The 226,567-nt window shown below is 62.6% G+C and carries 210 protein-coding genes, 2 tRNA genes and 4 pseudogenes (2 of these 216 running past the window's edge); 102 read left to right on the top strand and 114 right to left on the bottom strand.

Annotated features, from left to right (window positions below; genetic code table 11):
* Positions 1-638: the 5' portion of a thioredoxin gene (gene trxA / locus NKH49_RS10900; RefSeq protein ID WP_352458335.1), read on the bottom strand. Its footprint begins 355 nt before the window's first position; 638 of the gene's 993 nt are visible here — the first part of the coding sequence; it begins with the start codon at positions 636-638; the stop codon falls past the left edge of the window.
* 85 nt (positions 639-723) lie between these two features.
* A complete protein-coding gene (locus NKH49_RS10895; protein WP_352458336.1) occupies positions 724-1,221 on the bottom strand; it encodes a prolyl-tRNA synthetase associated domain-containing protein in 498 nt (165 codons plus the stop codon).
* A gap of 230 nt (positions 1,222-1,451) precedes the next feature.
* Here NKH49_RS10895 and NKH49_RS10890 point away from each other — a divergent pair.
* Positions 1,452-1,526: transfer RNA gene (locus NKH49_RS10890), tRNA-Gly, on the top strand.
* Positions 1,527-1,657: 131 nt separating this feature from the next.
* On the opposite strand, the gene NKH49_RS10885 is transcribed toward NKH49_RS10890, so the two are convergent.
* From NKH49_RS10885 to NKH49_RS10860, 6 genes are all read right to left on the bottom strand, one after another.
* Complete coding sequence (locus tag NKH49_RS10885) at positions 1,658-3,883, bottom strand: mechanosensitive ion channel family protein (RefSeq protein WP_352458337.1); 2,226 nt, start codon at positions 3,881-3,883, stop codon at positions 1,658-1,660.
* Between the two features lie 439 nt (positions 3,884-4,322).
* Positions 4,323-5,393: an adenylate/guanylate cyclase domain-containing protein gene (locus tag NKH49_RS10880; protein ID WP_352614629.1), complete on the bottom strand. Its 1,071-nt coding sequence runs from the start codon at positions 5,391-5,393 to the stop codon at positions 4,323-4,325.
* Positions 5,394-5,396: 3 nt separating this feature from the next.
* On the bottom strand, positions 5,397-5,888 hold the full coding sequence (locus tag NKH49_RS10875; protein ID WP_254818889.1) for a Rab family GTPase: 492 nt from the start codon (positions 5,886-5,888) through the stop codon (positions 5,397-5,399).
* A 15-nt stretch (positions 5,889-5,903) separates the two neighbouring features.
* Entirely contained in the window at positions 5,904-8,561 is a 2,658-nt protein-coding gene (locus tag NKH49_RS10870) for an OmpA family protein (RefSeq protein ID WP_352926032.1), read from the bottom strand.
* 7 nt (positions 8,562-8,568) lie between these two features.
* On the bottom strand, positions 8,569-9,234 hold the full coding sequence (locus NKH49_RS10865; RefSeq protein ID WP_352470876.1) for a DUF3450 domain-containing protein: 666 nt from the start codon (positions 9,232-9,234) through the stop codon (positions 8,569-8,571).
* Between the two features lie 38 nt (positions 9,235-9,272).
* Positions 9,273-9,491 (bottom strand): hypothetical protein, encoded by a 219-nt coding sequence (locus NKH49_RS10860; protein WP_352500816.1) that lies wholly within the window; start codon positions 9,489-9,491, stop codon positions 9,273-9,275.
* Between the two features lie 362 nt (positions 9,492-9,853).
* Here NKH49_RS10860 and NKH49_RS10855 point away from each other — a divergent pair, with 362 nt between their 5' ends.
* Positions 9,854-12,826, top strand: a complete 2,973-nt coding sequence (locus tag NKH49_RS10855) for a trifunctional glycosyltransferase/class I SAM-dependent methyltransferase/polysaccharide deacetylase (protein WP_352614632.1) — start codon at positions 9,854-9,856, stop codon at positions 12,824-12,826.
* A gap of 85 nt (positions 12,827-12,911) precedes the next feature.
* On the opposite strand, the gene NKH49_RS10850 is transcribed toward NKH49_RS10855, so the two are convergent.
* Both NKH49_RS10850 and NKH49_RS10845 read right to left on the bottom strand, forming a co-directional pair.
* On the bottom strand, positions 12,912-13,592 hold the full coding sequence (locus tag NKH49_RS10850; RefSeq protein ID WP_352470916.1) for a peroxiredoxin-like family protein: 681 nt from the start codon (positions 13,590-13,592) through the stop codon (positions 12,912-12,914).
* An 18-nt stretch (positions 13,593-13,610) separates the two neighbouring features.
* Complete coding sequence (locus NKH49_RS10845) at positions 13,611-16,910, bottom strand: adenylate/guanylate cyclase domain-containing protein (RefSeq protein WP_352614634.1); 3,300 nt, start codon at positions 16,908-16,910, stop codon at positions 13,611-13,613.
* Between the two features lie 177 nt (positions 16,911-17,087).
* Here NKH49_RS10845 and NKH49_RS10840 point away from each other — a divergent pair.
* Positions 17,088-17,292: pseudogene (locus NKH49_RS10840) on the top strand (adenylate/guanylate cyclase domain-containing protein); the annotation flags it as partial.
* 78 nt (positions 17,293-17,370) lie between these two features.
* Here NKH49_RS10840 and NKH49_RS10835 read toward each other — a convergent pair.
* The 3 genes from NKH49_RS10835 to NKH49_RS10825 form a co-directional block, all read right to left on the bottom strand.
* Positions 17,371-18,756 carry a hypothetical protein gene (locus NKH49_RS10835; RefSeq protein WP_352500817.1) on the bottom strand — a complete coding sequence of 462 codons (1,386 nt, stop codon included), beginning with the start codon at positions 18,754-18,756 and terminating at the stop codon, positions 17,371-17,373.
* Positions 18,757-18,960: 204 nt separating this feature from the next.
* Positions 18,961-19,485, bottom strand: coding sequence for a GNAT family N-acetyltransferase (locus NKH49_RS10830; protein ID WP_352470882.1), 525 nt, complete (start codon positions 19,483-19,485; stop codon positions 18,961-18,963).
* A 91-nt stretch (positions 19,486-19,576) separates the two neighbouring features.
* Positions 19,577-20,383: a hypothetical protein gene (locus NKH49_RS10825; protein WP_352614637.1), complete on the bottom strand. Its 807-nt coding sequence runs from the start codon at positions 20,381-20,383 to the stop codon at positions 19,577-19,579.
* A gap of 204 nt (positions 20,384-20,587) precedes the next feature.
* Between NKH49_RS10825 and NKH49_RS10820 the strand changes: the two genes are divergently transcribed.
* Positions 20,588-22,003, top strand: coding sequence for an adenylate/guanylate cyclase domain-containing protein (locus tag NKH49_RS10820; protein ID WP_352614639.1), 1,416 nt, complete (start codon positions 20,588-20,590; stop codon positions 22,001-22,003).
* Positions 22,004-22,040: 37 nt separating this feature from the next.
* Here NKH49_RS10820 and NKH49_RS10815 read toward each other — a convergent pair whose 3' ends face one another.
* The 8 genes from NKH49_RS10815 to NKH49_RS10780 form a co-directional block, all read right to left on the bottom strand.
* The gene (locus NKH49_RS10815; protein ID WP_352541938.1) at positions 22,041-22,520 is read right to left on the bottom strand and encodes a class I SAM-dependent methyltransferase; all 480 of its coding nucleotides are present in this window, start codon (positions 22,518-22,520) and stop codon (positions 22,041-22,043) included.
* A gap of 208 nt (positions 22,521-22,728) precedes the next feature.
* Positions 22,729-23,910, bottom strand: a complete 1,182-nt coding sequence (locus tag NKH49_RS10810) for an ABC transporter permease (RefSeq protein WP_352614641.1) — start codon at positions 23,908-23,910, stop codon at positions 22,729-22,731.
* The gene (locus NKH49_RS10805; protein WP_023675966.1) at positions 23,907-24,905 is read right to left on the bottom strand and encodes an ABC transporter permease; all 999 of its coding nucleotides are present in this window, start codon (positions 24,903-24,905) and stop codon (positions 23,907-23,909) included. The genes NKH49_RS10810 and NKH49_RS10805 overlap by 4 nt, the downstream gene beginning before the upstream one ends.
* A 2-nt stretch (positions 24,906-24,907) precedes the next feature.
* Positions 24,908-26,806: an ABC transporter substrate-binding protein gene (locus tag NKH49_RS10800; RefSeq protein WP_023675965.1), complete on the bottom strand. Its 1,899-nt coding sequence runs from the start codon at positions 26,804-26,806 to the stop codon at positions 24,908-24,910.
* On the bottom strand, positions 26,803-28,698 hold the full coding sequence (locus NKH49_RS10795; RefSeq protein ID WP_352614644.1) for an ABC transporter ATP-binding protein: 1,896 nt from the start codon (positions 28,696-28,698) through the stop codon (positions 26,803-26,805). The genes NKH49_RS10800 and NKH49_RS10795 overlap by 4 nt, the downstream gene beginning before the upstream one ends.
* A 149-nt stretch (positions 28,699-28,847) precedes the next feature.
* A complete protein-coding gene (locus tag NKH49_RS10790; protein WP_352470889.1) occupies positions 28,848-30,188 on the bottom strand; it encodes an adenylate/guanylate cyclase domain-containing protein in 1,341 nt (446 codons plus the stop codon).
* 51 nt (positions 30,189-30,239) lie between these two features.
* A complete protein-coding gene (locus NKH49_RS10785; protein WP_352614646.1) occupies positions 30,240-31,583 on the bottom strand; it encodes a nucleotide sugar dehydrogenase in 1,344 nt (447 codons plus the stop codon).
* Positions 31,584-31,687: 104 nt separating this feature from the next.
* Complete coding sequence (locus NKH49_RS10780; protein ID WP_352614647.1) at positions 31,688-32,866, bottom strand: DUF3095 domain-containing protein; 1,179 nt, start codon at positions 32,864-32,866, stop codon at positions 31,688-31,690.
* A 74-nt stretch (positions 32,867-32,940) separates the two neighbouring features.
* Here NKH49_RS10780 and NKH49_RS10775 point away from each other — a divergent pair, with 74 nt between their 5' ends.
* Together NKH49_RS10775 and NKH49_RS10770 are read left to right on the top strand one after the other, a co-directional pair.
* Entirely contained in the window at positions 32,941-34,029 is a 1,089-nt protein-coding gene (locus NKH49_RS10775; RefSeq protein ID WP_352614649.1) for a glycosyltransferase family 4 protein, read from the top strand.
* Complete coding sequence (locus NKH49_RS10770; protein WP_352614651.1) at positions 34,026-34,850, top strand: polysaccharide deacetylase family protein; 825 nt, start codon at positions 34,026-34,028, stop codon at positions 34,848-34,850. Before NKH49_RS10775 ends, NKH49_RS10770 begins: the two co-directional genes overlap by 4 nt.
* A gap of 1 nt (position 34,851) precedes the next feature.
* Here the strand turns inward: NKH49_RS10770 and NKH49_RS10765 are convergent, their stop codons facing one another.
* The 4 genes from NKH49_RS10765 to NKH49_RS10750 form a co-directional block, all read right to left on the bottom strand.
* A complete protein-coding gene (locus NKH49_RS10765) occupies positions 34,852-35,706 on the bottom strand; it encodes an MBL fold metallo-hydrolase (RefSeq protein WP_352470894.1) in 855 nt (284 codons plus the stop codon).
* A gap of 126 nt (positions 35,707-35,832) precedes the next feature.
* Complete coding sequence (locus NKH49_RS10760) at positions 35,833-36,282, bottom strand: cyclic nucleotide-binding domain-containing protein (RefSeq protein WP_023675957.1); 450 nt, start codon at positions 36,280-36,282, stop codon at positions 35,833-35,835.
* Positions 36,283-36,439: 157 nt separating this feature from the next.
* Entirely contained in the window at positions 36,440-39,154 is a 2,715-nt protein-coding gene (locus tag NKH49_RS10755; protein ID WP_352500819.1) for an ABC transporter transmembrane domain-containing protein, read from the bottom strand.
* Positions 39,155-39,171: 17 nt separating this feature from the next.
* Positions 39,172-39,492 carry a hypothetical protein gene (locus NKH49_RS10750; protein WP_352491729.1) on the bottom strand — a complete coding sequence of 107 codons (321 nt, stop codon included), beginning with the start codon at positions 39,490-39,492 and terminating at the stop codon, positions 39,172-39,174.
* A 130-nt stretch (positions 39,493-39,622) separates the two neighbouring features.
* On the opposite strand from NKH49_RS10750, the gene NKH49_RS10745 reads away from it, so the two are divergent.
* Entirely contained in the window at positions 39,623-40,291 is a 669-nt protein-coding gene (locus NKH49_RS10745) for a class I SAM-dependent methyltransferase (RefSeq protein WP_352470917.1), read from the top strand.
* Between the two features lie 158 nt (positions 40,292-40,449).
* Here the strand turns inward: NKH49_RS10745 and NKH49_RS10740 are convergent, their stop codons facing one another.
* The 4 genes and pseudogenes from NKH49_RS10740 to NKH49_RS10725 all read right to left on the bottom strand — a co-directional run.
* Complete coding sequence (locus NKH49_RS10740) at positions 40,450-41,628, bottom strand: glycosyltransferase family protein (RefSeq protein WP_352614654.1); 1,179 nt, start codon at positions 41,626-41,628, stop codon at positions 40,450-40,452.
* Positions 41,625-42,869, bottom strand: a complete 1,245-nt coding sequence (locus NKH49_RS10735) for a glycosyltransferase (protein ID WP_352470897.1) — start codon at positions 42,867-42,869, stop codon at positions 41,625-41,627. The genes NKH49_RS10740 and NKH49_RS10735 overlap by 4 nt, the downstream gene beginning before the upstream one ends.
* A 1-nt stretch (position 42,870) precedes the next feature.
* On the bottom strand, positions 42,871-44,085 hold the full coding sequence (locus NKH49_RS10730; protein WP_352450264.1) for a glycosyltransferase family protein: 1,215 nt from the start codon (positions 44,083-44,085) through the stop codon (positions 42,871-42,873).
* Between the two features lie 493 nt (positions 44,086-44,578).
* Positions 44,579-44,883, bottom strand: a pseudogene (locus tag NKH49_RS10725) (ferritin-like domain-containing protein); the annotation flags it as partial.
* Between the two features lie 401 nt (positions 44,884-45,284).
* On the opposite strand from NKH49_RS10725, the gene NKH49_RS10720 reads away from it, so the two are divergent.
* Positions 45,285-45,623, top strand: a complete 339-nt coding sequence (locus NKH49_RS10720; protein WP_023675950.1) for a hypothetical protein — start codon at positions 45,285-45,287, stop codon at positions 45,621-45,623.
* A 187-nt stretch (positions 45,624-45,810) separates the two neighbouring features.
* Entirely contained in the window at positions 45,811-47,049 is a 1,239-nt protein-coding gene (locus NKH49_RS10715; RefSeq protein WP_352614656.1) for a M24 family metallopeptidase, read from the top strand.
* Between the two features lie 9 nt (positions 47,050-47,058).
* Here the strand turns inward: NKH49_RS10715 and NKH49_RS10710 are convergent, their stop codons facing one another.
* Positions 47,059-47,931 carry a helix-turn-helix domain-containing protein gene (locus tag NKH49_RS10710; RefSeq protein ID WP_352541929.1) on the bottom strand — a complete coding sequence of 291 codons (873 nt, stop codon included), beginning with the start codon at positions 47,929-47,931 and terminating at the stop codon, positions 47,059-47,061.
* 106 nt (positions 47,932-48,037) lie between these two features.
* Between NKH49_RS10710 and NKH49_RS10705 the strand changes: the two genes are divergently transcribed.
* From NKH49_RS10705 to NKH49_RS10680, 6 genes are all read left to right on the top strand, one after another.
* A complete protein-coding gene (locus NKH49_RS10705) occupies positions 48,038-49,309 on the top strand; it encodes an extracellular solute-binding protein (RefSeq protein WP_023675947.1) in 1,272 nt (423 codons plus the stop codon).
* Positions 49,310-49,514: 205 nt separating this feature from the next.
* The gene (locus NKH49_RS10700; RefSeq protein WP_254817930.1) at positions 49,515-50,375 is read left to right on the top strand and encodes a carbohydrate ABC transporter permease; all 861 of its coding nucleotides are present in this window, start codon (positions 49,515-49,517) and stop codon (positions 50,373-50,375) included.
* On the top strand, positions 50,372-51,223 hold the full coding sequence (locus NKH49_RS10695) for a carbohydrate ABC transporter permease (protein ID WP_023675945.1): 852 nt from the start codon (positions 50,372-50,374) through the stop codon (positions 51,221-51,223). Before NKH49_RS10700 ends, NKH49_RS10695 begins: the two co-directional genes overlap by 4 nt.
* A gap of 8 nt (positions 51,224-51,231) precedes the next feature.
* Positions 51,232-52,329: an ABC transporter ATP-binding protein gene (locus NKH49_RS10690; protein WP_023675944.1), complete on the top strand. Its 1,098-nt coding sequence runs from the start codon at positions 51,232-51,234 to the stop codon at positions 52,327-52,329.
* A gap of 56 nt (positions 52,330-52,385) precedes the next feature.
* The gene (locus NKH49_RS10685) at positions 52,386-54,419 is read left to right on the top strand and encodes an aldo/keto reductase (RefSeq protein WP_352614659.1); all 2,034 of its coding nucleotides are present in this window, start codon (positions 52,386-52,388) and stop codon (positions 54,417-54,419) included.
* Between the two features lie 139 nt (positions 54,420-54,558).
* The gene (locus NKH49_RS10680) at positions 54,559-56,340 is read left to right on the top strand and encodes an NAD(P)-binding domain-containing protein (RefSeq protein ID WP_352926026.1); all 1,782 of its coding nucleotides are present in this window, start codon (positions 54,559-54,561) and stop codon (positions 56,338-56,340) included.
* Between the two features lie 155 nt (positions 56,341-56,495).
* On the opposite strand, the gene NKH49_RS10675 is transcribed toward NKH49_RS10680, so the two are convergent.
* The 3 genes from NKH49_RS10675 to NKH49_RS10665 all read right to left on the bottom strand — a co-directional run bounded on the left by NKH49_RS10675 (position 56,496) and on the right by NKH49_RS10665 (position 58,885).
* Positions 56,496-57,725 carry an amidohydrolase/deacetylase family metallohydrolase gene (locus NKH49_RS10675; RefSeq protein ID WP_352614663.1) on the bottom strand — a complete coding sequence of 410 codons (1,230 nt, stop codon included), beginning with the start codon at positions 57,723-57,725 and terminating at the stop codon, positions 56,496-56,498.
* 22 nt (positions 57,726-57,747) lie between these two features.
* Complete coding sequence (locus tag NKH49_RS10670; RefSeq protein ID WP_023675940.1) at positions 57,748-58,113, bottom strand: RidA family protein; 366 nt, start codon at positions 58,111-58,113, stop codon at positions 57,748-57,750.
* A 343-nt stretch (positions 58,114-58,456) separates the two neighbouring features.
* Positions 58,457-58,885, bottom strand: a complete 429-nt coding sequence (locus tag NKH49_RS10665; RefSeq protein WP_352474012.1) for an Lrp/AsnC family transcriptional regulator — start codon at positions 58,883-58,885, stop codon at positions 58,457-58,459.
* A 123-nt stretch (positions 58,886-59,008) separates the two neighbouring features.
* Here NKH49_RS10665 and NKH49_RS10660 point away from each other — a divergent pair, with 123 nt between their 5' ends.
* Positions 59,009-60,112, top strand: coding sequence for a saccharopine dehydrogenase family protein (locus NKH49_RS10660; RefSeq protein ID WP_352614666.1), 1,104 nt, complete (start codon positions 59,009-59,011; stop codon positions 60,110-60,112).
* Between the two features lie 162 nt (positions 60,113-60,274).
* Here NKH49_RS10660 and lpdA read toward each other — a convergent pair whose 3' ends face one another.
* The 4 genes from lpdA to NKH49_RS10640 form a co-directional block, all read right to left on the bottom strand.
* A complete protein-coding gene (gene lpdA / locus NKH49_RS10655) occupies positions 60,275-61,669 on the bottom strand; it encodes a dihydrolipoyl dehydrogenase (RefSeq protein WP_352614784.1) in 1,395 nt (464 codons plus the stop codon).
* 246 nt (positions 61,670-61,915) lie between these two features.
* Positions 61,916-63,307 (bottom strand): dihydrolipoamide acetyltransferase family protein, encoded by a 1,392-nt coding sequence (locus NKH49_RS10650; RefSeq protein WP_352614668.1) that lies wholly within the window; start codon positions 63,305-63,307, stop codon positions 61,916-61,918.
* Positions 63,308-63,317: 10 nt separating this feature from the next.
* Positions 63,318-64,331 carry an alpha-ketoacid dehydrogenase subunit beta gene (locus NKH49_RS10645; RefSeq protein ID WP_352614670.1) on the bottom strand — a complete coding sequence of 338 codons (1,014 nt, stop codon included), beginning with the start codon at positions 64,329-64,331 and terminating at the stop codon, positions 63,318-63,320.
* A gap of 2 nt (positions 64,332-64,333) precedes the next feature.
* On the bottom strand, positions 64,334-65,566 hold the full coding sequence (locus tag NKH49_RS10640) for a 3-methyl-2-oxobutanoate dehydrogenase (2-methylpropanoyl-transferring) subunit alpha (protein WP_254817940.1): 1,233 nt from the start codon (positions 65,564-65,566) through the stop codon (positions 64,334-64,336).
* A 429-nt stretch (positions 65,567-65,995) separates the two neighbouring features.
* On the opposite strand from NKH49_RS10640, the gene holA reads away from it, so the two are divergent.
* Positions 65,996-67,042, top strand: a complete 1,047-nt coding sequence (holA, locus tag NKH49_RS10635) for a DNA polymerase III subunit delta (RefSeq protein ID WP_352614672.1) — start codon at positions 65,996-65,998, stop codon at positions 67,040-67,042.
* Between the two features lie 224 nt (positions 67,043-67,266).
* On the opposite strand, the gene NKH49_RS10630 is transcribed toward holA, so the two are convergent.
* From NKH49_RS10630 to mnmE, 5 genes are all read right to left on the bottom strand, one after another.
* Complete coding sequence (locus tag NKH49_RS10630) at positions 67,267-68,148, bottom strand: ParB/RepB/Spo0J family partition protein (protein ID WP_352614674.1); 882 nt, start codon at positions 68,146-68,148, stop codon at positions 67,267-67,269.
* 40 nt (positions 68,149-68,188) lie between these two features.
* Positions 68,189-68,989 (bottom strand): ParA family protein, encoded by an 801-nt coding sequence (locus NKH49_RS10625; protein WP_084642633.1) that lies wholly within the window; start codon positions 68,987-68,989, stop codon positions 68,189-68,191.
* Between the two features lie 33 nt (positions 68,990-69,022).
* On the bottom strand, positions 69,023-69,664 hold the full coding sequence (gene rsmG, locus NKH49_RS10620; RefSeq protein ID WP_352614676.1) for a 16S rRNA (guanine(527)-N(7))-methyltransferase RsmG: 642 nt from the start codon (positions 69,662-69,664) through the stop codon (positions 69,023-69,025).
* Positions 69,661-71,550 carry a tRNA uridine-5-carboxymethylaminomethyl(34) synthesis enzyme MnmG gene (gene mnmG / locus NKH49_RS10615; RefSeq protein WP_352614677.1) on the bottom strand — a complete coding sequence of 630 codons (1,890 nt, stop codon included), beginning with the start codon at positions 71,548-71,550 and terminating at the stop codon, positions 69,661-69,663. Before mnmG ends, rsmG begins: the two co-directional genes overlap by 4 nt.
* Before the next feature lie 202 nt (positions 71,551-71,752).
* The gene (gene mnmE, locus NKH49_RS10610; RefSeq protein WP_352614679.1) at positions 71,753-73,081 is read right to left on the bottom strand and encodes a tRNA uridine-5-carboxymethylaminomethyl(34) synthesis GTPase MnmE; all 1,329 of its coding nucleotides are present in this window, start codon (positions 73,079-73,081) and stop codon (positions 71,753-71,755) included.
* Between the two features lie 58 nt (positions 73,082-73,139).
* On the opposite strand from mnmE, the gene NKH49_RS10605 reads away from it, so the two are divergent.
* On the top strand, positions 73,140-75,158 hold the full coding sequence (locus tag NKH49_RS10605) for a thioredoxin domain-containing protein (RefSeq protein ID WP_352614681.1): 2,019 nt from the start codon (positions 73,140-73,142) through the stop codon (positions 75,156-75,158).
* A 49-nt stretch (positions 75,159-75,207) separates the two neighbouring features.
* On the opposite strand, the gene rho is transcribed toward NKH49_RS10605, so the two are convergent.
* From rho to hemE, 3 genes are all read right to left on the bottom strand, one after another.
* A complete protein-coding gene (gene rho / locus NKH49_RS10600; protein WP_023675925.1) occupies positions 75,208-76,473 on the bottom strand; it encodes a transcription termination factor Rho in 1,266 nt (421 codons plus the stop codon).
* A 166-nt stretch (positions 76,474-76,639) separates the two neighbouring features.
* Entirely contained in the window at positions 76,640-77,182 is a 543-nt protein-coding gene (gene hemJ / locus NKH49_RS10595) for a protoporphyrinogen oxidase HemJ (RefSeq protein WP_352614786.1), read from the bottom strand.
* Positions 77,183-77,187: 5 nt separating this feature from the next.
* Positions 77,188-78,216, bottom strand: a complete 1,029-nt coding sequence (gene hemE, locus NKH49_RS10590) for a uroporphyrinogen decarboxylase (RefSeq protein ID WP_352614683.1) — start codon at positions 78,214-78,216, stop codon at positions 77,188-77,190.
* A 401-nt stretch (positions 78,217-78,617) separates the two neighbouring features.
* On the opposite strand from hemE, the gene NKH49_RS10585 reads away from it, so the two are divergent.
* The 5 genes from NKH49_RS10585 to dnaQ all read left to right on the top strand — a co-directional run bounded on the left by NKH49_RS10585 (position 78,618) and on the right by dnaQ (position 82,497).
* The gene (locus tag NKH49_RS10585; RefSeq protein ID WP_254817949.1) at positions 78,618-79,436 is read left to right on the top strand and encodes a pyruvate, water dikinase regulatory protein; all 819 of its coding nucleotides are present in this window, start codon (positions 78,618-78,620) and stop codon (positions 79,434-79,436) included.
* Between the two features lie 218 nt (positions 79,437-79,654).
* On the top strand, positions 79,655-80,254 hold the full coding sequence (locus NKH49_RS10580) for a Maf-like protein (protein ID WP_352473997.1): 600 nt from the start codon (positions 79,655-79,657) through the stop codon (positions 80,252-80,254).
* Complete coding sequence (locus tag NKH49_RS10575; protein ID WP_352614686.1) at positions 80,247-81,089, top strand: shikimate dehydrogenase; 843 nt, start codon at positions 80,247-80,249, stop codon at positions 81,087-81,089. The genes NKH49_RS10580 and NKH49_RS10575 overlap by 8 nt, the downstream gene beginning before the upstream one ends.
* The gene (gene coaE / locus NKH49_RS10570; protein WP_352473995.1) at positions 81,086-81,688 is read left to right on the top strand and encodes a dephospho-CoA kinase; all 603 of its coding nucleotides are present in this window, start codon (positions 81,086-81,088) and stop codon (positions 81,686-81,688) included. Before NKH49_RS10575 ends, coaE begins: the two co-directional genes overlap by 4 nt.
* Before the next feature lie 86 nt (positions 81,689-81,774).
* On the top strand, positions 81,775-82,497 hold the full coding sequence (gene dnaQ, locus NKH49_RS10565; RefSeq protein ID WP_352473994.1) for a DNA polymerase III subunit epsilon: 723 nt from the start codon (positions 81,775-81,777) through the stop codon (positions 82,495-82,497).
* 254 nt (positions 82,498-82,751) lie between these two features.
* On the opposite strand, the gene secB is transcribed toward dnaQ, so the two are convergent.
* Both secB and NKH49_RS10555 read right to left on the bottom strand, forming a co-directional pair.
* Positions 82,752-83,255, bottom strand: a complete 504-nt coding sequence (gene secB / locus NKH49_RS10560; protein ID WP_352453643.1) for a protein-export chaperone SecB — start codon at positions 83,253-83,255, stop codon at positions 82,752-82,754.
* A 113-nt stretch (positions 83,256-83,368) separates the two neighbouring features.
* The gene (locus tag NKH49_RS10555; RefSeq protein ID WP_352491248.1) at positions 83,369-83,860 is read right to left on the bottom strand and encodes an FxsA family protein; all 492 of its coding nucleotides are present in this window, start codon (positions 83,858-83,860) and stop codon (positions 83,369-83,371) included.
* Between the two features lie 199 nt (positions 83,861-84,059).
* On the opposite strand from NKH49_RS10555, the gene NKH49_RS10550 reads away from it, so the two are divergent.
* Genes NKH49_RS10550 through NKH49_RS10535 form a run of 4 tightly spaced genes read left to right on the top strand, consistent with a single transcriptional unit; the run spans position 84,060 to position 86,852 of the window.
* Positions 84,060-84,767, top strand: coding sequence for a Tim44/TimA family putative adaptor protein (locus NKH49_RS10550; protein WP_352926021.1), 708 nt, complete (start codon positions 84,060-84,062; stop codon positions 84,765-84,767).
* Positions 84,768-84,790: 23 nt separating this feature from the next.
* Positions 84,791-85,897, top strand: coding sequence for a murein transglycosylase A (gene mltA, locus NKH49_RS10545; RefSeq protein WP_352926019.1), 1,107 nt, complete (start codon positions 84,791-84,793; stop codon positions 85,895-85,897).
* The gene (locus tag NKH49_RS10540) at positions 85,894-86,430 is read left to right on the top strand and encodes a Smr/MutS family protein (protein WP_352473990.1); all 537 of its coding nucleotides are present in this window, start codon (positions 85,894-85,896) and stop codon (positions 86,428-86,430) included. The genes mltA and NKH49_RS10540 overlap by 4 nt, the downstream gene beginning before the upstream one ends.
* 53 nt (positions 86,431-86,483) lie before the next feature.
* The gene (locus tag NKH49_RS10535; RefSeq protein ID WP_352473989.1) at positions 86,484-86,852 is read left to right on the top strand and encodes a helix-turn-helix domain-containing protein; all 369 of its coding nucleotides are present in this window, start codon (positions 86,484-86,486) and stop codon (positions 86,850-86,852) included.
* Between the two features lie 9 nt (positions 86,853-86,861).
* Here NKH49_RS10535 and NKH49_RS10530 read toward each other — a convergent pair whose 3' ends face one another.
* The 3 genes from NKH49_RS10530 to NKH49_RS10520 all read right to left on the bottom strand — a co-directional run bounded on the left by NKH49_RS10530 (position 86,862) and on the right by NKH49_RS10520 (position 89,584).
* Positions 86,862-87,479, bottom strand: a complete 618-nt coding sequence (locus NKH49_RS10530) for a transglutaminase-like cysteine peptidase (RefSeq protein WP_352614692.1) — start codon at positions 87,477-87,479, stop codon at positions 86,862-86,864.
* A gap of 212 nt (positions 87,480-87,691) precedes the next feature.
* Complete coding sequence (locus tag NKH49_RS10525) at positions 87,692-88,969, bottom strand: polyhydroxyalkanoate depolymerase (RefSeq protein ID WP_352473986.1); 1,278 nt, start codon at positions 88,967-88,969, stop codon at positions 87,692-87,694.
* A gap of 255 nt (positions 88,970-89,224) precedes the next feature.
* Positions 89,225-89,584, bottom strand: a complete 360-nt coding sequence (locus NKH49_RS10520) for a septal ring lytic transglycosylase RlpA family protein (protein ID WP_352473985.1) — start codon at positions 89,582-89,584, stop codon at positions 89,225-89,227.
* A 305-nt stretch (positions 89,585-89,889) separates the two neighbouring features.
* On the opposite strand from NKH49_RS10520, the gene NKH49_RS10515 reads away from it, so the two are divergent.
* Positions 89,890-90,075, top strand: a complete 186-nt coding sequence (locus NKH49_RS10515) for a hypothetical protein (protein WP_352473983.1) — start codon at positions 89,890-89,892, stop codon at positions 90,073-90,075.
* A gap of 59 nt (positions 90,076-90,134) precedes the next feature.
* On the opposite strand, the gene NKH49_RS10510 is transcribed toward NKH49_RS10515, so the two are convergent.
* From NKH49_RS10510 to tauA, 4 genes are all read right to left on the bottom strand, one after another.
* A complete protein-coding gene (locus NKH49_RS10510) occupies positions 90,135-90,323 on the bottom strand; it encodes a hypothetical protein (RefSeq protein ID WP_352473982.1) in 189 nt (62 codons plus the stop codon).
* 19 nt (positions 90,324-90,342) lie between these two features.
* Positions 90,343-91,206 (bottom strand): ABC transporter permease subunit, encoded by an 864-nt coding sequence (locus NKH49_RS10505; protein ID WP_352614695.1) that lies wholly within the window; start codon positions 91,204-91,206, stop codon positions 90,343-90,345.
* The gene (locus tag NKH49_RS10500) at positions 91,203-91,976 is read right to left on the bottom strand and encodes a taurine ABC transporter ATP-binding protein (RefSeq protein WP_352542817.1); all 774 of its coding nucleotides are present in this window, start codon (positions 91,974-91,976) and stop codon (positions 91,203-91,205) included. Before NKH49_RS10500 ends, NKH49_RS10505 begins: the two co-directional genes overlap by 4 nt.
* A 108-nt stretch (positions 91,977-92,084) precedes the next feature.
* Positions 92,085-93,098 (bottom strand): taurine ABC transporter substrate-binding protein, encoded by a 1,014-nt coding sequence (gene tauA / locus NKH49_RS10495; RefSeq protein WP_352614697.1) that lies wholly within the window; start codon positions 93,096-93,098, stop codon positions 92,085-92,087.
* Between the two features lie 339 nt (positions 93,099-93,437).
* On the opposite strand from tauA, the gene NKH49_RS10490 reads away from it, so the two are divergent.
* The 4 genes from NKH49_RS10490 (at position 93,438) to NKH49_RS10475 (ending at position 96,307) form a co-directional block, all read left to right on the top strand.
* Positions 93,438-93,629 carry a hypothetical protein gene (locus NKH49_RS10490; protein WP_352458582.1) on the top strand — a complete coding sequence of 64 codons (192 nt, stop codon included), beginning with the start codon at positions 93,438-93,440 and terminating at the stop codon, positions 93,627-93,629.
* Between the two features lie 147 nt (positions 93,630-93,776).
* Entirely contained in the window at positions 93,777-94,229 is a 453-nt protein-coding gene (locus NKH49_RS10485) for an RrF2 family transcriptional regulator (RefSeq protein ID WP_023675902.1), read from the top strand.
* Between the two features lie 49 nt (positions 94,230-94,278).
* Complete coding sequence (locus NKH49_RS10480) at positions 94,279-95,625, top strand: FAD/NAD(P)-binding protein (RefSeq protein ID WP_352473976.1); 1,347 nt, start codon at positions 94,279-94,281, stop codon at positions 95,623-95,625.
* Between the two features lie 328 nt (positions 95,626-95,953).
* Positions 95,954-96,307: a winged helix-turn-helix transcriptional regulator gene (locus NKH49_RS10475; protein ID WP_352614700.1), complete on the top strand. Its 354-nt coding sequence runs from the start codon at positions 95,954-95,956 to the stop codon at positions 96,305-96,307.
* A gap of 80 nt (positions 96,308-96,387) precedes the next feature.
* Here NKH49_RS10475 and NKH49_RS10470 read toward each other — a convergent pair whose 3' ends face one another.
* On the bottom strand, positions 96,388-97,035 hold the full coding sequence (locus NKH49_RS10470) for a cysteine hydrolase family protein (RefSeq protein ID WP_352614702.1): 648 nt from the start codon (positions 97,033-97,035) through the stop codon (positions 96,388-96,390).
* The gene (locus NKH49_RS10465) at positions 97,032-97,361 is read right to left on the bottom strand and encodes a hypothetical protein (RefSeq protein WP_352458586.1); all 330 of its coding nucleotides are present in this window, start codon (positions 97,359-97,361) and stop codon (positions 97,032-97,034) included. Before NKH49_RS10465 ends, NKH49_RS10470 begins: the two co-directional genes overlap by 4 nt.
* Positions 97,362-97,518: 157 nt before the next feature.
* Here NKH49_RS10465 and NKH49_RS10460 point away from each other — a divergent pair, with 157 nt between their 5' ends.
* The 8 genes from NKH49_RS10460 to NKH49_RS10425 all read left to right on the top strand — a co-directional run bounded on the left by NKH49_RS10460 (position 97,519) and on the right by NKH49_RS10425 (position 107,516).
* Positions 97,519-97,917: a RidA family protein gene (locus NKH49_RS10460; protein ID WP_352614704.1), complete on the top strand. Its 399-nt coding sequence runs from the start codon at positions 97,519-97,521 to the stop codon at positions 97,915-97,917.
* 187 nt (positions 97,918-98,104) lie between these two features.
* Positions 98,105-99,529 carry a pyridoxal-phosphate dependent enzyme gene (locus tag NKH49_RS10455; RefSeq protein WP_352614706.1) on the top strand — a complete coding sequence of 475 codons (1,425 nt, stop codon included), beginning with the start codon at positions 98,105-98,107 and terminating at the stop codon, positions 99,527-99,529.
* Positions 99,526-100,707 carry a cystathionine gamma-synthase gene (locus NKH49_RS10450; RefSeq protein WP_352458589.1) on the top strand — a complete coding sequence of 394 codons (1,182 nt, stop codon included), beginning with the start codon at positions 99,526-99,528 and terminating at the stop codon, positions 100,705-100,707. Before NKH49_RS10455 ends, NKH49_RS10450 begins: the two co-directional genes overlap by 4 nt.
* 327 nt (positions 100,708-101,034) lie before the next feature.
* The gene (locus NKH49_RS10445; protein WP_352458590.1) at positions 101,035-102,012 is read left to right on the top strand and encodes a GlxA family transcriptional regulator; all 978 of its coding nucleotides are present in this window, start codon (positions 101,035-101,037) and stop codon (positions 102,010-102,012) included.
* Positions 102,013-102,542: 530 nt separating this feature from the next.
* Positions 102,543-103,847, top strand: coding sequence for a M24 family metallopeptidase (locus NKH49_RS10440; protein ID WP_352458178.1), 1,305 nt, complete (start codon positions 102,543-102,545; stop codon positions 103,845-103,847).
* A 20-nt stretch (positions 103,848-103,867) separates the two neighbouring features.
* Positions 103,868-104,545, top strand: coding sequence for an isochorismatase family protein (locus tag NKH49_RS10435; protein WP_352926015.1), 678 nt, complete (start codon positions 103,868-103,870; stop codon positions 104,543-104,545).
* A 16-nt stretch (positions 104,546-104,561) separates the two neighbouring features.
* Positions 104,562-105,554, top strand: coding sequence for an alpha/beta hydrolase (locus NKH49_RS10430; protein ID WP_352614709.1), 993 nt, complete (start codon positions 104,562-104,564; stop codon positions 105,552-105,554).
* 321 nt (positions 105,555-105,875) lie between these two features.
* Entirely contained in the window at positions 105,876-107,516 is a 1,641-nt protein-coding gene (locus tag NKH49_RS10425) for an ABC transporter substrate-binding protein (RefSeq protein ID WP_352614711.1), read from the top strand.
* A gap of 139 nt (positions 107,517-107,655) precedes the next feature.
* Here the strand turns inward: NKH49_RS10425 and NKH49_RS10420 are convergent, their stop codons facing one another.
* Positions 107,656-108,057 (bottom strand): hypothetical protein, encoded by a 402-nt coding sequence (locus tag NKH49_RS10420; RefSeq protein ID WP_352614713.1) that lies wholly within the window; start codon positions 108,055-108,057, stop codon positions 107,656-107,658.
* A gap of 761 nt (positions 108,058-108,818) precedes the next feature.
* On the opposite strand from NKH49_RS10420, the gene NKH49_RS10415 reads away from it, so the two are divergent.
* From NKH49_RS10415 to NKH49_RS10385, 7 genes are all read left to right on the top strand, one after another.
* Positions 108,819-109,208 carry a hypothetical protein gene (locus NKH49_RS10415; RefSeq protein WP_352614715.1) on the top strand — a complete coding sequence of 130 codons (390 nt, stop codon included), beginning with the start codon at positions 108,819-108,821 and terminating at the stop codon, positions 109,206-109,208.
* A 33-nt stretch (positions 109,209-109,241) separates the two neighbouring features.
* The gene (locus NKH49_RS10410) at positions 109,242-109,682 is read left to right on the top strand and encodes a hypothetical protein (RefSeq protein WP_352473549.1); all 441 of its coding nucleotides are present in this window, start codon (positions 109,242-109,244) and stop codon (positions 109,680-109,682) included.
* Between the two features lie 113 nt (positions 109,683-109,795).
* Complete coding sequence (locus tag NKH49_RS10405; RefSeq protein WP_352614719.1) at positions 109,796-110,695, top strand: Do family serine endopeptidase; 900 nt, start codon at positions 109,796-109,798, stop codon at positions 110,693-110,695.
* 39 nt (positions 110,696-110,734) lie between these two features.
* Entirely contained in the window at positions 110,735-113,029 is a 2,295-nt protein-coding gene (locus NKH49_RS10400; protein ID WP_352614721.1) for a lysozyme inhibitor LprI family protein, read from the top strand.
* A gap of 100 nt (positions 113,030-113,129) precedes the next feature.
* The gene (locus NKH49_RS10395) at positions 113,130-113,537 is read left to right on the top strand and encodes a lysozyme inhibitor LprI family protein (RefSeq protein WP_352614723.1); all 408 of its coding nucleotides are present in this window, start codon (positions 113,130-113,132) and stop codon (positions 113,535-113,537) included.
* Between the two features lie 115 nt (positions 113,538-113,652).
* Entirely contained in the window at positions 113,653-114,153 is a 501-nt protein-coding gene (locus NKH49_RS10390) for a hypothetical protein (protein ID WP_352614725.1), read from the top strand.
* Between the two features lie 78 nt (positions 114,154-114,231).
* A complete protein-coding gene (locus NKH49_RS10385; protein WP_352473554.1) occupies positions 114,232-114,603 on the top strand; it encodes a DUF4087 domain-containing protein in 372 nt (123 codons plus the stop codon).
* A 130-nt stretch (positions 114,604-114,733) separates the two neighbouring features.
* Here the strand turns inward: NKH49_RS10385 and NKH49_RS10380 are convergent.
* The 9 genes from NKH49_RS10380 to NKH49_RS10340 all read right to left on the bottom strand — a co-directional run bounded on the left by NKH49_RS10380 (position 114,734) and on the right by NKH49_RS10340 (position 123,403).
* Positions 114,734-114,818 (bottom strand) — tRNA-Leu (locus NKH49_RS10380).
* Between the two features lie 73 nt (positions 114,819-114,891).
* Positions 114,892-115,512 carry a 2,3-bisphosphoglycerate-dependent phosphoglycerate mutase gene (locus NKH49_RS10375; RefSeq protein WP_352473555.1) on the bottom strand — a complete coding sequence of 207 codons (621 nt, stop codon included), beginning with the start codon at positions 115,510-115,512 and terminating at the stop codon, positions 114,892-114,894.
* Positions 115,513-115,554: 42 nt separating this feature from the next.
* A complete protein-coding gene (gene dapB, locus NKH49_RS10370) occupies positions 115,555-116,388 on the bottom strand; it encodes a 4-hydroxy-tetrahydrodipicolinate reductase (protein WP_352473556.1) in 834 nt (277 codons plus the stop codon).
* A complete protein-coding gene (locus NKH49_RS10365; RefSeq protein WP_352473557.1) occupies positions 116,385-118,244 on the bottom strand; it encodes an ABC transporter ATP-binding protein in 1,860 nt (619 codons plus the stop codon). Before NKH49_RS10365 ends, dapB begins: the two co-directional genes overlap by 4 nt.
* Before the next feature lie 119 nt (positions 118,245-118,363).
* On the bottom strand, positions 118,364-119,389 hold the full coding sequence (locus NKH49_RS10360) for a glucokinase (RefSeq protein WP_352614728.1): 1,026 nt from the start codon (positions 119,387-119,389) through the stop codon (positions 118,364-118,366).
* Between the two features lie 121 nt (positions 119,390-119,510).
* Positions 119,511-120,608, bottom strand: coding sequence for a penicillin-insensitive murein endopeptidase (mepA, locus tag NKH49_RS10355; RefSeq protein ID WP_502893800.1), 1,098 nt, complete (start codon positions 120,606-120,608; stop codon positions 119,511-119,513).
* 56 nt (positions 120,609-120,664) lie between these two features.
* The gene (locus tag NKH49_RS10350) at positions 120,665-121,573 is read right to left on the bottom strand and encodes an SDR family oxidoreductase (protein ID WP_352614731.1); all 909 of its coding nucleotides are present in this window, start codon (positions 121,571-121,573) and stop codon (positions 120,665-120,667) included.
* Positions 121,570-122,730, bottom strand: coding sequence for a tRNA epoxyqueuosine(34) reductase QueG (gene queG, locus NKH49_RS10345; protein WP_352473562.1), 1,161 nt, complete (start codon positions 122,728-122,730; stop codon positions 121,570-121,572). The genes NKH49_RS10350 and queG overlap by 4 nt, the downstream gene beginning before the upstream one ends.
* Positions 122,711-123,403: a glutathione S-transferase family protein gene (locus tag NKH49_RS10340; protein ID WP_352476844.1), complete on the bottom strand. Its 693-nt coding sequence runs from the start codon at positions 123,401-123,403 to the stop codon at positions 122,711-122,713. Before NKH49_RS10340 ends, queG begins: the two co-directional genes overlap by 20 nt.
* A 162-nt stretch (positions 123,404-123,565) precedes the next feature.
* Between NKH49_RS10340 and NKH49_RS10335 the strand changes: the two genes are divergently transcribed.
* Positions 123,566-124,372, top strand: a complete 807-nt coding sequence (locus NKH49_RS10335) for an undecaprenyl-diphosphate phosphatase (RefSeq protein ID WP_352473563.1) — start codon at positions 123,566-123,568, stop codon at positions 124,370-124,372.
* A 96-nt stretch (positions 124,373-124,468) separates the two neighbouring features.
* On the opposite strand, the gene NKH49_RS10330 is transcribed toward NKH49_RS10335, so the two are convergent.
* Positions 124,469-125,182: a DNA helicase gene (locus tag NKH49_RS10330; RefSeq protein ID WP_352539782.1), complete on the bottom strand. Its 714-nt coding sequence runs from the start codon at positions 125,180-125,182 to the stop codon at positions 124,469-124,471.
* A gap of 225 nt (positions 125,183-125,407) precedes the next feature.
* On the opposite strand from NKH49_RS10330, the gene NKH49_RS10325 reads away from it, so the two are divergent.
* Positions 125,408-126,658 (top strand): flavin-containing monooxygenase, encoded by a 1,251-nt coding sequence (locus NKH49_RS10325; protein ID WP_352614788.1) that lies wholly within the window; start codon positions 125,408-125,410, stop codon positions 126,656-126,658.
* A 322-nt stretch (positions 126,659-126,980) separates the two neighbouring features.
* Here NKH49_RS10325 and NKH49_RS10320 read toward each other — a convergent pair whose 3' ends face one another.
* From NKH49_RS10320 to rsmI, 4 genes are all read right to left on the bottom strand, one after another.
* Positions 126,981-127,217, bottom strand: a complete 237-nt coding sequence (locus tag NKH49_RS10320; RefSeq protein WP_352926009.1) for a metallothionein — start codon at positions 127,215-127,217, stop codon at positions 126,981-126,983.
* A gap of 81 nt (positions 127,218-127,298) precedes the next feature.
* The gene (locus NKH49_RS10315) at positions 127,299-128,270 is read right to left on the bottom strand and encodes a complex I NDUFA9 subunit family protein (protein ID WP_352614734.1); all 972 of its coding nucleotides are present in this window, start codon (positions 128,268-128,270) and stop codon (positions 127,299-127,301) included.
* Positions 128,271-128,462: 192 nt separating this feature from the next.
* Positions 128,463-128,840 carry a YraN family protein gene (locus tag NKH49_RS10310; protein ID WP_352614736.1) on the bottom strand — a complete coding sequence of 126 codons (378 nt, stop codon included), beginning with the start codon at positions 128,838-128,840 and terminating at the stop codon, positions 128,463-128,465.
* The gene (gene rsmI / locus NKH49_RS10305; protein ID WP_352926007.1) at positions 128,833-129,759 is read right to left on the bottom strand and encodes a 16S rRNA (cytidine(1402)-2'-O)-methyltransferase; all 927 of its coding nucleotides are present in this window, start codon (positions 129,757-129,759) and stop codon (positions 128,833-128,835) included. Before rsmI ends, NKH49_RS10310 begins: the two co-directional genes overlap by 8 nt.
* Before the next feature lie 176 nt (positions 129,760-129,935).
* Here rsmI and NKH49_RS10300 point away from each other — a divergent pair, with 176 nt between their 5' ends.
* Positions 129,936-130,121, top strand: a complete 186-nt coding sequence (locus NKH49_RS10300) for a hypothetical protein (RefSeq protein WP_352614740.1) — start codon at positions 129,936-129,938, stop codon at positions 130,119-130,121.
* Between the two features lie 263 nt (positions 130,122-130,384).
* Here NKH49_RS10300 and NKH49_RS10295 read toward each other — a convergent pair.
* The 5 genes and pseudogenes from NKH49_RS10295 to rph form a co-directional block, all read right to left on the bottom strand.
* Positions 130,385-130,707 (bottom strand): annotated as a pseudogene (locus NKH49_RS10295) (low molecular weight protein tyrosine phosphatase family protein).
* A gap of 4 nt (positions 130,708-130,711) precedes the next feature.
* Positions 130,712-131,875, bottom strand: coding sequence for a radical SAM family heme chaperone HemW (gene hemW, locus NKH49_RS10290; RefSeq protein WP_352614742.1), 1,164 nt, complete (start codon positions 131,873-131,875; stop codon positions 130,712-130,714).
* The gene (gene rdgB, locus NKH49_RS10285) at positions 131,872-132,519 is read right to left on the bottom strand and encodes an RdgB/HAM1 family non-canonical purine NTP pyrophosphatase (RefSeq protein WP_352614790.1); all 648 of its coding nucleotides are present in this window, start codon (positions 132,517-132,519) and stop codon (positions 131,872-131,874) included. Before rdgB ends, hemW begins: the two co-directional genes overlap by 4 nt.
* A 14-nt stretch (positions 132,520-132,533) precedes the next feature.
* Complete coding sequence (locus tag NKH49_RS10280) at positions 132,534-132,944, bottom strand: VOC family protein (RefSeq protein WP_352473571.1); 411 nt, start codon at positions 132,942-132,944, stop codon at positions 132,534-132,536.
* A gap of 33 nt (positions 132,945-132,977) precedes the next feature.
* Positions 132,978-133,694 (bottom strand): ribonuclease PH, encoded by a 717-nt coding sequence (rph, locus tag NKH49_RS10275; RefSeq protein ID WP_352473573.1) that lies wholly within the window; start codon positions 133,692-133,694, stop codon positions 132,978-132,980.
* Positions 133,695-133,839: 145 nt separating this feature from the next.
* Between rph and hrcA the strand changes: the two genes are divergently transcribed.
* From hrcA to NKH49_RS10245, 6 genes are all read left to right on the top strand, one after another.
* Positions 133,840-134,952 (top strand): heat-inducible transcriptional repressor HrcA, encoded by a 1,113-nt coding sequence (hrcA, locus tag NKH49_RS10270; RefSeq protein ID WP_502893799.1) that lies wholly within the window; start codon positions 133,840-133,842, stop codon positions 134,950-134,952.
* Positions 134,953-134,988: 36 nt separating this feature from the next.
* A complete protein-coding gene (locus NKH49_RS10265; protein ID WP_023678983.1) occupies positions 134,989-135,186 on the top strand; it encodes a hypothetical protein in 198 nt (65 codons plus the stop codon).
* 100 nt (positions 135,187-135,286) lie between these two features.
* Entirely contained in the window at positions 135,287-136,642 is a 1,356-nt protein-coding gene (locus NKH49_RS10260; protein WP_352614744.1) for a PQQ-dependent sugar dehydrogenase, read from the top strand.
* Positions 136,643-136,729: 87 nt separating this feature from the next.
* A complete protein-coding gene (locus NKH49_RS10255) occupies positions 136,730-137,347 on the top strand; it encodes a LysE family translocator (RefSeq protein WP_352614746.1) in 618 nt (205 codons plus the stop codon).
* 165 nt (positions 137,348-137,512) lie between these two features.
* A complete protein-coding gene (gene cysK / locus NKH49_RS10250; protein ID WP_023718844.1) occupies positions 137,513-138,493 on the top strand; it encodes a cysteine synthase A in 981 nt (326 codons plus the stop codon).
* Positions 138,494-138,667: 174 nt separating this feature from the next.
* Positions 138,668-139,291 carry a glutathione S-transferase family protein gene (locus tag NKH49_RS10245; RefSeq protein ID WP_352614748.1) on the top strand — a complete coding sequence of 208 codons (624 nt, stop codon included), beginning with the start codon at positions 138,668-138,670 and terminating at the stop codon, positions 139,289-139,291.
* Positions 139,292-139,306: 15 nt separating this feature from the next.
* Here the strand turns inward: NKH49_RS10245 and NKH49_RS10240 are convergent, their stop codons facing one another.
* Positions 139,307-140,563: an RNA polymerase sigma factor gene (locus NKH49_RS10240; protein WP_352614792.1), complete on the bottom strand. Its 1,257-nt coding sequence runs from the start codon at positions 140,561-140,563 to the stop codon at positions 139,307-139,309.
* Entirely contained in the window at positions 140,563-140,916 is a 354-nt protein-coding gene (locus NKH49_RS10235; protein ID WP_352614750.1) for a YciI family protein, read from the bottom strand. Before NKH49_RS10235 ends, NKH49_RS10240 begins: the two co-directional genes overlap by 1 nt.
* Before the next feature lie 253 nt (positions 140,917-141,169).
* Here NKH49_RS10235 and NKH49_RS10230 point away from each other — a divergent pair, with 253 nt between their 5' ends.
* From NKH49_RS10230 to NKH49_RS10220, 3 genes are all read left to right on the top strand, one after another.
* Positions 141,170-142,129: a TAXI family TRAP transporter solute-binding subunit gene (locus NKH49_RS10230; protein WP_352539793.1), complete on the top strand. Its 960-nt coding sequence runs from the start codon at positions 141,170-141,172 to the stop codon at positions 142,127-142,129.
* Between the two features lie 158 nt (positions 142,130-142,287).
* A complete protein-coding gene (locus NKH49_RS10225) occupies positions 142,288-144,384 on the top strand; it encodes a TRAP transporter permease (protein ID WP_352926003.1) in 2,097 nt (698 codons plus the stop codon).
* On the top strand, positions 144,381-144,764 hold the full coding sequence (locus NKH49_RS10220; protein WP_352451865.1) for a DUF1850 domain-containing protein: 384 nt from the start codon (positions 144,381-144,383) through the stop codon (positions 144,762-144,764). The genes NKH49_RS10225 and NKH49_RS10220 overlap by 4 nt, the downstream gene beginning before the upstream one ends.
* On the opposite strand, the gene NKH49_RS10215 is transcribed toward NKH49_RS10220, so the two are convergent.
* From NKH49_RS10215 to NKH49_RS10205, 3 genes are all read right to left on the bottom strand, one after another.
* Complete coding sequence (locus NKH49_RS10215; RefSeq protein WP_352614752.1) at positions 144,653-146,404, bottom strand: saccharopine dehydrogenase family protein; 1,752 nt, start codon at positions 146,402-146,404, stop codon at positions 144,653-144,655. The two genes, NKH49_RS10220 and NKH49_RS10215, sit on opposite strands and share 112 nt — an antisense overlap.
* A gap of 61 nt (positions 146,405-146,465) precedes the next feature.
* Positions 146,466-146,909 (bottom strand): thiol-disulfide oxidoreductase DCC family protein, encoded by a 444-nt coding sequence (locus NKH49_RS10210; RefSeq protein WP_352473583.1) that lies wholly within the window; start codon positions 146,907-146,909, stop codon positions 146,466-146,468.
* Between the two features lie 194 nt (positions 146,910-147,103).
* On the bottom strand, positions 147,104-147,250 hold the full coding sequence (locus tag NKH49_RS10205) for a hypothetical protein (protein ID WP_023718851.1): 147 nt from the start codon (positions 147,248-147,250) through the stop codon (positions 147,104-147,106).
* Between the two features lie 407 nt (positions 147,251-147,657).
* Between NKH49_RS10205 and NKH49_RS10200 the strand changes: the two genes are divergently transcribed.
* From NKH49_RS10200 to ligD, 3 genes are all read left to right on the top strand, one after another.
* The gene (locus NKH49_RS10200) at positions 147,658-148,164 is read left to right on the top strand and encodes a YciE/YciF ferroxidase family protein (protein WP_352473615.1); all 507 of its coding nucleotides are present in this window, start codon (positions 147,658-147,660) and stop codon (positions 148,162-148,164) included.
* 118 nt (positions 148,165-148,282) lie between these two features.
* Positions 148,283-149,134, top strand: coding sequence for a non-homologous end joining protein Ku (gene ku / locus NKH49_RS10195; RefSeq protein WP_352539795.1), 852 nt, complete (start codon positions 148,283-148,285; stop codon positions 149,132-149,134).
* Positions 149,135-149,143: 9 nt separating this feature from the next.
* A complete protein-coding gene (ligD, locus tag NKH49_RS10190) occupies positions 149,144-151,645 on the top strand; it encodes a DNA ligase D (protein WP_352614755.1) in 2,502 nt (833 codons plus the stop codon).
* Between the two features lie 120 nt (positions 151,646-151,765).
* Here ligD and NKH49_RS10185 read toward each other — a convergent pair whose 3' ends face one another.
* Complete coding sequence (locus tag NKH49_RS10185) at positions 151,766-152,440, bottom strand: ArsR/SmtB family transcription factor (RefSeq protein ID WP_352539797.1); 675 nt, start codon at positions 152,438-152,440, stop codon at positions 151,766-151,768.
* Between the two features lie 68 nt (positions 152,441-152,508).
* On the opposite strand from NKH49_RS10185, the gene NKH49_RS10180 reads away from it, so the two are divergent.
* The 3 genes from NKH49_RS10180 (at position 152,509) to NKH49_RS10170 (ending at position 153,494) form a co-directional block, all read left to right on the top strand.
* Positions 152,509-152,724: a DUF1127 domain-containing protein gene (locus NKH49_RS10180; RefSeq protein WP_352614757.1), complete on the top strand. Its 216-nt coding sequence runs from the start codon at positions 152,509-152,511 to the stop codon at positions 152,722-152,724.
* 96 nt (positions 152,725-152,820) lie between these two features.
* A complete protein-coding gene (locus NKH49_RS10175) occupies positions 152,821-153,153 on the top strand; it encodes an NIPSNAP family protein (protein WP_352614759.1) in 333 nt (110 codons plus the stop codon).
* Positions 153,150-153,494 carry an antibiotic biosynthesis monooxygenase family protein gene (locus NKH49_RS10170; RefSeq protein ID WP_352473592.1) on the top strand — a complete coding sequence of 115 codons (345 nt, stop codon included), beginning with the start codon at positions 153,150-153,152 and terminating at the stop codon, positions 153,492-153,494. Before NKH49_RS10175 ends, NKH49_RS10170 begins: the two co-directional genes overlap by 4 nt.
* Here NKH49_RS10170 and mbfA read toward each other — a convergent pair.
* The gene (gene mbfA / locus NKH49_RS10165) at positions 153,491-154,474 is read right to left on the bottom strand and encodes an iron exporter MbfA (protein ID WP_352473594.1); all 984 of its coding nucleotides are present in this window, start codon (positions 154,472-154,474) and stop codon (positions 153,491-153,493) included. The two genes, NKH49_RS10170 and mbfA, sit on opposite strands and share 4 nt — an antisense overlap.
* A gap of 179 nt (positions 154,475-154,653) precedes the next feature.
* On the opposite strand from mbfA, the gene NKH49_RS10160 reads away from it, so the two are divergent.
* The 3 genes from NKH49_RS10160 to NKH49_RS10150 all read left to right on the top strand — a co-directional run bounded on the left by NKH49_RS10160 (position 154,654) and on the right by NKH49_RS10150 (position 156,878).
* Entirely contained in the window at positions 154,654-154,971 is a 318-nt protein-coding gene (locus NKH49_RS10160) for a hypothetical protein (protein WP_352451855.1), read from the top strand.
* A 198-nt stretch (positions 154,972-155,169) separates the two neighbouring features.
* Positions 155,170-156,147: a threonine/serine dehydratase family protein gene (locus NKH49_RS10155; RefSeq protein WP_352614761.1), complete on the top strand. Its 978-nt coding sequence runs from the start codon at positions 155,170-155,172 to the stop codon at positions 156,145-156,147.
* 92 nt (positions 156,148-156,239) lie between these two features.
* Entirely contained in the window at positions 156,240-156,878 is a 639-nt protein-coding gene (locus NKH49_RS10150) for a glutathione S-transferase family protein (protein WP_352614763.1), read from the top strand.
* Positions 156,879-156,929: 51 nt separating this feature from the next.
* Here NKH49_RS10150 and NKH49_RS10145 read toward each other — a convergent pair whose 3' ends face one another.
* From NKH49_RS10145 to NKH49_RS10130, 4 genes are read right to left on the bottom strand one after another with little or no spacing between them, the layout of a single operon-like run.
* Positions 156,930-158,066, bottom strand: a complete 1,137-nt coding sequence (locus NKH49_RS10145) for an ABC transporter permease (protein ID WP_352473617.1) — start codon at positions 158,064-158,066, stop codon at positions 156,930-156,932.
* Positions 158,067-158,074: 8 nt separating this feature from the next.
* On the bottom strand, positions 158,075-158,995 hold the full coding sequence (locus tag NKH49_RS10140) for an ABC transporter ATP-binding protein (RefSeq protein WP_352614765.1): 921 nt from the start codon (positions 158,993-158,995) through the stop codon (positions 158,075-158,077).
* Complete coding sequence (locus NKH49_RS10135) at positions 158,992-159,945, bottom strand: HlyD family secretion protein (protein WP_352473602.1); 954 nt, start codon at positions 159,943-159,945, stop codon at positions 158,992-158,994. Before NKH49_RS10135 ends, NKH49_RS10140 begins: the two co-directional genes overlap by 4 nt.
* A complete protein-coding gene (locus NKH49_RS10130; protein WP_352473604.1) occupies positions 159,942-160,658 on the bottom strand; it encodes a CerR family C-terminal domain-containing protein in 717 nt (238 codons plus the stop codon). Before NKH49_RS10130 ends, NKH49_RS10135 begins: the two co-directional genes overlap by 4 nt.
* Positions 160,659-160,747: 89 nt before the next feature.
* On the opposite strand from NKH49_RS10130, the gene NKH49_RS10125 reads away from it, so the two are divergent.
* From NKH49_RS10125 to NKH49_RS10115, 3 genes are read left to right on the top strand one after another with little or no spacing between them, the layout of a single operon-like run.
* Positions 160,748-161,221 (top strand): CYTH domain-containing protein, encoded by a 474-nt coding sequence (locus NKH49_RS10125; RefSeq protein ID WP_352614767.1) that lies wholly within the window; start codon positions 160,748-160,750, stop codon positions 161,219-161,221.
* Positions 161,218-162,159: a CHAD domain-containing protein gene (locus NKH49_RS10120; RefSeq protein ID WP_352614769.1), complete on the top strand. Its 942-nt coding sequence runs from the start codon at positions 161,218-161,220 to the stop codon at positions 162,157-162,159. Before NKH49_RS10125 ends, NKH49_RS10120 begins: the two co-directional genes overlap by 4 nt.
* Before the next feature lie 41 nt (positions 162,160-162,200).
* A complete protein-coding gene (locus NKH49_RS10115) occupies positions 162,201-162,998 on the top strand; it encodes a C40 family peptidase (protein WP_352539806.1) in 798 nt (265 codons plus the stop codon).
* A gap of 127 nt (positions 162,999-163,125) precedes the next feature.
* Here the strand turns inward: NKH49_RS10115 and NKH49_RS10110 are convergent, their stop codons facing one another.
* On the bottom strand, positions 163,126-163,929 hold the full coding sequence (locus tag NKH49_RS10110) for a helix-turn-helix domain-containing protein (RefSeq protein WP_352451850.1): 804 nt from the start codon (positions 163,927-163,929) through the stop codon (positions 163,126-163,128).
* A gap of 115 nt (positions 163,930-164,044) precedes the next feature.
* On the opposite strand from NKH49_RS10110, the gene NKH49_RS10105 reads away from it, so the two are divergent.
* Positions 164,045-164,905 carry an SMP-30/gluconolactonase/LRE family protein gene (locus tag NKH49_RS10105; RefSeq protein WP_352614771.1) on the top strand — a complete coding sequence of 287 codons (861 nt, stop codon included), beginning with the start codon at positions 164,045-164,047 and terminating at the stop codon, positions 164,903-164,905.
* 15 nt (positions 164,906-164,920) lie between these two features.
* Here the strand turns inward: NKH49_RS10105 and NKH49_RS10100 are convergent.
* The 3 genes and pseudogenes from NKH49_RS10100 to NKH49_RS10090 all read right to left on the bottom strand — a co-directional run.
* Positions 164,921-165,170: pseudogene (locus tag NKH49_RS10100) on the bottom strand (sodium-independent anion transporter); the annotation flags it as partial.
* Between the two features lie 259 nt (positions 165,171-165,429).
* On the bottom strand, positions 165,430-166,131 hold the full coding sequence (locus NKH49_RS10095) for a phosphatase PAP2 family protein (protein WP_352925997.1): 702 nt from the start codon (positions 166,129-166,131) through the stop codon (positions 165,430-165,432).
* 14 nt (positions 166,132-166,145) lie between these two features.
* On the bottom strand, positions 166,146-166,484 hold the full coding sequence (locus NKH49_RS10090) for a hypothetical protein (RefSeq protein ID WP_023679017.1): 339 nt from the start codon (positions 166,482-166,484) through the stop codon (positions 166,146-166,148).
* Between the two features lie 201 nt (positions 166,485-166,685).
* Here NKH49_RS10090 and NKH49_RS10085 point away from each other — a divergent pair, with 201 nt between their 5' ends.
* The gene (locus NKH49_RS10085; protein ID WP_352925995.1) at positions 166,686-168,677 is read left to right on the top strand and encodes a PhoX family protein; all 1,992 of its coding nucleotides are present in this window, start codon (positions 166,686-166,688) and stop codon (positions 168,675-168,677) included.
* 101 nt (positions 168,678-168,778) lie between these two features.
* Here the strand turns inward: NKH49_RS10085 and NKH49_RS10080 are convergent, their stop codons facing one another.
* The 4 genes from NKH49_RS10080 to NKH49_RS10065 form a co-directional block, all read right to left on the bottom strand.
* On the bottom strand, positions 168,779-169,459 hold the full coding sequence (locus NKH49_RS10080; RefSeq protein ID WP_352614776.1) for a GNAT family N-acetyltransferase: 681 nt from the start codon (positions 169,457-169,459) through the stop codon (positions 168,779-168,781).
* Positions 169,456-169,947 carry a MarR family winged helix-turn-helix transcriptional regulator gene (locus tag NKH49_RS10075; RefSeq protein WP_352925993.1) on the bottom strand — a complete coding sequence of 164 codons (492 nt, stop codon included), beginning with the start codon at positions 169,945-169,947 and terminating at the stop codon, positions 169,456-169,458. Before NKH49_RS10075 ends, NKH49_RS10080 begins: the two co-directional genes overlap by 4 nt.
* A 166-nt stretch (positions 169,948-170,113) precedes the next feature.
* Positions 170,114-170,875: an ABC transporter permease gene (locus NKH49_RS10070; protein WP_352614795.1), complete on the bottom strand. Its 762-nt coding sequence runs from the start codon at positions 170,873-170,875 to the stop codon at positions 170,114-170,116.
* 14 nt (positions 170,876-170,889) lie between these two features.
* Positions 170,890-171,816 carry an ABC transporter ATP-binding protein gene (locus NKH49_RS10065; RefSeq protein WP_352472842.1) on the bottom strand — a complete coding sequence of 309 codons (927 nt, stop codon included), beginning with the start codon at positions 171,814-171,816 and terminating at the stop codon, positions 170,890-170,892.
* Between the two features lie 262 nt (positions 171,817-172,078).
* On the opposite strand from NKH49_RS10065, the gene NKH49_RS10060 reads away from it, so the two are divergent.
* The 4 genes from NKH49_RS10060 (at position 172,079) to NKH49_RS10045 (ending at position 175,315) form a co-directional block, all read left to right on the top strand.
* Positions 172,079-173,452 carry a cytochrome ubiquinol oxidase subunit I gene (locus tag NKH49_RS10060; protein ID WP_352614778.1) on the top strand — a complete coding sequence of 458 codons (1,374 nt, stop codon included), beginning with the start codon at positions 172,079-172,081 and terminating at the stop codon, positions 173,450-173,452.
* Entirely contained in the window at positions 173,449-174,453 is a 1,005-nt protein-coding gene (locus NKH49_RS10055) for a cytochrome d ubiquinol oxidase subunit II (RefSeq protein ID WP_352457875.1), read from the top strand. Before NKH49_RS10060 ends, NKH49_RS10055 begins: the two co-directional genes overlap by 4 nt.
* A gap of 102 nt (positions 174,454-174,555) precedes the next feature.
* Entirely contained in the window at positions 174,556-174,879 is a 324-nt protein-coding gene (locus tag NKH49_RS10050; RefSeq protein WP_352614782.1) for a hypothetical protein, read from the top strand.
* The gene (locus NKH49_RS10045; protein ID WP_352926037.1) at positions 174,785-175,315 is read left to right on the top strand and encodes a hypothetical protein; all 531 of its coding nucleotides are present in this window, start codon (positions 174,785-174,787) and stop codon (positions 175,313-175,315) included. The genes NKH49_RS10050 and NKH49_RS10045 overlap by 95 nt, the downstream gene beginning before the upstream one ends.
* 439 nt (positions 175,316-175,754) lie before the next feature.
* Here the strand turns inward: NKH49_RS10045 and msrA are convergent, their stop codons facing one another.
* From msrA to NKH49_RS10025, 4 genes are all read right to left on the bottom strand, one after another.
* Positions 175,755-176,483: a peptide-methionine (S)-S-oxide reductase MsrA gene (gene msrA / locus NKH49_RS10040; protein ID WP_352614215.1), complete on the bottom strand. Its 729-nt coding sequence runs from the start codon at positions 176,481-176,483 to the stop codon at positions 175,755-175,757.
* Between the two features lie 77 nt (positions 176,484-176,560).
* Complete coding sequence (locus NKH49_RS10035) at positions 176,561-176,875, bottom strand: hypothetical protein (RefSeq protein ID WP_352614216.1); 315 nt, start codon at positions 176,873-176,875, stop codon at positions 176,561-176,563.
* Positions 176,876-176,955: 80 nt separating this feature from the next.
* Positions 176,956-177,666, bottom strand: a complete 711-nt coding sequence (locus NKH49_RS10030) for a DUF1223 domain-containing protein (RefSeq protein WP_352614217.1) — start codon at positions 177,664-177,666, stop codon at positions 176,956-176,958.
* Between the two features lie 222 nt (positions 177,667-177,888).
* Positions 177,889-178,953: a TadE/TadG family type IV pilus assembly protein gene (locus tag NKH49_RS10025; protein WP_352922292.1), complete on the bottom strand. Its 1,065-nt coding sequence runs from the start codon at positions 178,951-178,953 to the stop codon at positions 177,889-177,891.
* A 157-nt stretch (positions 178,954-179,110) separates the two neighbouring features.
* Here NKH49_RS10025 and lepA point away from each other — a divergent pair, with 157 nt between their 5' ends.
* The 7 genes from lepA to NKH49_RS09990 all read left to right on the top strand — a co-directional run bounded on the left by lepA (position 179,111) and on the right by NKH49_RS09990 (position 189,335).
* Positions 179,111-180,916, top strand: coding sequence for a translation elongation factor 4 (gene lepA / locus NKH49_RS10020; protein ID WP_352614219.1), 1,806 nt, complete (start codon positions 179,111-179,113; stop codon positions 180,914-180,916).
* A 258-nt stretch (positions 180,917-181,174) separates the two neighbouring features.
* Positions 181,175-181,687, top strand: coding sequence for a hypothetical protein (locus NKH49_RS10015; RefSeq protein ID WP_352614220.1), 513 nt, complete (start codon positions 181,175-181,177; stop codon positions 181,685-181,687).
* 273 nt (positions 181,688-181,960) lie between these two features.
* Positions 181,961-182,335 (top strand): hypothetical protein, encoded by a 375-nt coding sequence (locus NKH49_RS10010; protein WP_352614221.1) that lies wholly within the window; start codon positions 181,961-181,963, stop codon positions 182,333-182,335.
* 426 nt (positions 182,336-182,761) lie between these two features.
* Complete coding sequence (locus NKH49_RS10005) at positions 182,762-183,385, top strand: CDGSH iron-sulfur domain-containing protein (RefSeq protein WP_352614222.1); 624 nt, start codon at positions 182,762-182,764, stop codon at positions 183,383-183,385.
* A gap of 246 nt (positions 183,386-183,631) precedes the next feature.
* Positions 183,632-185,659 carry a hydantoinase/oxoprolinase N-terminal domain-containing protein gene (locus tag NKH49_RS10000; protein WP_352614223.1) on the top strand — a complete coding sequence of 676 codons (2,028 nt, stop codon included), beginning with the start codon at positions 183,632-183,634 and terminating at the stop codon, positions 185,657-185,659.
* A 268-nt stretch (positions 185,660-185,927) separates the two neighbouring features.
* Positions 185,928-188,102: a malate synthase G gene (locus NKH49_RS09995; protein WP_352614224.1), complete on the top strand. Its 2,175-nt coding sequence runs from the start codon at positions 185,928-185,930 to the stop codon at positions 188,100-188,102.
* A gap of 138 nt (positions 188,103-188,240) precedes the next feature.
* Positions 188,241-189,335 (top strand): hypothetical protein, encoded by a 1,095-nt coding sequence (locus tag NKH49_RS09990; RefSeq protein ID WP_352925990.1) that lies wholly within the window; start codon positions 188,241-188,243, stop codon positions 189,333-189,335.
* Positions 189,336-189,375: 40 nt separating this feature from the next.
* Here NKH49_RS09990 and NKH49_RS09985 read toward each other — a convergent pair whose 3' ends face one another.
* Positions 189,376-190,905 carry a YifB family Mg chelatase-like AAA ATPase gene (locus tag NKH49_RS09985; RefSeq protein ID WP_352925988.1) on the bottom strand — a complete coding sequence of 510 codons (1,530 nt, stop codon included), beginning with the start codon at positions 190,903-190,905 and terminating at the stop codon, positions 189,376-189,378.
* A gap of 153 nt (positions 190,906-191,058) precedes the next feature.
* Here NKH49_RS09985 and NKH49_RS09980 point away from each other — a divergent pair, with 153 nt between their 5' ends.
* Both NKH49_RS09980 and NKH49_RS09975 read left to right on the top strand, forming a co-directional pair.
* Positions 191,059-192,000, top strand: coding sequence for an IS1595 family transposase (locus NKH49_RS09980; protein WP_352925986.1), 942 nt, complete (start codon positions 191,059-191,061; stop codon positions 191,998-192,000).
* A gap of 730 nt (positions 192,001-192,730) precedes the next feature.
* Positions 192,731-192,901 (top strand): hypothetical protein, encoded by a 171-nt coding sequence (locus NKH49_RS09975; protein ID WP_352925984.1) that lies wholly within the window; start codon positions 192,731-192,733, stop codon positions 192,899-192,901.
* 29 nt (positions 192,902-192,930) lie between these two features.
* Here NKH49_RS09975 and NKH49_RS09970 read toward each other — a convergent pair whose 3' ends face one another.
* The 4 genes from NKH49_RS09970 to NKH49_RS09955 form a co-directional block, all read right to left on the bottom strand.
* The gene (locus NKH49_RS09970; protein WP_352925982.1) at positions 192,931-193,473 is read right to left on the bottom strand and encodes a hypothetical protein; all 543 of its coding nucleotides are present in this window, start codon (positions 193,471-193,473) and stop codon (positions 192,931-192,933) included.
* Positions 193,474-193,800: 327 nt separating this feature from the next.
* Positions 193,801-194,742, bottom strand: a complete 942-nt coding sequence (gshB, locus tag NKH49_RS09965) for a glutathione synthase (protein ID WP_352614227.1) — start codon at positions 194,740-194,742, stop codon at positions 193,801-193,803.
* A gap of 217 nt (positions 194,743-194,959) precedes the next feature.
* Positions 194,960-195,334 (bottom strand): GtrA family protein, encoded by a 375-nt coding sequence (locus NKH49_RS09960; protein ID WP_352472815.1) that lies wholly within the window; start codon positions 195,332-195,334, stop codon positions 194,960-194,962.
* 8 nt (positions 195,335-195,342) lie between these two features.
* Entirely contained in the window at positions 195,343-196,350 is a 1,008-nt protein-coding gene (locus tag NKH49_RS09955) for a glycosyltransferase (RefSeq protein WP_352472814.1), read from the bottom strand.
* A 129-nt stretch (positions 196,351-196,479) separates the two neighbouring features.
* Between NKH49_RS09955 and NKH49_RS09950 the strand changes: the two genes are divergently transcribed.
* The 6 genes from NKH49_RS09950 to NKH49_RS09925 all read left to right on the top strand — a co-directional run bounded on the left by NKH49_RS09950 (position 196,480) and on the right by NKH49_RS09925 (position 202,924).
* A complete protein-coding gene (locus NKH49_RS09950; protein WP_352614228.1) occupies positions 196,480-198,282 on the top strand; it encodes a GtrA family protein in 1,803 nt (600 codons plus the stop codon).
* Between the two features lie 132 nt (positions 198,283-198,414).
* Complete coding sequence (locus NKH49_RS09945; protein ID WP_352614229.1) at positions 198,415-199,182, top strand: SDR family NAD(P)-dependent oxidoreductase; 768 nt, start codon at positions 198,415-198,417, stop codon at positions 199,180-199,182.
* Entirely contained in the window at positions 199,182-200,135 is a 954-nt protein-coding gene (locus NKH49_RS09940; protein WP_502907866.1) for a 2-dehydro-3-deoxygalactonokinase, read from the top strand. The genes NKH49_RS09945 and NKH49_RS09940 overlap by 1 nt, the downstream gene beginning before the upstream one ends.
* Positions 200,132-200,770 carry a 2-dehydro-3-deoxy-6-phosphogalactonate aldolase gene (locus tag NKH49_RS09935; protein ID WP_352614230.1) on the top strand — a complete coding sequence of 213 codons (639 nt, stop codon included), beginning with the start codon at positions 200,132-200,134 and terminating at the stop codon, positions 200,768-200,770. The genes NKH49_RS09940 and NKH49_RS09935 overlap by 4 nt, the downstream gene beginning before the upstream one ends.
* Positions 200,770-201,651: an SMP-30/gluconolactonase/LRE family protein gene (locus tag NKH49_RS09930; RefSeq protein ID WP_352614231.1), complete on the top strand. Its 882-nt coding sequence runs from the start codon at positions 200,770-200,772 to the stop codon at positions 201,649-201,651. Before NKH49_RS09935 ends, NKH49_RS09930 begins: the two co-directional genes overlap by 1 nt.
* A gap of 214 nt (positions 201,652-201,865) precedes the next feature.
* Positions 201,866-202,924, top strand: coding sequence for a D-alanine--D-alanine ligase family protein (locus NKH49_RS09925; protein ID WP_352614232.1), 1,059 nt, complete (start codon positions 201,866-201,868; stop codon positions 202,922-202,924).
* On the opposite strand, the gene NKH49_RS09920 is transcribed toward NKH49_RS09925, so the two are convergent.
* From NKH49_RS09920 to dnaK, 6 genes are all read right to left on the bottom strand, one after another.
* Positions 202,921-203,208 (bottom strand): DUF1330 domain-containing protein, encoded by a 288-nt coding sequence (locus NKH49_RS09920; RefSeq protein ID WP_352614233.1) that lies wholly within the window; start codon positions 203,206-203,208, stop codon positions 202,921-202,923. The genes NKH49_RS09925 and NKH49_RS09920 overlap by 4 nt on opposite strands.
* Positions 203,209-203,378: 170 nt before the next feature.
* Positions 203,379-204,092: an orotidine-5'-phosphate decarboxylase gene (pyrF, locus tag NKH49_RS09915; RefSeq protein WP_352472808.1), complete on the bottom strand. Its 714-nt coding sequence runs from the start codon at positions 204,090-204,092 to the stop codon at positions 203,379-203,381.
* Entirely contained in the window at positions 204,089-204,685 is a 597-nt protein-coding gene (locus tag NKH49_RS09910) for an NADPH-dependent FMN reductase (protein ID WP_352449616.1), read from the bottom strand. Before NKH49_RS09910 ends, pyrF begins: the two co-directional genes overlap by 4 nt.
* Positions 204,686-204,745: 60 nt before the next feature.
* On the bottom strand, positions 204,746-205,351 hold the full coding sequence (gene pmtA / locus NKH49_RS09905) for a phospholipid N-methyltransferase PmtA (protein WP_023679853.1): 606 nt from the start codon (positions 205,349-205,351) through the stop codon (positions 204,746-204,748).
* Between the two features lie 116 nt (positions 205,352-205,467).
* Positions 205,468-206,598: a molecular chaperone DnaJ gene (gene dnaJ, locus NKH49_RS09900; protein ID WP_023679852.1), complete on the bottom strand. Its 1,131-nt coding sequence runs from the start codon at positions 206,596-206,598 to the stop codon at positions 205,468-205,470.
* A 213-nt stretch (positions 206,599-206,811) separates the two neighbouring features.
* The gene (dnaK, locus tag NKH49_RS09895) at positions 206,812-208,728 is read right to left on the bottom strand and encodes a molecular chaperone DnaK (RefSeq protein ID WP_023679851.1); all 1,917 of its coding nucleotides are present in this window, start codon (positions 208,726-208,728) and stop codon (positions 206,812-206,814) included.
* Positions 208,729-209,298: 570 nt separating this feature from the next.
* Here dnaK and NKH49_RS09890 point away from each other — a divergent pair.
* The 4 genes from NKH49_RS09890 (at position 209,299) to NKH49_RS09875 (ending at position 217,519) form a co-directional block, all read left to right on the top strand.
* The gene (locus tag NKH49_RS09890; RefSeq protein WP_352925978.1) at positions 209,299-211,263 is read left to right on the top strand and encodes a hypothetical protein; all 1,965 of its coding nucleotides are present in this window, start codon (positions 209,299-209,301) and stop codon (positions 211,261-211,263) included.
* 10 nt (positions 211,264-211,273) lie between these two features.
* On the top strand, positions 211,274-215,053 hold the full coding sequence (locus NKH49_RS09885) for a DUF7929 domain-containing protein (protein WP_352925976.1): 3,780 nt from the start codon (positions 211,274-211,276) through the stop codon (positions 215,051-215,053).
* A 218-nt stretch (positions 215,054-215,271) separates the two neighbouring features.
* Entirely contained in the window at positions 215,272-215,949 is a 678-nt protein-coding gene (gene rpe, locus NKH49_RS09880) for a ribulose-phosphate 3-epimerase (RefSeq protein WP_352472804.1), read from the top strand.
* Between the two features lie 40 nt (positions 215,950-215,989).
* Positions 215,990-217,519, top strand: coding sequence for a malonate--CoA ligase (locus tag NKH49_RS09875; protein WP_352614237.1), 1,530 nt, complete (start codon positions 215,990-215,992; stop codon positions 217,517-217,519).
* On the opposite strand, the gene nagA is transcribed toward NKH49_RS09875, so the two are convergent.
* Genes nagA through NKH49_RS09855 form a run of 4 tightly spaced genes read right to left on the bottom strand, consistent with a single transcriptional unit; the run spans position 217,492 to position 221,373 of the window.
* Positions 217,492-218,688, bottom strand: a complete 1,197-nt coding sequence (gene nagA / locus NKH49_RS09870) for an N-acetylglucosamine-6-phosphate deacetylase (RefSeq protein ID WP_352614238.1) — start codon at positions 218,686-218,688, stop codon at positions 217,492-217,494. The genes NKH49_RS09875 and nagA overlap by 28 nt on opposite strands.
* Entirely contained in the window at positions 218,685-219,716 is a 1,032-nt protein-coding gene (locus NKH49_RS09865; protein ID WP_352614239.1) for an SIS domain-containing protein, read from the bottom strand. Before NKH49_RS09865 ends, nagA begins: the two co-directional genes overlap by 4 nt.
* Positions 219,713-220,495, bottom strand: a complete 783-nt coding sequence (locus tag NKH49_RS09860) for a GntR family transcriptional regulator (RefSeq protein WP_352472800.1) — start codon at positions 220,493-220,495, stop codon at positions 219,713-219,715. The genes NKH49_RS09865 and NKH49_RS09860 overlap by 4 nt, the downstream gene beginning before the upstream one ends.
* Entirely contained in the window at positions 220,492-221,373 is an 882-nt protein-coding gene (locus NKH49_RS09855) for a glucosamine kinase nucleotide-binding domain-containing protein (protein ID WP_352614240.1), read from the bottom strand. Before NKH49_RS09855 ends, NKH49_RS09860 begins: the two co-directional genes overlap by 4 nt.
* Positions 221,374-221,572: 199 nt before the next feature.
* On the opposite strand from NKH49_RS09855, the gene NKH49_RS09850 reads away from it, so the two are divergent.
* From NKH49_RS09850 to NKH49_RS09825, 6 genes are all read left to right on the top strand, one after another.
* Positions 221,573-222,532: an N-acetylmuramic acid 6-phosphate etherase gene (locus NKH49_RS09850; RefSeq protein WP_031212743.1), complete on the top strand. Its 960-nt coding sequence runs from the start codon at positions 221,573-221,575 to the stop codon at positions 222,530-222,532.
* Positions 222,533-222,534: 2 nt separating this feature from the next.
* Positions 222,535-223,794, top strand: a complete 1,260-nt coding sequence (locus NKH49_RS09845; protein WP_352449606.1) for an ABC transporter substrate-binding protein — start codon at positions 222,535-222,537, stop codon at positions 223,792-223,794.
* A 238-nt stretch (positions 223,795-224,032) separates the two neighbouring features.
* Positions 224,033-224,956, top strand: coding sequence for a carbohydrate ABC transporter permease (locus NKH49_RS09840; protein WP_023718922.1), 924 nt, complete (start codon positions 224,033-224,035; stop codon positions 224,954-224,956).
* A gap of 12 nt (positions 224,957-224,968) precedes the next feature.
* Positions 224,969-225,808, top strand: coding sequence for a carbohydrate ABC transporter permease (locus NKH49_RS09835; RefSeq protein ID WP_023718923.1), 840 nt, complete (start codon positions 224,969-224,971; stop codon positions 225,806-225,808).
* Positions 225,805-226,272 carry a DUF4304 domain-containing protein gene (locus NKH49_RS09830; RefSeq protein ID WP_352614241.1) on the top strand — a complete coding sequence of 156 codons (468 nt, stop codon included), beginning with the start codon at positions 225,805-225,807 and terminating at the stop codon, positions 226,270-226,272. The genes NKH49_RS09835 and NKH49_RS09830 overlap by 4 nt, the downstream gene beginning before the upstream one ends.
* Position 226,273: 1 nt before the next feature.
* Positions 226,274-226,567, top strand: the 5' portion of a protein-coding gene (locus NKH49_RS09825) for a Gfo/Idh/MocA family protein (protein ID WP_352614242.1). The gene runs 765 nt beyond the window's last position; the window shows 294 of its 1,059 coding nt (coding positions 1-294); the start codon lies at positions 226,274-226,276; its stop codon lies beyond the right edge, outside the window.

Below are 226,567 nucleotides of genomic sequence, written 5' to 3'. Positions count from 1 at the left end.
GCCTCGGCACCTTCGGCATCGCCGGCCTCGAACAGCAGATCGCCCAAGCCAGCGATCGCCTCGATTGTCTCCGGCGCCTGTTCCAGGATGGCATCGTAAATGTCGGCCGCCGTCTGCACGTCCCCGGCGTCGCGCGCTTCGGCGGCCGCGGCCAGCGCCTCGGCAACTTGCGGCGCACCGCCGTTCTTGCCGCCGACCTTTTGGATGAATTGCGTGATCTGACTCTCGGGAATGGCGCCCATGAAGCCGTCGACCGGCTGGCCGTCCTTGAAGGCAATGACCGCCGGTATCGACTGGATGCCAAGCTGGCCGGCGATCGATGGATGGTCGTCGATATTCATCTTGACCAGCTTGACCTTGCCACCGGCGGCTTTCACCGCCTTCTCCAGCAGCGGCGTCAATTGCTTGCAAGGGCCGCACCACGGCGCCCAGAAATCGACCAGCACCGGCTGGTGACGCGATTCCTGGATCACGTCAGCGGCAAATCCAGCGGTCGTTGTGTCCTTGATGACGTCGGCCGGCGCCTCCGCAAGCGCGACCTTCTCACGCGCGGCATCGGTGCCGCCATATTGCACGGTGGTGGCATACCGGCCGCCATTGCTGCCAAATGGGCCGCCAAAGGGGTTGCTATCACTCATCTCGTCGCCTTTCGGTCGCGCCGCCGGCCAAGGGACGGGCGCAACATCCTTCTTTAGAACCCGGTTTCAGTCACCCATGTGGCGATCATGCCGAGACTTTCAAGATAACAGCATCATGTCCGGTTGCCTCGACGAATTTGACCAGGTCCGCGGCAGCGATGGAAGTCGTCGCTTCGTTGGTCAGCGGGTGGGCATTGACCACCGCATGGCTCATCAGCTCCTCGTCCAACACGACCTTGACCCTTCGCTCGGTGTCGTTGATCAGCCCGAACACCGTGACCGCGCCCGGGACGACGCCGAGAAGCTCCATCAGCATCTCCGGCCGGCCGAAAGACACGCGCCCCGCAGCGCCGATCAGATGGTGGATCTGCTTGAGATCGACCACCGCCTCCTCGTCGACGCTGACCAGGAAGAAATTGTCCTTCTTGTCCTTGAGGAACAGGTTCTTGGTGTGGCCGCCGGCAATCTCGCCGCGCAGCGCCTGCGAATCGGCGACCGTGAACAGCGGCGGATGCCGCCGCGTCGATACCTCGATCCCGAGTCCGGCAAGAAAGGCGAAAAGTTCGGCTTCGGTCTTCGGCATCGGTCTTTCTTCTGATGGCCCGCTTTCAACGGCTTGTTCGGCTAACGCCGTTTACGGCCAATGATGCGGCCAAGACAAGCCCGTCGCGCAACGCGGGGGTGATTGCCTTGCGACGTCCCGAGGAGCGCTTCTCCGCATTGCCGGCGAAGCAAAAAGCCTGCGAATTCCCTGTTGCAATCGCCGCGCTCTTCAGCCATATAGGCGCGGCTTGCGGCCCAAAAGCCGCGCGAGCGGGTGTAGCTCAGGGGTAGAGCACAACCTTGCCAAGGTTGGGGTCGAGCGTTCGAATCGCTTCACCCGCTCCAGTTTCCTTGAGGGGAATCAAGCGATTAAGAGGCGCCTTTCGGGGCGCCTTTTGCTTACGTGGCGAAAAGAGTGTCCCTGCCATGGCGATGCGCGGAAAGCCGCGCTGTGACCAGCAGGTGTCGCAGCTTTTCTATTCCGTTGTGCTAGCTTTTTTTCTGCGCCGAATAGTGTGCGACTGCGCGACGGCCATTTTCAACTCGGGCGTGATCTCCAACGGTGCATTCTCTGCCCCATGTTGGTTCTGTAGCCCCTGGACCTGGACGGTCGGAAATGGGAGTTCGATGCCCTGCTCCTTGAAGACCTGGCGGAGGCGTACATAGAATTTGCGTTTCATACCGAAGGCGCCTCCCGGCTTGGTTGTGGCCTTGACCCTCAATACGATGCCGTATTCGCCGAACTCCTGTACGCCCTGCATCTTGATCGGGTCGAGCACCCAGTGTTTGAACTCGGGATCTTCCGCCAGTTCGAGGCCGATCCGCTTGATCAGCTTGCGAGCGAAGTCGATATCGGTGTCATAACCAACGGTGATGTTGAATTTGTCGATAACCCAGTCACGGCTCTGGTTCTGGACTGCCCCGAGTTCACCGAAAGGTATCGTGAACAGCGGACCACGATGGTGGCGCAGCTTCACCGAGCGCAGCGAAAAGCTTTCCACAGTACCCTTGTAATTGCCCGATGAAATGTATTCGCCAACACGGAACGCATCATCGAGCAGAAAAAACACGCCTGAAATGACGTCCTTGACAATGGTTTGTGCCCCAAAGCCCACGGCGACGCCGACGACGCCAGCGCCGGCGATCAATGGGCCGATCTGGATACCCAGCGAGGCGAGCATCATAAGCACCGCCATCACGATGATCGATGCGAGCAGAATATTCTGGAGGATCGGCAAGAGCGTGTGCAGCCGTGCCTGCTGCGGATCGAGGATCGGGACGTCCTCGTCGCTGATCACAGGGTGCGGTGTTTCTATGCCCAGCTTTCGTTCGATCAAAGCTTTGATGATCGACCAGCCGAAGTCGGCGGCGAGGGCAATGACCACGACATTGATCAAGCCGCGCAATATGAACGTCGTCGTCGTATCGCTGTCCCGCATGGATTGCATGTCCAGACCCCAGACACGTGCGAGAAGGTAAGCCGCCGCCAGGATGAAAATCATTCGGATTCCGCGATCGATGACAGCGATCGTCACCGCCGGGATCGTGGGCCGGCCGACATCTTCCGAACCTGGCCGCAGAACGAAATTAACCCCGCGCTGCGTCACCACGATTGCCAAAGGCAGGAAGAATGCGGCGAAGGTGAACCAGAAGTATGTATAAAGGCCAGCGATACGCTGCAGGAACAGGACGACGAAATAAGCAGTCAATAGCCATGTCGCTTCCGTGTGACCGATGTGGCGCGCACCGTCTCGCTGCGTTCTTGGCCGACGCCAAATGGCGAGCAGCAGGAGCAACAGCAGCACGAAATCGGCGCCCAGTGACAGGACCATCATTCCGTCCTGATCGATGCCGAGACCTGGCAAGAGGATAAACGCGGCGCCGAAGAAGGCGAAGACGCCGACGATCCGGGGTAGCCAATAGGACCAATGGTCAGCCGCTTCGTTGGTGATCGGCAAAGCACGAACCTCGACGGCGTTCTCGACGTTCATGAAGGAAGGGACGAGCATGGCCATGACGTACATGCGCACACCCCATGTAACGACTGCCGCCATCAGAAATGTCAGTACAATCTCGCGGATAAGCATCGGCCAGTCGAACAACATGAACGCGCCGGCGCTGCCCAGTGCGAAAGAGACTATCAGCATGCTGGAATAAAGCAGGCGGCCACCAATCTTCTTGGCTCGCCCAACAGGCGTATCCTTCAGTTGCGCGATAATCCAAAGACGAAATGGACGGGTGAGCTTGAATGTTGCCCAAGTGAGTGCCAGGCCGGCAGCGATGAACATTGCAATCAGCACAAATACGCCGGCAGGCCCCTTGCTGGACATATCCTCCATCGTCTCTGCCCGAACGCGCGCGAACTGGCCTGGCAGCAAGGGCAAAGTTCGCACGATTCTTTCGATATGATGCCTGATCCCATCGAGCGTCGAGGATGCCATCGTATTCATCTGGCCTGGTGCGGCCACAGCGCCGGACGATGCGTCGGTCGGCGAAGCCCCTCTCTCGGCGGGCGCTCCCGTTGATCCGGCGTCCTGATTTCGCTGTTCGGCCACCCAGGCCTTCACTGACGGATCGTCGAGAAGCTCGAGCAGCTGTTTGACCCTTTCAGGCGGGACGGTCGCCGGCGCCTGCGCCTGCGCCTGACCAGCCAACAAAAGGGCGATCCCAAAGACGAGCGGCCTGGCAATCAGGGCAAACATCGCAGTCAGGTCTCCGAGACGCCGTGCCGGGCGCGCCAGGTTCCTGGCGCCCAATCGTCGAGTCATGAGTGGCATCGTGCTGTTAACCTTCCGGTCAGATCGGCGAGCAACGACATCTATGTCCGTTGTTGCCCTACCTTGAAGAAACCGATGTTGCGGTGCAAGACGTCATCGTTCCGAGCCAGACCGTTGCGCCGGGTACTTGGCGGTGTTTATTTAGCCGCGGGGGCAGGACATTCCGACCTCGTCCCAGGCCTCCGGCCGTTCTATGGACTGGGCATCGACGTTAAATCTCAGGAACTGATTTCCTGAGTTGACCAGGACAGACCTTTGGCGGTCGCTCGGTGGTCAACTGCTTCGCGCACCGCTGCGGACATTCGAAACCATGATGTTGCTTGAGATGAAATGCGCTTCCGGGTCGGCACTGCCATGCGGCAAATCAGGCCGGGAGCCGCCACATTCGCACACGACCTGTACCACGCAATTCCGTTTCCTGGAGTGGGTCGCAAGCAAAATTTGGTCCAAGCAGTTGATGAGTTGCATCCGAAATACGGATTTCATCGGGCTCCGCGGACGTTTGGATACGTGCGGCGAGATTAACGGTGTCGCCCCATAGGTCATAGGCAAACCGCCTTTTGCCTATGACGCCCGCCACGATTGGTCCTGAGTGAATTCCAATTCTGAGTCTTATCGGTTCTCCTGCGAAGCGTTCGCGCTTAACCGCCTTCCGCAGTTCAAGTGCATAGTGCGCAAGGGCTTCCGCATGATCGGATCGCGCGGTGGGCAGGCCAGCGACCACCATCACACAATCGCCGATTGTCTTGATCTTTTCGCAGCCGTATCGCTCCGAGAGCAGATCCGCCGCCTTGAAGAAGTAATTTAAAATAGCGAGCGTCGTCACGGCTCCGACGCTCCGCGCTCTTTCCGTAAAGCCGACGATGTCGGCAAAAAGCACACTCACCTCCGCATGGTTGTCTGCAATTTGTTCGTGCGCTTTTAGCCGCTCCGCGATCGACGCCGGAAGAATGTTGAGGAGTAGGGCTTCGGCGCGCTGGTATTCACGCGACAATCCCTCTTGGCTCGCCCTCAACGCCTCGTTTGTCGATTGTAATTTCTCGTTGAGTTGACGCTCCCTCTCTTGCAGAAGCGTCATTTCATAAGCCTTCTGTTGAAGCCGCTGCCTATTGTCGCGTTCGGCAGTGGCGTCAAGAAAGAGCAGCCACACGCAGGCATTGTCAGCAAAAAGATGGAGGTCCGCGACACGCCCGCTGGGCAGTTCGACCATGGCCATATCATATGGAAGCTCCGGGCAGGGCAACAAACCTTCCATGAATTCAAGCTGCTCGGCAACAGGCTTACCTATGCGAACTGACGAGAGTCCGTAATGGTTAACGTTACCGCCCTTCGCAGCTATGCAAAGCTGGGCGTCGATTTTCAGATATGCGACCGAGCGCTCGTTGTAGAAGAAATCGTAAATCCAGCTTTTAACTTCTCTTGGCAAGACATTCATGGTTTATTTGCTAACCATCGAAGCAAGTTGACGAAACGCATCATCAACATGTTCGCCCGAAAGCGCACTTGTTAGATAGATTTGCCATCCAAGTTGCCTCAGTTCGTCAATTTCACTATCCGATATTGCCCACCGATCGGCCAGATCGGATTTGTTGAACAGCAATACAAACGGCATAGCGCCGAATTCAGCCTCGGCCCGCTCGCGCAACGTGAGCGCAACGGCAAGAGTAGCAGCGCGTGTTCCATCGACGACAAGCACGAGCCCACTCGCACCTCGCACATAGCTGACGCGGAATGAGCCGATATCGTCTTCGCCGGCCAAATCCCACAAAATCAGATCCACGGTTTTGTCCGGGAATGCGACACTCTTCTTGTCGATTTTCACTCCCACCGTGGTCAAGTAGGTTTCTGAAAAGATGCTTTGCACAAACCTGCGAACCAGACTCGTCTTTCCGACAGCGAACCCGCCCAACATGCAGATCTTCTTTTGCAATATCCTGGGCTCCGCCTAGTGGAAGTTTACCGTAACCGAAACTCTGCGGTTGGCGGAGTTCCCGGTTCGGCTATTTTCAATCTCCGCTGGCTCAAAGGTGCCCGCGCCGCGAACCAAGAGCAACTCCGGATCGACGCCGCGCTTCTTGAGAAGCGCACGAACTGTCTCCGCGCGCGCGGCGCTGATCGACAACTTGGCCGTTTCACGGCCCGTCTCGTCCGAATGGCCGGTCAACATGAACTGTGCTGTTACGCCTGCCTTGCGGGCGTCCTCGGCCAATTCCTTCAACTGATTCGCCAATTTGTCGAGAACCGGCAGTTGCTCTGGTCCCGGTACAGCCTTGCCAGAATCGAAGAAAATGTTGACCGCTTGAATAGCCTCCCTCAAATGAGTGAGTTGCGGAGGGGTCAACTCACGCAGCTCGGAGAGTTCTAGAGAGAGTCCGTCCGCGGACAGCTGTTGGGCGGCGACCCGCGCCCGATCTATCCAGGCGGCAGGAGCTTCACCCTGGGCAACGATGCGATCCTTGATGATCGAAAGCCGTACTGAATCCGGCGGAGTCAGCGACGCCATCAGCCGCTTCACCACGAACTTCGGATCAAGGCTTTGATAGAATTGCCACTGTGAATGAACGCGAGCAGGATCGACCCCTGTTCCGGACAGCAGAGCCTTCGGGTCGGCGGCCTGCGGGTCTCTCAGGCCGGAAATATAGAAATGTCCCCCCCTCGCCGTTTGTTGGGCGACGATGATTCCCGCTTGGGCCTCCAGTCGCGACACATAAGTCTGCCAGTGCTCCGCCGCGCGAGCCTCGGGGCTCACATCACGAACCTTGGAGATGTCGAATTCCGGTCCGCCTGCCGAGAGCTGTCGGGCCGCTGCGCGTGCGCGGTCTATCCAGATGTCGGGAGCCTCACCCTCGGCAACGATGCGATCCTTGACGATCGAAAGCCGTACTGAATCCGGCGGGGTCAGCGATACCATCAGCCGCTTCAGGACGAACTTCGGATCAAGGCTCTGATAGAATTGCCACTGCGAATGAACGCGGGCGGGATCTACCTCCGTTCCGGACAGCAGAGCCTGCGGGTCGGCGGCAAGCGGGTCTCTCAGGCCGGCAATATAGAATTGGCCATCACGCACCTTTTGTTGGGCGACGATGATTCCCGCTTGGGCCTCCAGTCGCGACACATAAGTCTGCCAGTGCTCCGCCGCGCGTGCTTCGGGGCTCACATCACGAACCCTGGAGATGTCGAATTCCGGTCCGCCTGCCGAAAGTTGTTGGGCCGCTGCGCGCGCCCGATCTATCCAGGTGTTGGGAGCCTCACCCTCGGCAACGATGCGACCATTGACGATCGAAAGTCGTACTGAATCCGGCGGAACCAGCGACGCCGTTAGCCGCTTCAATACGAACTCCGGATCAAGACTCTGATAGAATTGCCACTGTGAATGAACGCGGGCGGGATCGACCTGCGTTCCGGCCAACAGCGACTGCGGGTCGGCGGCAAGCGGGTCTCTCAGACCGGCAATATAGAATTGGCCATCACGCACCTTTTGTTCGGCAACGATGATGCCCGGCTGGGTCCCCAGTCGCGACACATAGGTCTGCCAGCGCTGCACGGATTGCCAGGAAAGAAAGAACCAACCGCCTGCCGGAATCAAAACCAGCAGGACTGCAGCCACGACCAGCCACGGAAATCCCTGGTTTGATTCCTCCTGCTTCAGTTCAACGCAGGTCTGCAACTGCGTCTCTACGCCGGCCAACTGCGAACTGTCGCCGTCAAACTGCTCTAGAGCCTGTGAGCATTCATCATGGATGCGAAGCAATACATCGCGAATTATTTCATGTAATTCCTCCGGCGGATTTCCCCGGATCACCGCAACCAAGGTCGCAAACGGTCCAACTTCCGACCAGAGACGAAGCTCTCCGAAACGAATGGTATCCAGGCCGCTCTGTTCTTTCTCGTTAAATGAGTCTTTTACAAAATCTTGAATTGCACTAAGCATAGAAGAAATGAGTTGAGGATCTTCGCTAGTTGCATTATCGGCAGCTACATGCGCTATCAAAAGCCCGGAATTGCGATTGATTAGAAAGACGTGTTCTACACGATAAACAAGAGAATGCTTAAGAACAACTTCTGAGAAGCTTGCTCCTGTTCTCCACGCTTCAAGTCTCCACTTGAGCCCGTGCCAGGTAAATATATGTCTTAAAGTTTCATTCAACGATTGAAAGGTCTGGTCGATCTTTTCGCCGATCGACTTGCGAATAGCCGGCAGAAACACCGGGTACAATATATCCGTCAGCGTACGCGGGCTCTTCTGGATGGACCGTTGCACGGCCCTCTCGACAGCTGGCGCAAGGGCCTCTCCGAGTTGCGCATGAGGCGCACGTGCGGCTGCACTGGGGAGAACGCTCCCCACTGCAGCCGCAAGCTGCTCGGGTTCGTCGAGCAGGTGCGTAACTCGTGAAAGCTCCGAAATTTCGCGGCCGACCAGCAACTGGCGCAGCGTTTCCATGCGAGGGTCGGCGGTTGGGATTCCGTCGAGACGCGCACGATAGTCCGGATCAACGTTCCGGGCAATTTCGATCAAAAGGCGAGCCAGCGCCTCGCGATCAATCTCTGTATCGTTCGAAGCTGCTCTTTGAGGGAGGCTGATTGGGTCGACAGTCGACGTCAAGTTCCGATCAACTCACTTTCCAGGTACGCTCCGAGTTGTTCTTGCTGCCGACGGGATCCTGATTTAGACATTTTGCAACCTCAACAAACAGGCCAGCCAAAAGATTTCGGTCGGTCTTGACATTGCCAAGATCGGAAAACATTTTTTCCATCAGCATCTGAATGCTTTCATTCTTTTGCTTGATTTCCTCACGCAGCAAATGATCGTTTCGATTTATCCGGTCCGCAACTTCCCGCTCAAGCTCGCTCAACTGATCCGACAACGCGCGCACCTGCTTTTCGAGCGCCTGATTTTGCTCGCGAAGATTCCGATCAATCTCCTTATCGGCGTCGGCTCGCGCGTCTTTTTCGTTCCGCAATTGCGCCGCAAGCGAGTCAACCTGCTTCTTTGCATTTGACTCGTACATTTCAAGATTGCGCTTGGCCTCGGATTCGACATCCTTGAAGCGCTGCAAGACCCGTTCTTCAAGCTTGGAAAAGCGGCGGTCATAGTCCTGCATCTGGTTGCCGAACAGCAGATCACGTATCTTGTCGACACCTACAGCGTCGCCGGGGGCTCCGCTCTCGCGAGCCTGGCCCGCCATGAAGGTCAGCCCGCTTCCGTCTGCATTACTTATCAGATTTGCGTCCGCTTTATTTGCCGAAGAAGCGGTACTCGAAGATTCCTTGGCCATCCCATGCCCCTTCTTTTGAACATTGCCACAGCACTAATTTAGCAACTGGTAAACTTGCCAGTAAAATTGTCGACCCGCAAGCCGGAATCTTCGCGGCTTAAGTCGGTTCGAACGTCCCCATTCGGGTAGATTTCGACATGCGGCTCGATCCGGATCAGCTCGCGCTCGCGTCTTCGCCCGCGATCATCTTTATGCAGATGAAATGCGAGAGCGGAGATGCCCTGGCGCATCGACCCCAGCTCCAAGCCGTCGGGCATGCGCGCTGCCATTCAGCCTGTGTTCAAGTCTTTTTTGCCCGCCTCCAATTCGCCCTTATCTTGACAGGGCAGTGCTGCCAGCCGATGCCGTCATCCGGTTTTGACATTTGCCAACTCTTGCCGAAGAAAACGAAAGCTCGATGATCCAGGATGCTACCGCAGGGCGGTGTGGTACCGATGCTCAATGCCGAGCAAACCGTCGGCACAATGCGTGCCGGCATCCGCCGGCAGACCTGCCAGATACTGGATATAGTGGTGATGGACGATGGGTCGACGGACTGATCGGCGTCGATTGTGACGGCCTACGCCGAGAAAGATCAACACATCTTGTTCTACCTCGAACCAGGCGCGGGTAAGACGGCGTGGCGCATGATCCCTTGGTTTCAATCGTGGTTCCTGCGCACAACGCGGAGGTAACGCTGGCGCGCTCACTCGATTGCCTTCTTGATCAGGAAATAATGGATTGGGAGGCGATCATCGTCGACGACGCCTCCACGGACCGCACCCCTGCGATCATCGCCGGTTATGTAGAGCACGATGCCCGATTTCGGATGTTGAGCTCTTGCGCGCATAGCCCCGCCGGCGCGCGCAATAGCGGGATTTCGAAGGCGCGCGGCCACTGGCTCATGTTTCTGGATGCGGACGATTGGGTGGATGCCAGCTTCCTTGCCAAAATGCTGGCCGCACTGAAATCCGCTCCCGATGCAGTGGCTGCCTATTGCGGTTCCCGACGCGTGATGCCCGATGGCGAACTCACGGCGTCGAGCATCGCAACGGAGGTTGCGATTCAACCCTTCGAAACGTTCGCCCGCCGGTGTGCCGTCCGCACTCACGCGCTGCTGGTCGATCGGGAGATAATTGTCGAGTTGGGCGGTTTCGACGTGTCGCTGCGCACCTGCGAGGACTGGGATCTGTGGCAGCGCCTCGCACGTCTAGGCAAAAATTGGGTGATGGTCGACGAGCCGCTCGCTTTCTATCGGGCCAGCCCCAACGCGCTCAGCCGCAATTCGGCGCAGATGCTGGCAGATGGCGAAGTCGTGATCGCTCGCGGCTTTTCCGCCGATCCCAGGGTCAAACACCCGGCATCGGCTCACGCCAATGGAGCGACCGACGCGAACGGCCACACCGCTTCAGAAGCACTCGCGTGGTTCGCGTTGTGGAACGCCGCATCGGATTGCGGCTGCGGCTCGCGCTCGATCAACCCGCAGTCCCTGCGCGCGCTCCCAGCAGGACGTAAGTGGGCGCGTGAGATCGCCAAGGTGGCCGTCGATGGCCTTATGGTAGGAAGCCTGTCGGTGCCAGCGCAATTGGCTGCCAGGTGGGACAGGTTCGGCGCTTCCCTCACCGAGTTGATCCTCGAACTCGGCAAGGTCTGGAATAATCCGGACGCGGCTCGCCGCGTGCAGTATCACTTTGAGCAAATGCTGCTCGATGTCGACGATCTTGCCGCGCCGCGCAGGCTGGCGCGGACACTTGGAATTCGTGTCGACGTGCGAAATCCGGCCTCGATCGAAGTACCGAAAGGAATCGATCAAATCTATGCCCATCTGATGATGGATGGCCAGATCGAGGCTCTCGTGCAGTTCGGCGTACTCGGGAGAGTGACGAGGCGTCATTGGATTGAATTGATCCTGAATTTCCTGCCCTCTGAGCGGCCTATGCACAGTGCCGCGCGACTTGCGAGGCGATCGCCTGTAGATGCACCGCAAAAGGGCGCCGGTGCCGACAAGTCAAACATGTCTGCAGCCGAGGCATTGTTGTCCATGGCGGGACGCCGGTCTGATCAGGACAGCCATTTCGGCAAACTTGCGGGATTGGCCGCGGAAGCGCAGGCGCTGGTTCGGTCGAGCGCCGAAACTAAAGAGCCTTTTGCAGCGCCGCGCCGTGCACGGGCCGCGGATGGGCGCGACAATGACCGCACATCTTTCTGGAATCGCCATTTTGCGATCGAGGATCCCTGGAACTACGGTTCGCCCTATGAGCAGGAAAAATATGAGCGGCAGCTCGAAATTCTGCCTGCCGGTCCCATCGGACGGGCGCTTGAGCTGGCCTGCGCGGAGGGCCACTTCACGCGGCAGCTGGCGCCGCGCGTGGGCCATTTGACCGCAACTGACATCTCCGCCGTAGCCGTCGGGCGGGCGGGCGCGCGATGCAGTGATCAGCCGAACGTTGAGTTCGGCGTACTGGATTTTTCTGCGGACACGCTGCCGGGCGAGATGGATCTGATCGTCTGTTCGGAAGTGCTCTACTACCTGGACGATCTCACCGAGTTGCGGCGCATCGCCAAAAAACTTGTTGAGGCGTTGGCGCCTGGTGGCAGTTTCATCAGCGCACACGCATTCGTGCTACGAGACAATGTTGAAAGGACGGGCTTCGACTGGAACACATTCGGTGCACAAGCGATCTCAGAGACGCTGGCAGCGACCCACGGCCTCGTTCTCGAGCAATCGATCCAGACCGAGCTCTACCGCATAGACCGCTTCCGCCGCCTGTCACCAGGCGACGTGGCGACGGAACCGACGATAGATCATGTGCCAATCCGCGCCCCCATCGAAATCGGAGTCGCGCGAAATATCGTCTGGGGCGGGGCGCGGGCCTTGCGCCGCGACGTCGCACATAGCGAGCGGCGGCAGCGTATCCCTGTCCTCATGTATCACAGTGTCTCCGATGAAGGTCCGGCCGCGCTCGCCCGTTTTCGGCTCGCGCCCGCCGCATTCGCCAGCCAAATGACATGGCTGCGCACCAATGGCTTTCACGCGATTAGCTCCGAGCAGCTGGAATGGTTCATCGCCAACCGTCAGCCTTTCGTTGGCCGCCCAGTGCTCATCACCTTCGATGACGGCTTCCAGAACTTTGCCGACCATGCCTGGCCGGCCTTGCGCGCGAACGACCTGACCGCGGAAGTGTTCCTGGTGACGGACTTGGTGGGTGAAAGTGCACAGTGGGACGCCTACAGCGGCCCGCCGACGCAGCTTATGGACGCCGGGACGGTGCGACGCCTCGCCGGCGAAGGTGCGTTCTTCGGAAGCCATCTGGCGACGCATCGCGCGATCGATGGTCTGTCGAGCTCTGACTTGGCCGCCGAGCTCCTGCGCTCTCGTATGTTCATCGAACGGTGGACCGGTCGGCCAACCGCGGCGTTCGCGGCACCCTTCTCTGTCACCGACCGACGGCTTGGCAGGCTGGCCAAGGAGTGCGGCTATCGAATCGGCTTCGGCGGCAGACACGGACCGGCGGACCTCGATTGCGATCCCATCGACCTTCCGCGCATCGAGATTCGTGGGGATCGTTCGCTCGATGACTTTGTTGCCGTTGTCGAGGCCGTGCTCGCATGAACCGTGAACTTGTCAGTGTCTAGATTCGTAACAAATTGGTTCCGCTTTTTATTCCGTGTCCCGCCCGCTTACCTCGTTCGCAAGTCTATTGGGCGACTTGCGATACGGCTGACATCAGCTCCTGCGGGCTTGGCGCCCCAAACATGTATCGCCCACCCTCTGGAACCTCCGTGAAGCTCCAGCGGACGATCCCCTGCCGGTCCAGCAGGAACTGACCGACCAATTGTCCGTGTCCCGTTGCTAGCATCTGCTCGTCGGCTTCGGTCAGCTCGTAATGGTCCCTCTTGTTGAGCATTTCACTGGCCGCAAGAGGATCCATAGGACCGGGCAACTCGCCTGGTATGTCGACCCGCATATCCTTTGCCGCTGCCATCGAGACCTTGTACGGCCAGTTCGTCTCGTTTTGGGTGAATTCGAGATTGGGCAGTCCAAAAGCACGATGTGAAGCGCGTTCAGGATCGGAGGCCGCAAGCAGATTCGGCATCGGATGGTAGCGGAAATAGAGACGCGCCCGTTCGATCGGCGTGTTGACCACCGTCAGGCTCTCCACGCCCCTTTCGCGCAGCTCCGGATCAAGCCGCGCCTGGGCGGCGATATGGCGCCGGCAAAACGCGCAATGCAGACCTCGAAACAGGCCGACCAGCACCGGTTTTTGGCCGCGAAAATCGTCAAGCGCGATCTTGCCTTCCTGGGTAATGGCGTCGAGTACCACGTTTGGCGCACGGTCGCCCGGTTGAAGCGGCACCAAGTCACTACGCGCGGACATTTCCAACCTCCACCCCGGCTAGTCGAGAAAAGGCAGCACCACAAGCGCTTCCGGGTCGAGCCCGTGCTGGGCGCATATACCCTGCGCCAGGGAAAAGTAGCGTTCGGCCTCGGCCAGATTGTCGAGATCGAGATTAAGCGTTGCGAGACCATCATAACACGGAAACAGCAGTTGGGGTTCGCCCGTTTCGCGAGCTACGTCCAGTGCTTCGTGGAACAACCCAACCGCCAGGTCCGGGCGGCCGTTGCACTGGTGGATTTGCCCAAGCACGATCAAAGGCACCGGCAGGTGCTCGCGCTGGTCGAGCGCACGGTCGATCTCAATGGCCTTCTCGGCAGCGGGTACGCCCTCCGTTGGACAGCGATCCGTGAAAGTACAACAAGCGACCGCCAGATTGGCGAGGAGGCGCGCCTGGAAACCCAAATCACCAATACGGCGCGCCACTTCAAGACCGCGCCGACAGACCTCCATTGCCTTTGCGGGATCGATGGTCGTGTAAAGCACGCCGAGATTGGTGTAGCCGCGGCAGGCCGCGCCCAGCAGACCGGCGGCTTCGGCCAATTCAATGCTACGCTCAACCTGACGCACGGCCTCACGGTTTCGCCCAAGGCGAGCCAGCGCGACAGCCTTGGTATTGAGTGCCTCGGCGGTCACAAGAGTGGCATCACACCTTACCTCGGAGACATGCTCCGTTGTCAGTGTGCCTACGCAATCCAGCGCCGCGTCTGCCCATTTTGCCGCGAGAGCGTGATCTCCGCTACGGAACGCCTGTCGGCCACGTTCTTGCCACAGATGCGCCTGCTCGATCGGGGCATCCGCTCCATCGAGGAGCGCTGCCGCCTCGGCATAGCGGGGTTCTGCCTTGTCCCGCTTGCCGACATCCCAGAGTAGCCGACCGATCTTACGCAAAACTCGCGCCGAGGCGACGCGATTGGCTGACTCGCGGTATGCCTGCAACACCGTCTCGTAGTGGTGGTGCGCGATCTCACGGCGGCCTGCCGGGCCGCTCAAATCGGCAATGCGCTCTGCAATTGCCAGTTTGAGTGGTGTTTGCCCGATCGCGCCCAACGCAGTCAGTGCTCGCTCGTAGAAACGAAGGGCGTCGTCGTTGGCATATATCATGCGAGCGCGATCGCCTGCCGCCTGCAGGTAATGCGCGCCCTTCTCCCGCTCGGCGCTCTGTGCAAAATGATGACCCAGCACGGTCAAATCCTCGAGCCGTTCCGGCTCGTCGCCGCACAGTTGCTCCAAGGCAGCACCGATCCGCCCGTGGATTTCGGTCCGGCGTTGCAGGAGCAGATTCTGGTAGATCACGTCCTGCAGCAATGTTTGCGTAAAGCGGTAGCTTTGAGACGAGACCGAGCCTGATCCGGCAACTTCCTCGATGATTTCCGCATCGCAAAGCAGTTCGCAGCCGGCTTCGAGCCGGCCGGGGTCGGCTGTCACGGTTTTCAGAAGTGTGGCATCGAAGCGCGGGCCGATTACCGCGGCCTCCTGGGCCAACCGGCGCACCTCTTGGGGCAGCCGGTCGACGCGGGCAAGCAACATTGCCTGGATAGTGGCGGGGATGCCGGTTGCGACTTCGCCTGCCACAGTCCGCCATCGCTGGCCCTCTCGCACCAGTACACCGCGATCGATAAGGCCGCGAACGATTTCCTCTACAAAAAGGGGGTTGCCGCCCGCGCGCTCGAGGATCTGGTCGAGAAGCCCTCCCGCGGAGCTTACCCAGCTCTCGCCGAAAAGCGCTGCCAGCAGGCTGCGTCCGTCATCATTGTTGAGTGGCGGAAGCCTGAGCGCTGTGTGACTGACCCGACTTGAGTCGAGCTGGTCGTTGTCCGGCGCCGGACGATGCGTGACCAGCAACATCAACCGCGTGCGTTCCAACCTGTCCATCACGAAACGTAGTGCCTCGAGCGACACGGCGTCGGCCCAGTGCAGGTCTTCGACGACAATCAATAGCGGCGACAACGCAAGCCGCCGTTCGATGATTGTGCGGACTGCGTAGAGAATTTGCCGCCGCAGCTGCTCGGGCTCGACATGCTGCAAGGTGGCATCGGGGTCGCCAAGGCCAAGCACATGGTAGAGCAAAGGCATCAGCCGCTTCGCCTCCTCGCCCTGCAGGCCGAGATCGGCAAGCAAGCCTGCGAGCTTCCCCCGCATTTCGTCCCCATTGTCGTTTTGCATCATCCCGGCAGCGCTGCGCACCACTGCGCCCAAGGCGCCAAAAGATTGTTCACCCAGCGGTGAGCACGTGGCCTGCCGCACGGCGACGTTGCGAAAACGCTCGTCGTCGCCGACGCGGGCGACGAACTCACTCACCAGCCGCGATTTCCCGATGCCGGCTTCTCCGACGAGGCGGACAAGTTGGGCCGAGCCGCCGCACGCCTGGTCAAGGCTCGCCATCATTCTATTGAGCTCCGCCCCACGACCTATTAGCGGCGCACTGAGGCCGAGCGCCTCGAGCCCGCGCGCTGCACGCGGCACCGCTAGCGGTGCGTCCAGTCGATGAACGAGCACGCTGCCAGCCTTGCCGCGAAACACGACATCACCCAGCGACTCGTAAGAGAAGGCATGCCGGGTCAGCCTGTGAGTGAGCTCGCCTACCAGCACCTCACCCGGTGCGGCCAGCGATTGCAGGCGTTGCGCCGTATTCACTGTGTCGCCGGTCACGGAATAGGATCTGGCGGCGCCGATGCCCAACCCGCCAGTAACGACCGGACCAGTGTTTATGCCGATGTGGAGTAACAGAGGCGAGCCGGAGTGGGGGGTGCTTTCGCCGAGCCGCGCCGTCCGGGCGATCATGTCGAGAGCGGCACGAAGCGCGCGTTCCGGATCGTCCTCATGCGCGACCGGCGCACCGAACAAAGCGAGCAGCGCATCGCCGATGAATTTGTCGACGAACCCACCAAAGTTTCGCACGGCCGCCGTCAATTCCTTGAACAGTTTGTTCTGCAGCGCTTGCATGACCTCGGGGTCGAGCTGCTCGCTGAGCGTCGTAAAGCCGCAAAGGTCGGCGAACAGGACCGTTACCGTCCGGCGATCGGCGTCAGAGACGGGATGCAGCCCTTCTTCGCTTTCGATGTTCGGAAGCAGCGACGGAGTTCGAGAAGGCGACACAATGGTCCGGCTTGGTGCCGGAGCAGGCCGTTCGACGGCTTTTGCGGGCGCACCGACGCTTGCCCCGCATTTCGGACAGAACTCGAAATCAGGTGCGCAGGTGTAGCCGCAACTGGCGCATGGCGCGGGCTGGCGCCTGCCACACCTCGGACAGAAGGCGTAACCGCCCTCAATCTCGAAACCGCAGCCTGAGCAGTCCATCGAACAAGACCTCACTAGTGGCCGTGACGGCGTGATCTCGCTCGCACTTCACGGCCAGGCTATTCACAAGGATGCACCGATAGCCGTCGACGGGCAAGCGGCAGCGGGCGATCCGTGTGGGTCCGGTGGCAGAGCGCTACCCATGACCTCTGATGCAACGGCTGGCTCGCAAGCGCTGTCACCGACGTCTCGCGCGCGTTTCTGGCCGCCAGCTACGGTCATCTGGGCCGCTTCGCCGAGGCCCGCGCGCCATGGCAGGAGGTGCTTCGCGTCAATCGCGACTATTCGCTGGATACCGCTACAAAGTCTTGGTCTGCCACAAGAACCGGTCGATTTCGAACACGTGGTGGATGGGCTCCGCAAGGGCGGTGTGGTGCAATGACAGGTGAGGCCTGTGCGGCGGGGTCAGACGCCAGAGGCTCGCCGATGGATCGCCGTCGCTTGCGGTTGCGAATTAGGCTCAGGTCGGCTTGATCTCTGCCTGGCCGATCTTGCGCCATCTGGCGTTTTCGCGAACCAGTTTCAGGTCGTCGGTCGTCTCGGCAAATGTCCTCAATCGGTATTGCCGGAGCAGGTCCGGGAAGAGCGCTCCTTCCGGCAGGACGGCAAGCTGCTCGCGGACTGAGATCTTTTCATCGATGACCCGCATGCCCCAGGCATTTTCCCGAACCTGCAGTTCCGCGGCCAGATCGCGCTCTTCCGGCACGTTTTCGTCCAGCACGGCCAGAAGGATCGAGTGGAAAAGCGCTACATAGCCAATCTGTCTCAGGCCGCCCACGACCCGCACGCGCGGCAATATGGCAAGGACGAGGAACGTCAGGAACAAGTTCGGCAGCAGCACGCCGTCCAGCAGCGCCTGCCTGAGATACGGCCGCTCGAACGGGATGGAAAGACCTTGCGGCCTGTCGGGCTCGATCAGGTGCCCGTTCTCGAGAACGAGCTTGCGCACGCGCTCCTCGCGGATGCCCCAGAAATAGTCCGTGGCATTGGGCAGGAATCTGCCAAATGGGCTCGATGCGGCCTCTTGCCAGGCATGTTCGAGACGCTGGCGTCTTGCGGGTTCAATCAGCAGCCTGGAAAGAAGGCTGCCGTCATATTCTAGATGCCGCGCCATGGCAGCCGCGGCGACCCGATCATCGACGAAAACCGGCAGGGCCATGCCGGCACGATCCCAATTGGCGACCAGATCCTCATTCAGTTCAGTCAGCGCATCGGCGGCGGTTTCAAACACCTTGTCCCGGCTGGCAAGCAGTGTGCCCAGCCAGCGGCTGGCATCCGTTTCATCGCCCACCGCTTCGAGCGCGCGCTTGTTGATGGAGACGGGACCGGCCACGCAGGCGCTTTTGCGGCACAGTTTGTGGCGCCCCATGCCAAACAGGTTGACCTTGTCGTCGCCGACATCGAGCCATCCCGGCCCCTCCCGGCCAACTGTCTCCATGGTCATCGTCGTTCCCATGAAGCCGACGAAGGCCGACAGCCCGTTTTCGACCGCGCCGAGCCAGGCAAGCAGAAGGGCATCGAAGGTGATCCGGTCCATCAGAAGCAAGCAGTGCAGGCCGGACTGAATCACCGGTCTGTGCTCGAACTCGTCGAGGGCTTTGCCGATCTCCTCAGGCTGCATGATCCTACCGAGGCGCTGATGCAGGACTTCGCGCAGGATCGAGCGGGCAGCGATCGCCGGGCCCGATGCAGGCCTTGCCACCGGCCGCCACAGATGGCGGGCGTAATCGGAAACCGGTGCATTCCAGTTCTGCTCGATGTCGCGCACGACCTCCGGGCAGAGCAGCGACAGCACAGCCAGAATTTCCCGCGGAGGGGTAGGGGTTGGATCAAAGACGGCGGTCATTGGTCCCGTCTAGCCGCTTGCGGTGTAAACGCCAAGCGAGACCAGACTTGCTGGATGCGGCCGGCCCACATAGATCGTCAATTCGATCAAGGTGGTGTGAGACGAAATGACCGTATCCTACGCAGTTCTCCTTGAGCAATCCCCTGTTCGCTGCCTCGGCACGAATTGTCAGATTGGCCAAACAGCTAAGGCAAACAGCGGATCTTAGAACCGCAGCCGGGCCATGCTCAGGAGGTCGTGGTACTGCCCGTCGGTAAAGCCGGCCTTCACATGCCGGCCTTCGATCTCAAAGCCGTGGCTCTTATAGAGACGGAGGGCCGCTTCGTTGTCGGCATAGACGGTCAATTCGACTCGCTTCAGGGCGCGCCAGTTGTCGGCCACGTCAAGCAGCGCGCCAAGTATGGCAGAGCCGATACCTTTGCCGACAAAGGCATCGTCAAGGCCGATATTGATCTCGCCGATGTGCGAACGGCGCGGTGAACCTTGCACGACCAGGCTGCCATGGCCGACGACCTTGCCGTCCAGCTCGGCAACGATCCAGGTGGTTTCCGGGCCGGACTTGGCAATGCGCCGCGCCACCTGCTCCACCATCTCGAAAGGCATCCTGAGCGTGCCCCAGCGGAAGCCCGGCATGTTGAAGATAGCGCAAAGCGCCTCCGCATCGCTTGACCGGACGGACCGCAGCAGCGGCTGGATTTTCTCGGCGGGTGGCGAGGTCGTGCTGGTCATGGCGTTCCCGGCGAAGGCAATCGGCCCGGTACGATGCACCGGACGCCACCTGAAAATCCAGCCGTCTCTGACCTATGATACCGATTGCGGGCTAAAAATACCGGGAGGCAGCGTAGAGTTTGAACACGCCGCTGATGCCTATCCAGCCGAAAAGGGCGAGCCAGCACAATGTCCCGGTCGCCGTCCAGTCGATCCGGTGCACCGCAGCGTCGGTGATGACGACGCCGAGGATGGCAAGCAGGCCAACCAGAAACTGCGCCAACCCGAGCACCAGCAGTTCCTCGCGCGGCGCGCTTCTCCAGACGAGATATATACCGCCCGCACCGGCGAGGAAGATGGCGCTGTAGACCTGAGCGTGGAAGGCATCGATCGGCCATGGCCAGATGCCACTGAATGTCAGGGGAAACAGCAACAGGCCGACGCCATAGAGCCCAAGGATCGCGGATTCCGCCGGCATGTAGCCGCGCCATGCGAGATTTAAGGTCACGCCTTTTGCGGAAGGACGGGCCCTGGCCCGCCACAGGAACAGCCCGGATAGCGCGGCCGAAGCAAGATAGACCAAAAACCACAGCCAAGGCGCTTTGCGCTCGAAGTTGAAATAGCCGAGATTGATGAACGAAGCCACCGACACGATGACGGTGAAGATGAAGGCCATGACGAGCACGAGCCTGCCGGGCGACCAGCGATTCCAGACCAGCAGTGCCGCCATCACGACCATTTCGGCGGTGTAGAAGCCACCGAGGAAGCGCGCATTGAACGGCGTGACGGCCCAAGGCCAGCCCGGTTTCACCAGCGCAGGCATGAAAAACAGGCCGGCGCCTACGATCAGGACGACGATGACCCCCGCAGAAAAAAGGCGCAGGACCGCGGGAAATGGCGGATTGTCTGATGTCGGCATGGAAGAAAATCCCAAAGATGAATGCTCCATGGACCATCATAGTGCTGCTTGCGGCCGGTTAAAATCCGCCGAATGGAAATTGAACGGTCACCAGGCTTATCCATTCGAATGGCCGTACGGTCCGTTTCGAAGTAAGATGGAACACTCGGACCAAAGATCGGTCCGGTCAAAACGCCTCGAGGTGCATTTTCCGGAGCCTGCACGATGAACGAAGCTCAGGATCTATTCTCACTTCTGCGACAATCGGCCGATGTCGATCCGCAGGCGATTGACGCGATGAAGCGAACCATCGCGGAGGGCGAGGACCGCGAACTTTGCCGCATCAATGCGCCAGCCTTCGCCAGCAAGCATGACCTCGACGAGGAGCGCGCAATAGGCGCCTTTCTCCATGCGGCGCGGGTGGGCATCTTCGACATTTCCTGGAATGTTCTGTGCCCCGGCTGCGGCGGTGTGCTCGACACCAACGCCACGCTGAAAACCCTGCAAAAGGACGAATACACCTGCGCGCTGTGCTCCGAGGGCTATTCACCGACTCTCGACGAGATGGTCGAGGTGACATTCACCGTCAGTCCCCGCGTGCGCAGGATTGCCGCACACAATCCACACGAACTGCCGGTGGCGGAATATTTCCGCCAGATCTACTGGGCGTCTGGCGTCGATCTGCCGGAAGAGGATTTCGTGAAAAAGCTGGAAGCGTTCTCGCTGGAGGATATCGAGCTTGCGCCCGGTGAAAAGGCGGTTCTGACCATACAGCTTCCGTCTGAATTCATCATCGTCTTCGAGCCGGTCACCCATTCAGCGCAGTTCATCGACGGGAAGGGCGAACCAACAAAGGAGCGCCGGAGCCTCTCTTTGGCCTTCGACCGCGACCATGTCCAGAACCAGACGCTGGAGATGCAACCCGGCCCGTTGCGCATTTCGCTGGAAAACCGGACCGACACCCGCGTGCTGCCGACAGTCTTCATCGCCGGCCAGACATTGCATGATTTCCTGGGCAAACGCCGGCCCTTCCTGACCGCCAAGCGCCTGCTCACCAACCAGACGTTCCGCGATCTCTATCGCACGGATACACTCGACATCAACCAGCGCCTGAAGATCACCAGCCTGACGTTCCTGTTCACCGACCTGCGCGGATCGACCGAGCTTTACGAGCGGGTGGGCGACCTTTCAGCCTTCGATCTCGTGCGCGAGCATTTCCAGGTTCTGCACGAGATCGTCACGGCGGAGGCAGGCGCGGTGGTGAAGACGATCGGTGATGCGGTGATGGCGACCTTCGCGACGCCTGATCGTGCGATTGCTGCAGCCCTCAGGATGCGCGATGCCATGCGTACGCTCAACGACAAGAGCGGCCGCGAGGATTTGCTGCTCAAGATCGGAGTCCATGCCGGCCCCTGCATCGCCGTGTCGATGAATGAGCGACAGGACTATTTCGGCCAGACGGTCAACATTGCTTCGCGGGTGCAGAACCTTGCCAACGCACAGGCGATCTTCGCCACTAGAGCGGTGGTCGACGACAATCTCACCGCCGATCTCTTACATAGGAACGCGCTGACGCCCGTGCCCCACGAGGTCTCGCTGCGCGGCATTGACCGGGAGATAGCAGTATACACGATCCCCTGAAGGCTTGGCCCCTGAAGAGTTGGCTCGTCCCGGCCCCTCACACGCGCCTACAGATAAAATAACGATCGGCGGCAATCGAAGGTGGCGGCGAGAGGCGTTGCAACTGCGGGTGATCGAGCGGCGTGCCGCTGACCGCGATGCCGCCGACGCGAAGCAGGCGCGCGGTCAGATCGGGAAGCCAGGTAGAGGTCACTGCATCGCGATCTTCATAGCCGGTGCCGATGTCGGCATGAACAAGAGCGGCGTCGATGCCAATGAACCTGCTCGCCGTCTCGCGTATTTCGCCGAGCACGAGGTTTTCAGCTTCGGGAATTGAGCTGGCGTGTGCGGCAAGTGCGCGATCGAACGCTACGATCCGGCGTCCGGGCAGGCGCTCGCGCAGATGGTGGAACGTCCGGCCATTGCCGAGGCCGAGCTCGAGCACGGGGCCCTCCATCTTCGCAACCTCGGCGCAGACATGATCGAGTATGTCGCGCTGTGCGGTCATCCTCCGGATGAAACTGTCAAGGCGACTCATGTGCGATTGTATGTCCAGAACCAGTTCACGAAATCAACTGCCCCCGACCAGAGCGTTTCGCGGCTGAAACCCAGGCCGACGAGCTAAACCCCGATCGAGTCTTGCCGCGTGTAGAGGCGAACGATGAACACTGCAACAAGCGAACAGGCTGCCGACAAGGATCATACCGGGTGGAATCGGCGGCGCAGCGCGCGGCGGAACAGCGATGTCATTTGTAGGGGTCCGCGGCGTCCCGCAACCCGTCGCCCAGGAAGTTGAACGCCAAGATGACGAGAACGACGGGGAGCATCGGCAAAAGCAGCCATGGATAGAACGCGATCACGCTGACGCTGCGCGCCTCGGTGAGCAGGATGCCCCAGCTGGTTATCGGTGCCCTCAGGCCGAGCCCGAGGAAGCTCAGCGCCGTCTCGCCCAGGATCATGCCGGGTATGGAGATCGTCGCCGTCGCGATCAGATGCGACATGAAGCCAGGAATGAGATGCCGCCCGATGATGCGGCTGCTTCTGGCGCCCATCAATTGCGCGGCCAGAACGTAATCCTCCTCGCGCAAGGCTAGAAGCTTCGAACGCACGGCCCGCGCCAGTCCGGTCCAGTCGAGCAGCCCGAGGATGACGGTGATGCCGAAATAGATCAGGATCGGACTCCAGGTTATCGGCATGATCGCCGCCAGAGCCAGCCATAGCGGAATGCTGGGGATCGATTGCAGAACTTCGATTATCCGTTGGACGATCAGGTCGAAGATACCGCCGTGATAGCCGGCCAGTCCGCCGATGACAATGCCGAGCAGGAAGCTGAAACTGATGCCGACGAGGCCGATTGTCAGTGAAATGCGGGCGCCATAGATGATGCGCGAGAGCACATCGCGCCCCAGCCTGTCAGTGCCGGCCAGAAAGAGCTGGCCGTTTTCGGCGGGGCAGACAAAATGCCTGTCACCTTCGATCAGGCCCCAGAACCGGTACTTATCGCCCTTGCAGAAGAAACGGATCCGCTGAACATCATCCTGTTTCTCGATGTAGTTCCGCTTGAGCGTGTCCATATCCAGCGTCATCTGGCGGCCATAGACGAACGGCCCGACGAACTCGCCGTTGTGGAACAGGTGCACCCGCTGCGGCGGCGAATAGATGTAGTCCATGTTGCGCGTGTGCAGATCGTAGGGCGCCAGGAACTCGCAGATCAGTATCCCGAAATAAAGCGCTGCCAGGAATATGCCGGATACAAGGGCAAGCCGGTGCCGACGGAATTTCCACCACATCAGCCGCAACTGCGACGCCTGAAAGACCTTCTCCTGCTCCGGCGTCATCGCCTCGACCGACTGCAGGTCAAAGGGCTCGATGGAAACGTAGTGTTGCAGTGGGGCACCCGGAGCGGGCAGCGGCGATTGCGTGTTCATTTGGTGCTGCCGCCTTGCAAACGAATTCGCGGATCAAGTAGCGCCAGCGCTAGGTCGGAAATCAGGACGCCGATGACCGTCAGGAAGGCGAGGAACATCAGGAACGACCCTGCGAGATACATGTCCTGGCTTTGCAGCGCCTTGATCAGCATCGGCCCGGTCGTTTCCAAAGACAGCACGATCGCCGTGATTTCGGCACCGGAGATGATGGCCGGCAGGATAGAGCCGATATCCGAAATGAAGAAATTGAGCGCCATGCGCAGCGGATATTTGACCAGCGCCCTGAAGGGATGAAGGCCTTTGGCGTGCGCGGTCACGACATATTGCTTATGTAGCTCATCGAGCAGATTGGCGCGCAGCCGCCGGATCATGCTTGCCGTGCCCCCGGTGCCGATGATCAAGACCGGAATCCAGAGATGGGCGAGGATCGATTTCGCCTTGGCCCAGCTCATCGGCTCGCCGAGATATTGCTGGTCCATGAGATGGCCGATAGACGTTCCGAACCAGATGTTGGCGAAATACATCAGGATCAGCGCCAGCATGAAGTTCGGAATCGCAAGGCCGAGAAGGCCGAAGAAAGTCAGGCCGTAGTCGCCCCAGCTGTATTGATGCGTGGCGGAGTACATGCCGATCGGAAAGGCGATGAGCCAGGTAAAGATGATCGTGACGAAGGAAACCAGCACCGTCAGCCACATTCGGTCCCCGACGACGTCGCGAACCGGCAGCTCATATTCGAAGGAATAGCCGAAATCGCCGTGCAGCATCCCGCCGACCCAGTAGAAGTAGCGAATGACCGGTGGCTTGTCGAAACCATATTCCTTGCGCATCATCTCGATGCGATCGGAATCCACCGCTTCGCCCTGAGCCCGAAGCTCGGCAACATAGCTGTCGAAATAGTCGCCTGGGGGAAGTTCGATGATCGTGAACACCAGTGCCGATATGACCAGCAGCGTTGGAACCATCACGGCGATACGCCAGACAAAATATCGAAGCACGCTCAGGACTCTCCAAGCCAGAATGTATCCGGCATATAGACACCGAAATAGGCGGTCGGGTCGTAGCCGTAGAGCGCCTTGTCAGGCAGATTGCGCAGCCGCGAGGATGCCAGAATCGGCTGATGCGTTCCGTTTACCGTGCCGATCGAAAACACCTGATCGGTATAGATCGACAGCATTGAATTCCAGATCTCGGCCCGCTCCGTGGCTTCGGTCGATGCGTTCCAGCGCTTGAGTAAAGCCATCAACTCGACCACGGGCGGAAGATCGGGCGCTTCGCCGACCTTGCCACGGGACAAGTAGTGAGCACCCCAGAGCGGCCATTGCAGCTGGTCATCGACGGTGGGGGCGAGTTGGTAGGGGTTCATGTCGGCGGTCGGCACGCCATTGTCGATGCCCGACCACATCGACATCATGATCTGGCCACCAAGCGCGCGGCTGCGGAAGATGTCGCGCTGCGAAGTCCGGATGAACAGGGCGATGCCGATCTTGCGCCAGTGATCGGTGATGAGCTCGAGCGCGTCGGTTTCCAGCGTGCTTTCGCCGGCCGTTTCCACTACGAGCTGCGCGGGGCGTCCGTCGGGGAGTATCCGCAGGCCGTCATCGTCACGCGCCTGAAGCCCGACCTCGTCGAGCAGGGCATTGGCCTGGTCGGGATCATGGGCGACCCAGGCTTTCGCGAATTCCGGCCGGTAGAGCGGGCTCTCCGGCAGGACCGTATCGGCACTTTCCTGCGCCAATCCGTAGAACACAGCCAAATTGATCTCGCGCCTGTCCACAGCGAGCGAAAGTGCGCGGCGCACGCGCACGTCACGAAAAAGGCCACGCCACACCTGGTCGGCACAATTCAGATTGGGCAGCAGCGCCAGCCGCGAACCTTGTGTGCGTTTCCAGAGATGCATCTTCACCGGGTAGCGCTTCTCCGCATCCTTCAGGAAGGAGTAATCGGTGAAGTCAATTCCCATGCCTTGCAGGTCGCTCTCGCCCGCACCGGTCTTGGCGGAAATGATCGCCGACGAGCTGACATTCATGACAATCCGGTCGACATAAGGCAGTTGCCGGCCATTCTCGTCTATTCGATGAAAGAACGGGTTCCGCTCGAAGACGAACTGCTCAGCCGGCGGCTTGGTCCGGTTCTGCCAGGGATCGAGCGTCGGCAGTTCCGGGTTCTCCGGGCGATACTGCCGCGACATGCGGATATGCAAGAGCGTCCATTTCTGGGCCCGGTTCTCCTTCATTAGGCCGGCGAGCCGGAATGGATCCTGGTATTTCTTGTGGAACTGCTTGAGATAGGCGGCCGGCAGAACAAGCGATAGGGGCGAAGCAGCGGCGAGCTTGGGCAGGAAGTCGGGATTGGGCGCATCCCAACTATAGCGGACCGTCAACGGATCGACGATCTCGAAGCGTGGCGGCTTGCCGTCCGCCAGCAGGGCCGGGGCGAGCCCGCCTTGCGAAAGCTCATCGTTAAGCCAGACATCTTCCCAGCAATAGCGAAAATCCTCCGACGTCAGCAGGCTACCGTCAGACCATTTATGTCCTTCTCGTATCTTGAAAGTGAAGACACGATCATCCGCTACATCGAAACTTTCGAGAATGTCGGCTTGCAGGTTAAGCTTTTCGTCATAGCCGACCAGGCGAGCGTACCCGTAGATTGTCATCATCCGGATGTCTTTCTGGCTGCCGATGATCGTGCGCAGCGTGCCGCCATATTGGCCGGGCTGCCGGCCCATCGCGGCGAGATTCAACGCGCGAGGGCGCTTGGGCAGGCGTTCGGCGAGTGCCGGCAGCGCTCTGGCCTTCAGCTGCGGCTCAAGAAATTCCGGCTCCAGATCGCCTGCGCGCAACGTGCCCGGCAGAAATGCCGAAGCCATGAGTCCAAGGACGGTGCGCCGGCTGATCAATGGCGTAGCTCGCTGAAATCGGCCGAACGTCGGGCCAGCACGAGGTGGCCGCCGCCAAGATCGAGCGGCGACAGCATATCCTCGTCGCCCTCGTCGCGGAATTGCGGTCCCCATGCGCTGGTGTCGGAAGCGCCGCTGAGTTTCAGCGTCTTGAAATCCATCGGCCTGTCGAGATCGGGGAAAGGTACTGCGGCGACCAATGAGCGCGTGTAGGGGTGGACCGGTTTCCTAAGCAGAATTTCGCGCGGCGCGAGCTCGACGATACGCCCGCCGCACATCACCGCGATACGATCTGCCATGTAGTCCACCACCGCGAGGTTGTGGGATATGAACAGGTAGGTCAGGCCCAGTTCCTTCTGCAGGTCCTTCAGAAGGTTCAGGATCTGCGCCTGGACAGAGACATCGAGTGCCGAAACCGGCTCGTCGCAGATCAGGAGTTCAGGCCCCAGCGCCAACGCGCGCGCGATGCCGATACGCTGACGCTGCCCGCCGGAGAAACTATGCGGATAACGCTTTATGAAGCGCGGGTCGAGCCCGATTGCCTGCATCAGGCTCTTGACCGTGGCGAGTCGGGACGCGGCATTGCCACGTCGATGGATTTCCAGCGGCTCGCTCAAAATGTTCTCCACCGTCATGCGGGGTGAAAGCGACGAAACCGGATCCTGGAATACCATCTGGATTTTCGCGCGCAGCATGCGCAGGGCGTCTCCCTCGGCTTCCAAGACGTCGATCGGACCATCGCGGCCATTGAAGATCACAGAGCCGCCGGTAGGGGTGACAGCCCGCATGAGGATCTTGCTGACGGTGGTTTTGCCGGAGCCGCTTTCGCCGACAAGACCCAGGCACTCACCCCGCCTGATATCAAAGCTCACGCCGTCCACGGCGCGAACAGAGGTTTGATGATCTCCGCCGAACCATCCGGACTTGCGGATCGTGAAGGTCTTTGTCAGATCGCTGACCGATAGCAGGAGGTCGTTCGGCCCCTTCGATGCCGGCGCCGTCTGCTTGCCGAGCAGGTTCCCGACATTCACCGGCACCTCGCGGAGCGCCTTTAGCCTTTCGCCGGGCTTCAGGTCGAAATGCGGAACGGCTGCCATCAGGCCCTTCAGGTAAGGGTGGCCCGGCCGGCGGAATATCGCCTCCACGGGTCCCGCTTCCATGATCTCGCCATGGTACATGACCACCACCTCGTCGGCGACATTGGCGACTACGCCAAGGTCGTGCGTGATCAGCAGCATCGCCATGTTCAGCTTCGTCTGAAGCTCGCGCAGCAATTGCAGGATTTGCGCCTGGATGGTCACGTCCAACGCCGTCGTCGGCTCGTCGGCGATCAACAGGGCGGGCCGGCAGATAAGCGCCATGGCGATCATGGCGCGTTGACGCAATCCTCCCGAAAGTTCAAAGGGATACATGTCATAGGCGCGCTTGGGGTTGGGAAAGCCGACAAGGCCGAGCATTTCCTCGGTCCGCGCCTTGCGCTCCACCCGGGCCATGGGCGTATGAATCTGCAGGGATTCGCTGACCTGGTTGCCGATCGTATGCAGCGGCGACAGCGATGTCATCGGCTCCTGAAATATCTTGCCGATGCGGCTGCCTCTCAACGCCCGGATTTCGGTTCCGTCACGCGGCATCTGCAGGATATCCTGCGTCGTACCGGGCTTTTTTGGATCGGAAAACAGGATACGGCCGCGAACATGGGCTGTGTTCGGCAAAATGCCCATCACTGCCTGGCTGAGAACCGATTTTCCGGAACCGGACTCGCCCACAAGCGCGGTAACCTTGCCGGGCAGGACGCGAAGATTTGCACGCCTGACAGCATGCAACGGTCCCCCTATAATGGCAAAAGAGATGCCAACATCCTCGATCCGCAGCAGATCAACGCCCAAATTCATTCTCACACCAGCCCCCACTCTGGCACGTCCAGAAGGCGAGACTAACGCATTGCCAGCCTAGAGCAACTTGGATTCGAACAGTCGCCAGTTCTCTGGCGGAACCGGCGACCGGACTGCATACCAAACGCGTTCGGATCAGATCGTGGCGGTTACTGGAGCTTCCTCGGGTCGCCCGCGGACGGCCGCGCGGCATTGCGATGAAGCAGCATGACCTGCTCGGCGTCCGATATGCGGTCGTAAATCGGCTCCAGCGCACCATCTTCGTCGAGCGACAGAGCACCCGACAAATCGGGTGAAAGCACCGTTAGCTTCTGCCTGATGCCCGCCAGTTCCTCCATGCCGAGCGCCAGCCAGTTGTTGGCGCCGCAATAGCTGGCGAAGTCTTTGCTGGCGAGAACGCTGTGCGGATATTTCTTGGTCAGGGTCTGGAGGCGCTGGACCTCGTTTACGGCCGAGCCGAAGACAGAGAATGTGAGCCGGTCGGTAAGCCCGACATTGCCGAACATCACATTGCCGACATGCAGCCCGATACCATAGTTTATGTCGCTCAATCCCTGCTGCTTTCTGCGCAGATTAAGATCCATCATGCGCGCGGTGGCCTTGTGCGCTGCTGCAAGAGCAGCCTGGCAGGCGATCTCGGACTGTGAACGGTGCCTTGCGCAAGGGTAGACGGCAATGAAGCCATCACCTATGAAACTCATGATCTGCCCACCCTTGCGATTGAAAGGTGCAGCAGCGGCGTCGAAAAACTGGTTCAGCGTATCGATATAGACTTCGCGGCCGGAGGTTTCGGCAAGTCTTGACGACCCGCGCATGTCGCCCATGACCAGTGCCGCCCGGATTGTATCACCCTCGCCGCGCTTGATCTGGCCTTCGAGCACGCGCCTGCCGGCGTCGCCGCCGAGATAAGTGGTCATCATGTTGTCGGCAAGCTTGGTGAGCACCGCCATCTTGGTTGCGATAGCGAGATGGTTCTGGATACGCAGCAGCGCCGAAATCATGCTGTCGCTGAAGCCTGCAGCACTGTCGGTGGACCAAGACCCGATCATGCCCTGACTGGTGTTGCCGCTGAAGGGATGGACAAAAGCCATGTAATCGGTGACGCCCATCAGCTTGAGGTCATCGAAAACAGGAAATTCCGACGGCACCGACGGGTCGAGCCGGCGCCGCAGATGGTCGAGCTTGTGGCTGAGCAGATGGTAGTATGGGCTGGTCAGGAATCTGTCGGAATGAACGCCGTTCTCCTTGCGGAAGCCTTCCACTTCCAGGCCCTGGCCGCGGAGCCAGGTGAAGCCGAGCGCGTCATAAAGCGGATGAAGCATCGAAAAGCTCAAATGCACCCGCTTCAACGGCAGGCCGGCAGCAGCCAGCCGTTCACAAAAGCCCCTTACCAATGTTTCCAGGTCGTTGCCCGCCAACGCCGATTGGGTCAGCCAATCGGCAACCTTATCCATGAGAATGGCAGAAATTTCTGCTTGCGCTGTGCTCATGCTATCTCGAAATCTCCTTGATCCGCCACAAATTCGCCGGCTCGGACGCCGTCAGGCCTTCACCACCGTCTCTCGGGCTAGCCCGAGGCGGCCAAAAACATTGCGTGTGTCGACGATCAGTAGAGCGTGATCCGCGATCGCCTGATAGTCGATCGCGTCGTGGTCGGTTGCAACGACGACAGCGTCGAAATCCTTCAAGGCCACCTCGGTCAATTCGACCGAGCGACGCCCCTTTATCGCCATATGCTCCCGTGTGGCCGGGATTTCGGTAACATGCGGATCGTGGAATTCCGCCTTGCCGCCCCATTCCTCGATGAGTTCAATGAGCCGCAATGAGGGGCTTTCGCGGATGTCGGGCACATTCTTTTTATAGGCGAGCCCGATGATGAGAATGCGCGAGCGGCTGAGCGCCTTGCCGCGGCGCCGGTCCAGCGCCTTCGCCAGTTCATCGACCACATGACGCGGCATGGCCGTGTTGATCTCTGCCGCCAGCTCGATGAAGCGGGTCGGCAGTTCGTATTCGCGAGCCTTCCACGTCAGGTAAAAGGGATCGATCGGAACGCAGTGCCCGCCAAGTCCAGGGCCAGGATAGAAAGGCATGTAGCCGAAGGGCTTGGTCTTTGCCGCCTCGATCACCTCCCAGATGTCGATTCCCATCGCACCGAGCACGATCTTCAACTCGTTGACGAGGGCTATGTTGACCGAGCGGAAGATGTTTTCCGTCAGCTTGACCGCCTCGGCGGTCGCCGTGGTGGAAACCGGAACGACGGTCTTGACCACGCCATGGTAGAAAGCCTGCACGAGCGTCGCCGCTTCAATGCCGTCACCTGCCACGACCTTGGGGATCGTCGCGACTTCAAAGCTGCGGTTGCCGGGATCCTCGCGTTCGGGCGAGAAGCCGAGGAAGAAGTCTATCCTCGACTGCAAGCCCATTTTTTCCAGGATGGGCTTGATCACGTCGTCGGTGGTGCCGGGATAGGTGGTCGATTCCAGCACGATCAGCTGGCCGAGACGCAGATGCTTCGCGATGGTGCCTGCGGTGTTCCTGACAAAGGAGAGATCCGGCTCGCGGTGTTTCGTCAGTGGTGTCGGAACGCAGATGATGATGACATCGCAGACGGCCAGTTCGGCAAAATCCGCAGTGGCGCGGAACCGTCCGCTTGCCACCTGGCCGGCAAGAGCTGTCGACGTCACCGCCTCGATGTAGGATTGTCCGTTGTTCAGGCTCTCGACCTTTTGGGCTTCGATGTCGAAGCCGAAAACAGGGAAGCCGGCGCGTGCGATCGCAACCGCCAGCGGCAACCCGACATAGCCCAGTCCGATCACGCCGACTTGCGCGGCACGCGTCGAAATCCGGTTCAGAAGACGGTCATATGTCGATCGTGAGGCGTCCAAAAATCTGCTTCCCGTCAATTCGGACAGGCCGTCCGCTTCCATGGTGAGGCTCACCGCTCACAAGAGCCCCGAGGCATATTGCGGAAAATCGATGTCCGCAAGCGTCAGACCGGCACCTTCGCCTTAAGGCTTGCGGCAGCCATCGCATAGCCGCCGGCGGCGCCATCGATGAAATGAACGTGATCGCGCTGCAGCGGCGATGCGACGAGGCATGTCATCAAGGCCGATTTCTGGCGGTGCAGGCCATAGTTGCAGATGCCCGCCTCTTCCGCCTGTTTCAGCCGGTTCTCGATCCGTTGCAACACATCCGCGTCAACGTCGATGGTCATCTTCAAGCCATCGTCGAACTTCCGGAAATCCGAATTGCTGGCCACTTCGCGTTTGTAGATCTTCGGATCGAATCTGCCGATCGTCCAGCCAAATCTATCCGCAACAGCCGTAAGCGTCATCAGGAACACTATCCACAGCTTCGACAGCCACCGCCGTCCCGCCGGCGCCGTGGCCCGCGCCTCGATATCGAGGCCGGCGGGCAGCAAACTGTAGTCCGGCCCGTTCACCGGCACCGGGTGGCCATCGCGTTCCTGTCTGCCGGCAAGGGCGATGATGTCGGAAACCAGAAACTGAAAACCGCGCAAGTCGCGCGACGCCCCCGGTATGGCTATGATCGAGACGATTTCGCCATGCCGGGCTTCGATCGGGTTCCAGCGGCACGAGAGGCCGGTCAGGTCCGGCCGCGCGCCGGCCGGCGCAGGATCGATGCGGTAGCGCCCCGCTTTCATCTCGGCTTCCGCCCAACTGCCACCACCTCCGGCGAACATGGCATAGAAGACCGCATCGGAGGCCTGGAACCTCGCCACGCGAACGTCGAGTCCTTGCGCTCTTATATCCTTTATCGGCACGATTGCGGCACGCAAGGTCAGGTCCAGTTCGTCCGCCACCCATCTCTGGACAGCCGCCAGCGCGTTGCGGGTGATCTCCAGCGCCGAGCCGGGAAACGCCACGAGCGCACCGTCGCCGCCGAAGACAAAGGGAAGATCTTGCCTACCCAGCGCATTGAGCAGCGCCGAAATGACGCTGGCACCGGCCATATTGACGGTTTTATAGCGCCCCGCCTCGATCGCCTTGGTCGAGCCGACGATGTCTGCGGTGGCCAGCGCCCAGCCATCGGGGAGAGGCCGATAGTTATCGATATCGGCAACGCTTTCGAACTTTGCGAAGACCGGCAGAGAAGCAACAAACGGATCGGACGCGGCAGCTGTTTCCATGAGCATCAGATAGCACATTCCAGTGCTTGAGGGTGAAGTCGATCATGCTTCGAATTTGACTTGCGCAGGCTTTCCGATGATAGGGTCCGGCGATGCGAATTGCCTTCTATGCGCCGCTGAAGTCGCCCAATCATCCCGTTGCCTCCGGCGACCGCCAGATGGCACGGATGCTGGTCAAGGCACTGGAGCATGGAAGGCATAGCGTCGAATTGGCATCCGAATTGCGCTTTTATCTACGCGAACCGGATTCGAAAAGTTTCGATGCGCTCAAGATCGAGGCCCGGGAGGAAGCCGCGCGGCTGGCAAGGCTTTGGGATCGTGACGGCAAGCCCGATCTGTGGTTCACCTATCATCCCTATTACAAGGCACCCGACCTGATCGGGCCCGAACTGGCGTTGGCCTTTGGTGTCCCCTATGTGACAGCGGAAGCCTCCTATTCGAGGCGGCGCAACACCGGTTTGTGGGCCGATACGCAAGCGTTGGTGGCGCGAGCCGTCGAACAGGCGGCGCTGAACATCTGCTTCACGCAAAGGGATCGTCAGGGACTGGCAGATGCGGTACCCGACGCCGCTTTCGGCATGCTTTCGCCCTTCATCGACACATCGCTATTCCGGGAAACGCCGGCACGGGGTTGTCCGTCGCGCCTCGTTACGGTCGCCATGATGCGCCCGGGCGACAAAGTCGAAAGCTATGGCATGCTGGCGCAGGCGCTCGGTTCGATCGGTCACCTGCCCTGGACGATGTCGGTCGTCGGGGACGGACCTGCCCGCGAGGAGATCAAAGCGCAATTCGCCAGCTTGCCCGCCGACCGTATCGAATGGCTTGGCGCGATTGAGCCAGCCGCCGTGCCGGATGTCCTCTACAGTGGGGGAATTTACGTCTGGCCGGGTTTCGGCGAGGCCTATGGCGTTGCCTATCTTGAAGCACAGGCCGCCGGCCTTCCGGTTGTGGCTCAGGACATCGCCGGCGTGCCGGAGGTCGTGCGGGATGGCCAGGCCGGGTTTCTCACCCCGCCGGGCGATGTGGCGGCGTTCGCTTCTGCCATTGAAAGGCTTCTGGCCCGTAACGACGAAAGATCCATCATGGCCGCAGAAGCCAGACGTTTCGTCCTCGAAGAACGTTCTCTCGGTGCTGCGGCGGCGCGTCTGGCCGAACTTCTTGCGAAGATCCCGGTCTCATGACATCCGATCAGATCTGGCAACCCTTGGTGGAGGAACTGGCGAGCCGGCAACGGGCGGACCGTAAGGCAGAGTTCTGGCTGCGCGACGATGACGCCGTGGATCCGACGCCTGCGCTTGATCGGTTGCTCGACCTCACCGGTGAATTCGCGGTTCCGGTGACTCTGGCCGTCATTCCCGCCCTGACTGACGAGAAGCTTGTCGTTCGGCTTGACGAGGCGCCGCATGCCACAGTCGCCATCCATGGCTGGGCGCACCGAAATCATGCGCCCGAGGGCCAGAAGAAGCAGGAGCTCGGCGCGCATCGGCCACGCGAGGCGGTGCTCGATGATCTGGCTCGCGGGCTGGCGCACGTAACCGGCCTGCACGGCGCACGTGCCGTTCCGATGCTGGTGCCACCCTGGAACAGGATCGACGCCGGCTTGGTATCCGACCTTGGATCGATAGGATTTTCGGCATTGTCGGTCTACGGGCCGCCAACGCCGGCTTCACTTGCGGTCATCAACAGCAATGTCGACATCATGGATTGGCATGGCACGCGCGGGTGCCGCGATCATGGCCTGTTGGTTCAGGCTATCATCGCGCACTTGCAGCATGCATTCGATAGGGGCGAACCGGTGGGCCTGCTCACCCACCATCTCGTACATGATGAATCGGCCTGGCTCTTCCTCGAACGGCTGTTCACAGTCACCGCAAAGACTGAAGCCTGCGCATGGCTTCCGATCAGGACATTGATCGGGCGCAGCGCCGGTGGAACAATTCCAGGAAAGTGTGAACGGTTTCCGTCCGGAATTGCGTCAAGACAAAGAGATAGAGGAAAATAGCTCAGCGCTTTTTGCGCAATGAGACTGGAATGTTGAGCGTCTGGCCATCCCGCGCGGCAAAAGCGCCGGTAAACCTGTCCTTGGCCAGTTTCTGGATCTTGTCCAGTTCCTTGTCGGTGCGTGTCGGATCGTGGTGAAACAGCGCAAGCCTCCGCGCACCTGCCGCCTCACAGAGTTTGACGCCCTGTTGCCACGTCGAGTGCCCGTAACCGCGGCGGCGTTCCATTTCCTCCTCGGTGTAGGTGCAATCGTAGATGACAAGGTCGGCATCTTCGATCAGGCCGAGCACCGTCTGATCGAGTTTGTCCGGGTCGTGCTCAGTGTCTGTGATCACCGCCACGACGCCGCCACCCCATTCGACCCGGTAGCCTATGCAGCCGCCCGGATGCATAAGACTGCCGGTTCGGACCACCACCCCTTCGCGCGGGCGAAGCACGTCTCCGGATACGAAATCGCGATAGTCGAGGCTTGCCTTGCAGGCCTCCAATTTCACCGGAAACCACGGCGGCCGCATGAACTCATCGACCATCTGCCGGGTCGTCATGTGTCCTGCAAGATGCCCGGACCAAAGCGTAACCTTGGCGCCCCGGTCATAGATCGGCGCAAAAGACGGCAGCCCGATGATGTGATCGTAATGGCAATGGGTGAAAAGCAGGTCGAAATCGGTCACGCCCAACGCCTGAAGCGCCGCGCCGGCAGGCCGTAGGCCAGAGCCTGCGTCGAACAGAAGCGTGTGCTTACCGCATCGCATCTCGACGCAGATTGAGTTGCCGCCATAGCGAGAGAATTCTGGGCCTGATACCGAAATGCTGCCGCGGACACCCCAAAACCTGACCAGGAAAACGTTGTCGTCCATGCTACCCCTTCGCCCATCATATCCAAACAACTGCTGCTAGGCGAGACAGACAGGCTTTCTCCGGGTGATCTTCTCAGCGAGAGGACAGTGCCGTCACGACGGCGAGGATCGAGCGCACGTCCTTCGTTATTTGGCGCTTCGTGCGTCGATCAGATCCGCGGTCGTATGGCTTAGGCGATCGGCAAGAACCCGCAATATCTCGATGGTCATTTCCGGGAACTCCCTCATAAGCCTCAGGAAATGATCCTTGCGGATTCTCAGGGCTTCCAGCGGACTTGCCGCTCTGACGGTGGCAGTGCGGGAGCTGTTGCACAATATGGCGATCTCGCCAACGATCGAATTTGGCTCCAGTTCGGCAACTTTTATCGGTCCGCTGTCGGAATCGACAAGAATATCCGCTCTGCCTGAAAGGATGACATAGGCGGCGTCTCCCTCGTCGCCCTGCCGGAAAAGGATTTGGCCGGCGCTGTAGCTCACACGATCGGATGTGAACGCAAGCAGCTTGAGCTTTGTCGGCTCGATGGCAGAGAACAAGGGAACGCGTTGCAGCATTCCAACTTCATCCTTGAGCAGCATTGTCGCAAACCTTCCAAAATTCGCGTTTGCCAGACTAGAGCAACGGACGCCCCGATGGAATCAATTCTCTTTCCGGGATGGCGAGACAAACCACGCGAAAGGTGGCGAGCCCGATGTCGTGCACCGGCAGAATGATCCCATCTGAATATCCGTTGCTCTATGACAACAGTTCCTTGAAGATACCGTTCCCTGCCAAAAGTGTCTCGTGTGTTCCGTCTTCCGCCAATTGACCCGAGTCGAAGACGATAACGCGATCGAACATCATCGCCATTGCCGGACTCGTCACGACCCACACAATTGCCGGCGAATGGCCGTCGCGCCTGGCTTCCTCGAGCACATTTCGCAGCACCTTATCCTGCATGCGCTGATCGAGCGCCGACAGCGGCCGGTTGAGAATGAGAAAATCGGGACGCTTGAGCAAGGCCCGGGCAACATCGAGCTTCTGTCGCTGTCCACCGGTCAGCCGCCTGCCGCCGGAGCCGACGTTGAAGTCCAGGCCGACATCCAGAAGTTCGCCATAAAGCCCCAGTTCGTCAAGAATGTCATAGACGATGGAGCGTATGCGGTCGGGCGCGTCGGGATGATTGTTGCCCACACGCCCGAACAGGACATTATCCATGACGGTGGCCGCGGCAATGTATTTGGCAGGATCATACCGTTCGACCGCATTGTGCAGCTCGGGCGGCAGGTCTTCATAGAACCGGTTGCGTGCAGCGACGATCTTGCTCATCAGCTCGTCGCTCAGCAGGCCGAAGCGGTGCCGGGGCTCGATGTAGGCAAAGCTCAAGGTAACGATCATGGCGCGATCGTTTTCCGAAACCGCCTCGTAGGGACGGTTCTTGAGCCGTTGCAGCAAGGTTTCGTAGGCGGGTATCTCCTCCGCGCTCATGAAGGCGAGCTGCTGGAAGAACTGGTGATCGGGCGGCAGGTCGGCAAACAGCTCGATCGCCTGTTTGGCGATCTCCAAGCCCATTTCGTAGAGCGTTCGGTCGAGGCCGGCTTGCCTCAGCACGGAAGCAAAATAGGGATTGGCCGCCAGGGCCCTGTCGGCCAGTTCGGGGCCGGCGGCAGCGCCGAAGAGCAGGTTTTGGCCGATCGTTGCTTCCTTGTTGTAGGCGCCCGGTTCGAAAGGAACCACCAGTCCGCTTAGCCCCTCTTGTTCCAGCCGGGTCCGCAGCGCCGCACGCAGTTCGACGATCCGCCTGGCAAGCTCCGTGTGACGCGTGAGGTCGGCCGAAGAGCGCAAGCCGAGATCCAGAATGTCACGCGACAGAACAACCGCGTCGAGCACCCGGCGCACGGCTTCAAAGAGGTCGTGCGGGCCGGTAGCGCCAGCGGAAGCATAGTTGATCCAGTCGCTGTGGATATCAAGATCCGGATTGCCCGACCGGCGCGCCTCGTGAATGTTCCAGCGTTGCTGATCTGCCGCAGCACCGTCATAAGGCACCGATGTCAGCGGCGCATGCTTCAACCCGTAGAGCAGGTTGTCGCGGAGGCTTGCCTGGAACAGGAAAACATCCGACGAGGCATAGGACATGCGCCGGCCGGTTACTGCTTCGGGGAGTTCAAGCAGGTCGTCGGTGCCCGAAGCGACCCTTCCGCTGTCCGGCCAGGTCAGCCGCGCGAAGGCTTCTGCAAGCGCCTCCGCTCCACCTGTTGCGGTACTGACCAGTGCCACCGTCTCACCCGGCTTGACCTGGAGGGAGATACGGTTGAGGAGCATTGCACCACCATCGTCTGCTACGGACAGATTGATCGCCGACAGCGGCTTGGTCATCGGATCGGGATCGTCGATCGTCAATGCCCCGATTTTCGGCGCGATGAGACCTTCGACGGTGAACTGTTCAACGACCTGTTGATATTTGACCTGGACATCCTGCCGATCCTGATCCCAGTCGATCAGTTCCTTCATCGGTCCGGGCAGGTCCTTGTAGGCGCCGATCACGGCCACGAGCTGGCCGACGTCCAGCCGCCCCTCAAGGACCAGATACCCGCCGATCATGTAGAACAGAAAGGGCGTGAGCTGCGCGAGAAAATTGTTGAGGAACTTCACCATGAATTTCCATTGGTAAAGATCGAAGCGGATCTTGAAGATGAGCCCGAGCCGGGCAGCTATGTCGGCGCGCTCGTAGTTTGATGTATCGTGGACGTGAACCGCGCCGATGCCGTCGACGATTTCGCCAACTCGGCCCGAAAGCGCGCGCGCCGTCAACTGCCGTTGGCGCCCGAGCACGATCAGCCGCCGCCGCATTCGCGGGATGAGCACGATCTGGATCGCCACGATTACGACCGCTATCATTCCGAGCCAGACGTTCTGGATCATGATGAACAGCATGGCCGTCAGCGCTTGGCCGCCGAGCAGTACCGGCTGCAGGAAGGCGTCGCCGATGAAGCCGCCCAGCGGCTCCACCTCGTCCTTCACCATGGTCGCCACTTCGGCGGATTTCACCCGCTTGAAATAAACCGGCGGAAAACGCAGCACACGGTCGACCAGATCGAAGCGGATACGCCGCAGCATGCGTTCGCCGAGGCGGCCCTTGTAGGTGTTGATGTAGAATTTGAACAGGCCGTTGATGACGACTAGCAAGAGGAACACAAGGCTCAGGGCAAACAGGGTCTCCTTGCGGTCGAGCTGAAAACCGGAGAAGAACTGGACCTCTCCAACGAACGGCAGGTTATAGTGTAGCCTCATGAATGGCTGGGTCGCGCCCGGTTGCTCGAAGCCGCGACCTTGGATCGGTCCGTTGACGATCAGCTTCGGCAGGTCGAAGGACATGAAATACGGGATCATCGAAAGCACGACGATCATCAATATCCAGAGTTGCTGCTTCTTGGTGTGCGTCCAGATATAGCGGGCTAGGCTGGCTTCCATATGCGACTGTGGACCCTTCAGTTGGAAGGATGCAGGATGTAAAAGCACCTGCTGGCGAATGGCGTATCGGCAATTTCTTCATCGCCAACGACAAGCTCGAAGCTGCTGTGCACGGACATTGTCCTGCGCTCAACGATGCAAGAAACCTGCGAGGCGGCGCGATCCAGTTCCGACGCATGGTCGATGGCATCGACATGGGCATTGTTGATCGGCGAAGACAGCGGCTGGCCAAACGGTCCGCGGCTTTCGTAGGGCTTTGGCGAACAGCCGAGCGGCACGAGGCCGCAGCTGCGCGGCTGGTGCTGGCGGATGGACGCCGATGATCCGGACAGATGCAACAGGCTCTCTCCGGCACCGGGCAATAGCCAAGCGGCTTGCAGCATGATCACGTCCGCGGAATCAAACAGTCTTGCGGGAGGCAAGATTGCGTTGTGTCGCCCAAAATCCCAACATACAAGACGAATTATGATGGATGTCACGCAACCACGCAATGCCATGGACTGGCACGAGCAAGCCTTAGACCTCACGCGGGGAATTGCTGCTTATGTCAACTGCCCTCTCGTGGCAGGGCTGGCGCGGGTCGTCGCCAAGCATCCGAAGGCCGATATCGCCAACGCCTTCAACCACAAGCAGGTCGCCTGCAAGATGTGGGCGCTCGACAGGCTGTTCGAAAGCGGCGGCGGCCGCTTCGGACGCATATGGGTTCTGGGTGGATGGTACGGCGTATTGCCGGCAATGCTTTTCAACGACGCCCGCTTCGACATCGCGGCGGTCGATAGTATCGACATCGATCCCGAAGTCGCGCCGGTCGCCCGGACCCTCAACCGGGAAGCCGGCGACCGGTTCCGGGCGCTGACGGCAGATATGTACGCACTCGACTATGCGGCCGGGCGGCCCGATCTGATGATCAATACGAGCTGCGAACACATAGCCGATCTGCGCGCCTGGCTTGCTCTGCTTCCGCCGGGCACGAATGTACTGCTGCAATCGAACGATTATTTCAGCGAGCCGACGCACATCAACTGCGTGGCTTCGCTTGCAGCCTTCGAGGAAATGGCGGCGCTACGGGAGGTGCGGTTCTCCGGCGAACTGCCGACAAAAAATTATACGCGCTTCATGCTGATTGGAACTGTTTAATGTATTTCGCCCAAAAGCGCGTAGCGGTTTGGGACAACGACACGCATAAAAACAGGACATGAAGCGCGTCGCACGAATTCCGTCCGGAATTGCGTCAAAACAAAGAGACAGAGCGGTTCTGCGTGAAACGATGAACCGCTCTAGGATCTATCGTCTGTTTAATCATGAACTTTTCCGAAACCGGGCCCCACATTTAGGGACCATGTTCGATGCCGCTCACGCAGGATTTGCGCGGAGCGACGCGCGCCTTCCAGATCGAGACGATGCGCGGATGGCGTCGGTTCCACAAGCGCTTGTTCGATCGCTTGCGCCAAACCTTCAGGCGTCAGGTCCTCTTCCATAAGCACCGTTGCAAGACCGAGTTCTTCGAGCATCAGGGCGCGAACCGTCTGTTCGGTTTCCCCGCCGGCTGCAAATGGGACGAGCAGGGAGCGACAACGCGCGCGCAGGACATCGCAGACCGTGTTGTAACCCGCCTGCGAGACTGACAGGCGGGCGCCGGTCAGCAGGCTGGCGAAATCCTCGCGGAACCGGAAGATGGACAGGCCCGGCGTGGCATCGCGTGCGATCGCGTCAAACTCGTCTTTCGGCAGGTTTGGGCCGGTGATCAAACACCAATTCCAAGCGTTGTTGGCATTCCGCGCCGCTGCGATGGTGGATCTGACAAGGCTCTTTCCGGCAGCCCCGCCGCCAACCGACACCAGAACGTCGAAGCGCTCGGAGGCCGCGGGCGATGGCGGCGCGGCAACGAGCCCCGTGTAGGCGACCTCGGCCCTGATCGCCCCAGCCAGTGGAAATGTCTTGTCGATGGTTGCGAAAGCCGGATCGCCGTGGACCATAACAAGATCGAAATGCCTGTTGATGAGATCGACCGTTTCCTGGTTTCGGCCCAGCTTGACGCGCTCCTGGAGGATATCACGGACGGACGTCGCCAGCAGCGGTCTGGGCGACGTCGCGTCGATCGCCTCGATCAGCGGCAAGAGTTCGAAACGCATCTGCCGGCGTCCAAATGGAAACGCCTCGACAATGACGATATCAGGCCTGCAATCCCGGAATGCCTGCAGCAGCATCTCTGAACGCCATTTCTTGAAATCATCGTCGATCGGGTTGCCTTGCAGGTCGACAAGTCCCGAAAATCCTTCATCACCGGAGGTGACAGGTGGCAGGGTTACAGATTGTACACCCAGTCCCGGAAACCCGGCGATCGGCGCTCCGCCGGTCACGACGGTAACGTCAAACCCGTCATCGACCAGAGCCGCCGCAATGCGGCTGGCGCGCGCGAGATGGCCGATGCCTAGCAAGTGCTGGACATAGAAGAAAGCGCGCAGCCGCTTCATTCGGCGGCCCGCCACTCCCGCTCGAACAGTTCCTTGAGCTGTCCAATGCTTGCCATGTGATCGAAATTGGCGCGCACGCGCCGCTCTGCGGCGTCGCCGAGGCGGTCGCGGAGCACGGGATCTCGGATCAGGCGCTCCAGCGCCTGTGCCAGGGCAATCGGGTTTTCCGTCGGAACCAGCAACCCGGTTTCATCCGGCGATAAAAGCTCCGGCACGCTGGAAATATCGGTCGACACGCAGGCAAGCCGCTGGCTAGCCGCCTCCACCAGAACATTCGGCAGACCGTCGCGGTCGCCATTTGCGGTGATCCTGCAGGCCAGGGCGAAGATGTCGGCGCGGCGGTAGTGCTCAAGCACCTCCTCCTGCGCAAGCGCGCCTTTCCAAGAGACGCGACCATCCAGGCCGAGCTTTTGCGCCAGCGCCTTGAACCGTTCCAGTTCTTCGCCGCCGCCGATATGCTCGAAACGCCACGCCAAATCGCCGGGCAGCAGGGCAAGGGCCTCCAGCAACGTATCGTAACCTTTCTTTTCAACGGCGCGCCCGACACTCAGAACGACAACCGGTTCGTCCGGAGCCGAGCCGTCATGCTGCTTTCGCGCTTCGCCGAAACTGCCGAAGCGATCAAGGTCGAGCCCATGATAGCTCAGATGCACAGACGAGTTGCCGTTCGCGAGTTTTTTCAGACGGTCGAAGCCGGTTTTCGTGCAGGTGACCGTCCAGCGCGCCGAGGAAAGCTTGCCGGCCAGATCCCAGTCCGCCGAAGTCCAGATGTCCTTGGCATGGGCAGAGCAGGTCCAGGGCTGGCCACGAAGCTGGCTGGCATAGCGCGTCACCGATGCAGGCGTGTGCGCGAAATGTGCATGCAGCCAGCCTGCGTTTTCCGGCCATTCGGCCGCCAGCACGAGCGCTTGCCCGAAGCGCCGTGCGCGATTGCGCGTAAAGTCGCGGGGCATATCGGCAGCCAGCGATCCGAGCGCGCGCCAGAAGCCCGGACGCAGCAGATAGGCAAACAGCGAGCGAAGCACGCGCAGCGGCTCTTCATGCAGATATTCCGGCAGATAATGGATGGGCGCTTTGATCTCGTCATGCACGGGGTGGCGTTTTTCGTCGGTCGGCCGCCTGAGCGCGACGAGTATCAGGTCGAACCCCGCACGCTCAAGACCGAGCAGTTCCTGCGCGATGAAGGTTTCGGACAGCCGCGGATAACCCTTCAGAACCACGACGATCTTGCGGTGTTGCAACTCAGGTCATTCCTTCAATGACCGAAAGGTGATGGCCGGCCCGCCGGTCGAGCAGTTCCGCGACGATTTCGGAAATATGAGGCAGCCCTTCCAGCGTCAGATGCGGATTGCTCTGCGATGGGCGGGGCCGGTCCGGCAGCACCTTCAGTGCATCGGCAAACCGCCGGGAATCCTCGGCTTCTTCCGGCAAAAGCATCTCGATGAGGCCGAGTTCGGCTGCGCGCCGTGCGCGGATCAGTTGTTCCCGGCGGGGCTCGACGCGCGGCACGATCAGCGCCGGCTTGTCGAAAGACAGTATCTCGCAATAGGTGTTGTAGCCGCCCATCGCCACTACCGCCTTGGCGCCGGCAATCAGGTCTTCCATGCGGTTGTCGAACTCGATGATCTTGATGTAAGGGATCTTGGACCCCTTCTTGAGCAGCTTGTTGCGCTTGCGCGCCGGCATGTAGGGCCCAAGCACGATCAGGGCTCTATGCTGCAATTGCGGATCCTGCTGATAGGCATCGATGACGTCGTGGATCAGATCGGCGCCGTCACCGCCGCCACCGGTAGTAACGAGGATATAGTCGCCCTCGGGCCGGTGGCCGGGCAACTCGTTCCGCTGCAGGCTCCGTTGCAGGAACCCGACGAACCTCATCTTTGCCCTGACAGCCGGGGGCACATCCAAGCCCGTCAACGGATCGTAGAAATCCGGCGGACCATAGGCCCAGACCTTGTCATAGAAGACGCCTATCTTGCGCATCACGTCTCTGCGTGCCCACTCTGCTTCGAGCAGATGCGGCGCATCCATCACCTCGCGCAGGCCAAGCACCAGCGTGGTGCCCCGCGTCTTGAGGTAGGACAGCGTGTCCTCAATCTCACCGCGCAGGCCGAGCGGTTCCTTGTCGACGATGAAGATATCGGGCCGGAAGGTCTCAGCTGTATGGCGGATGATCGACTGGCGCATCCTTAGCGTCTCATGCAGATCGATGTCCTTTTCCAGCGACGTGTATTCGCCGTTGCGCAGCTTGATGACGCTGGGGATCTTCACGAAGTCGACACGGGCGCGGTAATCGAAGGCGCCAGCGATAGTCGCACCCGAAATGATGAGCACCTGAAGTCCGCGGAAATCCTCGACCAGCGAATGCGCGATAGTCCGGCAGCGCTGCAAATGGCCGAGCCCGAACGTGTCGTGGCTGTACATGAGAATTCGAGCGTTTTCTGCGTGCTGGGTCATTGTTGAACGTCTCTTAGAATTCTCGCCTTGAGGACCGTGAGCGACCCGCAGGATTCGAAATCATCCTCGCGGGTCTACCGACCTGTTCTGAAACATGAGGGCGCAATTTTCAATTCGTATTACAAAGAGGGTCCATATGCTGAAACCAGGAAGCTACGTCTGCTCAGCGGCCTGCTTGCCACGTGGTCCAGAAGAACCTGCATCATTTCACTGGTATTGACCATCTCGGATTCTCGGCGGCCTTGACCGCTGCGAAAAACGTGGAAACTCCAGAATGGAATAAGGTATGGGCTGGGTACTTCACTTCGAGCGTCTAAGCCAAGCTCCTAAACCATGATGTGCCTTGGCGGTGGGAAGCCGGAGCGTTGACGGAGTAGGGGACACGTTCGAACCGCCTAGATCTTGACTTCTCAGACCAGAATCTAAGGGTCAGGAGTTCGACTCTTTTCGGGCGAGCCAATTGAACTCACTAGCTTTTTGGACGCCATGGGCACATGAACTCGCCGATTGCAGGCGTGTCAAAGCTGACCTGTTTGCCGCCAACGACAGCGCCGGCCTTCGGGCCAGTATCCGAGTCTTCGATCCCTTTTCCGGTTGTACCGCGCAGGTAATATTCGGCTTCCGCATATATTCGAGATTGAGGGCGAACCGGAAAAAAATGTCTTCGTCTTTGACCTCATCCTGCGCATAGGCCCGGGAAACCGGGGCAAGGCCGGTGGCCGAAGCGAGCGTTGCTCCCAGGCCAAACTGCAACGCGCGGCGGCGCGAAACACGAAATGCAGGCGTGACGCGGATCATGGCTTCCTCCCAAAAGCCCGCCGGCATCAAACATTTTGGCACCTCAAAAGCGCACCTGCGCTCCCAACTTCAGGAGATGTGGAATGTTTCTCAATCGCCTTGAATGATCTCACCGATGGTCGAGCAACTAGGTTTCCTCGACCCTAGCCTGATGTCAGCCGACGCACACTGCGCTGTAGCGGCGCCGGATCTGCCGGCAGCAAAAATCCCGCCGCTGCGGTCGTCCGAAGTACGCTGTCGATAAAATCCAGGACTTTTGCGTATCGATTTCGGACCAAGGTCCGTCTTGTAGAATACTGTATTTGAACAAAGCTAGGTAACAGCCGACTTTCGGATTCGAAAGTCCTGACGTTTTTCATCTGAAACCCATCCTGGCGGGAGGGCGACTCGAAGGAGGAACTATGAAAACGCGCACCTGTCTATTCGCGACTGTAGCCGCTCTCACCCTTGTCGCATCTCCGGTACTCGCTGCTCCCGGGGGCAATGGCAATGGCAACGGCAATGGCGGCAGCAACGGTAACGGCGGAAACTCGGCCGGGGCCGGCTCGCAGGGACACGGAGCCGCCACTTCCGCCGCGGCCAAGGACAAGTCGACGACCGGCGTTGCTCATGCAATGGCGGTCGTTGCCACGACACCGGCCTCACCGCAGGCTACGCTGGCCTTGCAGGCAGCGCTGGACAGGAAGGCCGCGAAAGACGCGGCAGACACTGCCGACGACACCTCTGACGAAACCGAGTAAGCATTCCAAACAGACCACTTGTCGCGTTGAAAGCCGTGGTTCGCCGCGGCTTTTTCGTTTCCCGACGACGAACTCTCAAGGTGAACAGCGCTTCCAGAAAAAAGCTGCTCCACGGCGGCACTGAAGCTACGCTAAGGCCAAACGACGCCGCATCGGCGTCGGATTCGAGTGCATTCGAGGAGATCCCATGGCCGGCTTTGTCGACCGCGAGCGCGCAACTGACCTGATGCAGCGCGCCGGCATCGAGGCGCTGGTGCTTTGCGAGCCCGAGGCGTTCCAATATGCCACCGGTGCCTGGATCGGCCCGGCCGGCCTGTTCCGGCGGGCCGGTGCCGGTTTCGTCGTTATTCCCAAGCGAGGCGACCTGCCGCTCGGCGTCGTGGTGGCGGATTTCCAGGCTGCCCGGCTCCGGGCGGCGATGGCCGGCGCCGTGCTGCGCACGCATGCGATCTGGATCGAATCGGCGTCGCTCGAGCCGGCGACGGCCGACCGGCCTGTTGCGCAGCGCATCGAGGCCGGCCTGGTTGGCCGCGCCCCCGGTTTTTCACGTCCGGCGACCTTCGAGCTTGCCCGCTCCGTCCGCGAGCTGAAAACGATCCTCGCAGAATTCGGGCTGGAGCGTGCGACGCTCGGCATCGAGCTGGATTTCGTCTCGGCCAGCGATTTTTCCGCGATGCAGGCAATGTTGCCGGGCACTGCCCTGGTCAACGGCTCGCCGGTTCTCGACAGGCTGCGGGCAATCAAATCGCAGAGCGAGATCGACCTTCTGCAGCAGGGCATCGCCCTGTCGGAAGCCGGCCTGTCGCGGCTGCAGCAGCATGCGACGACCGGCATGCGTCAGTCTGAGCTGGTCGCGCTTTACCGGCAAGGCGTCGCGGATGCAGCCGCCGGGTCGTCGCAGCAAATCTCGACGGCGGAATACGTCACGCTGGGCGCTCGCCCAAAAGGCGCCGACGTCGTCGCCGCCGCCGGCGATCCGCTGAAGGCCGACATGGTGTCCAGCGTGAACGGCTATGCCTCGGATATGTCGCGGAATTTCACCTTCGGGCCGCCGTCGCCCGAACAGGCCGAATTGCATGCGATAGCCGAACGCGCCTTCGCCGACGGGCTTGCCGCGCTTATGCCCGGAAAGCCGTTAGCCGCCGTGCATCGCGCCGCCAGCGAAAGCCTGGCGCGCCAGGGCCTGCGTTCCTATCGCCGCGGCCATTTCGGCCACGGCGTCGGCAATTCCGTGTTTTCCGAGCAATGGCCGTTCATCTCGGCCGACAGCAATGTCGTGATCGAGGCCGGCATGGTGCTGGCATTCGAAATCCCGCTCTACATCGACGGTCTCGCCAGCTTCAATCTCGAGGACCAGTTCCTGATCACCGCCAACGGGCCGTCGCCGATGAACCGCCTGCCGAGGCGCCTAGATATTATCGCTTGAATCCAGCCGTTATCTGGCGCCGGCCACGCCCCTGCGGAAATCCGACGGCGACATGCCGGAAAGCTTGCGGAACGACTTGTTGAAGGCACTGAGCGAGCCGAAGCCCGATTCCATGGCGACGCGCAGCACATTGGCATCCTGATGCATCAGCAGCGCCTGCGCGTAGCTGAGGCGCAGCAAGTTCACATATTCATTGAGCGTCATGCCGGTCGATTTCTTGAATATGCTCATGGCGTATTTGGGATGGATATCGGCCGCCGCGGCGATGTCGACGCAATCGATCTCGTAGAGGAAATTCTCGGCGATGAAGTCGCACATGCGCCCGACATTGCGCAGCGATTGCTGATCGAAGGGACTGCCTATCTCCTGTTCGACCGGGGTTTCGGGCACCAGCCGGTAAGGCTCGAAGCGCACCCGCTCCAGCCGCAGCAAAAGCTCGTTGACGGCATGCTCGGCCTTGACCGGGTCGCCGGAGCGGGCATAGCGATTCCAGCGCTCGAAATTGTGGTCGTCCGACCGGTCGGTGGCGTCGGTCACCAGCGTCGCGCCGGTCATCAGCCTGTTGCGGACATCGACGGGCAAATGCAGCCGGAAGAAATGCACCAGCGGCAAATGCGCGCCGGCATAGATGGCATCATCGGACGCTTCGTCCATCTGGTGCGGCAGGCCGCCCCAGAACAGGCACATGTCACCCGCAGAAAGTGAAAGCCCGTGCCCATCCATGCGGTAATGCACGGCGCCACGCACGATGAAATTCACCTCGACCTGGGCGTGCCAATGCGGCTTTAGCATCACCAGGGGCTGGGTGTGGAACATCTGCAGCAGCAGCGGCAGGCCCTCCACGCTGCTGGCGCCAGGCTGGTAAAACGGCCTTTCCGGCATCTTACTTTCCGCTCATTTCTTATTCCCTTTGTCGCGGACAAGGCTTTCCCGAGGCCTAGTCTAGCCACGCTCGCAAACAGAGAGCAACTGAAATGGGAGGATTTCAATGCGCATAAAATTGACCTGCGCCGCGCTCGCGCTTGCCTTGGGCTCCAGCCCGGCCTTTGCGCAGTCCGGTGAAATCACGATCTGGAGCTGGAATATCGCCGCTTCGTCGCTGAAGGCCACCATAGCGGGCTTCAACAAGCAGTATCCCGACATCAAGGTGACGGTCGAGGACCTTGGCAACCAGCCGACCTACGACAAATCAATCGCCGGCTGTGCCGCCGGCGGCGAGGGGCTGCCTGACATCGTTACGATCGAGAACGGCGAAGCCGAAAACTACTGGAGCCAGTTCCCGGATTGCTTCGTCGACCTGCATACGCTCGGCTACACCGCGGAAGACCAGGCAAAATTCCCCGACTTCAAGCGTACCGAGCTCGAGGTTGACGACAAGGCCTATGCGATGCCCTGGGATTCCGGTCCAGTGGCGATGTTCTACCGCCGCGACTTCTACGAGAAGGCTGGCGTCGATCCGTCCTCGATCAAGACCTGGGACGACTTCATCGCCGCCGCCAAGAAAATCCAGGCCGCCAATCCCGGCGTCACGATGACCAACGCCGATTTCAACGGCGATTCCGAATTCTTCCGCATGATCTCCAACGAGCAGGGTTGCGCCTACTTCTCCGCCGACGGGCAATCGATCACGGTCAACCAGCCCAAATGCGTCGATGCCATGACCAAGATCAAGGAGATGAAGGATGCCGGCATCATTTCCTCTGCCGACTGGAGCACCAAGATCACCAACAACACCGCCGGCAAGGTCGCCACGCAGATGTATGGCGGCTGGTATGAAGGCACCGTGCGCACCGAATCGCCCGATGGGGCAGGCAAATGGGGCGTCTATCTGATGCCGAGCCTGACCGCCGACGGTCCGCGCGCCGCCAATCTCGGCGGCTCCTCGCTCGCCATCACCTCGGTGTCGAAGAACAAGGAAGCCGCCTACGCCTATCTGAAATACACGCTTGCGACGAATGAGGGCCAGATCACCATGCTGAAAGGCTTCGGCCTGGTGCCGTCGCTGATCTCGGCGCTCAACGACCCTTATGTCTCCGAAGGCCTGCCCTATTGGGGTGGCCAAGCCGTGTGGAAGGACATCCTCGGCACCTTGCCCAAGGTCGTCCCCAGCCGCGGCACGCCGTTCCAGAGCGACGCCGAAATCATCATCCGCGCGGTGCAGACCAAATATCTGGCCGGCGGCTATCCCGACGCCAAGGCAGCGCTCGACGATGCCGCAAGCCAGATCGCCGCGGCGACCGGCCTGCCGGTCAAGTCGTGATCTAGACGAGGCGGCTCCGAGCGCGCGGCTCCCCTTCTCCCCTTGTGGGAGAAGGTATCGCCGAAGGCGACGGATGAGGGGTGCTCCAGCTTGGCGCCGGCGGCACTCCGGCCATCACCCCTCAACCGTCTCTGCGCTACGCGCCGATCCACCTTCTCCCACAAGGGGAGAAGGCAAGAACTTGAAAGCAGAAAGGAGGAAAACGATGCGCTACCAGAACGCCACGGCGTATCGCTTTCTCGCGCCGTATCTGCTGATTTTTTCGATCTTCTGGCTGTGGCCGATCATCGATTCCTTCCTGATCTCGTTCCAGGCGACGCGCACAGTGCCGTGGCGCTTCGCGCCGACCTTCAACTGGGGCCGGCTGATCGGCGATCCGGCCTTCTTCAATGCCTTGAAGAACACATTGCTGATCCTTGTCATCCAGGTCCCGGTGATGATTTCGCTGGCGATTGTGATGGCGGTGCTTTTGAATTCGCCACTGCTCAAGGCCCGTGGCCTGTTCCGCTTTGCCTTCTTCGCGCCGGTCGTGGTCGGCGAGGTCGCCTATTCGGCGGTTTTCCGGCTGATGTTCAATCTCGACTACGGCATCATCAACAAATTGCTGAACAGCATCGGCCTGCCCAGTGTCGACTGGTTTACCAATGTCACCCCGGCGATGGCGGTGATCATGATGGCGGTGACGTGGCGCTGGGCCGGCTACAACGCCATCATCCTGCTCGCCGGCCTGCAGTCGATTCCCGAGGATGTCTACGAGGCGGCGACCCTGGACCGGGTCAGCAAGGTCAAACAGTTCTTCTACATCACGCTGCCGCTGCTCAAGCCGATCATCGTGTTCTGCGCCGTGCTGTCGATCATTGGCACCATGCAGCTGTTCACCGAGCCCTTCCTGATCACCGAGCGCGGCGGGCCGGGCGGCGGCACCGAAACGCTCGGGCTGCTGCTTTACCGCCAGGGCTTCCGGTCGCTCAATTTCGGCTACGCTTCGGCCGTCGCCTACACCATGGCCGGGCTGGCGATTGCCATTTCGCTGGTGCAGATATGGCTGACGAGGGAACCGAAATGACCTCGCACTCAAGAGTCAGCCGCTCCCAGGCCAGATTGGGACGCAGCATCGCGCTGCATCTGTTCCTGACGCCGCTGGCACTGGTCTGGCTGTTTCCGCTGTGGATGATGGTGGTTTTTTCGACGATGCCCGACAACGGCATCTTCAGCCCCGATATCGAGCTTTTGCCGCATGGCAATTTCCTCGACAATGTCAGCAATCTGCAGCGCGGCACCAATTTCATCGGCGCCATCGGCATCTCCGTCTCGGTGGCGGTGACCTATACCTTCCTGTCGGTGATGCTGACCTCGATGGCCGGCTGGGCGCTGGCGCGTTACAACTTCTTCGGCAAGGGCATGGTCGTCGCCATCATCTTCGGCACCATCACGCTGCCCTATGCGGTCGTGCTGATCCCGCAATTCATCATGGTGGCGCGCGACTTCAAGCTCGCCAACACCTGGGTGGCGCTGATCGTGCCGCCGCTGTTCAATTCGCTGGGCGTGCTCTTCATGCGGCAGAGTTTTTCGATGATGCCGCACGAGCTGTTCGACGCCGCCAAGGTCGAGGGCGTCAAGGAATGGCGGATATTCCTGTTCGTCGCACTGCCTCTGGCGCGGCCGATGCTGGCGGCGCTCGCCATCATCCTCTTCCTTGCCTCCTGGAACAACTACCTCTGGCCGCTGCTGATCAATTCCAAGCCGGGCGCGATGACCGCGCCCGTGGCGCTCGGCACGCTGATCGGTCTCACCAAGGTGTCCTGGGGCGGCATCATGGCGGGCGCGGTGATGCTGACGGCGCCAATGCTCGTCGTGTTCGTGCTTCTGCAGCGCCATTTCGTTGCCGGCATCGCCGCCGGCGCCATCAAGTAAGGATCAGCATGGCGGCAGTCACACTCAAAAACGTCATCAAGCGCTTCGGCGTCTTCGAGATCGTCCACGGTGCCAATATCGACATCGATGACGGCGAATTCGTCGTCTTCGTCGGCCCTTCCGGCTGCGGCAAGTCCACGCTGCTTCGGATGATCGCCGGACTCGAGGACATCAGCGACGGCGAGATCGCCATTGGTGGCAAGGTGGTGAACGACGTCGAGGCGGCCGATCGCGGCATCGCCATGGTGTTCCAGTCCTACGCGCTCTATCCGCACATGACGGTCGAGCAGAATCTGAGCTTCGGCCTGAGAATGACCGGCAACCCCAAGGCAGATACCGAGCGGCGGGTGAAGCGGGCTTCCGAAATCCTGCGTATCGCCGAGCTGATGAAGCGGCGGCCGCGGCAATTGTCGGGCGGCCAGCGCCAGCGCGTCGCCATCGGCCGCGCCATCGTGCGTGAGCCGCAAGTGTTCCTGTTCGACGAACCGCTCAGCAATCTCGATGCCGAGCTCCGGGTGCAGATGCGCGTCGAGATATCGCGCCTTCATAAGGAGCTCGGCGTTACCATGGTCTATGTGACGCACGACCAGACCGAGGCAATGACGCTGGCCGACAGGATCGTCGTGCTCAACGCCGGCAATATCGAGCAGATCGGCGCGCCGCTCGATCTCTACGACGACCCCGCCAACCGCTTCGTTGCCGGCTTCGTCGGCTCTCCGAAAATGAACTTCCTGGCGGCAAAAATGGTCGGGGCCGACAACGGTGCGGCGGTCGTCGAACTGGTCAATCATCGCGGCGCGCGACTGCGCAAGCCGCTTTCGGATGCCTTGCCTGCAACAGGCGGCGACGTTGTGCTTGGCGTGCGGCCGGAGCATTTCTTCGACGCCGGCCAGGGCGATTGCGACCTTACCCTCAAGGCCGACGTCGCCGAGCACTTGGGATCGGTGAGCTATGTCTATGCCAATTCCGGTACCGGGGGCGGACGCGAGGAACTGATCATCGAGCGCGAGGCCTCGCGGCATCGCGCGAACGGCGACGACCTGGTGGTGTCGATCAAAGCCGACCGCTCGCTTCTCTTCGACGCCACCGGCGCACGCATTCGCTAACCCATCTTTCTTTTGTCCGATCGCGATTGCTCGCGGCCACCCCACGGAGATTTGACATGACGTCCAAACCAGAAAAAGTTCGTTGGGGCATTCTCGGGCCCGGCAACATCGCCAAGGCTTTTGCCGGGGGCGTCGCCCATTCGCGCACCGGCACATTGGTCGCCTTAGGGGCGCGCAATCCCGGCAAGGCGGGGCTCACCGAGGCTTTCCCCGGCGCCCGCATCCTGGACGGCTACGAGGCTTTGGTTGGCGATCCGGATGTCGACGCGATCTATATTTCGACGCCGCATCCGAGCCATGCCGAATGGGCGATCAAGGCGGCCGAGGCCGGAAAGCACGTGCTTTGCGAAAAGCCGCTTGGCCTGACCGCATTCGAAGCCGACGCCATGATCCATGCCGCGCGCAAGGCCGGCACCTTTCTCGGCGAAGCCTTCATGTACCGGCTGCATCCGCAGACGGCCAAGCTGGTCGAGCTGATCAGGGCCGGCGCGATCGGCGACATCAAGATGATCAAATCCAGCTTCGGCTTCGCCATGCCGGGCTTCATGCCGGAGCACCGGCTTTACGCCAAGGATCTCGCCGGCGGCGGCATTCTCGATGTCGGCGGTTATCCCGTCTCGATGGCGCGGCTGATTGCCGGCGCAGCAGTGGGAAAGCCCTTCGCCGAGCCGGACAAAGTCGTCGGCGCTGCGCATCTCGGCCAATCCGGCGTCGACGAATGGGCGTCGGCGCTGTTGCATTTTCCGGGCGGCATCGTCGCGGAAGTGTCCTGCAGCATCTCGCTCGCTCAGGACAATGTCTTGCGTATTGTCGGCAGCAAAGGCCGCATCGAGGTGGCGGATTTCTGGTATGCCAGCGGCCAGCAAGGCGGCACCGGCGAAATCCGCATCATCCGTCCGGGTGACACCGAGGTGGTCGAGGTCACGGAGGACGGCTGGCTGTACGCATTTGAGGTCGACGCCGCCGGCGAGGCCATTCTCGGCGGAATGCAGGAGTTCGCCTGGCCCGGCATGGGCTGGGCCGACAGTCTTGGCAATCTGCGCGTGCTCGATAAATGGCGGGCCGCGATCGGGCTCGAATACGACATCGAGAAACCAGCAAAGCGCGTCAACACGATCTCCGGACGGAAGCTGCGCTCCGGCGGAACCGCCATCCCCAAGCGCAGCATTCCGGGCCTGCCGCGGCCGGCCTCGTGCCTGGCGCTCGGCTTCGAGGATTTCCGCACCTTTTCGTCGGGCGCCATCCTGCTCGATGCCTATTTCGAGGCCGGCGGCAATCTGTTCGACACCGCCTTCGTCTACGGCTCCGGCTATACCGAGACGCTGCTCGGCCAGTGGCTGAAGAACCGCGGCGTGCGCGAGCAGTCGGTGGTCATCGGCAAGGGCGCGCACTCGCCGCTCTGCTATCCCGACGTCATCGGCAAGCAGCTCACCCAGTCGCTCGAACGGCTGCAGACCGACCATATCGACGTCTATTTCATGCACCGCGACAATCCGGACGTGCCGGTCGACGAGTTCGTCGATGCGATGGACCGCGAGGTCAAGGCCGGCCGCATTCGCGGTCCGTTCGGCGGCTCGAACTGGACGATGGACCGCATGGACAAGGCGATTGCCTATGCCGAGCGCACCGGCAAGCAGAAGCCCGGCGCGCTTTCCAACAATTTCTCGCTGGCCGAGATGCTGGAGCCGATCTGGGCAGGCTGCGTCACCTCCTCCAGCGACGAATGGAAGGCCTGGCTCGCCGCCCGGCAGATGCCGAATTTCGCCTGGTCGAGCCAGGGCCGCGGCTTCTTCACCGACCGCGCCGGGCGCGACCGGCGCGATAATGAGGAGCTGGTCCGGGTCTGGTATTCGGAGAGGAATTTCGGCCGTCGCGACCGCGCCATCGAGCTCGCCAAACGGCTGGGCAAAAGCCCGATCCACGTCGCGCTCGCCTATGTGCTGGCGCAGCCGTTTCCGTCCGTCCCGCTGATCGGGCCGCGCACGCTCGACGAGTTGGAAGACAGCCTCCAGGCGCTCGACATCTCACTTTCGCCGGACGATCTCGCATGGCTGGATAGCGGTTCGGATCAGGCCCGCGCGCGGGCCTGACGGCAGCGGCAGTCGCTTCGGCCTACGCTGCGCCCTTAGCTTCCGGACTGTTTGCACGGCCCTTACCCTCTCCCGCAAAGAACCGGGAAAGGGTAAGAATGAGGTCAGCGCAAAGGCCACTGGAAGTTAGGCAAGACAGATGCTCGACATCGCACCGACGAAACAGGCTGCCACCTGGCTCGATTCCTTTGCCCGGGCGCTCGAGGCCGGCGACGTCGAGGCGGCAACCAATTTGTTCGTCGAGGACTGCTACTGGCGCGATCTCTTGACCTTCACCTGGAACGTCAGGACGATGGAGGGCCGCGTCGCGATCCGCGACATGCTGGCGGCGACGCTGGCAACGACAAAACCTGCCCGGTGGCAGCTCAGCGGCGAAGCGACTTCGGACGAAGGCACGATCGAAGCCTGGTTTTCTTTCGAGACGTCATCGGCGTGGGGCCAAGGCATCATGCGCCTCAGGGACGGCAAATGCCGGACACTGTTTACCGCGATGAGCGATCTCAAGGGGTTTGAGGAGCGCAAGGGCCCGGCGCGGCCGCTGGGTGTCCGCCACAAGGCCGATCCGGAGCGCGAGACCTGGCTGGAGGCGAGGGCGCGCGAGACGCGTGAACTCGGCGCCGGCCAGCAGCCTTATTGCCTGGTCATCGGCGGCGGCCAGGGCGGCATCATGCTGGGCGCCCGGCTCCGGCAATTGGCCGTGCCGGCCATAGTCATCGAGAAGAACGCTCAGGCCGGCGATTCCTGGCGCAATCGCTACCGCTCGCTCGTGCTGCACGACCCGGTCTGGTACGACCATCTGCCCTACATACCGTTTCCCGAGAACTGGCCCGTGTTCACGCCCAAGGACAAGATGGGCGACTGGCTGGAGATGTATACGCGCGTCATGGAGCTCAACTACTGGACCTCCACGACATGCGTGAGCGCGTCCTATGACGAGACCGAAAGGGTCTGGACGGTCGAACTCGATCGCGCCGGCGAGCGCATCACGCTAAAGCCGAAGCATATCGTCTTTGCGACCGGCGCCTATGGCCCGCCCAGGCGCATCGACCTGCCGGGTGCCGATGGCTTCAACGGCGAGATCCTGCATTCCAGCCAGTATTCCAGCGGCGAGAAATTCCGCGGCAAAAAGGTCGCCGTCATCGGCGCCGCAAGTTCCGGCCATGACGTCAGCGTCGACCTCTGGGAGAGCGGCGCCGAGGTGACGATGGTCCAGCGCTCGCCGACGACGGTGGTCAAGTCGGACACGCTGATGGAGATCGGTTTCGAGATCTTTTCGGAAAAGGCGCTGGCCCGCGGCATCACCACCGAGAAGGCCGACATGATTGTCGCCTCGACGCCGTTCGCGCTGCTGCCGCAAGGCCAGCGGGCGCTTTACGACATCATCAAGGCGCGCGACGCGGCCTTCTACGATCGTTTGCGCGGCGCCGGCTTCGCCATCGATTTCGGCGACGACGAGACCGGGCTCCTGATGAAGGCCTACCGCACCGGCTCGGGCTTCTACATCGATGTCGGCGCTTGCGACCTGATCATCGACGGCGAGATCGGCATCCGCAGCGGCGTCGGGATCAAGTCGCTGACGCAGACAGGCATCCTCTTCGACGACGGCACCGAACTGGCGGCCGACGCAATCATCGCCTGCACCGGCTATCTCTCGATGAACGAAACGGTGGCGGCGATCGTCTCGCGCGAAGTCGCCAACAAGGTCGGCCCGTGCTGGGGGATTGGCTCGGGCGTGAAAGGCGACCCGGGTCCATGGCAAGGCGAATTGCGCAACATGTGGAAGCCGACGGCACAGGAAGCGCTGTGGTTCCACGGCGGCAATCTGGCGCTGTCGCGCTTCTATTCGAAGTACGTCGCGCTGCAGATCAAGGCGAGGATGGAAGGCATTGCGACGCCGGTTTATGGAGCGGCGGGGCGGTGAAGCTGTGATCTCCCCCCTTGAGGAGGAGATGGCCGGCAGGCCAGAGGGGGTCGCCGCGCGTCGAGCGCCAGCCTCCATCCGTTGCAGGAAGACGAGCCCGGTCGAACCGACCCCCTCTGTCGCCTTCGGCGACATCTCCCCCTCAAGGGGGGAGATCACCCACGCCCGAAATGCCGGCTCGCCACCTCGACATGCGTGTCGTGCGCATGCGCTTCGAAACGCTCGGTTTCGCCGAGATCGTCCACCGCCTCGTTCGGCCACCAGCTGCCGCCGACCACGATTCCGTCCGAGACCAGCCGTTGCTCGGCGACCAGCGAGGCGCCGACCGAATCGACAAAGGTGAAGCGGCCCGGACGCAGCCGCAGCACCGCGATGTCGCCGACCGCACCCACCGCCAGCCTGCCGAGATCGGGCCTGGCGATCGCTTCGGCCGGCCGCTGTGTCGCGGCGCGCAGCACCTCGACCAGCGGCATGCCGAGCGCCAGCAGCTTCGACATGCACACCAGAATGTCGAAGGCCGGCCCGTCGACGCAGTAGAGATGCACGTCGCTGCTGATCACGTCCGGCGCCAGCCCCTCGCCGAGCATCGCTTTCGCCACTTCGAAATCGAACGAGCCCATGCCGTGGCCGATATCGAAGATGACGCCGCGCTCGCGCGCCAGCCGCATATCTGGCCGCACCGCCCCCGAGGCGAAGACCGGCGCGTTGGGAAACGGCCGGAAGCAGTGGGTGAGGATGTCGCCCTTGCGCAACCGCGGCAGCACTTCCGAGCGGCCCGGCGGCGGCTCGTCTATGTGCGCCATCAGCGGCAGGCCGGCTTTGTCGGCGGCTTCGAGCGCGAGATCGACCGGCGCGATGCCGCTGGTGCCGCCGGCATGGCGACCCGAGCGGACCTTGATGCCGACAACCACGTCCGCGTGCTCGCGAGCCGCCGCTACCGTCTCGCGCGGTTCGCAGAGCCGGAGGTCGCTGCACTCGCCGACCGCCACGGTCTGCGAGAAGCCGAATATGCCGGCAAAGGAAATGTTGACGTAAGCCAGAATACGGACTTTCGAGCGCTCGATGACGTGGCGGCGAAAGCCGAGGAAATTGCCGGCGCCGGCACTTCCGGCATCGATGAAGGTGGTGGTGCCGCTCTTTGCGGCGAGCCGGTCGGCATCGACGCCGAGCGACGTGCCGCCCCAATAGACATGGCTGTGCAGGTCGATCAGGCCCGGCGCGACGATCGAGCCCGTGGCATCGATGACGCGGGCGGCACGTTCGAAGGGGATTTCGGTGTCGATCGCGGCGATACGGCCGTCGGCAATCGCCAGATCGCGCTGCGCGTCGAGGCCGGACGCCGGATCGATGAGGCGGCCGCCTTTTATCAGGAGATCGAATTGCATCGCGCCTGTCTCCACTTTCCCGTCAGGCCGGCCTGTAGGCAACGGCCTCGACCTCGATCTTGATGTCGATCATCAGCCGCGACTCCACTGTCGTGCGCGCCGGCGGGTCTTTCGGGAAATGCCTGGCATAGACGGTGTTGAAGATGCCGAAATCGCGGGCGTCTTCGAGCCAGACCGTCGTCTTGACTACGTCGTCGAGGGTACAGCCGGCCAGCGCCAGTGCCGCCTTGACGTTCGACAGCACCTGCTCGGTCTGTTCGGCGATGCCGCCCTTGACCACCAGCCCGTCTGTGCCGACCGGCACCTGGCCTGAGACATAGACGAAGTCGCCGGCCCTGACCGCCGGCGACAACGGCACATGGGATTTTCCAAAACACTGCTTGGGCAAGGAGGTCTCCTGTCTAGGTTCTTTGGGTGAACGCGCGATGCTGCGAGAGATAGGGGGCGGCTGCACGCCATCGATCCACATTTTGAAAGCCTATATCGCTTTGCTGCGGTAACGCCAGAACGATCACCGCCCTTGGTGATCCTTCGCGCCCCCCTCTGTCCTGCCGGACATCCTCCCCCTCTAGTGGGGAGATCGGCAGCTTCGCCGATAGCATCCATTCAGCCACCTTGGAGATTGGCGAAAGCCGCGGTGACATCCAATCTCCCCCCTGGAGGGGGAGATGCCCGGCAGGGCAGAGGGGGGCGCTGTCCCGCCAGCGTCTGGACCCGCGACACCAGCCCGCTCAGCGGTCGATCCGCGTCGACAGGATGATCGACGACGACGTGCGCTCGACTCCGTCCATGGCGCCGATCTGGTCGAGAAGCGTGTCGAGATCCCTGATCGACGGCGCCTCGACGATGACGATCATGTCGAAATTGCCGCTGACCGAATGCAGCGTGCGAACCGGTGCCAGCGCCTGCAGGCTGCGCACCACCTTGTCGGCAAGCTTGGGGGTGACGGTGAGCAGGACATGCGCCCTGACCAGCCCCTGCTCGTAATCCGGCGACAGCCTGACCCCATAGCCGGCGATGATGCCGCGCTGTTCCAGCCGCTCGATCCGGCTTTGCACCGTCGTTCGTGAGACGCCGAGCCGCCGTGCCAGTTCGGCGGTCGAGGCGCGCGCATTGGTGCGCAGCAGGGAAAGCAGAGCCTGGTCGGCATCGCTGAGCATTCCGACGCACCTTACCGGCATCTTGCCCAAAGAGAGGCTGCGTTTCGTACAATCTCACGCTTCCTTTCGACAGGCAAGCTGCGATTCTAACCGTGAATTTAGCATTGGTGCGAGGGATCGGTCATGAAGGAAATCATCGTCGTCGGCGCCGGCAAGATCGGCTCGACCATTGCCGAGATGCTGGCTTCCACGGGCGACTACCATGTCACGCTCATCGACCGCTCGGCGGCGCAGCTCGGCGCGGCCGAACTGTCTGAAACGGTCGAGACGCTGGAACTCGACATCGAGGCCGCCGGCACACTCGAAGCGGCCTTGGCCGGCAAATTCGCGGTGCTCAGCGCCGCGCCTTTCCATCTGACCACGCGCATCGCGGAGGCGGCGGCCAGCGCCGGCGTGCACTATCTCGATCTGACCGAGGACGTCGTCAGCACCAGGCGGGTCAAGGAACTGGCTCGTTCCGGCAGCAGAGCCTTCATCCCGCAATGCGGCTTGGCGCCGGGCTTCATCTCGATCGTTGCCAACGATCTCGCCAGCCGCTTCGACACGCTGGAAAGCGTGCGCATGCGGGTCGGCGCGCTGCCCCAGTACCCGTCGAATGCGCTGAACTACAATCTGACCTGGAGCACCGACGGCGTCATCAACGAATATTGCGAGCCTTGCGAGGCGATCGTCGAAGGCGAGCTGATCGAAGTGCCGCCGCTCGAGGAGCGTGAAGAATTCTCGCTCGACGGCGTCACCTATGAGGCGTTCAACACCTCGGGCGGGCTGGGCACGCTGGCCGAAACGCTGAAGGGCAGAGTGCGCACGCTGAACTACCGCACCATCCGCTATCCCGGCCATGCGGCGATCATGAAGGCGCTGCTCAACGACCTCGGCCTGCGCCACCGCCGCGACGTGCTGAAGGACATTTTCGAAAGCGCCCTGCCGGCGACGCTGCAGGACGTCGTCATAGTCTTCGTTACCGTCAGCGGCCGCAAGAACGGCCGACTGCTTCAGGAAACCTACGCCAACAAGATCTACGCCAGGCGCGACGGCGAAATGGTGCGCAGCGCCATCCAGATCACCACCGCCTCCGCCATCTGCGCGGTGCTCGACATGCTCGCCGACGGCACCTTGCCGGCCAGGGGCTTCATCAAGCAGGAGGACATCGCCCTCGACGCCTTCCTGGCCAACCGCTTCGGCCGCGCCTATGCGCAGCACGAAATGGTTAGCCGGCTTGCAGGGTGAGCTGCGTAATCTCCCCCCTCGAGGGGGAGATGTCGCCGACAGAGGGGGTCGCCTCGCGTAGAGCGCCAACCTCCATCTGTCGCAAGGGAGGTCGCATCCAGTCGAACCGACCCCCTCTGGCCTGCCGGCCATCTCCCCCTCAAGGGGGGAGAGCGCGAGCCATCAGACATGCAGTGCGTGCCCCAGCGCCTTCAGCGCCGCTTCCGGAAAACCCTCGCCCTGTGTCGGATGGGCATGGATCGTCCCGGCGATGTCCTCCAGCGTCGCGCCCATCTCCAGCGCCAGCCCAAACGCCGTCGACAGTTCCGACACGCCCTGGCCGACGGCCTGGATGCCAAGCACCAGATGGTTGTCCGCCCGCGCCACTACCCGGACGAATCCGTCCTCGCCCAACTTCGTCATCGCCCGGCCATTGGCGGTGAAGGGAAACAGTCCGACCCTGATCTCGCCACGGGTCTTGGCCTCCTCCGGCGACAGGCCTGCGGTGACCAGCTCCGGATCGGTGAAACAGACAGCCGGGATCGCTCGTCTGTCCCAGCTGCGCTTGTGGCCGGCGACGATCTCGGCGACCATTTCGCCTTGCGCCATGGCCCGATGCGCCAGCATCGGCTCGCCGGTGACGTCGCCAATGGCAAAGAGGCCGCGCATCGAGCTGCGGCACTGGTCGTCGATGCGGATGAAGGGTCCGGCCATGTCGAGGTCGATCTGCTCCAACCCCCAGCCTTCAGTTACCGGCTTGCGACCGACCGTGACCAGCACCTTGTCGGCAGCGATCTTGCCGTTCTTGCCGCCATTCGTCTCGACCAGCAGCGCGTCGCGCTTAGTGGACAGCCCCTTGGCCTTGGCGTTCACGAGCACCTCGATGCCGAGTTCGGCCAGCCGCTTCACCACCGGCCGGGTCAGTTCCGCATCATATTGCGCCAGCACGCGCGGCAACGCCTCGACCACGGTCACCTTGGCGCCCAGCTTGGCAAAGGCGATGCCGAGTTCCAGCCCGATATAACCGCCGCCGACCACCGCCAGCCTCTCCGGAACTTCGCTCAGCGCCAGCGCCTCGGTCGACGAAATGACCGGACCGCCGAACGGCAGCGATGGCAGCTCGACCGGCGCCGAGCCGGTCGCTATCACCACCGTTTCGGCGCGGATCACCTGCATGCCGATCTCGGTCTCGACGGCAACGGTCTTGCCGTCGCGAAATGTCGCCCAGCCATGCACCGTCTTCACGCCAGCTTTCTTCAGCAGGCCGGCGACGCCGTTGTTCAGCCGGCTAACGATGCCGTCTTTCCAGGCAATGGTCGCCGCGAGATCAAGCGACGGTGCCGCGACCGTTATGCCGAGTGGGCTTTTGCCGCCGGCCATGTGCGAGAGCTTTTCGAACTCTTCGGCTGCATGGATCAGCGCCTTTGACGGGATGCAGCCGACATTGAGGCAAGTGCCGCCCGGTCTGCCTGCCTCGACGATCACTGTGTCGATGCCCAGCTGCCCGGCGCGGATGGCACAGACATAGCCGCCCGGACCGGCGCCGATGACCAGCAGCTTGCAGGAGATTTCCTTCATCATTGCACCTTAGTTCGACGAGCCGGCGGGGCAGCACCCCCCTCTGTCCTGCCGGACATCTCCCCCTCGAGGGGGGAGATTGGCAGCTTTCGCGTTCGGCTTAGTCCTGCAAAGCTGGAGATTGGCGAAAGGCGGGATGACGTCCGATCTCCCCCCTTGAGGGGGAGATGCCCGGTAGGGCAGAGGGGGGCGCGAAGGATCGCTACTGCTCTCATCCCGCGCCCCTGCGATCCTCTGTTCATCTCCTCAGTCCACAAAAATCAGCGCCGGCGTCTCCAGCAGCGTCTTGATCCGCTGGATAAACACCGCCGCGTCCCAGCCGTCGATGACGCGGTGGTCGAAGCTGGAGGACAGGTTCATCATCTTGCGCGGGATGAACTGGCTGCCGTCCCATACCGGCCGCACCATCATCTTGTTGACGCCGACGATCGCCACTTCCGGATGATTGATCACCGGCGTCGTCGCCACGCCGCCCATGGCGCCCAGCGAAGTGATGGTGATGGTCGAGCCCGAGAGCTCGTCGCGCGTCGCCGTGCCGGATTTTGCCGCCTCGGCCAGCCTGACAACCTCGGCTGCAGAGTCCCAGATGTCGCGCGCCTCGGCGTGCTTGACCACCGGCACCATCAGCCCGGAAGCCGTCTGCGCGGCGATGCCGATGTGGACGCCGCCATGCTGGTGGACGATGCCGGCTTCGTCGTCGAACAGTGCGTTGACATTGGGCTGGTCGGCGATTGCCTTGACCATCGCCCGCATCAGGAACGGCAGCAGCGTCAGCTTCGGCCTGTCTGCGCCCGGCCGCTTCTCCTTGTTGAGCGCGGCGCGCAAATCCTCGAGCGCGGTGACGTCGATCTCCTCGACATAGGTGATATGCGGGATGCGCGACTTGGCCAGCGTCATCTTCTCGGCGATCTTTCGCCTGAGCCCGACTATCTTGATGTCCTCGACCGCCTCGTTGCGGGCGAGGCCAGGGGCCTTCGCGAGCTGCGGTCCGCGTGCCAGGAAGGCGTCGATGTCCTCGTGCCGGATGCGGCCGGCCGGGCCGGTTCCCGGGACCTGCCGAAGGTCGATGCCGGCCTCTTTCGCCCTGAGGCGGACGGCCGGCGAGGCCAGTGGCTTTTCTCCCTCGGGGCGCGGCGCACCGACCGGCGCTATACCCCCGAAAGCCGGCGCAGTACCCCCACCCCTAACCCCTCCCCACAAGGGGGAGGGGGACTCCGTATCCGCCGTTCGTGCGCCCTCGGTTCTTGGCACATGCCCGACCAAGGGCGAGCTGGACCTGGCTTCGGCTTTGGCGGCCGAAGCTCGTCCCCCTCCCCCTTGTGGGGAGGGGCTAGGGGTGGGGGTAGGTGCCGCCTCACCCTCCGCCGATTTCGCGCCTGCGTTCACATTTCCCTCGCCGGCCACCTTCAACCTGACAATCGGCGAGCCGATCGCCACCGTGTCGCCGATCTCGGCGCCCAACCAGACGATCTCGCCATCGACGGGCGACGGAATTTCGACCGTCGCCTTGTCGGTCATGACAGCGGCAAGCACGGCGTCCTCGCGCACGAGATCGCCGACCTTGACCTGCCATTCGACGAGCTCGGCCTCGGCGACGCCTTCGCCGACATCGGGCAGCTTGATGACATATTCGCCCATCGTTCCCTCTTCAGGCTTCCATCGTTTCGACCAGCGCGCGGCCTAGCCGGGCAGGACCGGGAAAATAGTCCCACTCCTGCGCATGCGGATAGGGCGTGTCCCAGCCGGTGACCCGCGCCACCGGCGCTTCCAGATGGTAGAAGCAGCTCTCCTGAACCAGCGCCGAAAGTTCGGCGCCGAACCCCGATGTCAGCGTCGCCTCGTGCACGATGACGCAGCGCCCGGTCTTGTTGACCGATGCGACGATCGTCTCGAGATCGAGCGGCAGCAGTGTCCTCAGATCTATGATCTCGGCATCGATGCCGGTCTCCTCGGCTGCCGCCTGGGCGACATAGACCATCGTGCCATAGGCAAGCACGGTGACTGCCGCACCCGGCCGTCGGATCACCGCCTTGCCGAGCGGCACCGTGTAATGGCCGTCGGCAACCTCGCCGAGCTCATGTTTCGACCATGGCGTTACCGGCCGCTCATGATGACCGTCGAATGGGCCGTTATAAAGCCGCTTCGGCTCCAGGAAGATCACCGGGTCCGGATCCTCGATCGCCGCGATCAGCAAGCCCTTGGCGTCATGCGGGTTCGAGGGCACCACGACTTTCAGGCCGGAGACGTGGGTGAACAGCGCCTCCGGGCTCTGGCTGTGGGTCTGGCCGCCGAAAATGCCGCCGCCGGTCGGCATTCTCACGACGATCGGGCAGGTGAAATCGCCGTTCGACCGGTAGCGCAGCCGCGCCGCTTCCGAGACGATCTGGTCATAGGCTGGATAAACATAGTCGGCAAACTGCACCTCGACGCAAGGCTTCAGCCCGTAGGCGGCCATGCCGATGGCCGCGCCGACAATGCCGGATTCGCTGATCGGCGCATCGAAGCAGCGGCTCTTGCCGTATTTCGCCTGCAGGCCTTGCGTGCAGCGGAAGACGCCGCCGAAGAAGCCGACATCCTCGCCGAACACGATGACTTGGCTGTCGCGCGCCATCGACACGTCCATGGCGTCGCGGATCGCCTCGATCATGGTCCGCCGCGGCATGGTCAGACCCCTGCCTGTTGGCGCTGGCGCCTGAGATGCGGCGGCATCTCGGCATAGACGCCCTCGAACATGTCGCGCGCCGAGGGCTTGCCGCCGGCATGCAGGGTGCCATGGCGCTCGGCCTCCCGCTGCGCCGAAATCACCGTGTCAAGGATTTCCGCCTCGGCCTGGGCGTGGCGTTCGTCCGACCAGACGCCGCGCTGGATGAGATGGTTCTTCAGCCTGACGATCGGGTCGCCGAGCGGCCAGGCATCGGACTCGGCCTTCGGCCGGTAGGCCGACGGGTCGTCGGAGCTCGAATGGGCGCCGACGCGGTAAGTGACGTATTCGACCAGCGTCGGCCCGAGATTGCTGCGCGCCCGTTCCGCCGCCCATTTGGCCACCGCATGGACGGCGAGATAGTCGTTGCCGTCGACGCGCAGCGACGGAATACCGAAGCCGAGCCCACGGGCGGCAAAAGTACCGGAGCCGCCGCGGGCGATGCCCTGGAAGGTCGAGATCGCCCACTGGTTGTTGACGACGTTGAGCACGACCGGCGCCTTGTAGGTCGAGGCAAACACCAGCGCCGAATGGAAGTCGGATTCGGCAGTCGAGCCGTCGCCGATCCAGGCGGCGGCGATCTTTGAATCATTGCTGATTGCCGAGGCCATCGCCCAGCCGACCGCCTGGATGTACTGCGTCGCCAGGTTGCCGGAGATCGAGAAGAAGCCGTGCTCCTTCGATGAATACATGATCGGCAATTGCCGCCCTTTCAGCGGATCGGCCTCGTTCGAATAGATCTGGTTCATCATCGTGACCATCGGGTAGCCGTCGGCGATGAGCAGGCCGGCCTGCCGATAGGTCGGAAAATTCATGTCGCCGCGCGACAGCGCCTTGCGGAAGGCGCAGCTCACTGCCTCTTCGCCGAGATGCTGCATGTAGAAAGAGGTCTTGCCCTGGCGCTGCGCCATCTGCATGCGCGCATCGAAGCTGCGCAGCGTCATCATATGGCGCAGCCCCTCCAGCAACTCGTCGTCCGAAAGCAGCCCTGCCCACGGCCCGACCGCCTCGCCGGCGCGGTTGAGCACGCGGATGATCGAGAAGGCCAGATCGCGGATGTCGCGCGGGTCGACGTCGATCTTCGGGCGCGGCACCGAGCCAGCTTTTGGAATGCTCACATTGGAGAAATCCGGCGTCCCGCCCGGCCGCACTTCCGGTTCCGGAACATGGAAGCGCAGCATTCCGGCATCGGCCATGATCTCGGTCCTCCACTGTTGCCCGGCCAGGATACTTGCACACCGCCAGACCAGTGCCAATTCGTCGGGCGAGGCTTCGCTGCCGCTGGCTGCTGCCCGCGGCAGACAGGATGGAGATATGTCGGCGAAATTTCTTGTCGATCTTCCGCGCCGGCGCGCAATTTGGGAGATGATTGCGCGGGTTTCCCGCCAGATAAGGCAATGCGTCGGGTTGGGCGGCGCGAGCACCTCCTTCTCCCCTTGTGGGAGAAGGTGGCCGAGCGAAGCTCGGTCGGATGAGGGGTGTTCCAGCTTGGCACCAACAGTGCTCCGTCCAGCACCCCTCAACCGTCTTGGCGCTGCGCGCCAATCCACCTTCTCCCACAAGGGGGAGAAGGAAAGGAGGGCGGCGCCGTTCACCCCGCGCCCGCGTCATGCTAATCAGCGCCCATGGCACAAAAGAAAGCATACGAGGTCGATGCATGGCTCGCGAAGCCGGATCCGCGCGTCTCGATCGTGCTGCTTTACGGTCCCGATCGCGGGCTGGTTGCCGAGCGGGCAAAGGCCTTTGCCGGCAAGACCGGCCTGCCGCTCGACGATCCGTTCTCGGTCGTCAGGCTGGACGGATCGGAAGTCGATCGCGACGAGGGCCGTCTGCTCGACGAGGCGCGCACCGTGCCGATGTTTTCGGAGCGGCGCCTGCTATGGGTGCGCAACGCCGGCGCTCAGAAGGCGCTTGCCGATGACGTCAAGGCGCTGACGTCGGAGCCCGCGCGGGACGCCATCATCCTCATCGAGGCCGGCGACCTGAAGAAGGGCGTCGGCCTGCGCGCCGTGGTGGAGGCGGCGGACAATGCCATGGCATTGCCTTGCTACGCCGATGAGGCCAGGGATATCGATACGGTCATCGACGACGAACTGCGCAAGGCCGGCATGTCGATGACACTGGAAGCGCGGCAGGCGCTGCGCCGCAATCTCGGCGGCGACCGGCTGGCCTCGCGCGGTGAAATCGAAAAGCTGGTGCTTTATGCGCATGGCCAGGCCGAAATCGGCCTCGACGACGTCAAGGCGACATCCGGCGATGTGTCCGGCCTCTCCTTCGATGCGGCCGTCGACGCCCTGCTCGAAGGCAGGATCGCCGACTTCGACACCGCCTTCACCCGCCATTGCCAGTCCGGCGGCCAGCCCTTTCTGGTACTTTCATCGGCGATGCGGCAGTTGCAGGCGATCCAGGCGATGCGCGGCCTGATGGACGCCGGCGGCCGCAATGCCGCTTCGGTCGTTGCCGCGGCGCGCCCGCCGGTGTTTTTCTCCAGGCGCAAGCTGGTCGAGAAAGCCCTCGAACGCTGGAGCAGCGAGGCGCTCGGCCGCGCCCTCAACCGCCTGCAGACGGCGGTGCTGCAGACACGCCGGCGGCCGGATCTGTCGGTCGCGCTGGCACGCCAGGCCCTGCTCGGCATCGCAGTAGAGAGCGCAAGGCTGGCGCAGCGCACCTGATCTTCCCCCTTGAGGGGGAGATGTCGCCAAAGGCGACAGAGGGGGTCACAGCGCGTAAAACACCAGCCCCTTCCGCGAAGACAGAGGACGTGGGCGCTTGAAATTTGACGACCCCTTCTGGCCTGCCGGCCGTCTCCCCCTCAAGGAGATTAACTACTTCGACGATTTCGCCAATCACCGCGCGGCAGCAAAACGTTCTTTGCCGGCTAATTTTAGCAACCTACCTACTCCCGCTTCAGCCTTCGACAAAGCTCGTCGAGCTGCTCCAGCGTCCGGTAGGCGACGCTGATCACGCCGCCGCGCTGGTTGTGCTCGATCGTGACGATCATGCCGATCGTGCTGGTCATCAGCCGCTCCAGCGCCAGTGTGTCGGCATCCTTTTGCGGCGGGGGCGCGGGCTGGCGCTTTGCCGCCGGCGCGCCGACCGGCATTTGCGCCAGCGCCTCGGCCTGGCGCACCGAAAGCCCCTCGTCGATGATCCGCTTGGCAAGCCCGGCCGGGTCGTTGGCCGTCACCAGGGTACGGGCGTGGCCGGCAGAGAGCGCCCCGTCGACCAGCATGTCGCGGATGACGTCGGGCAGCTTGAGTAGCCTCAGCGTATTGGCGACATGGCTGCGGCTCTTGCCGATCACCTGGCCGAGATCGGCCTGGGTATAGCCATGGTCGTCGATCAGCTGCTGGTAGCCGAGCGCCTCCTCGACCGGGTTGAGGTCGGTGCGCTGGACGTTTTCGATGATCGCCAGTTCGAGCGCCGTGCGATCGTCGACGTCGCGCACGATAATCGGGATTTCGGTCAGCCCGGCGCGTTGCGCCGCGCGCCAGCGTCGCTCGCCGGCGATGATCTCGTAGCGGCCCGGCTGGGTTTTCGACGGCCGCGCCACCACCGGCTGCACCACGCCATGTTCGCGGATGGACTGGGCGAGGTCGGTCAGGTCGGCGTCGCCAAAATGCCGGCGCGGGTTTTTCGGGTTAGGGCTGAGGAACTCGATCGGCACCTTGCCGTCGGCCGCCAGCCCGGGCTTTTCCGGTGCCGCCGGGCGATCGATTTCGCCGATCAGCGCCGCCAGTCCTCGTCCCAGTCTTTTCCTCGAAGGGTCTTCGTTCATCGTCCGTCCAGATCGTTTCGGTGTCGAATCGGCTTATTGTTCAGGCAGCACGCAATTTGCGCTCGCGGCGGATGACTTCCGAAGCAAGCTGCAGATAGGCCTGGCTGCCCGAGCATTTGAGGTCGTAGAGAATCGCCGGCTTGCCATAGGACGGCGCCTCGGAAACGCGGACATTGCGCGGGATGACGGTTTCATAGACCTTGTCGCCCATATGCGCCCGCACATCCTGCACCACCTGGTTGGCGAGATTGTTGCGCCCGTCGAACATGGTCAGCACGATGCCCTGGATCGTCAGGTCGGGGTTGATCGAGCGGCGCACCTGCTCGACCGTCTCCAAAAGCTGGCTCAGGCCCTCCAGCGCGAAAAACTCGCACTGCAGCGGCACCAGCACCGAATCGGCCGCAGCCATCGAATTCAGTGTCAGCAGGTTGAGCGACGGCGGGCAGTCGATCAGCACATAGCCGAAATTGGCCGAGCGCTCAGCCGAAGCCCGCAGAGCGTTGCGCAGCCGCAGCACCCGATCCGGCGCCGAGGCGATTTCCATCTCGATGCCGAGTAGGTCGAGCGTCGACGGTACGATCGACAGGCCAGGCACCGCCGTCGGGATCGCCGCCGCTTCGAGATCCAGCTCGCCGGTCAGCACATCATAGGACGAGACGGTGCGGTCGCGCCGGTCGATGCCAAGCCCGGTGCTGGCGTTGCCCTGCGGGTCGAGATCGACGATCAGCACCTGTTCGCCTATGGCCGCCAGCGCGGTGGCCAGATTGATGGCGGTCGTCGTCTTGCCGACGCCGCCCTTCTGGTTGGCGACGGTGATGATTCGGGGGCCGTTCTTCATCATGGGTCTATGCCAGAAATTCATTTGGGTCGCCGGTCACAAGCCAGGGTGCTGTCGCAAGTCGGATACTTCGAGAATGACGCCCTGTGCGTCGGTTGCACTGGCATGTTCTACCAGATCGAAAGACCATCGTTGAGCGCTTTCTGCCACTTCGGCGCGGTAATCCCGGCCTTTGTGAAACAGGCCGCGCGACCCCTTGGTCAGCCACGGTGCCGCCAGGTCGAGCAGGTCGGGCAGCGAGGCGAGTGCCCTGGCTGTGACGATTTGCGGTGCAGGAACAAGAGGATAGCTGTCGTCGATGCGGCGCGCGATAACCTTGGCGGGCAGGCTGAACTGTCCGATGACCGCTTGCAGGAACGATGCTTTTTTCCGATTGATTTCAACCAGGTCGATACCGGCGCCGTCCCGCTCGGCAAGCAAAAAGGCCAGCACAAGGCCGGGAAACCCACCGCCGGAGCCGAGATCGACCCAGCGCTTCGCCTCTGGTTTGATTCGCGCCAGCTGCGCGCTGTCGAGGATGTGGCGGCGCCAGACATCGTCCTGCGTCGATTGCGCGGCCAGATTGATCCGGCGGTTCCATTTCTGGAAGACGGCCTCGAACTCGACCAGGCGATCGAATGTTTCACGTGAAACCGGGCCCGCTGCCGCCTGCAGGTTTGCCCAGGACGCTGCGCTCACGCGACCTGCTTTCGCGCGGCCGCCTCGGCATTGCGGACATGGGCGACAATAATCGCCAGCGCGGCCGGCGTCATGCCTTCCATGCGTTGCGCATCGGCAATCGAGCGCGGCTGGCGTGCCAGCATCTTCTGCTTCAACTCGTTCGACAGGCCGGGAACAGAAGCAAAGTCGAGCGATTTGGGAATAAGCCTGCTCTCCTCATGCCTGATCTGCGAAACATCGGCCTGCTGCCGGTCGAGATAGACAGAATATTTGGCTTCCGTTTCAAGACGTTCGGCCGTTTTGCTGTCGATCGCCGCGAAAGCCGGCTCGATTCGCGCCAGCCAGGCGATGTCGACGCCGGGATAGGCCAGCAGCTCATAGGCCGAGCGGCGGACGCCGTCCCGGTTGATTTCGAGCCCATGGCGCGCCGCCTCATTGGGGGTCATGGTGGTGCCGAGGGCGAGCTGTCGCGCCTTCTCAAAGTCTTGCATACTATTGTTGAACCGCTGCATCCGCTCCGGCGAGGCAATCCCCAGCCTTATCGCCAGTGGCGTCAGCCGCTCATCGGCGTTGTCGGCTCGCAGCGATAGCCGGAACTCGGCCCGCGAGGTGAACATGCGGTAGGGTTCGGCAATGCCGCGGCTGGTCAAATCGTCGACCATCACGCCGATATAGGCTTCGGTGCGGCTGAGCACGATTTCCTCGCTCGCCGACGCCTTGCGCGCCGCATTCAAGCCGGCAAGCAGCCCCTGCGCGCCGGCCTCCTCGTAGCCGGTGGTGCCGTTGATCTGGCCGGCGAGGAAAAGGCGGGCGATCCGCCTGGTTTCCAGCGTCGGCTTGAGCTCGCGTGGATCGACATGGTCATACTCGATGGCATAGCCCGGCTGCAGCATGGTTGCCCGCTCCAGCCCCGGAATGGTCTTCAGGATGTCGAGTTGCACGTCCTCGGGCAGCGAGGTCGAAATGCCGTTCGGGTACACCGTGTCGTCGTCCAGCCCTTCCGGCTCCAGAAAGATCTGGTGGCCTTCGCGGTCACCGAACTTGACGATCTTGTCTTCGATCGACGGGCAATAACGCGGCCCGACGCCTTCGATCGAGCCCGAATACATGGCCGAGCGGCCGAGATTGGCGCGAATCAGCTCGTGCGTCGCATTGGTCGTTCGGGTAATGCCGCAATGGATCTGCGGATTTTCGATGCGATCGGTCAGCAGCGAGAACGGCACGGGGTCCTCGTCCGCCGCCTGGCTCTCCAGTGACGCCCAATCGATCGTCCTGCCGTCCAGCCGCGGCGGCGTGCCGGTCTTCAGCCGCCCGAGCTTGAAGCCGGCGCGGCTCATCGTCGCCGACAGGCCGATGCTCGCCTGCTCGTTCATGCGGCCGGCGACGATCTTCTTCTCGCCGATATGGATCAGCCCGCGCAGAAAAGTGCCGGTCGTCAGCACCACGGCGCCGCAGGCGAGCCGGCTTCCATCCGCCAGCAGCACCGCCGCGATGCGTCCGTCGTCGATTTCCCCGTCGTTGATTTCGAAATCCAGCACCTCGCCTTCGATGACATCGAGGCCAGCCTGTTCGCGAATCGCCGCCTGCATGGCGAGCCGATAGAGTTTTCGGTCGGCCTGCGTCCGTGGCCCGCGCACCGCCGGCCCTTTGCGGCGGTTGAGCAAACGGAACTGGATGCCGGCCGCATCGGCAACGCGGCCCATCAGCCCGTCCATGGCGTCGATCTCACGAACCAGATGGCCCTTGCCGAGGCCGCCGATCGCCGGATTGCAGGACATCACGCCAATCGTGTCGAAGCACAGCGTCACCAGCGCGGTCCTGGCGCCAGCCCGCGCGGCCGCACTAGCCGCCTCGCAACCAGCATGACCGCCGCCCACCACCACCACATCATAGTGATTGGTCATTTGTATATTCCGATTCAAATCCGCCGACACATGTGCCCGTGAGCCTGCACTGTCAAGGACACCCACTAGTCGTTTCACGTGAAACAATTCCGTCTGCGTTCATCGCTACGTGTTTCACGTGAATCATCACCGGCTTCCCCCCACTAAGCGAGCAAGCTAGCGACACGCCCGCATCTCGGTACTTGGCAATGTTTCACGTGAGTCATTTGCCGATACAGAACTGCGAAAAAATAACGTCCAGCATATCCTCGACATCGACCGCCCCGACGATGCGTCCAAGCCGATCCGCCGCCAGGCGCAGTTCCTCGGCCCGTAGCTCCTGCCCGCGATCACCACTGACCACTGCTGCGAGCAGGAAGCGTTTCGTCTCGTTGAGCAGCTCGACGTGCCGCAGCCGCGACGGCAGGACATCGCCGGCCTTGCCGATCTGGACTGCGGCACGACGCCCGATCTCGTCCAGCAGTTCGGCCAGACCCGTGCCGTCCCGCGTCGAGATAGCGAAATCATAGTGCACCGCAGGCGAGGGCGATTTACCCCCCAGCAGGTCAATTTTTGTTCCAACCCTCAGCGCCTGAATGTCGCCCGGCGGCACACCGATTGCGATTGGCTCCGCCAGATCCTCAAGCAGCAACAGCAGATCGGCGCTGTGCGCCTTGGTCCTGGCCTTCTCGATGCCGATCGCCTCTATCTTGCCGGGCGCCTCGCGCAGACCGGCGGTGTCGGTTACCCTGACCCGCACCCCTTCCAGGTCCAGTACCACCTCGAGCAGGTCGCGGGTCGTGCCCGGCTCGTCGGTGACGATGGCCGCTTCGCGCCGCGCCAAGGCGTTGAACAGGCTGGACTTGCCGGCATTCGGTGCGCCGAGGATTACCACTTCGAACCCGTCGCGGATGATTTCGGCAGCGCGGAAGCCGGCGACGTGGCGCTCGATTTCGTCGATCATGGCCCGGACATTGGACCAGACCGTATCAGCGACCGAGCCCGGCACGTCATCCTCGTCGGCAAAGTCGATCTCGGCCTCGATCATCGCGCGGGCGTGGATCAGCCGTCGGCGCCAGCCCAGATAGACTTCGCTCTGCACGCCTTGGGCGTTGTGAACGGCAAAGCGCCGCTGCGCCTCGGTTTCAGCGTTGATGAGATCGGCCAGCGCCTCGGTTTCGACCAGATCGAGCTTGCCGTTGAGAAAGGCGCGGCGGGTGAATTCGCCAGGCTCGGCATGCCTGACGCCGTCGAAGGAGGCGATCGTTTCCAGCATCCTCGCCACAACGGCGCGCCCGCCATGAACATGGAACTCTGCAACGTCCTCGCCGGTAAAACTGTCGGGGCCGGCAAAGAAGACGACCAGGCCGCTGTCCAGCACCGATCCGTCGGGCGCCCGGAACTTGCGATAGGTGGCAACGCGGTTTGGCACCTTCGATCCAGCAATCGTTTCGACAGCGAATCGACTCTGCGGCCCGGAAATCCGGATCACCGCAATGCCGGCCGGCAGGCGCCCGCTCGACAGCGCCACGATGGAGTCTTTTGAAATCATTTGCCCGCTCTGCCGAAGCGCCCTAGCTATGCCTGTTCAATCCGCATCGAGTAGTGCCGTGACATTGCCTGCACAAAACCTGCTTGCCGAAGAGGCCAGCCCCTATCTGCAGCAGCACAGCGGCAATCCCGTGCACTGGCGGCCATGGTCGCCCGCCGCTCTGGCCGAAGCAAAGGTGCTGCAGCGTCCGATCCTGCTCTCTGTCGGCTACGCCGCGTGCCATTGGTGCCACGTCATGGCGCATGAGAGCTTCGAGAACGACGACGTCGCCGCCGTCATGAACCGTCTCTTCGTCAATATCAAGGTCGACCGCGAGGAGCGCCCCGACATCGACCAGATCTACATGGCGGCGCTGTCCTCGATGGGCGAGCAGGGCGGCTGGCCGCTGACCATGTTCCTGACCCCGGACGGCAAGCCGTTCTGGGGTGGCACTTACTTTCCGCGCGAAGCCCGCTACGGCCGGCCGGGTTTCGTCCAGGTGCTGGAGGCGGTTGACAAGGCTTGGCGGGAGAAGAAAGAAAGCGTTAACCAGAGTGCCGACGGCCTGACCACGCATGTCGAGATGAGGCTGGCGGGCAGTCATGGCAAGGCCGTGCTCGACCGCGGCATGCTGGCGAACCTCGCCAATGGCATTGACAGCATGATCGACCGCGATTTGGGCGGTCTGCGCGGCGCGCCGAAATTCCCCAACGCGCCGTTCATGCAGAGCCTCTGGCTGACCTGGCTGCGCGACGGCACCGCATCGCACCGCGACGCCGTTCTCCTCAGCCTCGAAAAGATGCTGGCCGGTGGCATCTATGACCATATTGGCGGCGGACTCAGCCGCTACTCGACCGACGCCGAATGGTTGGTCCCGCATTTCGAAAAAATGCTCTACGACAATGCCCAGCTCATCCGCTTGTGCAATTGGGCCTATGCGTCAACCGGCGAGGAATTGTTCCGGCTGCGAATCGAAGAGACCATTGCCTGGCTGTTGCGCGAAATGCGAGTCGAGGGCGATGCCTTCGCCGCCAGCCTTGATGCCGATAGCGAGGGCGAGGAGGGGTTGTTCTACACCTGGAGCAGGGATGAGCTCGAGGCAGCCCTTGGCGACGATTCAGCATTGTTTTTCAAATACTTCACGCTTGCCGATCCGCATGGTTGGGAAGGCAAGCCGATCATTTGCCAGACTGATGCTCAACAGGCGCAGAGCGTCGTCGATCGTGACCTTCTGCTTCCGCTCAAGCAAAGGCTGCTGGCAGCGAGGGAACAGCGCGTGCGGCCCGGGCGTGACGGCAAGGCCCTGACCGACTGGAACGGCTTGATGATCGCAGCCCTTGCCGAGGCCGGACGGTCGCTTGGCCGATCCGACTGGATCGAAGCGGCGGCAACGGCCTTTGCCGCGATTGCGGCTGCCGGACGTGACGGCCGCCTGCCGCATTCGATGCTCGGCGCAAAGAAGCTGTTTCCGGCTCTGTCGAGCGACTATGCCGCCATGGCCAACGCCGCCATCTCACTGTTCGAGGCGACCGGCAATCCCGACTACATCGATCGCGCCGGGAACTTCATTGAGCAACTCGATCTTTGGCACCGGGACAGCGACAAGACCGGCTATTATCTGACCGCGTCCGACAGCGCGGATGTGCCGATCCGCATCCGCGGCGATGTCGACGAAGCCATTCCTTCCGCTACCGGCCAGATCATCGAGGCTCTGGTCCGATTGTCGTCGCTTTCGGGCGATCTCGATATCTGGGAAAAAGCCTGGACAGTCGCAGAGCACGCGGGCGGGCGGGCGGAGCACCAGGGCTATGGCCAGGCGGGTATAGTCAATGCCTGTGCCTTGGCGCTTGAACCGCTGAAGCTGGTGATCGTGGATAGACCGGAGACTCTAAGGCTTGTTCCGGTTGCGAATCGAAATCCAGACCCGCGCCGGGTGGACATCGTCGTGCCTGTTGGCTCGGCGACAAATCTGCCGGCCTTGCCAGGCGGCGTCCTGCCGCCAACGGCCGAGCCCGGCGCCTGGCTCTGCACGGGGCAGGTCTGCCTGCCGGTGATAACCGACGCTGAGGAACTCGAGCGGCAGTTGCGCCGTCGATAGGTCGAGGTGCACAGAACCGGAACGCCGGCGGGACAGCGCCTTGCCCCCTTTACGTATTCATCGAATCGAAGAAATCCGCGTTGGTCTTGGTCTGCTTGAGCTTGTCGATAAGGAACTCGATGGCGTCGGTCGTTCCCATCGGCGCCAGGATGCGGCGCAGCACGAAGATCTTCTGCAGGTCCTGGCGCGGAACCAGCAGGTCTTCCTTGCGGGTGCCGGATTTGAGGATGTCCATGGCCGGATAGATGCGCTTGTCCGCCACCTTGCGGTCGAGCACGATTTCCGAATTGCCGGTGCCCTTGAACTCTTCGAAGATGACCTCGTCCATGCGGCTGCCGGTATCGATCAGCGCCGTGGCGATGATGGTCAGCGAGCCGCCTTCCTCGATATTGCGGGCAGCACCGAAGAAGCGCTTCGGCCGCTGCAGCGCGTTGGCGTCGACACCACCGGTCAGCACCTTGCCGGATGACGGCACGACGGTGTTGTAGGCGCGGCCGAGGCGGGTGATCGAATCCAGCAGGATGACGACGTCACGGCCGTGCTCGACCAGGCGCTTGGCCTTCTCGATGACCATTTCGGCAACCTGGACGTGGCGCACCGCCGGCTCGTCGAAGGTCGAGGACACCACCTCGCCCTTCACCGAGCGCTGCATGTCGGTGACTTCCTCCGGCCGCTCGTCGATCAGAAGCACGATCAAATAGCATTCCGGATGGTTGGTGGTGATCGAATGGGCGATGTTCTGCAGCAGCACCGTCTTGCCGGTGCGCGGCTGCGCCACGATCAACGCGCGCTGGCCCTTGCCGAGCGGCGCCACCAGGTCGATGACGCGCGCCGAAATATCCTTGGAGGTCGGAACCTCCATCTCCATCTTCAGCCGCGAGGTCGGATAAAGCGGCGTCAGATTGTCGAAATGAATTTTATGGCGGATTTTTTCCGGGTCGTCGAAATTGATCGTGTTGACCTTGAGCAGCGCGAAATAGCGCTCGCCCTCTTTCGGGCTGCGGATCGGCCCTTCGACCGTATCGCCGGTCTTCAGCGAGAACCGCCGGATCTGCGACGGTGAAATATAGATGTCGTCGGGACCCGGCAGATAGTTGGCATTGGCGGAGCGCAGGAAGCCAAAGCCGTCCTGCAGCACTTCGACGACGCCGTCGCCGATGATCTCGATATCCTGGGTCGCCAGCCTCTTCAGGATCGCGAACATTAGCTCCTGCTTGCGCATGACGCTGGCGTTCTCGACTTCGAGCGATTCCGCATAAGCGATCAGCTCTGGCGGTTTCTTGTTCTTGAACTCTGTGAGCTTCATTTCTTGCATCATTAGACGGACTCTGAGTAAGCTTTGGGAAAAATATCGGCGGGATGCGACAAATGCCGGGCGCGGCCGAAGCGACAAATGGGCGGCGCATGACGGGAAGGAAGACCCGTCTTTTATCGTCGGTCGGTTGAAAGAGCAAGCCGCCTTTTGCGGGCAACCGAAGACGTCAGAACGGTTTCACGATTACCAGGACGACGATGACGATCATCAGCAATGTAGGGATCTCATTGACGATCCGCCAGTGCCTTGCCGATTTTTCATTGCGGTCTTCGGCAAATGTCCGGACGGCGCCGGCGAGATAGCCATGCACGGCCGACAGGCCAACCACCGCAGCGATCTTGGCATGCAGCCAGCCGCCTTGAAAACCAAAGCCTTTCCAGGCGAGCCACAGGCCGAATGCCCAGGTGATCACCATTGCCGGATTGATGATGCCGCGCAGCAGGCGGCGCTCCATCACCTTGAAAGTCTCCGACTGGACGGAGCCTTTTTCGGCATCGGCATGATAGACCAGCAAGCGCGGCAGATAGAGCATGCCAGCCATCCAGGAGATGACGGCAATCACATGGATCGCCTTCGCCCAGGGATAGAAATCATCGGGCCCGAAGAAAAACAGCAGCCCGGCCAGCACCAGGAAGATGGCGATCGCAATTGCCGCGCGGCGCATCGCCCCTCGACCGCTGTTGGTGCTGTTCGCATTGTCTGCGCCCATCATCGTTACGATGCGCTCCGCACCAGTTTCACCATCTGCTCGACATGCGCCAGCGGCGTCTCCGGCGTGATGCCGTGGCCGAGGTTGAAGATCAGTGGTCCGTCGCCCAGCGCCTTCAGGATCGCCCCCACGCCGTCGGCAAGCGCTTTGCCGCCGGCTACAAGCCGCAGCGGATCGAGATTGCCCTGCACGGCGCCGTCACGCTGCAATTCCTTCGCGCTCGACAACGGCACGGTCCAGTCGAGACCCAGCCCGGTCACGCCGGTCTTCTGGCGATAGCTTCGATAGTGATCTCCCGCGCCCTTGGGAAAGCCGATGACCGGAACATTGGGATGGGCAGCCTTCACTTGCCGGACGATCGAGGCCACCGGCTCGACGCAGAACAACTCGAAAGACGCTTCGTCGAGCACGCCTGACCACGAATCGAAGATCTGCACCACGTCGGCGCCGGCCTCGATCTGGCGGATCAGATAGGCAGCCGAATGATCGGCGAGCACCTTCAGCAGCCTAAGAAAGGCCGCCGGCTCGCGATAGCCGAACAGCCTGGCCGGCGCCTGGTCGGGCGTACCGTGGCCGGCAATCATGTAGGTCGCCACCGTCCAGGGCGCACCGCAGAAGCCGATCAGCGTCGTTTCATCAGGCAGTCTGGCGCGCAACCGCCGCACCGTCTCGTAGACCGGCTCGAGATTCACGTGAAACGTTTCGCCGTCGAGAGCCGCAATTTCCGCAGCCGTGATCGGCGTCAGCAGCGGGCCGCGTCCTTCCTCGAAGCGCACGTCGCGGCCGAGCGCATGCGGCACGACAAGAATATCGGAAAACAGGATCGATGCATCGAAGCCGAAGCGTTCGATCGGCTGCAGCGTCACTTCGACGGCGAGATCCGGGTCGTAGCAAAGATCGAGGAAGGATCCGGCCCGTCTCCTCGTCTCCCGGTATTCCGGCAGATAGCGGCCGGCCTGGCGCATCACCCAGAGCGGTGGCGGAAACGCCGCCTTGCCTCTCAACACGTCCAGCACGATCCGGTCTTGAGGCATTGAGCGCTCGCCTTTCCAGGCTTCCCTATAATTAAATATTCTATTTTTAGGAATCTTATGATTCTAAGAGTCTGTTGGTTGTGGTGGTTGTCTCCTGTCCCGCTTTGCCCTCGAAAAGACCAGCCAGCATATTGTCGCGCGCTTCTCCAACGGGATTGCAGGACTTTGTGGAAAGTCGGGAATTTACGACTGGAGTCAATGCGTTGCCGCCAAGCCAGGGAAATTGCCCCTGTGGATGAAGCGACGGCAAGAAGCTCCGTCCCCGGACTTGTCCCCAACCGCCCGGAGAAGCCGACAGCACATCGAATTGTGGACAAACCGGCATCTGATACAGTCGCTTTGCGGTGGCCGAGTTTTCCGCCCGGCTTATCCACATCGGCCCACAGCCTGGAATGTATCCTGTGAACAAACCGCAAAGCTTCTTTCATCTTCACCTGATTTCCGACGCGACCGGCGAAACGCTGCTGGCCGCCGGCCGCGCGGCTTCCGCGCAATACAAGGACGCGCGCGCCATCGAACATATCTACCCGCTCATCCGCACCGAAAAGCAGGTGACGAAGGTGTTCGAGGATATCGAGGAGGAGCCGGGCATCATCCTCTATACGGTGGTCGACCAGAAGCTTGCCCGCGGCATCGACGAACGCTGCGCGGCGATGGGCCTGCCCTGCGTCTCGGTGCTGGAACCGGTGCTGACGGTGTTCCAGTCCTATCTCGGCACGCCGGCCGGCCGCCGCGTCGGTGCCCAGCATGTGCTGGACGCCGAATATTTCCGCCGCATCGACGCGCTCAACTTCACCATGGAGCATGACGATGGCCAGCTGCCGGCCAATATGGATGATGCCGACATCGTGCTCGTCGGCATCTCCCGCACCTCGAAGACGCCGACCAGCATCTATCTCGCCAATCGCGGCATCAAGACCGCCAACATCCCGATCGTGCTCGGCGTTCCGGTGCCCGAAAGCCTGGTCAATGCCACGAGGCCGCTGATCGTCGGCCTGGTCGCCACCGCCGAACGGATCTCGCAGGTCCGGCAGAACCGCATTCTCGGCACCAGCGCCTACGAACCGACCGACTATGTCGACCGCGCCGCGATCGCCGAAGAGCTCGCCTATGCCCGCCAGATATGCACGCGGCACGGCTGGCCGATGATCGACGTCAGCCGCCGTTCGATCGAGGAGACAGCGGCGGCCATCGTTGCCCTGCGCGGCAAGACGCGGTAGATGCCGAACCGGAATTGAAGGCGGGTTGAAATCCGTGCCGAGCGTCGGCGCCGCCCCTCACCCTTACCCTCTCCCCGTGAAAAACGGGGAGAGGGGGATCGCCGAGGTTGCGGCCATGTCTCTTCTCCCCGTCACTATACGGGGAGAAGGTGCCGGCAGGCGGATGAGGGGCGGCACCGACTTCGGCAGTTGAGATCACGAAAAATCAGGCGAAAAAAATGGCTGAAAAAATCATCCTTGCCTCGGGCAGCCCGTTCCGCAAGGCGCTGCTCGTCAATGCCGGCGTCACTGTCGAAGCGGTTCCGGCTTCTGTCGATGAGCGCGCGCTCGAGGCGCCGCTGCAGAACACTGGCGTGTCGCCGGAGGACGTCGCCCTGGTGCTCGCCGAAGCCAAGGCCACCGACGTCAGTGAGCGCAAGCCCGGCGCCCTGGTGCTCGGCTGCGACCAGACGCTGTCGCTCGGCGACGAGCTGTTCCACAAGCCGGCCGACATGGAAGGAGCGCGCCGTCATCTGCTGGCGCTGTCGGGCAAGACGCATCATCTCAACAGCGCCGTCGTGCTCGGCCGTGACGGCCAGGTTCTGTGGCGGCATGTCGGCATCGCCAGCCTGACCATGCGCAAGCTCGATCCGGCCTTCATCGGCCGCCATCTGGCGCGCGTCGGCGCCAAGGCGTTGTCCAGCGTCGGCGCTTACCAGATCGAAGGCGAAGGCATCCAGCTGTTCGAAAAAATCGAAGGCGACTATTTTACTATTGTCGGCCTGCCACTTTTGCCGGTGCTGGCCAAGCTGCGTGAGTTCGGGGCGATCGATGGCTGAGGCCCCGAAAAAAGCCTTCGTCACCGGCCACCCGATCGCGCATTCCAGGTCTCCGAAGATCCACGGCCACTGGCTGGCGAAATACGGCATCGACGGCGTCTACGAGGCAATCGACGTTGCACCGGAGGCGTTTGCCGAATTCCTGCAGACGCTGCAGGCACAAGTCTATCGCGGCGGCAACGTCACCATCCCGCACAAGGAAGCCGCCTTCGCACTGGCGGCGCGCCGCGACGCCGACGCCGAACAGATAGGTGCGGTCAATACGCTGTGGTTCGAGAATGGCGAATTGTGCGGCGGCAACACCGATGCCCATGGCTTTGCCGCCAATCTGGACGAATATGCACCGGGCTGGGCGGCCAACGGCCCCGCCGTGGTGCTCGGTGCCGGCGGCGCCGCTCGCGCGGTCATCCATGCGCTGAAGCAGCGCGGCGTCAGCGACATCCGCATCGTCAACCGGACGCTTGCGAGGGCGCAGGAGCTGCGCGACCGCTTCGGTGCCGGCGTTTCCGCCCACAACCTCGCGGCGACCGGCGAATTGCTCGAAGATGCCGGCCTGCTGGTCAACACGACAGCGCTCGGCATGCATGGCAATGAAGGCCTGTCCGCGGATCCAGGCAGACTGCCGGACCGCGCCATCGTCACCGACATCGTCTACGTGCCGCTGGAGACGCCGCTGCTTGCTACCGCCAAAGCGCGCGGCCTGAGAACCGTCGATGGGCTCGGCATGCTGCTGCACCAGGCGGTGCCCGGCTTCGAGCGGTGGTTCGGCATCAGGCCAGAAGTCACCGCCGAACTGCGGCAAATAATTACTGCCGATATCGGCGCGATAAAATGATCGTGCTCGGCCTCACCGGATCGATCGGCATGGGCAAATCGACCGCGGCCAAGATGTTCGCCGAAGCCGGCGTGCCGGTCCATGATTCCGACGAGGCGGTGCATCGCCTTTATGCCGGCAAGGCCGCGCCCTTGGTCGAGGCGGCCTTTCCCGGCACCACCCGATCCGGTGCGGTCGACCGCGCGGCACTGGCGGAGCGGGTGCTCGGCGACGCCGCCGCGCTGAAACGGCTGGAAGCGATCATCCATCCGCTGGTCCGTGCCGACGCCGATGCCTTCCTGGCTGAACATCGTGCCGCCGGCGCGCCGCTTGCCGTGCTCGATATACCGCTGCTGTTCGAGACCGGCGGCCGCAACCGCGTCGACAAGGTCGTGGTCGTCACCGCGCCGCCCGAAGTCCAGCGCGCCCGCGTGCTGGCGCGGCCGGGCATGAACGAGGAGAAACTGGCGTCGATCCTGGCCAGGCAGGTTCCCGACACCGAAAAGCGCCGGCGCGCCGACTTTGTCATCGACACCGGTCAGGGCTTTGACGCCACTCGCGCGGCCGTCAAGGCCATCATCGCCGAACTAGTCGTGGATAAGGCAGCCAGGCCTGGTTAAGAGGCTTGCAGACCCGCATTACTTGTTGCCATTTTGTTCCTGGTGTGATTCGGCTAGAATGATGCCGGAACCAGTGGACTGATTCGATGCGTGAGATCATCTTCGATACGGAAACCACCGGCCTCGACACGCGCGAGGACCGGGTCATCGAGCTTGGCGGCGTCGAATTGGTCAACCGTTTCCCGACCGGCCGAACCTTCCACAAATATATCAACCCGCAAGGCCGCCAGATCCATCACGAGGCGCAGGCCGTGCACGGCATCAGTGCCGCCGATCTTCAGGGCAAGCCGACTTTCATGGAGATCGCCGAGGAGTTTCTGGCCTTCATCGACGGCGCCAAACTGGTCGCGCACAATGCCGGCTTCGACATCGGCTTCCTCAATCTCGAATTCGGCCGGCTTGGCCATCCGGCCATCGATCCGGGACGGATCGTCGACACGCTGGCGCTGGCGCGCCGCAAGCATCCGATGGGCCCCAATTCGCTCGACGCGCTCTGCCGCCGCTACGGCATCGACAACGGCCGCCGCACCAAGCACGGCGCGCTGCTCGATTCGGAATTGCTGGCCGAGGTCTATATCGAGCTCATCGGCGGCAAGCAGGCAAGCCTTATCCTCGACAGCATCCTGACTCCGGCGGGCGGCAGGCAGAATGTCGACGACATCGATATTTCGATCGGTGTGCGGCCGATCGCCTTGCCGTCGCGCCTGACCGATGCCGAGCGCGCAGCACACGCAGGCATGGTTGGCAGCCTCGGCGAAAAAGCGCTGTGGCTGCGCGTCCCCCCGGAAGCGAGTTCCGCGGCACAGTGATTTTGACCGGAGTGATCCTTCGCGCCCCCCTCTGTCCTGCCGGACATCTCCCCCTCAAGGGGGGAGATTGGCAGACCCAGCGTCTCGCTCATTCCTGCGGCGATGAAGGATTGGCGAAGGCTGACGTGAAGTCCGATCTCCCCCCTTGAGGGGGAGATGGCCGGCAGGCCAGAGGGGGGTACTGCCCCGCCGGCGTCTCAAACAAAAAACCCGGCTTCGCGCCGGGTTTTTCAAACGCTGCGAGCCAACCAGCCTCAGCTCACCTTGACCTTGGCGGCGGCAGCCTGGTCCTCGGCCAGCTTCTGCTGGAACATCTGCGCGAAATCGATCGGGTCTAGCATCAGCGGCGGGAAGCCGCCGTTGCGTGTTGCCTCGGCGATGATCTGCCGGGCGAACGGGAACAGCAGCCGCGGGCATTCGATGAACAGGATCGGCAGCATGTGCTCCTGCGGGAAGCCGCTGATGGAGAAGACGCCGCCATAGACCAGCTCGACGTTGAACAGCACTTCCTGGTCGAACGACGCTTTTGCGTTCAGCGTCAAATTGACGTCGAACTGCTTGTCCGAAAGCGGGTTGGCGTTGACGTTGACATTGATGGCGATGCCCGGAGCCTTGTCGCGGCCGCGCAACGAGTTCGGTGCGCCGGGGCTTTCGAAGGACAGGTCCTTCACATATTGCGCAAGCACGTTGAGCGAAGGCTGCGCCGCATTTCCATTACCGTTGGCTGCGCCGGTCGGCGCGTCGTCGTTGCTGGCCATAAGCTGTGGTCCTTTTGCCTGGGCAGCGTTGCTGACCGGATTGAAATTCGGGCGTTCGCTATCATGGCCGGCCCGACAAGACAAGTTTGCAAAAGACGCCGGTTGCCTTGCAGCTACTCGTCCTTGAGGCGGCGCCAGGGAGAACCCGGTCCGCGCGTATGGTCGTCGGCCCGCGAATAGTCGCCGTCGTCGAGATCGATGGTCTTGCCGCGTTGCCTTGCCCGCAAACCACTGCTGAAATCGGTTGCCAGCACGATGCGGCCTTTCAGCATCCGCCAGGCAAGATCGCGCACCGGCGGCAGGAACAGCAGAAGGCCGAAAATATCCGAGATGAAGCCGGGGATGATCAAAAGGATCGCTGCCAGCACGATCATGGCGCCATGCGCAAGCTGGCCGCTCGGATCACGCCCGGCATCCATTTCGGCACGGACCCTGGCCATGACGCCAAAACCCTGGTGCCGCAGCAGCAGGGCGCCGGCGACACTCGAGGCCATCACCAAGCCGACTGTCGCCAGCGCGCCGACCTGGCGGCCGACAATAACGAAACCGGCTATCTCCAGCAGTGGAAGCGCGAGAATGAACAGGGGAAGCAGCGAGATACGCAAATCTTGACCGATCGTTTTCGATGTTTTGCCGGCCGGCGAGCAATCGCCGCTGGCACCAGAGCTGTTAGATAGGTATGGCTGCCTTTGATTTGAATGATTGCGCCATGCGTTCTATATGCTTTGGATACTGAACGCTATGTGATCGCGGCCCTTGCTTGGCCGCTGGTCCGGCCAAAGCAGGGATTGATTGGCGCAAGATATGGGCTTCTTCGACTTCGGCACGATTTTCTTTCTGATTGCGGCGGTGGTGATCTTCTTCCAGCTGCGCAACGTGCTTGGCCGACGCACGGGCAACGAGCGCCCACCCTTCGATCCATATACGGCAGCGCGCAAAAACGACAAGGATGCCGCCCAGAAACCCGAGAACGTGGTCTCGCTGCCGCGCAAGCGCCTGGCGGGAGAGCCGGCGGCCGATGCCTATGTGGCGATCGATGCCTTTGCCAAGCCGGACACCGATCTCAACCGGGGCCTGCGGGCGATCAAGGACAATGATCCGACCTTCGACCCGAAGACCTTCGTCGACGGCGCCAAGATGGCCTACGAGATGAACGTCATGGCCTACGCCGATGGCGACCGCAAAACGCTGAAGAACCTTTTGTCGCGCGAGGTCTATGACGGCTTCGTCGCGGCCATCGGCGACCGTGAGGCGAAAGCCGAAAAGATCCAGTCCTCCTTCGTCGGCATCGACAAGGCCGACATCGTTTCGGCCGAGATGAAGGGCAGCGAGGCCCACATCACGCTGCGCATTGTCAGCGAACTGATTTCGGCGACCCGCGACAAGGCCGGCGCCGTCATCGACGGCGATCCCGAAACCGTCGCCGAGGTCAAGGATGTCTGGACCTTCGCTCGTGACGCGCGCTCGCGCGATCCGAACTGGAAGCTCGTCGCCACCGAAGAAGAAGACTGAACTGGACGGCGGCGGAGGCTGTCGTGTCGCTTTCTCGAGCCTTCAGCGAAAAATCCTTTGGCGAATTGCCGGGCTGGGGTGAGGACGACCATCTTGCTGCCTTTGACGCCTTTCGCCGCTCGGCCTTTCATATCCTGAGCAAACCCTACCGCTCCGGCGCGCTCGGCGTCGACTACAATGGCTTTGTCGACGCCTATGCCGAAGCGCGCACCATTTCGCCGGCGAATCGGTCGCAGGCTCGAAGCTTTTTCGAGCGCCATTTCGTTCCGGCCCGTATCGATGCCGAAGATGGTGGTCCCGGCCTGGTCACCGGCTTTTATGAGCCGGAGGTCGAAGCCTCGCCGGTACGCACGCAACGGTTTTCGGTGCCGTTGCTGGCGCGCCCGGCCGACCTAGTCGACATCGACGACGGCAATCGTCCTTCAGCCTTGGATCCTTATCTCGCCTTTGCTCGTGCGGCGCCGAACGGCCCGGTCGAATATTTCGACCGCGGCGAGATCGAACGCGGCGCGCTTGCCGGAAAAAGGCTGGAAATCGCCTGGCTCGCCGACAAGGTCGACGCCTTCTTCATTCACGTGCAGGGCGCGGCACGCCTCAAGATGACCGACGGCAGGCTTCGCCGCATCACCTATGCCGCCAAATCCGGCCAGCGCTTTACCGGACCGGGCAAGATCTTGAGCGAGGAAGGCGAGATCCCGCGGGAGAAAGTGACGATGCAGTCGATCCGTGCCTGGTTCAAGGCGCATCCGGAACGCGTCGACGAGATCCTTTGGCGCAACCGCTCCTACATCTTCTTCCGCGAGATGGGCGTCGACGACCCAGAGCTCGGCCCGATCGCTGCCGCCAAGGTGGCGCTGACACCCGGCCGCTCGATCGCCGTCGACCGGCTGCTGCACACGTTCGGCACGCCCTTCCATATCGATGCGCCGTCGCTGACCGCTTTCGACGGAAAACCGTTCCGGCGGCTGATGATCGCGCAGGACACCGGCTCGGCGATCACCGGGCCGGCCCGCGGCGATCTGTTTGCCGGGTCGGGCGATGCTGCCGGCGAGATCGCCGGCGTTATCCGCAACGCCGCAGATTTTTATGCGCTGGTCCCCCGGCCGCTGGTTTCAGGAGCAGGCCGATGACCCGGCGCATCGATAGGCTGAGCGAGGACGACCGGGTGCTGTGGAACCTGGTGGCGCACACGGCAAAACCGCTGAAGGGCAGAACCGCCGTCGAAATTCCGCACGTCGGGCCGGAGATCGACGAGACCAGGCAGGCGCCGCCGCCGGCACAGGTCGCGGGCAATGCTGCCACGGCCGCAAAGCCGAAGGCGCAGCATGTCTCCCACGCACTCGATGAACCGACGCTGGACAAGCTGTCGAAGGGCCGGCTGCCGATCGAGGGCCGCGTCGACCTGCATGGCCTGACGCAGGACGAAGCCTATTCGCTGCTGTTTTCCTTTCTGCACCGGGCGCATGCCGGCGGCATCCGCTACGTCCTCGTGATCACCGGCAAGGGCTCTTCGTCGGGCGGCGATGGCGTCTTGCGGCGCGCCGTGCCGTCATGGCTGTCGACACCCGCCTTCCGGCCCCTCGTCTCCAGCCACGACCATGCCGCCCGCAAACATGGCGGCTCGGGTGCGCTCTATATCCGCTTGCGGCGGGCGCGCTCATGAGGAAACGCCGATGAGGGACGCACCTATGAGGATGCACCCATGAAGGTGCGCTTGTGACCCCATTCGGCGAAAAGCTTCGCGTGCTGCGAAACGAGCGCGGCGTCAGCCAGAAGGACATGGCCAAGGCGATCGGCGTCAGCGCAGCCTATCTCTCGGCGCTGGAACACGGCCGCCGCGGTGCGCCGAGCTGGACGCTGATCCAGAAGATCATCGGCTATTTCAACATCATCTGGGACGACGCCGAGGAACTGGCGCGGCTGGCCGAAACCTCGCATCCGCGTGTCAAGCTCGACACGTCGGGCCTTAGCCCGGCGGCGACCGAGCTTGCCAACCTTCTGGCCGACAACATCGAAAAGCTTGACGAAGCCGAGCTTCGCCGCATCATTGCGTCGCTCCGCGCCGCACTGGCACGACCGAAATGAGCTGCCTTGTTACTGGACAGAGCCGACCAGCACCTGCTGGCCGCCGCGGATCGAGACCCAGCGGCCGGTATTGTCGATCGCCTGCCGCTTGAGGAAACGATAGCCGGTCTGGTCCCAGGAGCGGACCTGGTCGGTCAGATTGTCGAGGATGTAGTCGCCCTTGTCGGTGCGCACCGTCAGCACCGCGTGGCCTTCGCCATCCGGTTTGCGCACGACGGTCATCAGCAGATCGGCAAACGAGACGCCCAGCCGGTTCAGCTCACGGCGCTTTTCCAGGACATAGTCCTCACAATCGCCGACGCCCTTGTCGGGATAGGCCCAGACCTCGTCCTTGCCGTAGATGTCGAAGTCGCTCTCCGGCTTGACGGCGGCGTTGACCCTTGTCGTGACGCTGAGCAGCTTGCGCCACAGCGAGCCGGTCAGGCTGGCGGGCGACAGATCCTTCGGGCGGATCGAACATTCGGACGCGTAGCTCTTGCAGAAATCATAATGGCCGATCGGCTGCGAGGTCGGGCCACCTGTTATCATCGGGCTGGCTGCCGAGGCCGAACCGGCCCAACCTGCCGCCACAGTAAGTCCGGCCAGCGCACACAGGCGCAGCGTTCTCGCCATTGGTGAGGAAATCATTGTCCCCGCTTGTCCCTTGTTGTTAACGAAACGTTAAGGGGTATTTACAGTCCGTGTCAATTATGAGGATGGATTGATTTTTGCGGCATGGTTACCCGCGTGGCGCCAACGCGACTATTGTGCAACAGGTCGACCGGCCGCACGGCCCCGCCAACCGATGATTTTGGCATTGACCGACCTGATGCGGATTGACGGGCATCATCACTGGTCGCCTATTTCTTGCCGGTCCTGACCAGCTTGGGCTTGACCGCAACACGGTTCTGACGGCCGTAGCTGGTAATGAAGTCGACGATGCGCGGCACGATTTCGGAGCGGAAGCGCGAGCCGTTGAACACACCATAATGGCCGACCGCCGGCTGCATGTAATGGGCGTGCCTGTCGGCCGGGATGTTGATGCACAGGTCGTGCGCAGCCTTGGTCTGGCCGAGGCCGGAGATGTCGTCGTTCTCGCCCTCGACCGTGAACAGGGCGACATTGCGGATCGCCGAAGGGTCGACCGCCACGCCGCGATGCGTCATCGTGCCCTTGGGCAAGGCCTGGCGGACAAACACGGTGTCGACGGTCTGCAGGTAGAATTCCGCCGTCAGATCCATCACCGCCAGATATTCGTCGTAGAACTCGCGGTGCTTCTCGGCATTGTCGCCGTCATGCTTCACCAGATGCATGAAGAAGTCCTTGTGGGCGATGATGTGGCGGTCGAGGTTCATGCTCATGAACCCCGAAAGCTGCAGGAAGCCGGGATAGACCTCGCGGCCGAAGCCCGGCACCGGCCAGGGCGCGCGCATGATGACGTTGTCGCGGAACCAGTCGATGCCCTTTTCCTGCGCCAGCAGATTGACCGCCGTCGGATTGCGGCGCGTGTCGATCGGCCCGCCCATCAGCGTCATCGTCGAGGGCACGAACGGATCACCCTTGGCTTCCATCAGTGCCGCCGCCGCCAGCACCGGCACCGAAGGCTGGCACACCGCCATCACATGGGTGTCGGGACCCAGCGCATGCAGCATGTCGACGATGTAGTCGATATAGTCGTCAAGATCGAAGCTGCCGTCGGCAAGCGGCACCATGCGGGCGTCGACCCAGTCGGTGATATGCACGTCGGCATAGGGCAGCATCGCCTCAACCGTGCCGCGCAGCAGCGTCGCGTAGTGGCCAGACATCGGCGCGACGATCAACAGTTTCGGATCCGGTCGGCGCCCAGCAGGAACCGCCCGCTCGAAACGGACCAGGTTGCAGAACGGCCGCGACCAGACGGTATGTTCGCTGACCTCGACGGTTTTCCAGTCGACCACGGTCTTGGTCAGGCCGAATTGCGGCTTGCCGTAGCGGCGCGTCGTGCGCTCGAACAGTTCGGCCGTTGCCGCAACCGAGCGACCCCAGGACGTGTGTGAGACCGGGTTGAGCGGATTGGAGTAGAACAGGCGCACCGCATCGGCATAGAGGCGCGCCGGCTGCAAGGCGGCGTGGTTCAGTTCGTAGAGCTGGTAGAACATCGAGAACCCCGCTGCCGACTGCGATCGAAGGGCCGACGAGCAGCGCCGAGCCTTGAATGCCTTGCGGGGAAGTTAGCAACAATCTGCTGCGATGCAATACGTCAACTTGCGTGATTTAGGCTCGTTCTTTCGTCCAAGGCGTTGAGAATCCGCCTGGAACGGCAACAGCCGGCTCAATGTGCACCTGCGAAGGCCAGGCAGGCAGCACGGCTATTGGGGACGAGCGTCGGAGGCGGTGTCCGGCCGTGGCGGCCGTTAGACCCGTGCCATGCAGACGGCCGTATGGCCCGAGCTGATGAAGCCAAGCTGACTGGCGGCGCCCTTCGACAGATCGAGCATCCGCCCCTTGATGAACGGGCCGCGGTCGTTGATGCGCACGACGACACTGCGGCCATTGTTGCGATTGGTCACCTTCAGCTTGGTGCCGAACGGCAGGCTGCGATGCGCGGCGGTCAGCGCCGACGGGTTCATGCGTTCGCCGGAAGCGGTTCTGGAATGCAGTGAGTACCAGGACGCACGGCCGCACTGAGCGGCGGCGCTGGCAGTGGATGCGCCGACCATCAGGCCAGCCGCGATCGTGGCCGCGACAAGCGCGGTCTGGTTGCTTTTGTTCATGTGTTGGGGACTGGCTCCGTTGACAGACCCGCAGCGGTTAGGGACGAATGAGGCAGCAAATGCGGCAATGATCTGTCGGTTCCATGGCAATGTTACACGTTTGGAGTCGATGCGAAACAATTTGTCAGAGATTTCCCGCAGCGCGGCACAGCTTCCTTGATGATCTTTCCACCGATCTCCGCATGTCTTGCGCAGGATCAGAGGTTAGCATCTAAGTAGAAGTTGGCGTGATTGGGTTGCTTCTTTTAGCTGTTCCATTTCGGCCGGAACGCGGCTGATGATCGACTTGGAGAGGAGTTCTAGCGATGAGATTGATCAAAAATCTGCTGGCCTTGATTGTGCTCGCCATCGGCGTGCTGTGGTCATTGCAAGGCATCGGTTGGGTCCAGGGCAGCTTCATGACCGGCCAGTCGCAATGGCTCTATGCCGGCATCGTGACCGCGCTGGTTGGCTTGGTCGGCCTGGCCTGGGCAAACCGTTCGCGCGGTTGAGCAGGCGTCCATGCTCAAGCGCCCTTCAGAGCAGCGCACAACGGACCGGTGGCGGCCGCTCACCGCGACCAGTACTGCCAGCCCCAGTAGAAACTTTCGTCGCGCGGCGGCAGGCGGTTGCGCTCGGCGTCCAGATGCACCGGTGTCGGCGTTTTGCGTTCGTCTTCAGGCGGCTGTTTGTCTCCGGCCTTGATCAGGCGGAGCCAATGGCCGAAATGCGCAAACAGTACAGCGGTGGAATGGGGCATCGTCACGTCTCCGGTCCGGTTACTCCCGCCCCGCCCACGGGACGAGCACCCACTCGATCCTGCGGATGATGAATTCGAGCACGAAGGCAATGGCCGCGATCACCAGTATGCCCATCACTACCACGTCGGTGACGAGGAACTGGGCAGCGGACTGGATCATGAATCCGAGCCCGCGCGTCGCGGCCACCAGCTCGGCGGCGACCAGCGTCGACCAGCCGGCGCCAAGCGCGATGCGCAGCCCCGTCAGGATCGAGGGCAGCGCGCTGGGCAGGATGACGTGCCTGATCACCTGGCGCTGCGTGGCGCCAAGCGAGCGCGCTGCATTGATGCGCTCCTGCGAGACGCCGCGAACACCCGATGCCGTCGACAGCGCAACCGGCGCCAGCATGGCAATGGCAATCACCAGGGTCTTGGACGGCTCGCCAATGCCGAACCAGATAATGATCAGCGGCAGATAGGCGAGCGGCGGGATCGGCCGCAGGAATTCGAGCAGCGGATCGAAGATGCCGCGCCCGATCGTGCTGATGCCGATAGCCAGCCCGATGGGAACGCCGACGAAAACGGCCGCGATCAGCGCCGCAAACACCCGCCACAGGCTGGCGGCGATATGCTGGAGCAGCGTTGCGTCGACAAAGCCGTCACGGGCGACGACGACAAATTTGTTCCAGACTGCCACAGGCGACGGCAGGAAAACCGGCGACACCAATTGCAGGCGGGCCGATGCCGTCCACGCCGCCAGCATCATCAGAATGGTGATCGCGCTAACCACGCGGGCCGAAACGCGGCGGCGTTTCCGCCGCGGCCGCGACCATGGCACCGACAGCGCGTCGGCTCCGTCGTCGACCTTGCGCTGCGGCCGCTCGGTATAGGAGGTAACGGTCATGCTGCCTCCCCTTCGAAGATCGCGTCGGTCAGCTCGCCGCGCGCTGCGGCGAAGGCGGGATCGGCCTTGATGCTGCGAATGGCCTCGCCGGCTGCATAGCGCCGGCTGAAGCCGGTCTCGAAGCTCCACACCACCCGGCCAGGGCCGGGAGCGAGCACAATGATACGGGTTGCCAGCACCAGGGCTTCCTCGATGCCGTGCGTGACCATCAGCACGCCGACCTGGCTTGCCGTCCACAGATCGAGCAGCGTTGTCTGCATGCGTTCGCGTGTCAGCGCATCGAGCGCGCCCAGCGGCTCGTCGAGCAGCAGGAATTGCGGCTCGGCCGCCAGCGCCCGGGCCAGGCCGACCCGCTGGCGCATGCCGCCGGAAAGCTCCCAGATGCGCTTGTCGCCGGCGCCGTCGAGTTTCACCAGCGCCAGAAGGTCGTCGGCAGTCCGCGCCCGTTCCGCGGCCCTGACACCGCGCAGCCTGAGCGCAAAGGCGACATTTTCCCGCGCGGTCAGCCACGGAAACAGCGCGTCGTTCTGGAACACGACGGCGCGGTCAGAGCCTGGCGCCGTGATCGGCCGGCCGCCAATCGTGGCGCGTCCGCGCACAGGCTCGACCAGGCCCGCAGCGACGTTGAGCAACGAGGTCTTGCCGCAGCCGGAGCGGCCGACCAGGACAACGAAGTCATCCTTGGCGACATCGATCGACACATTTTCGACCGCCGGCGCCGGCTGACCGTCATAGTGGACCGAGACCTTGTCGAGCACGAGATGCGTCATGGGAACCTCGCCGATATTCCGAATCTGTCTGCCCCGAAGCCGCTCCTCGCAAGCGGTTCGGGGCAGGGAGCACGCGGCGTCAGGGAAGGAGAACCGCGCGCGTTGGCGTCAGTTCGAGGCAAGCGCTTCGCTGACATATTTCGACGACACGTATTCCGAATAATCCGGCAGCACGGCGTCGATCTTGCCCTGCTCCTTGAGGAAGGCCGATGTCGCCTCGACCGCCTTGACCGTGCCGCCACCGAGGAACTTGTCCGAGGCTTGCTCCTCGAGCGTCGGGAAGACATAGCCCCTCAATAGTTGCGGCACGTCCTCCAGCTTGGCCCCGGTGATCGTGGCGATCTTCGCCGCTTGCGGCGACGTCACCGACCAGGCGTCCGGCTTGGCCAGGAACTCGGCATAGGCCGCGCCCGTCACCTTGACGAAGTCGCGCACCGCTTCCGGGTTCCTTTCGGCGAAATCGGTGCGCACGATCCAAGCGTCGAAGGTCGGCGCGCCCCAGGCGGCGACCTGCGAGGAATCCAGCACGACCTTGCCCGAAGTCTTGATCTGGCCGAGTGCCGGATCCCAGACATAGGCGGCGTCGATGTCGCCGCGCGCCCATGCCGCCGCGATCTCCGGTGGCCGCAAATTGAGAATATCGATCGACTTCGGGTCGACACCCTCATGCTTCAGCGCGGCAAGCAGGCTGTAATGCGTCGTCGAAACGAAGGGCACCGCCACCTTCCTGCCGGCAAGGTCGGCGGCCTTCTCGATGCCGGCGCCGTTGCGGGCGACAAGGGCCTCGGATTCGCCGATCAGCCCGACAATGAAGATTGTCTGGATTGGAAGCTCGCGGCTCGCCGCCGCCGCCAGCGGGCTCGAACCGACATAACCGATGTCGACCGATCCGGAAGCGATGGCGGCGATCACGTCGGCGCCGGAATCGAATTTCCGCCAGTCGATTGCCGCCTTGGTCGCGCTCTCATAGGCGCCGTCGGCCTGCGGCACCTTCGAGGGCTCGACGACCGTCTGGTAGCCGATAGTGATCTTGAGGTCCTGCGCATCGGCTGGGCCGAGAAAGGCGGCGCCAGCCAAGGCCGCCGAGGACAAGAGAACGATACGTCGCGAAATGGTGGACATGAAACGCTCCTTGGAAACGAGGAAAACCCGGATTGCGTTTCATAGTCATCTAACTCTATCGTTCTTGTAGAGTTAAATCCTTCCAATCGGTGCGGTCTTGTTAGAAAAAGTCATCTGGCTATGGCAGTTCGCGCGCTTCTGGGTGACGGCTCGGGTGAGAACCATCGTCCTTGCCCGGGAACCTCTTCCACGTCGTCCTTGCGCGCAACAAGGATTTTCCCGTTTTCGCCCCTGCATCGGCAAATCCATACTGTGGATAGCCAAGAAATTGGAAACAAGTTCCCTGTGTTCGCGGTTAAGTCTAGTATCCTTATCGACATTGAAGGATTGGAGAGGACGATGAGCGACGCCACCCTCCTTGTTGCCGCGCGCGGCATGCTTTGGCCTTCAAATTCAGGGGCAGAAGCTGCTGTTGGTATTCTCGCCGATCGGGACATTCCTGCCGCCGGCCAGTTTGCCGGTGTGTCATTCGCGGTGGCTCCTGTGCTCGCAAGAGCACAAGCCCCGGCCAAAATGGCCATTGCGGCGTGAAAACGAAGCAAAATCAACGTTTCTCGGCTTGTATATCATGTCACTAGAATTTATCTGTAGTGACAGCTTGGACGCGGCGGGGAGGCACGCCAGGCGTTTCGCAACCGGTGGCCTTGCGCCATCGCATGACAGAGAAACGTGCGGGTTATGCTCACGAAAAAAGGTAAATACGGCCTCAAGGCGCTCGTCCATCTGGCGCGCCTGCCGGTTGGACAGCTCGCCTTCGTCAACGACATCGCCACAGGAAACAATATTCCGAAGAAGTTCCTCGATGCCATCCTTGGCGAATTGCGCAATGCCGGTTTCGTTCAGAGCCGCAAGGGCAAGGAAGGCGGCTACCGGCTGGCACGCCCGGCGGACGAGATCAAGGTCGGCCACGTCGTGCGCGTGCTCGACGGGCCGCTTGCCCCCATTCCTTGCGCCAGCCGCACCCAGTATCAGCGCTGCGAAGACTGCAACGAGGCGACATGCCAAGTCCGACACCTGATGCTGGAGGTCCGGCAGGCCATCGCCGAGGTGCTGGATCAGCGCAGCCTCGCGGAAATGCGCGACATCGCCGGCGACGAGGATTTTTCGGCGGCGTTGAAAATCCAGGCCTGAACCAATCTCTCCTGAGCCGGCGACGATCGCCAGGACAGCTGGTGTGCGCATGACCGGGCGCGCTACGCCAAGTTCGATCATCATTGTCGGCGGCGGCGCCAGCGGTGTCGTGCTTGCCGCTCATCTGCTGAAGTCGCCCAATCCCGATCTACGTGTCAGCCTGATCGAAAAACGCCCGCATTTTGGGCAAGGCATGGCCTATTCAACGCTGCTGTCGGCGCATGTGCTGAATGTCAGCGCGTCGGGCATGAGCGCCTATGCCGACGATCCCGGCAATTTCTCGCGCTGGCTGCTTGAACGCGGCCTGGCAACGCCGGAACAGGCGCCGGTCTATGCGCCGCGCAGCGTCTACGCCCGCTATCTCAAGGAGTTGCTCGACGAGCTCGAGGCGCGTGAGCAGCAGACGGGCCGGCTGCGCTTGATCCGCGAGGAGAGCCTGTCGATCTCGCCGACCGCGTCAGGCGTCGAAGTGGCGCTGGCCAACGGCACCAGCGTGGTTGCGCATCTTGCCGTGCTCGCCACCGGCCACGACGAAGAGCCGGGGGCGGGGCAGGGGCATGCGATCAGGATGGGATCCGAGGCGGACACTGCGCTCGACCCCGAAGCCCGAGTCCTGGTGCTGGGCACCGGCTTGAGCATGGTCGATGCCTTCCTGTCGCTCGAGCAGCGCGGCCACCGCGGCGCGATCGTCGCGGTGTCGCGGCGCGGCCTGCTGCCTTCGCCGCATCGCAAGGGCAATCCGATCAAGCTCGACGTTGCCGACATTCCGCTCGGCACCCAGCTTTCCTATTTCGTCGGCTGGTTCCGCGACCTGATCCGGGAAAACCAGAAGGCCGGCATCGACTGGCGCGACGTCGTCGACGGTCTGAGACCCTTCAACCAGAAGATCTGGCAGAACTGGCCGTCCTCGGCCAAGCGCCGCTTCGTCGAGCACACCAAGGCCTGGTGGGACATCCACCGCCATCGCATGGCGCCGGAAGTCTACGCCCGCGTTGCCGAGGCGGTGCAAGCGGGCCGCATCCGCCTTGTCGCCGGCCGCGTCGTCGAGATCGCCGCCGGCGACGGCTTCAGCCTACAGGTCCAGTCGCGCCACACGCAGCAGCTCGAAAGGTTCGACGTCACCCGCATCTATGATTGCACAGGCATCGCCAGGGACATCTCGACCACCTCGAACAGCGTGGTGCGGTCGCTGGTCGAGCGTGGGCTGGCACGGCCGGATCCGCTGCGCCTCGGCCTCGACGTGACCGCGAACTGCGAGGTCATCGCCGGCGACGGCACGGTATTCGCCAATATCCTCGCCGTCGGTCCACTGACGCGCGGCACCTTCTTCGAAATCGACGCCATTCCCGATATTCGCGTGCAGTGCGCGCGGCTGAGCAAGCGCTTGCTCGGATGAGGCCGCCTCTGTCTTGACGCGATCTCGGATGCAAGACCGCTGTCGCCGGGTGAAAAGATCTCGACCGCATAGCCGCGTTCGGTGAAGGCGAACCAGGGTGCGGGAGCTCGCTCCACCAGAGCCGACCAGCAGCCTGTGGTGGTCGAGACAGCCAGGCGATGACGCCACACGTTTCGGCCGTCTCGCATCGACCGGATTGATGTCGCGCACGCTCGTCTTCGTTCTCCTCCATGGATTTTGTAGTCGGCGAGGCCGTGAGCCGCGACCCTGGCCAGATGGCCGGGCAAATTCTGCTTTCGTCGTCACCGTGCCTTGCCTACCATGGCGCATGACCCAACGCGGAAGACTCTACGGCTGTCCGGTCGAGTTCGCGCTCGACGCGCTCGGGGGCAAATGGAAGACGGTGATCCTGGCGCGCATCAAGGAACAGCCGATGCGCTATTCCGACCTGCGCCGGCTGATTCCCTCACTCTCGGACAAGATGCTGACGCAGCGCCTGGCCGAGCTTGTCGAGATCGGCTTCGTCACGCTCCAGACGTCGCCCGACGGCAAGGGGCGCTACGCCTTGACCGGGCGCGGTGAAGATCTCGCCGCCGCGCTCCAGGCGCTCTACGACTGGGGCAGCGTGCACGGTCGCGCCGAAGGCGTGCGCTTTCGCACCGACAGCGTAGCCACCACCTAGATCAATTCCGGGAAAGCGCGGAGCGGTTTTCCGTCCGCAATTGCGTGAAACCGTGAATGGCTCCAGCAAGCCGATTGCCCTCAACCCGCGCCGGCAAGGGCGCTGCAGAAGCTTGCGACGTTGGTGACGACGGCTTCGCCGAGGAAGCGTAGCGTCGCCATCGAGCGGTCGCGCGCTTCGCGGTTGCCGAAGCCACAGGCATCCTCGATTACCACGGAGACAAAGCCATTGTCGGTCGCCTGGCGAACGGTCGGCTCGATGCCGATCTCCATGGCGATGCCAGCGAGCGCTATCGTGCGCACGCCGCAATCGCGCAAGGCAAAGCCGAGCGCGGTGGAATCGAAGGCCGACATCGTGAGCTTGTCGAATACCGCCTCGTCCGCGCGGGGGTCCAGCTCGGGCACGATCCGCGTCGCTTCGGCGTCGCGCGGGAACCACGGCTCGACCGTGTCGGGGCTGTCGCGCCGCTGCCAGGCCATGGCGGTGCGCAGCTGCGTCGCGCCCATCCATTTGCGCGGCAGCGACAGGTGGCGCGTGAACGCCACCCGCATTCCGGCCCCGCGCGCCGCTTCCAGCACCGTGCCGGTACGCTCGACGATGGTCGCGGCGCCGGCCACCTGCCGGCAGATGCCGACCTGCATGTCGTAGACCACCAGCGCCGTGCGGCGCGGATCGCACCACTCAGCCAGGCTGGCCGGGATTTCGATCCCGTCGCTCGACCGGATCATGCCGCAGTCCGGTCCCATGGCTTGGCGATATCGACCGTCGGATCGAACAGGAATTCCAGCGGCAATGGCGCGTCGAAGGCGATGAAGTGCCATTCTAGCAGCCCGGCCTTGGACAGCGGGAAGTCCTCGGTGTAGCGCCGCGCTTCCGCGACGCTGTCGAGCTCGAAGACGATGATGACGCCGCCAATATCGGCGCGCGCATAATTCTCGCGCACGATCCCCGCCTTCCAGAGCCGCCAGACATTCGACACTTCGTCGCGCAGATAAGGCCGCAAATCGTCGAGCGTGACGCCGGGCTTGAAATTGTCATAGGCAAGAATCTTCATCGGCCGTTCCTTGTATTGCTGTTCGCCCAGCGCCGGGTAGCATGGCCGAATCGGCGGCCGCAACGAACGAGATGGTGCGTTGAAACGCCCGCACGATTGCCGTTGATCCTATGGGCGGCCGCGGGATAATTTTTGCTGAAGAGGAGGAAAAAGTGCGGTGACCATCGAAAGGCTGAACCCCGAGGGCATGCACAGCAATCCGGCCTATTCACAAGGCGTGTCGCTGCCGGCATCCGCGCGCATCGTGCTGGTCGGCGGCCAGAATGGCGTCGACGCGCAAGGCCGGATCGTCGCCAGGGACGATCTCCCTGCGCAGACCGCTCAGGCGCTTTCCAACCTGGCAAAGGTGCTGGAAGCCGGTGGGGCAAAGCCTGAAGACCTCGTCAGCCTCTCGGTCTATATCGCCGGCGACCTGGACATAGGGCCGGCCTTCGGCGCCTGGATGGCGTTCTGGGCAAACCGTGGCGCGCCGCCGATCATCAAGGTGCTGCGCGTCGCCGGCCTCGGCAATCCGGATTTTCTGATCGAGATCGAAGCTCAGGCCGCGATCGCCTGAACCCTAAGCGGGTTCTGCAAATCTTTTGCCCCTGCCTGCAGGCCGACGAAGCTTTCGCGAAATTCCATTCCCCTGCTGGCGGCCGGATTGGCACGATCTATCTTCTTTCCAACTGCAAACGGCTGGAAAAGACGGTAGGTTGCCGTCTTCCAGGGCGGTTGCTCATTCTGGCAACGGAGCATCTGACATGAGCAAGCACAAGATCGTGGCACCGGACGATGCATCGTCCCGCCTGCGCCCGCCCTATGCCTCGGTTCTCGACCTGATCGGGCAGACGCCGGTCGTCGAGCTGACCAAATTCGACATCGGCAAGTGCCGGCTGTTCATCAAGCTCGAAAGCCAGAATCCCGGCGGCTCGATCAAGGACCGCATCGCGCTGTCGATGATTGCCGCCGCCGAAAAACAGGGCAAACTGAAGCGCGGCGGGACGATTGTGGAGGCGACCGCCGGCAACACCGGTCTTGGTCTCGCTCAGGTCGGCATTCCCAAGGGCTACCGCATCATCCTGGTCGTCCCCGACAAGATGTCGCGCGAAAAGATCCAGCATTTGCGGGCGCTCGGCGCGGAGGTGCGGATGACGCGTTCCGATGTCGGCAAGGGTCATGCCGAATATTATCAGGACATGGCCGAAAAGATCGCCGCCGAGCTGCCCGGCGCCTTCTATGCCAACCAGTTTGCCAATCCGGCCAATCCGCTGGCTCATGAAACCACGACCGGACCGGAAATCTTCCAACAGCTCGAAGGCGACGTAGATGCGGTTGTCGTCGGTGTCGGCTCCGGCGGCACGCTGACCGGGCTTGGCCGCTATTTCGCAAAGGTTTCGCCGAAGACCGAGATGATTTTGGCCGATCCGGTCGGCTCGGTGCTGGCGCCGTTGATCAAGACCGGCAAGATGATAGAGGCCGGGAGCTGGACCGTCGAAGGCATCGGCGAGGATTTCGTCCCGCCCAATGCCGATCTGTCGCTGGTCAGGAAGGCCTATTCCATCCCCGACAAGCAGAGCATGCTGGCGGTGCGCGACCTGCTTTCGAAGGAAGGCATCCTCGCCGGCTCGTCGTCCGGCACGCTGCTTTCGGCAGCGCTCCGCTATTGCCGCGAGCAGACCATGCCGAAGCGCGTCGTCACCTTCGTCTGCGACAGCGGCAACAAGTATCTGTCGAAAGTGTTCGACGACTTCTGGCTGGCCGAGCAGGGCCTTGCCGAGCAGGAGCAGCATGGCGATTTGCGCGATCTGGTGATGCGTTCGCACCGCACCGGTGACACCGTGTATGTCGGTCCGGACGAAAGCCTGCTCAACGCCTATGGCCGCATGCGCCGCTCGGACGTTTCGCAGCTGCCGGTGCTGGACGAGGGCAAGCTCGTCGGCATCATCGACGAAAGCGATATCCTCGCCAAGGTCGAAGGCCCCTATGACAGCCGCTGGGACCGCTTCAAGGCTCCGGTCAGTACGGCCATGACCTCTACCCTGCACACGCTGCAAGCCAGCCAGACGCTGGACGCGTTGCTGCCGGTGTTTGATCGCAACGAGGTCGCCATCGTCTTCGACGGCGACGAATTCATCGGGCTGATAACACGCATCGACCTGATCAACCATCTGAGGCGCGCCCGATGACCGTCAAAGCCACCGTATCGGGCAAAAACCGCCTCGCCTTTTCGACGCGCACCATCCATGGCGGCCAGAGCCACGACCCGACGACGGGCGCGGTGATGGTACCGATCTATGCCACTTCGACCTACGGTCAGCAGAGCCCGGGCGTGCACAAGGGCTTTGAATATGCCCGCAGCCAGAACCCGACCCGCTTCGCCTTCGAACGCGCTGTGGCCGATCTCGAAAGCGGCACAGCCGCCTTCGCCTTCGCTTCGGGGCTGGCAGCGATCGCCACTATTTTCGAACTGCTCGATTCCGGCGCCCACATCGTCGCCACCGACGACATCTATGGCGGCACGTTTCGGCTGCTCGAGCGGGTGCGCAAGCGCTCCGCCAACCTCCAGGTCGACTTCGTTGACTTCACCGATCTTGCCGCGGTCGAGGCGGCGATCCGCCCGGAAACCAAAATGCTCTGGGTCGAGACGCCGACCAACCCGCTCCTGCGTGTCGTCGACCTCGAAGGCGTCGCAGCACTTGCCAGGCGCAAAGGCGTGCTCTCAGTCGCCGACAACACTTTCTGCAGCCCCTATCTGCAGCGGCCGCTGGAGCTCGGCATCGACATCGTGGTCCATTCGACGACAAAATACCTCAACGGCCATTCCGACATGGTCGGCGGCGTCGCCGTGGTCGGCGACAACAAGGATCTCGCTGACCGGCTGAAATTTCTGCAGAACGCCATCGGCGCCATTTCCGGGCCGTTCGACAGTTTCCTGGCGCTGCGCGGACTGAAGACGCTGGCGCTGAGGATGGAGCGTCATTCGTCGAACGGCCAGAAGATCGCGCACTGGCTGGAAAGCCGTCCCGACATCCGCCGTGTCATCTATCCCGGCCTGCCCAGCCACCCGCAGCACGCCATCGCCAGGCGGCAGATGCACGCCTTCGGCGGCATGATCACGGTCGAGCTCGACCGCGACCTCGCCGGCACCAAACGCTTCCTCGAACATACGCAACTGTTCACGCTGGCCGAAAGCCTCGGCGGCGTCGAAAGCCTGATCGAGCACCCGGCGCTGATGACGCACGGCTCGATCCCGGCGAAAAAACGCGCCGAGATCGGGATTTCGGATTCGCTGGTAAGGCTGTCGGCCGGGATCGAGGATGGCGACGATCTGATCGCGGATCTGGATCAGGCGCTGGCGAGCTGAGCCCGCCAACAAGAACCTGCGAGACGTCGGCAGGACAGTGCCACCCTCTGCCCTACCGGGCATCTCGGCCACGAGGGGGGAATTTGGCCGTCATCTTGCGCTTTCGCCAACCTCCAACGCTGAAACACGCACGGGACGGCGAAGCTGCCGATCTCCCCGCTTGTGGGGGAGATGTCCGGCAGGACAGAGGGGGCGTGAAGGATCGCGAACGAGCGGCGCTTATTCTGCATCCATATCCATGTGTCTTACATTCTATTCCGTTGACCTTGGCGCCATCTGGCAGAATTGTAGCTTCCTGATCCACCTTGCTGCCTGGCTCCGGAAGCTATGAACAACCGACAACGCAACCAACCGACGGCAAGCGATACCCCGCTCACCTTCGCCATCCTGGTCTTCCCAGGCTTTCCGATGATGGCGTTCAGCTCGGTGATCGAGCCGCTGCGCGCGGCGAACGTGCTGGCCAAGCGGGACTGGTACCGCTGGATCATCGTCGGCGCCGCCGAAGGCCCCGTCGAGGCCTCGAATGGCGTCGTCATTCAGCCCGGCTTTTCCGCTCATGACGCGCCGAAGGTCGATCGCATCGTCGTCTGCTCAGGCGGTGACGCCGATCATCTCGTCGCCGAGGATGCCGTGAGCTGGATCCGCAAAAGCCTGCGCGGCGGTGCCCATATCGGCGCGGTGGCGGATGCCGCCTTCTTCCTGGCTCGGGCCGGCCTGCTCGACGGTCATGCCTGCACCTTGCACTGGACCAGCCAGGCTGCCTTCACCGAAGCGTTTCCGGACATCGAGCTGAGGCGCGATCTCTATGTCATCGACCGCAAGCGCTTCACTTCGGCCGGTGGCGTCGGCAGCCTCGACATGATGCTGGAGATCATCACCGGCGATTATGGCGCCGAACTGGCCGCCGGCGTCGCCGAATGGTTTGTGCACAGCCCGCTACGCTCCAGCGTCGACCGCAAGCTGATGCCGCTCAGGCTGCGGACCGGCGTGCAGAACGAACTGGTGCTGTCGGCCATCGCCATCATGGAGGATGCGGTGGAGGAGCGGCTCGGCATGGCGGAACTGGCGGGGCGACTTGGTATCTCCTCCGATAAGCTCGAACGCAATTTCCGCTCCGAACTCAGTATCTCGCCCAACGGCTATTACCGCCGCCTGCGGCTGAAGCGTGCCGCCGACCTCCTGGCGCATTCGACGCTGATGGTGCGCGACGTGGCGCTGGCCTGCGGCTTCGCCTCGATGTCGAGTTTTGCGCGGGCGTTTCGGGAGGAGCATGGCCATGCGCCGAAGGTGATGCGGAGGCATTAGGTATTTCGGATGTTGGCGGGACAGCGCCCCCCTCTGCCCTACCGGGCATCTCCCCCTCAAGGGGGGAGATTGGCAGCTTCGATGCTCCGCTCCTCCTGCGACGGTGGAAATTCACGAAAGCGGCGATGACGAGCCGATCTCCCCCCTTGAGGCAGGGCTATCGCAGATGGAAAGCCGAGGCTTTCGCTCTACGACGTACCCCCACCCCTAACCCCTCCCCACAAGGGGGAGGGAGACTCCCGTTGGCGCTGACCTCGGCAAATTGCCTGCCTTTCGGCGCCAAAAGGGGAAGTAAGGGCGGGCGGCAGCGTTCCCTCCCCCTTGTGGGGAGGGTTAGGGTGGGGGTCCATCTTCGTAAGAATCCAAATGCGATTGCCCTGCCCCTTGAGGGGGGATGTCCGGCAGGACAGAGGGGGGCGCCGTAGAACGCTACGGAACGACTTCAAGCGGTATTTCGCACAACATCTGCGGTATCTCGCACAGCCTCTACGCGGCGCATGGCCCATCCTCGCCGCTTCCAGGAGGCACCCATGAGCATCGTCGTTTTTGACCCCGACAGCACCGAGGATGTCGACTTTAGGGATCGCATGCGCCATCCGGCGGCGGCGGATCCGGCCGGCGGCATGTGGCTGTCGGACACCGAGCCGTCCTTCATCGACGCCGACGCGCTGCGCAAGGGCCGGCTGGCCAGGCTGCGCGCCTGGATGCGCGAGGCCGGCTATGGCGGCGTCGTTTTGTTCGACCCCTACAACCAGCGCTACGCCACCGGCTCGCGCAACATGTTCGGCTATTTCCTGCGCAACTCGACGCGCTACTTCTTCATCCCCACCGAAGGGCCGATCGTGTTGTTCGAATATCCGCAGAGCTACCATGTCTCGATGGTGCTCGACACGATCGACGAGGCGCGTCCGTCCAAGCTGGTCTGGTCATCGGTGTCAGGCCGCGACGACGAGACCGCCGGCCCGTTCGCCGATGAGATCGCCGAATTGCTCAAGGCGCATGGCGGCGGCTCGATGAAGCTCGGCCTTGACCGCTGCAGCCATCTGCAGGCACTGGCGCTGGAAAAGCGCGGCTGCGAGGTGCGGGATTGCCAGGGCGAGATTTTGGCGGTGCGCGCGGTCAAGACGCCCGAGGAAGTAAAATGCCTGCAGGTGTCGATGGCTGGCGCCGAGGCCGCCGTCTATGCCGTGCGCGAGGCGATCAAGCCCGGCGTTTCCGAAAACGACCTGTTCGCCATCATGTATGGCGAGGTGATCCGGCAAGGCGGCGAGTTCATCGAAACCCGGCTGCTGACCTCGGGCCAGCGCACCAATCCGTGGTTCAACGAGGCGAGCGGCCGCAAGATCAGGCCGGGCGAACTCTTGGCGCTCGATACCGACACGATCGGCTGCTACGGCTATTATTCGGATTTCTCGCGTACCTTCCGCTGCGGCCCGGGCAGGCCGACGGATTACCAGAAGTCGCTCTACAAGATGGCGCACGACCAGGTTCAGCACAATATCGGGGTCGTCAAGCCGGGCATGGCATTTCGCGAGATTGCCGAAAAGGCCTGGAAGATACCGGACCGCTTCGTCGACCAGCGCTATACCTCGGTCATGCACGGCGTCGGCATGCATGGCGAGACGCCGTTCATCGCGCATGCCATGGACTACGAGACCTATGGCCGCGACGGTGTCATCGTGCCCGGCATGGTGGTCAGCGTCGAAAGCTATATCGGCGAGAAGGGCGGCCGTGAGGGCGTCAAGCTGGAGGACGAGATCCTGATCACCGAGACCGGCACCGAGCTTCTGTCGCGCTTCCCTTATGAGGACGAGTTCCTTGACAGGCAGGTTTGAGTGCTGACAGGCAGTTTTGCATGAAAAGCCCGATCTCGATCAAGCGCAGCAAGGTGGCGGCGGTGTTCATCGATCTCCAGGAGGAGCATCGGCGGGACAAGCGCTATCTGGTCGAAGGCTATGGCGATATCCTCGCCAACGTCCAGCGGCTGCAGACAGCAGCACGAGCCAATCATGTGCCTTTGTATCACTGGGCCTATATCGTCGATCTCGCCACGGCGCGGCCGTTCCACCCGGTCGAGGCCAGCGGCAAGTCGGCATTTTCCGACAAGGACGATCCGCTGACTGCCATCTGCGCGGAAGTAGGCCCGGCGCCAGGCGAGATGATGCTGGTCAAGACCGATGCCAGCGCCTTCCGCGCGGGGCCTGCCGCCGAACGGTTGAAGGCCGATGGCATCGAGTGGCTGGTCGTTGCCGGCGTCTGGACCGAGGCCTGCATCGATGCCACCGTCAAGGATGCGGTGGCGCTCGGGTTTCGAGTGCTGCTGGTCAAGGATGCCTGCGGCAGTGGCAGCACGGCGATGCACCAGACGGCCATCCTCAACCTTGCCAACCGGCTCTATGGCGGTGCCGTCACCACCACCGACGGCGCCTGCCGGCTGCTGACAGGCGAGACGGTCGAAGCCTGGCAGGTCGAGGGCTCGGTGCCGCTGCGCTTTAGCTATGAAAATGCTGCCCGGCTCTACGCCGAACTCTGAGCGGGATCGCGCAGCGATGATCACCGAGGCCGAGCGACCCGGAACGAGAGGGCGCGGAAAATACCAGACGCTGCTCGATCCGGAGCTGTGGGCCTATATCGATCGGGTCAACGAGTGGTATCCGCCCGAAATCGTCTACATGCCGATCGACAGGCAGCGGGCGGTCTATAATGCCATGTGCCGGACGTTTCGCGAGCCCTATCCACCTGGTGTCAAGGCCAGCGACAGCGCGGTTCCTGCCGGCGACCGTGCGATCCCGGTCCGACGTTACCAGATGGCGGGCACGGCGCCGCAGGCGATGGTTGTCTATTATCACGGCGGCGGCTTCGTCCTTGGCGGGCTCGACAGCCATGACGACATCTGCGCCGAGATATGCGCCGGCACCGGCTTTGCCGTGCTGTCCGCCGATTACCGGCTGGCGCCCGAGCATCTGCATCCAGCCGCCTTCGACGATGCGCTGGCCGTATTCGAATGGGCGACGGCGACGGCCGGCCTGCCGATAGTGCTCTGCGGCGAAAGCGCCGGCGGCAATCTGGCCGCTGCGGTGGCACTGGCGACACACCGCCATCCTCGCCATGCGATCGGCCAGGTGCTGATCTATCCCGAGCTCGGCGGCCCGGAACCAGTTGGCAAAGAGAGCGCCGGCTCCTGTGTCGAGCACGCCGAAGCGCCGCTGCTGACGTTGCGCGATATCGAATTCTATCGCAACGTGCGCTCCGCCAAGGCACAGTCGCCCGACGATCCGACCTTTTCGCCGCTCCGAGGCAGCAATTTCTCCGGCCTGCCGCCGACCTTCATCATCACGGCCGAGTGCGATCCGCTGTCCTCCGACGGCGAGGCCTATCGCGACTGCATCCTCGCCGCCGGCGGCCGCGCCTGGTGGCGCGAGGAGCCGCGTCTGGTGCACAGTTTCCTGCGCGCCCGCAAAACCGTTCCGCGCGCCGGTGAAGCCTTCGCCCGCATCATTGCGGCAATCGCCGCGCTCGGCAAAGGCGACTGGCCTTACTGAGGTTGCGAAGGCCCCCTCATCCGGCCGCTTCGCGTCCACCTTCTCCCCGCTGGGGAGAAGAGGCTGGCATCAACGCAGGCGACCTCCTCTCCCCCCGGGGGCGAGGTCGGATTGCCCCGAACTGCCCTTCGCAATTCGGTTGGCGATCCGGGTGAGGGGGACCTTCCGCTTGCGGAACAGCGCACAAGAACTGCGGAAGTCCGAACACTCCCGCACGGGCGCTCGCCCTATCATCCCCGAGGCAATGGCGCTCCGGCGATCGCATCCGTCCCCCGCGTTTGGCGATCGGCAGAGGTGCCCAACAACAGGGGAATGACGACAATGAAGTTCATGCTGACCGATCGAAAACTGCATCCGCAGGCCGAGCCCGTCGCCGATGGCTTCAAGAAAGGCCAGATGAACCGCCGCGAATATCTCGCCACCATGGCTGCGCTCGGTATCAGCGCTGCCGGCGCGCTGGCGCTTGGCGGGCTTGCTCCGTCACCGGCCAGGGCCGAGGAGGCGAAGCGCGGCGGCGTCTTGCGCGTTGCCATGAACGTCAAGGGCTGGAAGGATCCGCGCACCTTCGACGGCGTCGAGATGTCCAACGTCGCCCGCCAGTGCAACGAATATTTGGTGCGCTGGAAGCGCGACTTCACCTTCGAGCCATGGCTGCTCGAGAGCTGGGAGACCAGCGACGACGCCCGCGTCCTGACGCTGCATGTCCGCAAGGGCATCACCTGGTCGAACGGCGACACCTTCAACGCCGACGACGTGATCCACAATCTGACGCGCTGGTGTGATGCGTCCGTCGCCGGCAATTCAGTCGCCGCGCGCATGGGCGCACTGGTCAACGCCGATACCAAGAAGCCCGTCGACGGCGGCATCGAGCGCGTCGACGACGTCACCGTGCGGCTCAATTTGCCGAAGCCCGACATTTCGCTGATCGCCGGCATGGCCGACTACCCGGCGCTGATCATGCACCGCAGCTATGAAGGCGACGGCGATCCGCTGAAGGCATTGGCGATCACCACCGGGCCTTGCGAACTCGTGGCATGGGACGCCGAGGTCGGCGCCGAAGTCCGCCGCAAAGACAAGCCATGGTGGAAGGGCGAGTTCTACCTCGACGGCATCAAATGGGTGGACTACGGCTCCGACCCCAATGCGATGCTGTCGGCCTTCGAATCGGGCGAGATCGACACCGATCACGAAACCGCCTCCGACACGGTTGCGCAGACCGACTCCATGGGCCTGAGCAATTCGGAAATCGCCACCGGCTCGACCATCGTCGCGCGGTTCAATATCGGCAATCCGCCCTATGACGACATCAAGGTGCGCCGCGCCGCCCAGCTCGCCGTCGACAACGCCGCCGTGCTGAAGATCGGCATGGACAACCGCGGCAAGCCTGCCGAGAACCATCATGTCGGGCCGATGCATCCCGAATATGCCGATATCGGCCCGGCCGTCCGCAACATTGATCAAGCCAAGGCCCTGCTCGCCGAGGCCGGCAAGGCCGACCACGAATACGAACTCATCTCGGTCGACGTGGACTGGCAGAAGAGCTCCGGCGACGCCATCGCTGCGCAGATGCGCGAGGCCGGGCTGAAGATCAAGCGCACCGTGCTGCCGGCCGCGACCTTCTGGAACGACTGGAGCAAATATCCTTTCTCCTGCACGGAGTGGCTCGGCCGGCCGCTCGGCGTCCAGGTGCTGGCGCTCGCTTATAAGTCTGGCGCCGCGTGGAACGAGACCGCCTACGCCGATCCGGAATTCGACAGTCTGCTCGACAAGGCGCTGGCGATGCCCGATCCCGGCGCCCGCAAGGAGCTCATGGCCAAGATCGAACAGAATCTGCGCGATTCCGGCATCATCATCCAGCCCTACTGGCGCTCGGTCTACCGCACCTACCGCAAGGGCGTGCATGGCTGCGAGCAGCACCAATCGCTCGAGCAGCATTTCGAGAAGGTCTGGCTCGAGGCGTAGCCTTGCAGACGACCAATTGTCGGGGCCAGCGCCGCTCTTTCTTCCTTCTCCCCTTGTGGGAGAAGGTGGATTGGCGCGCAGCGCCAAGACGGTTGAGGGGTGCGGACGGAGTGCCGTCAGTATCAAGCTGGAACACCCCTCATCGGGCCGCTTCGCGTCCACCTTCTCCCACAAGGGGAGAAGGAAGAGCCACGCCAGGCCTTGAAATCTCCAGTCCAAGCCGCACGGTCTCCCGCACCAGCAGGTCCAGATCGTCGCGCCGGGTGCGGTGGTTGTTGATCGCCACCCTGAGGCTATGCTGGCCATGCACCGTCGTGTCGGAAATGGCGGCGATGCCTTCTTCCTGCAGCCTCAGCATGATCTCGGTATTGAGCGCTTTCAGGCGCTCCCCGCCCAGTCCGTCCGCGCGGTAGCGAAAGCACACGATGTTGATGCTCACCGGCGCTACCAGTTCGAGTGCCGGTTCGGCCGCGATCAGCGCGCCGAGATAATGCCCTTGCGCGATGTTCTGGTCGATCAGCCGGCTCCCAAAATCGCGCAAGCTGTGTGCGCTGCTCGCCTATCTGGCGCTGGCGCCGCATCCGGTCGGCCGCAGCCGCCTCTGCGAGCTTTTGTGGGATGTGCCGCCCCCACTGTGCCTCTATTTGGCACTCCGCAGCGTTGAAAAGTCGGGCAAAGGGCACGTTTCTTTCGGCCCTCGCAAGGGTTGGCTGGGTTCGAAAAAATACCACAATAGATCGCGATTGGGGTGGGTTCGTCGCGCCCTTTTTGTAGAGCTGGCGCAAAATTCACAACAGCATAGAATATTGCTTGTACTAACTCGGCTTAATGAGAACAAACCTAAGGAAGCATTCCGGAATCTTGCTGCTGGTCACATTTCAGTATCTGCTAAGATAGCCCGTGCTGATTCCGAATTATTAAGCATTTGCAAAATTCAATCCTGCGATATTGGGATTTGTCCTTGTCATAGGCTGACTTGGATGCATTTCTTGGAAGCACAGCCGCGTCAGCGGATCGTTGAAACATGCTTGGGCGGACGGGGCACTAAGCATGGAGAGGAATATTGACACTCGCTAATGCGGCGGCCCCGGCCGGGAGCGTTCGACCCGACGCAAGAGACTACGGCAACCGTCGGCTAAGTCGTCGAATGCATCGCCCACAGCCTGGCTCTCGTTTGATGGCCGGCGAAGCTTTGCCCTCCTCCGATTGGCGCCAGCCTTCGCGGCAAAAGCGGGGATCGCCGCCTGCAATGGCCTTCCGATATGGACGATGTCCGCCGCCAGCCAGTCGGAGGAATGAATCATGAAATTCGTAATCTATGCGACCTTGGCCACTGCTTTGATGGCGATCGCCGGTTGTACCACCGACGACTACGGCGGTTGTCGCGGAAAGGGCTGCCTGGCTGATCGGCCCCATAAAGGTGGCCGACAGATTGACTATCGGCCGCAGTTCGACAGGAACGGCAATCCCAACTTCGATACCAGGGGCCGTTACATCGGCTGCCATGGGCTCGGATGTAAAGTCGACGATCCTGATGACGGGGATCAAAGTATCGACGACAGACCGCAGTACGACAGAGAAGGCAATCCCAACTTCGATACGCAAGGCAACTACCAAGGCTGCCGCGGCATCGGCTGCGAGGTCGATACACCGGACGATGACAATTCATCCGACGATGACGATTCCGATTAACGGACTCGGGGGCGAACAAGGAGGAAGCCAATCATGTCTGAATTCAGCGGCCTGGTCCGGCGACATGCCAAAATCGTTATGGTCGGCCTTGCGGGGTTGGGAATGGCGCTGACGTCCGCTTTCGCTGCGAATAACGCCTGTGACGGTATAAAGGTCGAAGTGACGAAGGCGCGCAAGCAGGAATATGCCCCTCTCGTCGTCTCGGCGATGACCAATAAGTTCAAGCCCGCTCAGGCAAAGTTCTTCACGATCATGGAGAGCGGCAGCTGGAGCGCCGCCTACGTCTCCACGCCGGTGAGCGACGACGGCGTGATGTTCTTCCAGACAGTCGACGGAAAGAAGCAGTTTCGCGACGTGTGGGGCGGCTATGCCGAGCCGTCGGAAAAACCTGAACTGGTATCCTGGGCGAAGAAGCTCGGAGCGCCGCAAGACCTGGCAAAGTGTTTTGCCGAGGAAGTTACGGAACGACGGTGATGATCGCTGGAAATTGCCGCTGACCGTTGGTGCAGGGGGAGAATGATTGGTGAGCGCTCCGGGGCGCCGGGGCTCTGAGATCGACTCCAATCATCAGCTGCAGGATGTGCAAAATGCAAACCGTTCGAAAATCCAGACTGATAATGCAGCTCGCCCGTGCATTGGCAACTTCAGTGAAAATGACGGCTGTTGTGAGTGTAGCTGTCCCGCACACGATCAATGTTGCGTATGCCAGCAAATATGATCTGCCGAAACCCTATGTTTCCCGGGCTCTTAACGCGGTTCTGATACCGATCAATCACGCCTCTCGGCACCGCTACCAGATCCCGCCCAAGCTTCGCGGCGTGTATGTCCTGGCCGTTGCACCCCACGGTGTTGCCGCGCGGCGAGGCATCCGACCGGGTGACGTGCTTGCCACAGTGCGGCATCAGCCGATTTCGACGCCGCGCGATGTCGATAGGTTCGTTTGGGCCGCCCTTGCCGCGAGTGCCACCAGTTTCCTGTTTGGCGTGAACCGCGGGACAGAAGTCACAGACGTCGTCGAGGTCAACACCAACATCACCGTCAACAACTTCAACACCAACATCTCGGTCAACAATATCTCCCAATGGACGAGCGTCGACAATCGAGAGGAATGGACGCAGATCGTCGATGAGTATGACGAGGAGATGGAGACGGGCCTCAATGACACAAGCTATCGCGGGGACGACTCGCAGCCTGGGGACGCCAGTCAGGACGCAGAAACGTCTCCTCCCGATGCCGATGACAAAAGTTCCGATGATCAGGACGATCCGAGCGATCAGAACGACGACACTGACGACGATAGTACGGATAACGATGCGTCGGATGACAGCACTGACAACAAAAGTTCCGACGATCAGGACGATTCGAGCGATCAGAATGACGATGCAGACCCAACGGACGGTGGTGATGGCGACAACAACACCGACACTGACGACAACAGCTCGGATGACGATGCGACGGATGACAGTACCGACGACGATGCCAACTAGCAGCCGACCGGGCCGGCAGTTCTAAACAGAGGTCAACCGATGAAAACCGCGACGCTGACCATTGCCATGGTCCTGGCCATGCCGGCTTTCGTTTTTGCCCAGGACAAGTGCTACGACGCCGCCAAGGATCAGGCCGCCGCGAACGAGTGCGCCGATGCCGCGTCCAAGAAATCCGACAACAAGCTCAACGAGCTTTACAAGCAGATTGAAACCCGCGTGAAGGATGATGTGGATACCAAGACGCTTTTTGTTCAAGCACAGCGCGATTGGGTCAAATTTCGCGACGCGGAGTGCAGTTTCCAGACCGTGGGAGCGGCCGGAGGAAGTGTAATGCCAATGCTCGTCGCGCAGTGCATGGACAGCCTGACGCAATCCCGTGTCAAAGACTTCGAGGATTACCTGAAATGCCAGGAGGGCGATCCGAGCTGCCCCGTTCCGGCAGCGAACACATCACATGCCGCACCTGCGGTGGCCGAAGAGACCGTCCCTGTCCAGGCTGCCGGCCCGATACTTATTCCATTGCAACACGTCAGGGAATACGGAACCGACGGTGGTTATCACAAACTCGGGATCATGGTGGGCATCAATAGTGCCAAGCCTCGTCTGTTCGAATTCGACACCGGGTCGGATGAGTTCAACGCGGAGATCGATTCGAGCGTCCCTGGCGTAAAGCCGGTGCCCGGCAGCAAGCCCGCAATGTACGCCTATGGTGACGGCACCTATGGCGATTGGGTACAACAGGTACGGTTCGACAGCCTGTCTTTTTACGATCCGGATGATGCGTGGGAGCCTGTCGTAACCTTCGACGGCGGCTTTAGCGCTGCTCGGGTGGTGGATTACGTCTACACCAAGGGTTTCGGCGACCTCGAGGATGTGAAATTGATGCAGAAGCCCGTTGGTCAATACGGCGATACGCCAGTCTATGCGGATCTTAATGCGCGCGAGAGAATGCAGAAAGGCGAACCCGGTGGTTCGACGACGTTTTACGGCATCTTTGGAGCCGCCGATTTTATCTTTCCAGGAGACCAGACCAGTGCCCCCGGCGGTCAAACCCGAAGCGGCTATGTGGTCTCTGCCAATGCAAATCTTGGAAAAAGGAAGACGACACCGGGCTGCGGTCCGTGCCTGACGCTGAATTTGTCCCCCAGTCTGAGATCCCAGTTTACGGCCCTGACGCCGTGGGGCGAAGGGGATTTTCAGGCTTACCAGAGACGATTCCCGCGATCAGGCGCGAATGCATCCAATGAGTACGAAGGGTCTTACCGTTATACGATTTCTTTTGACCATAAGGGAAAGAAGCAATCGGTTGATTTCAGCGGACCCGTCTTATTGGATACAGGAACAGCGACATTTGTTCATATTACGGATGAAGATACTTTAAATAAGCTAAAGTCGAAAGGTTTTAAAATTGATAAATACAGTTCTGGCATAATAAACTTCAAGTTTTTTGGATTTGACGATAGTGTCAACAACAGGGAATACAGCGATGTCGTTATCGATCGCCAAAGCGATGAGGAGAGAGGCCATGGAATTTGGGTCGGCCTACCCTTCTTTCAGTCCAATTCCGTGATGTATGATCTGGAGAACAAAACAACCGCCTATTCACCCTATTTTGTCAGCGCTGCCGACTTTACGACAGACGCGGCTGTCAAGGATCAAGTGCAGCTCAACCGAGTGAACGGCGAAATGGGCAGCGACGGATGGCTCGGATTGGCCGGGAACATCTTCGGCGCCGGCGACTTCACGATCGAGAAGGACGCGGACGTGCGCATGACCGGGGCCAATACCTACACGGGCACAACCCACATCGCGGCCGATGGCTATCTTACTCTGGCCGGGCCGGGCAGCATCGAGCATTCCTCGCGCGTCATAGTCGACGGTGTGCTCAACATCGATCAGAAAGGAAACCACCTGAAGCCCTGGGGAGTGGCGCACTCCCTGAACGATACGGCCATTCGCAACCTTGGCGGTAAAGGCGAGGTCTATCTGGGCGCGGGCAGACTGATCCTGACAGCAGCCGACGGGCAATTTGATGGAACCATCGCGGACTTTGATGACGCCGGCGACAGCGGCGGCCTCGTTGTTGCCGGTGGCAAGCTGACGCTGAGCGGCAAGAACAAATATTCGGGCATGACGGAAGTGGTGGCGGGAGCGGAGTTGCACGTGACCGGCTCTTTGACCGGTGACGTTTCCGTCTCGGGACTGCTTGTCGTTGACGGAGAGGTCTCCGGCGAAGTCATGGTCAAGGAGGGCGGCACGCTGACCGGCTCAGGAAAGGTCGGCAACGTCACGGTCGCCGAAGGTGGCAAAGCTGATCCAATGAAAACCAGATAATCGGGCCATGGGCCGATCGTGGCAATAACGGACAGCTGACGAGAACATAGGGCGGGGCTGAGCAACTTAAGAGCTTGACTGCAATCGGAAAGGGAAATCGATGAAAATAGCGATATTGACTGCTGCCGTGGTTCTGGCTGCGCCGACATTCGCCCTTGCCAAGGACAAGTGCGCCGATGCCAAGGATCAGGCCACCATGAATCAGTGCTTCGGTGCCGAGTTCCAGAAATCCGACAAGAAGCTCAATGAGCTTTACAAGCAGATCGAAGCCCGCCTGAAGGACGATGCGGATACCAAGAAGTTTCTTGTTCAGGCACAGCGGGATTGGGGCAAGTTTCGCGACGCGGAGTGCAGTTTTCAGACTGCTGGATCGGCCGGAGGAAGCGTAATACCGATGCTCATCGCGCAATGCATGGACGGCCTGACGCAATCCCGTGTCAAAGCCTTCGAGGGTTACCTGAATTGCAAGGAAGGCGATCTGAGTTGCCCCGTTCCGGCCGCGAACTGACACGTGCTGCAACTTATTTGATCATGATGAAGCCGGCGGCGAGCATGACGTCGCTGCCAGATATGAACAATGCGAGGGGCATCATCACTGCGTGGGGACTTGAAGGAGGTGGATTGTGAAACGCTGCGGATCATCGCTCGCAATGGCGATTGCGGCATCTGTGCTGCTGGCATCTGCCGTGCCGGCAACAGCCCAGGATGACATGGGCTTCGACGTCAACGTCACGCTGTCCAAGAAAGCAGCCGCCAAGCTCGCGGCTGAAAAGGAGGGAATCGTCGTCTTCGCCTCCTATTACGGCGACCCCAAGCCGAGCGCCGCGAAGCACGCCAACGAAGTCGGCCTGATCGATCTCACACCGCACGACGAAGAGGTGGAGATACCGGGCACAGGCGGCCACGCCCGCATCAGCGGCGCCAAGGTCGACGCAAAGCGTCTCGACTGGCTTGCCGGCCCTCCCGATGTCAACGTCAACGTTGCGTCGGCGCGCAAGAGCAGCTCGGTCAATCTGCTCGGCTGCGATTTCATCGACGGTCCACTCAGCAACGTCCAAAGGGCGCCCGTGACGCTTCATTGCGGATTGATCGAAGAACATGTGGACACGAAGTTGAAGCCATAAGGCTCGCAAAAGTCATGCGCGTCCCCGGCGCCAACGGATCGGCGGCACGACCTGACCTACTTCAGGGAGGAGATATTCATGCGCCCACTGTTCGCTATCTGTGTCTGCCTGGCTATTATGTCCTTGTCTGCAGCCGCCCATGCCGAGCGCCGTTGTGGCTGGTACTCCAGCCCGACCCCCGGCAACCTCGTCCTGACCGACAGTGACGGGGATTGGTGGATCCAGATGCAGGGACGCCCGGATCCCAAGGGCATCGACAATGTGCCGGCCTTTGACGAGCGGCAATTCGTCGAGACCAATGTGCCTGGTTCGGGTCACGGCTACGGATGTGCGTGCATGAACGTCGTAACCAACGCCAAGCAACAGAAGATCACCAGAGTGATCTCGGGCCAAATCCTTCCGCTGCTGCGCTGTCGCAACGACAGATCGCTGCCTAACCCGGACGGATAATTGTTGGATATCTTGTGGATACCATGGCTGACGGTAGGCAGCTTAGAGCATTGGATCAAGAAAAAGCCCGGCAAACCGGGCTTTTTCTTGGGTCTCTGAAACCGCATCAATCGGTTCGAAAACGGGAATTTGGTGCCCAGAAGAGGACTCGAACCTCCACTCCTTGCGGAACACGGACCTGAACCGTGCGCGTCTACCAATTCCGCCATCTGGGCTGGTGCGCGCTCATTAAGCGGGCGAGGGATGAGTGTCAACGCGCTTTTTTGAAAGCCGCGTTCCTTCTCCGGCTCAATGCTCCAGCACTTCCTTCGACGCCACCGTGGAATCGGCGTTGAGCGTGTAGATGATCGGCACACCGGTGCCGAGCTCGAGCTTGACGATCTCCTCGCCCGATTTGCCGTCCAGCGCCATGATCAGCGCGCGCAGCGAATTGCCGTGCGCCGCCACCAGCACGGTGCCGCCGCGCAGCACATGCGGTTGCAGATCGTGCAGGTAATAGGGCCAGACGCGCGCGCCGGTGTCCTTCAGGCTTTCACCGCCGGGCGGCGGCACGTCATAGGAGCGGCGCCAGACATGCACCTGCTCCTCGCCCCATTTCTTGCGCGCATCATCCTTGTTGAGGCCGGAGAGATCGCCATAGTCGCGCTCGTTCAGCGCCTGGTCGCGAATGGTCTCGAGATCGCTCTGGCCAACGGCGTCGAGAATATGCTGGCAGGTCTTCTGCGCCCGGATCAGCGACGACGTGAAGGCGATGTCGAACTTCATGCCGCGCGCCCTGAGCTTGGCGCCGGCCGACTTGGCCTCGGCATGGCCCAGTTCGGTCAGGTCGACGTCGCGCCAGCCGGTAAATAGGTTCTTCAGGTTCCATTCGCTCTGGCCGTGGCGCACGAGCACGAGAGTTCTCGACATATTTGCTCCTTCAAATCTTGTGGATCAGCCAAATCTTGTGGATCAGCTTGTCAGGCCGAGCACGTCCCGCATCGAATAGAGGCCCGGCTTGCGGCCGCGCGCCCACAGGGCTGCCTTGACCGCGCCGCGGGCAAAGATCGCCCGGTCCTCGGCATGATGGGCAAGCGTGATGCGCTCGCCGGTACCGGCCAGCACCACACTGTGGTCGCCGACCACCGAGCCGCCGCGCAAGCTGGCGAAACCGATCGAGCCTGCCTTGCGCACGCCGGTATGGCCGTCGCGCACGCGAACATCGTTGCCGGCAAGTGCTACGCCGCGCCCGGCAGCGGCGGCCTCGCCGAGCAGCAGCGCCGTGCCCGACGGCGCATCGACCTTGTGCCGGTGGTGCATTTCCAGGATCTCGATGTCGAAATCGTCGGCATCGAGCGCGCGCGCCGCCTGCTCAACCAGCACCGCCAGCAGATTGACGCCGAGGCTCATATTGCCTGACTTGACCACCGTCGCGTGCCGCGCCGCCGCCGCGATCCTGGCATTGTCTTCAGCCGAGCAGCCGGTGGTGCCGATGATATGGGCGATGCGCGCCTGCGCCGCATAGCCGGCGAATTCGACGGTCGCTGCCGGCGTGGTGAAATCGAGCACGCCGTCGGCCTTGGCGAAGGCCGGCAGCGGATCGTCGCCGATCGCCACGCCGAGCCTGCCGACGCCGGCCAGCTCGCCGGCATCCTTGCCGAGATGTGGCGAACCGGCCGGCGCGATGGCGCCGGCGACACGCGCGCCCGGTATCGTGTGGATGGCGCGGATCAGCGCCTGGCCCATGCGGCCAGCCGCGCCCACCACCACCAGGCCCATTTCACTCACGGTCGGCGTGTCGCTCATGAATGTCTCCCGACCGCCTTTTTCGCGTGATCATTTTGCGCCGCAGTCTGGATTGGCTTGGCGTCATCGACAAGCCCCAGCCCTTTCCTGCCTTGCACCCGATGGAACCGGGCATAGACGCTGTGCGGGTCGGCCATCAGCGAGGCATGCGTGCCCTGTTCGACCAGCCGGCCCTGCTCCAGCACGATGATATGGTCGGCATTGACCACCGTCGACAGCCGGTGCGCGATGACAATGGTGGTGCGCCCTTCCATGACATGGGTCAGCGCTTCCTGGACGCGGGCCTCGGCCTCGTTGTCGAGCGCCGAGGTCGCTTCGTCGAGCAGCAGGATCGGCGCCTGCCGAACGATGGCGCGTGCAATCGATACGCGCTGGCGCTGGCCGCCCGACAGCGTCACGCCATTCTCGCCGACCGGCGTGTCGTAGCCTTGCGGCTGCTGGCGAATGAAATCGTGTGCCGCGGCCTGTTGGGCGGCGCGTTCAATCTCTGCGTCGGTGGCGCTCAGCCTGCCGTAGCGGATGTTGTCGCGGATGGTGCCTTCTAACAGATAGGGCTGCTGCGATACATAGGCGATCGAGCCGCGCAGCGAATGCTTGGTGACCTTTGAAATGTCCTGGCCGTCGATTTCGATCCTGCCCGACTCGACATCGTAGAAGCGCTGCAGCAGCGCAACCAGCGTCGTCTTGCCAGCGCCCGAGGCTCCGACGATGGCGGTCACCTTGCCGGCGGCGGCGACAAAGGTCAGATCCTGCAGGACCGGCGCCTCTTCGACATAGCGGAAGGACACGTTGTTGAAGCGCACTTCGCCAGAGGTGAATTTCGCCTCGGCGGCTGCCGGCACGTCACCTTGCTGCGGCTCGAGGTCGAGAAGCTCGTAGATCATGCGCGCATTGACCAGCGACTTTTCCATGCCAACCTGCATACGCGCCAGCCGCCTGGCCGGATCATAGGCAAGCAGCAGGGCGGTGATGAAGGCAAACACCGCGCCCGGCGGCTGGCCGCCGACGGTCGCCCGGTAGCCGGAATAGGCGATGACGCCGGCGACGGCGAAGCCGGCCAGCATGTCGGAGATCGGCGTCAGCCGTTCCGAGACGCGGGCGATCTTGTTTGCCCGCTGCTCGGCGCCGGCGACCAGGCCGCCGATGCGGCGCGACAGCTCGTCTTCCAGGGTGAAGGCCTTGACGATGGCGATGCCTTGCGTCGCTTCCTGCATGGCGCCGATCAGCCGCGAGTTGATCTGCACCGATTCACGGGTGATGCGACGCACCCGGCGCATCAGATAGGTGACACTGTAGATCAAGGGCGGGCCGATCAGCAGCGACATCGCCGAGAGCATCGGGTCCTGCCAGATCATGACGCCGACTAGCGCGACAAGCGATACCGCATCGCGCGCCAGCGATGTCAGCGTCATCGACAGGAGATCGCGGATGCCGTTGACGTTCTCGTTGATCTGCGCGGCGAGCCGGCCCGAGCGGGTGTCATTGAAGAAGCCGACGCCGAGCTTCATCAGATGGTCGAAGATGCGGCGTTGATAGCGCGCCACCAGATTGTTGCCGATTTTGGCCAGCGTCACTGCCTGGCCGTAGCTGGCCAGGCCGCGCAGCATAAAGGCGGCCAGGATCGACACGCTGATCAGCGCGATAAGATCGCCGCGCCGTTGGTAGAAGATCTGATCGATGACATCCTTCATGATCCAGGCTGTGAAGGCGGTCGTCGCCGCGATCGTCACCAGGCACAGCACGGCAAGAGCATAGTACCAGCGATAATCGCGGCTGTTCTCGGCGATGATGCGGCGGATCACCGCCACGATCTCGCTGGGACGGACTTTCCCTTTGGTTGGTGCTGGAATTGTCACGTTGGAGCGCTTTGTGGTTTCGGTTCGGCCGGACTGCAATTCGGCAACCTCTTAACGCCCCGATGGCGGCTTGCCTATGGCCGGGGACGGCGAAACTTCGTCGCGGCGCAGCTTGTGTCCTAAACCCGCCAGCGCCGCCCCGCCGTCTGCACGCCGAACAGCGACGGATTTCTGGCATAGGCGGCCAGCCCTAAAAGCGCCGCAAGCGGATGGGTGATGACGTAGACCGGCATGCCGCGCATCAGGGCGCTGTGCGGCGCCTTGTCCTCGAAGGCGGCGCGGAAATTGCCGGTGCGCAGCGCCGGCAGGATTTTTTGCGCGATGCCGCCGGTGAGAAACACGCCGCCGCGGCTCATGAACACCAGAGCGAGATCGCCGGCGGTGCGCCCTAGGCAAGTGACGAAGATCGACAGCGCCTCTTCGGCCACCGGATCGTTCTTTGCCAGCGCCGCGGCGGTGACCTCGGCAGGCGTTGTAAAGGGCGACGGCTTGCCGTCCGCCTTGGCCACCGCCCGGTAGGCATTGACCAGGCCGCGTCCGGACAGGATCTGTTCGCCGGAGATGCGGCCCTCGAGCTTCTCGATATGCGGAAACACCTGGAAATCGCGCGGTGAGCGCGGGCCGATATCCATATGGCCGCCCTCGCCGGGCACCGGTATCCAGTGATGCAGCGCATAAACCAGCCCGGCGACACCGAGCCCGGTTCCCGGGCCGAGCACCACCCGCCCGGAATTCGGTTCCGGCTCGTCGCCGCCGATCTTTTCCATATGCTCTTCGCCGAGCGCGACGACAGCCAGCGCCTGTGCCTCGAAGTCGTTGAGCACCACGACGTCGCTGAAACCGAGACTGGCGAACATCTGTCTCGGCTTGACGATCCATGGGCAATTGGTAAGCGGGATCTCGTCGCTTTCGACAGGACCGGCTACCGCCAGCACAGCTGAATTCGGCCGGACCGACGAGCGGTCGAGCACGGCCGACTGGATCGCCTCGTCAATCGTATTGAAGTTGGCGGTCTGGACGATGGTCGGCTCGCCGGCCTCGGAATTCGCGTCTAGTACGATCGAGAAGCGCGCATTGGTGCCGCCTATGTCGCCGATCAGGATCGGAAATCGCAACAGAGTGTCGTCGTCGCTTACGCCTGGCATGCTCTCGTCCGTTCCCGACGCGTATCGCCGTTCTCTCGTTGACTAGCGCATGACCGCAAAAAGGGAAATCGGTTTTCGAAGTGGAGATGCACGGATGCAGACAGCGAACACGCTGCCCGCATCAGTGCCCCGGTCGTGGCCGGGGCAGCGGAATGCCGATCTCGGGCGTCGCCACAAAGGCGTTCGCCGAGGCCGGAAGCGCTCCCGCGCCGGCTGCGACCGTTGGCTGCGGCGCAGGCTCGGCTGCGAGAGCGGGTGCGGTGGCCGCGATCGGCACGCCGTCGCCATAGTAGGTGACTGCTTCCGCCGACGGCGGAGCTGGCGCGTCGAGCACGAACTGGCATTGCCTGGGCAGGTTCGCCATCGTCATCAGGTCGCGTGCCTTCGGCTTGTCCGGGTTCTTGTTGGGGCGCCACGGCTCCTCGGTGAACCACCAGGCCAGCGCCTGGTCGCAGCCATCGCCTGGCGCCGTCGCTTCCTGTGCCTTGCAGTCGGGTGATCCAGCCTGGCAGCCGATGCGAATGTGGAAGTGGTAGTCGTGGCCCCAGAACGGCCTGACCTTGCGCAACCAGCTACGGTCGCCTTTGACCGTGTCGCAGAGCTTCTTCTTGATCCCGGGATTGACCAGGATGCGCTCGACTTCGGGATAGCTCGCGGCGCGCTTCAACAACCGCGTGTGCATCGGCGTCCACAGCCCGTCCTTCACCAAATGGGTCTTTTCATCGACCATCAAGGTAGCGCTGATGTTTTCGCGCTCTTCGGCCGAGAGCTTACGGTCGGGCATCGGCGTCAGCCAGATGTCGGCGTCGAGGCCGATCTGGTGCGAGGCATGGCCGGTCAGCATCGGACCGCCGCGCGGTTGCGAGATGTCGCCGATCAGCAAGCCCGGCCAGCCGTCGGCAGCGGCATCGCGCGACAGTTTCTCGATCAGCGCGATCATTGCGGGATGACCCCAGCGGCGGTTGCGCGACGGTCGCATCACCTCCCAGTGCCGGCCGTCCATGGGTAGGGCGACGCCGCCGGAAAAACAGCCTTTGGAATAAAAGCCGATCGATTGCGCTGCTGCGAGTGCCGGCAGCTTTTTGGCGCCGAACAGGTCCTTTGCCCGTTGCTCGGCGCTCCCTGGCTGCGTTGCAAGCGCCGCCAAGCCGGCGATGGCCAGTACTGCCGTCAGCAGCAGCGTTTTGCCCGGCAAGGCTCGCGCTAACGTCTTCCCCAAGCTGGACCCCTCCGCGATTTGAACCGCATCATACCATAGCCCGCGCAACGTATCGATCATGACCGTTTCATCGGGCTGCGCGCCTCGCCGTCGCGCCAGTCGCCGCTCGCCCACATGGCATCGAGCGCCGAGCGATAGTCGGGAAAGCGAAAACCATAACCGGCCGCCTTGATTGCCGCGTTGGCGACACGCTTGTTCTCGCCGTAGAAAGACCGCGCCATGGGCGAAAGTTGGGCGGTCTCGAACGGAATTTCGGGCGGCGGCTCGATGCCCATCAATTGGGCGGCATAGGCGACGACGTCCTGCGGCGGCGCCGGCAGGTCGTCGGTGACGTTGAAGATGCCGCCGCGATTGCCCTCGGCGAGATGCCAGAGCGCACCGGCAATATCGTCGCAATGGATGCGGTTGAACACCTGGCCCGGCTTGACCAGCCGCCGCGCAGTGCCGTTTTCCAGGTTGACCAGGGCGTTGCGGCCCGGCCCGTAAATGCCGGAAAGCCGCAGGATCGCCACCGGCCGGTGGATGTCATGGCCCAATTGTAGCCAATCCTGCTCGGCTGCGACACGCATCACCGACCGCTTCGACAGCGGCCGGCATTCGGCGGCCTCGTCCACCCAATTGCCGCCACGGTCGCCATAGACGCCGACGGTGGAGAGATAGGCGATCCATTCGAGCTCCGGCATGTTGGCCGCGATCTCCTCGCGTGCCGCGCCCAGCATCGGGTCGCCGGCCTCGTCCGGCGCGACCGAGACGACGAGATGGGTTGTCTTCCCAAGGGCATCGCCGATTTCGGAGGTCAGCGTGCCATCGAAACGCAGCGGCACGATACCGGCTTGCCGCAGCGCCGCGAATTTTTCCAGCGACCGTGTTGTACCGAAGATCGTTGTGTCGGCATCCCTGTTGGCGCGGGCGAAGGCCTTGCCCGAATAACCGGCGCCGAAGATGAAAATCTGCTTTTTTGTCATGTATGCGCCTCGATCGGCTTTGGCAGGGCCAGAAGCCATTCGCCCCTCACCGCCTCGTCATGTTCTGCTTGCAAAGCGGCTGCGGCACGTTCGGCGAACTCCCGACCCGGCACCAGCCGCGACAGCGCCCATACCGCAGCTCCGCGAACCAGGGGCGAGGCGTCGTCGAGCAGCGCGCGAACGGCGCCGGCCAGCGACAAGTCCTGGGAATTGCCGGCCGCTATCAGCACGTTTCGGATAAAACGGTCGCGGCCGATGCGCTTGATCGGCGAGCCCGAAAAAAGCGTGCGGAAGGCAGTGTCGTCGAGACGCAGCAGCTCGGCGAGCGGCGGTTCGCGCAAGTCCGCGCGGGCGGCAAGCTTTGCCTCCGAAGCGGCTTGGGCGAACTTGTTCCACGGGCAGGCGGCCAGGCAGTCGTCGCAGCCATAGATGCGATTGCCGATCTTTTCCCGGAACTCATGCGGGATCGGTCCTTTGTTCTCGATGGTGAGGTATGAAATGCAGCGCCGCGCATCGAGCCGGTAAGGCGCCGGAAAGGCGTCCGTCGGGCAGGCGTCGAGGCAGGCCCGGCAGGAGCCGCAATGATCGTTCTCAGGCGCGTCCGGCACCAGCTCGGCCGTCGTGAAGATGGTGCCGAGGAACAGCCAGGAGCCATGCGCGCGGCTGACCAGGTTGGTGTGCTTGCCTTGCCAGCCGAGGCCGGCCGCCTCGGCCAGCGGCTTTTCCATCACCGGCGCGGTGTCGACAAACACTTTCACGTCCCCGCCGGCGCGCGCCACGATCTTGCCGGCGATCTCCTTCAGCCGGCCTTTCATCACGTCATGATAGTCGCGGTTCTGCGCATAGGCCGAGATCGCGCCGCGGTCGCGCTTTGCCAGGATGTCGCGTGGGTCGTGGTCGGGGCCGTAATTCATCGCCAGCACGATGATCGAGCGGACCTCTGGCCAAAGCGTCGTCGGTTTGCCTCGCCGCTCGAGCGTTTCGGCAATCCAGCCCATCGAGCCGTGAAAGCCGTCGGCAACGAATTCGGCCAGCCGTTCCGGCGCCTGCGGAATCGCATCGGGCGTGGTGACGGCAACGGCGTCGAAGCCGGCATTCCGCGCCTCGCGGTCGATCAGCGCGCGCAGCTTTGCCGTATCAGAAATCGAGATCCGCATAATGTGACACCGGCGACAGGCCGCGCACCCGGTCGGACAGAAGCGGCCGGAACGAAGGCCGTGATTTCACCCTTGTATACCATTCGCGCGCGGCGCTGTGTTCGCGCCAGTCGATCTCGCCGAGATAGTCGAGCACCGACAGTGCCGCCGCCGCCGCGAGATCGGCATAGGTGACCTTGTTGCCGGCCAACCAATGACGGGTGCCGGCCAGCCAGTTGGTGTATTTCATGTGCTGGCGGATATTGGCGCGGGCGGCGCGGATCGCCGCCGAATCGGGCGAGCCGCCGCCTGCCGTTTCCGGCATGACCGGCTTAAGGACGCGCTCGCGCACTAGGTGCCGGGTAACCTCGCTTTCCGCCTTGTTGAGGTACCAGTCGGTCAGCCGTCGGATTTCGGCGCGCTCCATCGGATCCTCGGCGAACAGCCGCTTGTCGCGCTTGAGTACCCCGCGCGTCTCATCGAGATATTCGGCGATAACCATCGCGCCGACGATCGGCACGTCGCCTTCGGCGAGCAGGATCGGCAGCGTGCCGGCCGGGTTCAGCGCCAGGAACTCCTTGCGCCGCGTCCACGGCTTCTCTTCGATCAGCGCCAGTTCCTCGCCATACTCGCCAAAGGCAAGGCGGACGAAGCGGCAGCTGGCGAACATCGGATGGTGGAAAAGCGTCAGCATGGTCCCGCGATAATAGAGCGCACTGGCAAATCGCCGGCTGCGCCGGTAAGTCTTGGCCGCCCGATTCAGCGGGCTGTCAGGGTGCTGCGTCCTATAGGGGGAGTTCCGCGCCGTGACAAGCAAGCCCTTTTCTCACGCCCTCACTCCAACGCCGAGGTTGCCATGGAAAGCCAGACCGTCGTCGAAGCGCTGCTGCTCGGCATGCTCGAGGGCCTGACCGAGTTTATTCCGGTGTCTTCAACCGGTCATATCCTGCTTGCCGGCCATTTCCTCGGCTTTCATTCGACCGGCAAGGCCTTCGAGATCCTGATCCAGCTCGGCGCCATATTGGCGATTCTCAGCGTCTATTTCCGCCGTCTCTGGAAGATGCTGCTCGAGCTGCCCTACGATCGGCTGACGCGGCATTTCGTCCTTGGCATCCTCATCGCATTCCTGCCGGCGGCCATTATCGGCGCGCTGGCGCACGATTTCATCAAGACGGTGCTGTTCGAATCGCCGCGGCTGATCTGCATCATGCTGATCATCGGCGGTGTCATCCTGCTGCTGGTCGATCGCATGAAGCCGAAGCCCTATTACCACGATGTCGAGCGGTTTCCGACCAGGCTTTATCTGCAGATCGGGCTGTTTCAGTGCCTGTCGCTGATCCCCGGCACGTCGCGCTCGGGTTCGACCATCGTCGGCGCGCTGCTGCTCGGCGTCGACAAACGGGCGGCGGCGGAATTCTCCTTCTTCCTTGCCATCCCGACGATGGTCGGCGCCTTCGCCTTCGACCTGTTCAAGAACCGCAATGTGCTGAGCAGCGCCGACCTGCCCATCATCGCCGTCGGTTTCGTCGCCGCCTTCGTCACCGCGCTAATCGTCGTGCGCTTCCTGCTCGACTACGTCTCGCGCCACGGCTATGCGCTGTTCGGCTGGTGGCGTCTGGTCGTCGGCATCGTTGGCCTGGCGGGGCTGGCCATCTGGGGATGAGCCGGCGCAGCTATAAGACTGAGATTGGCGGTGATTCTAAGCCCCTGTCGGAACGCAATCGATGCGGCACGACAGGAGCCCCGGATTGGGGCCTGCCTAGTTCGCTGGCTGGAACTGGATTTCCCCCTTGTTCAAGAAGCAAGTCTTGTCAAACAGCTGCAAATCCAGAGGGTTCGGTAACCGGACATCTCGAATATCCGGGCACGGCTTCTTCAATGGATCATATGATCGATCGATCTGAGAAATAAAGACGATGATCAGCCCTCGATCCCGCGCAAATACCCTCAGCGCGCGGACCTGCACGGCCAATTCGGGATTTTTGCGCTTCTGGTCGAGCAATTGCAGATAGTCTACGACCATCAGGGTGCCGCGAGGCGCTGACGCGGACGTGTTGACGATGTAATCGGCACTTATGGCGTCGGAGCAGTCGAATTCGAACAGCCTATCGAACTGCGCGTACTCCGCCCCGATTGCTTCGAAGCGCTCAACAACGTCTTTTTTGGTGTATTCCAGCGTGAAGAACATGGCTCGATTGCCGGATTTCATGGCCTCCACGGCGAGTTCGAGGCTCATTAGGGTTTTGCCTTGCCCCGGCCGCGCGCCGAGTAGCACCAGGTCACCGGGCTTCAATCGCGCAATCAGCTTGCCGGCCGGCCTTGCAGCGGACAGTTTCGCGGCAAGGAGGCTCCAATCATTGTAGCCTTCCTGAAGGGCTATGCGGTTAAGCGCTTCATGAAGTGGGATTTTTTCTTCGCGGGATAAGAGCCTGGCCTTGCGCTTCAGATGGTAAATTGGCGCCGACAGCTTCATTCCAACCTCCTATTGCGAGCAGTTTTGGCAATCCCTCCTTATGCTTGGTGCTCGAACAGTCGGTTTGATGACTAGGTAGCCCCGTATGAATTATACTTTCCCGAGCGGAGGGAGGAGGCGTGGGCCGCACCCGAATCGGAAGATAGCGCAATCCCAGCGGGAACTCTATTCTTGCCCGAAGCCGAGCCACACGATCTTGTGGACGTATGGTTGGCAGGGGAATGCATGAGCGAAGTTCTTGACGCCCTCGTTATTGGCGCCGGTCCGGCGGGACTCGGCGTCAGCTACTTCTTGAAACGGCAGGGCCGCGACCACCGTGTGCTCGATCGAGGCCGGATTGGCGAAACGTGGCGAACGCAGCGGTGGAACTCGTTTCGACTGAATTCGCCGACCATTCGCTCCATCTTACCCGGTGATTCCTACGAGGGGCCCGAGCCGTGGGGCGCGATAACCCACCACGAATTTGTCGCGTATCTCGAAGGCTATGCCGAGCGGCACCGCCTGCCGGTAAGCACCCAAACTCCGGCGCAAGAGCTGACGAGAGACGACGGGATCTTTCGCATCACCACGACGGACGGGGCATTTCTGGCGCGCAATGTGGTGATCGCCACCGGCGACCAGAATCGGCAGGTCCGGCCAGCAGGGTCGGCGGATTTGCCAACCGCAATTCGCCAAGTCGATTCCTCGGCTTATCGCAACCCGGCCGAGTTCGAGAGTGGCGCGGTGCTGGTGGTCGGCAGCGGTCAGTCGGGCGGCCAGATCGCCGAGGATCTGGCGCTGTCCGGACGTGCGGTCTTTTTGGCGACCAGCCGCAACGGCCGTTGGGTGCGGCGCTACCGCGGGGGCAACATACTTAAATGGCTGACGCTGTCCGGTTTTCTCGACGTTCCGCGCAAGGAACTCGTCCTCCCCTCCGGCAAGCTGCAGGCCCGCGCGCTGGTCGGCGCGACCCATACGATCAGCCTGCAATCGCTGAGTGCACAGGGCGTGGTGCTGCTCGGCCGCTTTAGGGGTGTGGAGAACGCCAACCTCGTCTTCGGCGACGAGCTCGACGACCATATGCGATTTGCCGACGAGGTCTCCGCGAATGCCAAGCGCCTGATTGACGAGTACATCGAGCGCGCCGGCCTCGATGCGCCACTGGCCGAGGATGATCCAGCCGAGACGATTGAACCGCGCTTGCCCGATCCTCCGATCCGCTCCCTCGACTGGACGGCGAGCGGCATCAGATCAGTGATCTGGTGCACGGGCTTCACTGGCGATTTCTCATGGGTTCGGCTTCCCGGCGCGCTCGATGCCGCCGGCCAGCCCGTCCACGAGGATGGCGTCGGCGTTGTTCCAGGTCTCTTTTTCGCCGGCCTCGATTTCGGATCGACGCGGAAGTCGGGCACCATACCGGCCATTCCAGAGGAGGCGGCCGCCGTCGTGGAGCGACTCGTCCAAGCGGGAGCCGACTTGCCACGGAACGACGTCTAAACGAGCCGTCGAACGCGGGTTCTTGAACGTGCAAGAACATGACAGCTCTGGCGCGATCAAGACGACGCACGCTGCCTTTTGTCGAAGCGCACCGACAATTTTCCGTAGTCCGATTGGTGCGACAGCCAGAAATCGCCGGCACCTTCGATACGGCGCTCCGATTCGTGGCCGACTGCATCCATTGCCTCCATCAACGTGCGGCGGCCTTGACCTCGGCGTCTTGACCTCGGCTGGTCGTCGTCGTGCTGACAGCACTGGCAATATGGGGTGAGCCGGCGCAGTCGTTCGGAATGGTCGACCCGGAGACGCCAAAGGAGGTGCATCAAGGCGCGCGATCGGTCAGCGCGTTCGCACCTTCCTCCGCGGCGCAATGTGCGCAGCAGTAGATGATGTCATCCTGTTCGACGCCATGTCCGATGATCCGGCATCCGCAATGCGGACATATCGGAGCAAGTTTCTGGACCGCGCATTCGAAGCTGTCGAACGTGTAGGTCTCCTCGGCCATCGTCACTTTGAAAGCCTTGTCGTAGTCATTCCCGCATTGATCGCATCTGGCCATAGTTCGTTTCCTTCTTTCACGGCTTCAAGCTCGACCAACCTGTCGCGCGGCGATAGGTTCCCGCCAGGATCAGGGGCCGTCCTAAGGCGGAGACGAGCGCGAGCCTACGCCACGGCGCTGTTCGATCGCACGGATCACCTCGTCGATATCCCGCGGCTCGATGTCGAGTTCCTTCAGGCCAGGCGCGTCGATTGCTGCCACATTGTCCTGACGCATAAGATCGATCTGGTTGCGCGTTATGGGGGCAGCCGGGAGGAGTTCCGCGACGCCAGCCAAGGCGTTCCATACCGCAAACGGCACCGGCATCAGCTTGACGTGCGTATCGAGCTGTCGGGCGATCTCCCGAAGCAGTTCCTTATAGGTATAGATGCGCGGGCCACCGAATTCGAATATGGATGAACCCGTGTGGGTTCGCCCGTCGATCAGCCGGCTCACTGCTTCGGCGACGTCTGCCACATAGACCGGCTGAAGCCGTGTGCCACCATCGCCGAACAGTGGATAGACCGGCAGGAGGCGTATCATCCTCACAATGGTCGTGAGGAAAGCGTCGTCAGGTCCTGTCATGACGGCGGGACGCACAATGAAAGCGCCGGGAAATGCGCTTTCCACGGCACCTTCTCCGCGCCCACGCGCCCTTATGTAATTCGAATCCGATTGAGGATCGGAGCCGATCCCTGAAATCAGGACGAACTGGTCGATCGCGCGGTCGCGCGACGCGGCAGCCAGATCGGCCGCGGCTTTCACATGCACGCGTTCAAAGGTCTGGACGCCGTGCTCGATGTAAAGACTGACAGCATTCACGACCGCCTGTGATCCGGTAATGGCCGACCCGATCGAGGACGCATCCAATATATCCGCCTCGACTGCCTCGGGCATCCTTGTAATCGAGGAAAAGACCAGGGCCACGCGAGCCGGATGGCGAGATGCGGCGCGCACCGTGAAACCTCTTTCCAGGAGCCGCTTCACGATCCTGCGCCCGAGAAAGCCAGTTCCGCCGAACACGGTGACGATCCGTACCGGGTTGAGATCGTCGGGATCCATTTGCCTCGCCATCCCTTTGTCCTCGCATAGCTGCCACGAGGACTGCCCAGGCCGGCATTTGAACCAGCCCGTCGAACATCAGGACGATTGGGGAACAACGCAGGAACGCTTTTGTTCCAGTCAGCGCTGGGCGGATGCTTGACGGATCGGCAAACCATGATCTGAACCGCAGGGGCAGCAAAACGGTCCCACTTCGAGAATGGCCTAGTTTCGCCCGTAAAACACATTCTCGACATGCACCGGCCAGCGCCACGGCAGCACCGCCACCATGTCGAAGCGCACCGATAATTTTCCGTAGTCGGATTGGCGCGAGAGCCAGAAATCGGCGGCGCCTTCGATGCGGTGCTCCGATTCGCGACCGACGGCTTCCATTGCCTCCCTCAGCGTGCGGCGCGCCTTGACCTCGACGATCAGCACCAGATCGCCACGCCGCGCGATCAGGTCGATCTCGCCGAACCTGGTGCGGTGGCGGCGGGCAAGAATTCGGTAGCCTTTCAGCATCAGCGCCGCCGCCGCCAGCCATTCGCCGTGATGGCCGCGCCGGTAGGCCTTTTGCCGGCTGGCGCTCGGCCGTTCAGCCATCGCCGCCTCCGCCGGTCCCGTCTCTTCCGGCATTCTTGAGGTCGAGCAGCCGACGATAGAGCGCCTGCTTCTGGCCACCCGTCATCTTGGCGGCTTCCGCCGCTGCCTTGGAGGCCGGCATCTCGGCGGCGAGCGAAAGCAGCAGCCGGTCGATGTCTTCTGGCTCATCAGCGACCGCATCGGCCGGGCCGACGCAGATGACGATTTCACCCTTGGGCGTATCGGCTCCCGCATAATGGCTGGCGAGCGATTGCAGGGTGCCGGTCCGCATCTCCTCGAAAGTCTTGGTCAGCTCGCGGCCGATCGCCGCCTTGCGGGCACCGCCCAGCACCTCGACCATGGCACTGAGCGTCTCGGCCAGCCGGCGCGGCGATTCGAAGAAGATCAACGTTGCCGGCACCGCCTTCAGCGCTTCCAGCCGCGTCAGCCGCTGCCCGGTCTTCACCGGCAGGAAGCCGGCAAACAGAAACGCGTCCGAGGGCAGGCCGGATGCCGTCAACGCGGCAAGTGGCGCCGACGGTCCGGGGATCGGCACGACACGAATGCCGCGATCCAGCGCCTCACCAACCAGCCGGTAGCCGGGGTCGGAGATGAGCGGCGTGCTGGCATCCGAGATCAGCGCTACGCTTTGGCCGGCCTCGAGCGCCGCGATCAGCTTCGGTCCGGCCTCGCCGGCATTGTGCTCGTGGTAGGCGGTGGTGCGGCGGCGGATGCCGTAGCGGTCGAGCAGCACGCGGCTGACACGTGTGTCCTCGCAAGCGACGATATCGGCGGCGGCGAGCGTTTCCAGCGCGCGCAGCGTGATATCGGCGAGATTGCCGATAGGCGTCGCCACCAGGTAGAGCGCCGGCTCGAGCGGCCGGGCGGCGATTTCGGTCTGCCCGACCACATAACTGCGTTTGGCCGATTCGCCGGTCACCTGCACAACTCCGTTCGACCCTGTTTGGCACGGCTCACGCTTGGTTGCAAAAGCCTGGGTTGCAAAGGCCCTGGTTCCAAAAGGGATGCCGACGTGAACCGGCCGCCATGCCTTCGCCACAGTAGGGAACGAAACCGTTGCCGGCGAATTTTACCCCTGATCTCGGGAGGAGCAGGATGGACAGCCTGACGATACAGGACGTTTTCGAACCCTACTATGCCGGCCGCAAACGCTTCGCCGCACCATGCGACAAGAGCCGGCCTGCCGAAGCCGCAGATGGCAGAGCCAAGAAGCCGCTTGCACGCCAGCGATCGGCAGAGAGCAAGCCCGCAAACGAAACCGCCCGCACGATGGAGCACTGACCGGACGATGCCCAATCGCTTCGACATTTTCATCACCCGCCTCGAAACAAAAAGCGCCCGCGATGGCGCAGCGTCACATTCCACAGACGACCAGCACCATGCCTCACGCGACAAAAGCGAGATCAAGCCGGTCCGTTCCGGAGAGACCAGCGAAAAAGATCGCGCCAAACACCGCCACAAGCACGAGGCTTGACCCCGCAATCCTTAGCGATCGGTCGAGACAGTTCTCGAAGCGCGGTTGCGCATGCTCCGCGATGTATCGTTCAACCCAGATACTTCGAGACACGCGCCTCCAGCAGGCCCACCAGAGCCGGGTCCATGAATGCATCGTCGTCGGGAATATCGAGGCAGATTACCCGAACCTTTTTCAGGCTTGTCTTGAATTTCTGCTGCAGTTTGGCGCGGTGCGTTTTTCCATCACGAAGATGATGTCGGCCCAGGCGACGAGTTCATGCGTCAACGGAATGTCGGCATCGTGATTAGTGCCGGCCGAAGCGACCTCGATGTCCCGTCGCTTGGAAAACACCTGCTCCGCCGTCGGGCTGCGCAAGCGATTCTGGCTGCAGATGAAGAGAACGTTCTTCAACGTGCTATCTGGCCAAGTCCGCCACGACCGCATCGAGCACGATCATGCCGGCCGGCGTGGCGCGCAGGCGCGCATTGCCGATCGGCGCCACCAGGCCTTCGTCCTGCAGTACCGACAGCCGTGCCGTCGACAGGCCGCGCCCTGAAAATGCCTCGTAGCGGGAAAGGTCGATGCCTTCCGCCAGCCTCAGCCCCATCAGCAGGAACTCGTCGGCCTCTTCCGACCGCGTCAGGATCTCGCCGCCGGTAACGCCATGGCCCTTGGCCTCGACCAGATTGGCCCAAGTCTCCGGCATTTTCTCGGCGATCGTCACCACGCGCCGGCCATTTTCGACGAACCGGCCATGCGCGCCGGGACCGACGCCGACATATTCGCCATAACGCCAGTAGGTGAGATTGTGCCGGCTTTCGGCGCCGGGCCTAGCATGATTGGAAATCTCGTAGGCCGGCAGTCCGCGCGCGGCGGTGATCTCCTGTGTCAACGCATAGAGATCGGCGGCAAGCTCATTGTCTGGAATGATGAACTTCCTTGCCGCATGCAGCGCATGGAACGGCGTGCCTTCCTCGATGGTCAGCTGATAGAGCGACAGATGGTCTGCGGCGTGGCCGATCGCCTGCTCGAGCTCCGCCTGCCACGCTTCCGGCGTCTGACCGGGCCGCGCGTAGATCAGGTCGAACGACAGCCGTGGGAATATCTCGCGCGCCAGGCCGATCGCATGCAGGGCCTCATTGACATTGTGCAAACGGCCGAGGAAGCGCAGATCCTTGTCGTGCAGCGCCTGCACGCCAAGCGATACCCGGTTGACGCCGGCCGCGCGATAGCCGCGAAAGCGCTCGGCCTCGACGGAGGAGGGATTGGCCTCCAGTGTCACCTCGATGCCATCAGGCACCGTCCAGTTCTTCGCCACTGCATCCAGCACCGCCGCCACGGTCTGCGGTTTCATCAGCGATGGCGTGCCGCCGCCAAGAAAGATACTGGTCACCTCGCGCGGCCCGGTGCGGCCGCGCATCGTCGCCAGCTCGGCCTCGAAGGCGCGGGCAAAACGCTCCTGGTCGACCGGCTGGTGGCGGACATGGCTGTTGAAGTCGCAATACGGGCATTTGGCCGCGCAGAACGGCCAGTGGACGTAGACGCCGAAACCAGGCCTGCGGTCGAGCAGCATGGTCATACGGCGGCCAATCGGGCTTGCGCGAATTTCTGGAAGGCGCGGGCACGGTGCGACAATGCGGTTGGCTGGCCGGGCTTCCAGCCATGCTTGTCCTTCGCGCTCATCTCGCCGAAGGTCTTCTCGAACCCATCGGGCAAGAACACCGGATCGTAGCCGAAGCCGAGCTCGCCGCGCGGCGGCCATACCAGCGTGCCCTCGACCTCACCGCGAAAATATTCCGCCTGGCCATCGGGGAAGGCCAGGCAGATGACCGCGACAAAGCGGCCCTTGCGCTGGGCAGGCGTGATCGCGCCAACTTCTTGCAAGGCCACTTCCGTGCGCTGCATGGCCATGCCGAAGTCGCGGGAGCCGTCCGGCGTCTCAGCCCAGTTGGCGGTGTAGACGCCGGGTGCGCCGTCGAGCGCGTCGACACACAGGCCGGAATCGTCCGACAGCGCCGGCAATCCAGTGGCCTTGGCGGCGGCCAAGGCTTTTATGAGGGCGTTCTCCTCGAAAGTGGTGCCGGTCTCGTCCGGTTCCGGCAGGCCGTATTCCTTTGCGGACTTCGCTTCAATGCCGAATGGCGCCATCAGATCGGCGAATTCTCGCAATTTGCCGGCGTTGTGGCTTGCGACGATGATCTTATGCCCATCAAGCGAATGAATAGTTGGCGAATGCATCAGATGCCCCAAATTCGTGGCTCGGCGAATTCGATCGAATTGCCGGAGGGATCGCGAATATAGATCGAGCGGCCGCCTTGCGGCCACTCGAACTCGCTTTCGATGGCGATTTTCTTCGCCTCAAGATGCGCTTTCCAGCGTGGGATTTCATCCGCGCTTGCGGCGAAGCAAAGATGGCCCTGGCCGACCGCGCCATGCGGCGGCACGGGCAGCTTGGCGTCGGCCCGCGGCGGCACTTTGGTGGCCTCGGCATTGAAGATAAGCAGCACGCCGTCGCCGCAGCGGAAGAAGAGATGCCTGCCATCGACCTTACCGAGCAGATCGAGCCCGAGCACGCCCGAATAGAACCGTTCCGCGGCAGCAAGGTCGGTCACGTAGAGTGCTGATTCCAGGATTGCGGAAGGAGTCACAGGATCGCCAATCTCATCAATATTGGACCGCAGCTAAGCCACCGCCATTTGCTGCAAGCTGACCAGGCGCTGAATGCCTTTCTTGGCGAGCCCCATCAGCGCCGCGAACTGCTCTTCCGAGAACGGCTCGCCCTCGGCCGTGCCTTGGATCTCGACGATGCCGCCCTTGCCGGTCATGACGAAATTGGCGTCGGTGCCGGCCGAGGAATCCTCGATGTAGTCGAGGTCGATGACCGGCTGGCCATCATGGATTCCGCAGGAGATTGCCGCAACGTGATCCTTCAGCACCTTGCTCAGGCTCGCCATCTGGCGGGCTTCCATCCAGCGCAGGCAGTCGTAGAGCGCCACCCAGCCGCCGGTGATCGAAGCGGTGCGCGTGCCGCCGTCGGCCTGGATCACGTCGCAGTCGACGGTGATCTGCTGCTCGCCGAGCGCCTGCAGATTGACCACGGCGCGCAGGGAGCGGCCGATCAGCCGCTGGATTTCCAGCGTGCGGCCGCCTTGTTTGCCGGACGAAGCCTCGCGGCGCATGCGCTCGCCGGTCGAACGCGGCAGCATGCCGTATTCCGCCGTCACCCAGCCCTTGCCGGAGTTGCGCATCCAGCCCGGCACCTTTTCCTCCAGGCTGGCCGTACACAGCACATGCGTGTCGCCGAACTTCACCAGGCACGAGCCTTCCGCATGCTTGGAGACGCCGCGCTCGAAGGAGATGGGGCGCATTTCGTCGAATTGGCGTTTGGAAGGGCGCATTCAGGCTTCTTTCTTTCTTCGGAATCTTGGCCGGGGAATCTTGGCCGGCTTGTAGCCGCACGGGGCGTGACGCGCAAAGGAAAATGGACCGGTTGCGCCGACACCGCGGAAGTCTATATCTTCGGGGCGGAGGTTTTGGCTCGAAATGACAAAGGCAGTCGATCCCGGTTTGCAGTCGCACGTGCTCCCGTCGCACGCGCTGCAATCGCCCGCGCTTCAATCGCTCGACATGCGTTCGCGCGACATCTTCCGGCGCATCGTCGATTCCTATTTGAGGGATGGCGAGCCGGTCGGTTCGCGCAGCCTGTCGCGCATCCTGCCGTCGTCGCTGTCGCCGGCCACCATCCGCAACGTGATGAGCGACCTTGAGCATCTCGGCCTGATCTATGCGCCGCACATTTCGGCTGGCCGGCTGCCGACCCAGGCAGGCCTGCGCTTCTTCGTCGATGCTTTCATGGAACTTGGTGACCTCTCCGACGAGGAGCGCCGCACCATCGAGGCCCAGGTGCGCGCCTCCGGCTCGGGCGCGACGCTGGAGCATATGCTGACCGAGGCCAGCCAGATGCTGTCCGGCATGTCGCGCGGCGCCGGCCTCGTGCTCGCCGCCAAGAATGAGGCGGCGCTTAAGCACATCGAATTCATCCAGCTCGAGCCGACCAAGGCGCTGGCCGTGCTGGTCTCGCAGAACGGCGACGTCGAAAATCGCGTCATCGATCTGCCCGCCGGCATCACCATCTCGCAATTGCACGAAGCCTCTAACTTCCTCAACGCCCATATCCGCGGTCGCACCCTGGCCGAGGCGCGGGTCGAGATCGCCCGCATCAAGGAAGAGACCAGGGCGGCCCTCGACACGCTGTCGCAGGATCTGGTCGAGAAGGGCCTGGCGGTCTGGGCAGGCGCTGAAAGCGGCGTGCCTGGGCGGCTTATCGTGCGCGGTCGCGCCAATCTCCTGGAAAACGTCACTGCCCAGGCCGACATAGAATTGCTGCGGCATCTGTTTGAGGATCTGGAGACGCAGGATGGGCTGATCCAGCTTCTCGACCTCGCCGAGGCAGGCCCAGGCGTGCGCATATTCATCGGTTCGGAAAACAAGCTGTTTTCGCTGTCTGGCTCCTCGCTGGTGGTGGCACCCTATCGCGACAAGGACGCGCGTGTCGTCGGTGCGCTCGGCGTCATCGGGCCGACGCGGCTGAATTATGCGCGCATAGTACCGATGGTCGACTATACGGCGCAGCTGATTTCGCGCATGCTGAGCTAGGAGCCGCCGCGGGCCTGCCGCAAGGAGGAGAAAAGAATGGCGCTGGAATCGTTCAAGGCCCAGATCAGTCTGCTGCTCGAAGAAATGATCAACCAGCCAGAGGATCAGCACGAGGTACAAGAGCAGTTGCGCGAGAAGCTGCAAGAGATGCGGGCGATGGGTTTACCGCTGCCGGCCGATCTGGTCGCGCTGGAAAAGCGCCTCGACGACGACTTTTACGCCTCTGGCAACTGAACGGGTTCGGCTTCAAATCCTCGTGTGCTGGACGGCCGCTTGGAACGATCAATGCCTGATGCCGTTTGCCCCTGTTCGAGGCGTATCCCGGAGGACGTTGATGATCCGACCTGGCGGCTTTGCGGCCTTGGCCGCTGCCCTCCTTGTTGCGACACCGGCAGCCGCCCAGCAGGCGGACCAGAATGTGCTCAAAGGCGAAGCCGCGTTTGGCGATTGGCACGCCGACAGGCCTGGCGTCCGACGCCTGATTGGGCCGCGAGACATGCCGGCAGCCGACCCCGCCCAATCCGCTTCGAACGGCGCCGGCGTGGCGGAACGGCCCGAAAGCGCCAAGCCAGAATTGCCGTCGGGCTTTTCGGCTGAAATGATCGTATCCGGCATCGTCAATCCACGTGTCGTGCGCGTCGCTCCGAATGGCGACCTGTTTGTTGCCAACAGCCATGCCGACCAAATACGCGTCTATCGTCTCGCCGAGGGCAGCGCCAGGCCCATCGAGAAAGCGATCTTCGCCAAGGGGCTCAATTATCCCTACGGCATCGCCTTCTATCCGCCAGGAGACAAACCGCAATGGGTTTATGTCGCGAACAGCGACAGCATCGTCCGCTTCCCCTATCGCGATGGCGACCTGAAGACATCCGGCAAACCAGAAACCATTGTCGCCCAAATCCCGTCGGGTGGTCACACGACCCGCGACATCGCCTTCTCGCAGGACGGCAAAGCGCTTTATTTGTCGGTTGGCTCCGCCTCGAACGTAGCCGAGGATATAGGCAAGGAGCCGGATAGCGGCCTCGACGCCTGGGCCAAATCAAAGCCGCTCGGGGCGGCCTGGGGCTCCGAGGACGGCCGTGCCGATGTGCTCGCCTTTGACCCGGATGGGAAAAATCCGCGAACTGTCGCCACCGGCCTGCGCAACTGTACGGGCATGACCGTGCAGCCCGCCACCGGCGCATTGTGGTGCGTCGTCAATGAGCGCGACGAACTCGGCGACAATGTGCCGTTCGAATTTGCAACGGCGGTCAAGGACGGCGGATTCTATGGTTGGCCTTGGTACTACATCGGCAATAACGAGGATCCGCGCCATCAGGGCGAGCGGCCAGACCTCGCCGGCAAGGCCACTGTCCCCGATGTATTGATGCAGGCGCATTCGGCGCCGATGAATATAGCCTTCTACGACGGCAAGAACTTCCCGGCGGATTATCAGGGTGACGCCTTCGTCGCCATGCATGGTTCGTGGAACCGTGGCGCTAGGACCGGCTACAAGGTGGTGAGGCTCAAATTCAGGGATGGCAAGCCGACAGGCGAATATGAGGACTTCATGACCGGCTTCGTCATCTCGAACGACGCCGTCTGGGGCCGCCCGGTCGGTGTCGCGATGGCCAAGGACGGCTCCCTGATCGTCACAGAGGACGGTAACGGCACCATCTGGCGCGTTACCTACGAAGACGGCCGCTCCTGAACGGCGGTGTCGCCTGCTGCGCTGGCGCAATCGAATCCGGCCCGAGGGAATTCACCCAACTTCAACATTGTGCGACAAGCGCCAATCATGACACTCACCGGGTTCCTCGCCTATAGTGCTGCCCTCGGCATCGCCGCGGCCATCCCCGGCCCAGGCGTCACCGCGCTTGTTGCGCGTGCTCTGGGTTCCGGCTTCCACTCGTCGCTGGCCATGTCGTTCGGGCTGATGCTCGGTGACCTGACCTATCTCACTGCCGTGGTGCTCGGCCTGGCTTTCGTCGCACAGACTTTCGGCATGGTCTTCCTGGCCATCAAATGGCTGGGCGTCGCCTACCTCGCCTTTCTTGGCTGGCGTTTCTGGACGAGCGGCATCACGCCCGAAACGGTGGAGGCGAAGAAAGGCAAGGGCGGCTTGGCATCCAGCTTTGTAGCCGGCCTTGCCGTCACGCTCGGCAATCCGAAGACGATGATCTTCTATCTTGCCATCACCCCGACCATCGTCGATCTGAAGACGATCACGCTGGCCGATTACGGCATCCTCGTCGCGCTCACCATCGTCGTCCTGCTCGTCGTGCTGGTGCCCTATCTGGCGCTGGCGGCCAAGGCGCGCTGGTTCCTGAAGTCGCCGCGGGCGCTGAGGGCACTCAACCGCACCGCCGCCGGCTTTATGGTCGGCGCGGCGGCGGCAATTGCCGCCCGCCAATAGATCTCTTTCGCCAATCCGCCCAAGGATTGCCACCCCTTGCAAAGGCGGGGGTACTCAGCACGAACTTCACTCGGATATTTTTCGATCGACAGCCTATCTTGCGCGGTGGATGGCTCTATCCTATGCCCGCGCGACTCTTGCCGCTTTACCTCTGGGAGGAAATCAATGAACAAGCCCGCCACCCCCACACACGTGCCCGGCCGCGGCCGCATCTACAATTCGATCACCGAGACGATCGGTGACACGCCGCTGGTGCGGCTTGATAAATTCGCCAGGGAGAAGGGTGTCGTCGCCAATCTGCTGGCCAAGCTCGAATTCTTCAACCCGATCGCCTCGGTCAAGGACCGCATCGGCGTGTCGATGATCGAGGCACTGGAGGCTTCCGGCAGGATTACGCCCGGCAAGACCACCCTGATCGAGCCGACCTCGGGCAATACCGGCATCGCGCTCGCCTTTGCCGCCGCTGCCAAGGGCTACAAGCTGATCCTGACCATGCCGGAAACCATGTCCGTCGAACGCCGCAAGATGCTGGCTCTGCTCGGTGCCGAACTGGTGCTGACCGAAGGGCCGAAAGGCATGAAGGGCGCCATCGCCAAGGCGGACGAGCTGGCGGCAACGCTGCCCGACGCTGTCATTCCGCAGCAATTCGAAAACCCGGCCAATCCGGAAATCCATCGCCGCACCACGGCCGAGGAAATCTGGAACGACACCCATGGCGAAGTCGATATCTTCGTTGCCGGCATCGGGACCGGCGGCACCATCACCGGCGTCGGCCAGGTGCTGAAGAAGCGCAAGCCCTCGGTGCATGTCGTCGCCGTCGAACCGGAAGCCTCGCCGGTGCTGTCGGGCGGCCAGCCAGGCCCGCACAAGATCCAGGGCATTGGCGCCGGCTTCGCGCCAAAAATCCTCGACACGACGATCTATGACGAGATCGTCAAGGTCTCGAACGAGGATTCGGTTGCCAATGCACGGCTCGTCGCTCGGCTCGAAGGTGTGCCGGTCGGCATCTCGTCGGGGGCCGCCCTGCAAGCGGCGATCGTCGTCGGCTCGCGGCCCGAGAACAAGGGCAAGAACCTCGTCGTCGTCATCCCCTCCTTCGCCGAGCGCTATCTCTCGACGATCCTGTTCGAGGGATTGGGCGCTTAGACACGAGCGTTTTTGACCGGTCAGTAGCGATCCTTCGCGATGCCCTCCGACATCAAATACTCAGTATCACGCGTCGGCGTGGACCGCTGAAAAACCACCTGTGGCGGGCGTCGTTCGCTTGAGCGGCGGGTCACTTCCGTATCAATCGTCGCTGCCCGGCAGGTGGAGGACTTTATGTACAAGCTCTATACGCGTGCCAATACCGGCGGCTTTGTCGTCGAGGCGGCGCTCGCTTTGGCGGGCGTGCCTTTCGACCAGATCGACGTTCCGAAGGGCCGACCCGACCAGGCCTTTCTTGATATCAGCCCCTTGAACCAGGTGCCGGTCCTGATCTTGCCGGACGGACGCTCGATGACCGAATCGGCGGCGATCTGCATCCTGCTGGCCGAGCGCCACCCCGAAGCAGGACTGGCGCCCGCAGCAAGTTCGGCTGACCGCGCCGACTTCCTGCGCTGGATGTTTTTCATGTCCTCCGTCATCTATTCGGCTGACCTGCGGTTCTTCTACGCTCATCGCTACACGACCGATCCCCGGGGCGTGGACGCTGTCAAACAGGCGGCGGTCTCGGAAATGGATCGCAGCCTCGCCATTCTCGATGCCGCCCTCGACGGCCGCGACTGGCTGGCCGGCGACCAACTCTCGCTGGCCGACGTCTATCTCGTCATGCTGGTGGCCTGGCATCCGGAGGTCGCGAAGGTTCCAACCGCTTGGCCGAACATCGAACGCCTGTGGGCCAATTTGCGGGAACATCGGGTGATGAAGAGGCTGAATGCTTCCCACGACATGTGGCCGGCCTAAGCACTCCGCCTTGTCTCAGTGTCTTTCCGCGCGGCCGAGCCCTGCCCGTCGTTCCTGCAGGAACCGGCGGACGGCCGGATCTCGTTCGAGGCCGATAGCCCGGTCATAGGCCTCGCTCGCTTGTGGAACTTTGCCGAGTCTGGCCAGCAGGCCCGCGCGGGCGGCCCAGTAAGGTTGATAGTCATACAGCCGCTTGTCGCCGCTGAGTTGATCAAGCGCGCCCAATCCTTGTGAAGCACCTTCGGCCTCGGCAATCGCCACCGCACGGTTGATCGACACCACCGGCGAGCCGGCAATCACCGACAGCGCGTCGTAGAGCTCCTTGATCGCGACCCAGTCGGTACAACCGGTCAGCCGCCGTGTCGTATGGGCGGATTGCACGGCGGCCTCGAGCTGGTAGCGGCCGACAACACCCTCGGCGGCCGCGCGCCCGAGCAGCGCCTCCGCTTCATCGATCAGGGTATCGTCCCACAATGCAAGATCCTGCTCGGCCAGCGGCACATAGTCACCCGCCGCATTGCGCCGGGCTGCACGCCGCGCCTCGGCGAACAGCATCAGCGCCAGCAGGCCGAGTGCTTCCGGCTCATCCGGCATCAGCGAGGCGATCAAACGGCCGAGCCAGATGCCTTCGGTCGCGAGATTGCGGCGCCGCGTTTCGGTGCCGGCCGGGTCGGACCAACCTTCGGCAAACGCCGCGTAGATCGCTTCCAGAACGGTGCCCAGCCGCTCGCCGAGCTCGGCCCGCTCCGGCACGCGGAACGGAATGCCTGTCTCGCGAATTCGCGTCTTGGCGCGCACCAGGCGCTGGCTCATCGTGGCTGGCGAGACAAGAAAAGCCGAGGCGATGGTCGCTGCGTCGAAGCCCAGGACCGTCTGCAGGATCAGCGGTGCTCGCACGCCGGCCTCAATCGCGGGATGGGCGCAGGCAAACATGAGCCTGAGCCGCTCGTCCGGCAGGTCTTCCTCGGCCATGCGCGCCTCCATCTCCTCGGCGATCAGTCTGAGGTGGTCGCGGCCCGCCTCGCGTGTCAGCCGCCGTCTGATCGCGTCGACGCGGCGCTTGCGTGCCACCGCCAGCAGCCAGGCTTCCGGCTTGTCGGGCACGCCCGCCTGTGGCCAACGCTCGAGCGCCGCTGCAAAGGCATCGGCCAATGCGTCCTCGGCAGCGGCCACGTCGCGCGTGCGTGCGGCGAGATAAGCGACCAGCTTGCCGTAGCTTTGCCGGGCGGCCGCTTCCGCCGCCGCCCGCGCAGTATCGGGCAATTCCGGCATCACATGGTGAGTTCCCAGATCGGCCGCACCTCTACCGTGCCGGTGCTGGCGCCCGGGCAGCGCGCCGCCCAGGCGATGGCGGCGTCGACGTCCTCCGCTTCGATCATATAGAAGCCGGCAAGCTGCTCCTTGGTGTCGGCATAGGGGCCGTCGAGCACGTTGGTCTTGCCATTGGCCATCCGCACCGAGGTAGCGGATTGCGTCGGCTTCAGCCGGTCGCCGGCGAGCCAGGCGCCGGATTTCTTCAGCGCTTCGGTGTAGGCGACGTACGCGCTCGACATCTGTGTCACCGCATCTGGTGGCGCGGCTGCCATCCCCGCTTCGTTTCCATAGATCAAAAGCATGTATCGCATGGTCTTCTCCCGTTTCTCGAAGGCCGCATCGTTGCGAGCCGGACTTATGTCGCGCGGCCCTGCCGGATTTCGACAAGCGCTGGAAAAATCTTTCTGCCGCGATGCGACCTCGCGCAAGCGCCAACGTGTTGCGGCACTGCTTAGCCGTTCGTCTAATCGCTGCTATTGCGGGTTGGCATTTCCCGCCCGCTGTCTAAACTCGCTTCGTGCCGCCGAGGAGGGCACGGCGGCGAATTTTCAGGGAGGAAATCGCATGCTCAATTTCAGAACGAAATTTGTTGCAGCCGGCGTGCTGGCGCTGTCGCTTGGCCTTGGCGCGGTATCGGTCAAGGCACAGGAATTCATCAACGTGCTGACCGGCGGCACGTCCGGCGTCTACTATCCGCTCGGCGTCGCGCTGTCGGAAATCTACGGCAAGGGCATCGAAGGCGCGCGTACTCAGGTGCAGGCGACGAAAGCGTCGGTCGAAAACCTCAACCTGCTTCAGCAGGGCAAGGGCGAGATCGCCTTTGCGCTCGGTGATTCCGTCAAGCTGGCCGCCGAAGGCAATACTGAAGCAGGCTTCCCAGGCAAGCTCGACAAGCTGCGCGGCATTGCCGCCATCTATCCCAACTACATCCAGATCGTCGCCAGCAAGGAATCCGGCATCAAGACGCTCGCCGATCTCAAGGGCAAGAGCCTTTCGGTCGGCGCGCCGGCCTCAGGCACCGAGCTCAACGCCCGCACGATATTTGCCGCTGCCGGGCTGAAATACGAAGACCTCGGGCGGATCGAATATCTGCCCTTCGCCGAATCGGTGGAGCTGATCAAGAACCGACAGCTCGACGCCACGCTTCAGTCGGCTGGCCTTGGGGTCGCGTCGATCCGTGACCTCGCCACCTCATTGCCGGTAAACATCGTTGCCGTGCCGGCGGAGGACGTCGCCAAGATCGGCTCGCCCTATCTTTCCGTGGTCATCCCCAAGGGCACCTACGAGGGCCAGACCGAGGATGTTGCGACCGCCGCCGTCGGCAATTTCCTGATCACCAGCGCCGATGTCTCCGACGAGACCGCCTACCAGATGACAAAACTGCTGTTCGAGCATCTCGACCAGCTCACCGCTGCCCACGCCGCCGCCAAGGCGATCGACCCGGCCAAGGCGCTCGACGGCATGCCAGTGCCGCTGCATCCAGGCGCCGAGAGGTATTACAAGGAAAAGGGATTGGTGAAGTAAGGAGCCATCCCTCCCCCTTGAGGAAAAGGTGAACAGCTGCCGAAGGCGAATGGACCGGTAGGGTCGGTTGAGGCCGTACACTGCCGCACCGACCCCACCCGCCTAGCTTCGCTCGCACCTCCCTCGGGGAGGGGAGCGCCCCGCCAGGAACCCCGCTAATGACCGCAACCCCGACCGTTCTTTCCCCCACAGCGGAAGCTCCTGTCGAAGGATTGCCGCCTGGCTTCGGCGAAGGCATCGCTGGCAAGGCGGCTTTTTTTATCGCCATCGCCTTCTCCATCTTCCAAATCTACATCGCCGCCTACGGCAGCCTACCGAGCCAGGTCATACGCGCCATGCATGTCGGCTTCCTGCTGCTGCTCGGCTTTGCCCTAATCGCCAATCTGCGCGCCAAAAGCGTCCCGGCGAAAGCAGTGTTCTGGACGCTCGGCCTGCTTGGTTTCGCCACCGGTCTGTACAATTGGGTGTTCTATGCCGACCTCATCCGCCGCTCCGGCTTTCTCACCACGCCTGACCTGATCGTCGGCGCGGTGCTGGTCGTGCTGGTCTTCGAGGCGGCGCGGCGGTTGATGGGGCTGCCGCTTGCCGTCATTGCCTTCATCTTTCTCGCCTACGCATTCGCCGGCAATCATCTGCCACCGCCGTTCATCCATCGCGGCTATGATTTCGCCCAGCTCGTCGACACCTTCGCCTACGGTACCGAAGGCATCTACGGCACGCCGATCTATGTCTCGGCCGCCTACATCTTCATCTTCGTCGTTTTCGCCGCCTTTCTTGAGCGCGCCGGCATGATCGCGCTGTTCAACGATTTTGCGCTTGGCCTGGTCGGCTCATGGCGCGGCGGCCCGGCGCAAGTCTGCGTGCTGTCCTCGGCGCTGATGGGCACCATTTCCGGCTCCGGCGTCGCCAATGTGGTGGCCAGCGGCCAGTTCACCATCCCGCTGATGAAGCGCTTCGGTTTCCGCTCGGCTTTCGCCGGCGCCGTCGAGGCGACCTCGTCGATGGGCGGTCAGATCATGCCGCCGGTGATGGGAGCGGTTGCCTTTATCATGGCCGAGACCCTGAACATCCCCTATGCCGCTGTGGTCAAGGCGGCGATCATTCCGGCGCTGCTCTATTTCGGCGCCTGTTTCTGGCAGGTGCACCTGGAAGCCGGCAAGGCCGGCCTGCACGGCATGGCCAAGGCCGACCTGCCCAACCCGTGGGATGCGGTGAGACAACATTGGCCGCTGGTACTGCCTCTCGCAGCACTGATCTACCTGCTGTTTGCCGGCTACACACCGGTGTTCGCCGGCACCATGGGCCTGGCGTTGACCATTGTGCTTATCCTCGGCACGCCGCTGGCAGCATCGATCGGGCCGCTCGCCTTCCGCATCGTCTTCTGGCTGGCGCTCGGGCTTGCCGCGGCTTCCTTCATGAAATTCGGCGTCAACATCCTCAGCCTGGTCATCGCCGTGCTGGTCGCCGCCTGCCTCACCTTCAAGGGCGGGCGCGAGACGCTGCGCATATGCGTGGATTCGCTTGCCGAAGGAGCAAAGAACGCGCTGCCGGTCGGCATTGCCTGCGCCATTGTCGGCATCGTCATCGGCACGTTGACGCTTACCGGCATCGCCTCGACCTTCATCGGCTGGATCATCTCGATCGGCGAGAACAATCTGTTCCTGTCGCTGCTTTTGACCATGCTCACCTGCCTGGTGCTCGGCATGGGCATACCGACCATTCCCAACTACATCATCACTTCGTCGCTGGCCGGGCCAGCGCTGCTGTCGCTCGGCGTGCCGTTGGTGGTCAGCCATATGTTCGTCTTCTATTTCGGCATCATGGCCGATCTCACCCCGCCTGTGGCGCTGGCCGCCTTCGCCGCCGCGCCCATGGCCAAGGAAAGCGGCCTCAAGATCGGCGTCCAGGCCACCAAGCTTGCCATTGCCGGCTTCGTTGTGCCGTTCATGGCGGTCTATACCCCGGCGCTGATGCTGCAGGACCCCGGCCTGATCGCCGCCCAGTTCGGCTATCCCGTCGAGGTCGCCTATATCGTCATCAAAGCCTGCATGGGTATCGTCCTGTGGGGCGCCGCGGCCGTCGGATTTCTCGCCCGGCGCATGGCCTGGTGGGAACGCCTCGTCGCCTTCGCCGCCGGCGTGCTGCTGGTTGCGGCGCTGCCGCTCACTGACGAGGCGGGCTGGGCGCTGTCCCTTGTCTGGATCGGCTGGCACTGCTGGCGCGCGCGGCAGGCTTCGCTGGCTAATTCAGCATGAGCCTCTGCATCGTCGCGGCCGGCAAGACGGTAACGCTCGCGGTCGCTGCCTTCACGCTCTCCTGGGTGCATTCGGTGGAGAAGACCCAGTGGCAGGAAGACTGGAAGGTGCTGCCGTCCGGCCTGCAGCTCGTCGAGGCCCGCATCAAGGGATCGGGCGCCGGGATGGAGCCGCCGCAAGGCTCGGTGCTGAGAAACGGCTGGTGGGTCTATGCGCCCAAGGTCGGGCCACAGCGGCGCCTCGCGCTCGCCGCCTCGGGCGCAACGGGTCAGGGCTGGACGCTGTGCACGGCGCAGGACTGTCGCGAATTGGCCAAGCTGGCAGGCGGCACGATCTCGCTGGAGCCGTGCGGGCCGGAGGGCTCCAGCCAGCCGCGGTAGCGGACGATCATGCCGGCAAGCGGATGCGAGATCTCGACATGGAAGCGGAAGCGGCCATCCTTCACCGTTTCGTAGGAAGTCGAGCGTGGACCGAGCCACATCGGAAGCGGCAGGCCAAAAAAACTCCAGCGGCGCAAGACCAGCGCCAGCCGGCCGTCTTCTGCAACCAGCGCCATCGCGAAGGTCAGCGGGCCGAAGCGTTCGCACAGCAGGCGCTGCGATCGACCCCGGCCCGCGGACTGTAGGCTCGAAAAACTGTGCTTGCCGAATGTGCGGGTCCAGGTCTCGCCGTCCTTGTCGGTGTCGAAGCGGACATGAACCGGGATGTCCTCGCTTGCCCCGGGGAAGCCGACCGTCCAGGCCATTAGCCGGCCAAGAACATTGCGCCCGCGTTCGACGCGCGCGCGGCCTGCGGCCGTGATCGTACCGTCATGCATTGACCGAATTGCCTCGGGAAGGCCTTGCCAGGCGGCACCGAGCAGCGCGGCATAAAGCGGCTTGTCCTCGTCCGCCGCCCCGTTCCTGAAGCCGGTGTAGATTGTCCGCCCGGCGAACAGGGCTTCATAATCCCGGAGCTCCAAATCGCGCACGGCAGCCCGTGCGCCCGGCGCGGGCTGATCTCCGGCCAATGCTTTGCGGACCAACGCTTCGACCGCCATCGACGGGATCAGCGGCCCGTCATTGCCCTCCGCCAAGAGATGCCACGAGCGCTTAACGGTGGCGCCCGCCCGGTCCGATCCCTCCACCTCGACGAACATGCCGCCGCGATGCTCGCCCCAGCACAGCCGGTTCGTTGCCTGATGCATCAGCGGCGCCAGCGGCGAAAGCGAACCGATCAATCCGGCGCGCACAAGCCAGGCGAGGCCGATCAGGGCGCGGTGCAGCGTCTCGGGAACCGGCCCGGCGCCCATCCAGATGGTCTTCGCCTCCGGCCAAAGCTTGGCCAGAGCGCGCAGGTCCGGAACGTCGACCAGCGAGAACAGCGTGTTTCGAAGCGGCAGCCGGCCCGGCGGCGCGACGGAGTAGCGCAATTGCTCTGTGAACGGATGGCCTTGTTCGGGACGGCCATTGCGAACAAGCCGCACCGGCTGACCGGCGTAACCGGCGATAGCCCGAATGACGTTCTCGCCGACTCCGGCAAAGGGCGACGGCGCGATGCCGCCGCGAATGCCGTCGACCCGCGTCAGGTCCGAAGACAGGCGACGCACCACTGCCGCCGTCAGCACCGGAAAGCTCGACACGCCGGACAGCACGAAGACGCCGGCGTTTCGCGCCGCCTCGTCGAACGCAGAGACACCGGCGACGAAATCCGAGCCGTCGGCTAGATCGAGATAGTTGATGCGCCGGGCGATGCAGCCCTCGATCAGGCGATAGCGTCCCTCGCCATAGGCCTGGAACGGACCGCTCGCGTCGACTACAATATCAGGCTCTAATGCAGCGAGTTGCGCGGCGAGATCGCCGTCACGGTCGAACAGTGCCGGCACCAGCTGGGCTGCTGTCGGGGCGCGCTTCTTGCAATACGCGTCAGCCTTGGCGAGCGAGCGCCCGGCGACAAAGAGGATCAGATGCGGCTCGCCCTCCAAAAGCTCGACAGTGCGACCGCCAAAGGTGCCATAGCCGCCGACGACAAGAACCTTCATCCGCAGTTCCCCCAACAGTTCCCCCAAAATGCCCCGCCCGCTCCCGGCCACGGCAACGAATCTAGCCGATCAATCTTGCCCTCACCTCGGCGGAAGGGATTTCGCAATTGTCTTTCTTGCCGAACAGGGCGTAGCGGTTCTTTGCGATGCGGCCGTAGAGCCAGTCGCGAAGCGGGCGCGGCAACAGCAGCAGGATCCGCGCCGACCGACACGGCCAGCCGAGTTCGGCCATGACGGCAACGAAACTGTCCAGGCGGGTGAAAGCCGCGCCATCGACGATGACGAGATTGGTCTCGTAGCGATCCGTCCGCAGCCCGTATTTCTTGAACAGCACCTCGCCGAACGGTGACTGCGCCGTTACGAAATGGAAGTGGCCCTTGCGGTCGAGCTTCACCACCATGCGCACAAAGCCCGAGCACAACACGCAGACGCCGTCGAACACGATCAACGGGCGACTTGCATCGAATTCCGGCGGTTCAGGAGAATGGTTCGGCTTGACGGTCACGTGGCGCCTGACAGCTGGTGTCAGATGAAACTAGGCCTGCCGGCGGCTGGATCAAAGCCCGGAATGTCAGGGCCTTGGCGTTGTCGCACGCCGTCTGTCGGTCAGCGCAGGGCGCTCGGCGCGATAGGTCGTTGACCGGTTGTCGGCGTCGGGCCGGCAGATCCGGCTGTCGTGACGGCTTTCCGTGGTCATCATCAGTGCACGCTGATCCCAAGCGTGTTGCCACGGCGCGCGCAGGCGGGGCCTGGGCCGCGCATATAATAGCGCTCAGGCCGATAGGTCGGAGCGACGAATTCGCGGATGGCGGCGGCATAGCCGGCGATTTGATTCCAGAAGCTCATTTTACTCGGTCCCTGTCCCGCTTCGGATGTCCCTTCCGAATTGCGGGGATCATAGCGTCCAGGCGTGAATAGTCGGTGAACGCGATGTTAATCTCTGGTCGAAAATGCCTTTGTTCATGGCTGGAATGCGGCTGATTCGCGGTGTTTCCATGCAGTCCGTCGGCATTTCGTCCAGTGTGACTTTTGCATCACATATGTTTCGCCTGAATGTCGCAGAGGCGCGGTTTTGTTTCAGGTTTTGCCGGACCGCGAAATTTCCGTGCACGCGGCCGGAAAACCAGGAACCGGCCCGTCAGCCGCACGTTGATTTCCCAGTGCCGGGACGAACCGGCTCCGCAGGCTGTGGTGCTCGGGTGGGCCGCAGCCAAAAAATCCGAAACCGCAAGAGCAATGGAAAGGCAAAGGCCATGGGTTTCTTTTCGAAGGATATCAAAACCCTCGACGACCTCTTCGTGCACACGCTGCGCGACATCTATTACGCTGAAAAACAGATCGAGAAATCGCTGCCGAAGATGATCGACAAGGCGAGTGATCCGCAGCTGAAAGCCGGCTTTGAGAAACATCTCGCTCAGACCAAGGGTCATATCCAGCGTGTCGAGCAGGTGTTCGAACTGCACGGCGTGAAGGCCAAGCAGGTCGACTGCCCAGCCATCGACGGCATTCTCGAAGAAGCCGACGACGTCAGCGGCGACATCGCCGACAAGGAGGTCCTCGACGCTGCGCTGATCGCCTCCGCCCAGGCGGTCGAGCATTATGAGATGACCCGTTACGGCACCCTGATTGCTTGGGCCAAGCAACTGGGCCGCAGCGACTGCGCCAATGTGTTGGCCAACAACCTCAAGGAGGAGCAGGCAACCGACCGCAAGCTTACCGAGATAGCGGAAAGCAAGGTCAACCTGCAAGCCGCCGAGTAGCGCAGTGAGCGAGAACAAGGCAAGGCTGGGTTGAAAGCCCGGACTTGCTTTTGCGCCGCCGGAACCGGAACGGACTTTGCCCGTTCTCGGTTGAACATTGTCGTGCAGGGAGTTTGTCATGGCGCCGCGCCCGGCCTGGAGAGGGTATCTCAAGCTTTCGCTGGTCACTTGCGCCGTCGAACTGACCAATGTCGTCACCCAGGCGGAGAAAGTCTCATTCCGCGTGCTCAACCGCAAGACCGGCAATACCGTCAAGCGCGTCTATGTCGATTCGGCAAGCGGCAAGCCGCTCGATGAAGGCGACGAGATCAAGGGCTACGAAATCGGCGACGGCGACTTCGTCCAAATCGAGGAGGAGGAGATCGAAGCCGTGCAGATCGAATCCTCGCACACGATGAGCCTCGATGGTTTCATCGAAAAATCCTCGATCCAACAGATCTATCTCGACGCGCCCTATTATGTGACGCCTGCGGACGAGGTCTCGGAAGAGGCCTTCGCCGTCATCCGCGACGCCATGGCCGCCAAGAAGACGGCGGGGCTAGCCCGCATTGTGCTCTATCGCCGCGAACGTCCGGTGGTCATCGAGCCGTTGGGCAAGGGTCTGCTGCTGACGACCTTGCGCTATGGCGATACGGTTCGCAGGCCCGAGATAGTGTTCGGCGACATCAAGACGGTGAAGACCGACGCCGAGATGATCAGGCTGGCCGAACACATCGTCGATGAGAAACAGGCGGCGTTCGATCCTTCCGAATTCGAGGACAAATACGAAAATGCCCTGATCGAGCTGGTCCGCGCCAAGAAGGCCGGCAAGAAGGCACCGAAGGCCAAGGCGGAACCACGGCCCTCCAACGTCGTCAACCTCTTCGATGCGCTGAAGAAGAGCCTTTCGTCGGAAGCCGGTGCGCCGGCAAAGACCGGACGCCCGGGAAAAGGCGCCAAGTCCAAAGCCGCCCGGCGCAAATCTGCTTAGGATCCGCCCATGGCCAGCCTCGAGCAGTATCACGCCAAGCGCAATTTCAAGAAGACGGCCGAACCAGCCGGCAAGGTTTCGCGCGGCAAGAAAGCCGTGGCGGGTGGCATCTTCGTCATCCACAAGCATGCCGCCACCAGGCTCCACTACGACCTTCGTCTCGAGCATGGTGGCGTGCTGTGGAGCTGGGCCGTGACGCGAGGCCCGAGCCTCGACCCGCACGAAAAGCGGCTCGCCGTGCACGTCGAGGACCACCCGATCGACTATGCGCCGTTTGAAGGCACTATCCCGAAGGACCAATATGGCGGCGGCTCGGTCATTGTCTGGGACGAGGGAACTTGGGTCCCCGATGGCGAACCGGCAAGGGCGATGAAGAAAGGCCATATCAGTTTCGAACTGTATGGCCGCAAATTGCATGGCGCCTGGCATCTGGTGCGGCTGAAGCCGCGTCCGGGCGAAAAGCGTGACAACTGGTTGCTGATCAAATCCGACGATGCCGCCGCGCGTCCGGGCGAGGACATTTTGCAGGAGGCGCCGCAATCGGTGAAATCCGGCCTGACCATCGAAGAGGTCGGCGAAGGCAAGACCGCCGACGGCAAGAAGCCAAGCGTCTGGCAGTCCGACAGGCCGGCCGCCAGCAAAGCGAAGGCCGTCGCGGCAAGGCGGCTGGAATTCATCGAACCGGCGCTCGCAACGCTGGAGCGGGACGCCCCGCCCGGCAAGGACTGGCTACATGAGGTGAAGTTCGACGGCTATCGCATGCAGGCGCAGCTTGCCGGCACCGAGGTGCGGCTTTTGACACGCGCCGGCCTCGACTGGACCGACAAATTCGGTGGCGCAATTGTCGCGGCACTTGGCGGCCTGAAATGCACCGATGCTATCATCGACGGCGAAATCGTCGTGCTGGCGCATAATGGCGTGTCATCATTCTCGCTGCTGCAGCAAGATCTGTCGGCGGGCCGTACGGATCGTTTCATCTACTACGTTTTCGACCTGTTGCGTCTCAACGGTGAGGATATCCGTTCAGAGCCGCTGGTCGAGCGCAAGGAAAGGCTGCGCACTTTGCTCGCCGGACAGGCCGAGGATCAGGCCGTGCGCTTCAGCGACCACTTTGCCGAGCCCGGCAAGATCATGCTGGAGCATGCTTGCCGGCTGGGGCTCGAAGGCGTCGTCTCCAAGCGCGCCGATGCGCCCTACCGCAGCGGCCGTGTCCCGTCCTGGGTGAAGTCGAAATGTACGGCGCGCCAGGAATTCGTCATCGGCGGCTACATGCCGTCGGACAAGACCGGGCGGGGCCTGCGCTCGCTGCTGGTCGGCTATCACGAGGGCGGCAAGCTGCGCTATGCCGGCCGCGTCGGCACCGGCTTCACGGCCAAAAGCACCAACGAGCTGAAGAGGAGGCTTGATGCGCTGAAGACGACAACCTCGCCCTTCGACAGGGCGGTGCCAAGGGGCAAGGGGCTGGTCTGGGTCAAGCCCGAACTTGTTGGCGAAGTGGAGTTTCGCAGTTGGACGTCGGACCGTATAATACGCCACGCGTCGTTCCAGGGATTGCGCGAGGACAAGCCGGCGGAGGAAGTCGTGCAGGAGAAACCGAAAGCACGCTCAGCTCCGGCAGAGTCGAAGCCAAAGCCCGCCAAACCCGCGGCCACGGCGAAAACCTCGGTTACGCTGTCCCGCCCCGACAAGCTTCTGTGGCCGCAGGAGAACGTATCGAAGCAGGATCTGGTCGATCACTACGCGCTGGTCTGGCCGCGCATGAAGCAATTCGTCATCAACCGGCCGCTCAGCCTCGTGCGGGCGCCGGACGGTGTTGGCGGCCAACGGTTCTTCCAGAAGCATGCCTCGGCCGGCATGCACGACAAGATCGCCGTGGTGAAGGACCCCACCGACGGCGAGGAGATATTGTTCATCCGCGATTTCGACGGTGTCGTGGCCCTCGTTCAACTCGGCGTCGTCGAGATCCACATCTGGGGCTCGACCACGGACGAGCTGGAAAAACCAGACCAGATCATCTTCGATCTCGATCCCGACGAGGGTGTCGACGTGAAGGCGGTGCGTGCCGCGGCGCTCGATATCCGCAGCCGGCTCGACGAACTGTCCCTGCCTAATTTCGTCAAGACCTCGGGCGGCAAGGGCTATCATGTCCTCGTCCCGCTGAAGCCGTCGGCGGACTGGGACGAGGTCAAAGGCTTCGCCCATGAGTTCGCCCGAGCGCTCGAGCAAGCCGCACCCGACCGCTACACGGCGACGCTGTCTAAGAAGGCGCGCACCGGCAGGATATTCGTCGATTATCTGCGCAATGGCCGTGGCGCGACCACGGTCGCGCCCTATTCGTCGCGCGCCAAAAAAGGCGCCACGGTATCAATGCCGGTGACCTGGGCGGAAATCGAGGCCGGATTGCCGCCGAACGCCTTTCCGATCGGCGACAAGACGACGCTGAAGCGGCTTGGGCAAGCCGATCCCTGGGAGGATTTTTTCAAGCAGGCCAAGCCGCTCAAGCGCGGCTAGAGCAATTCCAGGAAAAGTGTGGAACGGTTTTCCGTCTGGGATTGCGTCAAAACAAAAAAGATAGAGCGGTTCGGTGTTTCCGTGAAACGACGAGCCGTTCTAGTGCGTCGAAGCGAGCCGTCAGGCGAGAAACGTCTTCTCGAACGCCTGCTTGCCTGTCGGCGAGAAAATCACCGCACGGCTGTCCTTCTCGCGCCGCGCCCATTTCTCGGCGAGGATCTTGTCGAGAATGGCGGCGCCCAGCGTGCCGGCGAGGTGCGAACGCCGCACGCTCCAGTCGAGGCAGGCCCGGCACACCGGTCGCCGCGCCTTGCCCTCGACATCGATGCCGATCGCGGCGAAATGCGAGGCGGCCGACGGCCCAAGCTGAATCTCCTCATCATCTCGCAGGAGCACTTGTCGAGCGACGAGACGGTCCAGCATCGCCACCGCCTGCTCGCCGGCGAGGTGGTCGTAGCAGACCCGCGCCACGCGCATGGCCGCGTCGCGTGGGCCAGGCCGCACTCGTTGCGGCCCGGCCGCAGCGGCAACACCTGTGATCGCCTCGATCATGCCTGCTACCTGCGGGCCGGCGAGGCCGTAGTAGCGATGCCGTCCCTGGCTTGCCAGCGTCAGCAGCCCGCCTTCCATCAGCTTCGACAGATGGGAGCTCGCTGTCGGAAGCGACACCCCGGCCTCGAGTGCCAGTTCACTCGCCGTCAGTGCCGTGCCGCCCATCAGTGCGGACAGCATGTTTGCCCGCGCTGGATCGCCCACCAGGCTGGCAATGCGGGCTATGTCAGGTCCTTCGCGCATGGTTCGTTCCTCATCGAAGCATCCTCGTCAGGAAAGCATTAGTCTCGATGCAAATCAAGGAGACAACGATGCCTGCAAGGACCATTCACGGCGCCGCGCCTGCTCGCCGGCCGTTCCCGTTCATTGTCTTGCGGCGCTTGCGGCTGCGGCTCCTGAAGCGGTGGTACGACCGTCATCTGCAGCGTCTCGACCTCGCCGAGATCGACGATCATCTGCTGCGGGACCTTGGCCCGACACCTGAAGACGTCCGCCGCGAATGCGCGAAATCGTTCTGGCAGGCATGATCAGCGAAGGATTTGCCTAGCATATCGATCTTCGGAACGTTTCGATCCGGCTCGAACTGTGACCGCAAGAAAACATCCACCGCCAAGGAGGCGAAAATGACCATCACCTGCTTCATCCGCTACGAGATCGATCCGTTCGGCAAGGCGGCGTTCGAGGAATATGCACGCAATTGGGGGCAGGCGATCCCGCGTTGCGGCGCCGATCTGATCGGCTATTTCGCGCCGCACGAAGGCTCGGCCACCAGGGCTTATGCCGCCTACAACATCGACAGTCTTGCGGCCTACGAAGCCTACCGCGCCCGGCTCGCCGCCGATCCCGCCGGTAAGGCGAATTACGAGTTCGCCCGGCGGGAAAAATTCATCCTGAAGGAGGACCGCACCTTCCTCAAGCTGGCCTCCGGGCCACATGCTCCGTTGGTGAAACCATGATCGCCGTCATCTTCGAGGTCGAGCCGGCGGCGGGCATGCGCGATGCCTATCTCGGCATCGCCGCCGATCTGCGCCCACTGCTCGACGGCATCGACGGCTTCCTGTCGATCGAGCGCTTCCAGAGCCTTGCCGATCCGAACCGCATCCTGTCGCTGTCCTTCTGGCGCGACGAGGATGCGGTGAAGGCCTGGCGCAACACGCAGGAACATCGGCAGGCGCAGAAGGCCGGGCGCGGCGGTATCTTTGCGGACTATCGTTTGCGTATCGCTCATGTCGTGCGCGATTACGGCCTGACCGAACGCGCCGAGGCGCCTCAGGACAGCCAGGCGGTGAATGGTTAAGCATTCCCGATCAGCACCCCTGCCGCAAACACCAGCGCGCCACCCAGCACCACCTGGAAGGCGGCGCGCCAGAATGGGGTCTGCATGTAGCGGTTCTGCACGAAGGCGATCGCCCACAGCTCGAAGAAAACCACCACGGCGGCGACAATGGTCGCCGTCCAAAAAAGCGGGATGAGATAGGGCAGCGCATGGCCGAGCCCGCCCAGCGTCGTCATGACGCCGACGGTCAGCCCGCGTTTTGCCGGCGAGCCGCGGCCAGATAATTTGCCGTCGTCGGAAGCCACCTCGGTGAAACCCATCGAGATGCCAGCGCCGATCGAGGCGGCAAGCCCGACCAGAAAGGTCTGGAACGTATCATGCGTGGCAAAGGCGGCGGCAAAGATCGGCGCCAGCGTCGACACCGAGCCATCCATCAGCCCGGCCAGCCCCGGTTGCACATAGGTCAGGATGAACTGGCGCTGCTCGGCCGCCGCCTCTTCGTCCTTGACCGCGCCCGGCACATGCTTTTGCTCCAGCCGCTGCGCCAGTGTCTCGTGGCCCTGTTCTGCGATCGCCAGGTCGTCGAGCAGCTTTCGCGTCGACGCATCGCCTGTGCGTTTGGCCGCCTCGATATAGAACAGGTAGGCTTGGCGCTCCATGGCCTCGGCCTGGCTGCGCACATGATCGATGCCGAGCGGCCTCACCAGCCAGTCCGGCTTGCGCTCGTAATAGCCCTTCACATGTTCGCGCCGGATCAGCGGTATGCGCTCGCCGAAGCGCTTGCGGTAAAGCTCGATCAGCGAATCGCGATGGCCGTCCTCCTCCTCCGCCATCTCCTCGAACACCTTGGCCGATTGCGGAAAGCTCTCCGCCAGCCCGTCGGCATAGGCGCGATAGATGCGCCCGTCATCCTCCTCGGAGGAGATGGCGAGCGCCAGGATCTCCTGTTCCGAGAGCGATTCAAAGGGACGGCGGCCGAAGCCGAAAACGCGGGAAAGCATGAGAAATTCACCCTAGTTTAGAACGGTTCTAAACTAGAGCTTCGCACATGCTCGGTCAATCGTGCCCGCTCCACTCATGCTCAAAGGTACAGGCTTCAAAATCCCGAACACATTGCCGTTGCTATCGGCAAACGTTCACCTATATAACCGAATCTCAACCAAGAGAAAGGAACCCGCAGATGCTGGAAAAACAGCAGCCGTTTGACCCCAAGCCGGTTCTCGACCTGATCGCTAACATCGAGGCGGACTTGCAGCGCCTGAAAGGGCTGGTCGAGCAGCAGGTCGAAAAATTTGATCCCGCCAATCCGCATAACAAGGCTCCCGACGGCAAGTTGACCGAGGAGGGCGTCGAGTGCTGCTATCGCCTGTTCGACGAAGGCAAGTCGCGCTATTCGGTCGCTCAGCAGATGAAGATCTCCTTCGCCGCTGCCACCCATCGCTTCAACACCTGGCGCAAGATCGGCGGCCCCAAACGGCAAAAGACGCTGTTGGGGTGAGGGGCGGCCGGCAAATGCCGGTAAATCGGCAGCGATTTGTCGAAATGACGAATGCATGGCGGAGGGCGGAGGAGAGGTGGGTGACAGTCACGCCCACTCCTGCCTCCAAGTCGAATTGTAACGGTCACATTTTTTCATTGGTGCGCGGCTTCCCTTTCCGTGCACCATAGGCCGTCTCATCTCTTGCAGGACCCAGCCATGATCACCCCTCCCGGCATCGCCGATATTCACAGTGCAGCAGCGCGATTGTCCGGACTGATCGTCGAAACGCCGCTGATCGAATCGCCGGAGTTGAACAATCGCTTCGGCGCCAGGATCCTGTTCAAGCCGGAGACGTTGCAGCGCACCGGCTCGTTCAAGTTCCGCGGTGCATACAACAAGCTCTCCTCGCTCTCGGCGGAAGAACGCGCCCGCGGCGTCGTCGCCTTCTCGTCGGGTAATCACGCGCAAGGCGTTGCCGCCGCAGCGGCGATGTTCGGCGTCAAGGCCGTCATCGCCATGCCCGCCGATGCGCCGGCGATGAAAGTCGGCAATGTCAGGAAGATGGGCGCGGAAGTGATCACCTTCGACCGGGTCCGCGACGATCGCACTGCCGTCGTCCGTTCTTACGTGGAAAAGGGCATGGTCCTGGTGCCGCCCTACGACGATCCGGCCATCATCGCCGGCCAGGGCACGATCGGCCTCGAATTGATGCGCCAAGCAAGAGCGCTTGGCGTCAGCCTCGATGCGGTAGTGGTTCCCTGCGGCGGCGGCGGGTTGAGCAGCGGCATTTCGATCGCGGTCAAGGATGCCCCGCCGGGCACCGCCGTCTGGGCCGTGGAACCTGAGCATTTCGACGACACACGCCGCTCGCTGATCAAAGGCGCCAGGGTGTCGAACGCGCCCGGCCACACCTCGATCTGCGATGCCCTTCTCGTCGCCGAGCCGGGCGCCATCACTTTCGAGATTAACCGCAAGAATCTCGCGGGCGCCATCGCCGTTTCCGACAAGGCGGTGGCACAGGCGATGCGCGATGCGATGGCTTGTCTGAAGCTGGTGGTCGAACCCGGCGGTTGCGTCGGCTTGGCCGCGCTGTCGTCAGGCGAGATCGACCTTGCCGGGAAATGCATTGCCGTGGTGCTCTCCGGCGGCAATGTCGATCTCAGCACCTATGCCGAGATCATTGCTGCCAGCTAAGATAGCAACCAATTCCAGGTCATGTGCCGGTTCGAGGCGCTCGAGCCTCCGTTGCGCCCAGCCGAACCGGTACCCTTCAAAGACTGAGATCAATGAAACTGTTCTTCAGCCGCAATCCCAATCCTCGCCTCGCGGTCGCGGTGGCACGGTATCTCAACGCCAAGGTCGAGTTTGAATTCGCCTCTCCCTTCGCTCCGGGCCAGGCCGAGCGATTTCGGCCGCTCAATCCAAATCTTTCATTGCCCATCCTTATAGGTTCGGGAAAAAGCCTCTGGGAGGCCGACGCCATAGCCTGTCGGCTTTCGCGCGATATGCATTCGGATTTCTGGCGCGCTGGCGACGACGAGCCCGAGATGATCCGATGGCTGAGTTGGGGGAAAGAGAACTTCGCAAGAGCCTGCGATGTCGTGCATTTCGAACGCGGGACCAAACAGCGCTATGGGCTCGGCCCGATCGATCAGGCGCGGGTTGAGGAGGGCCTGAGCGACTTCCGCACGGCCGCTGCCATACTTGATGCCGAGCTTTCTGAGCGAGAATGGCTGGTCGGCGCTTCGGTTTCCTATGCCGACTTTCGAATGGCGACGTTTCTGCCCTTCAACGATGTCGCCCGATTGCCGCTCGATGACTATCCCTCTGTCAGTCGCTGGTATCTTGAACTCGAAGAAATCGACGCCTGGCGCGATCCCTTCGAAGGGCTCAATGCGCCTGAATTGACACCGGTCCCGGGCTAGGCCAAGTCCGTGTAAATCTCGATCATTTGCACAAGCGGATCGAGTTCGACCCTAATCCAGCGTCCGGCGGAACCGCACCAGCGCAATACCGGCGAACAGCGCCACGAACACCACCAGCCAGCCGATTTCCGTTGCCACCGCCGGCAGCTCGGCGCCCTTCAGCATCACCGCGCGGATGATGCGCAGGAAATGCGTCAGCGGCAGCACCTCGCCGAAAATCTGCGCCCAGTCCGGCATGCCGCGATAGGGAAACATGAAGCCGGACAGCATGATCGACGGCAAGAAGAAGAAGAAAGTGAGCTGCAGGGCCTGCATTTGCGTGCGGGCGATCGTCGAGATCGTGTAGCCGAGCAGCACCAGCGCCAAGACGAAGATAAGGACCGCCGTCAACAGCAGCGACATCGACCCGGTGAAGGGGATGGCAAACAGAAGCTTCGAGGCTGCCAGCACCACCAGCACCTGCACGGCGCCGACCGCCAGATAGGGCAGCACCTTGCCCAGCATTATCTCGAGCGGGCTGGACGGCATCGCCAGAAGGTTCTCCATCGTGCCGCGCTCGGTCTCGCGCGTCAGCGCGATCGAGGTCATCATCACCATCGTCATCTGCAGGATGACGCCGAGCAGGCCGGGCACGATGTTGTATTGTGAGACGGCTTCCGGATTGTAGCGCCGGTGCACCACCACCTGGAGCTGGCCCCGGGCAGCTTCGGCCGCCGTCTCCTGCATACCGCGTGCCCTGAGCAGCGCCTGATTGGCGACGGTGCCGAGCGTCGAGATGGCGCCGCTGGCGACGGCCGGGTCGGTCGCATCCGCCTCGATCAGGATCTGCGGGCTGTCGCCGCGCTCGACCCGTCGGGCAAAATCGGCGGGAATGGTGACGACGAAGGCGACGTCGCCGCGCGCCATCAGGAATTCGGCTTCGGCGGCACTTTGCGCAACATGGTCGAAGCGGTAATAGCCGGTGGTCTGCAGCGCCGAAACCATGGCCCGCGTGTAAGGATCGCTGCTCATCGTCACCAGCGCTGCCGGCAGGCTCTTCGGATCGTTGTTGATGGCATAGCCGAACAGCACCAGCTGCATCAGCGGTACGCCGAGCATCATGGCGAAGGTGATGCGGTCGCGCCGCATCTGGATGAACTCCTTGATCAGCAGCGCGCCTAGCCTGGCGAACGAAAAGATGCTGTCTATCCCATTTTTCATCCCATGTTGTCCTTCGAACCGGACATGAACTGGATGAACACATCTTCCAGGCTGGTCTCGCCGGGCGATACCGTGACGCCCTTGTTTTCCTTCTCGACATCGGCGAGGGCTGCCTGAAGTGCCGTCCTGTCGGAGCCGACGACATGCAGCGTCGCGCCGAACGGCGCCACCTGGTCGACGCCGGGGCGGCCATGAAGTGCGGCAGCGACCTGATCGAGCCGCGGCCCTTGCAGGACGAAGGTGGTCAGCCCGGCATTCCTCACCACGTCCTCGACCGTGCCGGTGGCCAGCATCTTGCCGTAGGAGATGTAGCTGATGCGGTGGCAGCGCTCGGCTTCGTCCATGTAGTGGGTAGAGACCAGCACGGTCAGGCCGCCGCTCGCCAGCCGGTGGATCTCGTCCCAGAATTCGCGTCGCGCTTTCGGGTCGACGCCCGCCGTCGGTTCATCGAGCAGCAGCAGTTTCGGCTTGTGCATGATGCAGGCGGCCAGCGCCAGCCGCTGCTTCCAGCCGCCGGACAGGGTGCCGGCCAACTGGTTCCTGCGCGATGTCAGGCCGAGCTCCTCAAGCGTCTTAGCAACGTGCTCGTCGAGCGGCTTCAGCCGGTAGAGCCGTGCCACGAATTCGAGATTCTCGCCGATCGTGAGATCTTCGTAGAACGAGAATCTCTGCGTCATGTAGCCGACTTCGCGTTTGATCCGCAGGCTGTCGGTGCGGATGTCGAAGCCCAGAACGGTGCCTTCGCCCTCATCCGGCGTCAGCAAGCCGCACATGATGCGGATGGTCGTCGTCTTGCCCGAGCCGTTCGGTCCGAGGAAGCCGACGATCTCGCCCTCGGCCACAGCCATAGTCACATGATCGACGACGGTCTTGTCGCCGAAGCGCTTGACCAGGCCGTGCACGTCGATGACGTTCATTTTCCGATGTCCGCCAGATCGACGTCGACGATCTGCCCGGGCTGCAATGCGCTGGCGTCGCCCTCCGGCCGCGCTTCGACCAGATAGACCAGCTTTTGCCGGGTCTCGAGCGAGTAGATCACCGGCGGCGTGAATTCCGGATCCGGCGACACGTAGCTGACGCGAGCCTTCACGCCCGATCCGCAGCCGTCGCAACGGACGTTGAGCAGCGTGCCGACGTCGACCGAGGAGAACGCGCTTTCCGGCACATAGACGCTGAGCTTCACCGCGCCATCCGGCAGCATGGAGATGACCGGCGCGGTCGGCCCGGCCGTGTCGCCAGGATAGCGGATGACATCGTTGACGCGGCCGGGCGAGGGCGCCGTCAGCACGCGCTTCGACAGCCGCCATTGCGCTTGCTCCAGCGCCGACTGCGCCTGCCTGACCTGATTGTCGGCGGCCTTGATCGTCTCCGGCCGTGCCGGCAGGCCGCCGACGGCGAGATTGGCCTCCGCCTGGCCGACCTGCGCGTTGGCCGTCTCCAGCGTCGCGGAAGCCGTGTCGTAGTCGGCCTGTGTGCCGGTGCCGCGTTTGAACAGATCGCTGGCGCGGATGTAACGGCGTTTGGCGTCGGCGGCTTGCGCCTTGGCCATGTCGAGCTGCGCCTTGAGCACCGCAATCTCTTCAGGCCGCTTGCCGACCTGCAGGTCGGCAAGTTGCGCCTGGGCCTGCGCAAGGGCCGCCTCGGCTTGTGCGATGGCGATCTTGGCGTCGGCGTTTTCCAGCGTCACCACCGGCGTGCCGGGCGCGACGCGGTCGCCGCGCTTGACCGCAATCGTCTCGACCTGCGCCACCTCGATCGGCGCGAGCAGGACGTAGTCGCCCTCGACGTAGCCGACGGCGAGCGGTGCTGCCGGCGCGCAGGCGCTGAAAAGCTGGGCGGCAAGCGGCAAAGAACAGAGCAGGCTCATGATCCACGATCCTTTCGGGCAGCCAAATCGCGGCGAGCCAAAATCGCGCTGAGATTATCCGTCACCACCGCCGCGATCTTTCCGGCCTCGTCATTGCCGATCTCGCGCCAGCCCATGCGGCGCATAACCGCCTCGCGGCCGATGCGGAAATAGACGACCTGGCCAATTAGCGTGAACACGGTGAGTTTTGTGCGCTCGCTCTCGGCCGGCTCGCCCGTCGCCTGTTCCCAGATCAGGCAGAGCCGGTTATGCGCCGGTTCGAACACGCCGTCATAGATACGGTCGAGCGCCGCGGTAGGATGCGACAGCTCGCGCAGGACGAACTGTACAATCTCGCCGGCTTCCGGCCTTGCCGCGATGAAGGCGACCATCCGCTCCAGTGCGACGGCTAAATGTGCCCGCGCGGCCTCGGTGTCGGCCAATGCCGCGACCGGCGCCTGCAGATTGCCGATCGCCTGGCCGGCAACGGTCTGGATGGTGTCGACGATGTAGTCGGCCGCCGCGTTGCGGAGCCCTTCCTTGCCGCCGAAATGATAGGCGATCGAGCCGATATTGGCCTTGGCCTCCGCCGCGATCTGGCGCGTCGAGGTGCCGTCGAAACCTTGCCGTCCGAACAGTTTCAACGCCGCGCGGACAAGTGCCGCCCGCGTCATATCGGCGGCGGTCTTGGGCGCCTCATGAGGAAGGCCGCTGGCGCTGGGCGATTTGATCATGGGCCAACAATTTAATCAATCGAATGATTAAAGTCAAGTGCGGTCAAGCGGCTTGCCAACTCTGGCCGTGCGCGCTTTAGTGCCTGGCCATGGGCAAGGAAATCGAGCGTAAATTCCTGGTCTCAGGTGAGGAATGGCGGGCAATGGTCGAGGCGGACATTCATATCCGTCAATTCTATCTTGTCGCCGAACCCAGCCGTACGGTTCGTGTTCGCATCAGCAACGATGCGGCCGCCAAGCTGACGCTCAAGTTCGGCAGCCAGGCACGCGAGCGCGATGAATTCGAATATCCGGTACCTTTGGCGGAGGCGCAAGAGATGCAGGCTTTTGCCATCGGACATGTCATCGAGAAGACACGCCACCATGTTAAACATCGCGGCTATCGCTACGAAGTCGATGTCTTCGGCGGGACGCTTGCGGGGTTGGTGATCGCCGAGCTCGAGACGCCGGATGATATACAGGACGAAATGCTGCCAGATTGGCTCGGCCGTGAAGTCACCGGCGAGCCGAGATTTTACAACGCGTCGCTCGCCCTTGGGGGGATTCCGGAGATCGTCGCATGAGCTTTCGTATCGATCCGCGCATGTCGCTGACCGGAGAGGTCAGGCGCATCCTCGCCGAGGAGATCGGCAAGGTGATCGACCATCTGAACGCGGCGCGTGACAGGCCCGAACCGGGGCTGCACAAATGCCGCAAACGGCTGAAGAACGTCCGCGCCTTGCTGCGCCTTGTCCGTTCCGGAGACGAAACATTCTGCGTGACGGAGAATCGGTGCTACCGCCAGGTGGCGGCCCTGCTTGCCGGCCCGCGCGAGGCGACCGCGCTGGTCGAAACAATCGACCGGCTGGCGGCAAGCTTTCCCGAGCAAAGTGCCGGCGATGGCCTCGGTGCGGTGCGTGACAGGCTCGTCGCGCGCCAGCATGAACTGCATGGCGGAGCAGGCCTCGATGCTGCGATAGGCGCGGCGATTTCCGCTTGCGAGGAAGGTGTCGCCCGGATCGACAAGCTCGCTCTGCCCGACAAGCCGGAGCAGGCTGCCGACGTGCTCGCCGAAGGCGCGCGCACCACTTTGCGCCGTGCCAGGAAAGCGCTGGACAGGGCGGCTTCGCGCGGCGAAGCCGATGACTTTCACGACCTGCGCAAGGCGGCCAAGACGCATGGCATGCACCTGTCGCTGCTCGGCCGGCTGTGGCCGACGCCGATCAAAACGCGGCGCAGGGCCGTCGACGAATTGGGCGAGCGGCTCGGCGAGCTGCACGATGTGTTCGTCATGCGCGCGCTTCTCGATGCCGAGGACCAGCCACTCGGTCCTGCTGAAGAGACGCGGTTGCTTGCCAAGCTGCTGAAGCGTTCGGAAAAGAGCCTGAAAAAGACCTGTCTCGCCGAGGCGGCCGAGCTTTTCGGCGACAGCCCGAAGCGCTCGACGAGGAAGTTCGCCCGTAAGGCGCGCGAAGATCTCACAGTTGCGCACGAAGACGCCGGCACGCCTGGCGTGGGCTGATCATGGTCTAACTTGCCGCCCTGTGGTAATCGCCGTCTGGCATGACCGAGCCCGGCGACACGCTTCTGGACCGACTTGGCCGCTGGCTTGCCGGCCGGCTGCAGGAGGAATCGTCCGGCTACGAGCCTTACACGCCGTCGGACGCCGAAACGTTGCGCCGCACGCTCGAGCCCGGCGACATCCTGCTCATCGAAGGTAACCAGAAGATCTCGGCGGCGATCAAATACCTCACCCAGTCGACCTGGTCGCATGCCGCCTTCTATATCGGCGATGCATTGCCGGAGCCGGAGGACGGATCGGAGCGGCGGCGCCTGATCGAGGTCACGCTCGGCGATGGCTGCATCGCCGTGCCGCTGTCGCGCTATCGCAGCTACAACACCCGCATCTGCCGGGCGAGTGGCCTGGCGCCGGACGATCGCGAAGCGGTCGTCGCGTTCATGATCGGCAGGCTCGGTCTCAGATACGATCTCAGGAACATATTCGACATGCTGCGCTACTTCTTGCCGACGCCGCCGGTGCCGGTGCGCTGGCGCCGCCGCATGCTGGCTTTCGGTTCCGGCGACCCGACGCGCGCCATCTGCTCGTCGCTGATCGCCGAGGCGTACGGCCTGATCCGCTACCCGATCCTGCCGGAGATTACCCGGGCGCCTGGCCGTGCCTCGGCCCAGTCGAGCTATTCGCGCAGGGAAATCCTGCACATCCGCCATCACTCGCTCTACACGCCGCGCGATTTCGACCTGTCGCCCTATTTCCGTATTGTCAAGCCGACGCTGGAATACGGCTTCGACTACCGGCAGATGGTCTGGGATGACAAGGTGGCGAACAAGACCGCCGAATAGCCGCTCGATCTTGTGTTTGAGCAGGGGACCCTCTGAGAACCGGTTTGCGGCCGATACTCAGGGGGTAAGAAGCTCAGTCAGACTGGCTGCCGCCAACAGCCCGGACTCGGTCGTTCTGCATTTTGACCTAGGCCGGCAGACGTCGTCCGTTTGCGGCAGCCGCAACTCGATCGTCGGTCCGTGCGCCTGCGTCGCGCGGATGCGGCCCGATCGGCATGATCACCGGGAACGGCGTTGCGCCGAACGCAAACGTCCATTTGTAGCCGACCAGTCGGTCTTCAGGCGTCGTGTGCTGGTCGTGATGAGCAAGCAATTTGGCGCGCTCCGCCAATTCCTCCGCCTCGCGCCTGACCATTTCCGCCGTTTCCGGCCGCATCCGCCTGGAGAAGCTGACGAACGTCGACTCGCGCTCAAGATGGGTGATGGCCCAGCCGATGAAATTCTTGTTGGTCGTCTCGAACAGCGGCCGCAATGGCCCCTCGAAATTCCACTGGATCGGCGCCTCGATCAGCAGCCTTGCCGACAGGCCGCGACCGAGCGCGACCAGGCCGAGTTCCTCGAGCTCGCGCAGATAGAGGAACATCGAAGCCTCGCTCAGCCCTTGTGAGCGCATGATGCCTTCGGGCGTGAATTTCTCGGAAAGCATGACAAAGACGAACAGCAGTGCCGGCCGCCCGGCGAGCTTGCGCTCGATCTCCGGCGCGATCTGGTTGGCGGGTCCTGGTCCTCTGTTCATAGAGCCGAGCACGTTCTCCAACTCTACGCCGGCGGCAGTGCAGATCTCCATCAGCCGGTCGAGCTTGCAGTTGCGCTCGTGGAAGATGCGCTTCACCGTCGGCTCGGAAACACCCATCCGCTCGGCAAGGACGCGATAGGTGATGCCCTTTGCCTTAAGCGTCCGCTTCAGCGCTTCGAAGATCAGGCCGTTCATGGGATGCACCTCTTTTGCACGATTTGGTATCAGCCTTCGGTACTAGTCCTGATAGCTCTTCCCGAAAAGTATCGAAAAGCCTAGCTCTCCGCCAGTCCATTACAGGAGACTAGCCATGAAGAGCCTCTTCACCTCGATACTTCTCGCCCTGGTCGGCATCGCCGCCGCGCCGGCAGTTCAGGCCGCTGAACTGTGGCGCACCGGCGGCCTCGAGCAGCCTGAATCGGCGCTGTTCGACGCCGCCGGCCAGCGCGTTATCGTCTCGAACATCGTCGGCAATCCCGGCGAAGCCGACGGCAACGGCTATCTGTCGATCCTGTCGATGGACGGCAAGCTCGTCACGCAACACTGGACCGACGGCATGGACGCGCCCAAGGGCATGGCGATTGTCGGCGGCAAACTCTACGTCGCCGACCTCACCCATGTGCGCGTCGTCGACCTCGCAAGCGGCAAGCTAACATCGACGATCGACGTGCCGAACGCGGTCTTTCTCAACGACATGACCGCCGACGCGTCCGGCAAGATCTACGTCACGGATATGCTTGCCGATACGATCTATCGCATCGACCGCGACCGGCCCGAACTGTTCGTCAGGGATGCGGCGCTTGCTTCGCCGAATGGCATCTTCGCCGATGGCGGCCGGCTGATCGTCGCTTCCTGGGGCAAGGGCATCAAGCCCGACTTCAGCACCGCGGAGCCGGGCGGCCTGCTCTCGGTCGATCTTGCTACCAAGGCCGTTTCGCCACTGACTGGCGCGGAAAAGTTTGCCAACCTCGATGGCGTCGTTGCCATCGGCGGCAGCATCTACGCCACTGCCTATATGACCGGCACGCTCTACCGCTACAAAACCGGCGGTACGCCGCAAGCGGTTGCGACGTTCAAACCGGGCAGCGCCGACATCGGCACCGACGGCAGGTCGACAATCTTCGTGCCGCTGATGAACGAGGGCGAGGTCTCAGCGTTGGGCCTCGACTAAGCCGGCGTTGCCAGCTCAGGCGGCGGGCGCGGCTCTCCTCAGCTGCGCCCGCGCATCCGTGATCGAGGCGCGTAAGTCACCAGCGGCCGCTTGACGCCGTGGTTGATCAGCATGCGGCGTATCCTGCGCTGAAGCGCCTGATATAATGAAGCGAACGCCGGCGCGGCTCGCCTTGTGGGCCCGCGCCCTCGATGACATTGGCTGCCGTCGAATCGAAGAACGGCACCGCCGAACAATCGAGGATGAAGTTCCTGCGCTGGCGTGGTCGGCGACGTCTTCCTGCACCAAGGATTGATGATCTGCCTCCAAACATGCAGCACTCTTTGCCAGCCGATGCACTGTGATGCTACAAACCTCGGCATCGTTTGGCGGGACATCCACTGCGATCCCGATTTCACAGGCACGACTTCAAAAGGATGAGCGGGTGAAGATATTCAAAGCGTTGGCAACCTCGACAGCCTTGCTGTCGATGGTTTTCCTGCTGGCAGGCTGCGGTCATGGCCTGATCAACAGGCTGATTTGAGTCAGGTGCCGTCGGCCCGCCCAAGCCATCGCTGCAGGAACCGTGCCGCAAGCCAGCACAGCATCGCCCAGGCAAAGCCGGCGCACCAGCCGGCCAATACGTCGGACGGCCAGTGGACGCCGAGATAGATGCGGCTGATGCCGACCACCACTGTCGTCAGCACCGCCAGCCCGAGTACATAGATCTTCGTTGTGCGCCCGGGCAAAACCCGCGCCGCCATGCTGCCCAGCGTCAAATACGTCACCGCCGACAGCATGGCGTGGCCGCTCGGAAACGAAAGCGATGCCACATCGGCGAGATGCGAGACCAGATCGGGGCGCGGCCGGTCGATATCGAATTTCAGCACGCTTGACAGGAGCTGGCCGCCCGCTACCGCGACGAACATGAGAAGCGCCGCGCCTGGCCTGCGGACAAGAAGCAGATAGACGATCATTGCTGCCGTGATCAGCAGCAGTACGCTGGCGCTGCCGAGGCTGGTGATGTCGCGCATCGCCCCTTCCAGCCACGCCGGTCCGATCGGATTGTCGGGCTGGCCGGCCTTGCGGAAGGCAAGCAGGATTTCGGTGTCGAAGGCATGCGGCGTGGTCGCCCGCGCCAGCTCCATCAGCTCCTCGAACCCCCACAGCCCGCCGGCAATGACCAGCCCGGCCAGCAGAACCGGGAACTCCAGCCAGTTGGGCAGTCTGCTTGCAATCTTCTTCATCGGCCCGATCGCAGTTACAGCCTTTGCAGATAGGGCCCGAGCGTGATCAGCGCCACAGCTGCGATGGCAAGCACGATGCCGGTTGCCTGCAAGGCATTGACGCGTTCGCCGAAGAAGACCAGCGCCACCACATTCACCGACACCAGCTGGATCACCGCCGACAGGCTGAACGACACCGACATGCCGAATTCACGGATCAGCCTCAGCATGATCAGATTGCCCAGCGAGTAGAGCGCCAACGTCAGCACGATCTTGCCGAGGCTCGGCGCCAGCCCCCACTGTTTTGCGGCCATCGCCGCCAGCAGGAAGATCACCGTCGAGACGCAGAGCTGCCCAAGTCCCCAGAAACTCACTTTTGTTCCTCCCGATGCGGTCCCTACCGCCTGCCGCAGCTCTTGTTTCCGAAGCGCCGGTCGCGGTCAAGCGGGGCCGATGTTGGATACGAAATCGCAGGTGGCAATTTAGCCGGCATGTCATCAAACTGTGACCTGCCGGTAATACCGGATTGGCCAGGCAACACGCTCCAGCAATCCATCCAGCCAGAGGCAGGCCCTATGACCGAACATCGCACCCCTGACGCCCATTTCCGCACCAGCCTGCTCGAGGAAAACGATGGGCCAGGAGCCAATCCCACCGACAACCGCACCATGGGTGAGATCATCGCCGCGCGGTTCTCACGCCGCGGCTTCCTCAAGGGTTCGCTTGCCGTCTCGGCCATAGCCGCTACCGTCAGCCCGCTGGCGCTGATCACCGCCGACAACGCCCGCGCCGGCGAAGGCTCCGCCTTCGCTTTCGACGAGCTCGAGGCCGGCATCGACGACAAGCATCACGTCGCACCTGGCTATGACGCCGACGTGCTGCTGCGCTGGGGCGATCCGCTGTTCGCCGATTCGCCGGGATTCGATCCGACAAAACAGTCGGCGGAAGCCCAGGCCAGACAATTCGGCTACAACAACGACTATGTCGGTTATATCCCGATCGACGGCTCGGCCGAGCACGGCCTGCTGGTCGTCAATCACGAATACACCAATCCGCACCTGATGTTTCCGGGCCTCGTCACCATCGTCGATGGCAAAGCCAAGCAGGCGCCCCTCAGCAAGGAGCAAGTCGATGTCGAGATGGCCGCGCATGGCGGCACTATCGTCGAGATACGCAAGGTATCAGGCAAATGGCAGGTCGTTCGCGACGGCAAGCTCAACCGCCGCATCACCTCCAACACCGAGATCGCGCTCTCCGGCCCGGTCGCCGGCCACGACCGCGTCAAGACCAGCGCCGATCCGACCGGCACGAAGGTCATCGGCACCATCAACAATTGCGCCGGCGGCGTCACGCCGTGGGGCACCTATGTCATGGCCGAGGAGAACATCCACGGCTATTTCTCGGGCGAGCTGCCGCAGGGCCACAAGGAGGCGGCCAATTACAAGCGCCTCGGCATTCCCGAAGGTGCCTATGAATGGGCAGCGCATTACGACCGTTTCGACATCGGCAAGGAGCCGAACGAGCCGAACCGCTTCGGCTGGATCGTCGAGGTCGACGTCCAGGATGCGACTTCGGCGCCGAGGAAGCGCACCGCGATGGGCCGCTTCAAGCATGAGGGCGCCGAATCGATCGTCGCCCAGGATGGCCGTGTCGTCTTCTATCTCGGCGACGACGAGCGCTTCGACTATGTCTATAAGTTCGTCACCACAGGCAAGTTCGATCCGGACAACCGCGCCGCCAACATGGATTTGCTCGACGACGGCACCTTGCATGTCGCCAAGTTTGCCGACGACGGTTCGGTCGAATGGCTGCCGATCGTCTTCGGCCAAGGGCCGCTGACGGCGGAGAACGGCTTTGCCGGCGAGGCCGATGTGCTGATCGAGACGCGCCGCGCCGCCGACCTGCTCGGCGCCACCAAGATGGACCGCCCGGAAGACATCCAGCCCAATGCCGCCAACGGCAAGGTCTATGTCATGCTGACCAACAATTCGAAGCGCAAGGCCGACCAGGTCGACGCCGCCAACCCGCGTGCCGAAAATGCCTTTGGCCACATCATCGAGATCGTCGAGGACGGCGGTGATTTCACCGCGACAAAGGGCAGGTGGGAAATCCTGCTGAAATGCGGCGATCCCGCTGTGGCCGACGTCGGCGCCACCTTCTCGACCGCAACCACCGCCAATGGCTGGTTCGGCATGCCGGACAATTGCACGGTAGATTCGGCTGGCCGCCTCTGGGTCGCCACCGACGGCCAAGGCCCGAAAGCCACCGGCCGCACCGATGGTCTGTGGGCTGTCGATACGGAGGGGACGGCACGGGCGACATCAAAGCTGTTCTTCCGCGTGCCGATCGGCGCCGAAATGTGCGGTCCCCTGTTTGCGCCGGACGACCAGACCGCCTTCGTTGCGGTCCAGCATCCGGGCGACGGCGGCGAGGACTGGGAGGCTTTCGGCCGTCCGTCCTACTATGAGGATTTGTCGACGCGCTGGCCCGACTTCAAGCCGGACATGCCGGTGCGCCCGGCGGTCGTTGCCATCACCAGGCAAGGCGGCGGCAAGATCGCGGTCTGACACGCAGCCAGCTCTTGCAGTCTCAAGGAAGGATTTCGGCGGTACGAAATCCTTCCTTCCGATACGGGATGCATCCATGCTGCGCATCATGCGCCGACTAATCATTCGGTGCGCTGAACCACGGCCACATTCATTGTGCTTCGCAACCTGAAGCCGATGGACTCGTATAACGCTATGGCCGCGGCGTTGCTGGCATAGGCGTGGAGATAGGGAACTTCGCCGCGCGCCACTATCCGGTTTGCCACTAATAGGGACAGCAGCTTTCCTAGGCCACCGCCGCGAAATTCCGGATGTGAGCACACCCCGCTGAGTTCGGTATAGCCAGGTTGCTTCATGCGCTCGCCGGCCATTGCCGCGAGCCTGCCCTCGATTTTCACACCCCAAAAATCGCCCAGGCTCAAGGCTTCGAGCGTGAATGGGCCAGGCTTGGTGAGCAATGCCAGGGCGAGCATCTCAGCAGCATCGTCTCGGGTCAGACGATGCACGCGCGGGTCGGAGACGATCTGCAATGGCTGCTCGGCGATCATCTGAACCCCGGCTGCGGTCGAAGTCGCGGAAAGCCCCGTGGGCAGAGCAATCGCGTCCGCTTGAAGCAGGATCATACTCTCGCCCGGGGAGACAAGGTTTTCGAGCGCCCGCAGGCTTTCCGGGTCGTCCGCGCCAGTGGCGGCGAAAGGGACGATCGACGGCCGATATCGCATGGCGAGGTTGTCACCCTCCGCGAAGGCCCGATGTCGCGTCTGAAGCGCGCTCCAGATAGGGCGGTCGAGCAGATGTCTCATTGCGCGGCACCCTCAGGCTTATTTACACGACGGTCGAGAGGAGCAGCGGCGAGGCCGTCCTCGATGGCAGCCAGCTGCTCAAGAAGCGGCCCCGAAAAACCTGCGCACAAATCCGCGACCACGTTCTCGATGCAAGGCCAGACGTCGCGCTTTGCGACATCGACCAGCCGCTGGCCGTCCCGAGTAAGCGAGACGATCCTGCGCCGCTGGTCATCGGTCGACGGACTGACTTCGAGCAGTCCCAATTCGGCCAGAAGCGAGACGCTTCGCGTTACGCCTGGCTGCGCGATGCCAAGGGATTGCGCCAGTTCCCCGACCGACAGCGGACCCAGCCTGTCGAGCGCGGCCAGCAGCGGGTATTGGCTCGCCTGAACCGGGACATCCAGCCTGTCGAGCAGGCGCTGCGCCTCCGCTTGCAGTTGCTCGCCTATACGCTTCAGCCTGCTGCCCAGGCACAGAAAGCCAAGCGATCGTATGACGTCTTCCATAGGCCAATTCATCCCCATGAACACCGATAACATGATATATAACAATGCATGAAAAGCAAGATCGAGGCATTCAAGCGCGGGTTCCAGGCATCGGGCGCAGGCCTATCGCCTTCGGCAAGGAAAGGTCGATCGGTCAGGCTGCTTCGCCTGGACGAGGCCCGTTCGATCAGTTGCGCAGCCGGTAGCCGGTCCTGAAGATCCAGGCGACGATCGTTATGCAGATGAGCAGGAAGACCACCGTCATGCCGAGGCTGACGCCGACCGAAACGTCGGACTTGCCGTAGAAGCTCCAGCGGAACCCACTGACCAGGTAGACCACCGGGTTGAACAGCGTCACCGTGCGCCAGATGCCGGGCAGCATGTTGATCGAATAGAAGCTGCCGCCGAGGAAGGTCAGCGGCGTGATGATCAGCAGCGGCACCAGCTGCAGCTGCTCGAAGCTCTTCGCCCAGATGCCGATGATAAAGCCGAACAGGCTGAAGGTCACCGCCGTCAGCACCAGGAAGGCGAGCATCCAGAACGGATGCTGGATCGTCAGCGGCACGAACAGCGAGGCCGTCGCCAGGATGATCAGGCCAAGCACGATCGACTTTGTCGCCGCGCCCCCGACATAGGCGATGACGATCTCCAGATAGGACACCGGCGCGGACAGTAATTCGTAGATCGAGCCGACGAATTTCGGAAAATAGATGGCGAAAGAGGCGTTGGAGATCGATTGCGTCAGCAGCGACAGCATGATCAGCCCCGGTACGATGAAGGCGCCGTAGCTGATGCCGTCGATCTCGGTGATGCGCGAGCCGATGGCCGAACCGAAGACGACGAAATAGAGCGACGTCGAAATCACCGGCGAAACGATGCTCTGCAGCACAGTGCGAAGGGCGCGCGCCATCTCCACCCGATAGATCGCCCATACCGCATGAAGATTCATGGCCGCGCGCAGGTTCATGCCGGTTTCCTCACCAGGTTGACGAAGATCTCCTCGAGCGAGCTGTTTTCCGTATCGATGTCGCGGAACTGGATGCCGGCCGCCTCGAGCTCGCGGATCAGCGAGGCGACGCCCGGCCGTTCGCTCTGGTTGTCATAAGTATAGGTCAGCTGTCCGCCATCCGGCGAAAGCTCCAGCGCGTAGTGCGAAAAAGCATCGGGAACGGTGGCCAGGGGACTGCGCAGTTCCAGCACAAGCCGTTTGCGGCCAAGCTTGCGCATCAGCTCGGCCTTGTCCTCCACCAGCACGATCTCACCGCGGTTGATGACGCCGACGCGGTCGGCCATCGCCTCGGCTTCTTCGATGTAATGCGTGGTCAGGATGATGGTGACGCCGTCTTCGCGCAGCCGGCGCACCATCGCCCACATGTCCTGGCGCAGCTCGACGTCGACGCCTGCCGTCGGTTCGTCGAGGAACAGGATGCGCGGTTCGTGCGACAGCGCCTTGGCAATCATCAGCCGGCGCTTCATGCCGCCGGACAGCGTGATCGCCTTGGCGTCCTTCTTGTCCCAGAGCGACAGGTCGCGCAGCACCTTTTCGACGAACGCCTTGTCCGCCGGCTTGCCGAACAGGCCGCGGCTGTAGTTGACCGTCGCCCACACGCTCTCGAAGGCGTCGATGGTCAGTTCCTGCGGCACCAGCCCGATCAGACTGCGCGCGGCGCGGTAGTCGCGGTTGATGTCATGGCCGTCGACGGTGACGGAACCCGACGAGCGGTTGACGATGCCGCAGACGATCGAGATCAGCGTTGTCTTGCCGGCGCCATTCGGCCCGAGCAGCGCAAAGATCTCGCCGCGCACGATGTCGAGATTGATCTCCTTCAGCGCCTTGAAGCCGGTGGCGTAGGTCTTGGTGACCCCGGAAATCGAGATGATCGGCTGCATGGCTGAAAACGACTGCTTGAAACAGAGTTGTTGATTTAATCCGCTGAATGTCGGTCCGCAAATCCGGATGTCAATGGCGCTCCCGACAGTTCTGGACATCGAGGTTCGCCGGAATAGGCAACACCTGCCCGGTCGTCCAGCCAAATTCCACGCAAAAGCAGATTAACCGCACTGCGGCGTTCCGCCTCGCGGCGGGACGCCGCTTTGACCGTCCGGTGCATCAAGCCTATCCTTCAACAAACAAGCAGCAGCCGGAGCCGCCATGGACCCGCTCATTCTGTCGCGCATACAGTTCGGCGCGAACATCTCGTTCCACATCCTGTTCCCGGCGATCACCATCGCGCTCGGCTGGGTGCTGCTGTTCTTCAAGCTCCGCTACAACGCGACAAACGATTCCGCCTGGATGCGCGCGTATTTCACCTGGGTTAAGGTATTCGCGCTGTCCTTCGCCATGGGCGTGGTTTCCGGCGTCACCATGAGTTTTCAGTTCGGCACCAACTGGCCGGGCTATATGGAGACGGTCGGCAACATTGCCGGCCCGCTGCTGGCCTACGAAATCCTGACCGCCTTCTTCCTCGAGGCGGCGTTCCTCGGCATCATGCTGTTCGGCTTCCGCCGCGTCTCGAACCGCGTCCATACGCTGGCGACGGTGCTGGTGGCCGGCGGCACCACCTTGTCCGCCTTCTGGATCATCGCGCTCAATTCGTGGATGCAGACACCGGCCGGTTTCGAGATGCGCAATCGTGTTGCGCACGCCACCGACTGGTGGGCCGTTGTCTTCAATCCGTCCATGCCCTACCGGCTCGTTCATATGCTGCTTGCTTCGGGGCTGACCGTCTCGTTCCTGATCGCCGGCCTGTCGGCGCTGCGCTATCTCTACGGCGATCGCTCGGAATCGATGTGGAAGGCCCTGCGCACCGGCGTCTTCACCGCCGCTATCCTGATTCCCATCCAGATCTTTGCCGGCGACCAGCACGGCCTCAACACGCTGGAACACCAGCCGCAGAAGATCGCCGCCATGGAAGCCAACTGGAACACCGGTCCCAACGTGCCGTTGGTGCTGTTTGCTCTTCCCGATGAAGCGGCCAAGCAGAACAGGTTCGAGCTCACCATTCCGGATGGCGCCAGCCTCATCCTCAGGCACAGCGCCGGCGGCATCGTGCCGGGTCTGAACGATTATGCCGGCAACCATCCGCCCGTATTTCCGGTGTTCTGGGGCTTTCGCATCATGGTCGGCACCGGCCTCCTGATGCTCGCCGTCTCCTGGTCGGCGGCCTTCTTCCTCAAGCGCCGCCACGGCCTGCCCAAGCCGCTGGCGCTTGTCATGGTGCCGATGGCGCTGTCCGGCTGGCTGGCGACGCTGGCCGGCTGGTACACCACCGAGATCGGCCGCCAGCCCTGGCTGGTCACCGGCGTGCTGCGTACCGCCGATGCTGTCGGGCCGGTCGCCGGCAGCCATGTCGCGCTGTCGCTCGCGGTCTATCTCATCCTCTACGTGCTGCTCTTGATCGCCTATCTCGGCGTGTTGGTGCATCTGGCATTGAAGGCGGCGAAGGATGGTGACACCTCGCCGCTACCGGGCGTCATGAACAGGCCGCTGTCGCAGCCGGTTGCGCAACCAGGAGAAACATCATGAGCGTCGACTGGCCGACCCTGCTGCCTCTGATCTTCGCCGGGCTGATGGGCCTCGCTATCCTGATCTACGTCATCCTCGACGGCTTCGATCTCGGCATCGGCATCCTGTTCGCCGCAGCCGAAGACACCGAGCAGGATACGATGATCGCCGCCATCGGCCCGTTCTGGGACGCCAACGAGACCTGGCTGGTGCTGGCGGTCGGCCTGCTGCTGGTCGCCTTCCCATTGGCGCACGGCACCATTCTGACGGCGCTCTACATTCCGGTCTTCGTGCTGCTGGTGGGTTTGATCCTGCGCGGCGTCGCATTTGACTTCCGCGCCAAGGTGCCGGCCGGCAGGAAGCACCGCTGGAACCGCATCTTTTTCCTCGGCTCGGTCATCGCGTCGCTGGCGCAAGGTTATATGCTCGGCGTCTATGTGCTCGGCCTCGACGTCGGCCCTGGCGGCGTCGCTTTCGGCGCGCTGGTGGCGCTCTGCCTTGCCGCGGCCTACGCGGCGATGGGAGCGGCCTGGGTCATCTACAAGACGGAAGGCGATCTGCAGAAGAAGGCGGTGCTGTGGCTGCGGACGGCGCTGGTGCTGACCGCGCTCGGCATGGTCGCGGTATCGCTGGCCACGCCCTTTGCCAGCGCGCGCATCTTCGACAAATGGTTCGTCTGGCCGGCCATGCTCTATTTGTCGCCACTGCCGATCCTGTCGGCAGTGCTGTTCCTGTGGCTGTGGCGCCAGACCTTCCATCTGCCGAAACCCGGCGACCGCCACGCGCTGCTCCCGTTCCTGACATTGGCCGCGATCTTCACGCTCGGTTTTGCCGGCCTCGCCTGGTCGTTCTACCCCTTCGTGGTGCCCGACCGGCTGACCATCTGGCAGGCTGCTTCGGCACCCGAAAGCCTGGCGGTCATCCTGGTCGGGACGGTCGTCGTGCTGCCGATCATCATCTTCTATTCGTTCTTTGCCTACCGGGTGTTCGCCGGCAAGGCGACGGATCTGACCTATGACTGACCGGCATCGCCGTCGCAGCCTGAAACAGAATATTCATCTTCAAGCGGAATAACCTTCTCTGGCCGGACCAGCAGAATCGCCGGCAAGAAGAAGGGCAACAGAATGAACCCCTTTTCTGCGGCAGGACAGGATCGGCTGCTGCTTTTGCTGATCCGGACGGTCGCGCTGATCGGCGCACTCGCGCTTGCCGGCCTGCTGCCGGCCATGCCGCAGGCGCATGCCCAGGACGCGGCCAACTGGACGGGCGTGTGGGACACGAAGTGGCGCGGCGGCGGCGCCCAGATCAAGTTCGAGCAGACGGGCACTGACGTAAACGGCGTGTACCCGCTTTATAACGGCCGTATCGAGGCTAAGGCCCGATCAGCTACGTTACGTCCTGGCCGAGCTGCGCAAGCTGCTGATTGCCCATCCGCGCGTCATCGATGAGCCGTGCCGCGTGCGCTTTGCCGGCTTCGGCGCCTATTCGCTCGATATCGACGTGTTCACTTATGTCAAAACCGCCGACGTGGCCGATTTTCAAGCCATACGCGAGGACATCCTGTTGTCCATGATCAACATCATGGATGATGCCGGCGCGCAGTTCGCCTTCCCTTCGTCACTGGAATACAGAGCCACCGACCTTCCGGTCGACGACGAAAAACGCATCGCCGCGGAGAAAAGGGTCAGCGATTGGCGCGAGGCGCAAAATCTGCCTTTCCCCGACTTCAGCCAGATCGACAAATTCGCCCTCAACAACACACTTGCCTACCCGCCTGAGGGCTCGGCGCATTATCGCGAGACAGAGCCCGATCCGGACTCGGCCGAGGCAAAGGCGACGCTGGAGAAGGTGCGCTGGAGCCTGCCTTGGAAAAAGGGGGACTAGTGCGAAGCGCGGAAACTGCTGATCTCCCCCCTTGAGGGCAGGGCTATCGCATTTGGATTCTTACGAAGATGGACCCCCACCCTAACCCTCCCCACAAGGGGGAGGGAATGCTGCCGCGCGCCCTTACTTCCCCTTTTGGCGCCGAAAGGCAGGCAAATTTGCCGAGGTCAGCGCCAACGGAAGTCTCCCTCCCCCTTGTGGGGAGGGGTTAGGGGTGGGGGTACGTCGTAGAGCGAAAGCCTCGGCGTTCCATCTGCGATAGCCCTGCCCTTGAGGGGGAGATGTCGCTGAAAGCGACAGAGGGGGGTCGCCGCGCGTGGAGTGCCAACTTCGTCTTCCTCGATATGCCGGACCGCGTCGCGCCAACCGAACCGACCCCCTCTGGCCTGCCGGCCATCTCCCCCTCAAGAGGGGAGATCAGCAGGCCCCCCGCAAAAGCTCAGCTCTTGTTGGCGGCCAGCACCAGCACCGGCTTTTCGCTGTAGAGGTTGGGGAACAGCCGCTTCAGGTTCTCGACCTTGGGCAAATCGTTGTAGACGATATAGGGATAGGTCGGGTTGAGCGTCAGAAAATCCTGGTGATAGTCCTCGGCCGGATAGAAGGTCTTGCCGGTCTCCAGCGTCGTCACGATCGGCTTGGGAAACACCTTGGCCTTGTCGAGCTGGGCGATGTAGCTTTCGGCGATCTTTTTCTGTGCGTCGTTTTCGGCAAAGATCGTCGAACGGTACTGGGTGCCCGTGTCCGGGCCCTGGTAGTTCAGTTGCGTCGGGTTGTGCGCCACCGAGAAATACACCTGCAGCAGCTGGCCGTAGGTCACCTTGGACGGCTCGTAGGTGATCTCGACGGATTCGGCATGGCCCGTCCGGCTGGTGCCGACCATTTCATAGACGGCCGTGTCCTTGTCGCCGCCGGCATAGCCGGAAACGGCGCTGGTGACGCCCTTGACGTGCTGGAACACGCCTTGCACACCCCAGAAGCAGCCGCCGGCGAAGACCGCCTTTTCGGTGCCGGCGGTGGCCTTCTCGTCCATTGCCGGCGGCGGGATCACCACCGCGTCCTCGGCCGAAACTGCCGGCGTCTGCCAGAATACGGCCGCGGCGGCAGTGAGGATGAGCGTGGCAAGTGCTGCTTTTGCGAAAATCGACGATCGTTTCACGACTCCGGTCATGTCTGATCTCCCATGATGCTGGTTTGGATTATACGACGGATAGGTCCGCCGGGCTCTCACATTGCTGTGCGCATCGCCTATTTGGCCGGAGCCATGGCATCGCAGGCCTTGGTCGCTTCGGCTTTCTTCATGGCGTCCGTCTCGGCGGCGGCCTTGTTCATGCAGTCGGCCTTCATCGGATCGCCCGCCTTCATCGCAGTCGTGGCCATCGCGTCAGCCGCCATGGCGCCGGCCGGCTTCATTGCGTCCGTTGCCGGCTTCATGGCGTTTGTCGCTATCGCCGGCTTCATCGCATCTTCGGCCCGCGCAGCGCCTCCGGCGAACAGCGCCGTCGAGCAAAGTGCGAAGGCGAGTGCCGCCAGGGTCGGGCGATTGGTCAAACGATTGGTCATGATGATCTCCTAGGGTTCTGGCAGGGGTTGACTGCATGCGGCGGCGCCGCTGCGGCGTTGCGCAAATTTCCGAACGGGTTCTAGTTCGTAGCGGCAGCGAGGATCGGCCCGCCGCCCGGCACCTGCACCAGCACCGCTGTGCTGAGGCCGCCCGTCGCCGCCGGCAGCGGCAGTGCGGTGGCGTCGCCGGTCCAACTGCCCAGCCTGGTCAGCGAATGCACGACATTGGCGTGCGGCAGCGTGCGGCCGGTGTTTTCGCCGCGCGCCACCGGCACCTCGACGACGCCCTTGCCGTAACGCACCAGCCAGACGTCGGCCTTGCCGCCGGGCACCGGACCGGCGCCGATGCTGACCTTTCCGCCGGCGAGCGACAGCGAAGGTCCGTCACCGTGGCCGCCGCTCGAAATCAGCTGCTCGATCTCGCCCGGCCTGGCGCCGACGGCATCGGCCCTGCCGTTGACCACCACTTGCGGCGTGAACGGGCCGGAACGGCCGAGCGACGGTTCATAGCGGACCTGGCGCTGCGTGAATTCTTCTTTGCCGAATGTATCCTTCCAGCCGAGATAGTCCCAGTAGGTGACGTTGAAGGACAGCGCCAGCACGCCGGGCCGGTCCTTGACCTTGATCAGATTGGCGTTGGCCGGCGGACAGGACGAGCAGCCCTGGCTGGTGAACAGCTCGACGACGGTCAGCGTCTGGCCGGCGGCCCCGCTGGTTGCCGACAGCACAGTCGCGGAAAACAGTGCCGCGGCGAGCCCGATCAGGGCTGTGCGTCGTTTCGATCCGGTCATCGCTGTTCTCCTGTGCGGTTCCATGTCCACACTTCGCCGCCGACACACGGTTCGTTACAGCATCACCGCTTCGTGATCGTTCGCAGCTCTCCCGTCTCCCACAGGGGGCGAAGGGGAGACGGTCGCTCGCAACCAACACGCCACCCGGTGTGACCGGGGCGGCGGTGTGATGGACGGGCAGCCTAAGCGGGCCGATATGCCCTCGCACTCAGCTGCGGCGGCCTATTGTGTCAACAGCGTTTCCGATGCCCGCTGATTGAAGGCGCACTTGCCGGTTACTGTGTAGAAAAAGTCCGCGTTGGAATCGGTGATGGTCGCAGATGTCGGCACCGACGATCCCCCGTCTTCCCACGCTTGTGTGCTGGTCTGGCCGCACGGCACCAGCGTAAAGATATCGACCGTTTGGCCACTGGCGATCTCGACGCCGTTCGCGTAGAGGCGGTTCGATGTTGCCGGATCGTTCGATTTGAGCACCGTTGGATTGCCTGACGGGACATCCATCTGCAGATATAGCTGGTCCATCTGGCTGACGTCGATCACCGCGCCGGCACCGGTCGCGGGATACATTGTGTTGACACAGGTGGTCGCGTATTTCCTGCCGTATGAGTCGGTCTGGACGATCGTGGTGCTAGGCAAGCCGTAGAAGCTGAGCACCGTGGTGGTCGTACACACCTGCTGCTGGACCATAGTGATCGTCGCTCCGTTGATGGTGGAGACGGTCGCCGTGCCATAGCCTTTCGGATCGCCATAACCGTTGTATGTGTAGGTGATCTTCATCAGCTTGTTGGCCACCGTGTCCCCGAATTTGGTGCCGTAGAGCGTCATTGTCTTGCCCCACCAGCCCGAGACCTTGGTCACCTTGAACGTGGCTTGCACCAATGCCGGCCGCTTTGTCACTGCCGACGCAACGCCGACCTGCACCGTGTTGATCCTGGCGATCTGCATGAAATTCGTCGGCATGGCAAAGCCGGCCGAAGCCTTGATGCTGGCGGCGCCGTCGGTGGCGACGACGAAGCTGTCGAGCTTGGCCGTGCCTTGCCCGCCATTGGCCAGGTATGCCTCCTGCAGTTTTACCTGGCGGTCCGCCAGTGAGGTGTCCGTCGCAAGCGTCGTGATCGACAGCGACGCTGCATCGAGGGCGTTCTGCATCGATGCCCTGGTTGAAACCGCAGAGGTATAGTCGATGGAAAAACCCAATGCGGCAACCATCGGGATAAGCAAGATGGCGAGCAATGGCGCGAACGAGCCGCTCACCGATTTGAGAAATTTGCGTGCTGACAACGGCATTCCGATCCCCCGAAACGGCGATAGACCGGTGGCTACCACGCCGGGCGCGAACTATGCTCTAATCTCATGGATCAAAGTTTAACGACTTTGCCGCCCCGCCGCCGCACCCGCGCCCCGCCGCTTGCCGATGTAGCGTGCCCCTGCTAAAGCGCGCCGCATGACCACGCCGATCAAAAACATCCGCAACTTCTCCATCGTTGCCCATATCGACCATGGCAAATCCACGCTTGCCGACCGGCTGATCCAGTCGACCGGCGGGCTGGAGCTGCGCGACATGAAGGAGCAGGTGCTGGACTCGATGGACATCGAGCGCGAGCGCGGCATCACCATCAAGGCGCAGACGGTGCGGCTGAAATACCGCGCCAACAATGGACAGGATTATGTCCTCAACCTGATCGACACGCCCGGCCATGTCGACTTCGCCTATGAAGTGTCGCGCTCGCTCGCCGCCTGCGAAGGTTCGCTGCTGGTCGTCGACGCCTCGCAAGGCGTCGAGGCGCAGACGCTGGCCAATGTCTACCAGGCGATCGACAACAACCACGAGATCGTCGTGGTGCTGAACAAGGTCGACCTGCCCGCCGCCGAGCCCGAGCGCATCCGCGAACAGGTCGAGGAGGTGATCGGCATCGACGCCTCCAACGCCGTGCTGATTTCGGCCAAGACCGGCCTCGGCATTCCCGACGTGCTCGAAGCGATCGTCAACGATCTGCCGCCGCCGCGCGAGGGCGACATCACGGCCCCGCTGAAGGCGATGCTGGTCGACAGTTGGTACGACGCCTATCTCGGCGTCATCGTGCTGGTCCGCATCATCGACGGCGTGCTGAAGAAGGGCCAGACCATCCGCATGATGGGCACTGGCGCCAGGTACCTGGTCGAGCGCACCGGCGTCTTCACGCCGGCCCGCATCAATGTCGACGAGCTCGGCCCCGGCGAGTTCGGTTTCTTCACCGGCTCGATCAAAGAAGTCGCCGACACTCGCGTCGGCGACACCATCACCGAGGACAAGCGCCCGACGGCACAAGCCCTGCCCGGCTTCAAGCCGGCGCAGCCGGTGGTGTTCTGCGGCCTGTTCCCGGTCGACGCCGCCGACTTCGAGGATCTGCGCGCCGCCGTCGGCAAGCTGCGCCTCAACGACGCCTCCTTCTCCTTTGAAATGGAAACCAGTGCCGCACTTGGCTTCGGCTATCGCTGCGGCTTCCTCGGCCTGCTGCATCTTGAAATCATCCAGGAGCGGCTGGAGCGCGAGTTCAATCTCGACCTCATCGCCACCGCGCCCAGCGTCGTCTACCGCCTGCTGTTGAACGACGGCTCGGTCAAGGAACTGCACAACCCGGCCGACATGCCCGACGTGGTCAAGATCGAGGCCATCGAGGAGCCATGGATCCGCGCCACCATCCTCACCCCCGACGACTATCTCGGCGGCATCCTGAAACTCTGCCAGGACCGGCGCGGCATCCAGGCCGACCTGTCCTATGTCGGCAAGCGCGCCATGCTGATCTACGATCTGCCGCTCAACGAGGTGGTCTTCGACTTCTACGACCGGCTGAAGTCGATCTCCAAGGGCTACGCCTCGTTCGACTATCATTTGACCGACTACAAGGAAGGCGACCTGGTCAAGATGTCGATCCTGGTCAACGAAGAGCCGGTCGATGCGCTGTCGATGCTGGTCCACCGTACGGCGGCGGAAAAGCGCGGCCGGCAGATGTGCGAGAAGCTGAAGGAGCTGATCCCGCATCATCTGTTCAAGATCCCGATCCAGGCGGCGATCGGCGGCAAGGTCATCGCCCGAGAGACCATCTCGGCGCTGCGCAAGGACGTCACCGCCAAATGCTACGGCGGCGACGTCTCACGCAAACGCAAGCTGCTCGACAAGCAGAAAGAGGGCAAGAAGCGGATGCGGCAGTTCGGCAAGGTGGACATCCCGCAGGAGGCGTTTATCCAGGCCTTGAAGATGGGCGATTGAGAAGCCGGTTGGCGCGCACAGCGCGCCAAGCCATCGATCCAGTGAATCGACGGCAGGCTTCGAAAGCGGGGGAGCTGCCGGAGGCAGCGGGCCCCCCGCCAGCGCGGCGCTGAAGCTGCATGGTGGAGATTGGGCAGAAGAGTGCGACAGGTCAGCAAGCTGGATACGCGCCGGCCATTGCGACCCTTCAGGACAGCGGACCATCATTGGAGAATGTCCCGCCTTGAAGTATCCTTGCGGCTTCAGGGGAGACATCACATGCGCTCCACTCTGGACATCGTCGCCGCAATCGGCCTCGCCATCGGCGGCGCTCTGGGCCTCGCCGGCACCTTCGTGGCGAGCGCCGAGCTTCGCGAAACGCTCTGGACGATCGACGGCGTGGCGCTCGTGGTGGCGACCGCGCTGCTGACGATGAAATATCAGCGCCAGGGCAATGACTGCGTGGCGGCTGGATTTTTGACCTTTCTCGCCGGCGAAAGCCTGCTGCTCTCTGGCAATGCGGCGGGGCTTGAGGCCAGCGTGCCCTCCTATGTCGGCGGTATCTCGCTTTGGGCGGCGGCGCTGGTCATGGTCAACGCGCCGAAAACCTTCGCGCTATGGATGCGGCTGACCGCTCTCGTCGCCGCCGTGCTGTTTGTCGTCTCGGCAGGCATGATCCTCTGGGGTGCGCCCTTGCTGCCCACCTCGTCGCCTTTGCCCGCCGCCGGCTATCCGTTCCTGGTGCTCACATTCATCGGCTGGATCTGGACGCTGTTGAAGCCCGGGCGTTGAGCCCGGTCGGACCGCCCCCTCTCCGGCCGCTTCGCGGCTCCCCCACTTTGTGGGGGCGAGGAACCCAGGTCTTGTGAGGCTTCGGCGATTGGCATTTCCTCGCCCCACGAAGTGGGGAGAGGTGGTTTGCGAAACAAACCAGAGAGGGGTCTTCCTTGGCAACGCTGCGCTTTCGCGATGTGCAAATGGCGCACCCCCTTCCACCCATCCCGCCGCCATGCCATGTTCTCGCTCGCGGCCGGGCAGGCCGCTTCATTCCGGGGGGAAATCATCATGTCGTCCTACGCTTTCGGGCGCCGCGTCGCCGCGTCGCTGTTCATTGTCACGCTGTTTGCGCCCGTCGCGCATGCCGGCGATGTCACCTTCGAGATCAAGAACAGCCATCCGAACGCCATGCGCGTCGAGCTCTACAGCCAGGACCGCGATCATGTCTGGCCGGGCAACAATCAGGATTACTATCTCAACGATGGCGAGACCAAGTCGATCCCGCTGTCCTGCAGTGACGGCGAATCGATCTGCTACGGCGCCTGGGTCGACGGCGACGAGAACACCTATTGGGGCGTCGGCCCCGGCAATACGGAAAAGTGCGACGATTGCTGCTACACCTGCAGTGGCGGCGAGACCGAGGAAATCGATCTGGTTCCGTGACGTGGCAGATCTCCCCCCTTGAGGGGGAGATGTCGCCAAAGGCGACAGAGGGGGTCGCCGCGCATAGAGCGCCAACCTGTTCTGCAGCAGTAGGCCGAGTCCGGTCGTGCCGACCCCCTCTGGCCGCTGCGCGGCCATCTCCCCCTCGAGGGGGGAGAGGGCCATCCCGCGAGTGCAGGCCGGCACCGGAATTCAAAGCTGAAACAAAAAACCCGCCTCGGCAGGCGGGTCGTTGGAGCCAATTAGCACCATACCCAAATTAGTAGCATAGCTGCCGGCACAAAGCAAGAACAAAATGTGGTGCTGCGAGCAAAAAATGGGAATTCCCTTACCGCCGCGCCCGAGGTCGGCCCTCACGAGGGGGAGAATGCTGCCTTGACGTCGTCCTGACTGTCGCCATAGCGTAGTCCGACAGGAGACCCATCCATGGCAGTGGTCGAAGGCGAGAAAGTCGACATCGGCTTTTCGGGAAAACGTTGCATCCATTCGCGCAACTGCGTGCTGGGCGATCCTCATGTGTTCGTGCCCAATGCGCCCGGCCAGTGGATCCATCCGGATGCGGCCAGCGTCGAGAAGATCGTGGCGCTCGCCGAAGCCTGCCCGTCCGGCGCCATCACCTATGTCCGCAAGGATGGCGGGCCGCAGGAACAGCCGCCGGTGGTCAACATTGTGCGCATAAGGGAAAACGGTCCGCTTGCCGTCCATGCCGAGATCGTGTTGGGCGGCGAAACGTTTTACCGCGCCACGCTGTGCCGCTGCGGCGCCTCGGAAAACAAGCCGTTCTGCGATGGCAGCCACGCCAAGGCTGGCTTCATCGCCACCGGCGAGCCGGCGCTGAAGGACACGCCGGCGCTGGAGGTGCGGAATGGCCCGCTGACCGTCACACCGACGACCAACGGCCCGCTCAAGCTCGAAGGCAATGTCGAAATCGTCACCGGCACCGGCCACACGGTCGACCGCACGCAACGCACCTTCCTCTGCCGCTGCGGCCACTCCGCCAACAAGCCGTTCTGCGATGGCTCGCACAAGCGCGTGGGGTTTGTGGGGTAGGGGCCGCCGCTATCTCCCTCCTTGAGGGGGAGATGTCGCCGAAGGCGACAGAGGGGGTCGGTGCGTCCTGACGCCAACGCCATCGCGGCCAGAGAATGCCGGCGCTCCACGCGAGACGACCCCCTCTGGCCTGCCGGCCATCTCCCCCTCGAGGGGGGAGATTACGCTGCCTTGGCCCAGCGCTCGTGCCTTTATCGGCCCGTTCATATCCGCTAAGGGGCGGAGACGAATTCTCCGGACCCAAATATGACCGCCAAGCCCAAACCCTCACCCCTGTTCCTCGGCATCGACACCGGCGGCACCTATACCGACGCCGTGCTGTGGTCGGAGGCCGGCGGGCCAAGCGGCAAGGTGCTGGCCAAGGCCAAGGCGCTGACCACGCGGCATGATCTGGCGGTCGGCATCTCCGGCGCGGTCGATGCGGTGCTCGAAATGGCCGGCACCGACCCGGCAGCGATCAAACTGGTATCTATGTCGACGACGCTAGCCACCAACGCGCTGGTCGAGGGCCAGGGCGGCCGCGTGGCGCTGGTGATGATCGGCTTTGCCGAGGGCGACCTTGCCCGCGACGGGCTGAAGGCGGCGCTTGGCACCGACCCGGTGGTGTTCTGCCCCGGCGGCCACGATGTCCACGGCAATGCGGCAAAGCTCGATCTGTCCGGGCTGGAGGCAGCTTTGCCGGAACTGGAAAAGTCGGTGTCCGGCTTTGCCGTCTGCGCCTATTTCGCCACCCGCAACCCGGCGCATGAGCTAAGCGCGCGGAACCTGATCCGCGACAGGACCGGCCTGCCGGTCACCGCCAGCCACGAACTGTCGGCCAAGCTCGGCGGCCCGCGCCGGGCGCTGACGACATTGCTCAACGCCAGGCTGATCTCGATGATCGACCGGCTGGTCGCGGCAACGGAAGGCTTTTTGGCCGCGCGCAACATTGCCGCCCCGCTGATGGTGGTGCGCGGCGACGGCGCTCTGGTCTCGGCTGCCTTTGCCCGCCAGCGGCCGATCGAGACCATCCTGTCCGGCCCGGCCGCCAGCCTCGTCGGTGCCCGCCACATGACCGGCCTCGACGATGCCGTGGTCTCCGATATCGGCGGCACCACCACCGATGTCGCCGTGCTCGACAAGGGCCGGCCGCGGCTTGATCCGGAAGGCGCCACCGTCGGCGGTTTCCGCACCATGGTCGAGGCCGTCGCCATGCGCACTTTTGGCCTCGGCGGCGATTCCGAGGTGGCGCTGGAGGACGGCGCGCTCAATCCGAGAATCCTGCTCGGCCCGCGCCGCCTGGTGCCGCTGGCGCTGGCCGGCTTGATGCATGGCGAGGCCGTCACATCAGAGCTCGAACGCCAGCTGCGCGCGCCCAATCCCGGCCGCATGGATGGCCGGCTGGCGGTGCGCACCGGCGTGCCGGAGCGGCTGGCGGCCGGACTGACCGGCGCCGAAGCCAAGCTTTACGAGCTGATCGGTGCTGTGCCGCAGGCTCTCGACAGATTGCTGACCTCGAACGCCCAGAACGCCACCTTGAACCGGCTGGTATCGCGCGGGCTGGTGCATGTCGCCGGCTTCACGCCGTCGGATGCGGCGCATGTGCTGGGCAGGCAGGCCAATTGGGATGCGACCGCGGCGCGTCTGGGTGCCGAGCTGTTCGCGCGCAGGCGCGACGGCCGCGGCCAGTTCATCGCCGCCTCGCCGGAGGCGATCTCGGAACGGGTGCTGACCGCGCTGACCCGCCTGTCGGCCGAAGTCATCCTCGAAACCGCCTTTGCCGAGGACGGGCTGGATGGCGCGGCGACCGTCGCCCATGCCCTGGTCCAGCGCGCCGTCGACGCGCATCCCGGCATCGCCCGCTTGAGCGTCGCCCTCGACCGTCCGGTCATCGGCCTCGGCGCCTCGGCGCCGCTGCATTATGCCGGCCTGGCCGAGCTGGTCGGCAATCGATGCGTGGTGCCGCAGGATACCGATGTCGCCAACGCGCTCGGCGCCGTCGTCGGCCAGGTCCGGGTATCGGCCGAGGCGCGGGTCAGCCAGCCCAAGGAAGGGCTGTTCCGCGTTGCTTCCGGTGAAAGCGTGCGCGATTTCAACGACGAAGCAGCGGCGATCGCCGCAGCGGAGAAGGATGTGCGGGCGATTGCCGCCGGGCGGGCGAAGGACGCCGGCACCGACAGCGCCGAGATCGAAATCGCCAGCGAGTTCCGCGTCTCCACAGTAGAGGGCCAGCGCATGTTCATCGAGGCGCATGTCGTGGCGGTGGCGTCGGGACGGCCAAGGATTGCGGTGTGAGCGCGTAATCGCCCTCCTCGAGGGGGAGATGTCGCCGAAGGCGACAGAGGGGGGCGCCTCGCATGAAGCGCGAAGCGATTTGGTGCAAAGAAGAGGTTGCACTCCACGCGAGGCGACCCCCTCTGGCCTGCCGGCCATCTCCCCCTCAAGGGTCCCTCAAGGGGGGAGATCGGCAGCGAAAACGCCCTACCTTCACCCTGAGCTGAATTGACCCTGCCACCGTGACATGCCAAAGGCCCGGCCTAGCCTTTCGTCTGGAGAAGCCCTGATGACCGATCGCGTCGAGATCGCCGGATTGCGGATTGCCCGCGAGCTTCATGATTTCGTCGTGAACGAGGCGCTGCCGGGCACCGGCATCGAGGCGGAGGCATTCTGGAACGGTTTTTCGGCGATCGTCCATGATCTCTCGCCAAAAAACCGGGCGCTGCTCGAAAAGCGCGATGCCATGCAGGACAAGCTCGACCGCTGGTATCGCGACAATGGCGCGCCCGTCGACATGGAGGCCTACACGAGCTTCCTGCGCGAGATCGGCTATCTCCTGCCCGAGGGGCCGGCGTTCAGCGTGACCACCGAAAATGTCGACCCGGAAATCGCTTTGGTTGCCGGGCCGCAGTTGGTGGTGCCGGTGATGAACGCGCGTTATGCGCTGAATGCCGCCAATGCGCGCTGGGGCTCGCTGTACGATGCGCTCTACGGAACCGACGTCATCCCGGAGACGGACGGCGCCGAGCGAGGCAACAAATTCAATCCGGCGCGCGGCGCCAAGGTCGTCGCCTGGGTGAAAAGCTTCTTCGACGAGGCGGTGCCGCTCACGACAGGCAAATGGGCCGGCGTCAACGGGCTTTCGGTCGCCAACGGCATGTTGCGGCTCGGCGAGGGTGCCGGCGCCACCACGCTTGCCGACCTCAGACAGTTTGCCGGCTATCGCGGCGATGCCGCCGACCCTGAAGCCGTGCTGCTCACCAAGAACGGCCTGCACATCGAAATCGTCATCGACCGCAACAACCAGATCGGCCGCACCGATCCGGCCGGCATTGCCGATGTCGTGCTGGAATCGGCACTGACCACCATCCAGGACTGCGAGGATTCGATCGCCGCAGTGGATGCGCAGGACAAGGTGCTGGTCTACCGCAACTGGCTCGGCCTGATGAAGGGCGACTTGGCGGAGGAGATCACCAAGGCCGGCAAGAGCTTTGTCCGCAGGCTCAACCCCGACCGCACCTATACCGCGCCCGATGGCGGCACGCTGACCTTGCCCGGCCTCTCGCTGATGCTGGTCAGGAATGTCGGCCACCTTATGACCAATCCGGCGATATCGGACCGCGACGGCAACGAGGTGCCGGAAGGCATCATGGATGCGGCGCTGACGGCGCTGATCGCGCTGCATGACATCGGCGTGAACGGGCGCCGCGCCAATTCTCGCGCCGGCTCGATGTACATCGTAAAGCCCAAGATGCACGGGCCCGACGAAGTTGCCTTCGCCGTCGAGATTTTCGACCGCGTCGAGGCGCTGCTCGGCGTGCCCAAAAACACCATCAAGATGGGCATCATGGACGAGGAGCGGCGCACCACCGTCAACCTCAAGGAGGCGATCCGCGCCGCGAAAGAACGCGTCGTCTTCATCAACACCGGCTTCCTCGATCGCACCGGCGACGAGATCCACACCTCGATGGAAGCCGGCCCGATGATCCGTAAGGGCGACATGAAGCAGGCCGCCTGGATCGCCGCCTACGAAGCCTGGAACGTCGACATCGGGCTGGAATGTGGGTTGGCCGGCCACGCCCAGATAGGCAAAGGCATGTGGGCGATGCCCGACCTTATGGCGGCGATGCTGGCCGAGAAAATCGCGCATCCCAAGGCCGGCGCCAACACCGCCTGGGTGCCGTCGCCGACGGCGGCGACGCTGCACGCCACCCATTATCACAAGGTCGACGTCCATGCCGTGCAAGCGGCGCTGAAGAGCCGGCCCAAGGCAAAACTCGACGACATCTTGTCGGTGCCGGTCGCTGTGCGGCCGAACTGGTCGCCAGAAGACATCCAGAAGGAGCTCGACAACAATGCGCAAGGCATTCTGGGCTATGTCGTGCGCTGGATCGACCAGGGCGTCGGCTGTTCGAAAGTGCCTGACATAAACGACGTCGGTCTGATGGAGGACCGCGCCACGCTGCGCATCTCCTCGCAGCACATCGCCAACTGGCTGCATCACCGCGTCTGCACGCCCGAGCAGGTCATGGAGACGATGAAACGCATGGCGGCGATCGTCGACCGCCAGAACCAAGGCGATCCGCTCTACCGGCCGATGGCGCCGGATTTCGACAAGTCCATCGCCTTCCTCGCCGCCTGCGACCTGGTCTTCAAAGGCCGCATCCAGCCCAACGGCTACACCGAGCCAGTGCTGCACGCACGGCGGCTGGAGCTGAAGACGCGGGAGCGGGCGGGATAAAACCTATGACAGTCGGGCTATAAGCTGTTGCGGATCGCCAAGCATTAAATGTTTTCACAATTCACTGTAGGGTGGAGGCTTGATTGGCTATTACGATTTGCTCCGCAGATAGCGTGCGAGCGGATTCGCGAGGGGCGAATGAGCAAAAACAAGTCTGAACTAAACGTCAGAAAAGTCTTTGTATCGATATTAGTTATTTGGGGGGCATTGCTACTCGACTCGCTGCCGATCCAAGCTGCAGAAGAGGTGCCGTTAGCTGTGCCTCTGATAAAATTGGAATACCCGGGAAATCCACCCAATATCCGGATGCTGTATGTTAAGGTGCTGTCCCTCGGTAACCGAAAAATAAATCAACCACTCTTATTGGATACCGGATCCAGTGGCATGACGATCGACTGTGCTTCTGTGCTTCCTAAGAAGCTGTGTTCCGTCGAAGGAATAAAAATCACGAAAGATCTGGAACTAGATGGGATAACCGTTACCACCCAAAAAGCCGTCATGAAGTACGGAACCTACGATGAGTACGGAAATGTTGCGTTGGCTCAAGTGACTTTCGGCTCCCGAGGCGCTTCTGTTTCCACCGAGGCATCCATCCCCTTCCTTATTCGATACAAGAAAGTTAGACGCAGCACAGGTGAAATTGTCGGCGGCCGGCTCTGGCCAAAGGGCATTTTTGGCATTTCCCCTATTGGAGGCGGCGGACCAAATCGAATGCTGAAATCCCCAATGGATGCCGTGAGCCCCAAAAGTGGTTTGCGAAAGGGGTATTATCTCTCTTCGATTGGGACCGATTGGAGAGCTTGCACGAACGAGGATGCGAATTGCCCGGTGGTTAAGGCGCTTCACATTGGGATATCGGACAGCGTGAAAAGCGGGTTCAATATGAATAAATGGAAAACCGCTAGCGATCGCTATGACTTCCCAACCATAGGTTCATGTATCTTGTTGAAAGAAAAAACAACTTGCCGGCCAACGCTTTACGACACGGGAAATTCCACAATCGTAATAGCGGACAACCCGCCAAAAGATTCAAGCGGATCCATGCATATCGGTACCAGAGTCGCCGTAAAAATCGCGATGCTGGGGGAGTGGAAATTCGACACATCATACGGATCCGAGTTGGAATTCTCTCCAACGATCGGCCACAACATCATTGGCATACGATATTTTGAAACGAATAGTTTACTTGTTGACCTCGAAGCGAAAGAGATCGGAATCCGCATCGGCAACTGACCGGAGCTCTTCATCCTGTTCGGCCGCAGGACGGCCGCGTCTACGCCGCCTGCGCCATCCGTTCCGAACTCATACGATAGGAAATCGCTTCGGCCAGATGGATGCGGCCGACCGTCTCGCTGGCCTCGAGATCGGCCAGGGTCCGCGCCACCTTCAAGACGCGGTGATAGGCTCGTGCGGAAAAGCCGAGCTTTTCGCTGGCGTCCCTGAGCAGCGACAGGCCGGCGGCATCGGGCATGGCGATCTCCTCGATGACTGACGGCGAGCAATGGGCGTTGGTGGTGGCGGTCGCGCCGAGCCGCTCGAAGCGCTCGCGCTGGATCGTACGGGCGCGGGCAACACGTAGTGCGACGGCGGCACTTTTCTCGGCCCGGTCCGGCCGGATCAGATCGCTGGCCGAGACCGCCGGCACCTCGATCCTGAGATCGATACGGTCGAGCAGCGGGCCGGAAATGCGCGCCTGGTAGTCGGTGCGGCAGCGATCGCCGCGCAGGCAGCGATAGCCCGGCTCGCCGGCCATGCCGCAACGGCACGGGTTCATCGCCGCGACCAGCTGGATACGCGCCGGATAGGTGACGCGATGATTGGCGCGCGCAATCATGCAGTCGCCGGTCTCGAGCGGCTGGCGCAGTGCATCGAGCGCCTGCGGCGAGAATTCGGGAAATTCGTCGAGGAACAGCACGCCGTGATGGGCAAGCGAAGCCTCGCCCGGCCGCACGCGCAACCCGCCGCCGACCATCGCCGCCATCGAGGCCGAATGATGCGGCGCGCGGAACGGCCGCCGGTCGGTGAGTTTTCCTTCGCCGAGTTCGCCGGCCACCGAGGCGATCATCGAGACTTCGAGCAATTCCCTGGGCGCCAGCGGCGGTAGGATCGACGGCAGCCGCTGCGCCAGCATCGACTTTCCCGACCCCGGCGGTCCGACCATCAAAAGATTGTGGCCGCCGGCGGCCGCCACCTCCAGCGCCCGCTTGGCGGTCTCCTGGCCCTTGATGTCGGCAAGGTCGGGCAGGTCGCGCGCCGCGGCATGGATGCCGGCTTCCGGCCGTGACAGAACCTGCGTGCTGCGAAAATGATTGGCGATGGCGATCAGGCTGCGCGGCGCCAATATGTCGAAGTCCTTGCCGGCCCAGGCCGCTTCCGGCCCGCAGGCGAACGGGCAGATCAAGCCCTTGCCTTCGGCGTTGGCACCGATTGCCGCCGGCAGCGCGCCAGCCACCGCGGCGATGGTTCCGTCGAGCGACAATTCGCCAAGCACGACATAGCCGGCCAGCATGTCGCCCGGAATGGCGCCGAGCGCCGCCATCAGCCCGAGGGCGATCGGCAGATCGTAGTGGCTGCCTTCCTTGGGCAGGTCGGCCGGCGCCAGATTGACGGTGACCTTTTTCGACGGCATCGACAGGCCGGATGCATGCAGCGCTGCCTGCACCCGCTCGCGGCTTTCGGCTACAGCCTTGTCGGCCAGCCCGACGATGTGCATGTTGACCTTGCCCGGCGCGATCATCACCTGCACGTCGACTGGCACGGCCTCGATGCCCTGGAAAGCAACCGTGCGAACCCGCGCCACCATGTCTTCACCCCGGATGCAGGCTTTTGCCCCAAGCCTTTGCGATCATGCCGCGAACGGCGTCACCGGAGACAACCACAGATTTCCGGCGAAGGGCGATTATATATTTGACAAACCCAACGGGATGAGCGATAACGAATCCAAGGAGTTATCGCCATGTCCGTTCTGTCCCGCCCCTATTTCCATAACGAGGCCGCCGCATTTGAACATGTAGAGGGCATGCTGTGGCCACAGGGTCCGGTTTGCCCCAAGTGCGGTTCGATGGATAAGCACTACAAGCTGGCTGGCGTCCGCTCGAAGCCTTCGAAGAAGAACCCGCACGGCGTCGAGCGCCATGGCCTTTACAAGTGCTCGGCCTGCCGTGGCCAGTTCACGGTTCGCATGGGTACGATCTTCGAGGAAAGCCACCTTCCGCTGCACAAGTGGTTGCAGGCCATCCACCTCATGTGCTCGTCAAAGAAGGGAATTTCCTCGCACCAGTTGCACCGCGTTCTGGAATGCACCTACAAGACGGCTTGGTTCCTGTCGCACCGCATTCGCGAGGCCATGCGCTCGGATGACTTCACGCCTATGGGCGGCAACGGCAAGTTCGTTGAGGTTGACGAAACCTACATCGGCCGTCTCGCTGGCGTTCCGAAGCAGAGGACCGGCGCGGCTCACAAGAACACCGTGCTTACGCTTGTCGAGCGTGGCGGCATTGCCCGCTCGTTCCATATCGACAGCGCTTCGGTTGCCCGCGTCCTGCCGATCGTCAACGCCAACATCCACAAGGAAAGCGTCTTCATGTCCGATGAGGCGCGCGTTTACGACAACATCGGTCCCGAGTTCGCAGCCCACGGCAAAATCAATCATGGTCGCGAGGAATACGTTCGCGGCATCGTCCACACCAACACCGTGGAAGGCTATTATTCGATCTTCAAGCGCGGCATGAAAGGCGTTTACCAGCATTGCGCCGAACACCATCTGCACCGCTATCTGGCCGAATTCGATTTCCGTTATTCGAACCGTTCGGCCATGGGCATTGAAGACAATGTTCGCTCGCTCATCGCTTTGAAGGGCGCCAAGGGTAAGCGCCTCACGTACCGGCAACCTGCTTGACGCGAAGAAGGAGCATTATCGAAAGCCTGTCCAGCTTAAACTCCCGTTGTGGAAAGGCTCGTTTCGGTACAGGAATAAAAAATAAAGGGTTCCCGACGATAGGTGATTCACACCAGCTATTTTTTTTGCTAGGGTTGAAATGCTCAGGGGAGATCTATTTCTTGAGATACGCGGCGCGCGACACGGTGATAATCTGCCTGCCGTAGCACCATGTTAGGCCATGGGAGCGTATTGTAGGGTTCAAGGTAGGCCCTACCGCGCCAGCGACTTTGGGGGGACGGATCGCCTAGACCGTCCCCCTAGTCATAGGTGCCCTTGGAGCAATGGGCCCCTGGTAAGAATCGAGCGGGTCTGTCTGGGCTTTGTCCTGTGGAAGGTGCTCAAATAGACCTCATATCCATCGGCCGCCGACTTGACAGACCCTAAGTAGCGAATGCCTGTTTCTGGGTGGACGAAACTAACGCAGGCCGAATTCGGTCTGTCATTCCGGCCGAACCGATTGTTCTGGCCCACCCACATACCGTGTGAAATCATCATCGGGATGCAGAGTAGGTCAAAGCGAGAAACGTCATCGTGCCCTTCGAGTATGTGGTTAAGAGAGTAGTTTGATAGATACACATGCGAGAGTGACGCCGAAATGAATTCAGCTACTGACGGTGGAAGCGTCCCCACTTGGAGTGGGTCTATACGTTTTGCGAGCAAGTCAAAAAGCTGGGAAAGTTCAAGAGCCATGCCGAAAGATCAATCAATATCAACCGACAAGAGTCAACTCGACAAGTTCAAGCGAGCTGCCCGCGAACTGGAAACCGACCAGTCAGAGGAAGCCTTTGACCGCGTGTTGAAGAAGGTGGCGAAGGCGTCGCCGCCAAAAGGCCGGAAAGAAAAGAGTGGCGACCAATAAACCTACGGCTGGGTAGGCGCTTAATCCCACTACTCACCGCTGGCGACGACCGCGAATCCTTCGATGAACGGGGGGACGCCATTAGGTCTCGGGCTGATTAGATTTTTTAAGTTCTCAGCCACTTGCGGGTCAGATTTGTGGTCCTCTGACCATCTCCGTGCGGCTAAGTCCATCGCGTCACAGAACAGTTTCAAATCGAACATCGCTGCAGTCTTGTCGCCATGAACCATCGAAAACGCATGCATCGACGTTCCTGTTTCTGGTGTAGTAAAAATTACATGAGTTGTACCGAAGAATGGGTGTGCTCGGAAATCTGCCCGATGGACAACGCCGCCACGCAAGCGAAAGCAATCGATTCCTGAAAGACCAAGCTCTGGTTCGGTGGTGTATTTGTCTATGAATGCGATGTAGTGCTTCTCTTTCACGAACACATTTCGATCTAATGCCAAGGCCGCGCAAATCTCTGGAACAGTCAGGGCCACCAGAAGGGCCGGATAGTAAAGTCTAGCTGCTATGGCTCCCTTAATGTCCTGCAGCACCCGCTCTAGCGGCAAGGGCGCGAGCGGCAGCATCAATATCCACCGATCCAGGCGAAAGGTTCTCCACCCACCTGAGAACGCCCAACATATCTATGTCTGTGCATGAGAACCCCCCCTCGTTGATTGCTCTTAGCACAAGCTGACCGCTTTCGGTATCGGTCAGCAAAAGGACGGGGAATCCTGAATCCCCGCCCGTCACTCCTTCAAGGATCACTCCTTCAAATTCATTTACGCGCATGTCCTTATTCCTTTTGCCGGGTTTGTCAAATATATAATCGCCCGGCGAAGGCAAGAACATTTGGGGAACAGCTGAGCGCAACGGCTGCAATGGTTTGCAACGCGGCCGCTCGCGAAGCGAGGCTAGTTGCGCTTCTCCTCCACGGCATCCCAGAACAGGCTGGCGATGTCGGCGCCGCCGAAGCGCTGCACTTCGCGTATGCCGGTCGGTGAGGTCACGTTGATCTCAGTCATGTAGTCGCCGATGACGTCGATGCCGACGAGGATGAAGCCGCGCTCTTTCAGCGAGGGGCCGATGCGGGCGCAGATCTCGCGTTCGCGTTCCGTCAATTCGGTCTTTTCGGCGCGGCCGCCGACATGCATGTTGGAGCGCGAATCATGCTCGGCCGGCACGCGGTTGATCGCGCCGACAGGCTCGCCGTCAATCAGGATAATGCGCTTGTCGCCAGCCCGCACCTCCTTGAGGTAGCGCTGCACGATGTAGGGTTCGCGGAACAACTGGCCGAACATTTCGAGCAGCGAGGCGAGGTTGCGGTCGGCCTCGTGCAGGTGGAAGATGCCGGCCCCGCCATTGCCGTAGAGCGGTTTGACGATGATATCGCCGAACTCCTTGCGGAAGGCTGCGACCTCGAGCGGGTCCTTGGTGATCAGCGTGTCCGGCATCAGGTCGGGAAATTCAGTGACGAAGATCTTTTCCGGGCTGTTGCGCACCCAGGCAGGGTCGTTGACCACCAGGGTCTTCGGATGGATGCGCTCGAGGATATGCGTGGTGGTGATGTAGTTCATGTCGAAGGGTGGATCCTGCCGCAAAAGGATGATGTCCATCTCCGAAAGATCGGTGCGGATTTCATCGCCCAGCGAATAATGGTTGCCCCTCTCGTCGCGAACCTGCATCGCCTCGATACGGGCAAACACCTTGCCGTCGCGCAGCGACAGCCGGTCGGGCGTGTAGTGGAACAACTGGTGGCCGCGCCGCTGCGCCTCCAGCGACAGCGCAAACGACGTGTCGCCGGCTACCGACACGGTGGAGATGTGGTCCATCTGGACGGCGACTTTCAGGGGCATGGCAGCTCTCCGGCGCAGTTGCAACGAACGTGCGTCCACCTGGACGCACATACGCTCCAACACTTTGAATCGATGCATCGCGCTTTCCGAAAATCGATTCCGATTTTTCGGGCCGATGCATCGACGAGAGCGATATAAGGAAATCGGCGGCCTCTGCCAATCGGCCAAGGTCATGATGAGGCTGCGCTTCTGGCGCAGACCCCAATGCGATGTGCGTTCAGCGGTCGAAGACCAGCTTGGAATAGCCGAGGAAGGACAGCGCCATGGCAACCAGCGAGGCGACCGCAAGGGCGACGAGCGGCGGCACCATCGGCAGCGCGAACAGCATGGCGCAATAGACGAGATAATTGACGAGGCTGGTGGCGATGCCGACGCCGCCATAGCGTGCGCCCTCTTGCGCGACGCCGCGGCTGGAAGGCGAGAAGGTCAGATGGCGGTTGATCAGCCAGGTGACGGACAGGGCAAAACCGATCGAGATGATGCGAGCCGCGAAGGGGCCAAGCGGCGCTATCGCCAACACCAGCCAAAGCGCCGCCGCGTCGGCGACGAAGCCGATGCCGCCGGCGACAATGAAGCGGGCGAGGCGTCCCATTTAGGGCTCTAAGCCGCCCGCGGGGTCTTGCGCGGTCCGGTCTTCAAAGTCGCGAGCGCACTTGCGCGTTCGCGTTCGACGCGGCCGGAAGGCATCGACAGATAGAAGATGCGCTTCTGTTCGGCCCGGCCGCGCGACACCGAATCGAGGATTACCCCGGTCACCGCCGCCAGCATCGACAGCAGCAGCAGCCCGACCGACAGCACCCACGTCGGCATGCGCGGCACAAGCCCGGTTTCGGCGAACTCGATCAGCACCGGGGCCATCAGAAACAGGCTTGATGCCAGGAAGAACACCGAAAAAGCGCCGAAGAAACGCAGCGGCTGCGTCTCCTTCATCAGCATGGCGAACATCCACAGGATCTTCGCGCCGTCGCGAAAGGTCGACAGCTTCGACGAGGAGCCTTCCGGCCGGCGGCCATAGTCGAGGCCGATCTCGCTGACCGGCAATTTGAGCTGCGAGGCGTGCACCGACATTTCGGTCTCGATCTCGAAACCGCCGGAAACGGCGGGAAAACTCTTGACGAAGCGCCTGGTGAAGGCGCGGTAACCCGAGAAGATATCGGTAAAGTCCGAGCCAAACAAACGTTTGTAGAGGCTGTTGAAGATGCGGTTGCCGAAGGCGTGGCCTGTCCTGCCGGCGTCGTTGGCGACGCCGCGCCTGGTGCCCACCACCATGTCGGAGCGCTCGGTCAGCAGCGTGTTGATCAGTTGCGGCGCGTCCTCCGGCGCATAGGTGCCGTCGCCGTCGGCCATCAGGTAGATGTCGGCCTCGATGTCGGCGAACATGCGGCGCACGACATTGCCTTTGCCCTGGCGCGGCTCGCGCACCACGATGGCGCCGGCGGCGCGGGCTCGGAGCGCCGTCAGGTCGCGCGAATTGTTGTCGTAGACATAGATCGCGGCGGCAGGCAGCGTTTCGCGAAAGCGCCGCACCACTTCGCCGATCGTCAGCTCCTCATTGTAGCAAGGCAGGAGCACGGCGATGCTCGGCTCATGGCGCACTTCTTGTGGCATTTTCGTCTCCGGATGCCCTGTAAGGCCCCTGACCGCTCAAACGCCGGCCTCGCTCGGGCGGCTTTACTATTTATTGAAGCTGTTAAGGCTAGGTTTAAACCGCACCGTATTCCTTCCAAAGGTCCCGATATGAGCACAGCCGACGATGGCGCCTCCATTTGGAGGTCCGATATCGCGCTGGCGCTGCTTGCCACGGCGCTGGCGCTTGCCGTCAATGCCTTTGCCGGCTTCCCGGCACTGACCAATGCCGGCGGCGACAACGACAATCTGCTGCGCCTCGTCGAAGTTCGCGACATGCTGGCCGGCCAAAGGTGGTTCGATCTCCACCAGTACAGGATGGGCCTGGAAGGCGGTTTCGTCATGCATTGGTCGCGGCTGGTCGATGCGCCGATCGCCGCCATCATCATCGCCGTATCGGCCCTGACCGGCAGCGCGGCCTTTGCCGAGAATGTTGCGCAAGTGCTGTGGCCGGCGCTGCTCTTCTGCCTGACCGTATTTTTCACGGCTCGCGCCGCGCGCAGCTTTGCCGGTGACAGCGCCGTGCTGCCCGCTGTCGTGATCGGCGCTGCCGCACTGTATTTCCTCGGCATTTTTTCGCCTGGCGCGCTCGATCACCACAATGTCCAGCTGATGCTGAGCATGGCCAGCCTGAGCCTGTTGCTTGAAGCGCCAACGCGCAGGCCGGCGGCATTGCTCTCCGGCCTGTGCACCGGATTGATGCTGGCCGTCGGCATGGAGACCGCGCCTTATGTGGCCACCATCGGCGCCTCTGTTGCCATGCTGTTCGCCCTCGGCGCCAATGGCGAGAGGCTGATCGCCCGGGATTTCGGCCTCGGCTTTGCCGGCGTGTCCGCTCTCGTCTTTGTCGCCACCATTGCGCCGTCTGCCTGGGGTCAGGCGCAATGCGACGCCTTCTCGGCCGTGCAGTTCGTCGTCGCGGCGATTGCCGGAACCGGCCTTGCGGCGATAGCGTCGATCGAGCCCGCCGGCCGCACGCGCCAACGGCGCATCGCCTCGCTTGGCCTGCTTGCCCTGGTATTGGCCGCTGTCATCGTCTTTTTGTTCCCACAATGCCTGGCAGCGCCCTACGCCAACCTCGATCCGCGCCTCAAGGAGCTATGGCTTGATCACATCGACGAGGCGCAGTCGCTGTTCAAGCTGCTCGCTGAAGATCCGGCCGGGGTGGTGGCGCGCTATGCCACGCCGCTCATCGCGCTCGTGCTGATGGCGCTTCGCCTTGGCCGTGGCGGCTGGCGGCGGCAGGACAGCCTTGTCGGCGCGCTGCTTGTCGTGGCCTTCATGGTCAGTGCCTGGCAGGTGCGCGGTTCGACATTCTCGATCGCCTTCGCCGTCATCCCGCTTGCCGCCTGGATTGCCAAATGGCGTCAACGGGCAGAGGTCAGCCCGTCGCGCGGCGTGGCGCTGCGCATGGCCGCCGTCTGGCTGGTTTCAGTGAATGCCGTCTGGACTGGGGCTGCCGCGGCGACCTCGGTAGCCTTCGACGACAGCAACACCACGGCGGATAATGGCGACGGCGCCGATGTCGCTTGCCAGCGCATGGCCTCCTTTGCGGCGCTTGGCCGCCTGCCAGGCACCACCATACTGGCAATTTCCAATCTCGGATCGCCGATCCTGGCCTATTCCGGACATCGCGTCTTCGCCGGGCCCTATCATCGCAACGTCGCCGGCAACCTGCTGGCGCTCGATGCCTTCCTTGGGTCCGATGCCGATGCCAGGACGGTCGTGGCGGATCATCACGTCGGCCTCGTCGCGCTGTGCCCCGGCAGCGCCGAAACCAAGCTCCTCGCAGCCAATGCGCCGGCAGGCTTTCTTGCCGGGCTGATGCGCGGCAGCGTGCCGGAATGGCTTGAGCCGGTTGCCGGGACCAGCGGAGCCGCAGTCGAATTGTACCGCGTCCGGCTGGGCAGCTGATCGATCGGCGGCCCGTGCGGCCTTTTGTCGGACATAAGTCCTGACAATCCACTCTTTCGCCCTTGCCCGCCCGACACGGCTGGATAGGATGCGCGCCGGCCGACCGAGATCATTGGACCGGGAGAGAATTTCATGATGCCATCGGCACGCTTTGCCGACCTCGAAGGCGCTTCGGTGCTGATCACCGGCGGCGGCTCCGGCATTGGTGCTGCCTTGACCGAAGGTTTTGTCCGCCAGGGGGCAAAGGTCGCCTTCATCGATATCGCGGACCGTCCGAGTGTGGCGCTGGCCGATCGGTTAGACAAGGAACTGGGCCGGCGGCCGCTTTATCTCAAGACCGACATACGCGACATCGAGGCGTTGCGGCTATCGGCGGCTAAAGCCGCCAAGGCGCATGGCGACGTGACCGTGCTGATCAACAATGCCGCGCAGGATGACCGCCATGCCGTCGAAGACGTCACGGTGGAGTTCTGGGACAACAACCATGCCATCAACCTGCGCCCGCATTTCTTCAGCGCACAGGCGGTGGCGCCGGGCATGAAGCGGGCCGGCGGCGGCTCGATCATCAACTTCACCTCGACGTCGTTTCTCATCAACCATCCCGATATGCCGGCCTACACCGCCGCCAAGGCCGGCATCGTCGGTCTCACCAAGGGTCTTGCCGGCAAGCTCGGCGTCGACGGCATCCGTGTCAACGCGATCGCGCCCGGCTGGGTGATCACCGAGCGGCAGAGAAAGCTCTGGGTCACCGAAGAAGCGCTCGCCGCTCATGTCGCCAAACAGTGCATCAAAGAGGTGATGCAGCCGGAAGACATTGTCGGCACTGTGCTGTTCCTGGCGTCGGATGCCTCACGCATGCTGACCGCGCAGATGCTGATCGTCGATGGGGGATTCCTGTGATCTCATCGAGCAAGGCAGCTTCCGTCGCGGCCGTCGACTGGGGCACCACCCGCATGAGGGTCTGGCTGCTCGACGGCGCCGGCAAGGTTCTCGCCGAGCGGCGCGGCGATGACGGGCTGATCACCGCCCAGGCTAATAAAGGATTTTCGTCCATTCTCGAAGGGCATCTGGCTGCCTTGGGCGCGGCCGAGGCGCTGCCGGTCATCATTTGCGGCATGGCCGGTTCGCGCCAGGGCTGGCTGGAGGCACCCTATGTCAGCGTGCCGGCGCCGATCGGCGCTATTCTCGCCGGCGCTGCCCGCATTCCCGGCCAGCGCCGCGACATCCGCATCGTGCCCGGCCTTGCCCAGCGTCTGGCCGACGCCCCGGATGTCATGCGCGGCGAGGAGACGCAGCTTGCCGGCGCCGGTTTGCCGGCAAAGGGACGCCATCTCGTCTGCATGCCTGGCACCCATTCGAAATGGGTGCTGGTCGAGGACGGCTCTGTTGCCGGTTTCGGCACCTGGCCGACCGGCGAGCTGTTTTCGGTGCTGGCCGCGCACTCGATCCTGCGCCATTCGCTGGGCGAGCCGCCGAAGCCGGTTGCCGCCGAAAATCCATTTTTCCGGGAGTGGTGCCTGAAGGCGTTGGCCGAAGGCGGTGACATCGGTTCAAGACTGTTCTCGATCCGCGCCGCCAGCCTGCTGCAGGATCTGAAGCCCGAGGATGCCGCCGCCTGCCTGTCCGGCCTGCTGATCGGCGGCGAGATCGCTTCGGCAAGTCGCCGTTATGGGGCGAGTGCCGTGCCCGTCGTGCTGATCGCGTCGGGCGCACTCGGCAAGCTCTATGCCGACGCCCTCGGCCTTGCCGGGCTCGCGGTCAGGGTGGTCGACGCCGACGAGGCGGTGCGTGCCGGTCTTGCTGAAGCCGCGCGCGAAAATGGCATGATCGCTGGAAATGGAGTTGCCGCATGACCGAAACCGCACCTTTTCCAAAGCTCGAGCGGGGTCTGGTCGCCATCCTGCGTGGCCTCAAGCCAAGCGAGGCGGTGGCGATCGGCCAGGCGATCTTCGGCGCCGGTATCGAAGCGATCGAGGTGCCGCTCAACTCGCCCGATCCTTACGCCTCCATCGCCAGCATTGTCGGAGCGCTTCCTCCAACAGCCTTGGTCGGTGCCGGCACGGTGCTCAGCGCCGCCGATGTCGACGGCCTGCACAAGGCCGGCGGGCGGCTGCTGGTCAGCCCCAATATCGATGCCGCGGTCATGGGCCGGGCCATGCACTACGGCATGGTGACGATGCCCGGCGTGTTCACGCCGACCGAGGCATTTCAAGCAATCCGGCTCGGTGCCTCGGCATTGAAATTCTTCCCGGCGAGCGTGCTTGGCGCGGCAGGCATTTCGGCGATGCGCGCGGTGCTGCCGGCCAGTGTGCTGGTCGGCGCGGTCGGCGGCGTTTCAGATAAGGATTTTGCCGGCTACAAGGCAGCCGGCGTCAGCGTCTTCGGTCTTGGCTCCAGCCTCTTCAAGCCGGGCATGAGCGTCGACGAAGTGGCAGCGCGAGCGAAAGCCGCAGTTCAGGCCTGGGACGCGGCGTTTGGAGCGGCATGATGAGCGAGACCATTGTTTCGGTTTTTTCCGACCATGTCTGCCAACTCGGCGAGGGACCAAGCTATGACCCTGCCACCGACACGCTCTACTGGTTCGACATCGTCAACGGCCAGCTCCTCGAACAGCGCCTGTCGGGCGGTGCTGTCAAAATCCACCAGCTCGGTCAGATGGCCAGCGCCATCTGCATCATCGACGACCAACGCCAGCTGATCGCCACCGAGACCGGCCTGCATGTCCGCGACGTCGCGACCGGCAAGCTGACGCTGCACACGCCGATCGAGGCCGACAATACGGTCACCCGCTCGAACGATTCACGCGTTCACCCTTGCGGCGCGCTGTGGGTCGGCACCATGGGCAAGGGCGAGGAGAAGGGTGCCGGTTCGATCTACTGGTTCTTCAAGGGCGAGCTGCGCCGGCTTTATGCCGACATCACTGTGCCCAACTCGATCTGCTTTTCCGAGGATGGGACCATTGCCTATTACACCGACACCAGCACCGGCCTGTTGATGCGCGTCGGCTGCGATCCGGCGACCGGACTGCCGGTTGGCGAACCGAAGGTCTTCGTCGATCACCGTTCGGCCAAGGGCTATATCGATGGTTCGGTGCTCGACCGCGACGGCATATTGTGGAACGCCTGCTGGGGCGGCAGCGTCGTCGAAGCCTATGGACCCGACGGCAAGCTTATCCGTTCGGTGGCGATGCCGGCGACGCAGCCGTCCTGTCCAGCTTTCGTCGGCAGGAACGCCGACCGGCTGGCGGTCACCTCCGCCTGGTCGGGCAAGAGCGAGAAGCAGCGCCTGCTCGACCCGCAAGCCGGCATGACATTCATGCTCGACATTCCAGTCAATGGTCGCTTCGAGCCACGCGTGCTGATTGGCTAGACCCATATCTAGCACTGTCGTGCAGGCGTCCGGCTGACGTCGGTTCCGCGAAAGCCGAATGCGCTCGCCGTGCGATGCTTGAACGCTTCATCGTTTCGCGGGAACGCTGAACCGCTCTATCTCTTTGTTTTGACGCAATTCCGGACGGAAAGCCGTTTCACACTTTTCCTGGAATTGCTTTAGGCAATCGTGCTGCCGGGAAATCGTTTCGATCATGTCAAGCCGCGAGCCGAAGCTGATCCTTGTCTACGAGCCGGAAAAGGCTTGCCTCGATCGCCTGGTTGCCGATAGCCACGTGCCGGAGCGTGCCGCCGAAATCGCTTCCTATCTGGCGCAATCGACCGACTTCGCTGCTGAATTCGACGCACTTGCCGCCGCTTGCCAGAAGCGCGGCCTGTCATTTGCGCCGGTGGCGCTCGACGACGCCGCAAGAGTTCTCGGCGGCGAGGATCCGAAGACCAGGCTAGTCTGGACGCTGACCGACGGCATTGCCTATTTCCGCGGCGGCGCGGCACCGGCTCTGGCACGGCTGAATGGCGTGAAGGCGATCGGCGCCGACGATGCGCTGTTCGCGCTCTGTCAGGACAAGTTCCGGTCCGGCGCCGTGCTCGGCGCGCTTGGCCTGCCGATGCCACGGGCGGGCCTTGCCCGTGACGGCGCCTGGCTGGTCGCGCCACCGGCCTCGCCCGCCGGCTGGTTCGTCAAGCCGAACCGGCTCGGCGCCAAGATCGGCATCTGGCCGGATTCGCACTGCCACGATCTCGGCCATGCGCTGGAGCTTAGCCGGCGCGTCTTCGCCGCCTATCGCGACGATGTCATCGTCCAGCCCTATGTCGCCGGCCGCAACGCGCGCGCCAGTTTTCTCGGATTGAGGCCGGATACCGGCGTCGAGGCGCTGGGCATCGCCTTTGTCGATTCGGGCGGCGATTTCCAGACCATGCAGGACAGCTTGGCGCTTTACGGCGATACCGGCGCAGCGGCGAAAGCTGCGGGAAAATATACCGAGCCGGTGCTGCTGCCGGTCGCCGGCAGCCAGCCTGAAGCCGATGCAAGAATCCGTCGCATCGCCGAACGCCTGATGGTCGGGCTTGGCCTGCGCGACGTCTTTTCCATCGACTTCCGGGTCGAAGCCGACGACAGCGTCCACCTCATCGAGTTCGAGGTCTGCCCCGGCCTGCCCTGCTTCGATTTCCGCGATTACTGTCGCCAGCAATGGGGCTTGAGCCTCGCCGATGCGATGGCGGAGACAGCGGCGAGCCGGCTTCTCGCCTAAATCCCCTCGACCAGCACGATTTCGCCCTCGGCCACCTTCTGGCGGATCGCGACGGCGCGCTGGTATTCGGGCGAGTGGTAGCAGTCATGCGCCGCCGCAAGCGACGGAAACTCGATGATCACGTTGCGGTCGCGGCCCGGCCCCTCGGCCTTCTCATGCGCGCCGCCACGCGCCAGGAACTTGGCGCCGAAGCAGTCGAAGGCCGGTTTGGCAGCTGCGACATAGTCCTTGTAGCCTTCCGCATCGCGCACGTCGACGCGAGCGATCCAGTATCCCTTGGGCATGGTATTTCTCCTGGTTTTTGGCCGTGCGCGGACCGATGTTGAAAGTCGCTCCGGTGAGATGGCTGGGGGTGTCTTCGAGAACCGGAGCGGAGCGTACTTAAAGTACGTGAGCACCGGAAGCGGAGAAAACGCCGTCACACGGCCGCCGGAGCAAGTTTCGGAATTGGTCCTCAGGCCGAGCGCATTTCATCGAGGATCGCTTCCGCCGCCGCCCGCCTGTCGGCCGCTCCGACGATCGGCCGGCCGATGACGAGATGGCTGGAGCCGTTGCGGATCGCTTGCGCCGGCGTCACCACCCGTTTCTGGTCGCCATGGTCGCTGCCCTTCGGCCGGATTCCCGGCGTCACCACGGCCAGGTCGGGGCCGACGATGCGGCGCACCGCCTCGGCTTCTTCGGCCGAGCAGACGATGCCGCCCATGCCGGCATGCAGCGCCTGCTCGGAGCGCCTCAGCACCAGTGTATGCGGATCATACTCATAGCCGGCATCGATCACGTCCTGCTCGTCCATCGAGGTCAGCACGGTGACCCCGAGCAGGCAAAGGTCGCTGCCCCTGGCAGCCTCGACCGCCGCCTTCATCGTCTTCGGATAGGCATGGATGGTCAGCATGCTCATGCCCATCCTGGCGATGTTTTCGACCCCCTTGGCCACCGTGTTGTCGATGTCGAGCAGCTTCATGTCGAGAAAGATCCTGGTGCCGCCGCTGGCCAGCTCGCGGGCGAAGTCGAGCCCGCCGGCAAAGGCGAGCTGGTAACCGATCTTGTAGAAGGAGACGATCCCGTCGAGCTCGCGCACCGCCTTCTCGGCTTCCTTCAGCGTCGGCAGGTCGAGGCCGACGATCAGCCGTTCCTGCATCGTGTCGGCATGCGCGGCGTCCGGGATCATGCCTCGATCCGCGTCGACAGCATACGTGAGGTTTCGATCAGCGTTCGGCATAGGTGCTCCATCGATTGGCGTAGTCTCTCGTCCCTGAACTTGCCCTCGTCGTCGAAGGCGTTGCCGCCCTCCGGCACCGAGCATTCCGGTGTCACCACCTCCATCCGGCAGCGTACCAGAACGGCGCGCAGATGGTTGATGCAGCGTATCCCGCCGAAGGGTCCGTTGGAAGACGAGCAGAGGCCGGCGACCTTGCCGGCAAGCGGCCTGAACGTCCGGCCGCCATCCTTGCGCAGCTGGCTAACCCAGTCGATGCTGTTCTTGAGCAACGGTGGAATGGAGCCGTTATATTCGGGCGTCGCGATCAGCAGCCCGTCATGGGCGGCGATCATCCGGCCGAGCTTGAAAGCATTGTCGGGAATGCCTTCTTCCTTTTCCAAATCCTGGTCGAGGATCGGCAACGGATAGTCGGCGAGCGAGATGCGGGTCACCTCGGCGCCCTGCATGGCAAGTTCCTTCTGTGCCACGTCGGCGGTCCTGCCGCTATAGGCGCCGCTGCGCACCGAACCGGCGACGACGAGAATTTTCGGGATCACAGCCATGGGTCTGCCTTGTCACCCGATGGGTATAAGACAAGTGCTATTCAAACCCAACGCTTCAATTCATGCGGCCCCGCGTCGGTAGATCCAAAGCTGCGTCGGCGGAATGTTGCGGATGACGAAATGGAAATGCTCGACCGTATAGTCGCCGCGGCCCGGCGGGATCGGCGACAGCGGCCCGTAAGTCAGCTGCACGATCGGCCGGCCGGCCGGGATACGGTCGAGCAGGCTCTCGACATAGGCGATGCGCTGGGCGACAGGGAAATTGAGCAGCGGCACCCCCGATATCACGGAATCGAAGATCAGGTCGCGCTTGTCGCCAAGCGTCGCGTCGAGATTGAAGGCGTCGCCCTCGATGACGTTGACGCCTGGATAAAGCTGGCGCAGATGGCGCACGAAATCAGTGGAATATTCGACCGCGTAGAGATTCTCAGGCTTTATGCCCTGGGCGAGGATGGCGCGTGTGATGACGCCTGTACCGGGCCCGACCTCGAGCACCGGCAGGCCGGATGTCGGATCGACGATCGAGGCCATCTTGCCTGCGGTGATGGAACTGGTCGGGACGATCGAACCGACCGCCTTCGGCTTGTCGATCCAGCCCTTGAAGAACTTCAGCTCGTCGTCGAACTTTTCCGCCAGCGTCTTTCGCAGTCCGGGACTACGCGTCATCGAAAGTCCTCCTCAACGCTCCCTCGGATGCTACTTAGCAGTTACGAGGTGCAAGACAAGGCGAATCCCCGGATAAGGTGTTGATGACGCTCGGGAAGCGTTTCCAGGGATCAGCTTCAGTGCTCGCCGAACGTCTCGAAAAAGTCTTTCATGCGGGCGAAAAATCCGCTCGACTGAGGCGAATTGTCCTTTGAGGAAAGCTGCTCGAATTCCTCCAGCAATTCGCGCTGACGGCGCGAAAGGTTCTGCGGCGTCTCAACCACGGTCTGGATGTAGAGATCGCCGATATTGGGCTGGCGAAGCACAGGCATGCCCTTGCCCTTGAGGCGGAACTGGCGACCGTTCTGGGTGCCCTCCGGCACCTTCACCTTCGTCTGGGTACCGTCCAGTGTCGTCACCTCGAACGAGCCGCCAAGCGCTGCCGTCGTCATCGAGATCGGCACCTTGCAATAAAGATCGGCCCCGTCGCGCTGGAAGAATTCGTGCGGCTTGACCGCGAGGAAGATGTAGAGATCGCCCGACGGGCCGCCGCGCAGGCCGGCCTCGCCCTCATTGGCCAGCCGGATGCGGGTGCCATCCTCGATGCCGGCAGGGATGTTTACCGACAGCGAGCGCTCCTCGGTGACACGGCCCTGGCCGGCGCATTTCGGGCACGGATCCTTGATGGTCTGGCCGCGCCCCTGGCATTGCGGGCAGGTGCGCTCGATCGAGAAGAAGCCTTGCGTGGCGCGCACCTTGCCGTGGCCGTTGCACATCGAGCAGGTGACGGGCTGGGTGCCAGGCTTGGCGCCGCTGCCCGAGCATTCCGAGCAGGAAATCGAGGCTGGCACCCGAATCTGCGCGGTCTTGCCGGAAAATGCCTCTTCCAGCGTAATTTCCATATTGTAGCGCAGGTCGGCGCCGCGCTCGCGGCCGCCGGACGAGCGGCGCTGGCGCCCGCCCATCATGTCGCCGAAAATGTCTTCGAAAATGTCGGCGAAGCCGCCGGCGCCAAAGCCTTGCGCCCCGCCATTCATACCGCCGTGCTCGAAGGCGGCGTGGCCGAAGCGATCATAGGCGGCGCGCTTCTGCGGGTCCTTCAGTGTCTCGTAGGCTTCGTTGATTTCCTTGAACTTGTGCTCGCAGGCATGGTCGCCTGGGTTGCGGTCGGGATGGAACTGCATGGCGAGCTTGCGAAAAGCGCTCTTGAGCTCCTTCTCGTCGGCGCCCTTTTGCACGCCTAGCGTTTCGTAAAAATCAGCTTTCATGTTTTCCCGCAGTCCGGATAGTCAACGTCTTGAAGCATCGTTGCGTCGTTTGCCGGCACGCTGTTCCGATTTAGGTGTGATGGAGCCGCGATGCCAGTGTCTACGAGGCTTTGTCCGCATTTTTTCGGGCAGCGCAGCGTTTTTCCGGCAAAGGGTTGCAAAAAAGCCCGGCTGTGCGCCGGGCTTTCTCCCTTACCTGTACCGTCAGGCGGTTCAGGCCGACTTCTTCTTCTCGTCGTCTTCGTCGATTTCCTCGAAGTCGGCATCGACGACGTCACTGTCCTTGGCGGCATCAGCCTTGGCGTCGGCCTCGGCGGCTTCCTTCTGTGAAGCCTCGTACATGGCCTGGCCGAGCTTCATCGAGACTTCGGCGAGCGTCTGCGTCTTGGCCTCGATCTCGGTCACATCGTCGCCTTCGGCAGCGGTCTTCAGCGCCGCGATCGCATCGGCAATCGCCGTGCGGTCGGCCTCGGAAACCTTCTCGCCGTATTCCTTCAGAGACTTCTCCGAGGAATGCACCAGCGCCTCGGCCTGGTTGCGGGCCTCGACCAGCGCGCGCCGCTTCTTGTCGGCTTCGGCATTGGCCTCGGCGTCCTTGACCATCTTCTCAATGTCGGCGTCCGAAAGGCCGCCGGACGCCTGGATGCGGATCTGGTGCTCCTTGCCGGTGCCCTTGTCCTTGGCCGAGACGTTGACGATGCCGTTGGCGTCGATGTCGAAGGTGACCTCGATCTGCGGCACGCCGCGCGGCGCAGGCGGGATGCCGACCAGATCGAACTGGCCGAGCGCCTTGTTGTCGGCGGCCATTTCACGCTCGCCCTGGAAGACGCGGATGGTCACCGCCGACTGCGAATCCTCGGCCGTGGAGAACACCTGGCTCTTCTTTGTCGGAATCGTCGTGTTGCGTTCGATCAGCCGCGTGAACACGCCGCCCAGCGTCTCGATGCCGAGCGACAACGGCGTCACGTCGAGCAGCAGCACGTCCTTGACGTCGCCCTGCAGCACGCCGGCCTGGATAGCGGCGCCCAACGCGACGACCTCATCCGGGTTGACGCCCTTGTGCGGCTCCTTGCCGAAGAACTGCTTCACGATCTCCTGGATCTTGGGCATACGGGTCATGCCGCCGACCAGGACGACTTCGTCGATTTCGCCGGCCTTCAGGCCGGCATCCTTGAGTGCCGCCTTGCAAGGATCGATCGTGCGCTGGACGAGATCCTCTACCAGGCTCTCGAACTTCGCCCGCGTCAGCTTCAGCGTCAGGTGCTTGGGGCCGGTGGCATCGGCGGTGATGAAGGGCAGGTTGATCTCGGTCTGCGTGGTGGACGACAGCTCGATCTTGGCCTTTTCAGCCGCTTCCTTGAGGCGCTGAAGGGCGAGCTTGTCGTTCCGCAGGTCGATGCCCTGTTCCTTCTTGAACTCGGCCGCCAGATATTCGACCAGACGCATGTCGAAATCCTCGCCCCCGAGGAAGGTGTCGCCATTGGTCGACTTCACCTCGAACACGCCGTCGCCGATTTCGAGCACCGAAATATCGAACGTGCCGCCGCCAAGGTCATAGACGGCAATCGTCTTGCCTTCCTTCTTGTCCAGTCCATAGGCAAGTGCTGCCGCCGTCGGCTCGTTGATGATGCGCAGCACTTCGAGGCCGGCGATCTTGCCGGCATCCTTGGTCGCCTGGCGCTGGGCGTCGTTGAAATAGGCCGGAACGGTGATGACTGCCTTCTCGACCTTCTCGCCGAGATAGGCCTCCGCCGTTTCCTTCATCTTCTGCAGGATCATCGCCGAGATCTGGCTAGGCGACTGCTTCTTGCCGCCGGCCTCGACCCAGGCGTCGCCATTGTCGCCCTTGACGATCTTGTAGGGGACAAGCTTCTTGTCCTTCTCCGTCACCGGATCGTCGTAGCGGCGGCCGATCAGGCGCTTGACCGCGAAAATGGTGTTCTCAGGATTGGTAACCGCCTGGCGCTTGGCCGGCTGGCCGACGAGGCGCTCGCCGTCGCTGTTGATGGCGACGATGGAAGGGGTCGTGCGGGCGCCTTCCGCATTCTCGATCACCTTGGATTCCTTGCCGTCCATGATGGCGACACAGGAGTTGGTTGTTCCCAGATCGATACCGATTACTTTTGCCATTTCTCTAATCTCTCCGCTAAGCAGGCTCTCAGGACCCGTACAGGCGTTCCGACGAAAGCCCCTGTTCACAAGAAATTCCGCTCCGGCAACCGGCATTCGGCGCTGGACGGCTTGGCGCGTATATAAGAACAGGCTGCGTGGCGCGCAAGCATTCTGCGCAAGGCGTTCACCATTCATCGCGGTTGATCGGATTCGGGACCGGCAGGCCCGTATTTTCGGCGGTGATCCAGCCGGCCCGGCCCCCGGCCCATGAACCTTTCCGCCTCGCCCCGCGACTGACGCTCAGGTGCCGCGTGGTGCGGCCCCGGAAAGGAAAGCCCCATGACCACAGATCCCGAGGCTCCACGGTCTCCGGGAACAGCAGGAGCTCAGCGCGACCATCGCCTTCGGGACCGGGTCGATGCGCTGGGCTTTTCGCCGGTTCCGTTGACCCTGCGCGGACGCAGGCGTATCGTGACGTTGAGGAAAGCAGACAATTCGATCAGGGACGAACGTGCCGGAACGCCGCGCCTTGCCCTGATTTGCGCGCCGGGACCGGATGTTTCTCCCATGACCTGTGGGGGGAGATCCATGTCTTGCGACCACGGCGCGTTCGTGCGCTCTCGTGCCGGCCGTTTGCGCCGCGCCATCCAGGCTGCCAGCGGATTGTCGATCCTGGCGCTCGCCGCTGGGCTCTGGCTCGGTGGCTCGGCCCAGGCTCAGGAAACCCGGATCATCTATCCCGGCTCGATGGCAATGACCGGATTCTCCGGCACCATCATTCCAAATTTCGAGGAAGGCCTGCCGCCGGGCGTCGATCCCGTCGACGAAACCTTCATCGACACGGCGCGCGCGACCTTGCGCATCTTCGACGTCTCAAGGCTGGGCGGGCCGGCGTCTGGCCAATTGGTCTTCACCCCGCCACCGTTCGAGGTCACAGCCGGGCAAATCGGCCAGGTGTTCGGCATCACCTACGACGACGGCGTGCGCGACGGCGTTCCATCGGCCATTCCAAACCTCTATGCCGGCGCCACGTCGCTGCACGGCATCCGCATAGTCACGCCAGACGGCGATGCCGACGGCCGGCCGGAGCGGCGGCAGCGCCGCGGCACGGCTGACGCTGTCTTCATGGACGGCCAGTTCGGCACCGAAAACGGCGGCGGCCCCGGAACGATCTGGAAGATCGATGGCATCACCGGCGCCGTCTCGAAATTCGCCGATATCGACGCCAATAGCGGTCCCGGCATCGGCGACGTCACGTTCGACAATATCCACCGCCAGTTCTTCGCCAGCGATCTCGACACCGGCCTCATCCACCGCATCGACGCCAATGGCGCGCTGCTCGACACGTTCGACCACGGCATAGCCGGCCGCCCGGCGCACGGGCTTGCCGCCCTTGCCGACGACGGCTCGGTGATGGACATCCAGGGTGGTGCCTTCGACAGCGAGGACCCCGACAGCTGGGGCTACACGCAGGACGAGCGCCGCGTCTGGTCGGTCGCCTATCGTGGCGGCCGGCTCTATTATTCGGTCGGTGATAAGGCGGAGATCTGGTCGGTGGGCGTTGCCGGCGACGGCAGTTTCGCCGGCGACCCGCGCTGGGAACTGACGGTCAAGGCCGACAAGGATTACGCGGTCACCGACATCGCCTTCGACAACGAAGGCTTCATGTACCTGGCCCAGCGCGGCCCGGTGGAGAACCGCTACGACTACAGCCAGTTCGCCGATTCCGGCAAGGGTGAGGTCATCCGCTACTGGCGCGAAAATCCGGACGATCCGGCGACGGAATCGGCCTGGGTGGAAGTGCCGCAGGAATATGCGGTCGGCTTCCCGCAAAACAACCGACAGTCGGCCGGCGGCCTCGACCTGCAATATGGCTACGATGCCGAAGGCAATCTCGATACCGGCGTCTGCACCGACACGCTGGTCGATACCGGCGACAAGTTGCGCGACAACCCGGAGCTTGCCGAACAACTCGCAGCCGGCGGGCCGCTCGCCGTGCACGGCGTGCAAATCACGCCGACGGCACTGGTCAAGCCGGCCAACATGCCGCCTTTCGGCTCGTGGTTCGTCGACTTCGACAATTATTTCGAAGACCCGGAAGTCGAAGGCCATGTCGGCGACGTCGAGGTCTGGCGCCCCTGCGAAGGCCGTGCCGGCTATTACGAGCAGGTGCCGGGCGGCTATCTGCCACCGTTCTATCCGCCGGACTTTCCGCCCCCCGGCAATCTGCCTCCTTGCCTCGATGTCGAGGATGTCAGGTATTTCTGCACGCCCTCCGGCCTCGAGGCCGATCTCTATCTCCATGACCATGCCGGCTTTGGCGGCGATTCGATCAAGGCTCTGTCCAGGACGCCTGGCGTTGGGGTGACTTCACCTCTGTCGCATGCGCCCGGCGCGCCATACACGATCGGCATCACCGGCCATTACCCTGGCGATACGGTCGATGTCGGGCTCTGCTTCTACAGGCAGTCCGATAGCGACAAGGGTGGCTACTATCCTTGCTGCAAGATGACCTTGCCGCTCAGAACCCCAGCCGTCAGCTGCGAGCCGTGAGGAGGGGAAGATGAGCAATCTCGCATTTTTCCCGCCTGCGACAAGCAGCCAGTCAACCGGCAAACAATCATTCGTCATGGAGACCATCGTGAAACCCCTGTCACTCGCCAGGCGCGGCGCGCGCTGGCTGATGGCGGCCGGTATCGCGGTCGCCATGCTGAGCCCGCTGCAAGGCTTCGCTGAAGACCTTGCTCCGGCCAAGACCAAGCCTGCCGATGCGGGCACTGTCATTCCCGATACCAAGCTCGATTTTGACAATCCTCGCATCGTCAATCCGGAGCCGGGCCGGATCGTGCCCTTCTTCACCAAGAAAGGCACCCAGAGAGGCTGCGACTATGTCGTATACTCGCTGAGCTTTGGCTTGCGCGGCAATCCGCAGGGTTTTGCCAGCCCGGACCTCGCCGCCATGCTGAAAAAGGTCAGGCTCGATTTCAGGGACCAGCTCCCGCACGGCCTGCGCATCGTCGGCGTGCATGTGACCGGCGACGGCACCGATGCGTCCGGCGGACCGCTGCCCGCTGCTGCGATCAGCAGTTCGGCTACACCGGACGATACCGCGACGGTACCCGATTTCCGGATTTCCGCCAGCGATCTCGACGGCATCGGCGCTGCGAACGAGCGCGTCGTCACGTTCCAGATCACCGCCAAGATTGACCATGCGGCGTTTCCGTCGCCGACGACCGTTCACAACCAGGGCGTGGTCAAGGTCAGCCGCGAACGCGGCGCCGGCATCGAAATCCTGTCGCAGGATCCGGGCAAGCCGGACGACGGCAATTATCTCACGGGTGCAAAGGCGTCGATCAAGATCGACGTCACCAGGTGCAACCCGCCGCCTCCACCTCCCGGCAAGGAATGCTTCAAGGTGGAGCGCGGCACGGTCGATTGCGTGCCCGGCGGCGGCGCCTTCATCTACCACATGCCGGTCGGCCCGGAGATGGCTGGCAAATGGGTGCAGCTTTCGACGACGACACCCGGCATCACCATCATTCCCGACACGCAATTGGTGCCGGCGGGCGGCGGTGTGCTCAATTGGAAGATCGTCGGCGCTTCACCCGGCGACGTCATCCACATCATCGTCACCGGTGTCGAAACCTATGCCGGCCCGAGGGAGGGGTGGGGCCTGTGCTGTACGCAGACTGTCGATATCGTCATCCCGCGTGATCAGCGCTGCCCACCGAAGGACAAGGAACCGGATCTGAAAGTCGAAAAGCGCGCCGACGTGCAACGTTGCACGGTGGGTGGCGGCTGCGACTTCACCATCAGGGTCACCAATGTCGGCGATGCACCCTACCACGGCAAGATCGTGCTCAACGAAGTCACCCTGCCGGCTGGCTCCACCCTCGATTCAGGGCCGAACCCGCCTTGGGTCTGCGCGCCTGGAACCACCCCGATGATTTGCACTCATCCGGTGACCACGCTCAATCCGGGTGCCTCTGTCGACCTCAAGCTCGGCTTCAAGCCGGCCGCAGGCTGGCGAGGCAGCGCCTTGCGCAACTGCGCCACTTACAATTACGGCGCCAGCGGCAAGCCGCTTTTCGGCAGCCAGCAAAACGATCGCGGCTGTGCTTCGATCCCGGTCTGCCGGCGTGGCGATCGTGACCGCAACTGCCGGCCGCCGGTGGAGAAGAAGGTCGACCTGATCCTGAAGAAGCGCGCCCGCACCGAATTCTGTTCGGCCGATGGCGTCTGCACCTTCGTGGTCGACATAATCAACAATGGCAGCGTCCCCTATAATGGGCCGCTGACGGTCGTCGATACCTATCCGGGCGGCGTGCCGGCATCCTCGACCTTCGGCCCGACGCCGCCATGGACATGCGGACCGAACGGCCCCGGCCAGTTCCGCTGCGACAATGCCGGCATCGTGCTGTTGCCTGGCGCCTCGACGCCGATCTTCGTCAGGGCGGTGATGCCGGCCAACTACCGGCCCGACAGTGTCGAGAACTGCGCCGAGGTGAAAGCTATTCCCGGTGAGAACGACATCACCAACAACAGGGCCTGCGCCAAGGAACGCATCCGTCATCCGAATGCCGGCCAGCCGGCCCTGCGCATCACCAAGGTTTGCAATGGTTCGCTGGCCGGTGCTGCGGTCGTTTCCTGCCGCATTACCGTCATCAGTCTCGGCACCACTGCCCCGACCGGTCCGGTACGGGTCAACGATGCCGCGACGCTGATAGCCGGCGGAGCGCCGGTCCAGATCCAGACCGTCACCCCAGACGGCGCGGAATGGGCTTGCGGACCGGTTCCGGCCAATGCGCTGTCGTGCCAGATTCCCGGCGCCGTCATGACGCCTGGAACCAGCCGCCATTTCGACGTGACGGTTGCCGCGAACGGCGAATTCGAGAACTGCGCACGCGGCTCCTACGGCCCGGCTCCGGGAGACGACATCGTCTATCCGATCGGCCAGGCCTGCGCCAAGGGCAGCGGCGCCTCGACCATCCGCGTCGAGAAGACCGGTGATGCCGAGTGCAAGCCCGGCCAGCCCTGCTCGTTCGAGATCGCCATCACGAACGATGGCGCGAGCGCCTTCTCCGGTCCGGTTCGCCTCGGCGATGCGATCGGCGTCGAAGGCCTCGGCCGGCTGGAAGGCGTTGCGATCACCTCGATCGATCCGCCCTTCGGCTGCTTGCCGGAGCCGGCAATCTTGCCTCTGTCCTGCATCGCCCAACTCACGCTCGGCGCCGGGGAAAGCCACGTGCACACAGTGACCGTGACTATTCCCGACGACGGCCGTCTGGCCAATCTGCAGGGCATTGTCAACGGCCAGAACTGCGTCGGCATGCTGTCTCCGAACACGCCGGTGCAAGGCGGTGGCGACGTGCTGTCCCGCGGTGCGGCCGACGTGCAGGGTGATCGCGGCAAGGCCTATGCCTGCCATCCCTTCACCATTATGAATGAGGTGAAGAAGGAATGCTCGCAAGGCTTCGTCATGAACGACGCCGGCAACTGCGTCTGCCCGCCCGGCACGACCTTCCGCAATGGCCAATGCTCTTCCGGGGGCGGCACGGTCATCGTGCCGAAGCCAAAACCTTGCGTTCTGCTCAAAGGCCAGATCCGTACCGAAGACGGACGCTGCGTCTGTCCGCGCGGAACCGAGCTGGAGAACGGCGCTTGCGTGGGCAGCAAGCCGCAGCCCGAGCAGTGCACCGTCCGTGGCCAGATCCACGACGCTGCCGGCGATTGCGTCTGCCCGCGGGGCACCGAAGTCAAAGGCAATGCCTGCCGGCCAATCCAGCCGAAACCCGAGCAGTGCACCATTCGGGGCCAGATCCATAACGCCGCAGGCGATTGCGTCTGCCCGCGGGGCACGGAAGTCAGGGGCAATGTCTGCCGGCCAATCCAGCCGAAACCCGAGCAGTGCACCATTCGGGGCCAGATCCATAACGCCGCTGGCGATTGCGTCTGCCCGCGGGGTACGGAAGTCAGGGGCAATGTCTGCCGGCCAATCCAGCCGAAGCCGGAGCAGTGCACCATCCGCGGCCAGATCCACGACGCCGGAGGCGATTGCGTCTGCCCAAAAGGCACGGAAGTGCAAGGCAATGCCTGCAGGCGCAAGAAGCCTGTTGTGGTGGAGTGCTCGATACCAGGCCAGATCCACAACAAGCGTGGCGTTTGCGTCTGCCCGCGTGGGACAGAGCTGCGCGACGGCGCCTGCCGCAAACCACGGCTGGAGTGCGCACCGGGCGCGCGGCCGATTAATGGCCAGTGCCAGCCGATCCGCAAACCGAGCCTGCTGCTGAATCCAGATGTTCTTCAGCAGCTGCCAAGGCGCAAGCCGCAGCTCGAGCAATAGGATCGCGCGCGAACTTCAAACGGTGATCATTCGATCAAGAAAACCCCGCCGGAGCGATCCGGCGGGTTTTTCTTTGGCTGGCAGATGAAAGAGCAGCGAAAACCTGAAGCCGTGGCATCAGCGGAAGGACAAACCGGCTTCCACTTCCGGACTCGACTCATGGTCTAGGCAGGCGATACAGAGGGGCCGTAAACCGAGGCGTTCGGGAAAACCGCGTCATGAGCAAAAAAACCCTGATCGCGCCATCGGTGCTGGCTTCCGATTTCTCGAAGCTCGGCGACGAGGTCGAGGCGGTGGCGGCCGCCGGCGCCGACTGGATCCACCTCGACGTCATGGACGGGCATTTCGTCCCGAACATCACCTTCGGGCCACCGGTGATCAAGGCGATCCGCAACCGCACCAAGGCTTTCTTCGACTGCCATCTGATGATCGCCCCGGCCGACCCCTATCTGGCCGCCTTCGCAGAGGCCGGCTGCGATGGCATCACAGTGCACGCCGAAGCCGGGCCACATCTCGACCGGTCGCTGCAAACGGTCAAAAACCTTGGCAAGAAGGCCGGCGTGTCACTCAACCCCGCGACACCGGAGACGATGATCGAATACGTGCTCGACCGGCTCGATCTTATCCTGATCATGACGGTCAATCCGGGCTTCGGCGGCCAGGCCTTCATTCCGGCGATCGTAGACAAGGTGAAGCGGGTGAAGGCGCTGATCGGTGACAGGCCGATCCGGATCGAGATCGACGGCGGCATTTCGCCGGAAACTGCGCCCCTGGTCACCGCCGCCGGCGCCAGCGTGCTGGTCGCCGGTGCGGCCATTTTCAAGGGCGGCAGCGTCGCAGCCTATCGGGCAAACATCGAGGCAATCAGGGCAGCGGCGGACAAGGCGGCCGGCTGACCGCCGCCGTCCGGCCGGAGACAGCCGCTCGGGGGAACTTTTGAGCAACCATCTGTTCGATGCTTTCCGTGCCCGGATGCCCACGCCCGGACGCCTTTTGATGGAGGCAGATGACGGGAGCTCGATCAGCTATGGCGAAATGCTGGCGCGCTCCGCTCAACTGGCACATGTGCTGTCGCAGCTGGGCGTCGAAGCCGGCGACCGCGTCGCCGTTCAGGTCGAGAAGAGCCCGGAGGCCATTTTCCTTTATCTCGCTTGCCTGCGTGCCGGCGCGATCTTCCTGCCGCTCAACACCGCCTATACGCTGACCGAGCTCGACTATTTCTTCAGGGATGCCGAACCACGACTGATCGTCTGCGACCCGGCGCGAGTGACCGAGATCGGCGTTTTGGCGCAGGCCTCGGGCGCTGCGGTCGCGACACTCGGCAGCAAGGGCGAGGGTTCGTTGACCGATCGCGCCTCCGAGACGGCCGTGGACTTCCACGACGTGGCGCGCGGACCGGACGACCTTGCTGCGATCCTCTACACATCCGGCACCACCGGCCGTTCGAAAGGCGCCATGCTCAGCCACGAAAACCTCGCCTCCAATGCGCGGGTGCTGGTCGACCTCTGGCGCTTCACTGCCGCAGACGTGCTGATTCACGCGCTGCCGGTTTTCCACACGCATGGCCTTTTCGTCGCCACCAATGTCGTCCTGATGGCCGGCGCCTGGATGCTGTTCGAAACCAAATTCGACCCGGCCCGCATCGTCTCGCTGCTGCCGCGGGCCACCGTGCTGATGGGCGTGCCGACATTCTACGTCCGCCTGCTGCAGCAGGACGGTTTGAACCGGCAAGCGGCGAAAAACATCCGCCTGTTCATTTCCGGCTCGGCGCCGCTTTTGGCCGAGACGCACAGAGCCTGGCGAGAGCGCACCGGCCACGCCATCCTCGAGCGCTACGGCATGACCGAGACCAACATGAACACGTCGAATCCTTATGATGGCGAGAAGCGTGCCGGCACGGTCGGGTTTCCCCTGACCGGCGTTTCCCTGCGCATCACCGACCCCGAGAGCGGCGAAACACTTGCCAAGGGCGATGTCGGCATGATCGAGGTGAGGGGTCCCAATGTCTTTTGCGGCTACTGGCGCATGCCGGAAAAGACCAAAGCGGAGTTCCGTGACGACGGTTTCTTCATCACCGGCGATCTCGGACTGATCGATGCTGACGGCTATGTCCACATCGTCGGCCGCGGCAAGGACCTGATCATTTCCGGCGGCTACAATATCTATCCAAAGGAAGTCGAGAGCGAGATCGACGCTCTGCCTGGCGTCGCCGAAAGCGCTGTCATCGGCGTTGCCCATCCGGATTTCGGCGAAGGCGTCACCGCTGTCGTGGTGAGGGCGCCAGGCTCGACCATCAGCGCCGCAGCGATCGTCGAGGCCATCGCCGGGCACCTCGCCAGGTACAAGCATCCGAAACGGGTGATCTTCGTCGACGAACTGCCGCGCAACACGATGGGCAAGGTGCAGAAGAACCTGCTGCGCGAAGCCTACAAGGACCTCTATACGTCCAAAGCCGGCCAACCCTGACAAGCAGGGCTGCCTGCAAAAACCCTGGCACCATCGATCCAGACGCTTTTAATGTCCAGATCGTCCGACAGCGAAACGATGTTGGCCGCGGTACCGTTGGCGAAGCGCCCGAGCCGGTGCGACTGGCCGATCGCCTGCGCCGGATAGAGCGAGGCCATGCGCAAGGCTTCGTCGAGGTCGAGGCCGACGACGCGGTGCATGAAGCGCACTGCGGAAATCATGTCGAGATCCGCGCCCGCCAGCGTGCCGTCGGCAAGTGTCAGCCTGCCATCCTTGCGGTGGATGGTGCGGCCGTTCAGCGTGAACGAGGTCATGTCGGTGCCGATCGTCGCCATGGCATCGGTAACGAGCAGGATCTTGCCCGGCCCCTGCTTGGCGCGCAAGGCGATGGCCATGGTGGCCGGATCGACATGGATACCGTCGGCGATGATGCCGGCATAGAATGTGCCTGTATCGATTGCGGCGCCCGCCAGCCCCGGCTCGCGATTGCCGATCTGGCTCATCGCATTGAACAGATGGGTGACCACCGTTGCGCCGGCCTCGGCAAAGGCGCGAGCCGTGGCATAGCCGGTATCGGAATGGCCGATGCTGACGACAATGCCGGCCTTGCTAAGCGCCGACACCTGGCTGGGCTCGACGGATTCGGGCGCCACCGTCGTCAGCAGCACGGGCAGGTTTTTCCGTGCGGCGATCAGCATCGTCTGGTCGGAGTCTAGCATCGGCCGGATCAAACCCGGGTCATGTGCGCCCTTGCGGGCGATCGACAGATGCGGCCCTTCGAGGTGCAGGCCCAGGAACCCCGGCACCTTCCTCCGTGCCGCTTCGGCTCCGGCCGCAACCGCCGCGGCGGTGATCTCGGACGTGTCGGTGATCAGCGTCGGCAACAGCGCCGCCGTGCCGAAGGGTGCGTGCGCCCGGCAGATGGTCTCGATCGAGGCGACGTCCGGATGGTCGTTGAGCATGACGCCGCCGCCGCCATTGACCTGCAGATCGACGAAGCCAGGCGCCAGCATGCCGCCGCCGGTCTCGATACGCGCAACATCGGATGGAATGGCACCGGCGGCAACAATGGCCTCGACGAGGCCGTCGCGCACGACAAGCGCCGCATTGTCGTGCCAGTCGTCGCCATCGAAAATCCGGGCGCCAGTAAGGGCAAAACGGTCGCTCATAGGGTTTCCGTTACCTTGCGCAGATTGGGCGGCGTGTCGGGGTCGAGGCCGCGATGGCGGGCAAAAGCCTCGACGAAACCATAGAACGACACGATCAGCGTCAGCGGGTCGGTCAGCGGATGACCGGTTGCGACATGCGGCAGGCGCTGAGCGCTCTTTGCCTTGTTCGACGTCACAAAGACGGCAGCGCCCTTGCCGGCCAGGCTGTCGGCGGCATCGGCCACCGATGGCTCGGACGCATCGCGAGCAGCCAGCGCCAGCACCGGGAAACCGGGACCGACCAGCGCCAGCGGGCCGTGCATGACCTCGGCGGCACTATAGGCTTCCGCATGCATGGCGCAGGTTTCCTTGAATTTCAGCGCCGCCTCGTTGGCGATCGCCGCCGACGGGCCGCGACCGAGAATGAACAGCGACTTTTGCGTCTCCAGCGCCCCGGCCAGCGCCATCCAGTCGCAGGCGATCGCCTTGCGAAAATGCTCCGGCAAGCGCGCGAGCGCCACCAGGAGTTTCTCGTCGCCGGTGCAATGCGCCATCAAGGCGAGTCCGGCGACGGCTGAATTGACGAAGGTCTTCGTCGCCGCGACGCTGCGCTCCGGTCCGGCCAGGATGTCGATCGCGTAGTCCGAAGCCCGCGCCAGCGGCGAATCGGCGGTGTTGGTGATGGCGACGGTCAGCGAACCGCCGGTCCTCGCCGCTTGCGCCATTGCAACGATGTCCGGGCTCTTGCCGGACTGCGAGATCGCCAGGCAGGCCGAGCCGCCCAGCTTCAGCTTGGCGCCATAGATCGAGGCGATCGACGGGCCGACCGATGCAACCGCCAGCCCGGCGGTCAACTCCACGGCATATTTCATGAAGGTCGCGGCATGGTCGGACGAGCCGCGCGCCACGGTGACGACGAAATTCGGGTCGCGCTCGCGAATGCCGCGTCCAGCTTCCGTCAGCACCGCGGCCGAGCCATCGAGCAGACGGGCGGTGGCCTCCGGGATCTCCTCGATCTCGCGCCGCATATGGGTCGTTGTCGCGGTCATGGCCGGCCCTCTTCGCCCGGCCCGCTCAGCCGGAGTTCGGCGACAAAATCATAGGCGTCGCCCCTGTAGATGGAGCGGGTAAACTCGATCACCTTGCCGCTCGCCAGATAGGAGATACGCTCGATGTGCAGGCCGGCAATGCCCGGCGGCACTTCCAGCAGCTGTGCGTCGCTATCGCCGAGATTGGTGGCGGAAATGCGCTGCACCGCCCGCACCGGCCTGTTGCCGGTCTTTTCCAACGCGGCGTAGAGCGACGAACCAATCGCCGCCGGATCGGGCAGCACGCTTGTCGATAGCGAGGCGCGCTCGATCGCCAGCGGCGTGTCGTTGGCGATACGAAGGCGCGCCACGCGCGCCACCAATTCGTTCGACGCCAGGCCGAGCACCATCATCTCGTCGGGCGACGGCGGATAGAGGCCGCGGTCGAGCCAAGCCGAACGCACCGCCATGCCGCGCCGTGCCATGTCCTCGGTAAACGAGGTCAGCATCGACAGCGACTGCTCGACGCGCTCCATACGTGGCGCAACGAAGGTACCGGAACCATGGCGCTGGACGAGGATGCCGCCCTTGACCAGGTCCTGCACCGCCTTGCGCACGGTGACGCGCGAAATGTCGGCCTTGCTAGCGATGTCGCGCTCGGAAGGCAGCGCATCGCCAGGTCCGATCAGCCCGCGTTTGACCGCATCCTCGATACTCTTCCTGAGCTGTAGATAGAGCGGCGCGCCACTCTGCGACGATTGTTTCAGCGCCGCGAATATCTGGTCGGCGGCCTCACTCATCGAGCTGCCTCCGCCGTGTTTGCGAAAATCCGAGCCGCCATCTGAACCGCGCCGCCCAGCGCGTCGTCGAGCGGCGGTTTCAGCAGCGCCCGGTAGCGGGCCGACAGGCGCGGCGCGTAAAGCGGCGCCAACCCGCCGAGCAGGCAGAGCCGATCGCCGCCGCCCAGGTCGAGCACGCCAAGCGCTGCTTCGACATCGGCGACCGCCTTGTCGAGGATCCAGATAGCGACGACGTCGCCTTTTTCGGCATGTTCGAACACCTTGGGCGCGAAGCCGCCGAAATCGCCGGGCTTGGCGTTGGTGGTGAATTCGACCAGATCCTCGGGATTGTTGCGGAAGATGGCGAGCATGGTCTCCGTCAGCGGTGATCCCTGGCGGATGCCGTCATAGGCGAGCAGCGTCTGCTCGAGCAGGTCGCGGCCGATACGGGCGCCGCTGCCCTGGTCACCGACCTGGAACCCCCAGCCGCCGATGGCGCGCGACTTGCCTTGTTTGCGTGCCATATAGGCGGTGCCCGTGCCGAGTATGGCCATGGCGCCGTCGCCGGAGCCAACCGCGCCTTCCAGCGCGATCTCGGCGTCGGTCTCGACACGGCTGATGCGAAACGGCAGGATTGCTTCGAGCTGCTGCCGGTAGGTGCCGACATTGGCGCCGGCAAGACCGAGAACGGCCGGAGTTTGCGGGATCAGTGCGGGATCCCTGCCCGCGGCGACAAAGGCCTGCTGCGCTGCGTCGACGATATTCGTCCTGGCGCCGGTGAGATCGGTTCGGATGTTGGCGGCGCCGCTTTTGGCGCGGCCGAGGACGATGCCGTCGGCCGTTGCAAGGGCCGCCCTGCAGCTGGTGCCGCCGCCATCGATGCCGAGCACGAATTTCACGCGATTTCTCCTCCGGGCGGATAATACCAATAAAATACCAATAGCCAAGGATTAATTTCCGTTTCAAAAAAGTTAAGGCGTAGTTTGTTGGAAAATCAACCGATTTCGTTCGCATGCCTGCACTGCCGCAAGGATTTCATTAATGCGTGTGGACAAGTGGTATTTTTTTGGTATGGTTTTCTCGATTGGAGGAAAGCGGATGGCCGAAACGCGCACCGAAGCGCTTCACCAGAATGCCGAGGGACTGGATATCCAGGCCCCGGAAGCCGTCCTTTCCTCTTTGGCCAACGCACAGATTGAGGCCGCCAAGGCCGTGCACGGCGCCATTCCTGCCATTGCCGCGGCAGCCGAAATCATCGCAAGCAGACTGAAAAGCGGCGGCAAGCTCGCCTATGCGGCTGCCGGCAGTTCGGGCCTGATGGCACTGGCCGACGCGCTTGAGCTGCCGGGCACTTTCGGCATCCAACGCGACCGCATCGCCATCCTGATCGCCGGCGGCGACGAGGCCTTCAAGACACTGGCCGGCGGGCCGGAGGACGACACCGAGGAAGCTTCGGCAGCAGTTGCCGCCGCCCGTATCGGCAAGGGCGACTGCCTGATCGCCGTCTCGGCCAGCGGCTCGACACCTTATGCAGTCAGGGCGATCGAGGACGCCAGGCGCCGCGGTGCGGCGACCATTGCCATCGCCAACAACAGGGATGCGCCGCTGTTGCGGCTGGCCGACATCGCCATCCTGCTCGAAACGCCGCCGGAGCTGATTGCCGGCTCAACGCGCATGGGCGCAGGCACCGCCCAGAAGATCGCGCTCAACATGCTGTCGACGCTCGCCGCCATCCATCTCGGCCATGTCCATGACGGCTACATGGTCAACCTCATGGCCGACAACATCAAGCTGCGCGACCGCGCCGCACGCATCGTCGCCGCCGTCAGCGGGCGCGACAAGGACGAGGCGGCGCGCCTGCTCGAAAGGAGCGGCGGCGTCGTCAAGACCGCTATTCTGCTCGCCGCCGGCGCCGCCAGCGCCGATGCAGCCGAGAAGATATTGGAAGGGACTGGCCACAAGCTGCGGCCGGCCCTTTCCGCGATCGAGGGGAGCAAGGGGCGCAATGCCTCTGTTCTCATCAAAACCGAACCTGAAAAAGGTCAACAGGGAGACTGAGCATGACAACGAAGCTACTGACGGCACTTCTTCTCGGCACCAGCATTCTCGGCTCCGCCGGGGTGGCTTATGCCGACGACGTAACGCTCAACATCGAAAGCTGGCGCGGCGACGACCTTGCCATCTGGAAGGACAAGCTGATCCCGGCCTTCGAAGCCAAGAACCCGGGCATCAAGGTGGTGTTCGCGCCGTCGGCGCCGACCGAATATGACGCCGCCCTCGGCGCCAAGCTCGCCGCCGGCTCGGCCGGCGACCTGATCACCTGCCGCCCGTTCGACAAGTCGCTGGAACTCTTCAAGAAGGGCAACCTCGCCGACATCTCGACCCTGCCCGGCATGGAGAACTTCTCCGACGTCGCCAAGGCTGCCTGGCAGACCGACGACGGCAAGTCGAGTTTCTGCGTGCCGATGGCCTCCGTCATCCATGGCTTCATCTACAACAAGGACGCCTTCGACAAGCTCGGCATCAAGGTGCCGGAGACGCGCGACGAATTCTTCGCCGCGCTCGACAAGATCAAGGCCGACGGCACCTACATCCCGATGGCGATGGGCACCAAGGATCTCTGGGAAGCGGCGACCATGGGCTACCAGAACATCGGCCCGAACTACTGGAAGGGCGAGGAAGGCCGCCTGGCGCTGATCAAGGGCGAGCAGAAGCTGACCGATCCGCAGTGGGTCGAGCCCTTCAAGGAACTGGCCAAGTGGAAGGACTACCTCGGCGACGGCTTCGAGGCGCAGACCTATCCGGACAGCCAGAACCTGTTCACGCTCGGTCGCGCCGCCATCTACCCGGCCGGCTCGTGGGAGATCGGCCTGTTCAACACGCAGGCGCAGTTCAAGATGGGCGCCTTCCCGCCGCCGGTGCAGAAGGCCGGCGACACCTGCTACATCTCCGACCACACCGACATCGGCATGGGCCTCAATGCGGCCTCGAAGAACGCGGATGCGGCCAAGACCTTCCTGTCCTGGGTGGCCTCGCCGGATTTCGCCACCATCTACGCCAACGCGCTGCCGGGCTTCTTCAGCCTGAACAACACCCCGGTGAAGATGGAAGACCCGCTGGCCCAGGAATTCGTCTCCTGGCGCGGCAAGTGCAAGTCGACGATCCGCTCGACCTACCAGATCCTGTCGCGCGGCACGCCGAACCTCGAAAACGAGACGTGGGTTGAATCGGCCAACGTCATCAACGGCACCGACACGCCGGAAGCTGCCGCCAAGAAGCTGCAGGACGGCCTCGACAGCTGGTACAAGCCGGCGAAGTAAAGCGCGGCGAAGCGTTGTCTCCCCCCTCGAGGGGGAGATGTCGCCGAAGGCGACAGAGGGGGTCGGTCGAGGCAGACTGCGGCTTGATCGCTGCTGGAAAGCACGGTCGAACGACGATGGCGTGCTCCTCTGCCGACCCCACCCGCCTCGCTTTGCGAGGTACCCTCCCCTCGAGGGGGAGGGAGGCGCCGCGCCCTTTGGCGGCAATAGCAAGACCTGATCGGCGGGGACCGAACGCATGGCCGCAGCACCGAAAAGACCGTTCCGTTGGCATATCGGCGTTTTCCTGGCGCCGGCGCTGCTGGTCTATACGGCGATCATGATCCTGCCGCTGGCCGGCACGCTGCAGCTGTCGCTGTTCCGCAACATCAACCAGTCGCAGGTCTTCGTCGGACTGGAAAATTTCCGCATGCTGTTCGGTGATCCCAACTGGTCGGTCAATTTCTGGAACGCGCTCAGGAACAATGTCTGGTTCTTCATCATCCACATGCTGGTGCAGAACCCGATCGGCGTCCTTTTGGCCGCACTTCTGTCCAGCCCCAGGCTACGGTTTTCCGCCTTCTACCGCACGGCGATCTTCGTGCCGACGATCCTGTCTTTCGTCATCGTCGGCTTCGCCTGGAAGCTGATCCTGTCGCCGCTATGGGGCGTGGCGCCGCATATGATGGACCTTGTCGGCCTGAAAAGCCTGTTCACGCCCTGGCTCGGCAAGGCGCAATATGCGCTGACCGCGCTCAGCCTGATCTCGGTGTGGCAGTTCGTCGGCATCCCGATGATGCTGATCTATGCGGCACTGCTGTCCATTCCCGAAGAGGTGATCGAAGCGGCCGAATGCGACGGCATCACTGGGATGGCGCAGTTCTGGAAGATCAAGCTGCCGCTCATCCTGCCGTCGATCGGCATCATCTCGATCCTGACCTTCGTCGGCAACTTCAACGCTTTCGACCTGATCTACACCGCGCAAGGCGCGCTGGCCGGGCCGAACTATTCAACGGATATTCTCGGCACCTTCCTCTACCGCGCCTTCTTCGGTTTCCAGCTGCAGGTCGGCGATCCCAACATGGGCGCGGCGATCGCCACGATGATGTTCCTGATCATCCTCGGCGGCGTCTGCGTCTATCTGTTCCTCGTACAGACGCGCTTGCGTCGCTACCAGTTTTAGGGGAGCGCGACCATGAGCACCGCAACCCGCTCGCTGCCCCGCACCATCGGCGCGCATGCGATCCTTCTGACCTACACCGCAATCGCGCTTTTTCCGGTCATCCTCGTGATCATGAATTCGTTCAAATCGCGCGCAGGGATTTTCGGCGCGCCGCTGACGCCGCCGACGCCAGGGACCTTCGACCTGATCGGCTACACCACGGTGATCGGCCAGGGCGATTTCATCCACTATTTCCAGAACAGCCTTGTCGTCACCGTCGCCTCGCTGTTCTTCGTGCTTTTGTTCGGCGCCATGGCTGCCTTCGCGCTGTCGGAATACCGCTTCCGCGGCAATTCGCTGATGGGGCTCTATCTGGCGCTCGGCATCATGATCCCGATCCGCCTCGGCACCGTCGCCATCCTGCAGCTGATGGTGGCGAGCGGGCTGGTCAACACGCTGACGGCGCTGATCCTGGTCTACACGGCGCAGGGCCTGCCGCTTGCCGTCTTCATCCTGTCGGAATTCATGAAGCAGGTCTCCGACGACCTGAAGAACGCCGGCCGCATCGACGGGCTATCGGAATACACCATCTTCTTCCGCCTGGTGTTGCCGCTGGTCAGGCCATCTATGGCAACGGTCGCCGTCTTCACCATGATCCCGATCTGGAACGATCTGTGGTTCCCGCTGATCCTGGCGCCGTCGGAGGAAACCAAGACGGTGACGCTCGGCGCGCAACTGTTCCTCGGCCAGTTCGTCACCAACTGGAATGCCATCCTGGCGGCACTGTCGCTGGCGATCATGCCGGTGCTGATCCTCTACGTCATCTTCTCGCGGCAGCTGATCCGCGGCATCACTTCGGGAGCGGTCAAGTGAGTGAGGGTCGGGACGCGATCAGTCGAGGCCTCACCGAGTCGGCAATCCGCCACAGATTCCGCGGCGTTCGCAAAACAAACTATTATCGCGAATGGCCGGAAACGGTCTGTCTGCTTAACCTTCAGAAGTCTGCCTGGGGACCGCAGTTCTATCTCAATGCAGCTGTCTGGCTGACTCGGTTCGGGATCGAGCGTCGACCGAAGGAATACAACTGTCATATCGTCTGGCGTGTCAACTCCCTGATGGTTAGCGAGCAATCCAAGGCATTCACCGAGGCGCTGGATCTGGATCGTCCGTTGCCGGACGACCGGAGGTCTTCTCTGATCAAAGAGGGAGTCGATACATACGGGTTCGGACTTCTGGCACGTTGTGAAAGCGAAAAGGCTGCTCTGCAGATCGCCAGTGAGTATGGATCGAGTATTAGGATGGACCTGAAAGCCCGCGCTCTACTAAAGGCAAACTGAAATGGACCAACCCCTTCGCGTTGTCATCGCCGGCCTCGGCAATATGGGGCGCAGCCATGCGTTGGCGTATCACACCAATCCGGGATTCCAGATCGCCGCGCTGGTCAACCGCTCCGATGTGCCGCTGCCGGAAGGGCTTTCGACCTACGCCATCCGGCGTTCCTTCGACGAGGCGCTACGCGACGAAAAGCCCGATGTCGCCTGCATCGCCACCTATTCCGACAGCCATGCTGACTATGCCGTCAAGGCGTTCGAGGCCGGCTGCCACGTCTTCCTCGAAAAGCCGCTGGCAACC

The organism is Mesorhizobium sp. M1088 (assembly GCF_040318575.1).
GTDB lineage: Bacteria > Pseudomonadota > Alphaproteobacteria > Rhizobiales > Rhizobiaceae > Mesorhizobium.
The sequence above is the reverse complement of the archived record's forward strand: the minus strand, read 5'-3'. Positions and strand labels throughout refer to the sequence as shown.

What these genes read in the sequence shown, in the direction of transcription:
- NKH49_RS10580 (WP_352473997.1), top strand. Translation starts at nt 79,655, where the DNA reads ATGGCTGAAAAAATCATCCTTGCCTCGGGCAGCCCGTTCCGCAAGGCG.
- NKH49_RS10080 (WP_352614776.1), bottom strand. Translation starts at nt 169,459, where the DNA reads ATGAGACATCTGCTCGACCGCCCTATCTGGAGCGCGCTTCAGACGCGA.
- NKH49_RS10630 (WP_352614674.1), bottom strand. Translation starts at nt 68,148, where the DNA reads ATGAACGAAGACCCTTCGAGGAAAAGACTGGGACGAGGACTGGCGGCG.
- NKH49_RS10780 (WP_352614647.1), bottom strand. Translation starts at nt 32,866, where the DNA reads ATGTGCTATCTGATGCTCATGGAAACAGCTGCCGCGTCCGATCCGTTT.
- NKH49_RS09990 (WP_352925990.1), top strand. Translation starts at nt 188,241, where the DNA reads ATGAGCAAAAACAAGTCTGAACTAAACGTCAGAAAAGTCTTTGTATCG.
- NKH49_RS10455 (WP_352614706.1), top strand. Translation starts at nt 98,105, where the DNA reads ATGAGCAAGCACAAGATCGTGGCACCGGACGATGCATCGTCCCGCCTG.
- NKH49_RS10225 (WP_352926003.1), top strand. Translation starts at nt 142,288, where the DNA reads ATGACCGCAACCCCGACCGTTCTTTCCCCCACAGCGGAAGCTCCTGTC.
- NKH49_RS09860 (WP_352472800.1), bottom strand. Translation starts at nt 220,495, where the DNA reads ATGAGTGAGGCCGCCGACCAGATATTCGCGGCGCTGAAACAATCGTCG.
- NKH49_RS10685 (WP_352614659.1), top strand. Translation starts at nt 52,386, where the DNA reads ATGACGTCCAAACCAGAAAAAGTTCGTTGGGGCATTCTCGGGCCCGGC.
- NKH49_RS10360 (WP_352614728.1), bottom strand. Translation starts at nt 119,389, where the DNA reads ATGCCAGGCGTAAGCGACGACGACACTCTGTTGCGATTTCCGATCCTG.
- NKH49_RS10060 (WP_352614778.1), top strand. Translation starts at nt 172,079, where the DNA reads ATGGACCCGCTCATTCTGTCGCGCATACAGTTCGGCGCGAACATCTCG.
- mbfA (WP_352473594.1), bottom strand. Translation starts at nt 154,474, where the DNA reads ATGCTTTCCCGCGTTTTCGGCTTCGGCCGCCGTCCCTTTGAATCGCTC.
- NKH49_RS10385 (WP_352473554.1), top strand. Translation starts at nt 114,232, where the DNA reads ATGCGCCCACTGTTCGCTATCTGTGTCTGCCTGGCTATTATGTCCTTG.
- pyrF (WP_352472808.1), bottom strand. Translation starts at nt 204,092, where the DNA reads ATGATCCCGGACGCCGCGCATGCCGACACGATGCAGGAACGGCTGATC.
- NKH49_RS09920 (WP_352614233.1), bottom strand. Translation starts at nt 203,208, where the DNA reads ATGCCCAAGGGATACTGGATCGCTCGCGTCGACGTGCGCGATGCGGAA.
- NKH49_RS10150 (WP_352614763.1), top strand. Translation starts at nt 156,240, where the DNA reads ATGAAACTGTTCTTCAGCCGCAATCCCAATCCTCGCCTCGCGGTCGCG.
- NKH49_RS09955 (WP_352472814.1), bottom strand. Translation starts at nt 196,350, where the DNA reads ATGCCACAAGAAGTGCGCCATGAGCCGAGCATCGCCGTGCTCCTGCCT.
- NKH49_RS10550 (WP_352926021.1), top strand. Translation starts at nt 84,060, where the DNA reads ATGGGCTTCTTCGACTTCGGCACGATTTTCTTTCTGATTGCGGCGGTG.
- NKH49_RS10050 (WP_352614782.1), top strand. Translation starts at nt 174,556, where the DNA reads ATGAACCCCTTTTCTGCGGCAGGACAGGATCGGCTGCTGCTTTTGCTG.
- NKH49_RS09945 (WP_352614229.1), top strand. Translation starts at nt 198,415, where the DNA reads ATGATGCCATCGGCACGCTTTGCCGACCTCGAAGGCGCTTCGGTGCTG.
- NKH49_RS10715 (WP_352614656.1), top strand. Translation starts at nt 45,811, where the DNA reads ATGGCCGGCTTTGTCGACCGCGAGCGCGCAACTGACCTGATGCAGCGC.
- NKH49_RS10490 (WP_352458582.1), top strand. Translation starts at nt 93,438, where the DNA reads ATGAGCGACGCCACCCTCCTTGTTGCCGCGCGCGGCATGCTTTGGCCT.
- NKH49_RS10110 (WP_352451850.1), bottom strand. Translation starts at nt 163,929, where the DNA reads ATGAACGGCCTGATCTTCGAAGCGCTGAAGCGGACGCTTAAGGCAAAG.
- NKH49_RS10645 (WP_352614670.1), bottom strand. Translation starts at nt 64,331, where the DNA reads ATGCCGCGGCGGACCATGATCGAGGCGATCCGCGACGCCATGGACGTG.
- NKH49_RS10820 (WP_352614639.1), top strand. Translation starts at nt 20,588, where the DNA reads ATGAACGAAGCTCAGGATCTATTCTCACTTCTGCGACAATCGGCCGAT.
- NKH49_RS10025 (WP_352922292.1), bottom strand. Translation starts at nt 178,953, where the DNA reads ATGCCGTTGTCAGCACGCAAATTTCTCAAATCGGTGAGCGGCTCGTTC.
- NKH49_RS10395 (WP_352614723.1), top strand. Translation starts at nt 113,130, where the DNA reads ATGAAAATAGCGATATTGACTGCTGCCGTGGTTCTGGCTGCGCCGACA.
- NKH49_RS09885 (WP_352925976.1), top strand. Translation starts at nt 211,274, where the DNA reads ATGAGCAATCTCGCATTTTTCCCGCCTGCGACAAGCAGCCAGTCAACC.
- NKH49_RS10140 (WP_352614765.1), bottom strand. Translation starts at nt 158,995, where the DNA reads ATGAACGTCATCGACGTGCACGGCCTGGTCAAGCGCTTCGGCGACAAG.
- msrA (WP_352614215.1), bottom strand. Translation starts at nt 176,483, where the DNA reads ATGACCGGAGTCGTGAAACGATCGTCGATTTTCGCAAAAGCAGCACTT.
- NKH49_RS10795 (WP_352614644.1), bottom strand. Translation starts at nt 28,698, where the DNA reads ATGAATTTGGGCGTTGATCTGCTGCGGATCGAGGATGTTGGCATCTCT.
- NKH49_RS10095 (WP_352925997.1), bottom strand. Translation starts at nt 166,131, where the DNA reads ATGAAGAAGATTGCAAGCAGACTGCCCAACTGGCTGGAGTTCCCGGTT.
- NKH49_RS10515 (WP_352473983.1), top strand. Translation starts at nt 89,890, where the DNA reads ATGAGATTGATCAAAAATCTGCTGGCCTTGATTGTGCTCGCCATCGGC.
- NKH49_RS10880 (WP_352614629.1), bottom strand. Translation starts at nt 5,393, where the DNA reads ATGAATGTCTTGCCAAGAGAAGTTAAAAGCTGGATTTACGATTTCTTC.
- NKH49_RS10430 (WP_352614709.1), top strand. Translation starts at nt 104,562, where the DNA reads ATGATCACCGAGGCCGAGCGACCCGGAACGAGAGGGCGCGGAAAATAC.
- NKH49_RS09930 (WP_352614231.1), top strand. Translation starts at nt 200,770, where the DNA reads ATGAGCGAGACCATTGTTTCGGTTTTTTCCGACCATGTCTGCCAACTC.
- lpdA (WP_352614784.1), bottom strand. Translation starts at nt 61,669, where the DNA reads ATGAAGGAAATCTCCTGCAAGCTGCTGGTCATCGGCGCCGGTCCGGGC.
- NKH49_RS10690 (WP_023675944.1), top strand. Translation starts at nt 51,232, where the DNA reads ATGGCGGCAGTCACACTCAAAAACGTCATCAAGCGCTTCGGCGTCTTC.
- rho (WP_023675925.1), bottom strand. Translation starts at nt 76,473, where the DNA reads ATGCAAGAAATGAAGCTCACAGAGTTCAAGAACAAGAAACCGCCAGAG.
- NKH49_RS10770 (WP_352614651.1), top strand. Translation starts at nt 34,026, where the DNA reads ATGACATCCGATCAGATCTGGCAACCCTTGGTGGAGGAACTGGCGAGC.
- NKH49_RS10485 (WP_023675902.1), top strand. Translation starts at nt 93,777, where the DNA reads ATGCTCACGAAAAAAGGTAAATACGGCCTCAAGGCGCTCGTCCATCTG.
- NKH49_RS10075 (WP_352925993.1), bottom strand. Translation starts at nt 169,947, where the DNA reads ATGGAAGACGTCATACGATCGCTTGGCTTTCTGTGCCTGGGCAGCAGG.
- coaE (WP_352473995.1), top strand. Translation starts at nt 81,086, where the DNA reads ATGATCGTGCTCGGCCTCACCGGATCGATCGGCATGGGCAAATCGACC.
- NKH49_RS10745 (WP_352470917.1), top strand. Translation starts at nt 39,623, where the DNA reads ATGGATGTCACGCAACCACGCAATGCCATGGACTGGCACGAGCAAGCC.
- NKH49_RS10375 (WP_352473555.1), bottom strand. Translation starts at nt 115,512, where the DNA reads ATGTCGAGAACTCTCGTGCTCGTGCGCCACGGCCAGAGCGAATGGAAC.
- NKH49_RS10425 (WP_352614711.1), top strand. Translation starts at nt 105,876, where the DNA reads ATGAAGTTCATGCTGACCGATCGAAAACTGCATCCGCAGGCCGAGCCC.
- NKH49_RS10300 (WP_352614740.1), top strand. Translation starts at nt 129,936, where the DNA reads ATGGACAGCCTGACGATACAGGACGTTTTCGAACCCTACTATGCCGGC.
- NKH49_RS10175 (WP_352614759.1), top strand. Translation starts at nt 152,821, where the DNA reads ATGACCATCACCTGCTTCATCCGCTACGAGATCGATCCGTTCGGCAAG.
- NKH49_RS10320 (WP_352926009.1), bottom strand. Translation starts at nt 127,217, where the DNA reads ATGGCCAGATGCGATCAATGCGGGAATGACTACGACAAGGCTTTCAAA.
- NKH49_RS10815 (WP_352541938.1), bottom strand. Translation starts at nt 22,520, where the DNA reads ATGAGTCGCCTTGACAGTTTCATCCGGAGGATGACCGCACAGCGCGAC.
- NKH49_RS10650 (WP_352614668.1), bottom strand. Translation starts at nt 63,307, where the DNA reads ATGGGCGAATATGTCATCAAGCTGCCCGATGTCGGCGAAGGCGTCGCC.
- NKH49_RS09975 (WP_352925984.1), top strand. Translation starts at nt 192,731, where the DNA reads ATGCCGAAAGATCAATCAATATCAACCGACAAGAGTCAACTCGACAAG.
- NKH49_RS10335 (WP_352473563.1), top strand. Translation starts at nt 123,566, where the DNA reads ATGGAAAGCCAGACCGTCGTCGAAGCGCTGCTGCTCGGCATGCTCGAG.
- NKH49_RS10530 (WP_352614692.1), bottom strand. Translation starts at nt 87,479, where the DNA reads ATGATTTCCTCACCAATGGCGAGAACGCTGCGCCTGTGTGCGCTGGCC.
- hemE (WP_352614683.1), bottom strand. Translation starts at nt 78,216, where the DNA reads ATGCCTCAAGACCGGATCGTGCTGGACGTGTTGAGAGGCAAGGCGGCG.
- NKH49_RS09925 (WP_352614232.1), top strand. Translation starts at nt 201,866, where the DNA reads ATGTCAAGCCGCGAGCCGAAGCTGATCCTTGTCTACGAGCCGGAAAAG.
- NKH49_RS09970 (WP_352925982.1), bottom strand. Translation starts at nt 193,473, where the DNA reads ATGCTGCCGCTCGCGCCCTTGCCGCTAGAGCGGGTGCTGCAGGACATT.
- NKH49_RS10135 (WP_352473602.1), bottom strand. Translation starts at nt 159,945, where the DNA reads ATGAGCCTGCTCTGTTCTTTGCCGCTTGCCGCCCAGCTTTTCAGCGCC.
- NKH49_RS09910 (WP_352449616.1), bottom strand. Translation starts at nt 204,685, where the DNA reads ATGGCTGTGATCCCGAAAATTCTCGTCGTCGCCGGTTCGGTGCGCAGC.
- NKH49_RS10235 (WP_352614750.1), bottom strand. Translation starts at nt 140,916, where the DNA reads ATGCGATACATGCTTTTGATCTATGGAAACGAAGCGGGGATGGCAGCC.
- rpe (WP_352472804.1), top strand. Translation starts at nt 215,272, where the DNA reads ATGAGCAAAAAAACCCTGATCGCGCCATCGGTGCTGGCTTCCGATTTC.
- NKH49_RS10170 (WP_352473592.1), top strand. Translation starts at nt 153,150, where the DNA reads ATGATCGCCGTCATCTTCGAGGTCGAGCCGGCGGCGGGCATGCGCGAT.
- NKH49_RS10260 (WP_352614744.1), top strand. Translation starts at nt 135,287, where the DNA reads ATGATCCGACCTGGCGGCTTTGCGGCCTTGGCCGCTGCCCTCCTTGTT.
- tauA (WP_352614697.1), bottom strand. Translation starts at nt 93,098, where the DNA reads ATGTCCACCATTTCGCGACGTATCGTTCTCTTGTCCTCGGCGGCCTTG.
- NKH49_RS10330 (WP_352539782.1), bottom strand. Translation starts at nt 125,182, where the DNA reads ATGAAGCTGTCGGCGCCAATTTACCATCTGAAGCGCAAGGCCAGGCTC.
- lepA (WP_352614219.1), top strand. Translation starts at nt 179,111, where the DNA reads ATGACCACGCCGATCAAAAACATCCGCAACTTCTCCATCGTTGCCCAT.
- NKH49_RS10415 (WP_352614715.1), top strand. Translation starts at nt 108,819, where the DNA reads ATGAAATTCGTAATCTATGCGACCTTGGCCACTGCTTTGATGGCGATC.
- NKH49_RS10315 (WP_352614734.1), bottom strand. Translation starts at nt 128,270, where the DNA reads ATGGCGAGGCAAATGGATCCCGACGATCTCAACCCGGTACGGATCGTC.
- NKH49_RS10825 (WP_352614637.1), bottom strand. Translation starts at nt 20,383, where the DNA reads ATGCCGACATCAGACAATCCGCCATTTCCCGCGGTCCTGCGCCTTTTT.
- NKH49_RS10885 (WP_352458337.1), bottom strand. Translation starts at nt 3,883, where the DNA reads ATGTTTGCCCTGATTGCCAGGCCGCTCGTCTTTGGGATCGCCCTTTTG.
- dnaJ (WP_023679852.1), bottom strand. Translation starts at nt 206,598, where the DNA reads ATGAAAGCTGATTTTTACGAAACGCTAGGCGTGCAAAAGGGCGCCGAC.
- NKH49_RS10680 (WP_352926026.1), top strand. Translation starts at nt 54,559, where the DNA reads ATGCTCGACATCGCACCGACGAAACAGGCTGCCACCTGGCTCGATTCC.
- NKH49_RS10675 (WP_352614663.1), bottom strand. Translation starts at nt 57,725, where the DNA reads ATGCAATTCGATCTCCTGATAAAAGGCGGCCGCCTCATCGATCCGGCG.
- NKH49_RS10245 (WP_352614748.1), top strand. Translation starts at nt 138,668, where the DNA reads ATGTACAAGCTCTATACGCGTGCCAATACCGGCGGCTTTGTCGTCGAG.
- hemW (WP_352614742.1), bottom strand. Translation starts at nt 131,875, where the DNA reads ATGACCATGCTGCTCGACCGCAGGCCTGGTTTCGGCGTCTACGTCCAC.
- NKH49_RS10665 (WP_352474012.1), bottom strand. Translation starts at nt 58,885, where the DNA reads ATGCTCAGCGATGCCGACCAGGCTCTGCTTTCCCTGCTGCGCACCAAT.
- NKH49_RS10105 (WP_352614771.1), top strand. Translation starts at nt 164,045, where the DNA reads ATGAAGAGCCTCTTCACCTCGATACTTCTCGCCCTGGTCGGCATCGCC.
- NKH49_RS10775 (WP_352614649.1), top strand. Translation starts at nt 32,941, where the DNA reads ATGCGAATTGCCTTCTATGCGCCGCTGAAGTCGCCCAATCATCCCGTT.
- NKH49_RS10860 (WP_352500816.1), bottom strand. Translation starts at nt 9,491, where the DNA reads ATGCCCGACGGCTTGGAGCTGGGGTCGATGCGCCAGGGCATCTCCGCT.
- NKH49_RS10475 (WP_352614700.1), top strand. Translation starts at nt 95,954, where the DNA reads ATGACCCAACGCGGAAGACTCTACGGCTGTCCGGTCGAGTTCGCGCTC.
- NKH49_RS10030 (WP_352614217.1), bottom strand. Translation starts at nt 177,666, where the DNA reads ATGACCGGATCGAAACGACGCACAGCCCTGATCGGGCTCGCCGCGGCA.
- NKH49_RS10325 (WP_352614788.1), top strand. Translation starts at nt 125,408, where the DNA reads ATGAGCGAAGTTCTTGACGCCCTCGTTATTGGCGCCGGTCCGGCGGGA.
- NKH49_RS10185 (WP_352539797.1), bottom strand. Translation starts at nt 152,440, where the DNA reads ATGCGCGAAGGACCTGACATAGCCCGCATTGCCAGCCTGGTGGGCGAT.
- NKH49_RS10465 (WP_352458586.1), bottom strand. Translation starts at nt 97,361, where the DNA reads ATGAAGATTCTTGCCTATGACAATTTCAAGCCCGGCGTCACGCTCGAC.
- NKH49_RS10015 (WP_352614220.1), top strand. Translation starts at nt 181,175, where the DNA reads ATGCGCTCCACTCTGGACATCGTCGCCGCAATCGGCCTCGCCATCGGC.
- ligD (WP_352614755.1), top strand. Translation starts at nt 149,144, where the DNA reads ATGGCCAGCCTCGAGCAGTATCACGCCAAGCGCAATTTCAAGAAGACG.
- NKH49_RS09850 (WP_031212743.1), top strand. Translation starts at nt 221,573, where the DNA reads ATGGCCGAAACGCGCACCGAAGCGCTTCACCAGAATGCCGAGGGACTG.
- NKH49_RS10405 (WP_352614719.1), top strand. Translation starts at nt 109,796, where the DNA reads ATGCAAACCGTTCGAAAATCCAGACTGATAATGCAGCTCGCCCGTGCA.
- NKH49_RS09950 (WP_352614228.1), top strand. Translation starts at nt 196,480, where the DNA reads ATGAGCACAGCCGACGATGGCGCCTCCATTTGGAGGTCCGATATCGCG.
- NKH49_RS10765 (WP_352470894.1), bottom strand. Translation starts at nt 35,706, where the DNA reads ATGGACGACAACGTTTTCCTGGTCAGGTTTTGGGGTGTCCGCGGCAGC.
- NKH49_RS10435 (WP_352926015.1), top strand. Translation starts at nt 103,868, where the DNA reads ATGAAAAGCCCGATCTCGATCAAGCGCAGCAAGGTGGCGGCGGTGTTC.
- NKH49_RS10085 (WP_352925995.1), top strand. Translation starts at nt 166,686, where the DNA reads ATGACCGAACATCGCACCCCTGACGCCCATTTCCGCACCAGCCTGCTC.
- NKH49_RS10265 (WP_023678983.1), top strand. Translation starts at nt 134,989, where the DNA reads ATGGCGCTGGAATCGTTCAAGGCCCAGATCAGTCTGCTGCTCGAAGAA.
- NKH49_RS10000 (WP_352614223.1), top strand. Translation starts at nt 183,632, where the DNA reads ATGACCGCCAAGCCCAAACCCTCACCCCTGTTCCTCGGCATCGACACC.
- NKH49_RS10700 (WP_254817930.1), top strand. Translation starts at nt 49,515, where the DNA reads ATGCGCTACCAGAACGCCACGGCGTATCGCTTTCTCGCGCCGTATCTG.
- dapB (WP_352473556.1), bottom strand. Translation starts at nt 116,388, where the DNA reads ATGAGCGACACGCCGACCGTGAGTGAAATGGGCCTGGTGGTGGTGGGC.
- hrcA (WP_502893799.1), top strand. Translation starts at nt 133,840, where the DNA reads ATGACAAAGGCAGTCGATCCCGGTTTGCAGTCGCACGTGCTCCCGTCG.
- cysK (WP_023718844.1), top strand. Translation starts at nt 137,513, where the DNA reads ATGAACAAGCCCGCCACCCCCACACACGTGCCCGGCCGCGGCCGCATC.
- NKH49_RS10695 (WP_023675945.1), top strand. Translation starts at nt 50,372, where the DNA reads ATGACCTCGCACTCAAGAGTCAGCCGCTCCCAGGCCAGATTGGGACGC.
- NKH49_RS09845 (WP_352449606.1), top strand. Translation starts at nt 222,535, where the DNA reads ATGACAACGAAGCTACTGACGGCACTTCTTCTCGGCACCAGCATTCTC.
- NKH49_RS10640 (WP_254817940.1), bottom strand. Translation starts at nt 65,566, where the DNA reads ATGGCCGATGCCGGAATGCTGCGCTTCCATGTTCCGGAACCGGAAGTG.
- secB (WP_352453643.1), bottom strand. Translation starts at nt 83,255, where the DNA reads ATGGCCAGCAACGACGACGCGCCGACCGGCGCAGCCAACGGTAATGGA.
- NKH49_RS09995 (WP_352614224.1), top strand. Translation starts at nt 185,928, where the DNA reads ATGACCGATCGCGTCGAGATCGCCGGATTGCGGATTGCCCGCGAGCTT.
- NKH49_RS10520 (WP_352473985.1), bottom strand. Translation starts at nt 89,584, where the DNA reads ATGAACAAAAGCAACCAGACCGCGCTTGTCGCGGCCACGATCGCGGCT.
- NKH49_RS10525 (WP_352473986.1), bottom strand. Translation starts at nt 88,969, where the DNA reads ATGTTCTACCAGCTCTACGAACTGAACCACGCCGCCTTGCAGCCGGCG.
- NKH49_RS10445 (WP_352458590.1), top strand. Translation starts at nt 101,035, where the DNA reads ATGAACAACCGACAACGCAACCAACCGACGGCAAGCGATACCCCGCTC.
- mnmG (WP_352614677.1), bottom strand. Translation starts at nt 71,550, where the DNA reads ATGACCAATCACTATGATGTGGTGGTGGTGGGCGGCGGTCATGCTGGT.
- rph (WP_352473573.1), bottom strand. Translation starts at nt 133,694, where the DNA reads ATGCGCCCTTCCAAACGCCAATTCGACGAAATGCGCCCCATCTCCTTC.
- NKH49_RS10010 (WP_352614221.1), top strand. Translation starts at nt 181,961, where the DNA reads ATGTCGTCCTACGCTTTCGGGCGCCGCGTCGCCGCGTCGCTGTTCATT.
- NKH49_RS10470 (WP_352614702.1), bottom strand. Translation starts at nt 97,035, where the DNA reads ATGATCCGGTCGAGCGACGGGATCGAAATCCCGGCCAGCCTGGCTGAG.
- NKH49_RS10625 (WP_084642633.1), bottom strand. Translation starts at nt 68,989, where the DNA reads ATGATGAAGAACGGCCCCCGAATCATCACCGTCGCCAACCAGAAGGGC.
- holA (WP_352614672.1), top strand. Translation starts at nt 65,996, where the DNA reads ATGGCACAAAAGAAAGCATACGAGGTCGATGCATGGCTCGCGAAGCCG.
- NKH49_RS10340 (WP_352476844.1), bottom strand. Translation starts at nt 123,403, where the DNA reads ATGCTGACGCTTTTCCACCATCCGATGTTCGCCAGCTGCCGCTTCGTC.
- NKH49_RS10240 (WP_352614792.1), bottom strand. Translation starts at nt 140,563, where the DNA reads ATGCCGGAATTGCCCGATACTGCGCGGGCGGCGGCGGAAGCGGCCGCC.
- NKH49_RS10730 (WP_352450264.1), bottom strand. Translation starts at nt 44,085, where the DNA reads ATGACCCAGCACGCAGAAAACGCTCGAATTCTCATGTACAGCCACGAC.
- mnmE (WP_352614679.1), bottom strand. Translation starts at nt 73,081, where the DNA reads ATGATTTCAAAAGACTCCATCGTGGCGCTGTCGAGCGGGCGCCTGCCG.
- NKH49_RS10230 (WP_352539793.1), top strand. Translation starts at nt 141,170, where the DNA reads ATGCTCAATTTCAGAACGAAATTTGTTGCAGCCGGCGTGCTGGCGCTG.
- ku (WP_352539795.1), top strand. Translation starts at nt 148,283, where the DNA reads ATGGCGCCGCGCCCGGCCTGGAGAGGGTATCTCAAGCTTTCGCTGGTC.
- queG (WP_352473562.1), bottom strand. Translation starts at nt 122,730, where the DNA reads ATGCGGATCTCGATTTCTGATACGGCAAAGCTGCGCGCGCTGATCGAC.
- NKH49_RS10895 (WP_352458336.1), bottom strand. Translation starts at nt 1,221, where the DNA reads ATGCCGAAGACCGAAGCCGAACTTTTCGCCTTTCTTGCCGGACTCGGG.
- NKH49_RS09890 (WP_352925978.1), top strand. Translation starts at nt 209,299, where the DNA reads ATGTCTTGCGACCACGGCGCGTTCGTGCGCTCTCGTGCCGGCCGTTTG.
- NKH49_RS10200 (WP_352473615.1), top strand. Translation starts at nt 147,658, where the DNA reads ATGGGTTTCTTTTCGAAGGATATCAAAACCCTCGACGACCTCTTCGTG.
- NKH49_RS09865 (WP_352614239.1), bottom strand. Translation starts at nt 219,716, where the DNA reads ATGACCGCGACAACGACCCATATGCGGCGCGAGATCGAGGAGATCCCG.
- NKH49_RS10160 (WP_352451855.1), top strand. Translation starts at nt 154,654, where the DNA reads ATGCTGGAAAAACAGCAGCCGTTTGACCCCAAGCCGGTTCTCGACCTG.
- NKH49_RS09840 (WP_023718922.1), top strand. Translation starts at nt 224,033, where the DNA reads ATGGCCGCAGCACCGAAAAGACCGTTCCGTTGGCATATCGGCGTTTTC.
- NKH49_RS10255 (WP_352614746.1), top strand. Translation starts at nt 136,730, where the DNA reads ATGACACTCACCGGGTTCCTCGCCTATAGTGCTGCCCTCGGCATCGCC.
- NKH49_RS10720 (WP_023675950.1), top strand. Translation starts at nt 45,285, where the DNA reads ATGAAAACGCGCACCTGTCTATTCGCGACTGTAGCCGCTCTCACCCTT.
- NKH49_RS09980 (WP_352925986.1), top strand. Translation starts at nt 191,059, where the DNA reads ATGTCCGTTCTGTCCCGCCCCTATTTCCATAACGAGGCCGCCGCATTT.
- NKH49_RS09985 (WP_352925988.1), bottom strand. Translation starts at nt 190,905, where the DNA reads ATGGTGGCGCGGGTTCGCACGGTTGCTTTCCAGGGCATCGAGGCCGTG.
- NKH49_RS10205 (WP_023718851.1), bottom strand. Translation starts at nt 147,250, where the DNA reads ATGAGCTTCTGGAATCAAATCGCCGGCTATGCCGCCGCCATCCGCGAA.
- NKH49_RS10005 (WP_352614222.1), top strand. Translation starts at nt 182,762, where the DNA reads ATGGCAGTGGTCGAAGGCGAGAAAGTCGACATCGGCTTTTCGGGAAAA.
- NKH49_RS10215 (WP_352614752.1), bottom strand. Translation starts at nt 146,404, where the DNA reads ATGAAGGTTCTTGTCGTCGGCGGCTATGGCACCTTTGGCGGTCGCACT.
- NKH49_RS10055 (WP_352457875.1), top strand. Translation starts at nt 173,449, where the DNA reads ATGAGCGTCGACTGGCCGACCCTGCTGCCTCTGATCTTCGCCGGGCTG.
- NKH49_RS10220 (WP_352451865.1), top strand. Translation starts at nt 144,381, where the DNA reads ATGAGCCTCTGCATCGTCGCGGCCGGCAAGACGGTAACGCTCGCGGTC.
- NKH49_RS10450 (WP_352458589.1), top strand. Translation starts at nt 99,526, where the DNA reads ATGACCGTCAAAGCCACCGTATCGGGCAAAAACCGCCTCGCCTTTTCG.
- NKH49_RS10835 (WP_352500817.1), bottom strand. Translation starts at nt 18,756, where the DNA reads ATGACCGCCGTCTTTGATCCAACCCCTACCCCTCCGCGGGAAATTCTG.
- hemJ (WP_352614786.1), bottom strand. Translation starts at nt 77,182, where the DNA reads ATGGGCGCAGACAATGCGAACAGCACCAACAGCGGTCGAGGGGCGATG.
- NKH49_RS10400 (WP_352614721.1), top strand. Translation starts at nt 110,735, where the DNA reads ATGAAAACCGCGACGCTGACCATTGCCATGGTCCTGGCCATGCCGGCT.
- NKH49_RS10350 (WP_352614731.1), bottom strand. Translation starts at nt 121,573, where the DNA reads ATGACAAAAAAGCAGATTTTCATCTTCGGCGCCGGTTATTCGGGCAAG.
- pmtA (WP_023679853.1), bottom strand. Translation starts at nt 205,351, where the DNA reads ATGACGCGTAGTCCCGGACTGCGAAAGACGCTGGCGGAAAAGTTCGAC.
- NKH49_RS10070 (WP_352614795.1), bottom strand. Translation starts at nt 170,875, where the DNA reads ATGAATCTTCATGCGGTATGGGCGATCTATCGGGTGGAGATGGCGCGC.
- NKH49_RS10760 (WP_023675957.1), bottom strand. Translation starts at nt 36,282, where the DNA reads ATGCTGCTCAAGGATGAAGTTGGAATGCTGCAACGCGTTCCCTTGTTC.
- NKH49_RS10790 (WP_352470889.1), bottom strand. Translation starts at nt 30,188, where the DNA reads ATGAGCACAGCGCAAGCAGAAATTTCTGCCATTCTCATGGATAAGGTT.
- NKH49_RS10710 (WP_352541929.1), bottom strand. Translation starts at nt 47,931, where the DNA reads ATGCCGGAAAGGCCGTTTTACCAGCCTGGCGCCAGCAGCGTGGAGGGC.
- NKH49_RS10575 (WP_352614686.1), top strand. Translation starts at nt 80,247, where the DNA reads ATGGCTGAGGCCCCGAAAAAAGCCTTCGTCACCGGCCACCCGATCGCG.
- NKH49_RS10830 (WP_352470882.1), bottom strand. Translation starts at nt 19,485, where the DNA reads ATGACCAGCACGACCTCGCCACCCGCCGAGAAAATCCAGCCGCTGCTG.
- dnaK (WP_023679851.1), bottom strand. Translation starts at nt 208,728, where the DNA reads ATGGCAAAAGTAATCGGTATCGATCTGGGAACAACCAACTCCTGTGTC.
- gshB (WP_352614227.1), bottom strand. Translation starts at nt 194,742, where the DNA reads ATGCCCCTGAAAGTCGCCGTCCAGATGGACCACATCTCCACCGTGTCG.
- NKH49_RS10310 (WP_352614736.1), bottom strand. Translation starts at nt 128,840, where the DNA reads ATGGCTGAACGGCCGAGCGCCAGCCGGCAAAAGGCCTACCGGCGCGGC.
- NKH49_RS10510 (WP_352473982.1), bottom strand. Translation starts at nt 90,323, where the DNA reads ATGCCCCATTCCACCGCTGTACTGTTTGCGCATTTCGGCCATTGGCTC.
- NKH49_RS10755 (WP_352500819.1), bottom strand. Translation starts at nt 39,154, where the DNA reads ATGGAAGCCAGCCTAGCCCGCTATATCTGGACGCACACCAAGAAGCAG.
- NKH49_RS10130 (WP_352473604.1), bottom strand. Translation starts at nt 160,658, where the DNA reads ATGATCAAATCGCCCAGCGCCAGCGGCCTTCCTCATGAGGCGCCCAAG.
- NKH49_RS10120 (WP_352614769.1), top strand. Translation starts at nt 161,218, where the DNA reads ATGAGCTTTCGTATCGATCCGCGCATGTCGCTGACCGGAGAGGTCAGG.
- NKH49_RS10115 (WP_352539806.1), top strand. Translation starts at nt 162,201, where the DNA reads ATGACCGAGCCCGGCGACACGCTTCTGGACCGACTTGGCCGCTGGCTT.
- dnaQ (WP_352473994.1), top strand. Translation starts at nt 81,775, where the DNA reads ATGCGTGAGATCATCTTCGATACGGAAACCACCGGCCTCGACACGCGC.
- NKH49_RS10410 (WP_352473549.1), top strand. Translation starts at nt 109,242, where the DNA reads ATGTCTGAATTCAGCGGCCTGGTCCGGCGACATGCCAAAATCGTTATG.
- NKH49_RS10065 (WP_352472842.1), bottom strand. Translation starts at nt 171,816, where the DNA reads ATGCAGCCGATCATCTCGATTTCCGGGGTCACCAAGACCTACGCCACC.
- NKH49_RS10540 (WP_352473990.1), top strand. Translation starts at nt 85,894, where the DNA reads ATGACCCGGCGCATCGATAGGCTGAGCGAGGACGACCGGGTGCTGTGG.
- NKH49_RS10660 (WP_352614666.1), top strand. Translation starts at nt 59,009, where the DNA reads ATGAAGGAAATCATCGTCGTCGGCGCCGGCAAGATCGGCTCGACCATT.
- NKH49_RS10505 (WP_352614695.1), bottom strand. Translation starts at nt 91,206, where the DNA reads ATGACCGTTACCTCCTATACCGAGCGGCCGCAGCGCAAGGTCGACGAC.
- NKH49_RS09960 (WP_352472815.1), bottom strand. Translation starts at nt 195,334, where the DNA reads ATGGGACGCCTCGCCCGCTTCATTGTCGCCGGCGGCATCGGCTTCGTC.
- NKH49_RS10850 (WP_352470916.1), bottom strand. Translation starts at nt 13,592, where the DNA reads ATGTCCGCGCGTAGTGACTTGGTGCCGCTTCAACCGGGCGACCGTGCG.
- NKH49_RS09835 (WP_023718923.1), top strand. Translation starts at nt 224,969, where the DNA reads ATGAGCACCGCAACCCGCTCGCTGCCCCGCACCATCGGCGCGCATGCG.
- nagA (WP_352614238.1), bottom strand. Translation starts at nt 218,688, where the DNA reads ATGAGCGACCGTTTTGCCCTTACTGGCGCCCGGATTTTCGATGGCGAC.
- NKH49_RS10500 (WP_352542817.1), bottom strand. Translation starts at nt 91,976, where the DNA reads ATGACGCATCTCGTGCTCGACAAGGTCTCGGTCCACTATGACGGTCAG.
- NKH49_RS10440 (WP_352458178.1), top strand. Translation starts at nt 102,543, where the DNA reads ATGAGCATCGTCGTTTTTGACCCCGACAGCACCGAGGATGTCGACTTT.
- NKH49_RS10035 (WP_352614216.1), bottom strand. Translation starts at nt 176,875, where the DNA reads ATGACCAATCGTTTGACCAATCGCCCGACCCTGGCGGCACTCGCCTTC.
- NKH49_RS10810 (WP_352614641.1), bottom strand. Translation starts at nt 23,910, where the DNA reads ATGAACACGCAATCGCCGCTGCCCGCTCCGGGTGCCCCACTGCAACAC.
- NKH49_RS10180 (WP_352614757.1), top strand. Translation starts at nt 152,509, where the DNA reads ATGCCTGCAAGGACCATTCACGGCGCCGCGCCTGCTCGCCGGCCGTTC.
- NKH49_RS10480 (WP_352473976.1), top strand. Translation starts at nt 94,279, where the DNA reads ATGACCGGGCGCGCTACGCCAAGTTCGATCATCATTGTCGGCGGCGGC.
- NKH49_RS10845 (WP_352614634.1), bottom strand. Translation starts at nt 16,910, where the DNA reads ATGGACTGCTCAGGCTGCGGTTTCGAGATTGAGGGCGGTTACGCCTTC.
- NKH49_RS10740 (WP_352614654.1), bottom strand. Translation starts at nt 41,628, where the DNA reads ATGAAGCGGCTGCGCGCTTTCTTCTATGTCCAGCACTTGCTAGGCATC.
- NKH49_RS10865 (WP_352470876.1), bottom strand. Translation starts at nt 9,234, where the DNA reads ATGGCCAAGGAATCTTCGAGTACCGCTTCTTCGGCAAATAAAGCGGAC.
- NKH49_RS10125 (WP_352614767.1), top strand. Translation starts at nt 160,748, where the DNA reads ATGGGCAAGGAAATCGAGCGTAAATTCCTGGTCTCAGGTGAGGAATGG.
- NKH49_RS10705 (WP_023675947.1), top strand. Translation starts at nt 48,038, where the DNA reads ATGCGCATAAAATTGACCTGCGCCGCGCTCGCGCTTGCCTTGGGCTCC.
- NKH49_RS09935 (WP_352614230.1), top strand. Translation starts at nt 200,132, where the DNA reads ATGACCGAAACCGCACCTTTTCCAAAGCTCGAGCGGGGTCTGGTCGCC.
- NKH49_RS10155 (WP_352614761.1), top strand. Translation starts at nt 155,170, where the DNA reads ATGATCACCCCTCCCGGCATCGCCGATATTCACAGTGCAGCAGCGCGA.